Raw genomic sequence first — 228,303 nt, 5'->3', positions numbered from 1 at the left:
GGGCACGCTCGCGAGCGTGGCGAGCCTGATCGGCGTCGCCGGGCCGCTCGTCGTCACGACGACCTACGCGGCCACCCGCGGCACGTGGCCGGGGCTCGTATGGGCCGCGGCCGCGCTGCTCTATCTGCTGGTGCCGCCGTTGCTGGCGGGCGCGCGCCCGACGAGCGCACCGCGGCCATCCGCGTGAACGGCTGCCGGCCGCCCGGCAGCGCTCACGCCACCTCGCTCACTGCGCGGGCGTCACGAGATTCGCGTCGCGCGTGAGCTGCCAGCGGCCGTCCGACTTGCGGAAGATCGTCAGCGTATGGCCGGAGCGGCGCACGGTGTCGCCGCCCGGCGGCGTCACGTCGATCTCGATGAAATTGCGCAGGTACGCCCAGTCGCCCATCACGCGCAGTTCGTCGATCCGGTAGCGGCCATCGACCTTCGGGCCGTTGCCGGCCGCCGCATGCGCGTCGCGCGAGGCTGCCGCGAACGCCGCCTTGTCGAACGGCGGCTTGCCGGCCACCATGAAAATCGCGTCGTCGGCGATCAGGTCGAGCACGGTCGCCAGATCGCCGCGCCGGCTCGATACGAACCAGGTTTCCACCAGCTCGCGAATCGCGCGTTCGTCTTCGGTCATCGTCGTTCCTCCTTCGGGGGCGCGTCGAGATGCGTGCCCGCACCAAGAAAAAAAGCCGCCCGGATCGACTCCGGGCGGCTTTCCTTGCTGCATCCTGCGTGCGGTGCGTCAGACCACGACCGTCTGCGCCTCGCCTTCGCGACTCGCACGCACGGTGCCGATCTTCCACACCTGTTCGCCGGCGGCCGTCAGGTCGGCGATCGCCGCGTCGGCGTCCGCCGTCGACACGATCACCGCCATGCCGATCCCGCAGTTGAACACGCGGTGCATTTCCGCGTCGGCGACGCCGCCGTGCTCCTGCAGCCACTTGAACAGCGGCGGCAGCGGCCATGCGTTCTGGTCGAGCTCGGCGGTGAGGCCTTCGCGCAGCACGCGCGGAATGTTCTCGACGAGGCCGCCACCGGTGATGTGGGCCATGCCCTTCACCGGCAGCTTCTGCATCAGCGCGAGCAGCGGCTTCACGTAGATGCGCGTCGGCGCCATCAGCGTGTCGGCCAGCGAGCGGCCGTGGAAATCGGCCGACAGGTCGGGGTTCGCGCGCTCGATGATCTTGCGCACGAGCGAGAAGCCGTTCGAATGGATGCCGCTCGATGCGAGGCCGAGCACCACGTCGCCTTCGGCGATCGTGCTGCCGTCGATGATCTTGCTCTTCTCGACCGCGCCGACCGCGAAACCGGCCAGGTCGTATTCGCCGTCCGGGTACATGCCCGGCATTTCGGCCGTCTCACCGCCGATCAGCGCGCAGCCCGACAGTTCGCAGCCGTGCGCAATGCCCTTGACGACCGTGGCGGCCGTGTCGACGTCGAGCTTGCCGCACGCGAAGTAGTCGAGGAAGAACAGCGGCTCGGCGCCCTGCACGAGGATGTCGTTCACGCTCATCGCGACGAGATCCTGGCCGACGGTGTCGTGTTTGTTCAGATGAAAGGCCAGCTTGAGCTTGGTGCCCACGCCGTCGGTGCCCGACACGAGCACCGGCTCCTTGTACTTCTTCGGCACTTCGAACAGCGCGCCGAACCCGCCGATGCCGCCGAGCACGCCGTCGCGCAGGGTTTTCTTCGCAAAAGGCTTGATCTTGTCGATGAGCGCGTCGCCCGCGTCGATGTCGACGCCTGCGTCGCGGTAGGACAGACCCTGAGCGTCGGGAGCGGATTTCGGAGGATTCATGGGGGAATGCGAGAAGGTCGGTAAAATGCGATTTTACCCGAAGCCGGCCCGTTGGCCGGAATTCCCAGCACCGAATCGTCAGGGATTGCATCTTGGTCGACACGTCCCCGTTTTCATCGCTCCGCGAGCCGCGCCGAAACCCGCGCGCCGCCGTGCGTGCGGCCGCGTGTGCAGGCGCCGGAGCAGCCCCGCGCGCGTGCCCGGCGTACGGCGCGCGTTTCATCAACCGACCCGCATTGTGACTGTTGTGTCCCGTCAACTGACGCTCGATCTCGGCACGCCGCCGCCCGCCACGTTCGACAACTTCATCATGAATGAAGAGAACGACGAGCTCATCTCGCGGCTCCAGAAGCTCGACCTCGCGCTCGCGGCGGGGCCCGTGCCGGACCGGTCGTTCTACATCTGGGGCGAGCCCGGCAGCGGCCGCACCCACTTGCTGCAGGCGCTCGTGAGCGACGCGTCGTACGGCTACGCGCGCTACCTGACGCCGCAGAGCCCGCTCGGCGCGTTCACGTTCGACCCGCGCATCGGCATCTACGCGATCGACGACTGCGACCGGATGAGCGACACGCAGCAGGTCGCGCTGTTCAACCTGTTCAACGAGGTCCGCGCGCACCCGTCGAGCGCGTTCGTCGCGGCGGGCCCCGCGGCGCCGCTCGCGCTCGACGTGCGCGAGGATCTGCGCACGCGCCTCGGCTGGGGGCTCGTGTTCCACCTGTCGCCGCCGTCCGACGCCGGCAAGATCGCCGTGCTGAAGCTCGCGGCCAAGGAGCGCGGGATCGCGCTCACCGACGACATCGCCGCCTACCTGCTGACCCATTTCCGCCGCGACATGCCGAGCCTGATGGCGCTGCTCGACGCGCTCGACCGCTTCTCGCTCGAGCAGAAACGCGCCGTCACGCTGCCCTTGCTGCGCCGGATGCTGGCGCGTCCCGGCGACGACATCGCACCGCCCGGCACAGGCCCCAACCGCTTCGAGTAAAATGCGCATCCATGACTAATCTGGCACTCTTTGACCTCGATCACACGCTGATCCCGACCGATAGCGACCACGAATGGGGTCGCTTCATGGTGAAGCTCGGCATCGTCGACGCGGAAAGCTTCTCGCGTCGGAACGATCAGTTCTTCGCCGACTACAAGGCCGGCAAGCTCGACATCCATGCGTATCTGTGCGCGATGCTCACGCCGCTCGCGAAGTACTCGCGCGCGCAGCTCGCCGAATGGCACGCGCAGTACATGCACGAGGTGATCCGCCCCGCGATGACGCCCGCCGCGCTCGAACTCGTGCGCAAGCACCTCGATGCCGGCGATCTGTGCTGCGTCGTGACGGCGACCAACGAATTCATCACGCGCCCGATCGCGACCGCGTTCGGCGTCGACACGCTGATCGCGTGCGAGGTCGAAACGACCGACGGGCACCCCGACTCGCCGTACACGGGCCGGCCGACCGGCACGCCGAGCTATCGCGAAGGCAAGATCGTGCGCACCGAAGCATGGCTCGCGTCGCTCGGCAAGCACTGGGACGACTTCGAACACAGCTACTTCTACAGCGACTCGCACAACGACATTCCGTTGCTCGAGAAAGTCACCGACCCGATCGCGACCAACCCCGACGACACGCTGCGTGCGCATGCAAGCAACCGCGGCTGGCGCATCCTGGATCTCTTCTGAACGTCGTGATCAAAAAATTCATTCGCAAGCTGCTCGGCCAGGACGACGCCGAACAAACGTCGCCCGTCGAGGCGCCCGCCGTCGAAACGGCCCCCGCTCCGCGCCCCGCAAAGGGTAGCCGCGGCAGCGGCACTGCCAAAAAATCGCGCGGCAATCACGAACCGACCGTCGTGCCGGCCAGCGTGCACCAGATCGATCCGTCATTGATCTCGAGGAACGCGGTGCGCGTGACCGACACGCTGCAGCAGGCGGGTTTTCGCGCGTTCATCGTCGGCGGCGCGGTGCGCGACCTGCTGCTCGGCATCGCGCCGAAGGACTTCGACGTCGCGACCGACGCGACGCCGACCGAGGTCCAGCGCCTGTTCCGCCGTGCGCGCCTGATCGGCCGCCGCTTCCAGATCGTCCACGTGCAGTTCGGCCAGGAACTGATCGAGGTGTCGACGTTCCGCGCAATGGTCGACGCGCCGCCCGAAGCCGCCGCGGCCGAGCCGCCGAAGCGCCTGAAGCGCGACGAACTCGATCGCCGCACGCATGCGGTGGATGCAAGCGGCCGCGTGCTGCGCGACAACGTCTGGGGCGAACAGCACGAAGACGCCGCGCGCCGCGACTTCACGATCAACGCAATGTACTACGACCCGTCGACACAGACGGTGCTCGACTACCACGACGGGATGGCCGACATCCGCGCCCGCCTGCTGCGGATGATCGGCGATCCGGCCACGCGCTATCGCGAGGATCCGGTGCGGATGCTGCGCGTCGTGCGCTTCGCGGCGAAGCTCGGCTTCGAGATCGAGACGCACACGCGCGAGCCGATCAACGCGTTGGCCGACCTGATCAACAACGTGCCGGCCGCTCGCCTGTTCGACGAAATGCTGAAGCTGCTGCTGTCGGGCCAGGCGCTCGCGTGCCTGCAGCGGTTACGCAAGGAAGGCCTGCACCACGGGCTGCTGCCGATCCTCGACGTCGTGCTCGAACAGCCGCAGGGCGAGAAGTTCATCACGCTCGCGCTGAACAACACCGACGCGCGTGTGCGTGCCGGCAAGCCGGTGTCGCCGGGCTTCCTGTTCGCGACGCTGCTGTGGCACGACATGCGCCAGCGCTTCGAACAATACACGGCCGAAGGCGAAATCCCGGTGCCGGCGCTGCATCGCGCGATGGACGATGTGATCGACATGCAGACCGAGAAGCTCGCGATCCACAAGCGCTACTCGGCCGACATGCGCGAGATCTGGGGCCTGCAGCTGCGCCTGGAAAAACGCTCGGGCCGCAGCGCGATGCGGCTGCTGGAACACCAAAGGTTTAGAGCGGGGTATGATTTCCTCCTGTTACGCTGCGAATCCGGCGAGCTGGAAGCAGCTGTCGGCCAGTGGTGGACGGATTTCATCGAAGGCGACGCAGCCGCTCGTGAGGCACTTCTCACGCAAGGCGGCTCGAAGGAAAAATCGCCCCGCAAGCGGCGCCGCCGCGGCGGCGTGCGAAACCGCAAGCCGGACGAAGGCGCGGCCGAGCAGGCGCCGGACACCGCGGGCGGTACCGCGAGCGGTTCCGACGACTGACGCGCTCGCCGGCGAACGACGTAGGAAGTGATGCCATGACGGTTGCATATATCGGACTGGGGGCGAATCTCGGGGATGCACGCCAGACCCTGAAGGACGCGGTGGTGTGCCTTGCGCAGCAGCGCACCATCTCGATCCTCGGCAAGTCGAGCCTGTATCGCACGGCGCCTTTCGAGGCGGGCGGCGACGATTACTACAACTGCGTCGTCAAGCTCGACACGACACTGTCGGCCCGGGAGCTGCTCGCGCTCTGCCAGAAGATCGAACATCACTTCGGGCGCGAGCGCCCGTATCGCAACGCGCCGCGCACGCTCGACCTCGACATCCTGCTGTTCGGCACCGACTCGATCGACGAACCCGACCTGATCGTCCCGCATCCGCGCCTCACCGATCGCGCATTCGCACTCGTGCCGCTCGTCGAAATCGAGCCGGCGCTCGACATCCCGGCGCGCGGCCGCGCCGATGCGTTCCTCGCCGCCGTCGCCGACCAGCGCGTCGAGAAGGTGCAGACCTGTCAATGCCTGATGCAGAAGGCCCTGGCCGCCGGCGCAGACGCCGACAAAAACCGCTGCCCATGAACCCCACTCCGCTGACCGTCACCGCACCCGACCTGCGCGCCCCCCATCGCTATCTCGTGATCGAAGGCCCGATCGGCGTCGGCAAGACGACGCTCGCGCGTTTGCTCGGCGAACGCTGGTCGATGCAGGCGCTGCTCGAACGCCCGCAGGACAACCCGTTCCTCGAACGCTTCTACCGCGACACCGCGCGCTACGCGCTGCCCGCGCAGCTGTCGTTCGCGCTGCAGCGCGCGCAGCAGGCGCGCGAACTGATCGGCGCGCTCGACACGGGCCGGCCCGTCGTCGCCGACTACATGCCGCAGAAGAACGACATCTTCGCGCGGCTGAATCTGCCGGAAGACGAATGGCAGTTGTATCGGTCGATCGCGACGCATCTCGATGTGCCGCAGGCGCCCGCGCCCGATCTCGTCGTCTACCTGCAGGCGAGCCCCGAGGTGCTGTTCTCGCGCATCCAGAAGCGCGGGCTGCCGATGGAACTGCAGATCAGCGACGCGTACCTGCGCTCGCTCGTCGACGCGTACAACGAATTCTTCTATCACTACGACCGCACGCCGGTACTGACGGTCGCAGCCGAACACCTGAACCCGCAGGATTCCCCCGAAGACCTCGCGCTGCTGATCGAGCGCATCGAGACGATGCGCGGCCGCAAGGAATTCTTCGTCAAGGGCGAGACGACGCGCTGACGCGTCCTCGCCTGTCGTTTTCACCATCGAACCGGATTTCCCATGACCTATCTCCAGGAATCGAGCCGGCCTGCCGTCACGGTGCCGAAGCTGCAGGCAATGCGCGATGCCGGCGAGAAGATCGCGATGCTCACCTGCTACGACGCGAGCTTCGCCGCGCTGCTAGACCGCTCGGGCGTCGACGTGCTGCTGATCGGCGATTCGCTCGGCAACGTACTGCAGGGCCACACGACCACGCTGCCCGTGTCGCTCGACGACATCGCGTACCACACCGCCTGTGTCGCGCGCGTGCAGCCGCGCGCACTGATCGTGGCCGACCTGCCGTTCGGCACCTACGGCACGCCGGCCGAGGCATTCGCGAGCGCCGTTAAGCTGATGCGCGCCGGCGCGCAGATGGTCAAGCTCGAAGGCGGCGAGTGGCTCGCCGACACGATCCGCTTCCTCGTCGAGCGTGCGGTACCCGTGTGTGCGCACGTTGGCCTCACGCCGCAGTCGGTGCACGCGTTCGGCGGCTTCAAGGTACAGGGCAAGACCGAGGCCGGCGCCGCGCAACTGCTGCGCGACGCGCGCGCGGTCGAGGATGCCGGTGCGCAACTCGTCGTGCTCGAAGCCGTGCCGACGCTCGTCGCATCCGAAGTCACGCACATGCTCAAGATTCCGACGATCGGCATCGGCGCAGGCACCGATTGCTCGGGCCAGGTGCTCGTGCTGCACGACATGCTCGGCATTTTCCCCGGCAAGCGTCCGCGCTTCGTGAAGGACTTCATGCAGGGTCAGCCGACCATCCAGGCGGCCGTCGAAGCCTATGCGCGCGCGGTGAAGGACGGTTCGTTCCCCGGCCCCGAACACTCGTTCTGACACGCGGCCGGCGGCTCGTTCGCCGGTGCGGCCTCGATACAAAAAAGCGCGGCACCCTTTGCGGGGTGCCGCGCTTTTTGTCTGGACGCCCGGTTGCCGAAGATGTGCGGCGCCGGTCGTTCGGGCACGCCGCCCGAACCCTCGGTGCGTCATGTCAATACCGCGTCGAGCGCGCCGCGCAGCGCGTTGGTCAGCAGCAGCGCTTGCGCGCGCGCCAGGTCGCCACGCGTGACGATACGCTCCACCGCGTCGAACGCGGCGTCGTCGAGCAGCACGCCGCGCATCACGCCCGGCAGCACACCACTCGCCAGCGGCGGCGTCACCCACTGACCGTCGAGCTTCACGAACAGGTTCGAGCGCCCGCCTTCCGTCACCTCGCCGCGCTCATTGACGAACAGCATGTCGAAACCGCCGAGCGCTTCCGCTGCCTGCCACGCACGGTCGTATTCGGCGCGACGCGTGGTCTTGTGCAGCAGCAACGCGTCGTCGGTGCGGGTCGGCGCGAAGCCGTGCGCGGCCGCGAGCATCACGCGCACCGGCCCCGCGGGCAGCGGCTTCAGCGCCGCGGCCGTGATGTCGAGCGTGCCGTCCTTCGCGAGCGCGAGCTTCATCCGGTACGGGCCATCGCCGTCGAGTGCCGCGCAGCGCGCCTCCACCTCGCGACGCAACGCGTCGGCGTCGAGGCGGAAGCCGAACGCGTCCGCGCTGCCCTGCAGCCGCGCGAGATGGCGCTCGAAATACCGGATGCCGTCCGCACGGGTGGCCGCCGTGGTTTCGAACAACTGGAAGCCGGGATCGGCGTCGGTCAGGAATCGTGCTTTCAATTCACACTCCGCATATTCGTCGGCGGCAATGCTGTCGAGCACGATGCCCGCGCCGACGCCCATCGTGCCGCGCCGCCGCCCGGCCCGGCGAGCCGCCGCCTCGCGCGCGTCGACCGTTGCGACAGCATCGATACCGACCGCTTCGAGCGTCAGCGTCCGGATCGCGACCGACAGGCAGAAATCGCCGCAGCCGGCCACGCCGTCGGGCACCGCGTCGCCTGTCGACTGGTCTTCCTTCGGCGCATCGAGCCAGCCGATCGCGCCCGTATAGAGGCCGCGCGGCGTCGACTCGATCGCGTCGATCAGTTCCATCGTCTTGTGCTTCGGCGCACCGGTGATCGATCCGCAGGGAAACAGCGCGCGCAGCATCTGCGCGAATGTCGTCCCGTCGCGCCAGCCGGCCTCGACCGTCGACGTCATCTGCCACACCGACGCATACGGCTCGACCGAGAACAGCGCCGGCACCTTGACCGTGCCCGTGCGCGCGATCCGCGACACGTCGTTGCGCAGCAGGTCGACGATCATCACGTTTTCCGCGCGGTTCTTCGGATCGTTCGCGAGGAACGCGGCCGCCGCCGCATCGTCACGCGGATCGGCCGAGCGCGGCGCGGTGCCCTTCATCGGCCGCGCGCGCAGCACGTCGCCGTGCTTCTCGACGAACAGCTCCGGCGAGCACGACACGACCCACGCGCCGCAGGGCAGCGCGATCAGCGCGCCGTAACGCACGGGCTGACGCGCGCGTAGCCGCCGGTACAGCGCGAGCGGCGTGCCGAACATGTCGAAATGCAGCCGGTACGTGTAGTTGATCTGGTACGAGTCGCCCGCGCGCAGTGCATCGTGCACGGCGGCGATCGCCGCGTCGAACGCGTCGCGCGACACGCTCTTCGCGACGTGCGCGACACCGGCGATCGACGGCGGGCCGCCGCCATCCTGTTGCGCGAGCCACGCGTCGACTTCGTCGCGCGACAGGCGCTCGCACCGCGCATACAGCAAAAAGCGCAGCGGGGCATGGCCCGGCTGCGCTCTTTCCAGATTGCGTCCGAATTCGTAGTCGCCGACGACGACCGCATGCAGCCCGTCGCGCAGGTCCTGCGCCACCGCCGCATCGATTTCGTCGAGCCGCGCCGGATCCGTGCATACGCGTTCACGCACGAAACCGGAATACAAACGACTCGACCGCGCAACCGCGGTCGAGTCGCAATCGTCCAAGAGCGCGAATGACGCGCTCTCGTTGCCTTCAGTCATGCCGTTACTCGAAGAAGCTCTTCACCCGGTCGAACCAGCTCTTGCTCTGCGGGCTGTGACGCGCACCGCCCTCGGCCAGCGACTTCTCGAACTGCTTGAGCAGGTCGCGCTGCTGGTCGGTCAGCTTCACGGGCGTCTCGACCTGCACGTGTACGTACAGATCGCCCGCGATGCTCGAACGCAGACCCTTGATGCCCTTGCCGCGCAGGCGGAACGTCTTGCCCGACTGCGTGCCTTCCGGCACCGGGAACGATGCGCGGCCGGCCAGCGTCGGCACCTCGATCTCGCCGCCGAGCGCGGCGGTCGTGAACGGGATCGGCATCTGGCAGTGCAGATCGTCGCCGTCGCGCTCGAACACCGAATGCGGCTTGATGTGGATCTCGACGTACAGATCGCCCGGCGGCCCGCCGTTGATGCCGGGCTCGCCGTTGCCGGCCGAGCGGATCCGCATCCCGTCGTCGATGCCGGCCGGGATCTTCACTTCGAGCGTCTTGGTTTCCTTCACCTTGCCCGACCCGTGGCAGTGCACGCACGGTTCCGGGATGTAGGTGCCGGTGCCGTGGCACTTCGGACAGGTCTGCTGGATGCTGAAGAAGCCCTGCGACATGCGCACCGTGCCCTGGCCGTGACAGGTCGGGCAGGTTTCCGGCTTCGTGCCGGGCTTCGCGCCCGAGCCGTGACAGACTTCGCACGACACCCAGCTCGGCACGCGGATCTGCGTGTCGTAGCCGTGCGCGGCCTGCTCGAGCGTGATTTCCATGCTGTAGCGCAGGTCGGCGCCGCGATACACCTGCGGGCCGCCGCGGCCGCCGCGCGCGGCGCCGCCCGCGGCCTGGCCGAAGATGTCGCCGAAGATATCGCCGAACGCATCCGCGAAACCGCCGAAACCCTGGCCGCCCGCACCGCCCATGTTCGGATCGACGCCCGCGTGGCCGTACTGGTCGTACGCCGCACGCTTCTGGCCGTCCGACAGCATTTCATAGGCTTCCTTCACTTCCTTGAAATGCTCTTCCGCATCCTTGCTGTCCGGATTGCGGTCAGGGTGATACTTCATCGCAAGCTTGCGATATGCCTTCTTGATTTCGTCGTCGCTCGCGTTCTTCGCGACGCCCAGAACCTCGTAGTAATCCCGTTTCGCCATATCGATTCACTGTGCCTTCGCGCGTCGCACGCGCGGCGGCTCCTTTCGCCCGCAGTAAAGTCTCTCGACTCGTCTGGCGCTGCGCCGTCCGCGGACGGCTCGCGCAGCACCCGCCAAAAAACAAATGTGCCCGGAGGGCCGCGAAGCCCGCCAGGCGTGGAGTCGATCCGGCCATCCGGAAGGGAAAGACAGACCGCTGTTCAGCCGCGCCGCGCGCGTATCGCGCGCGGCGTGCGGTGCCATGGCAACCCGGCTTAGTCCTTCTTCACTTCCTTGAACTCGGCGTCGACGACGTCGTCGGCGGCCTGCTGCGCACCACCCGCGTGGGCCGCGCCTTCCGCTGCACCCGCCGCGCCGGCCGCACCGGCCTGCTGCGCCTGCATGTCGGCGTACATCTTTTCGCCGAGCTTCTGCGAAACCTGACCGAGTTCCTCGACCTTCGCGTCGATCGCCGCCTTGTCGGCCGACGTATCCTTCAGCGCGTCCTCGAGCGACTTCAGCGCCGCCTCGATCTTTTCCTTCTCGCCGGCGTCCAGCTTGTCGCCGTACTCGGTGAGCGCCTTCTTCGTGCTGTGGACCAGCGCGTCGCCCTGGTTGCGCGAATCAGCCAGCTCGCGCAGCTTGTGGTCTTCCGCTGCGTTCGCTTCCGCGTCCTTGATCATCTGGTCGATTTCGGCGTCGGACAGGCCCGAGTTCGCCTTGATCGTGATCTTGTTTTCCTTGCCGGTCGCCTTGTCCTTCGCGCCGACGTGCAGGATGCCGTTCGCGTCGATGTCGAAGGTCACTTCGATCTGCGGCACGCCGCGCGGCGACGGCGGGATGCCTTCGAGGTTGAACTCGCCGAGCAGCTTGTTGCCCGCCGCCATCTCGCGTTCGCCCTGGAACACCTTGATCGTCACGGCCGACTGGTTGTCGTCCGCCGTCGAATACACCTGTGCGTGCTTCGTCGGGATCGTCGTGTTCTTGCTGATCATCTTCGTCATCACGCCGCCGAGCGTCTCGATACCGAGCGACAGCGGGGTCACGTCGAGCAGCAGCACGTCCTTGCGGTCGCCCGACAGCACCTGGCCCTGGATCGCCGCGCCGACCGCGACGGCTTCGTCCGGGTTCACGTCACGGCGCGGATCCTTGCCGAAGAACTCCTTCACCTTCTCCTGCACCTTCGGCATGCGGGTCTGGCCGCCGACCAGGATCACGTCGTCGATGTCCGACACCTTGACGCCGGCGTCCTTGATCGCGATGCGGCACGGTTCGATCGTGCGCTCGACGAGGTCCTCGACCAGCGCTTCCAGCTTCGCGCGGGTGATCTTCAGGTTCAAGTGCTTCGGACCCGATGCGTCGGCCGTGATGTACGGCAGGTTGATTTCGGTCTGCTGGCTCGACGACAGCTCGATCTTCGCCTTTTCGGCCGCTTCCTTCAGGCGCTGCAGCGCGAGCACGTCCTTCGACAGGTCGACGCCCTGCTCCTTCTTGAACTCGCCGATGATGTAATCGATGATGCGCTGGTCGAAGTCCTCGCCGCCGAGGAACGTGTCGCCGTTGGTCGACAGCACTTCGAACTGCATTTCGCCGTCGACGTCCGCGATCTCGATGATCGACACGTCGAACGTGCCGCCGCCGAGGTCATACACGGCGATCTTGCGGTCGCCCTTCTCGGCCTTGTCGAGGCCGAATGCGAGCGCGGCCGCGGTCGGCTCGTTGATGATCCGCTTGACTTCGAGGCCCGCGATGCGGCCGGCGTCCTTGGTCGCCTGGCGCTGGCTGTCGTTGAAGTACGCCGGCACCGTGATCACGGCTTCCGTGACCGGCTCGCCGAGGTAGTCTTCGGCCGTCTTCTTCATCTTGCGCAGCACTTCCGCCGAAACCTGCGGCGGCGCGAGCTTCTCGCCGTGCGCTTCGACCCATGCGTCGCCGTTGTCGGCCTTGATGATCGCGTACGGCATCAGGCCGATGTCCTTCTGGACTTCCTTCTCTTCGAAGCGGCGGCCGATCAGGCGCTTCACCGCGAACAGCGTATTCCTCGGGTTGGTCACGGACTGACGCTTGGCCGGGGCGCCGACGAGCACTTCGTTATCGTCCATGTAGGCGATGATCGACGGCGTCGTGCGCGTGCCTTCCGAGTTCTCGATGACCTTGACCTGGTTGCCTTCCATGATGGCGACGCACGAGTTCGTGGTGCCGAGGTCAATACCGATGATCTTTCCCATTTTTCCTAATCTCCAGAAATGCTTGTTTGCTGCGCGAAACCCCGCGTTTTTGGGCGGTTTCGCGCGCCTGAATTCAACTCTGTTCCCGAAATGCGTCCGGCCGTCCCGTTTTCAAGACCCGCCCAGCGATGCGGATATTAAATTTTTTCAATCGCCGCCGGTAGCTGGATCGTGCAGGCCGCTGGCACGCTCGCCGGGCTGCGCGCCGGCCGCCGCGGCGATCTTCGCGCGCGCCGCCGACACCGCCGCCTGGAACTGCGCAAGGCCATGCCAGCCGGTCGCGCGGCCGAGCCGCTTGCCGCGGTGGAAGAAGAACCACGTCGGCACGCCATGCAGGCCGAAGCGGCGCCCCAGCTCGGGGTGTTCGTACACGTCGCAGTGGAACCACTTCAGTCCGAGCGCGCGGATCGCGTCCGGCTGGGCGAGCATCGCCTTCTTCGCGATCTCGCAATTGAAGCAGTCGACGCCCCAGAAGAACACCACGACGAGCGCATCGCCGGCGCCGGCGACACCGGCGTCGAACGTGTCGGGCGCCAGCGCCTGCATGTCGAACGCGTCGAACGCGGCCGGATCGACGCCGGCGGCAACCATCGCGGCAGCCTTACTTCGGCTGGGCGACCGTGACGAGTGCCGGGCGCAGCACGCGGTCGGCGATCATGTAGCCCTTTTGCAGGACCGTCACGACGGTATTCGGCTCCTGCTCGGCCGGCACCATCGAAATCGCCTGGTGCTGGTGCGGATCGAACTTCTCGCCGACCGGGTTGATCGCGACGACGCGGCCCTTCTCGAGCGCGCTCGTCAACTGGCGCAGCGTCAGCTCGACGCCTTCGCGCACCTTGGTGATGTCGCCGGACGTGTCGCCGACGGCGGCCTCGAGGCTGTCCAGCACCGGCAGCAGGTGCTCGGCGAAGCTCTCGATCGCAAACTTGTGCGCCTTCGAGACGTCGTCCTGCGCGCGGCGGCGGACGTTCTCCGTCTCGGCCTTCGCCCGGAGATAGCTCTCCTGCAGTTCGGCGACCTTGGCTTGAGCCTCCGCGAGCGCCGCGTCGGCTGCTTCGGCGGCGGGAGCAGCGCCTTGCGCCGCCTGCTTCTCGCTGCCGATGTCTTCGGCCGATGGGGTAGCCGGGTTCTCTTGCGTGTTTTCCATGTCGCTGAAAGTCGATTAGAGGTTGAAGCCAAATCGGCAACCGCCGGACCGTATACCCGGCGGCACCGCACATTCATGGTGCAAATAAGGGCGAAAACTGCGACTTCAAGAGGGTTATTCGCCGGCATTCGCCAGTGCCGCGAAACAACCGCGCCGCGCGCCGCCCCATTGCGCGCATTTACCGCCAAACCGGCCGAAACGGCCTGTAACAACGCTTACCTGTCCAGTACTAGCTCGGTTCGGGGGGCTGCACTACACTCCAGCTCAAGCGTCGGAAAAGCGTGTTTACCCCTAGCTGACCGCCGCCTGACATTCACCTGGCGCCGCATTCAACCGTCCCATGAGGCGAGTACCGTGAAACTGACCTTTGCCATATCGGTGGTCGCGCTGGTACTGATTGCCGGCACCACCACCATCTGCCTGTCCGGAGCCGTCACCGACCGCACGACCGAATACGGAAGCGCGCGGGCGACGTTCGACCAGATGTTCAACTTCCACCCGAAAATCTGTCGATGATGCGGCGGTCGCGCTTGGTCGGCCGGCCGTGCAGTTCCGCCGCCGGCTCCCGATACGTGCGGCGCCGCTCCAGTTCGGCGAGCCGCGCGACGCGCCCGGCTTCCGTTTCCGCGTAAAGCGTCTGCGCGATGCTCGCCGGACCGCGCACGTCGCAAATTCCCAGCACGGCAATGTGCCAGACGACACCGTCGATCGCAATCTCGACCTCGTCGCCCACGCGCACGTCCTTCGCCGGCTTCACCGCCGCGCCGCCGATCTTCACGTGCCCCTTGTCGACCGCGTCGGACGCAAGCGAGCGCGTCTTGAAGAAGCGGGCTGCCCACAGCCATTTGTCGATGCGCAGCCGCGCGCCGGGTTCCGTCGAAATCTTGTAGTTCATGCCAGCCTCCGCCGTCCCGCCCGATCGCGGCTGACCGCTCGCTCGAACGGCGAACGCAGTGCGCATAGGGGACGTGCCGTCATTTCAGTTCACCTTCAGTTCACCATTTCGGCCTGCGCGGCCTTCACCGGCCAGCCCTGCAGATTCTCGGCGACGATCTCGCCCAGCGCGCGGACCCACGCGGGCGCGCCGTTCAGGCACGGAATCCGGTGAAAGGCCTGACCGCCGCCCGCGATGAATTCGTCGCGCACTTCCATCCCGATTTCCTCGATCGTCTCCAGGCAATCGGCCGTAAAACCGGGACAGAACACGTCGGCTCGCCGCACGCCGGCCGCGCCGAGCTCACGCAGCGTCGGCGCCGTGTACGGCTGCAGCCATTCGGCCTTGCCGAAGCGTGACTGGAACGTCACACGGCATTCGAGCGTCGACAGCCCGAGCGCGGCCATCAGGAGCGCGCCCGTTTGCTGGCACTGGTCGTGATAGGGGTCGCCCAGGTCGAGCGTGCGTTTCGGCACGCCGTGAAAGCTCAGCACGAGCTTGTCGCCGGCCGCGAAATCGGGCCGGCCGTGGTGCGCCCAGTACTGGCGCACCTGCTCGGCGAGCGCGTGGATGTAGGCCGGATGGTCGGCGTACTGCCGCACCGTGCGCACTTCCGGCTGGTTGCGCATCCGCGCGAGCGCGGCAAACGCGGCATCGAATGCCGTCGCGGTGGTGGACGCCGAGTATTGCGGATACATCGGCATCAGCAGCACCCGCTCGACGCCCGCGCGCTTGAACTGCGCGAGCGCCTGCTCGATGTTCGGGCTGCCGTAGCGCATCGCGTAATCGACCGTCACCTGATAGGCGTTCGATGCGAGCAGGTGCCGCACGCCCTCGGTCTGGCGCTCGGTGTACACGCGCAGCGGCGAACCCTCGGGCATCCAGACGGCCGCGTATTTCTTCGCGGACGCGCGGCCGCGCAGCGGCAGGATCAGCGTGCGCAGCAATACCTGCCAGACGACCTGCGGGATTTCGACGACGCGAGGATCCGACAGGAATTCGGCCAGATAGCGCCGCACCGCGCGCGGCGTCGGGGCGTCGGGCGTGCCGAGATTGATCAGCAGCACGCCGATACGATGGGCGGCCGCGACGCTCGAAGGCGGCTCAAGATCGAAACGCATGGGCAGGAACGTGCTCGGGGCACGCAGTCGGACGGCTCTCAATTATAGCGGGCCGCCCCGCTCGGGTCGGCTGGCCGTTCGGCCGAATGGCGGCGCGCGCGGCGCCGCGGCACGATGGCGGGACTGTATCGGTCAGGTCATTGCTGGCTCAGCGTGAGCGACAGCAGGCGCGCGGTGATGTCGACGATCGGGATCACGCGGTTGTAAGCCATGCGGGTCGGGCCGATCACACCGAGTGTGCCGACGATCTGGCCGTTCACCTCGTAGGGTGCGGTGACGACGCTCATCTCCTCGATCGGCACGAGCGTCGATTCGCCGCCGATGAAGATCTGCACGCCCTGGGCGTGGCTCGACACGTCGAGCAGTTGCAGGAGGCCCGTCTTTTGGTCGAACACGTCGAACAGCTTGCGCAGCCGCGCCATGTCGGACGACAGATCCGCCACTTCGAGCAAGTTGCGCTCGCCGGAAATGAGCACGGTGTCCTCGGTATCGGGCACCTCGGTGCTGGCCGTCACGGCCGCATGCATCAGCGTGGTCATGTCGCCGCGCAACTGGTCGATCTCGTCGCGCAGGCGGCGGCGCACCTCGTCGAACGACAGCCCGGCGAAATGCGCGTTGATGTAGTTGGATGCCTCGGTCAGCTGCGACGGCGAATAGTCGCGCGGCGTCGCGAGCATCCGGTTCTGCACGTCGCCCTCGGGCGTGACGATGATCAGCAGGATCCGCTTGTCCGACAGGCGCATGAACTCGATCTGCTTGAACACGTGGCTGCGACGCGGCGTCAGCACGACGCCCGCGAACTGCGACAGGTTCGACAGCACGCTCGCCGCGGCCGCCACGACCCGCTGCTGGGGTTCGCCGGCCTGGAGCGTGTGCTGCACCTGCCGCGCGACGGCTTCGGCGTCGATCGGCGCCTCGACCGTCAGCATCGTGTCGACGAACAGGCGATAGCCGCGCGGCGTCGGCACGCGGCCGGCCGACGTGTGAGGGCTCGACACGAGGCCGAGCTCCTCCAGGTCGGACATCACGTTGCGGATCGTTGCCGGGCTCAGCTCGAGCCCGGAGTAACGGGACAACGTGCGCGATCCGACCGGCTGACCGTCGGCGATATACCGTTCGATCAGGGTTTTCAGGAGGGTTCGTGCGCGAGGATCTAGCATGGTGGAAAATTTTAGCGCAACCGCGCCAGCACGGCGAGTGGCAGCGGCCCCGGTCCCGCGGGCCGACCGATCCGGCCCCCTCTGCGCACAGCCGGTTCTTTTCGTCAACGAGCTATGGTGTAATGCCGGCATGAAAACCGGTAATCAGTTCAACACCGTCGCGCTCGTCGGCCGGAGCAACACGCCCGGCATCGCCGAGCCGCTCACCACGCTGGCCGGCTGCATCGCGAAGCTCGGCTTCGAGGTCGTGTTCGAAGTCGACACCGCTCGCGAGATCGGCATCTCCGGCTATCCGGCGCTCACCCCGGCCGAAATCGGGGCGCGCGCGGACGTGGCGGTCGTGCTCGGCGGCGACGGCACGATGCTCGGCATCGGCCGCCAACTCGCGCCGTACAAGACACCGCTGATCGGGATCAACCACGGCCGGCTCGGCTTCATCACCGACATCGCGGCCGCCGACATGCAGGCGCGCGTCCCGGTGATCCTGTCGGGCAAGTTCGAGCGCGAGGAGCGCTCGCTGCTCGAGGCGCGGATCGTGCGCGACGGCGAACCGATCTACCACGCGCTCGCGTTCAACGACGTCGTTGTGAACCGCAGCGGCTTTTCCGGGATGGTCGAGTTGCGCGCGTCGGTCGACGGCCGGTTCATGTACAACCAGCGTTCGGACGGCCTGATCGTCGCCACGCCGACCGGCTCGACCGCGTACGCGCTGTCGTCGGCCGGCCCGATCCTGCACCCGCAACTCCAGGGCATCGTGCTCGTGCCGATCGCGCCGCACGCGCTGTCGAACCGGCCGATCGTGCTGCCCGACGATTCGAAGATCGCGATCCAGATCGTCAGCGGCCGCGACGTCAACGTGAACTTCGACATGCAGTCGTTCACCGCGCTCGAACTGAACGACACGATCGAGGTGCGCCGCTCGAAGCACACGGTGCCGTTCCTGCATCCGGTCGGCTACAGCTACTACGCGACGCTGCGCAAGAAGCTGCACTGGAACGAACACGCATCGAACGAAGACGACACGGCGTCCTGACGCACCACTGCCCGACACCATGCTCCGCCACCTCTCGATTCGCGACTTCGTCATCGTCGCCGCGCTCGATCTCGAATTCGACAGCGGCTTTACCGTCTTTTCCGGCGAAACCGGCGCCGGCAAATCGATCCTGATCGACGCCCTCGCCCTCGCGCTCGGCGAACGCGCCGACGCGAGCGTCGTGCGCGCCGGCTGCGGCCGCGCCGACATCACCGCCGAATTCACGCCGCACGACCGCGTCGCGCGCTGGCTCGACGAACACGCGTTCGACGCCGAGGACACCGTGATGCTGCGCCGCGTGATCGACGCGAACGGCCGCTCGCGCGCGTTCATCAACGGCACCAGCGCGACGCTCGCGGAACTGCGCGGGCTCGGCGAGATGCTGGTCGACATCCATGGCCAGCACGCGCACCAGTTGCTGATGCGGCCCGACGCGCAGCGCGAGCTGTTCGACACGCACGCGGGGCTCGTCGCCGATGCCGCGAACGTCGCCCGCGCGTGGCGCGTATGGCGCGACGCGACGCAGGCGATCGACGCCGCGAAGGCGCACGAGCGCGAACTGCAGCTCGAGCGCGAAAAGCTCGCGTGGCAGCTCGCCGAGCTCGACAAGCTCGCACCGCAACCGGGCGAATGGGACGAAGTCGGCAGCGAGCACAAGCGGCTGTCGCACTCGGCGAACCTGATCGCCGGCGTGCAGGGCGCGCTCAACGCGCTGTCCGAGGCCGACGACGCGATGCTCGCGCAGCTCGGGGCGATCGTGTCGAAACTGCGCAACCTGGCCGACTACGACACGGCGCTCGGCGATGCGCTCGCGTCGCTCGAACCGGCCGAGATCCAGTTGCAGGAAGCCGTCTATTCACTGTCGCACTACGCGCAGCGCCTCGATCTCGACCCGGCCCGGCTCGCGCAGGTCGAAGCGCGCCTCGACGCGCTGCACACGACCGCCCGCAAGTTCCGGCTGCCGCCCGGCACGCTGCACGAGGAACGTGCGGCACGCCGCGCGCAGCTCGCCGCGCTCGACGCGGCCGCCGATCTCGGCGCGCTCGAAGCCGCGCAGGCGAAGGCATGGGAAGCCTATCTCGCCGACGCGAAACACCTGTCGAAGGCGCGCACGCAGGCGGCGAAGGCGCTCGGCACGGCCGTCACGGCCGGCATGCAGGAACTGTCGATGGCCGGCGGCAGCTTCGAAGTCGCGCTCGTGCCGCTGGCCGACGGCGGCCCGCACGGGCTCGAGCAGGTCGAATTCCGCGTTGCCGGGCATCCCGGCGTGCCGCTGCGCCCGCTCGCGAAAGTCGCGTCGGGCGGCGAACTCGCGCGGATCAGCCTCGCGCTCGCGGTAATCGCGAGCGCGGCGAGCCCGACGCCGACGCTGATTTTCGACGAAGTCGACACGGGGATCGGCGGCGGCGTCGCCGAAGTGGTCGGCCGCCTGCTGCATCAGCTTGGGCGCGACCGCCAGGTGCTGTGCGTGACGCACCTGCCGCAGGTGGCCGCGCGCGGCGACCATCACTACCAGGTCGCGAAAGGCGCCGACGCGCGCGGCGGCACCGTCTCGTCGGTCATCCCGCTCGACAAGGCGAGCCGGGTCGAGGAAGTCGCACGGATGCTCGGCGGGCTCGAGATCACCGCGACGACGCGCAAGCACGCGAAGGAAATGCTGGCGGCCTGACGCGGGCACCCGTTGGCCGAATGCAAAAGACCGGCGCGTGCCGGTCTTTTTTTGGGCGGGCGAACGCCCGACCACGCCCGCCCAGTGCCGCGGGCGGCGGATTCGAACGTCCGGCTCAAACGCCCGTTTCGACCGCCCCGAACACGCGCGTCCAAAGCGCCGTCACGGCCGCCCGCTCGTCGGCCACCAGGACCGGATCGACCCGCGCCTTCTCCATTCCGTCGAGCCGCAGCTTGTGCTGCAGCTTCCGGTACTTGCGGTACGCCGCGCCGACACGCTCGGCCTCGTCCTCGCCCATCAGCCCGAAGCGCGCGACCTCGCGCAGCAGCGCGATATTGCCGGTGTTGCGGATCAGCTCGGCATCGCTCGACGCATGCAGCAGCACCCAGTACTGGACGATGAACTCGATGTCGACCATCCCGCCGCGATCGTGCTTCAGGTCGAACAGCTCGGTCTGGTTCGGATGGCCCGCGAACACCTTGCCGCGCATGTCGACGATTTCCTTCGCGAGCACGTCGCCGTCGCGCGGCGTCGTCAGCACCTGCTGGCGGATCGCCTCGAAGTCCATGCCGATCTGCGTGTCGCCCGCGCTGTAGCGCGCGCGTGTGAGCGCCTGGTGCTCCCATACCCACGCGGTGTTCGCCGCATCGCCCTCGCGCAGCTGGTAGCGGCGGAACGCGTCGAGATCGGTCACGAGCAGCCCGGCCTCCCCGTTCGGCCGCAGCCGCAGGTCGATGTCGAACAGCGCGCCCGCGCCGGTCGCCGTCGTGAGCCAGGTGATCAGCCGTCGCGTAAACGTCGTGTAGACATCCGCCGAGCGCTCGTCGGGATCGTCGTACAGGAAGATCAGGTCGAGATCCGATGCGTAGCCGAGCTCCTTGCCGCCAAGCTTGCCGTACGCGATCACCGCGAACTTCGGCACGTCGCGATGGCGCTTCGCGAGCTGCGACCAGACCACTTCGATCGTCACGTCGAGCACCGCGTCGGCAAGCTCGGACAGGCGGTCGCTCACGTGCTCGACCGACAACTGCCCCGCCAGATCGATCAGCAGGATGCGGAACACCTCCGCGTGCTGCGCATGCCGCAACAGGTCCATCTGCTGCTCGGGGCCGTCGGCCGCCGCGAGACGCGCACGCAGCGCATCCTTGAAGGTGGGCCAGTCGAACGGGCTCGCGATCGCTTCGTCGTCGAGCAGTTCGTCGAGCAGTTGCGGATGGCGGATCAGGTAGCCGCCGCCCCAGCGCGTCGCGCCGAGCACGGACAGCACACGGTCGAGCGCGGCCGGGTACTCGGTCAGGAGCGCGAGATAGACGCCGCGCCGGCTGACCGTCTCGAGCAGGTCGAACAGCCGCACGACGGTTTCGTCGCGGCGCGCGGCGTCGATCCGCGGCGCGGCCTCGAGCGCGCGCTGCGCAACGCTGTCGAAGCGCTGCCGGCTCTTTTCCGGCAGGCCCGCGTAGCGCGACGACTGCCAGATCGCGCGCAGCCGCGCAAGCACGGCCGCCGGATCGGCGAAGCCCAGGCCGTCGAGGCGCGCGAGCAGCGCGTCGTCTTCGCCGTCGTCGGCGAGCGCACCGCTCCAGATCCACGCGGCCGCCGTGTCCTCACCGCCCGCGCAGGGGCCGCCGCTCACCTTGTCCGCGAAAATCTGGTCGAACTGCGCCTCGACGAAGGTGCGATGGCCATCGAGCACCGTCATCAGCGCCGCGTAGTCCGCAAAGCCGAGCGATGCGGCCAGCGCCGCGCGCTCGTCCGGATCGACCGGCATCGCATGCGTCTGCGCGTCGTCGCGGTACTGCAGCCGGTGCTCGAGCGTGCGCAGGAAGTTGTACGCGTCGGCGAGCCGCTCGCGCACGTCCTCGCCGATCAGCCCGCGCGCCTGCGCATGGCGCAGCACCGCGAGCGTCGGCCGCACGCGGAACCCCGCATCCTGACCGCCGCGGATCAGCTGGAACACCTGCGCGCTGAACTCGATCTCGCGAATCCCGCCGCGCCCGAGCTTGATGTCGTCGGCCTTGTCGGGCCGCATCGACGCGCGGCGCGCGGCTTCGTGGCGAATCTGCTGGTGCAGCGAACGGATCGCGCCGATCACGCCGAAGTCGAGATAGCGGCGGTAGACGAACGGCTTGACGATCGATTCGAGCTGCGACGCGAGCCGCCGCGCCGCGTCGCTGTCGCCTTCCGACACGAGCCGCCCCTTGATCCACGCGTAGCGCTCCCATTCGCGCCCCTGCACGTAGAAATATTCCTCGAGCATCCCGAGGCTGCAGACGAGCGGCCCCGAATCGCCGTTCGGGCGCAACCGCATGTCGACGCGAAACACGTAGCCGTCGGCCGTGACCTCGGACAGCACGCCGATCAGGCGCCGGCCGAGCCGCGTGAAGTATTCCTGGGTGGACAGCGGAGAGCGCGTGCCGCCGGCCGTCTCGCCGTCGTCCTCGTAGACGAAGATCAGGTCGATGTCCGACGACACGTTCAGCTCGCGGCCGCCCAGCTTGCCCATCCCGACGACGCCGAGCACGACGCGCTGGCCTTCGGCGCCGCGCGGCTCGCCGTACATCGCCTCGAGCTCGGCGGACAGCAGCGCGAGCGAGCGCTGCACGGCCACTTCGGCGAGATCGGTCATCGCGCCCGTCACCTCGGCGACGCTCGCGAGGCCGCGCAGGTCGCGCTCCGCGACCGCGCCGAAGACTTCGACACGCAACTGCCGCAGCGCGCGCTTCAGTTGCTCGTCGCCCGGCGTGGCCGTGCTGCCGGCCGGCGGCGCGAGCAGCTCGCTCAGGCGCACGTCGAGCTGCGAGCGGGAGAGCGGCGCGGCGGCCCACGCGGCGATCCGCCCGGACAGCGCGGGCCGCGCGGCGGCCGCGCGGGCGATGTAGCGTGAGTAGGACGGGCTGATCAGGGCGGAAGCGTCGGTCATCGAAAAGCGGGCCTGGCGGTAAGGCCCGCCGCCGCGGGACGACGCATGCGCGCCCCGCCGCCGACAGGCCCCTTGGACTCGGCGCGGTATCGCGGCGCGGGTGCGCCGCCGCGAAAACCGCGCGCCGGAAAGCCCGTGCCGTGCTGCCCCCAACGGCCGCCGGCACGAACCCCTGTGATACATTTCAACGTCAGTCTGCAAAACTACCATATCGCCGCCCTTCCGCCGCATGTCCGACCGTCAGGAATCCGCCGTACCTGCGCCCGAAGCGGGACCTCCGAAGCACGATCATCCGGTCCTGCGTCGCGTGTTCAGGGTGACGCTGGCAGTCGGTATCGGCAGCTACTTCGTCGCGTCCGCCTCGTTCCTCGGGCTGCGCTACGTCGTGCTGCCGCGCATCGACGAATTCCGCCCGCGCATCGAGCGCGCGGTGTCCGACAAGCTCCACGCGCAGCTTTCGATCGGCAGACTGTCTCCCCACTGGTCCGGCATGCAGCCGGGCGTCGAAGTCGCCAACCTCACTATTCGCGGCCGTGACGGCCGGATCGCGCTGTCGGTCCCGCACGCGACGGCCGCGCTGTCGTGGATGTCGCTGCTGCGGCTGTCGCCCGCGCTGTCGAGCCTGATCGTCGACCACCCCGACCTCGTCGTCGCGCGCGCGGCCGACGGCTCGCTGAGCGTCGCGGGCGTCGGCGTCGCGACCACCCACGGCGGCAACGACACGTTCGGCACGTGGCTGCTGAAGCAGGAAGCGATCGTGCTGCGCAACGGCACGCTGCGCTGGCGCGACGCACAGCACGACGCACCTGAGCTCGCGCTGTCGGGCATCCGCCTCGCGGTGCTCAACCACGGCCGCGTGCACAAGGCCGCGCTGCAGGCGCCCGCGAACGGCACGCTGCTGCTCGGCCCGCTCGATTTCCGCGCGCGCTTCCGGCACAAGCCGCTCCAGCCGATCGGCAAGCCGACGAACTGGACCGGCGACGCGTACCTGTCGACCGGCCCGGTCGACCTGCAGACCCTCGGCCGCTATCTCGACATCCCGCTCACGATCCATGCGGGCCGGATCGACAACGCGATCTGGGCGACCTTCGAGGACGGCCACCTGCGCTCCGCGGGCGGCGACCTGCAAGGCGCCGACGTCGTGCTGCGCGTGCGGCCGACCCAGCCGCGCCTCGACGTGCCGACGGTCGGGTTCGGCTGGGACATGGCGCTGAACGCCGGCCGCGACTACACGCTGCACCTGACGCGCTTCAACGCGGAGCTCGGCCAGCCGCCGCTGCCGGACGGCACGCCGCTCGCGCGCTCGCTCGCGCTGTCGACGCTGACCGCCCGCTACCGTGTACCGGCCGCCGACCAGGGGCAACTGCTGAGCGTCGTCGGCGACCGCGTCGATCTCGGCATCCTCAGCGAGTTCATCCGCGGGCTGCCGCTGCCGGCACGCCTACGCAACGAGCTGATCAAGCTCGACCCGCGCGGGATGGTGTCGAACTACCACATCGAGGTCGAACGCGCGAAGCCGGCGCGGCCCGACCTTGCCGACGAAGAGCGGCGCATGGGCGCCGCGCCGATCGTGCGCTACCGCTTCCTCGGCGATCTGCAAGGCATCAGCGTCGCCGCGCAGGAACCGCCGCCGGGCCTTTCCGCGCGCGGTCACCCACGCGCCGGCTGGCCGGGTGTCGAGAATTTGTGGGGCCACATCGATGCGAACGAAACCGGCGGCAGCGCGCATTTCGATACGGTCAACGCCGCGGTCACGGTGCCCGGCGAATTCGACCAGCCGCGCCTGACCTTCGACCGGCTGCGCGGCAACGCGAAATGGGTGGTCACGCCGGCGCCGGGCGACAAGCACGCGCGCGTCGACGTGACGTTGCCCGACCTGTTCGTCTCGAACCCCGATGCCGAAATCGCGGTGTCGGGCTCGTATACCAACCCCGGCCACGGCCGCGGCTCGCTCGACCTGCGCGCGGATTTCGCGCGCGCGTCGGTAGCGCGCATTCCGCGCTACCTGCCGACCGGGATGTCCGAGCGCCTGCGCGAGTATCTCGGCCATGCGCTGCAGGACGGCCAAGTAAGCAAGGGCGCGTCGATCGTCGCGCGCGGCCCGCTGGAGAAATTCCCGTTCGAACACGAGCCGGATGCCGGCGTGTTCCATATCGTCGCGCCGTTTACCGGCGGGCGCTTCGAGCCGACGCCGTACCCGCCGCGCAAGCTCGCGAACGGCACGCCGAGCTTCTGGCCGGCACTCGACGGGATCGACGGCGTGTTCGAGCTCGCGCAGAACAAGCTGCGCTTCGACATCGCCCGCGCGCGCTACAAGCGCGTCGCGCTGACCAAGGTGGCCGGCCGGATCGACGATCTCGGCAACCCGTCGAAGTCGCCGCTCATCATCGACGGCCATGCGCAAGGCCCGCTCGCGGACCTGATCGACTACGCGGACAACAGCTCGCTCGGCACGATGAGCGGGCACATCGGCCAGCGGATCGACGCGCAGGGGCCCGCATCGCTCGCGCTCAAGATCACGATTCCGCAGCACGTGCCGCATCCGCATACGCACGTCGAAGGCGCCCTTGCGTTCGGCGGCAACACGCTGTCGACCGACGGCGTGCCGCCGCTGTCCGCGCTGCGCGGCAGCGTGCGGTTCAGCGAGGCCGGCGCGTCGCTGCACGGGCTGTCGGGGCGCTTCCTCGGCGGCCCGGTGCGCGCGAACGGCAACTTCCAGTCGCATGGCCCGTACGCGGTGGACGTCGACGGCAAGCTCGCGCTCGACGCCGCGCGCGGCCTGAACCTGCGCGGCACGGCCGCGGCGCTGCTCGAGCATGTGGTCGGCGACGCGCCGTACCAGGTCGCCGTGCGCGGTGCGCCGGGCCGCCTGCCGGAGGTCAGCGCGCGTTCCGACCTGACGGGCGTCGCGCTGAACTTCCCCGCGCCGTTCGCGAAACCGGCCGGCACGCCGATGCCGTTCCGCTTCACGCTGCAGCCGGCCGCCGAGGCGGACGGCAAGCGCCTCGAACATGCCGACCTGACGCTTGGGCCCGTGTCCGCGACCTACCTGCTCGACGCGACGCGCGGCCAGCCGCTGCGCGCGGTGCGCGGCGCGATGGGCATCCACCGGATGCCCGACCTGCCGCAGGACGGCGTGAGCGCCGCCGTCGACGTCGATGAACTGGACGCCGACGCATGGCTCGCCCTCGCCCGCACCCTGCCCCACGACATGCCGCGCGCATCCGAGCAGGCCGCGCCGCGCATCGACGTCGCAAGCTTCACGCCGAAGCGCTTCGCACTTCACTTCGGCACGCTGAAGCTGCTCAAGCGCAACTGGGAAAACGTGATCATCGGCGCGTCGCACGTCGACGAGCTGTGGCAGGCGAACATCGCGTCGAACCAGGTGTCGGGCTATCTGTCGTGGGCGCCGGGCGGCGGCCACAACGGCGCGGGCGTGCTGAACGCGCGGCTCGCGAAGCTCGTGATTCCGCAAAGCGCGCAGCACGACCTCGTCGGCCGCGCGATGAACCTGCCGACGCCGACCGACCGGCCGATGCCGGCGGTCGACCTGATCGTCGACCAGGTCGTCGCGCGCGATCACGACATCGGCCGGCTCGTCGTCAATGCGCGCAACATCGACGAGGACGGCGCGCCGGTGTGGCAGCTCGACAAGCTCGAGCTGGCGAACCCGGCCGCGAAGCTGACGGCGACCGGCAACTGGCGCACCTCGCGCCGCGCGCTCGCCCGCGGCGTCGACGAAAACGAGGCGCCGCGCCGCAGCGTGTTCGACTTCAAGCTCGACATCGGCAACGCGGGCGCGCTGCTCGATCTCGTCGGCCTGCCGCGCACGGTCGCGAACGGCCACGGCACGGTGACCGGCAAGGTCGGCTGGCGCGGCGGCCCGACCGCGGTCGATCTGCCGTCGCTCGGCGGCCAGGTCGCGGTCGATCTCGAGCACGGCCAGATCCTGAAGGTCGATCCGGGTGCTGCGAAACTGCTCGGCGTGCTGAGCCTGCAGAGTCTCGCGCGCTTCCTGACGCTGAATTTCCGCGACGTGGTCGGCAAGGGGCTGCCGTTCGACAAGATCACGGGCACCGGCCGGATCTCGAACGGGATCGCGCGTACCGACGACTTCTCGATGACGACGGCGCCGGCGAACGTGACGGTGCGCGGCGCGGTCGACCTCGGCGCCGAGACGCAGGACCTGCACGCGCACGTCGCGCCGAAGATCGGCGCCGGCACGGCGGCGATCGCGGCCGCGATCATCAATCCGCTGCTCGGCGTCGGCGTGCTGGCCGCGAACTACGCGCTGTCGGAGACGCTGTCGCACGCGTTCGCGCTCGACTACGCGATCACGGGCTCGTGGGCGCATCCGCACATCGAGCGGGTGCGGGGCGATCAGGGTAAGATGAATCACGGTCCGGCCGATGCGGCGAGCCATTGACGCGCGCAGGGTGCCGGGCCGCACCCTATTTATGACGCAACCGATCCAGCGATGACCGATCACACCCGTTCCGCCACGCCCTTTCGGGTCGCCGCGCTGCAAATGGTGAGCACGCCGGACGTCGCGCGCAATCTCGCCGAAGCCGGCCGCCTGATCGCGGAAGCGGCCGGCGACGGCGCCCAGCTCGTGCTGCTGCCCGAGTATTTCTGCTTCATGGGCCACCGCGACACCGACAAGCTCGCGCTCGCCGAACCCTACCGCGACGGTCCGATCCAGCAGTTTCTCGCGCAGGCCGCGCAGCGTCACGGCATCTGGGTGATCGGCGGCACGCTGCCGCTGAAGGCGCCCGAACCCGATCGCGTGCTGAACACGACGCTCGTGTTCGATCCGAGCGGCCAGGAGGCCGCCCGCTACGACAAGATCCACCTGTTCAACTTCGAGAAAGGCGACGAATCGTTCGACGAGGCGCGCACGATCCGCGCGGGCGAGACGGTCGTCACGTTCGACGCGCCGTTCGGGCGGGTCGGCCTGTCGGTCTGTTACGATCTGCGCTTTCCGGAGCTGTATCGCAGGATGGGCGACTGCGCGCTGATCGTCGTGCCGTCGGCGTTTACGTATACGACGGGTCGCGCGCACTGGGAAATGCTGCTGCGCGCGCGGGCCGTCGAGAATCAGTGCTACGTGCTCGCGGCCGCGCAGGGCGGCAAGCACGAGAACGGCCGGCGCACCTGGGGCCACAGCATGCTGGTCGACCCGTGGGGCGAGGTCGTCGCGGTCCGCGACGAAGGCGCGAGCGTCGTGACCGGCGCGCTCGATCCGCAGCGTATCGCCGACGTGCGCCAGAGCCTGCCCGCGTGGCGGCATCGCGTGCTGGCCTGACCCGCTGACCGCCCGGGCGCTTGAAACGCCGCCCGGCCAACCCATCTGCCCAGAACGCACCCGACAACTTTTTGAGAACCCTCGATACCCGCATGAACATCATCGAACCCGGCATCCGCAATCTTGCGCTGGCGAAGGACATCCTCCTCACGCCGTACGGCCTCGACGAGAGCCTGCTCACGCGCACGATCGCCGACATCTTCACGCATCGCGTCGACTACGCGGACCTGTACTTCCAGGCGACCCGCAGCGAAGCGTGGAGCCTCGAGGAAGGCATCGTGAAGTCGGGCAGCTTCAGCATCGACCAGGGCGTCGGCGTGCGCGCGGTCGCAGGCGACCGCACCGCGTTCGCTTACTCGGACGACCTGTCGCCGGAAGCCATCGCGCAGGCGGCCGCGGCCACCAAGGCGATCGCGGCGGCCGGCGGCGGCCGCCAGAAGATCAGGGCCGCGACGTCGCTGACGGGCATCTCGGGCCGCGACCTGTATCTGCCGTCCGATCCGCTCGCGTCGCTCGACGCGACGGCCAAGGTCAAGCTGCTCGAGCGCATCGAGCAAATGGCGCGCGGGCGCGACCCGCGCGTCACGCAGGTGATGGCGGGCCTCGCCGGCGAATACGATGTCGTGCTGGTCGCGCGCAGCGACGGCGCGCTCGCGGCCGACATCCGCCCGCTCGTGCGCGTGTCGGTCACGGTGATCGCCGAGCAGAACGGCCGCCGCGAGATCGGCTCCGGCGGCGGCGGCGGCCGCTTCGACTACGCCTACTTCACCGACGACGTGCTGTCGCGCTACGTCGACGACGCCGTACACGCCGCGCTCGTGAACCTCGACGCGCGCCCCGCGCCGGCCGGCGCGATGACGGTCGTGCTCGGGCCGGGCTGGCCGGGCGTGCTGCTGCACGAGGCGATCGGCCACGGCCTCGAGGGGGACTTCAACCGCAAGGGTTCGTCGGCGTTCGCCGGCCGCATCGGCGAGCAGGTCGCCGCGAAGGGCGTGACGGTGGTCGACGACGGCACGCTGCCGAACCGCCGCGGCTCGCTGAACATCGACGACGAAGGCAACCCGACGCAGTGCACGACGCTGATCGAGGACGGCATCCTGAAGGGCTACATCCAGGACACGCTGAACGCGCGCCTGATGAAGATGCCCGTCACCGGCAACGCGCGGCGCGAATCGTACGCGGCGCTGCCGATGCCGCGCATGACCAACACGTACATGCTCAACGGCGACAAGGACCCGCAGGAAATCATCGCGTCGGTGAAGAACGGCCTGTACGCGGTGAACTTCGGCGGCGGCCAGGTCGACATCACGAACGGCAAGTTCGTGTTCTCGGCGTCCGAGGCGTACATGATCGAAAACGGCAAGGTCACCTACCCGGTGAAGGGCGCGACGCTGATCGGCAGCGGCCCGGAATCGCTGAAGTACGTGAGCATGATCGGCAACGACATGTCGCTCGACTCGGGCGTCGGCGTGTGCGGCAAGGAAGGCCAGAGCGTGCCGGTCGGCGTCGGCCAGCCGACCCTGCGGATCGACAAGATGACGGTCGGCGGTACGGCATAACCGCATCGCGGCGCAGACAATCCGCGCATTTTGACAAAAACGCGCGGATTGTCCGCATTTTTTGACGCCCCGGCTTGCCAGCCGCACGGCGACACGGTATAAATTCCGAATCAACTTTTTTGACGAACCGAATCTCCGTCATGTCCGCCAAGTTTTATTTTTACTTTTTTTGGCATCTCAGACCGCTGGCGGATCGAGAGGGTTGATGGCGCGTGAAGCGCAACCGAAATTCCCGAAAAACCGCCGGCGAACCCGGCGGTTTTTTTTCGCCCTTCGCCAGCCGGTCGCCGCCGCAGCGATCCCGCGGCCCCGACCGACACCTCTGAATTGCCTGAATCGATGAATTTGCCGCACGCGTAGTAATTGGTCGGCGCCCTCAACAGCTTTGCATGGGGCCGGAGTCAGTGCCGAAGCACGAACGCCGGTCGACACAGGAGAAAACAGCATGCCCCCGCACAACACCGACGACGTCCGCATTCGCGAACTCAAGGAACTGACGCCGCCCGCCCACTTGATTCGCGAATTCGCGTGCTCCGAGGTCGCGTCCGAGCTGATCTACCACTCGCGCCAGTCGATGCACCGCATCCTGCACGGGATGGACGACCGGTTGATCGTCGTGATCGGCCCGTGCTCGATCCACGATACGAAGGCGGCGATCGAGTACGCGGGGCGGCTCGTGAAGGAGCGCGAGCGCTTCAGGGGCGAACTGGAAATCGTGATGCGCGTGTACTTCGAGAAGCCGCGCACGACGGTCGGCTGGAAGGGGCTCATCAATGATCCGCACCTGGACAACAGCTTCAAGATCAACGAAGGACTGCGCACCGCGCGTGAACTGCTGCTGCAGATCAACGAGATGGGGCTGCCGGCCGCGACCGAATACCTCGACATGATCAGCCCGCAGTACATCGCCGACCTGATCTCGTGGGGCGCGATCGGCGCGCGCACGACCGAGTCGCAGGTGCACCGCGAGCTGGCGTCGGGGCTGTCGTGCCCGGTCGGCTTCAAGAACGGCACCGATGGCAACGTGAAGATCGCGGTCGACGCGATCAAGGCCGCGTCGCAGCCGCACCATTTCCTGTCAGTGACCAAGGGCGGCCACTCGGCGATCGTATCCACGGCCGGCAACGAGGACTGCCACGTGATCCTGCGCGGCGGCAAGGCGCCGAACTACGACGCGGACAGCGTGAACGCCGCATGCGCGGACATCGGCAAGGCCGGCCTCGCCGCGCGCCTGATGATCGACGCGAGCCACGCGAACAGCTCGAAGAAGCACGAGAACCAGATTCCCGTGTGCGCGGACATCGGCCGCCAGGTCGCGGCGGGCGACGAGCGCATCGTCGGCGTGATGATCGAGTCGCACCTCGTCGAGGGGCGTCAGGACCTGAAGGAAGGCTGCCCGCTGACCTATGGCCAGAGCATCACCGATGCGTGCATCGCGTGGGACGACAGCGTGAAGGTGCTCGAAGGCCTCGCGGAATCAGTGAAGGCACGCCGCGTCGCGCGCGGCAGCGGGAACTGAAGGACGCCCGCAGGGTGACCGTATGGCCCCCGCCTGGCGGCGGATTGGCCATGCGGCCAGCCTGCAGTCGGCGTGTCGCTCTGCTAGACTAGCTAACATTATCTAGCTAACCGGGGGATCGACCATGCCGACCGTCAACATGCACGATGCCAAGTCGCGGCTTTCCAGCCTCGTGGAAGCGCTTGAATCGGGGCGCGAAGCCGAAGTCGTGATCGCCCGCAACGGTCATCCGGTCGCCCGGATCGTTCCGTACACCGCGCCGAAGCGGATCGGCGCAGCCCGTCAGTTGCTTGCCGGATTGAACATTCCGACAAGCGTCGAGGCATTCAATGCCGGCGATGAATCGATCGCCGCCGACTTCGATGCCAGCGCCGAGCGAGGGCTCGCGCCGTGAAGCTGTTACTCGATACGCATATCGCGCTCTGGGCGGCCGAAGGCGCATCGCAACTTTCGCCGACTGCTGCCGCATTGATCGAGGATCCGCTGAACACGCTGTACGTCAGTGCCGCGTCCATCTGGGAAATCGCAATCAAGTATCGCAAGGGCAATCTCCCGGTTCACCCGCGGGATGCCCGTTCGGCGTTCCGGCTCGCCGGGTTCGCTGAGTTGCCGATCAGCAGCGATCATGCCGAGGCCGTCGCCGCGCTGCCGGATTTCGCCGATCATGCCGATCCATTCGATCGCGTGATGGTCGCCCAAGCGTTGCATGAAGGCATGCCGCTCGTCAGTGCCGATCCGGAGGTGTGGCGCTACCACGCAACGCTGATGTTGCGCGCCTGAAGCCGCCCCCACGACGGCGCAAGTAAAAAGCCCGGCTCGCGCCGGGCTTTGTCATTGCATCGTTGCGTTGGCCGAAACCGGCCGCCGGTACTTCACTCGAGCGCGCCCGAGCCGAAGATCTCGGTGTTCACACGCTCCGGCGCAACGCCCAGGGCGACGAGCGCATCGCGTTGCGCCTTCATGAACGCGATCGGCCCGCAGATGTAGTAGTCGGCATCCGGCACCAGCGCATGCTGCTTCACGCGTTCCGGCGTCAGGCGCCCTTCGAGGTCGTGATCGACACCGGCACGGTCGTTCGGGCCGACCAGCTCGTACAGCACCGTGCGCTTCACGTTCGCGTGCTCGCGCGCCGCGTCGTTCAGCCAGTCGCGGAACGCGTGCACCGCGCCCGAACGGCATGCGTGGACGAACCGCACTTCGCGCTTGCTGCCTTCGGCGATCAACGTCGACGCCATCGACATCATCGGCGTGATGCCAACGCCGCCCGAGATCAGCACGACCGGCGTCTCGGCGTCGCGCTTCAGCGAGAAGTCGCCCATCGGCGCCGTTACCTCGACGATCGCGCCCTCTTCCACGCCGTCGTGCATCAGCGTCGACACCTTGCCGGCCGGGATCGCTTCGGGCCTGCCGGCCTCGCGCTTCACCGAAATGCGCAGCCACTTGCCGTGCGGCGCGTCGGACAGGCTGTACTGGCGCGGCTGGTCGACTCCCAGGTCGCCGACGAAGCGCTTCACCGAGATGTACTGGCCCGGCTCGAACTTCGGCGCGTCGCCGCCATCGGCGGGGGTCAGGTAGAACGACGTGATCTCGTCGCTTTCGCGCACCTTGCGGGCGACCTTGAACGGGCGGAAGCCGCTCCATGCGGCGTTCGCGTACAGGTCGGCCTCGGCGCCGATCATGATCTGCGCGAGCTGGCCGTAGGCGACGCGCCAGGCTTCGAGCGTTTCCGCGTCGACCGCGTCGCCGAGCACTTCGACGATCGACGCGAGCAGGTTCTCGCCGACGATCGGGTAATGCTCCGGACGGATATTGAGGCTCGCATGCTTGTGCGAGATGCGCGACACCGCGCTGCCAAGCGCACCGAGGTTGTCGATGTTCGCGGCATACGCGTAGACAGCCTTCGCGAGCGTTTCGGGCTGGCTGCCGGTCTTCTGGTGCGTCTGGTTGAACAGGTTCTTCAGTTCCGGATGACGCGCGAACATGCGCTGATAGAAATGCTTCGTGATCGTCGCGCCGTGCTCGGCCAGGACAGGGGCGGTGGCCTTCACACGGGCCATCTGGTCAGCGGTGATGTGGGTCATGTTCGTTCTCCGTTAAACATGCTCGTACGATACATCTTTAAAAACCAGCGCCCCGTCGGACAAATTGTCGCAGTGCGGAAAACGATGCCGGCGTCAGCGCACGCGCCCGCGCTCCCACAGCACGTCCGAGCCGCCGTCCGCGCGGTTCAGCACGCGCGCCAGCACGAACAGCAGATCCGACAGCCGGTTCACGTAACGCCGCGGCGCATCATTGAGCGTGTCGGTGCGCCCAAGCGCGACGATCGAGCGCTCGGCACGGCGGCATACCGTCCGGCACACGTGCGCCAGCGACGCCGCGCGCGAGCCGGCCGGCAGGATGAACTCCTTCAGCGGCGGCAGCGTCGCGTTGTAGTCGGCCAGCCACTGGTCGAGGCGCGCGAGGTGCGTGTCGTCGAGCACCCCATGGCCGGGGATGCACAGCTCGCCGCCCAGATCGAACAGGTCGTGCTGGATCGTGACGAGCGCGGTGCGGACGTCGTCCGGAAGCGGCTCGGCAAGCAACACGCCGAGGGTCGAGTTCAGCTCGTCGACGTCGCCGATCGCGGCGATGCGCGTGTCGTCCTTGCCGATGCGGCGGCCGTCGCCGAGGCCGGTGGTGCCGTCGTCGCCGGTGCGCGTGGCGATCTTGCTCAAGCGGTGGCCCATGTGAGTGTCCTCTCGTGCGCGGCCGCAGCGCGGGCCGGTTGGGTTGGTACGCGATTATCGCAGCCCGGGGCGGGGGCCGCAGCGGACGTTGCAGCGTAGAATGGGCCGAAAGTTCGACAAGCAGCCGTCAGGAGACACGAGTGAATCACCCCGACACGCCGGCCGCCACGCGCCGCCCCCTCCCGCCCGCGATGCTCGATGCGCTGCGCGCCGCCTTCGGCGAGCGCGTGTCGACCGCCGAGGCCGTCCGCGCCCATCACGGCCGCGACGAATCGCCGTTCGATCCGCAACTGCCCGACGTCGTCGTGTTCGCCCGCAGCGCGGATGAAGTCCGCGAAGTCGTGTCGCTTTGCGCGCTCTACAGTGTGCCGCTGATTCCGTACGGCGCCGGCTCGTCGCTCGAGGGCCACCTGCTCGCCGTGCGCGGCGGCGTATCGCTCGACCTGTCGGAAATGAACCGCGTGCTGTCGATCAACGCGGAAGACCTGACGGTCACGGTCGAACCGGGCATCACGCGCAAGGCGCTCAACGAAGCGCTGCGCGACACCGGCCTGTTCTTCCCGATCGATCCGGGCGCCGACGCCAGCATCGGCGGGATGACCGCGACCCGCGCGTCGGGCACCAACGCCGTGCGCTACGGGACGATGCGCGAGAACGTGCTCGGCCTGAGCGCCGTGCTCGCCGACGGCCGCGTCGTGAAGACGGGCTCGCGCGCGCGCAAGTCGTCGGCCGGCTACGACCTCACGCGCCTGTTCGTCGGCTCCGAAGGCACGCTCGGCGTGATCACCGAGATCACGCTGCGCCTGCATCCGCTGCCCGAAGCCGTGTCGGCCGCGATCTGCACGTTCCCGTCGATGGGCGACGCGGTGCGCACCGTAATCGAGACGATCCAGATCGGCGTGCCGATCGCGCGCGTCGAATTCGTCGATTCGCTCGCGGTGCGCTCGATCAACCGCCACTCGAACCTGACGCTCGCCGAGGCGCCGACGCTGTTCTTCGAATTCCACGGCACCGAAGCCGGCGTGAAGGAACAAGCCGAGCTCGTGCAGGCGCTCGCGGGCCAGAACAACGGCCAGGGCTTCGAATGGGCGACCCGCCCCGAGGACCGCACGCGGCTCTGGGCCGCGCGCCACAACGCGTACTTCGCGATGCTGCAGTTGAAACCCGGCTGCCGCGCAGTGACGACCGACGTGTGCGTGCCGATCTCGCAGCTCGCCGCGTGCGTCGAGGAGACCGAAGTCGACCTGCGCGCGTCGTCGCTGCCCTGCCCGATCGTCGGCCACGTCGGCGACGGCAATTTCCACGTCGCGATCCTGATCGATCCCGACAAGCCCGAGGAACTCGACGAAGCCGAACGCATCAACGACCGGATCGTCGAACGCGCGCTGCGCCTCGGCGGCACCTGCACCGGCGAACACGGGGTCGGGCTGCACAAGATGCGCTTCCTGCCGAAGGAGCACGGCGACAACGCGATCGACGCGATGCGCGCGATCAAGCTCGCGCTCGATCCGCGCAACCTGATGAATCCCGGCAAGATCTTCACGTGCTGACACGGCGGCGCGCCGCCGCGCCGCCGCAGGAGACCCCATGAACGCTTCCGTCGAACTGTCGAGCGCGACCCGCGCGCAGCGCCAGCGCGAAGTCGTGCAGGCGCTGATGGCCGTGCTGCCGACGCATTGCCTGCTGTTTCGCGACGAAGACACCGCGCCGTACGAATGCGACGGCCTGTCCGCGTACCGGCGGCTGCCCCTCGCGGTCGCGCTGCCCGAAACCGAGTCGCAGGTGCAGCGGATCGTGCAGATCTGCCGCCGCATGGAAGTGCCGATCGTGCCGCGCGGCGCGGGCACGAGCCTGTCGGGCGGCGCGCTGCCGATCGGCAACGGCGTCGTGCTGTCGCTCGCGCGCTTCACGCGCATCGTCGAGGTCGATCCGTACGCGCGCACGGCCACCGTGCAGCCCGGCGTGCGCAACCTCGCGATTTCGGAAGCCGCCGCGCCTTACGGGCTGTACTACGCACCGGATCCTTCGTCGCAGATCGCCTGCACGATCGGCGGCAACGTCGCGGAAAATTCCGGCGGCGTCCACTGCCTGAAATACGGGCTGACCGTGCACAACGTGATGCGCGTGCGCGCGGTCACGATCGAAGGCGAGATCGTCGAATTCGGCTCGCTCGGCCTCGACACGCCGGGCCTCGATCTGCTCGCGGTGATGATCGGCAGCGAAGGGATGTTCGCGATCGTCACCGAAGTCACGTTGAAACTGATCCCGAAACCGCAGACCGCGCAGCTCGTGATGGCGAGCTTCGACGATGTCGTGAAGGGCGGCGAGGCGGTCGCCGCGATCATCGCGTCGGGCATCATCCCGGCCGGGCTCGAGATGATGGACAAGCCGGCCACCCAGGCCGTCGAGGCGTTCACGCACGCGGGCTACGACCTCGACGCGAAGGCGATCCTGCTGTGCGAATCGGACGGCACGCCGGAGGAAGTCGCGGAGGAAATCGTGCGCATGACGGCCGTGCTGCGCGAGCATGGCGCGACGCGCATCCAGGTCTCGCGCAACGAAAGCGAGCGCCTGCGCTACTGGTCGGGCCGCAAGAACGCGTTTCCGGCCGCCGGGCGCATTTCCCCCGATTATTACTGCATGGACGGCACCGTGCCGCGCCGCGCGATCGGTCCGCTGCTCGCGCGCATCGAACAGCTCGAGACGCGCTACGGGTTGCGCTGCATCAACGTGTTCCATGCCGGCGACGGCAACATGCATCCGCTGATTCTCTACAACGCGAACGATCCGGACGAGCTGCACCGCGCCGAGCAGTTCGGCGCGGAAATCCTCGAATGCTGCGTGGAATTCGGCGGCAGCGTGACGGGCGAGCACGGCGTCGGCATCGAAAAGCTCAATTCGATGTGCGTTCAGTTCTCGCCGCAGGAACGCGACGCGTTCTTCGCGGTCAAGCGCGCGTTCGATCCGGCCGGGCTGCTCAATCCCGACAAGGGCATTCCGACCCGCGCGCGCTGCGCGGAATACGGTCGCCAGCACGTGCGCGGGGGGCTGCTGCCGCACCCCGACCTGCCGCGCTTCTGAGCACCGCGTGGCGGCGCGCCCCGTGCCGACGCGCGGGTCGCGACGTGCCGCCCTGCCCGCGCGCCGGCCATGCGCGCGGCGGCGCCCGCATGCACTCGTGATACGGGGCTTAGGGATAGTCGCGATGTGGATTCGCGCCACCCCGGTACAATCGACCGGACAACAAGACGAGATGGCAACGGAACATGGAAGAGGACGACATCGTCGCCGGATGGGCCGAGCGCATCCGCGCCGCCAGTGCCGACGGCCGGCCGCTGCGGATTCGCGGCGGCGGCACCAAGGACTGGTACGGCCAGGCGCTGGACGGCGAAATACTCGACACGCGCGCGTTTCAGGGCGTCGTGTCGTACGACCCGGCCGAACTCGTCGTCACGGTCCGCGCGGGCACGCCGCTCGCGCAGCTTGAAACTGCCCTCACCGAGTGCGGCCAGATGCTGCCGTTCGAGCCGCCGCACTTCGGCCGCACGGCTACCGTCGGCGGCTGTATCGCGGCCGGCCTCGCGGGCCCGCGCCGCGCGACCTGCGGCGCGCCGCGCGATTTCGTGCTCGGCGTCACGCTGATGAACGGGCGCGGCGAGTTGCTGCGCTTCGGCGGCCAGGTCGTGAAGAATGTCGCCGGCTACGACGTGTCGCGGCTGATGGCCGGCGCGCTCGGCACGCTCGGGCTGATGCTCGAGCTGTCGATCAAGGTGCTGCCGGTGCCAGTCGCCGAAGTCACGCTGAAGTTCGAGATGAGCGCGACCGACGCGGTGCGCAAGCTCAACGAATGGGGCGGCCATCCGCTGCCCGTCAGCGCGAGCGCGTGGCGCAACGGCACGCTGGTGCTGCGGCTGTCGGGCGCCGAGGCCGCCGTGAAATCGGCGAAGACGCTGCTCGGCGGCGAAGTCGTCGACGCGGTCGAGGCCGAGCGCTTCTGGGCCGGCCTGCGCGAGCACGCCGATCCGTTCTTCAACGGCATCCCGCCCGGCTATGCGCTATGGCGCCTCGCGCTGCCGTCGATCACCGAACCGATGCACCTGCCCGGCACCCAGCTGATGGAATGGGGCGGCGCGCAGCGCTGGTGGATCACCGACGCCGATGCGCAGACGGTGCGCATGAGCGCGAAGCAGGCTGGCGGCCATGCGACGCTGTTCCGCGCGGGTGACGCTTACGACCGCAGCGCGGGCGTGTTCACGCCGCTGCCCGCACCGTTGATGAAGATTCACCGCGGGCTGAAGGCTGCGTTCGATCCCGCACGCATTTTCAACCGCGGCCGGCTCTACCCCGAGCTTTAGGGTCTGTTTACCTATGGAACGCACATGCGAATGCCCGAAATCGCTCGTAGGGCAAGAAGTGAGGAGCGCCGTTTGGCCGAGCCAAACAAGTGACGACCGACGCCGCCATACGGGCGATTTCGGGCATTCCCGTGGAATGAATTTTTTAATTAGGGGTTGCCGCGAGAACGGCCGCTCGCCGCGTTGCGCGCCTTGCGAATACTTCAGTATTCGCGGCGTCGCGCGCCTCGCGAGCGGCCGTTCTCGCGGCAACGCATGCGCGTTCCATAGGTAAACAGACCCTAAATGCAAACGAACCTCGCCGATTTCATCCGCAATACGCCCGACGGCGACGAGGCCGACGCGATCCTGCGCAAGTGCGTGCATTGCGGCTTCTGCACCGCGACGTGCCCGACCTACCAGTTGCTCGGCGACGAACTCGACGGCCCGCGCGGGCGCATCTACCTGATCAAGCAGATGGTCGAAGGCGCGCCCGTCACGCGCAGCACGCAGCAGCACCTCGATCGCTGCCTCACCTGCCGCAGCTGCGAGACGACCTGCCCGTCGGGTGTCCAGTACGGCCGGCTCGTCGAGATCGGCCGCAAGCACGTCGAGGCGCAGGTGCAGCGCCCGGTGCAGCAGCGGCTCCTGCGCCGCGTGCTCGCGAGCCTCGTGCCGAACGCGGCGCTGTTCTCGCCGGTCATGCGGCTCGGCCAGCACGTGCGGCCGCTCTTGCCGAAACGGCTGCGCGACAAGGTACCGCTGCGCCAGCAGCTGCTCGAATGGCCGCAGCGCACGCATCCGCGCAAGATGCTGATGCTCGGCGGCTGCGTGCAGCCGTCGATGCTGCCAAACATCAACATCGCGACCGCACGCGTGCTCGACGCACTCGGCGTCGAGACGATCGTCGCGCCCGACGCGGGCTGCTGCGGCGCGATCCGCCTGCACCTGAACTATCACGACGAAGCACTCGCCGACGCACGCCGCAACATCGACGCGTGGTGGCCGTATCTCGAGCAAGGCGCCGAAGCGATCGTCATGAACGCATCGGGTTGCGGCGCGACGGTGCTCGAATATGCGCACCTGCTGCGTGACGATCCGGCCTATGCGGAAAAGGCGCAGCGCATCGTCGCGCTGACGCGCGACATCTCCGACGTGCTGCTCGCGTTCGAGGCCGAGATCGCGACGCTCGCGCGGCGCCGCGCGATCCATACCGTCGCGTACCACCCGCCGTGCACGCTGCAGCACGGCCAGCAGTCGCGCGGCAAGGTCGAGCGTCTGCTCGAGACGCTCGGCATCGACGTGCGGCTGCCGGCCGACAGCCACCTGTGCTGCGGGTCGGCCGGCACCTATTCACTGACGCAGCCGTCGCTGTCGTACCGGCTGCGCAAGCAGAAGCTGCTGAAGCTGCAGGCACTCGAGCCGCAGATGATCGTGTCCGGCAACGTCGGCTGCATCGCGCACCTGCAGAGCGGCACGCAGATTCCGGTCGCGCACTGGATCCAGCTCGTCGAGCATTTGCTGTATGGCTAGCGCGGCGCCGGGCCGGCCGGTCGCGCACGGCATCCCGTCCGTATAATGGGCGATTCGATGCGACGCGTGCCGTGCCGCATCCGCTGCCGTATCCGCCGTGGTATCCGCTTCTCGTGCCTGCTTCCGTGCCCGTCATGTCCGATTTCGCCGCCCGTCTCGACTCCGTTCACCGCCGCATCGCCGACGCCGCCCGCGCGGCCGGCCGCGATCCCGCCACCGTCTCGCTGCTCGCCGTGTCGAAGACGTTTCCCGCCGACGACGTGCGCGCCGCGCATGCGGCCGGCCAACGCGCGTTCGGCGAAAACTACGTGCAGGAATCGATCGACAAGATCGACGCGCTCGCGGATCTCCGTGCCGGGCTCGAATGGCATTTCATCGGGCCGCTGCAATCGAACAAGACGCGCCCGGTGGCCGAACGGTTCGACTGGGTCCATTCGGTCGACCGGCTGAAGATCGCGCAGCGCCTCGCCGAACAACGCCCCGCGCACCTGCCGCCGCTCAACGTGTGCGTGCAGGTGAACATCAGCGGCGAGGCGTCCAAGAGCGGCGTCGCGCCGGCCGACGTGGCCGAGGTCGCGCGCGCGGTCGCCGCGCTGCCGACGCTGCGCCTGCGCGGCCTGATGGCGATTCCCGAACCGGCCGGCGATACCGACGCGCAGCGCGCGCCGCATCGTGCGCTGCGGGCGCTGTTCGATACGCTGCGCGCCGACGGCCTGCCGCTCGACACGTTGTCGATGGGCATGTCCGCCGATCTCGAGGCCGCGGTGCTCGAAGGCGCGACGATCGTGCGCGTCGGCACCGCGCTGTTCGGCGCACGCGACTATTCGCACTGAGCGCCTCCCCTGTTCCGCCTTTCCGTTCACTCTCCTGCTCAATTCGAAACCATGAAAATCGCATTCATTGGCGGCGGCAACATGGCCGCGGCCCTGATCGGCGGCCTCATCAAGCGCGGCGTCGCCGCTGACGGCCTGTATGCCATCGACGTCAACGAGGAAGTCCGCGCGCGCGCCGCGCAGCAATTCGGCATCCGTACCGGCGCGGCCATCGACGCGACGCTCGCGGGCTACGACGCGATCGTGCTCGCGGTGAAACCGCAGGTACTGAAGGACGTCGCGCAGCCGCTCGCCCCGCATCTGAAGGCCCAGCTCGTGATTAGCATCGCGGCCGGCATCCGCGGCACCGATCTCGCCCGCTGGCTCGGCGACTACGCGCGTGTCGTGCGCACGATGCCGAACACGCCCGCGCTGGTCGGCATGGGCGTGACGGGCCTCGCCGCGCTGCCGGGCGTCGACGCGGCCGGTCGCGAGCTCGCGTCGAACGTGCTCGGCGCGGTCGGCGAGATCGTCTGGTTCGACGACGAAGCGCAGCTCGATGCCGTCACCGCGATCTCGGGGAGCGGCCCCGCCTACGTGTTCTATTTCATCGAAGCGCTGCAGGAAGCCGCGCGCCGCCTCGGCATGAACGACGAACAGGGCCGCGCACTCGCGGTCGCGACGTTCGCGGGTGCCGCGCAACTCGCCGCGCAATCGGGCGAACCGGCGAGCGTGCTGCGCGAGCGCGTGACGTCGAAGGGCGGCACGACGGCCGCCGCGCTCGCGTCGTTCGACGCGCAGGGCGTGAAGGAAGCGATCGTGCGCGGCGCGTTGGCCGCCGAGGCGCGCGCGAAGGAAATGGGTGACGAGCTCGGCCGCGCGTAAGCGTGGCGCACTGCGCCGGGTTTCCGGCACCGGCACCGGCAACAAAAAAGCGGCCTCGGCCGCTTTTTTGTTGGCATCGCGCGCCGGCGCGCGGCGGCCGCTTCAGTTACCTGCCGTGCCCGCCAGCAGGTAGTGCGCGGCGATCCCCGCGAACAGCACGCCGCCGAGCCAGTTGTTGTGCCGGAACGCCGCGAAGCACGGCATCCGCTCGCGGTCCTTGATCAGCGTGTAGTGATACAGCGCGCAGCCGGCCGCCGCGGCCCAGCCGGCCCAGTACGCGAGGCCGAAGCCGAGCGTCACGCCGATCCACACATAGATGCCGAGCGTCGCCGCATAGCAGAGCATGACGGCCGCGACGTCGAAGCGGCCGAACGTCAGCGCGGACGTGCGAATGCCGATCTTGATGTCGTCGTCGCGGTCGACCATCGCGTATTCGGTGTCGTACGCGACCGACCAGAAGATGTTCGCGATCAGCATCACCCACGCGAGCATCGGCACCGTGTCCTGCACGGCCGCGAACGCCATCGGGATGCCGAAGCCGAACGCGATGCCGAGATACGCCTGCGGAATCGCGAAGAAACGCTTCATGAACGGATACGAGCCCGCGACGAACAGCGCGACGACCGACAGCTCTTTCGTCAGCGTATTGAGCGGCTGGATCAGCAGGAACGAGATAAAGGCCAGCACCACCGCGATCGCGACGGCTTCCCATGCGCGGATCTTGCCCGACGTCAACGGCCGGTCGGCCGTGCGCTTCACGTGACGGTCGAAATCGCGGTCGGCATAGTCGTTCATCGCGCAGCCGGCCGAGCGCATCAGCAGCGTGCCGAGCACGAAGATCGCGACCAGCGGCCAGCGCGGATGGCCGTCCGACGCGATCCACAGTGCGTTGAGTGTCGGCCAGAGCAGCAGCAGGCTGCCGATCGGCTTGTCCATCCGGACGAGCCGCAGATACAGGGGAAAGCGGGCAAGCATGGCGAAGCACCGGGAAGATAATCCCGGCATTTTAGAGCCGAGCGGCGGTTTACGTCATGTCGGGCCGGCCCACATGCGGTTGCCGCGACCAGCGCGCCGGCCCCCGGGCCCCGTGCACGCGAGCCCGGCAGTCTGCGCGTCAATCAAGGGACAGATGCGTGGCCCGCGCGTACCGCGCTGTCGCCGGAATGCGAGCCGATGCGGGCAACCCGGCCCCGGTTCGGCGTCGGACACCCGCTCACGCCGGCCGCGCGGCGCGCGACCGGCCGCACCGAGCTTACGCGAGCAGCGAGCGCAGCATCCACGCGGTCTTTTCATGCGTCTGCAGACGCTGCGTGAGCAGGTCGGCGGTCGGTTCGTCGCTCGCCGCATCGGCGATCGGGAAGATTTCGCGCGCGGTGCGCACGACGGTCTCGTGCCCTTCGACGAGCTGGCGGATCATCTCCTCGGCCGCCGGCACGCCGTCGGCCTCCGGCACCGACGACAGCTTCGCGAAATCCGCGAACGTGCCCGGCGCGACGACGCCGAGCGTGCGAATGCGCTCGGCGACCAGGTCGACCGCGAGCCACAGTTCGTTGTACTGCTCTTCGAACATCAGGTGCAGCGTGTTGAACATCGGGCCCGTGACGTTCCAGTGGAAGTTGTGGGTCTTCAGGTACAGCGAAAACGTATCGGCCAGCAGCCGCGACAGGCCATCCGCGATTTTCTTGCGGTCCTTGTCGCTGATGCCGATGTTGATCTGCGTGGCGTTACCTTTCTTGGCCATCTTCGGGACTCCTCATTCGAAATGTTGAACCGGCGAAACCGCGTCAAGCAATCGGCATGCCGCACCGCTCGGCAGCCGTTCGCCACGTGCCAGTCTAGCGCGGCGAGCGAATCGCTGCGCTCAACCGCCGGCACTCGAGACGATCGGCGCGAGCGCGTGCAGCGCCTGTGCGGCCAGCTCGACCGCACCGCCAATGACGATCGCGAAACCGGCGATGCGCCGCGCCAGCTCGGCCGGCGTGCGCATCACGGGCGCCGCGAACGCGGCGCGCATGTTCAGCATCATTTGCGTCATGGTCGTCACTCCTTCGACAAGACCTTGAATCGGAAGAAAAAACGGCCGGTCGTGCGACCGGCCGTTGCACGCGACGTGACTGCGCTAGCGCGTCACGACGTTCACGCGAGGTCGAAGCGGTCGAGGTTCATCACCTTGTTCCAGGCCGCGACGAAATCGCGCACGAACTTCTCGTTCGCGTCCGCGCTGCCGTACACCTCGGCCAGCGCGCGCAACTGCGAGTGCGAACCGAAGATCAGGTCGACGCGCGTGCCGGTCCACTTGACCTGGCCCGTCGCACGATCGCGCCCTTCGAACACGTCGTTCGCGGCCGACACCGGCTTCCACTCCGTTCCCATGTCGAGCAGGTTCACGAAGAAGTCGTTCGACAGCGTGCCCGGACGATCGGTGAACACGCCGTGCTTCGCGTCGCCGACGTTCGCGCCGAGCACGCGCAGGCCGCCGACGAGCACCGTCAGCTCCGGCCCGTTCAGCGTCAGCAGCTGGGCCTTGTCGATCAGCAGCGCCTCGGCCGGCGTCTTGTACGCACTCTTCAGGTAGTTGCGGAACCCGTCCGCAACCGGCTCGAGCACGGCCATCGCGTCGACGTCCGTCTGCTCCTGCGACGCGTCCATCCGGCCCGGTGCGAACGGCACCGTCACTGCGACGCCGGCGTTCTTCGCGGCCTGTTCGACGCCGGCCGCACCGGCCAGCACGATCAGATCGGCGAGCGACACCTTCTTGCCGCCCGTCTGCGCATCGTTGAACGCCTTGCGCACGCCTTCGAGCGTCTCGAGCACCGCCGCGAGTGCAGCCGGCTGGTTCACTTCCCAGTCCTTCTGCGGCGCCAGGCGGATGCGCGCACCGTTCGCGCCGCCGCGCTTGTCGGAACCCCGGAACGTCGAGGCCGACGCCCACGCGGTCGACACGAGCTGCGCGACCGACAGGCCCGACGCGAGCACCTTCGCCTTCAGCGCCGCGACGTCCGCGTCATCGATCAGCGGGTGATCGACGGCGGGGATCGGATCCTGCCACAGCAATTCCTCGGCCGGCACTTCCGGGCCGAGATAGCGCGCACGCGGACCCATGTCGCGGTGCGTGAGCTTGAACCAGGCGCGCGCGAACGCGTCGGCAAACTCGGCCGGGTTCTCGTAGAAGCGGCGCGAGATCTTCTCGTAGGCCGGATCGAAACGCAGCGACAGGTCGGTCGTCAGCATCGTCGGGCGATGCTTCTTCGACGCATCGAACGCATCCGGAATCACTTCGTCGGCACCCTTCGCGACCCACTGGTGCGCGCCGGCCGGGCTCTTCGTCAGCTCCCATTCATAGCTGAACAGGTGCTTGAAGAAGTCGTTGCTCCACTTCGTCGGCGTCGACGTCCACGTGACTTCGAGGCCGCTGGTGATCGCATCGTGGCCCTTGCCCGATGCATACGCGCTCTTCCAGCCGAGACCCTGCTGCTCGATGCCCGCCGCTTCCGGCTCCGGACCGACGTCCGTCGCGGGGCCCGCGCCGTGCGTCTTGCCGAACGTGTGGCCGCCAGCGATCAGCGCGACCGTCTCTTCGTCGTTCATCGCCATCCGCGCGAACGTGTCGCGGATGTCGCGCGCCGCCGCGACCGGGTCCGGGTTGCCGTCCGGGCCTTCCGGGTTCACGTAGATAAGGCCCATCTGCACGGCCGCGAGCGGGTTCTCGAGATCACGGTCGCCCGAGTAACGGCTGTTCGGGCCGCCGCTCAGTTCCAGCCAGATCTTTTCCGAACCCCAGTAGACGTCGTCCGGTTCCCACGTGTCGGCACGGCCGCCCGCGTAACCGAAGGTCTTGAAGCCCATCGATTCGAGCGCGACGTTGCCCGTCAGGATCAGCAGGTCGGCCCACGAGATGTTGCGGCCGTACTTCTGCTTGATCGGCCACAGCAGCCGGCGCGCCTTGTCGAGGTTCGCGTTGTCCGGCCAGCTGTTCAGCGGCGCGAAGCGCTGTTGCCCACCGCCCGCGCCGCCGCGGCCGTCGGCGGTCCGGTACGTGCCGGCGCTGTGCCAGGCCATCCGGACGAACAGGCCGCCGTAGTGGCCGAAGTCGGCCGGCCACCAGTCCTGCGACGTCGTCATCAGCGCCTGCAGGTCGCGCTTCACCGCCGCGAGGTCCAGCTTCTTGAATGCTTGTGCGTAGTCGAAATCCTTGTCCATCGGATCGGACAGCGCCGAGTGCCGGTGCAGGATGTTCAGGTTCAGCTGGTTCGGCCACCAGTCCTTGTTCGACGTGCCGCCGGCCGCCGTATGGTTGAACGGACATTTCGATTCGGTCGACATGCTTTTTCTCCTTTTCTTGCTCGTGGGCCCCCACTTGCCGGGCGCGGTTCGTGGAGCAGTGCGGGGGGATGAAACGGAACAGGGTGGCCCTGTCGTACTACGGGGTGTCGGGCGTGGCTTTCGATGCGGATTTCGCGACTTCGGACCTGCAATGCCCCCTCATGACTGGACGGCGGTGAACGGGGGACACGGGAGCGGCGCGCGGCGGCATTCATCCACCGTACACACGGTCCGCGAGGTATGCGAACGCAATCGGGCGCAGGCTGCGGGCCGCCGCCCTAGCACGATTCACGACTTCATCGCGCGACGGGATGTTCCGTTGCGCCTGCTGCAATACCGACCGCATCATGACATCCTCCTTTGACGCTTGCATCCAGCGTGCGGATCGGGCTGTCCATCCGACGCCGATCCATGTAGAAGATTGTAGTTATATCTATCGAATATTGTAATTTAATAAAAATAATCTATGCGATAGGCAAAATAAACGGGGTCGCAAGACCCCGTTCATCATGCCGTCCCGCATGCCGCGGTGCGCTCAGTTCATCGTGGCCGGCATGTCGAGCTTCGCGACGCCCGGCAGGTGGCACGCGGCGATCGCGTCGCTGATCGCGTCGATCGCCGGCATCCGCGTGAAGCTCTTGCGCCACACCAGCACGACGCGGCGATCCGGCACCGGTTCGTTGAACGGCACGTACGACAGCAGTTCGGCGTCGGGGCCGTTCGCGCGCGGGCCGACCTCGGCGACCGACATCCGCGGCAGCACCGTGATGCCGACCCCGCTCGCGACCATGTGGCGGATCGTTTCGAGCGACGAGCCCTCGAAGGTCTTCTGGATGCCGTCGGCCGTCTGCGAGAAGCGCATCAGTTCCGGGCACACGCCGAGCACGTGATCGCGGAAGCAGTGGCCGTTGCCGAGCAGCAGCATGGTTTCCTGCTTCAGGTCCTCGGCGTCGATCTCGTCGCGCTTCTCCCACGGATGGCCGGCCGGCAGCGCGACGACGAACGGCTCGTCGTACAGCGGCCGCACCATCAGGCCGGTCTCGGGAAACGGCAGCGCCATGATCGCGGCGTCGATCTCGCCCTGCTTCAGCAGTTCGAGCAACTTCAGCGTGTAGTTCTCCTGCAGCATCAGCGGCATCTGCGGCACACGCTGGATCATCTGCTTGACGAGGGTCGGCAGCAGGTACGGCCCGATCGTGTAGATCACGCCGAGACGGAACGGGCCGACGAGCGGGTCCTTGCCCTGCTTCGCGATCTCCTTGATCGCGAAGGTCTGCTCGAGCACGCGCTGCGCCTGCGTGACGATCTGGTCGCCGATCGGGGTCACGCTCACTTCACTCGCGCCGCGCTCGAAAATCTGCACGTTGAGCTCGTCTTCCAGCTTCTTGATCGCCACCGATAGGGTCGGCTGGCTCACGAAGCAGGCTTCGGCCGCGCGACCGAAATGGCGCTCGCGCGCGACCGCGACGATGTATTTCAGTTCAGTCAGGGTCATTGTGGGTCAATCAGATATATACAGGCGATAGGTTTAATTTATACACCCACTGGGACCGATTCGCCAAGTTTCTCAGTATCGCAATGCGCGGAGCCGGCGGCGAATTTCGACTTCAAATCCGACCCTGAATGCGTCGATCATGCATCGATCACGCCTTCAGATACTGCTCCCGTGCGCCAAGCCAGCGGGCGAGATGCTGCGTGACGACGTCGGGATACGCGGCGATCAGTCGCGCCGCCGCGTCGCGGGCCGGGTCGATCAGCCAGCCGTCGGTCTCGAGGTTCGCGAAGCGCAGCATCGCCGCGCCCGACTGGCGCGCGCCGAGGAATTCGCCGGGGCCGCGGATCTCGAGGTCGCGCCGCGCGATCTCGAAGCCGTCGGTCGTCTCGCGCATCGTCTTCAGCCGCTCGCGGCCGGTGAGCGACAACGGGCCCGTGTACAGCAGCACGCACACCGATGCCGCGGTGCCGCGCCCGACCCGGCCGCGCAACTGGTGCAGCTGCGCGAGGCCGAAGCGCTCCGCGTGCTCGATCACCATCAGCGACGCGTTCGGCACGTCGACGCCGACCTCGATCACGGTCGTCGCGACGAGCAGTTGCACCTCGTTGCGCGTGAAGGCTTCCATCACGGCTGCCTTGTCGGCCGGCGACAGCCTTCCGTGCACGAGCCCGACCTTCAATTCGGGCAGGGCCGTGGCCAGCGTCTCGTAGGTCTCGACGGCCGTCTGCAACTGCAGCGTCTCGCTCTCCTCGATCAGCGGACACACCCAGTACACCTGGCGGCCGGTCAGCGCGGCCTCGCGCACGCGCGCGATCACCTCCTCGCGCCGCGCGTCGCCGACGAGGCGCGTCAGCACCGGCGTGCGGCCCGGCGGCAGCTCGTCGATCGTCGACACCTCGAGATCCGCGTAATACGTCATCGCAAGCGTGCGGGGAATCGGCGTGGCCGACATCATCAGCTGATGCGGCTGGAAATCGCGCGCGCCGTTGGCCGCGTTCGCGGCCTTCGCCCGCAGCGCGAGACGCTGCTCGACGCCGAAGCGGTGCTGCTCGTCGACGATCACGAGGCCGAGCCGCGCGAATTCGACCGTGTCCTGGATGATCGCGTGCGTGCCGATCACGAGCTGCGCGGTGCCGAGCGCCGCGGCCTCGATCGCCGCGCGCTTCTCCTTCGCCTTCAGGCTGCCCGCGAGCCACGCGACCGTCACGCCGAGCGGCTCGAGCCATGCGCGCAGCTTGCGCGCGTGCTGTTCCGCGAGGATTTCGGTCGGCGCCATCAGCGCGGCCTGGTAGCCGGCATCGATCGCTTGCGTCGCGGCCAGCGCGGCGACGACTGTCTTGCCGCTGCCGACGTCGCCCTGCAGCAGTCGCTGCATCGGGTGCGCGAGCGTGAGGTCGTGCGCGATCTCGTCGACGACGCGCGCCTGCGCGCCCGTCAGCGTGAACGGCAGCGCCGCGTAGAGGCGCGTCGTCAGCGCGTCGGCATCGGTCGCGGCGCGGCGCGGCATCGCGGGCGCCGCGCGCGTGCGGCGCTCCTCGTGCGCGCGCTTGAGCGACAGCTGCTGCGCGAGCAGCTCCTCGAACTTGATGCGCGTCCACGCCGGATGCGAGCCGTCCATCAGCGCGGCTTCGTCGGAATCGACGGCCGGGTGGTGCAGGATCCGCACGGCCTGCGCGAGCGTCGGCACGCCGAGCGGCTTCAGGTAGTCGCGCTCGATCTCGGGCGGCAGCAGCTCGGGCAGCGGCGTGCGCTCGACCGCGTTCTCGATCGCCTTGCGCAGATACGCCTGCGACACGCCGGCCGTGCTCGGATAGACGGGCGTGAGCACCTGCGGCAGCGGCGCATCGGCTTCGACCACGCGCACGGCCGGATGCACCATCTCCATCCCGAAGAAGCCGCCGCGCACATCGCCGCGCACGCGCAGCCGCTGACCGACGGCCATCTGCTTGACCTGCGAGCCGTAGAAATTCAGGAAGCGCAGCACGAGCTGCTCGCCGTCGTCGTCCTGGATCTTCACGACGAGCTGGCGGCGCGGCCGGTACGCGACCTCGTTGTCGAACACGACGCCCTCGGTCTGCGCGATGCCGCCCGGCAGCAGTTCGCCGATCGGCGTGAGCGTGGTTTCGTCCTCGTAGCGCATCGGCAGATGCAGCACGAGATCGATCGAACGCGTGAGGCCGAGCTTCGCGAGCTTGTCGGCGGTCTTCACGGGTTTGTCGGCGGCCGGCTTCTTCTTGCGCTTCGCGCCGGGTGCATCGGTTACGCCGGACGCCGCCGCGCCCGCTTCGTCGCCGCCGGCGCCCGCTTCGACGTCGGGCGCGGCGGCGGCCGGCTGCGCGAGCCGCCCGTCGGCGCCGCGCTTCGGCCCCGCGCGCCGCGGCGCCGCGCGCGCCTCGGAACCGCGCTCCGCCGCGCTTCGCGCGGGTAACGCGGCATCGTCCGCGTCGAACGGATCGGCGGAATCGGCAACGGCAGCGGAGGAACGGCGTGGTGACACAGGCATCGGATCGTCTGGGTGCTTCGCAAGGCAAGTACAATAGCGGCTTTCACGTCGTCCGAACGAACGACGCCGGTCAGGCCGCGCATCCCGTCATCATAGCGGCTCGCGCGCCCCATTCATGCGTTTCCGCCCTGTCGGCGGCGCCCGCCGGCCGTTTCGAACCAGCCCGCATGTTCACGCTTTCCGATTTCGATTTCAATCTGCCACCCGAGCTGATTGCGCAAACCGCGCTGCCCGAGCGCACCGCGAGCCGCCTGCTCGAGGTCGACCCCAGCGTCGAGCCCGCGCGCCTCGTCGACCGCAACTTCGCCGAGCTGCCGTCGTGCATCGCGCCCGGCGACCTGCTCGTGTTCAACGATACCAGGGTGCTGAAGGCGCGTTTCTTCGGCCAGAAGGCCAGCGGCGGCAGGATCGAGGTGCTGATCGAGCGCGTGACCGGCACGCATACGGCGCTCGCGCAGATCCGCGCGAGCAAGTCGCCGGGCGCCGGCACGACGCTGCGCCTCGCCGACGCGTTCGACGTGACGGTCGGCGAGCGCGTCGAACCGTTCTTCACGCTGCACTTCCCGCAGCCGTGCCTCACGCTGATCGAGCAGCACGGCCGCCTGCCGCTGCCGCCGTACATCGAGCACGACGCCGACGCGAACGACGAGACGCGCTACCAGACCGTCTACGCGAGCAACCCGGGCGCGGTCGCGGCGCCGACGGCCGGGCTCCATTTCGACCTGCCGCTGCTCGAGAAGCTCGACGCGATGGGCGTCGAGCGCGCCACGCTGACGCTGCACGTGGGCGCCGGCACGTTCCAGCCGGTGCGCGTCGATAACATCGCCGAGCACCGGATGCACAGCGAGTGGTACGACCTGCCGCAGTCGCTCGTCGACAAGATCGCCGCGACCCGCGCGCGCGGCGGCAACGTGATCGCGGTCGGCACGACGTCGATGCGCGCGCTCGAAGCCGCGGCGCGCAGCGCCGACGAAGCGGGCCGCCCGCTCGCGGCGACGCAGGCCGAGACCGACATCTTCATCACGCCCGGCTACCGCTTCCGGGTCGTCGACCGGCTCGTCACGAACTTCCACCTGCCGAAGTCGACGCTGCTGATGCTGGTGTCCGCGTTCGCGGGCGTCGAGACGATCCGCGCCGCCTACCGGCACGCGATCGACGAACGCTATCGCTTCTTCAGCTACGGCGACGCGATGCTGCTCACGCGGCGCGACACGCCGGAGGCACCGCAAGCGTAAGCGCGACGGGCGCGACGGTCCCGCACCGCATGCCCGTCGCCCCCGATTTCCCGCTGTGCGCGCCACGCTGGCCCGCACCCGCTTTTCCCGCCGCCGGGCACCCGGCGGCCTGTGCAACATGCGCCGGACTTGCGATCCGGAGTCAGCGCTTCAGCGCATACTCCGGTCGCATGCAACGCTTTTTCCGGTGGCAAGGAGAATGACGCGATGACCGAAGGTTCATCCCACGATACGCACGCGCCCGTGCAGGCGCGCCCGGCCAACGGGCTCGAATTCGAACTGCTGACGACCGACGGCCATGCACGCCGCGGCCGCGTGAAGCTCAACCACGGCGTGGTCGAGACGCCGATCTTCATGCCGGTCGGCACGTACGGCACGGTGAAGGCGATCCAGCCGCGCGAGCTGCACGAGATCAAGGCCCAGATCATCCTCGGCAACACGTTCCACCTGTGGCTGCGCCCGGGCCTCGACACGATCGACGCGCACGGCGGCCTGCACGGCTTCATGGGCTGGAACAAGCCGATCCTCACCGACTCGGGCGGTTTCCAGGTGTTCTCGCTCGGCGACCTGCGCAAGATCACCGAGGACGGCGTCACGTTCGCGTCGCCGATCAACGGCGACAAGCTGTTCCTGTCGCCGGAAGTGTCGATGCAGATCCAGAAGGTGCTGAACTCCGACATCGTGATGCAGTTCGATGAATGCACGCCGTACGCGACCAACGGCGTGCCGACGACGCACAAGGAAGCGGCCGACTCGATGCGCATGTCGCTGCGCTGGGCGAAGCGCTCGCTCGACGAGTTCGACCGGCTCGGCAACCCGAACGCCCTCTTCGGGATCGTCCAGGGCGGGATGTTCGAAGACCTTCGCGACGAATCGCTCGCGGGCCTCGCCGAACTCGGCTTCCACGGCCTCGCGATCGGCGGGCTGTCGGTGGGTGAGCCGAAGGAAGACATGATGCGCGTGCTGCGGCACGTCGGCCCGAAGCTGCCAGCCAACAAGCCGCACTACCTGATGGGCGTCGGCACGCCGGAAGACCTGGTCGAGGGCGTCGCGAACGGCATCGACATGTTCGACTGCGTGATGCCGACCCGCAACGCGCGCAACGGCTGGCTGTTCACGCGCTTCGGCGACGTGAAGATCCGCAACGCGACGCACAAGAATTCGCTGAAGCCGCTCGATGCGAGCTGCACCTGCTACACGTGCCAGAACTTCTCGCGCGGCTACCTGCATCACCTGCACCGTGTCGGCGAAATCCTCGGCGCGCAGCTCAACACGATCCACAACCTGCACTACTACCTGCAGCTGATGGGCGAGATCCGCGACGCGATCGAAACCCATACGTTCGACGCATTCCGCCAGCGCTTCGCGGAGGATCGTGCGAGAGGGGTCGACTGACGCGGGCAGCGGCCCGCACCGCTGCCCGCCCCGCTGCCCGTCACATGGGACAAGTACTAAATAACGCGTCCCACGTGCCGGTAGGACATGTACTAAATAACGCATTCCACGTGCCGGGCACGATCGCCAAACATTACAATCGCCTTTCCAGACAAGTCGCAACGGTGCGGGTTCATGCTTTAACGGCTTGATCCGAAAGCGCATTTGCCGCGCCGTTTGCGCATGGGGCCGGTGGTAGAATAACCGGCTTATTTTTCGATCTTCCCCTACGGAGAGACCAACGTGCCGTTCATTTCCAATGCCTTCGCGCAAGGCGCCGGTGGCGCCGAATCGAGCCTGATGAGCTTCCTGCCGCTCATCCTGATGTTCGCGGTGCTGTACTTCATCATGATCCGTCCGCAGATGAAGCGTCAGAAGGAACACCGCAACATGCTCGCGGCCATGGCGAAGGGCGACGAAGTCGTCACGAGCGGCGGCGTCGTCGGCAAGGTGACGAAGGTCACCGAAGGCTACATCGGCGTCGAAATCGCCGAAGGCACCGAAATCACCGTGCAGAAGGCCGCCGTCACGACCATTCTGCCGAAGGGCACGATCAAGTCGCTGTAAGGCTTTCACCGAGCGTCCGGCTCCCCGCGCCGTGCCCGCCTGAGAGAGCGGGCCGCCGCGGCGCCGGACGCGACGCTTTCACGCCAACCACCCGTTCGGCCCCCTCATGAATCGTTATCCACTCTGGAAATATGTCGTGATGGTCGTGGCGCTCGCCATCGGCTTTCTGTACACATTGCCCAACTTCTTCGGCGAAGCGCCGGCGGTGCAGGTGTCGAGCGGCAAGGCCACGGTCAAGCTCGACTCGACCACGCTGACCCAGGTCGAATCCGCGCTCGCGTCCGCGCAGATCAAGCCGGACGACATCACCTTCGAGAACACCGCGGCCAACGCGAACATCCGCGTGCGCCTGAAGGACACCGATACGCAGCTGCGCGTCAAGGACCTGCTGCAGAAATCGCTGAACGCCGATCCGAACGATCCGCAGTACGTCGTCGCACTGAACCTGCAGAGCGCGTCGCCGCGCTGGCTGACCGCATTGCACGCACTGCCGATGTATCTCGGCCTCGACCTGCGCGGCGGTGTCCACTTCCTGCTCCAGGTCGACATGACGGGCGCACTGACGAAGAAGCTCGACTCCGACGCATCCGACGCGCGCGCGCTGCTGCGCGACCGGAACATCCGCGACGGCGGCGTGAGCCGCGTCGATCAGTCCGTCGTCATCAACTTCAGCGATGCGCAAACGGCCGAAGACGCCCGCAAGGTGCTCGCCGCGTCGGTCACCGAACTGCAATGGGCGACCCAGCCCGGCGGCGGCGGCGTGCAGGTCGTCGGCACGTTCACGCCGGCCGTGCAGAAGTCCGTCGAGGACGCCGCGCTCAAGCAGAACCTGACGACGCTCCACAACCGCGTGAACGAACTCGGCGTGTCCGAGCCGATCCTGCAGCAGCAAGGCAGCGACCGCATCGTCGTCGAACTGCCGGGCGTGCAGGACACCGCGAAGGCGAAGGACATCATCGGCCGCACCGCGACGCTCGAGGCGCGCCTCGCCGATCCGATCAACACGCACCCGAACCCGAACGACCCCGTGCCGCCGGGCGAGGAGCTGTTCACGCAGGGCAACCAGGCGCCCGTGCTGCTGAAGAAGGAAGTGATCTTCACCGGCGACCGCATCATCGATGCGTCGGCCGGCTTCGACGAACACCAGCGTCCGTCGGTCAACATCCGCCTCGACTCGGCGGGCGGCCGCTCGGTGCGCACGGTGTCGCGCGAGAACATCGGCAAGCCGATGGCGATGGTGCTGTTCGAGAAGGGCAAGGGCGAAGTGCTGACGGTCGCGACGATCCAGTCCGAGCTCGGCGACCGCTTCCAGATCACGGGCCAGCCGACGCCGCAGGCAGCGGCCGACCTCGCGCTGCTGCTGCGCGCCGGTTCGCTCGCCGCACCGATGGACATCATCGAGGAACGCACGATCGGCCCGAGCCTCGGCGCGGACAACATCAAGATGGGCGTCCACTCGGTGATCTGGGGCTTCTGCGCGATCGCCGCGTTCATGATCGCGTACTACATGCTGTTCGGCGTGATCTCCGTGATCGGCCTGTCGGTGAACCTGCTGCTGCTCGTCGCGGTGCTGTCGCTGATGCAGGCGACGCTGACGCTGCCGGGTATCGCGGCAATCGCGCTCGCGCTCGGCATGGCGATCGACTCGAACGTGCTGATCAACGAGCGCGTGCGTGAAGAACTACGCGCCGGCCAGCCGCCGCAGCTCGCGATCCAGTCCGGCTACGCGCATGCGTGGGCGACGATTCTCGACTCGAACGTCACGACGCTGATCGCCGGCCTCGCGCTGCTTGCGTTCGGCTCGGGCCCGGTTCGCGCGTTCGCGATCGTGCACTGCCTCGGCATCCTGACGTCGATGTTCTCCGCGGTGTTCTTCTCGCGCGGGCTCGTCAACCTCTGGTACGGCGGCCGCAAGAAACTGAAGTCGCTCGCGATCGGCCAGGTGTGGAGGCCGGAAGGCGCCGCAGCCGGCGCATCGTTCACCGCGGCCGACGAATCGACCGACACGGCGCGCGCCGCGAAGCTCGGCGCCCCCGCGAAGGGCAATGCACCGCGCGCCGGCAAGCCGCAGCTGCGCAACCGCGCGCAGCAAGGCGTGTCGCCGAAGAAACCGGGCTCGACCCAATAAGGCCCCGGAGACGAAGCCATGGAATTTTTCCGCATCCGTAAAGACATTCCGTTCATGCGGCACGCGCTGGTGTTCAACGTGATCTCGCTGGTCACGTTCCTCGCCGCCGTGTTCTTCCTGTTCCACCGCGGGCTGCACCTGTCCGTCGAATTCACCGGCGGTACGGTGATCGAGGTCCAGTACCAGCAGGCCGCTCAGCTCGAACCCGTGCGCGCCACGCTCGGCAAGCTCGGCTACGCCGATGCGCAGGTGCAGAACTTCGGCACGTCGCGCAACGTGCTGATCCGCCTGCAGCTGAAGGAAGGCCTCACGTCCGCGCAGCAGAGCGATCAGGTGATGACCGCACTGAAGGCGCAGAGCCCCGACGTGTCGCTGCAGCGCGTCGAGTTCGTCGGCCCGCAGGTCGGCCGCGAGCTCGCGACCGACGGTCTCCTCGCGCTCGCGTGCGTCGTGATCGGCATCGTGATCTACCTGTCGATCCGCTTCGAATGGAAGTACGCGGTCGCCGGCATCATCGCGAACCTGCACGACGTCGTCATCATTCTCGGCTTCTTCGCGTTCTTCCAGTGGGAGTTCTCGCTGGCGGTGCTCGCGGCGATCCTCGCGGTGCTCGGCTACTCGGTCAACGAGTCGGTCGTCGTCTTCGACCGGATCCGCGAAACGTTCCGCCGCGAACGCAGGATGAGCGTGCCGGAAGTGATCAACCACGCGATCACGACCACGATGTCGCGCACGATCATCACGCACACGTCGACGGAAATGATGGTGCTGTCGATGTTCTTCTTCGGCGGCCCGACGCTGCACTACTTCGCGCTCGCGCTGACGGTCGGCATCATGTTCGGCATCTACTCGTCGGTGTTCGTCGCGGGCTCGCTCGCGATGTGGCTCGGCATCAAGCGCGAAGACCTGATCAAGGAAAAGAAGGGCGCACACGATCCGGACGATCCGAACGCGGGCGCGCAGGTTTGAGCCCGCGCCGTTTCGGCTGATACCAGAAGGCCGGTCCCTCGTGGACCGGCCTTTTTTCTTGCGCGTGGCGCTCGACGCTCCGCCCGCGTCACCGCAACTTCACCGGAACCCGAACCGCCGCCGCAGCACGACCAGCGCCGCGAGGCTCAACACGGCCGCGAACATCAGGTAGAAGCTCGGCGCGGTCTTCATCCCGGTCGCACGGATCAGCCACGCGATGATGAACGGCCCGAAGCCGCCGAAGATCGTCACCGCGACGTTATACGCGAGCGACATCCCGGTCGTGCGCGTCTGCACCGGAAACACTTCGGACAGCAGGCCCGGCAACGCCGCGAAATAGCCGGTCATCAGGAACGCGAGCAGCACCTGCAGCGCGATCAGCGTGCCGAAGCCCGGATGCGCGACCAGGTACGCGAACGCCGGATAGATCAGCACGAGAATGCCGAGCGCCGGCGCGATCATCACGCGCACGCGGCCGTAGCGATCCGACCAGTGGCCGACGAGCGGCGCGAACGCCATCTGGATCACGCCGACGACGAGAATCGCCGCGAACGCGGCCGACGGCGCGAGGCCGAGCTGCTTCACGCCGTAGGTCGGCATGAACAGCACGAGATAGGTCGCGACGGTGCCGAGCACGACCACGCCCATCGCGGCGACGAGCCGCGCCTTGTGCGACGCGAACGTGTCGCGCAACGGGGTCGCGGTGCTTTCGGCCGCGAGGAATTCGGGCGTCTCGTCGACCTTCGAGCGGATGTAGTACGCGACGGGCCCGAGCAGCAGCCCGAAGAAGAACGGAATGCGCCAGCCCCACGCGGCCATCTGGTCGGCCGTGAGCTGCGCGTTCAGCACGGTGCCGAAACCGGCGGCAAGCAGTGTCGTGAGGCCCTGGCTCGCGACCTGCCAGCTCGCGAAGAAGCCGCGCCGGGCCGGCACGTGCTCGGCCAGGAACGCGGTCGCGCTGCCGAATTCGCCGCCCGCAGAGAACCCCTGCATCAGCCGCGCGGCGACGAGGATCACCGGCGCCGCGACGCCGATCGTCCGGTAGGTCGGCAGCACCGCGATGACGAGCGTGCCGACCATCATCAGCAGGATCGACAGCGTGAGTGCGGCCTTGCGCCCCGCGCGGTCGGCGTACGCGCCGAGCACGATCGCGCCGAGCGGCCGCATGAAGAACGACACGCCGAACGTGCCGAGCGTGAGCAGCAGCGACACGGTGTCGTTGCCGGCCGGGAAGAACAGCTTCGAGATCGTCACCGCGAAGAAGCCGTAGGCGACGAGGTCGAACCACTCGAGCGCGTTGCCGATCGACGCGGCGACCACCGCGCGCCACACGCGCGGCGACGAGGCAATGGAGCGGGACTGCGTGACGGCGTGCATCGGCGATCTCCTTGTCGTTGTACGTTCTGTTCGAGGCGGCCGGTGTCGCGCCGTCGGCCTGCCCGGCGCCGCATGGCCGCATGCTGCGCTCGGGCGATTATAGGCGCGCAAAAAAAACCGCCGCGACCCGGTAACGGGAGCGCGGCGGTTTGCCTGCGTGGGCCGGCACGATGGCCGGCCTCGCCGGGGAGTCTTACTGCTGCTTGACGGCTTCAGCCGTGATCAGCAGCTTCGTCTTCATCTTGAAGCCGTATTGCTTGCCGTAGTCGAGGCCGAAATCGTCGCGGCTGAATTCGCCGACCGCGTCGACGCCGCACACTTCACGCTTGAGCATCGGGTGCGGCATGCACTTGAACGAGTCGATCTTCAGCGTGACCGGCTTCGTGACGCCATGCAGCGTCAGGTTGCCGACCACCGACACGGGCTTGTCGCCGTCGAACTTGATCGTGCCCTTGTAGTTCGCCTGCGGGAACTTGGCGGCGTCGAAGAATTCGCCCGTCTGCAGGTGCTCGTCGAGCTTCGTGCTGCCCGTGTGGATCGACGCGATGTCGGTCGTCACGTCGACCGTACCGGTCTTCGCCGCGCGGTCGAGCGTCACGGTGCCGCTCGACTTGTCGAACTTGCCGCGCCAGACCGACAGGCCGCCAAAGTGGTCGGCCTCGAAGCTCGGGTACGTGTGGCTCGGGTCGAACTGGTACGTCGCGGTGTCGGCGAATGCCGAGAACGACAGCGAAGCGGCCAGCGCGCCGGCGGCGATGATCAGATGCTTTTTCAAACTCATTCTCCTTTGAACAGCGCCGCGCCCGCGCGCGGCATTCGGGTAATGCAACAGCGCGCCACTTACTTCGTGGCGACGAGATGGAACTTGATCTGCACTTCGTCGGCGACGATCGACGTGTCCTTCCACTCGCCGGTGCCGACGTTGAACGCCGAACGCTTGATCGGCAATACGCCGTCGAAGGTCTGCGTCGCGCCGCTCTGCGTGACCGTGACGGGCACCGTGACGGTCTCGGATTTGCCCTTGATCGTCAGCTTGCCGGTCACGTTGTACTTGTTGCCGCCCGCCGGCGCGATCGCCGACGACGCGAAGGTCGCCTGCGGATACGTCTTCGCGTCGAACCAGTCCTTGCCCGCGACCTGGTCGTTGTACATCTTGTCGCCCAGGTCGAAGCTCGCGATATCGATCGTCATCTGCGCGCTGCCCTGCGCGGCCTTCGCCGGGTCGAACTTCACCTGCGCGGAGAACTTCTTGAATGCGCCTTCGGTCGGCACGTTCATCTGCTTGGACACGGCGGACACCTTGCTCTTCGCGAGATCGACGTCGGCGTGCGCCGCACCCGACGCGACAAGCGCCACCGCGGCGAACGCGGTCAGCATGGAGCGGGAGAAAGACACTTTCATGGGATCCTTCATTTGGCAAAGGGAAGCATCCGCGACAGCAGGCCGTCGCGGTCCAACAACTGGTGCTTGAGCGCCGCGAGCACGTGCAGCGAAACGAGCGCAAGCAAAATGTAATTCAAGGACACATGAAGCGTCTTGAACGTTTCCTTCAACACCGGATCGGGATCGATCAGGCGCGGCAACGGCACGATGCCGAGGTAGACGACCGGGATGTTCGACGCCGAGCTGTACAGGTAGCCGGTAATCGGGATCACGAGCATCAGCACGTACAGCAGGACGTGCACGCCGTGCGACGCCGCCCGCTGCCATGCCGGCGTATTGCCCGGCAGTGCCGGCGACGCATGGGTCGCACGCCACAGCACGCGCACGACGGCCAGCGCGAACGCCGTCACGCCGATCCACTTGTGCCACGAGAAATACTTCAGCTTGGTCGGCGTGAAACCGGGGATGTCCGTCATCACCCAGCCGAGCGCGAAGCCGCAGATGATCAGCAGCGCGATCAGCCAGTGCAGCGCGATCGCGGTCTGCGTGTAACGTGCCGGCCGGGCCGGCAGCGAATTCGATGCCATCTTGGTTTCCTCAGTTGAGCGAACGGCCGCGCCGGTAAATTCGTCCGACGCTTGCCACGGCCGCCATGCTACCGCAACCTTTTGTCCTGCGCGGACTCTGAGGACAGGCGCGCCAGCCGGCCGCCATGCTCACGCCATGTTACCGATCGGTCACCCGATAGCGGAACATTGACGCGCCGAAAGAGCCGTTTTGGTAAGATTGGCGCGGGTTTCGGCCCCGTCGGCGTACGTTTCTGCCGTCACGCAACCGCCTCCTCCATGCAACGATACGACCTGATTGCCTGCCACGAATGCGACGCACTGTTGCATAAACCGCGCCTGAGCGGTCGCGAAATCGCGCGCTGTCCGCGCTGCGACGCACTGCTCTACCGCAACAGCACCACACAGATCGAGCGCATCAGCGCGCTCGCGGTCGCGGCACTGGTCACGTTCGTCATCGCGCAGACGTTCCCGATCCTCGAGATGGACCTGAACGGCACGCGCGTGCAGACGACCTTGATCGGCGCGATCGAGTCGCTGTGGCACCAGGGCATGGAAGTCGTCGGTGTCATGGTGTTCTGCTCGACCGTGCTGTTTCCGCTCGTCGAGATGGCCGCGCTGCTTTACGTGCTGCTGCCGATCCGCCGCGGCGTCGTGCCGCCGGGCCTCAACCTGGTGCTGCGCACGATCCAGCTCGTGCGGCCGTGGGGGATGATCGAGGTATTGATGCTCGGCATCGTCGTGACGATCGTGAAGATGGTGAGCCTCGCGCGCGTCGTGCCCGACGCCGCGCTGTTCGCGTTCGGCGCGCTCACGCTGATGACCGCCGTCGTGCTGATGTTCGATCCGCGCACGCTGTGGGACATCGCCGACGAACTGCGCGCCGGCCGCGCGCCCGGGCGGCCCGACGCCGCCGCGCCGCCGCAAGACCCGCGCCGATGACGACGCCGAACGCGGCCCGCGAGGGCTACGCCAGCTGCCACGCATGCGGGCTCGTGCAGACGATCGATCATCCGCATGCGCGTTGCGCGCGCTGCGGCAGCACGCTCCATTTCCGTACGCCGGACAGCATCATGCGCACCTGGGCGCTGCTGCTCGCGGCCGCGATCCTCTATATCCCGGCGAACCTGCTGCCGATCATGCGCACCTCGTCGATCGTCGGCTCGCAGGAAGACACGATCATGAGCGGCGTCATCTATTTCTGGACGTCGGGCGACTGGCCGCTCGCCGTCGTCGTGTTCGTCGCCAGCATTCTCGTGCCGATGCTCAAGCTCGGCGTGCTGCTGATCCTCGTGATCAGTTCGCAGCGCCGCACCACGTGGCGGCCGCTGCAGCGCACGCGGCTGTACCGGATCGTCGAGCGGATCGGCCGCTGGTCGATGCTCGACATCTTCGTCGTGACGCTGACCGTCGCGCTCGTCCATTTCCGTTCGCTCGCCGTCATCACGGCCGGCCCCGGCGCACTCGCGTTCGGCTCGGTCGTGATCCTGACGATGCTCGCGTCGATGCAGTTCGATCCCCGCCTGATCTGGGATCCAGTCGAAACCTCAGGGAAACACCATGAATAGTCCGCAAGGCCCGCAGCACGACGCGTCCCGGCCGCCCGACCCGTCGATCTCGACGAAAAGCGGCTGGCTGCCGTCGCTCGTCTGGCTCGTGCCGCTGATCGCCGCGCTGATCGGCATCGGCCTCGTCGTCAAGTCCGTGCGCGAACGCGGCCCGGAAATCTCGATCAGCTTCCACAGCGCGGAAGGCCTCGAGCCGGGCAAGACGCAGGTCAAGTACAAGGACGTCGAGATCGGCATGGTCAAGACGATCAAGCTGTCGAAAGACCTGTCGCGCGTGCTCGTCCAGGTGCAATTGAAGAAGGAAGCCGAGGACTTCGCCGTCAAGGGCTCGCGCTTCTGGGTCGTGCGTCCGCGCGTCGGCGCGACCGGCGTGTCGGGGCTCGGCACGCTGCTGTCGGGCGCGTATATCGGCGTCGACGGCGGCCACGGGCAGGACACGCAGACCGACTTCACCGGGCTCGAATCCCCGCCGGCCGTGACCGGCGACCAGAAGGGCACGCAGTACGTGCTGCGCGGCGATTCGCTCGGCTCCGTCGACATCGGCTCGCCGGTTTACTACCGCCGCGTGCAGGTCGGACAAGTGGTCGGCTTCTCCCTCGACAAGGACGGCACGGGCGTCACCTTCAACGTGTTCGTCAATGCACCGTACGACCAGTACGTCGGCGTGAACTCGCGCTGGTGGCAGGCGAGCGGCGTCGATCTGCGGCTCGATTCGAGCGGCCTGAAGCTGAACACGCAGTCGCTCGCGACGGTGATCCTCGGCGGCATCGCGTTCCAGACGCCGCCCAACCAGGGCACCGGTGCGACCGCGCCGAACAACACGACCTTCCGCCTCGGCTCCGACGAGGGCGACGCGATGCGCGATCCGGACGGCCAGCCGCTGCAGGTCGTGATGAACTTCAACCAGTCGCTGCGCGGGCTCGCCGTGGGCGCGCCGGTCGACTTCCGCGGCATCGTGCTCGGCGAAGTGACGAACATCGGCATCGACTACGATCCGAAGACCAAGAACTTCCTGATGCCGGTCACGATGAACGTGTATCCGGAGCGGCTCGGCCGGCGGTTCCGCGAAACCATCGAGAGCCAGGGCGAACCGGCCCGCCGCGACATCGTCGAGCGCCTCGTCAAGCACGGGCTGCGCGGCCAGCTGCGCACCGGCAACCTGCTGACGAGCCAGCTGTACGTCGCGCTCGACTTCTTCCCGAAGGCGCCGCCCGCGACGATCGACACCACACGCCAGCTGCTGGAGCTGCCGACGGTGCCGAACACGCTCGACGAGCTGCAGCTGCAGGTCGCCGACATCGCGAAGAAGCTCGACAAGGTGCCGTTCGACCAGATCGGCGCGAACCTGAACAGCGCGCTGTCGAACGCCGACAAGCTGTTCAAGCAGCTCGACACGCAGATCGCGCCGCAAGCGCGCGACACGCTGTCGGCCGCGAAGCAGACCTTCTCGACCGCCGAGGCGACGCTGCAGCAGGATTCGCCGCTGCAGTCCGACGTGCGCGGCGCGCTGAAGGAGCTCACGCGCACGCTGCAATCCCTGAACGCGCTCGCCGACTATCTGGAGCGCCACCCCGAATCGCTGCTCAAGGGCAAGCCAGGAGACCAACAATGACGACACGCGTGAACGGTTTCGCGAGCGGCGCGGCGGCGGCTTTCGCCGTGCTCGCGCTCGCCGCGTGCAGCTCGCCGCCCGCGCGGTTCTACACGCTGAGCCCGGCCGGCGCCACGACCACCGTGCGCACCGCGCCGGCCAACCCGCCCTTCCTGATCGAGGTGCCGTCCGTCGGCGTGCCCGAACAGGTCGCGAAGAACCAGCTCGTCGTACAGAAGAACGCCGCGCAGGTCGACGTGCTCGAACAGGAGCGCTGGGCCGCGCCGCCCGCCGACGAGATCCGCCGCGCGCTGTCCGACGATCTCGCCGCGCAGCTCGGCACGATCGACGTCGCGAATTCCGCGTACCCGGTCGGCGTGCCCGTCTATCGGATCAGCGTGAACCTACAGCGCTTCGATTCCTGGCCGGGCAAGCGTGCGGCGATCGATGCGGTGTGGAGCGTGCGCGCGCTCGGCACGCAGGCGGTGATGACGTGCCGCACGAGCGTCGCGGAACCAGTCGGGGATGGCTACGACGCGCTCGTCGCCGGCCACCGGCGCGCGCTCGACGTGATTGCGTCGCAGGCTGCGTCCGGCGTGCGCGCGATGGCCGCGCAGCGCGATGCGATGGCGACGGCCACGCGGACCGCGTCGGCCAAGGCAACGGCCACCGCGCCCGTGCTGCCCTGTCCGGCCAATCCGACGCCCGGCGGCGACGCGGGCACGAGCGGCAAGTCCGGCGCGTAAGCGTGCGGCGCGCGGGCTGGCGTCCGGTGTATTCGCACCGGCCACCGCATTCGGCACGCGCCGCCCGATAGCGCTCATCGGCGGCGATCCGCGTGCGCGCCGCCGCGCACGCGCGCGCGCTGCCATCGCCGAGCAGCCGCCCCCGCGCACCCTCCATCGGCCGGACGGCCGCTTTGCACTGTTTGTCAAAATCCGCCGGAACCGGCGCCACGCCATACGGTCGACTTGCGTTTTCGCGCCCGATTGACGATCCTACGCACTTTCCGGCTCGCGCCGCCTGTCGTGCGCGCCAGCCGGCGGCGATCCGCCCGTGTCCGGTCCGGTCGCCGCGTCTCCCGGGCGCCCGCACGCGATCCGCGTGCACCGCGTCGCGGCAGCCGCATCGCGGGTCGCCGCGTATTTTCCGGCCCCAGACCAGCCTTACCGTTCCCCCGGCGCCGTGCCGTGTCGTTTCCGGCCGGCACCCCGAAACCGCCCGTCCAGGGCTTTCGCTATTCCGTTTATGTTTCGTTCCCTGACGACCCTGATCAAGAAGTGGCGCGCGTCGCGCAGTACGGGCCACCAGCTCGACGCGCTGCTCGCGCATGCCGACGCAAACGCGTCGTACGCCGAGCGCAGCGAATGGCTGATCGAGCTCGCGCACTGGCTGCGCCGCAGCGGCACGATGCAGGCCGCGCCGGACGCGACGACCGAGCACGACGCCGACACGCGCACCTATCCGGCACACGCGCGGCTGCGCTACCTGTTCCACGTGCTCGACCGCAATCCCGTGTGGAAATCGCACGCGGCGCGCATCCTGCGCGGGATCCTGCGCGAATGCGACGGCATCTCGCTGCTGTGCGACGCGGGGATGCCGGTGCATTCCGGCTTCTTCGGCGCGCTGTTCGAGCGGATCGACTCGTCGCTGATCCCGCCCGCGCCGAACCGCCGCGAGCTGACCGCGCTGTTCACGCTGATGTTCCCGGCGCCGGAAGACGCGCAATGGATCGACGCGCTGCCCGACGACCTGCTCGCCCGCCTCGCCGATCTGAACGCGTACGACGTCACCGACGAAGAACGCCATGAGCCCGGCTCGTTCTCGCGCGACCTGCTGGCCGCGCTGCACAACCTGACCTGCCAGATCAGCTCGACCGGCCTGTCGCAGACGGTGCGCAACCGCCTGTCCGACGACGACGCGCGCAAGCCGCTCGAAACGCAGCCGTTCTACCGCCTCACGCGCGCGATGCTCGCGGTCGAGACCGCGCACGCGGCCGTCGAGGACGGCGGCGATTCGAGCAAGCTGCTGCACGAGGTGAACTATCTGCGCGTGCTGCTCGACGAATGCCGGACCGCGGTCGACGACGTGTTCTCGCACCTGTACCGCAACGGCGTGTCGGTCGACATCGTGTTCCAGGTCGAACGGATGCGCATGCGCATCCTGCGCGCCGAAACGCTGCTCAACGCCTGGATGGCGCGCGACGACCTGCATGGCATGGCGCGCCTGACGGCCGAGCTCGTCGATGCGAACCAGAACAGCCAGAGCGTGTCGCACCTCGTGCGCAGCAACTTCTCGCTGTTCGCGCGCAAGCTGGTCGAGACCAACGCGGACACCGGCGAGCACTACATCTCGCGCGGCCGCGCCGAATACCTGAAGATGCTGCGGATGGCCGCGGGCGGCGGCCTCGTCACCGTCGCGACCGTGTGCGTGAAGTTCGCGATCACCGGCGCGCACCTGCAGTCGGTGCTCGAAGGGTTGCTCGCGGGCATCAACTACGCGGCGAGCTTCATGCTGATGCACTTCCTGCACTTCACGCTCGCGACCAAGCAGCCCGCGATGACCGCGCCGACGCTCGCGCGCGAGCTCGACGCAACCGGTCACGACGAAGGCGTGAAGGCGTTCGTCGCGTCGGTGATCGCGCTGATCCGCACGCAGGCGGCGGCGATCTGCGGCAACGTGCTCGTCGTGCTGCCCGTGTGCCTGCTCGTGCAGCTGTTCGCGGGCCACCTGCTGCACGGCAACCTGATCTCGCCGGAAAAGGCGCACGCAACGCTGCATTCGTTCTCGCTGCTGGGCCCGACGCCGTTCTATGCCGCGCTCACGGGCGTGCTGCTGTGGTCGTCGAGCCTGCTCGCGGGCTGGGCCGACAACTGGTTCGTGCTGCACCGGGTCGGCGACGCGCTCACGTACAACCGCCGGCTGCGGCTCACGCTCGGCGCGTCGGGCGCCGCGAAGCTCGCGCATTTCTGCCGGTCGAACGTCGCGGGCGTGGTCGCGAACGTCGGCCTCGGCCTGATGCTCGGCCTGGTGCCGGCGATCGTCACCGTGTTCCTGTTCCCGTTCGAGGTGCGGCACGTGACGCTGTCGGCCGGCTCGATCGGGATCGCGCTCGGCGTGCTCGGCAAGGACGCGCTGAGTACGCCGGAGCTGTGGTGGGCCTGCGCCGGCGTGCTGAGCATGGCGATCCTCAACGTGCTCGTGAGCTTCGCGCTCGCGTTCACGATGGCCGTGCGCTCGCGCAGCCTGCGCCGCGCCAAGGTGCGCGCGCTGGTCGGCGCGATCGTCCGCACGGTGCTGTCGAAGCCGTCCGCGCTGTTCTGGCCGGCCGGCGCCCCGGCCGCGCGGGCCGGCCAGCCGGACTCGCACTGACCGCGCGACGGTAGCGCGGCGCCCGCCAGGGCGCCGCCGCGCGGACTGCCCGGCCCGCGGGCGCGCCGGCGCACGCGCGCCGGCGTCCCGAATCGGACGCAACACCGGCCGCGGCCGCCCGCGCCGCGTACAATGGTGGACTTTTGCACGCCCTCACCCGCCTTATGTCCTCGCCCACCCTGTACGAATTCTTCGCTCCCTGCCCGCGCGGCCTCGAAGCGGTGCTTGCCGCCGAGCTGGCCGAAATCGCCGGCCGCCATCTGGACGGCGCGCCGTTCACTGCGGGCGCGCAGGTGCCGGGCGGCGTTCATTTCCGCGGCGGCTGGGCCGCCGGCATGGCCGCGAACCTCCATTCGCGGATTGCCAGCCGGATCCTGCTGAAGATCGCGCACCGCCCGTACCGCAACGAACAGGACGTCTACGCGCTCGCGCTCGAGCAGCCGTGGGAACGCTGGTTCGCCGCGACGCAGACGCTGCGCATCGACATCACCGCGATCAAGTCGCCGCTGAAGAGCCTCGAATTCACGACGCTGCGCGTGAAGGACGCGATCTGCGACCGGATGCGCGAGAAGACCGGCGCGCGACCGAGCATCGACACCGGCGCGCCGGACGTGCGCGTGTTCGCGTTCCTGACGGCCACCGAGTGCACGCTGTACCTCGATACGTCGGGCGAGCCGCTGTTCAAGCGCGGCTGGCGCCTCGACAAGGGTGCGGCGCCGCTGCGCGAGAACCTCGCGGCCGGCATCCTGCGCCTGACGGGCTGGACGCCCGGCACCGCGCTGTACGACCCGATGTGCGGCAGCGGCACGTTCCTGGCGGAAGCCGCGCAGATCGCGCTCGGCGTCGCGCCGGGCGTCGAGCGCCGCTTCGGCTTCGAAAAGCTCAAGCAGTACGACATCACCGCATGGCAGGGCCTGAAGGTCCCGGCGCTCGACGCGAAGCGCGCGGCGCGCGGCAAGCGCGAGGCGCTCGGCGTGTACGGCAGCGACATCTCCGGCGACATGCTCGAGAAGGCGCGCGCGAACCTCGAGCGTGCGGGCGTACCGTCGGTGTGGCTCAAGCAGGTCGACGCGCGCGGCATGACGCCGCCGTGCGACGGCCCGGGCATCATCCTCGCGAACCCGCCGTACGGCGAGCGGATCGAGGTGCGCGGCCGCAGTGCGCGCGGCGAGGTACGCGAGACGGGCCGCAACCGCGACAACGACGACGCATTCCGCCGCACCCACACCGACGCGCCGGACAGCGAGTTCTTCAACGCGCTCGGCGATGCGCTCAAGCAGCGCTTCACGGGCTGGCAGGCGTTCCTGCTGACGTCGGACCGGTCGCTGCCGGGCCTGCTGCGCCTGCGCGAGTCGGCGAAGACGCCGCTGTTCAACGGCGCGCTCGAATGCCGGCTGTTCCGCTTCGACCTGATCGCCGGCAGCGTGAAGGCACGCCCGGCCGCGCCGGAAGGCGACGCCTGACACGCGAAGCGGCCGCTGCGGCCGCCTGCTGACACCCTGACGACGCCCGGCATCCGCCGGGCGTTTTTCGTTGCGCGGCGGCGATGCGCGCCGATGCGCGGCGGTGCTACGGCCGCCGCGCTTCGATCCGCCGTCGATCCGCTCGTCCCACACGGTGCCGCCCGGCCGGGACGCCGGCGAAGCCGCCGAAGCCGCCTTTCGTCAGCACCGCCATGACTACTGACAGCACGCTGTCAGCAGCGTCCGATCACACTGCAATCCCGGCGCAATGCAAGGCTGGTTTCCATCAACAACCCGAACAAGACAAGGAACTCGTCATGACGTCCGCAACTGCAACTGCATCCGCAACCCTCGAAAGTGCGATCGCGTGGTTCGACATCCCGTCCCTCGATTTCGACCGGGCGATCCGTTTCTACGAAACCGTGCTGCAAACGACGCTGCAACGCGAAGTCATCGGCGGCGTGCCGATGGCCATGTTCGATCACGAAGCATCGAGCACGGGCGGCAGCATCGTGTTCGATCCGCAGCAGATGAAGCCGAGCGCGAACGGCGTGCTCGTCTATCTGAACGCCGGCGAGTCGGTCGTCGCGGCGCTCGAACGCGCGAAACGCGCGGGCGGCGTCGTGCAGGGCTCGGTCATCGAGCTGCCGAACAACTACGGCTACATCGGCTACCTGATCGATACCGAAGGCAACCGCGTCGGCCTGCACGCACCGAAATGCCACTGAGCGCGTCCACGATCCGGCCGGCGCGGCGCTATCATCGCGAAGTTCCCGTCGCCGTTGGAGTCGAGGTGCAGCCATGACGCGCCGTGCCGACCGCCTGTTCCAGATCGCCGAGCTGTTGCGCGGTCGGCGTCTCACGACCGCGCAGCAGCTCGCCGACTGGCTGTCAGTGTCGCCGCGCACGGTCTATCGGGACGTGCGCGACCTGCAACTGTCAGGGGTGCCGATCGAAGGCGAGGCCGGCATCGGCTACCGGCTGAACCGCAACGCGAGCCTGCCGCCGCTCACGTTCACGGCCGAGGAACTCGCGGCGCTCGCCGTCGGCGCGCGGATGCTCGAGACCTGGGGCGGCGCCCGCTTCGCGGGTGGTGCGCGCTCGGCGCTCGCGAAGATCGCATCGGCGATGCCGGCCGACAAGCGCACGGCGCTCGACCGCCTGCCGGTGTTCGCGCCGTCGTTCCACATCGACGAGACGTTCTGCGCGAAGGTCGACGCGATCCACCAGGCGGTCGACACGCACCACATCGTCAGCTTCGACTATCGCGACCGGCTCGGCGCGCACACGCGGCGCCGCGTGTGGCCGCTCGGGCTCGTCTATTGGGGAGGACGCTGGACGATCGGCGCGTGGTGCGAACTGCGCGGCGACTTCCGCACCTTCGATATCGCGCGGATGGGCGACATCACCGTGCACGAGCAGTTTCCGGACATGGAAGGCCGGCGGATCGCCGACTACATGCGGATCGCGGAAGCGCCGATGCGCTGACGCGCGCGGCGGCGGCATGCCGGATGCCGCCCCACCGGCCCCGCCGTCCTTCGCGCGCCGGGGCGTCGGCGCCCCGGCAACACCTGTCAGCCCTCGAACACCACCGGCCGCTTCGGCCGCTCGTCGACGTGCAGCGAAAACACGTCGGCGCGCGCATAGTGCCCGACCACGTCGAAGTCGTAACGCGCACGCACGAGTTCGTCGGTATCGATGCGCGCGGTCACGAGGCCGGCCTCGCCGATCAGCGGCTCCGTCAGCAGGTCGCCGAGCGGCCCGACGATCACACTGCCGCCGCGGATCAGCGGCCGCTCGGGATCCCAGCCCGGCACGTCGATGCCGAGCGATCGCGCAGTCGACGTCATTGCGCGCACTCGCGTGCCCGGTCGAGCTGCCGCACTACCCGGTGGAGATCGGCTGGCGCACGAGCACGCAGCGCGCCCCGGCGATCGTGCGCGTGCGGGACACGATCGCCGCCTGCGTCGCGACGATCGTCGCACCGTGAAAAATAGGGGCGCGATTAAGCGTCTCCGCTTCGTACTTGCGCCCTGGCCGTTCGCCGCGCGCGGCCGCGCCGCGCCGCCGACACGCGCAGCAGCAAATCGAGCGCCCGGCGCGGCAACACGAATGAGCAGGGTCGGATTCGTCTAACGATGGGGCCGGCAGCGTCCGGGCGCAACCGGTAAAATGCCGAACCATGAAACCCGAAATCTGGACCCCGCATGTGACCGTTGCAGCGCTCGTCGAGCGCGCCGGTCGCTTTCTCGTGATCGAGGAAGAAACCTCCACGGGCCTGCGCATCAACCAGCCGGCCGGGCATCTCGAAGCCGGCGAGACGCTCGCCGACGCCGTGATCCGCGAGACGCTCGAGGAAACCGCGCATCCGTTCGTGCCCGACGCGCTCGTCGGCGTCTATCTCGCGCACTACGACCGCCCCGGCACCGCCGGCGCGACCTACCTGCGCTTCACGTTCTGCGGCACGGCCGGCGAGCCGCTGCCGGGCCACGTGCTCGACGACGGCATCGTCCGCACGCTGTGGATGAGCGCCGACGAACTGCGCGCGTGCAGCGAGCGCCACCGCTCGCCCGCGGTGATGCGCTGCGTCGACGACTATCTCGCCGGGCGGCGCATTCCGCTCGATTTCGTGCATACGCATTCGGTCGCGCCGCGTCCGGATGCATTCGACCGCCAGGCGGTAAGCAAATGACCAAGCGCCGTGTAGTAGTGGGCATGTCGGGCGGCGTCGATTCGTCGGTGACCGCGTGGCTGCTGAAGGAACAAGGGTACGACGTGGTCGGCCTGTTCATGAAGAACTGGGAAGACGACGACGACGGCGAATACTGCTCGACGCGCCAGGACTGGATCGACGTCGTGTCGGTCGCCGACCTGATCGGCATCGACGTGGAAGCGGTGAACTTCGCGGCCGAGTACAAGGACCGCGTGTTCGCCGAATTCCTGCGCGAATACTCGGCCGGCCGCACGCCGAACCCCGACGTGCTGTGCAACGCCGAGATCAAGTTCAAGGCGTTCCTCGATCACGCGATGTCGCTCGACGCGGAAATGATCGCGACCGGCCACTACGCGCGCGTGCGCGAGCGCGACGGTCGCTTCGAACTGCTGAAGGCGTTCGATCATACGAAAGACCAGTCGTACTTCCTGCACCGGCTGAACCAGGCGCAACTGTCGAAGACGATGTTCCCGCTCGGCGAGATTCCGAAGACGAAGGTGCGCGAGATCGCCGCGCAGATCGGCCTGCCGAACGCGAAGAAGAAGGACTCGACGGGCATCTGCTTCATCGGCGAACGGCCGTTCCGCGACTTCCTGAACCGTTATCTTCCGACGAAACCGGGCCCGATGAAGACGCCGGACGGCAAGGTGGTCGGCGAGCACATCGGCCTCGCGTTCTACACGTTCGGCCAGCGCAAGGGCATCGGCCTCGGCGGCAGCAAGGACGGCAGCGGCGAGCCGTGGTTCGTCGCCGCGAAGGACATTGCGTCGAACACGCTGTACGTCGTGCAGGGCCACGACCATCCGTGGCTGCTGTCGCGCCAGCTCGTCGCCGGCAACGTGAGCTGGGTCGCGGGCGAGCCGCCGGCCGAAGGCTTCGCGTGCGGTGCCAAGACGCGCTACCGGCAGGCCGACGCCGCGTGCTCATTCGGCCCGGCGGCGCTCGGCCAGACCGACGGCGAGCGCTTCTCGCTCGCGTTCGACGACGCGCAATGGGCGGTGACGCCCGGCCAGTCGGCCGTGCTGTACGACGGCGAGATCTGCCTGGGCGGCGGCATCATCGAGTTCGCGGCCACCGGCCAGCCCGGCCAGACGGCGCCGGCAGCGGCGACCGGCCACGCGGGCGCGCTGGCCGAAGCACGCTGACATCCATTCGGTTTAGACTTGCGCCACGCCGCGCCCGGCGGAACACGATTCCGCCGCGGCCGGTGCGCCGCCGCGCAGCGTACGCATGGCGGCATTTCAAGATTCTTATGGAGTCCCTATGCTGTCCAGACGCTACCTCGCGATGTGGTGCGCCGTGCTGTTGCTCGTTGCCGCGGCCGCCCTCGCGTCGATCCACGTGCTTTCCTGGCTGTGGATCATCATCCCCGTCGCCCTCGTCGCGCTCGGCCTGTACGACCTGAAACAGGACCATCACGCGATCCTGCGGAATTACCCGCTCTGGGGCCATTTCCGCTTCCTGTTCGAGTTCATCCGCCCCGAGATCCGCCAGTATTTCGTCGAGGACGACACCGACGAGAAACCGTTCTCGCGCGCGCAGCGCAGCCTCGTCTACCAGCGCGCGAAGAATGTCGCCGACAACCGCCCGTACGGCACCGAACTGAACGTGAAGGCCGTCGCGCACGAATGGATCAGCCACTCGCTCGCGCCGACGAAGCTGCCGAACCACGACTTCCGCATCCGGGTCGGCGCAAACCGCGCGCAGCCCTACGACATCTCGATCTTCAACATCTCGGCGATGAGCTTCGGCTCGCTGTCCGCGAACGCGATCCGCTCGCTGAACCTCGGCGCGAAGAAAGGCGGTTTCGCGCACGACACCGGTGAAGGCTCGCTGTCGAAGTACCACCGCGAGAACGGCGGCGACATCATCTGGGAAATCGCGTCCGGCTACTTCGGCTGCCGCAGCGAAGACGGCACGTTCAACCCGGACAAGTTCGCGAAGCAGGCCGCCGATCCGCAGGTCAAGATGATCGAGATCAAGCTGTCGCAAGGCGCGAAGCCCGGCCACGGCGGCGTGCTGCCGGCCGCGAAGATCACGCCCGAGATCGCCGAGACGCGCGGCGTGCCGATGGGCAAGGACTGCATCTCGCCCGCGACGCACTCGGAATTCTCGACACCGCGCGGGCTGCTCGAATTCGTCGAGCGGCTGCGCACGCTGTCGGGCGGCAAGCCGACCGGCTTCAAGCTGTGCATCGGCCATCCGTGGGAGTTCTTCGGGATCGCGAAGGCGATGATCGAGACGGGCATCGTGCCCGACTTCATCGTCGTCGACGGCGCGGAAGGCGGCACCGGCGCCGCGCCACTCGAATTCACCGACCACGTCGGCGTGCCGCTGCAGGAAGGGCTGCTGCTGGTGCACAACACGCTGGTCGGGATCGGCGTGCGCGATCGCGTGAAGATCGGCGCGAGCGGCAAGATCATCACCGCGTTCGACATCGCGCGCACGCTCGCGATCGGCGCGGACTGGGTGAATTCGGCACGCGGCTTCATGTTCGCGGTCGGCTGCATCCAGGCACAGCATTGCCACACCGACCGCTGCCCGACCGGCGTCGCCACGCAGGACCCGGTGCGCCAGCGCGCCCTCGTCGTGCCGGACAAGGCCGAGCGCGTGTACAACTTCCACCGCAATACGCTGCATGCGCTGCAGGAACTCGTGCAAGCGGCCGGCCTCGGCCATCCGTCCGAGCTGCGCGCGCATCACATCGTGCAGCGCGTCGCGCCGCACGAGGTACGGCTGATGTCGCAGTTGCTGAAGTACATGAAGCCCGGCGCGCTGCTAGACGGCCAGACCTGCGGCTATTCGCTGTACGACCAGTGGTGGCCGATCGCGCGCAGCGATTCGTTCGTGCTCGGCGAAACCGTTTACGCGTCGATCGAGTAACGCGTCAGACGTGCGATCGCCCGTCGCCCGGGCGATCCGCCAAAGAGAAAAGCGCCCCGCAGGGCGCTTTTCTCTTGTCTGCTCGATCCGCAGCCGGCACGTCAGGCTGGCGGCAGCGTGTCGGCGAACGTCTGCCGCTGCGACAGCTTCGCGAAATACTTGTCGAGGTTCGGATGGCGGTCGCGCCAGTTGAGCTCGGGCATCCGGAAGTCGAGATAGCCGAGCGCACAGCCGAGTGCGATGTCGGCGAGCGTGTAATGATTACCGACGCACCACGTCTTGCCGCCGAGGCCCTGCGACATCGCGACGAGGCCGTCGTCGATCTTGCGCTGCTGGCGCGCGACCCAGCTCGCGCTGCGCTGTGCTTCGTCACGCAGCGTGTGTTCGAGACGGAGGGCGACGGCCGCGTCGAGCACGCCGTCGCCCAGCGCTTCCCAGCAACGCACTTCGACACGCTCGCGCCCCGACGGCGGAATCAGCTTGCCGACCGGCGACAGCGTATCGACGTATTCACAGATCACGCGGGAATCGAACACCGCGGCACCATCTTCCATCACGAGACACGGGACCTTGCCGAGCGGATTCGATGCATGAATGTTCGTGTCCGGCGCCCACACGTTCTCGAGCTCCAGCTTGTAGTCGATCTTCTTTTCAGCAAGCACGATCCGCGCCTTGCGGACGTACGGGCTGCTGAGCGAACCGATTAATTTCATCATCTGCCTTTTTAAGGGAACCGCCGAGAGTATACGTTGTCGTCGATCATAACCGGCCGGCGTGGCCGGGTAGAAAATCGCCCGTACGGCCTGTGGATGGTTTGCAACAGCCGTCGCCGAGCCCCGTCCGGCGTGGCTTGCGGCCACCGCTCTCACGCGCCGCGTCCGGCGGCGCTACAATCGCACGAATGAATGCGCCCCTCGATACCGCCATCGCCGTCGACGTCTACCGCCAGCGCCGTGAACGCGTGCTTGCCGCACTGCGCGCCGCGGGCGGCGGCGTCGCCATCGTCCCCACCGCGCCGGAAATGCTGCGCAACCGTGATACGGCCTTTCCGTACCGGCATGACAGCTACTTCCATTACCTGACGGGCTTCACCGAGCCGGACGCCGTGCTCGTGCTGAACGCGGCCGGGCACGGCGCGCCGGAATCGATCCTGTTCTGCCGCGCGAAGAATGCCGACCGCGAGATCTGGGAAGGCTTTCATTACGGGCCCGAGGCCGCGCGCGATGCGTTCGGTTTCGACACGGCCTACGCGGTCGACGTGATCGACACCGAAATGCCGAGGCTGCTCGCCGATGCGGGCACCGTGCACTACCGGTTCGGCACATCGGCCGAGTTCGACCGCCAGCTCGCCGGCTGGATCGATGCGGTGCGCGCGCAGGCGCGCGCGGGTGTCGCCGCGCCGGACGCGATGCTCGACCTCACGCCGCTGCTCGACGACATGCGGCTCGTGAAGGACGAACACGAGCTCGCGATCATGATGCGCGCCGCGCACATCTCCGCGCTCGCGCATCGCCGCGCGATGCAGGTGTGCCGCCCGGGAATCCGCGAATACGAACTCGAGGCCGAGCTGCTCTATACGTTCCGCAAGCATGGCGCGCAGGCACCCGCGTACGGCTCGATCGTCGCGGCCGGCGCGAATGCGTGCGTGCTGCACTACCCGGCCGGCAACGCGGCCGCGCAGGACGGCGACCTGATCCTGATCGATGCCGCGTGCGAACTCGACGGCTACGCGTCGGACATCACGCGCACGTTCCCGGCCAACGGGCGCTTCTCGCCCGCGCAGCGCACGCTGTACGACATCGTGCTCGCCGCGCAGCAGGCCGCGATCGACGCGACGCGCGCGGGCGTGCCGTTCGAGGCGCCGCACGACGCAGCCGTGCGCGTGCTCGCGCAGGGGCTGCTCGATACCGGCATCATCCCCAAGACTCGCTTCTCGAGCGTCGACGACGTGATCGCCGAGCGCGCGTACGCCCGCTTCTACATGCACCGCACCGGCCACTGGCTCGGCATGGACGTGCACGATTGCGGCGACTACCGCGAGCGGCTCGCCGAGCGCGACGCCAACGGCGCGCTGCCGTGGCGTACGCTCAAACCCGGCATGACGCTCACCGTCGAGCCGGGCCTGTACGTGCGGGCAGCCGACGACGTGCCGTCCGAATACTGGAACATCGGCATCCGCATCGAAGACGACGCGATCGTGCGCGAGCACGGTTGCGAGCTGATCACGCGCGACGTGCCGGTGGCCGCCGCCGAGATCGAGGCGCTGATGCGCGCGGGCGCGGCGCACGGCGCCTGAGCGTGCTGCAGGCTGCCATCGATCTCGCCGATCCGCCGTTGACCGTTACCCCGTTTCACGAACACTGATGACGACCGCTTCCTCCCCGGCCACGCCGGACTACGACCTTGCCATCGTCGGCGCGGGCCCCGTCGGGCTCGCGCTCGCCGGCTGGCTCGCACGACGCAGCGCGACGCAGCACGCATCGATCGCGCTGATCGACGCGCGCGAGCCGGCCGCGAGCGCGAACGATCCGCGCGCGATCGCCGTGTCGCACGGCAGCCGCGTGCTGCTCGACACGCTCGCGTGGCCGGGCGACGCGACGCCGATCGAACACATCCACGTGTCGCAGCGCGGTCATTTCGGCCGCACGGTGATCGACCGGGACGAGCACGACCTCGTCGCGCTCGGCTACGTGGTGCGCTACGGCTCGATCGTGCAGGCGCTCGCGCAGGCGGTGCGCGGCACGCGCGTCGACTGGCTCACGTCGACCACCGCCCGCGCGCCGCAACAGGACGCCGACGGCGTCACGCTGACGCTCGACGGCCCGCAAGGCGAGCGCACGCTGCGCGCGCGCATCGTCATCAACGCGGAAGGCGGGCTGTTCCACGAACAGCAGGCCGAGACCGGCAAGCATCGCCGGGACTACGGTCAGACCGCGATCGTCGGCACGGTCACGGTCTCGGCGCCGCGCCCGAACGTCGCGTGGGAACGCTTCACGCACGAAGGCCCGCTCGCGCTGTTGCCGCTTGGCGGCCCGCGCCAGGCCGACTATTCGCTCGTGTGGTGCTGCATGCCCGACGAAGCAGCCCGCCGCGCCGCCCTCCCCGACGCCGAGTTCCTGCGCGAACTCGGCGCCGCGTTCGGCGAACGCATGGGTCAGTTCGTCGCCGTCGCCGGGCGCGCATCGTTCCCGCTCGGGCTGAACGCGGCGCAGACGCTCGTCAACGGACGCATCGCGATCGTCGGCAATGCCGCGCAAACGCTGCATCCGGTCGCCGGCCAGGGCCTCAACCTCGGGCTGCGCGATGCGCACACGCTCGTCGACGCGCTGTCCACGCAAGGCTTCGAGGCAACCGCGCTCGCGACCTTCAACGCGCGGCGCGCACTCGACCGGCGCTTCACGATCGGCGCGACCGACACGCTCGCGCGCCTGTTCACGGTCGAGGCCGGCCCCCTTCCGCTGCTGCGCGGCGCGGCGCTCACCGTGCTCGAATTCGTGCCGCCGCTGAAGAAGGCGATCGCGCGCCAGATGATGTTCGGCCAGCGCAACTGACGCGCGGCGCATCGCGCATCGGTTGCGCACGTCAGTTGCGCACGTCGGTTGCGCGCAGCGGGATCACGCAAACCGGGTCAAATCGGCGGGGCATGGGAATACGGTAAAATGCGCGTTTTCCCTCCGCCTTTTTTTGCCCGCGACGCCCGGCGCTCGCGGGCGGTGCCATTGCGATGCCCGTTATCGGCTCTCACGTTTTGCGTAACAACCTGTTCGTCGCGCCGATGGCCGGCGTGACGGATCGTCCGTTCCGCCAGCTGTGCAAGCGGCTGGGCGCCGGATACGCCGTGTCCGAGATGGTCGCGTCCAATGCGCAGCTGTGGAAAAGCGCGAAGACGATGCGGCGGGCGAACCACGAAGGCGAGGTCGAGCCGATCGCGGTGCAGATCGCCGGCGCCGATCCGGCGATGATGGCCGAAGCGGCCCGCTACAACGTCGACAACGGCGCGCAGATCATCGACATCAACATGGGCTGCCCGGCAAAGAAGGTCTGCAACGTCGCGGCCGGCTCCGCGCTGCTGCAGAACGAGCCGCTCGTGCAGCGGATCGTCGAGGCCGTCGTCGCGGCGGTCGGCACAGGGCCGGATGCGGTGCCCGTCACGCTGAAGATCCGCACCGGCTGGGATCGCGAGCACAAGAACGCGATCACGGTCGCGCGCCTCGCCGAAGCGGCCGGCATCTCGATGCTGACCGTGCACGGCCGCACGCGTGCCGACCTCTACCGCGGCGACGCCGAATACGACACCATCGCGGCCGTGAAGGCGGCCGTGCGCATCCCGGTCGTCGCGAACGGCGACATCACATCGCCGGCGAAAGCGAAGGCCGTGCTCGACGCAACCGGCGCCGACGCACTGATGATCGGTCGCGCCGCGCAAGGCCGGCCGTGGCTGTTCCGTGAAATCGATCATTTCCTGCAAACCGGCGAGCTGCTGCCCCCGCCGCGGATCGACGAGATCCAGCACGTGATGAACGAACACCTGGAAGACCACTACGCGTTCTACGGTGAATTCACGGGAGTCCGTACTGCGCGCAAGCACATCGGCTGGTACACTCGCGGCCTTTCCGGTGCCAACGGGTTCCGGCACAGGATGAACACGCTCGATTCCACCCGCGAGCAGCTCGCCGCCGTCAATGCATTCTTCGAGGCGCAAAAGGCGCTGTCGGACCACCTCGTCTACGTCGATGACGAAGAGGAAAACGGCCAGGGCGAGTCGGACGACCATAACCAGTTAGCAGCATGAGCAAGCACAACATCGAACAATGTGTCCGCGAGAGCCTGGACGTGTATTTCCGGGATCTAGACGGCTCCAATCCGCACGACGTCTATGAAATGGTGATGTCCTGCGTCGAAAAGCCGATGCTCGAGGTCGTGCTCGTACAGGCCGGCGGCAACCAGTCGCTCGCCGCCGAGTACCTCGGCATCAATCGCAATACGCTGCGCAAGAAGCTGCAGCAGCACGGCCTGCTGTAGGCCGGCCGTCCCGTCCCCGTTTCCCTGGCTATTGGTGGTTCCATCATGATCAAGCAAGCGCTCATTTCCGTTTCCGACAAGACCGGCATCGTCGACTTCGCGAAGTCGCTGTCCGACCTCGGCGTCAAGCTGCTGTCGACCGGCGGCACCGCGAAACTCCTCGCCGACGCGGGCCTGCCCGTTACCGAAGTGGCCGATTACACGGGCTTTCCGGAAATGCTCGATGGGCGCGTGAAGACGCTCCACCCGAAGGTGCACGGCGGCATCCTCGCCCGCCGCGACCTGCCCGAGCACATGCAGGCGCTGGAGCAGCACGACATCCCGACGATCGACCTGCTGGTCGTGAACCTGTATCCGTTCGTCGCGACGATCGCGAAGGACGACTGCACGCTCGCCGACGCGATCGAGAACATCGACATCGGTGGCCCGACGATGCTGCGCTCGGCCGCGAAGAACCATCGCGACGTGACGGTCGTCGTCGATCCGGCCGACTACGCGGTCGTGCTCGACGAAATGAAGGCGAACGGCAACGCGATCGGCTACGCGACCAACTTCCGCCTCGCGACGAAGGTGTTCGCGCACACCGCGCAGTACGACGGCGCGATCACGAACTACCTGACGAGCCTGACCGACGAGCTGCAGCACGCGTCGCGCAGCGCGTATCCGGCGACGCTGAACATGGCGTTCGACAAGGTGCAGGACCTGCGCTACGGCGAGAACCCGCACCAGAGCGCCGCGTTCTACCGCGACCTCGCGGCGCCGGCCGGCGCACTGGCGAACTACCGCCAGCTGCAGGGCAAGGAGCTGTCGTACAACAACATCGCGGATTCGGACGCGGCGTGGGAATGCGTGAAGACGTTCGACGTGCCGGCCTGCGTGATCATCAAGCATGCGAACCCGTGCGGCGTCGCGGTCGGCAACGACTCGGCCGACGCGTACGCGAAGGCGTTCCAGACCGATCCGACGTCGGCGTTCGGCGGCATCATCGCGTTCAATCGCGAAGTCGACGAGACGGCCGCGCAGGCGGTAGCCAAGCAGTTCGTCGAAGTGCTGATCGCGCCGTCGTTCTCGGACGCCGCGAAGCAGGTGTTCGCCGCGAAGCAGAACGTGCGTCTGCTTGAGATCGCTCTCGGCGACGGCCATAACGCATTCGACCTGAAGCGCGTGGGCGGCGGGCTGCTCGTGCAGTCGCTCGATTCGAAGAACGTGCAGCCGAGCGAGCTGCGCGTCGTCACGAAGCGCCAGCCGAGCGCGAAGGAAATGGACGACCTGCTGTTCGCATGGCGCGTCGCGAAGTACGTGAAGTCGAACGCGATCGTGTTCTGCGGCAACGGCATGACGCTCGGCGTCGGCGCAGGCCAGATGAGCCGGGTCGATTCCGCGCGCATCGCGAGCATCAAGGCGCAGAACGCAGGCCTCACGCTGGCCGGCTCGGCCGTCGCGTCGGATGCGTTCTTCCCGTTCCGCGACGGTCTCGACGTCGTCGTGGCGGCAGGCGCGACCTGCGTGATCCAGCCGGGCGGCTCGATGCGCGACGACGAAGTGATCGCGGCAGCCGACGAGCACGGCATCGCGATGATCCTGACGGGCGTGCGTCACTTCCGTCACTGATCGCACGCGGCCCGCGCGGCCGCCGCACGCAAACCCGGCGGCATCGCACCCGCCGGGTTTTTTATTGCGTATCGCCGGCGCACGCGACAGTGTGGCCGGCGCCGCGCACCATTCGTTGTAGTATCGCTGCATCTGGTTTTTCTCCTCACTCATGCGAATTCTCGGCATCGACCCCGGCCTGCGCGTCACCGGCTTCGGCGTCATCGACGTCAGCGGCCACCGGCTCGCCTATGTCGCAAGCGGCGTGATCCGCACGCCGACGGCCGACCTGGCCACGCGGCTCGGCACGATCTTCCAGGGCGTATCGACGCTCGTGCGCGAACACGCGCCCGATCAGGCCGCGATCGAGCAGGTGTTCGTCAACGTGAACCCGCAGTCGACGCTGCTGCTCGGCCAGGCGCGCGGCGCCGCGATCTGCGGACTCGTCTCCGGCGGCCTGCCGGTCGCCGAATACACCGCGCTGCAACTGAAGCAGGCCGTCGTCGGCTACGGGCGCGCGACCAAGTCGCAGATGCAGGAGATGGTCACGCGGCTGCTCAACCTCACCGGCCAGCCCGGCAGCGACGCGGCCGACGCGCTCGGGATGGCGATCTGCCATGCGCACAGCGGCAGTACGCTGGGCACGATCGGCGCAATCGGCGGCCTGGCGCCGGCGCTCGCGAAAAAGGGGCTGCGCGTGCGACGCGGACGGCTCGTCGGCTGACGCGACGGCACGCAATCGCCCGATGCGGCGCGCGGCCACGCGCGTCGCGCACGCGCGGTGCACCGCCCCGACCTGACGGCCAACCCATCGGCATCGCGCCGCACCTGCGCTACACTCGCGCTTTCCTCCTCGCATCCCGCCATCCATGATCGGTCGCATCGCCGGCATCCTGCTCGAAAAGAACCCGCCTCACCTGCTCGTCGACTGCAACGGCGTCGGCTACGAAATCGACGTGCCGATGAGCACCTTCTACAACCTGCCGCAAACGGGCGAGCGCGTCGTGCTGCTCACGCAGCAGATCGTGCGCGAGGACGCGCACCTGCTATACGGCTTCCTGACGCCGCAGGAGCGCACGACCTTCCGCGAACTGCTGAAGATCACCGGCATCGGCGCGCGCATGGCGCTCGCCGTGCTCTCGGGCATGAGCGTGCAGGAGCTCGCGCAGGCGGTGACGATGCAGGACGCCGCGCGCCTCACGCGCCTGCCCGGCATCGGCAAGAAGACCGCCGAGCGCCTGCTGCTCGAGCTGAAGGGCAAGCTCGGCGCGGACCTCGGTGCGCTCGCCGGCGCCGCGTCGCAGTCCGATCACGCGACCGACATCCTCAACGCGCTCGTCGCGCTCGGCTATTCCGAAAAGGAAGGCCTCGCCGCGATCAAGAACGTGCCGGCCGGCACCGGCGTGTCCGAAGGCATCAAGCTCGCGCTCAAGGCACTGTCGAAGGTGTAACGGCGGCCCGGGCGGGCGCCCGAGCCGGCTGTCGGAGCCAGTGTCGCGCCACCGTGCGGCGCGCGCCAGTCGGCCGTTCGGCCAGTTCGGCCGCGTGACGGTGCGCGGTACAATGGCCGCATGATTGAAACCGACAAACTCGCCGCCGAGCGGATCATCGCCGCCACGCCATCCTCGTCGCACGAGGAGGTGTTCGAACGCGCGCTGCGGCCGCGCCAGCTCGACGACTACGTCGGCCAGGAAAAGGTGCGCGGCCAGCTCGAGATCTTCATCGAGGCCGCGAAGCGCCGCTCCGAGCCGCTCGACCACGTGCTGCTGTTCGGGCCGCCGGGCCTCGGCAAGACCACCCTCGCGCACATCATCGCGCGCGAGATGGGCGTGAACCTGCGCCAGACGTCGGGCCCCGTGCTCGAGCGCGCGGGCGACCTCGCCGCGCTGCTCACCAACCTCGAAGCCAACGACGTGCTGTTCATCGACGAAATCCACCGGCTGTCGCCGGTCGTCGAGGAAATCCTGTATCCGGCGCTGGAGGACTACCAGATCGACATCATGATCGGCGAAGGGCCGGCTGCGCGCAGCGTGAAGCTCGACCTGCAGCCGTTCACGCTGGTCGGCGCGACCACGCGCGCGGGGATGCTGACCAACCCGTTGCGCGATCGCTTCGGGATCGTCGCGCGCCTCGAGTTCTACGATGCCGAGCAGCTGGCGCGCATCGTGCGGCGCTCGGCGTCGCTGCTGAACGCGCACATCGATCCGAGCGGCGCGCTGGAGATCGCGAAGCGCTCGCGCGGCACGCCGCGGATTGCAAACCGGCTGCTGCGCCGCGTGCGCGACTTTGCGGAAGTGAAAGCCGACGGCCAGATCACCGCGGCCGTCGCCGACGCCGCGCTCGCGATGCTCGACGTCGACCCGGTCGGCTTCGACCTGATGGACCGCAAGCTGCTCGAGGCGATCCTGCACAAGTTCGACGGCGGCCCGGTCGGCATCGACAACCTCGCGGCGGCGATCGGCGAGGAACGCGACACGATCGAGGACGTCCTCGAGCCGTACCTGATCCAGCAGGGCTTCCTGCAGCGCACGCCGCGCGGGCGCGTCGCGACGCTGCTCACGTATCGCCATTTCGGACTCTCCGCGCCCGACGCCGGCAACGAACGCGGGATGTGGGACGCCCCCGCCGGAAAGTAGCCCGCCGCCCGCACCAAGCCAGCCATGACCACGCCGCCTAGCCCTCACCCCGCCGCCCCCGCACCGGGCCCGCGCTGGGCCGAGCCGATCCGCAAGCGGCTCGTGGCCGGCATTACGCACCTGACGGCAGGCGGCGGCGGCCCGTCGCTCGATCTGTCGTCGCCGCCCGGAGACCCGGGGCTGTTCGGCCCCGACGCCATCTGCTGGCGCGTGCATGCCGATTTCACGTCGATGATGACGGGCGGCATCGCCGCGCTGCTGCTGCAGGCGCTTCATCCGCTCGCGCTCGCGGGCGTCTGGGATCACTCGTCGTTTCGCACCGACATCCTCGGCCGCTTGCGGCGCACCGCCACGTTCATCACGGGCACGACGTTCGGCAGCCGCGCGGACGCACTCGCGCTGATCGAGCGCGTGAAAGCGATCCACGCGCGCATATCGGGCACCGCGCCCGACGGCCGGCCATACCGGGCCGACGATCCGGCGTTGCTGACCTGGGTGCATGTCGCGGAGGTATCGAGCTTCCTCGCCGCGCATCTGCGCTATGTGAATCCGTCTTTGCCGGGCGAATTGCAGGACGGCTACTACGCTGAAACGGCAATGATCGCCGAGCTGCTCGGCGCCCGCGACGTTCCCCGTTCGCGGGCCGAGATAGCGGCCTATCTCGCGCGCATGCAGCCCGAGCTCGCAGCGGGGCCGCGCACCTTCGACGTGATGGACATCCTGCTGAATGTGCCGGTCGCGACGCCCGCGCTGCGGCCGGCGGCGTCGCTGATCATGCATGCGGGAATCGACCTGCTGCCGCCGTGGGCGCAGCGCATGCTCGGTGTATCGACGTTCGCACCGCTGCGACGTGCGGTGGTCCGGCCCGGGGTTCGGGCGGTCGCCCCCGTGCTGCGCTGGGCGCTCGTCAACGGCGCGTCGAAACGCGCACGCCGCCGCGCTACCGCGCCGCCGCCCGACGGCAATCCGCCCGCCTGACGATCCTTCGGATCATTTCAATTTAGTGTCAAATATTGATGACAAGCTGACGAGCTTGCCTGCGCGCACGCTCGTACGAAGCACCCCGCCCATCACGCCGGCCCGGGCCGATACGATCGTATCAGAGTACCTTGCGATACCCGTCGTCGTCGCTCGCGGCGTCGAGATGCGACACGTCGGCCCATTGCACGACCTGCGCGCGGCCATCGACGTAATCGACGACGTTGATGCTCGTGTTGAGCAGTTGATAGCTGCGCGGGGCCGACAGGTCGAGACCGTTTGCAAAGCGGTACACGCAGTCGAGTACGCCGCCGTGCGCGACGCAGGCGATCCGGCCGCCCTGATGCGCCGCGACGATCGGCTCGAGCGCATGCAGCACACGGTGATAGAACTCGCGCTGCGACTCGCCGCCGTCGGGCGAAAAGCCCGGGTCGCGGGTCTGCCACGCGGCGTAGGCGTCCGGAAACAGCATCTCGATCTCGGTGCTGTCATGCCCCTGGAACACGCCGTACGCGCGTTCGCGCAGCCCGTCGCGCAACTGCAGCGGCAGCCCGAGCGCATCGGCAAAGGGTTGCGCGGTCTGCTGCGCACGCATCAGGTCGCTCGAGTAGATCGCGTCGATCCGCTGCCCTTCGCGCGCTTCGCGCGCGAGCCGGACGGCCAGCCGCCGCGCCTGCGCGAGCCCCGTGTTGGCCAGCGGAATGTCGATATGGCCCTGGATGCGCTTGATGCGGTTCCAGGCCGTTTCGCCATGGCGAATGAACAGAATCTGCGTGGTGGCCATCGCGGCGCGTCTCCGGGAAAGTGTCAGGGCCGCACTTGCAGCCAGAACGTCACGGGGCCGTCGTTGACGAGCGACACCTGCATGTCGGCGCCGAACTCGCCCGTCTCGACGACCGGATGGCGCTCGCGCGCGGCCGCGACGAAATAGTCGAACAGGCGCGCGCCTTCGTCGGGCGGCGCGGCCGGCGTGAAGCTCGGCCGCAACCCGCTGTTGGTATCGGCCGCGAGCGTGAACTGCGACACGAGCAGCAGGCCGCCCGCGCCGCCCGCACCGTCGATGTTCGACACCGGCAGGTTCATCTTGCCGGCCGTGTCGCTGAACACGCGATAGCCGAGCAGCTTCGCGAGGAGCTTGTCGGCCGCAGCCTCGGTGTCGCCGCGCTCGGCGCACACGAGCGCGAGCAGGCCCGCGCCGATCTCGCCCGTCGTGCGGTCGCCGACGCGCACGTCGGCACGCTTCACGCGCTGGATCAGCGCGATCATGCGCTCAGCGTGACGCGCGCGAAGCGGCGCTTGCCGACCTGGACGACGAACTCGCCGGCCTCGACCTTCAGGCCCTTGTCGGACACGGTCGCACCGTCGATCTTCACGCCGCCCTGCTCGATGTTGCGCAGCGCTTCGCTCGTCGATGGCACGAGGCCGGCCTGCTTCAGCAACTGGCCGATCGCGAGCGGCGCGCCCGCGAGCGTGACCGACGGGATGTCGTCCGGCACGCCGCCCTTCGCGCGGTGGTTGAAGTCCTCGAGCGCACGCTCGGCGTCGGCCTGCGAGTGAAAGCGCGCGACGATTTCCTGCGCGAGCAGCACCTTGAAGTCGCGCGGGTTGCGGCCGCCTTCGGCGTCGCGCTTGAAGCCGGCGATCTCGTCGAGGCTGCGGAACGACAGCAGTTCGAAGTAACGCCACATCAGCGTGTCCGAGATGCTCATCAGCTTGCCGAACATGTCGGTCGGCTTCTCGCTGATGCCGACGTAGTTGCCCTTCGACTTCGACATCTTCTCGACGCCGTCGAGGCCTTCGAGCAGCGGCATCGTCAGGATGCACTGCTGTTCCTGGCCGTACTGCTTCTGCAGTTCGCGGCCGACCAGCAGGTTGAACTTCTGGTCGGTGCCGCCGAGCTCGAGATCGGCGTTCAGCGCGACCGAGTCATAGCCCTGCATCAGCGGGTACAGGAATTCGTGGATCGAGATCGGCACGCCGCCCTGGAAGCGCTTCGTGAAGTCCTCGCGCTCGAGGATCCGCGCGACCGTGTAGCGCGACGCGAGCTTGATCATCCCGTCCGCGCCGAGCGGCATCGACCATTCGCTGTTGTAGCGGATCTCGGTTTTTTCGCGGTCGAGCACGAGCGCGGCCTGTTCGAAGTAGGTCTTCGCGTTCGATTCGATCTGTTCGCGCGTGAGCGGCGGACGCGTCGCGTTGCGGCCCGACGGATCGCCGATCAGCGACGTGAAATCCCCGATCAGGAAGATCACGGTATGACCGAGGTCCTGCAGCTGACGCATCTTGTTCAGCACGACCGTATGGCCGATGTGGATGTCGGGCGCGGTCGGGTCGAGGCCGAGCTTGATGCGCAGCGGCGTGCCGGTGGCCGCGCTGCGCGCGAGCTTCTGCGCGAACTCTTCCTCGATCAGCAGTTCGTCGACGCCGCGCTTCGTGACGGCGAGCGCATGGCGGACTTCGTCGGTGATCGGGAAAACAGGCTTGGAACTGGGTTCGGTGCTCATCGGTGCCGGGAAGAATGTCGCAAAGACAGGGATTTTCCCATAACTTGCGCGTGCATCGCTTAACGATGCGTCAGGTTGCGCGGATAATCGGGCGCAAGGCGCGTGGCACCGGCCCGCGCCGCTCGATCCAGGAGAACCCAACGTGCCGCAACGACATCCGCAACCCGCCCATCCGGCCGACGGCATCTACTTCGGGCTGATGTCGGGAACCAGCATGGACGGCGTCGACGGCGTCGCCGTGCGGTTCGAGACCGGCAAGGCGCCCGTCGTGCTCGCGGAAGCGTTCGTCGGCTTCGCACAATCGCTGCGCGACGCGCTGTTCGCGCTGCAGCAGCCGGGTGACGACGAAATCGACCGGGAATCGCTCGCGGCGAATGCGCTCGTCACGCGCTACGCGGTGTGCTGCCATGAATTGCAGCGCACCGCCGGGCTGTCGCGCGACGAGATTCGTGCGATCGGCGTGCACGGCCAGACGGTGCGTCATCGCCCCGAGCGCGGCTATACGCGGCAGCTCAACAACCCGGCGCTGCTCGCCGAGCTGACCCAGGTGGACGTGATCGCCGATTTCCGCAGCCGCGATGTGGCCGCCGGCGGCCACGGCGCGCCGCTCGCGCCGGCGTTCCATGCGACGGTGTTCGGCGCGCGCGGCGAGACGCGGGTCGTCTGCAATCTCGGCGGGATCAGCAACATCACGATCCTGCCCGGTGAAGGCGGCGACGTGCGCGGCTTCGACTGCGGCCCCGCGAATGCGCTACTGGACGAATGGGCGACCCGCCATCTCGGCAAGCCGTACGACGACGGCGGCAAGTTCGCCGCGCGCGGCACCGTGCACGCGTCGCTGCTCGATGCACTGCTCGACGAGCCGTATTTTGCCGCGCCGCCGCCGAAAAGCACCGGCCGCGACCTGTTCAATCCCGCCTGGCTCGACGCGAAGCTCGCCGCGTTCGCGCAGGTTGCGCCGCAGGACGTGCAGGCAACCCTCACGGCGCTCACTGCCGTATCGGTCGCACGCGAGATCGCACGACACGCATCGGGCTGCAAGGCCCTTTTCGTATGCGGCGGCGGCGCACGCAACCCGGTGCTGCTCGACGCGCTCAGGCACGCGCTGCACGAAGCCGGCGTGCCAGCCGCGGTCGATACGACCGCCGCGCTCGGCGTGCCGCCGCAACAGGTCGAGGCGCTCGCATTCGCGTGGCTCGCGTACCGCTTCACCGCGCGCGAGCCCGGCAATCTCGCGACGGTGACCGGCGCGGCCGGCAACCGTGTGCTCGGCGCGCTTTATCCGCGCTGACGCGGTGCGCGCCGCGCGGCAGGCGCTCCATTGGCGGATGGGAATAAAAAAACGGGGCATGAAGCCCCGTTTTTCATATCGGCGAACCGGCGCGGATCTGCCGGATGCTCAGACCGAGAACGACGAGCCGCACCCGCAGGTGGTCGTTGCGTTCGGGTTCTTGATCACGAACTGGGCGCCGTTGAGGTCGTCCTTGTAGTCGATCTCGGCGCCGACCAGGTACTGGTAGCTCATCGAGTCGATCAGGAGCTGGACGCCGTTCTTGTTCATCACGGTGTCGTCCTCGTTGACTTCCTCGTCGAACGTGAAGCCATACTGGAAGCCCGAGCAGCCGCCGCCCTGCACGAACACGCGCAGCTTCAGGTCGGGATTGCCCTCTTCGTCGATCAGTTGCTTGACCTTGTCGGCCGCGGCGTCGGTGAAGACGAACGGTACCGGCATTTCGGCCGTCGTTGCTGCGGATTCGGTAACAGCGTTCATGCGAACTCTCCAAAAAGCTTTAGCCGCTATTGTAGGGCCGATCAGAAGATCGTGCTGATGTCCATGAAATCAATAGGTTCTTGTTGATTTCAATGCGCCCGTCCACGCGGGTGGCCGTCGCGCGGGCATAAAAAAACCGCCAGCGCGAAAGCTGGCGGTTTTTTCGGCGAACGCCGCCCGAAAGCGGCGGAGCCATGAAGCGGAATTAACGCTTCGAGAACTGCTTTGCGCGACGTGCCTTGCGCAGACCAACCTTCTTACGCTCGACTTCACGTGCATCGCGCGTGACGAAGCCTGCGGTCGACAGCGACGGCTTCAGCGTCGCATCGTAGTCGATCAGTGCACGGGTGATGCCGTGGCGCACTGCGCCTGCCTGACCCGTTTCACCGCCGCCCGTGACGTTCACCTTGATGTCGAACGTCTGGCCGTGGTTCGTGAGTTCCAGCGGTTGACGCACGATCATCAGCGACGTTTCGCGCGAGAAGTAGTCAGCGATGGGCTTGCCGTTGACGATGATGTCGCCCTTGCCAGCCTTGATGAAGACACGTGCGACAGCGCTCTTGCGGCGGCCCGTACCGTAGTTCCAGTTACCGATCATGTGGGCTCCCCTTAGATCTCGAGCGCCTTCGGCTGTTGCGCCGAATGCGGATGCGTGGCTTCAGCGTAGACCTTCAGCTTCTTGATCATTGCGTAGCCGAGCGGGCCCTTCGGCAGCATGCCCTTGACCGCTTTCTCGAGCGCGCGGCCCGGGAAGCGTTCCTGCATCTTGCCGAACGTCGTTTCATAGATACCGCCCGGGTAGCCCGAGTGGCGGTAGTACTTCTTGTCGAGAGTCTTGTTGCCCGTGACCTTCAACTTGCTCGCGTTGATGATGATGATGAAATCACCAGTGTCGACGTGCGGGGTGAACTCAGGCTTGTGCTTGCCGCGCAGACGGCGTGCCACTTCGCTGGCAACACGGCCGAGAACCTTATCCGTCGCGTCAATCACGTACCATTCGCGCGTCACCTCATGGGCTTTTGCGGAAAACGTCTTCATGATCGATCCAAAAAAAATGCTTTGCCCGATGTGTTCTTCCTGCTTGTCTGTGTGCGCTTCGAGGCGCGGTGCAGGCTCTCCCTGTTCTTTTTCCGTGGGCATGAATGCGGAAAAGCCCTGAATTATAAAGGAAATACGGCGACGCGGTCAAAGGGAATCCACGTCCCGCACCGGCCGCGCCCGAAATGGGCCAGAATTCGGTCGTGCCCCGACACACCAGGCGAACCGAGCGCCCGGGGAGGCACCCATCGACGCGCGGCACCAGACCTTGCCGCGCCTGATCGGCCGACAACGGAAAAACGACAAACAAGCATGATGAAACAACGATTTACGCCCTTTCTCGCGGCCGCATGGCTGGCCGCCGCCGCGCCCGCAGTCGCGGCCCCGGCCGGCTGCGAGGCCAAGCTCGACGCACTCGACGCCCGCATCGCGGAGGCCCGCGGCGCCCATGCCGAAGATCGCGTCGCCCGCCTACGCGCGGTGCGCGCACGCGTGCATCACTTCTGCGCACGCGGTCATGGCCACGCGTCGGCCACACCCGCGCCGGCGCCTGCCGCCCGTTCGGCGGATACGCCGCCCGACACGGCGTCGCGGCCGGCCGCACGGCAACCCGCGTAATTACACCAGTAACGGGTGCCGGGGCGCGCAAACTGCGCGCCGCCGATTGCATGGGACGAAAAAAAGCCCGAACGGCTGGTTCGGGCTTAATCCACCTCAGGAGGAGAGTGGAGGAGACATGCGGAGATTGTCGCACCGCGACAACCAATGAAGCTGATTATACGAATACGGCGTCGACTTCACAAGAAAATTCGCATTAAGAAATCTGAAACCATAATGTGGGATGTGCGCCATCTCGCGAGGCCAATCGGATTTTCCGTTCAAAATCAAACGCTTGGTCAGCAAGCGCTAGCTCGGAAGCCCACCGAACCTAGAGTAAAACCCCTAACGACCTCAAGCAAATCGGCGTCCGAGGCCCCACTGGGCGTCGCACGCGCTGGCGCGCCGTGTCGCTTCGTGCAGCGCATCAGCCGACCCTTGCCCGGCGGGCTACAATGCCGGATCGAATCCGAATCAGGCAACGCGGGAGTGCAAGCATGGAATGCAAAGTAAGCTGGATGGGTCAGGACGGCATGGCGTTTTCCGCCCAGACCGGAAGCGGGCATCTTGTCGCGATGGACGGCGCGCCGGAAGGCGGCGGCCATAACCTCGCGCCGCGCCCGATGGAAATGGTGCTGGTCGGCACCGGCGGCTGCACCGCATACGACGTCGTGCTGATCCTGAAGAAGAGCCGCCAGGAAGTCACCGGCTGCTCGGTCACGCTGAAGGCCGAACGCGCGAGCGAAGATCCGAAGGTGTTCACGAAGGTCCACTTCCACTTCACCGTCACGGGCCGCAACTTGAACCCGGCCACGGTCGAGCGCGCGATCAACCTGTCGCACGACAAGTACTGCTCCGCGTCGATCATGATCGCGAAGACGGCCGAACTCACGCATTCGTTCGACATCGTCGCGGACTGAACGCACGGCAGCCAAACATGAAAAAGGGCCGGCGCTCCTGGTGGAGCGCCGGCCCTTTCGCATTCGAACGGCAAAGCAGGCCGATAAGCCGGATTCTGTGCACGCTGCACGCCGAGGCTCGCAGCGCGTGGCAGCCATTCCTCTAGGCGCGCCATTGCTGACGCGCTCAAGCTTCCTACCCGCAGACGAGACGGGGGCCCCGTCCTGCATCCGAAAATGCGCGCCTGCCTACTTGGAATTGCTCCGGGTGGAGGTTACCGTGCCGGCGAACGTCGCCGTCGCCGCGGTGCGCTCTTACCGCACCGTTTCACCCTTACCTGATCCCGGCTTGCGCCGGGCCATCGGCGGTTTGCTTTCTGTTGCCCTGTTCCGCGTGTCGCCACGGATGGCCGTTAGCCATCACCCTGCCCTGTGGAGTCCGGACTTTCCTCGCCCCCGCCTGCCCGAAGGCGGCGAGGCCGCGACTGCCTGGCCTGCTTTGCGACGCGCATTCTAGCACTGCGCGCCGCCGGCCGTCTGGCCGACGTCACGCGGCGGCACGCCGGCCACGCTGGTCACGCGAACTTCCAGCCGATCGTTTCGCCGGCGCGCAGCGGCACGACCGGCGTATCGCCCGCGAACACCTCGCGCGGCAATTCCCAGGTCTCGCGACGCAGCGTGACGGTTTCGGTGCTGTGCGGCAGCCCGTAGAAATCCGCGCCGAAGCGGCTCGCGAAATTCTCCAGCTTGTCGAGCGCGCCGGCCTGGTCGAACGCTTCCGCATACAGCTCGAGCGCGTGCAGCGCCGTGTAGCAGCCCGCGCAGCCGCACGCCGTTTCCTTCGCGCCGCGCGCGTGCGGCGCGCTGTCGGTGCCGAGGAAGAAGCGCGGGTTGCCCGACGTCGCGGCCTCGACGAGCGCGACGCGATGCATTTCGCGCTTCAGCACCGGCAGGCAGTAGTAATGCGGGCGAATCCCGCCGACGAACAGCGCGTTGCGGCTGTACAGCAGGTGCTGCGGGGTGATCGTCGCGCCGAGCAGGCCGGGCGCCGCGTCGGCGTCGCGCACGTAGTCGGCCGCGTCCTTCGTCGTGATGTGTTCGAACACGACCTTCAGGCCCGGGAAATCGCGGCGCAGCGGCGTCATCACGCGATCGATGAACACCTTCTCGCGATCGAACATGTCGACCGACGGATCGGTCGCCTCGCCGTGCACGAGCAGCGGCATGCCGGTTTCCTGCATGACCTCGAGCGTCTTCGCACACTTCGCGAGATCGCTGACGCCGTGGTCCGAGTTCGTCGTCGCGCCGGCCGGATACAGCTTCACGCCGTGCACGAAGCCGCTGTCGCGCGCGCGGCGGATTTCGTCGGGCGCCGTGTTGTCGGTCAGGTACAGCGTCATCAGCGGCTCGAACGTCATCCCGGCCGGCAGCGCGGCCAGGATCCGCTCGCGATAGGCCTGCGCGTGCGCGGTGGTCGTGACGGGCGGCTTCAGGTTCGGCATGACGATCGCGCGGGCGAACTGGCGCGCGGTATGCGGCAGCACCGCGGCCAGCATGTCGCCGTCGCGCAAGTGCAGGTGCAGGTCGTCGGGACGGGCGAGCGTGAGCGTCGCCGGAGAGGAAGCGTTCGAGGCAGTCATAGGAGGCGTCGTGAGGAACGGGCCGGCCATCTGCGGGGCCGGAACGCACGTGCGCGGACCGACTGACGGCAAACCGCAACACGAGGCCTTCGGCCGGCGGAATCCGCTTTTTACCGCTCAAGGCTCGGTGATATGCTAGAAACCACATTGTACCGGGGTTCCCCCGGTTGGTTACCCTGCTTCCGCCCCCCGCCCCCAAGTAAAATGTGCCAACTCCTAGGAATGAACTGCGCCGCGCCGACGGACGTCACATTCTCCTTCACAGGTTTCGCGGCCCGGGGCGGCCTCACCGATCACCATGCCGACGGCTGGGGAATCGCGTTCTTCGAGGACAAGGCCTGTCGCCTCTTCATCGACCAGCAGGCTTCGGCCACGTCGCCGATCGCCGAAATGGTGAAGCGCTACCCGATCAAGTCCAAGAACACGATCGCGCACATCCGCAAGGCCACGCAGGGTCACATCCTGCTCGAGAACAGCCACCCGTTCATGCGCGAGCTGTGGGGGCGGCACTGGATCTTCGCGCATAACGGCGATCTGCAGGACTACGAACCCGACCTCGACGGCAGCGTCTACCATCCGGTCGGCACGACCGACAGCGAGAAGGCGTTCTGCGTGCTGATGCAGGGGCTGCGCGAGGCGTTCCCCGGCGCTCAACCGCCGTTGCCGGAGCTGTTCGAGCGCGTCGGCGAGCTGACGCGCGGCATTACCGATCACGGCGTGTTCAACTTCCTGATGTCGAACGGCCAGGCGCTCTTCGCGCACTGCTCGACGCGGCTGCACTACCTCGTGCGGCGCTGGCCGTTCTCGACCGCGCACCTGGTCGACGAAGACCTGTCGATCGACTTCGCGAAATACACGACGCCCGAGGATCGCGTCGCGGTGATCGCCACGCAGCCGCTGACCGACAACGAAATCTGGACCTCGTTCGAACCGGGCGAGCTGATCATGTTCCAGTGCGGCGATGTCGCCGCGCGGATGCAGATTCCGGTGCCCGAGCGCGTGCTCGAGAAGCTGCGCAACCCGGCGCTGGACGCATCGGCGTCCGCGCCGTGCGGCGGGGTGATTCGCGAGGCGCTGGCGGCCGGCGCCGCGGACGACGGCGACGACGCGATCGATTTCTGAGCCGCGCGCGCTCGCGCACCTGCTTCCATTGCCGTCGCCACGCAACGGCGTGATCGATTATCCGCGCCGAAATCCGGGGCCGTGCGCTCCCGCCGAAAATCGCTCCGCTTTTCATCCACGCTGCGGCTTTCGTTTCATCCGAACCACAATTCCGCGTATCGAACCTGCCTCACGTAACATTCACTTGATTTTATTAATGTTCAAGAGAAAATAATACATACGCAAAACAAGTAAATGGCCGAGATCATAAATACATAATCCGGAAACCACATTTTATCGCGGCAATTTTCCGCGAACAGTGCGGCAGGCCACCGACACACGGCATAACATGCAGCCCCTTGAAAATCCACAAAACCCTTACCCCACAAGGATTTCAGTTCGATCAACCACACAATCGAAAAATACCGGATGAAATCGGCGTTATCGCCACATTCCTGATTTTTTTGATAATCGACCGCCATCTCCATTAGTAGACTCGCCCCATCCCCGGTGTAACGGATCACGATTGGCGCGACATCCGCAATGCGGCAACGGCCGCCGCACGCCCATTCGAGCCATTTTCCCGCCGTGGAACGCGCTTTCACCGCACCGCGGTGGACACCACTTCAAAAAAGAGAGAGGGGCTTGTCGTGAATCACTCATTTCGATCGATATGGAGCGAAGCCGCCGGCTGCTGGGTGGCGGTCGCTGAAACGGCCCGGGCGCGCGGCAAGCGTTCGGGCAGCGAATCGGGCTCAAGCCGCCGTGCCGGCCGCATGGCGGCCCGACGCTCGCCGCGGCGTGTCGCCGCGCTCGGCGCCGCGCTGGCCGCGCTGTCGGCCGGCTCCGCGTACGCATCGACGTGCGGCGACGGCTCCGCCATCACGAGCGGCGGCGCTTGTGCGCTCGGCAGCTACAGCCCGACCGTGAACGACAACCTGGCCGGCGCCACGACCGTGTCGGGCGGCGACACGGTCGGCGTGACGGGCCCATGGACGAGCGCCGCCGGCGCCCCCGGCTATACGCTCACGCCGATCGGCAATACGTCCATCGTGTCGGGCAACCCGAACCAGCCGCTGCTGTCGCTCGGCGGCAAGACGCGGAGCGTCAGCACGCCCGACTCGATCATGGGCACCCATACTTCGATCGCCACGTACGACTCGTCCGCGTTCGCCGCGTCGACGGCGGGCGCGACCAACGTGCCCGTCTACCAGGACGTGAACGGCAACCAGTACGTGAACCTCCGGCTCGGCACCGTCGACAACACCGGCGGCACGCTGAACGTGTCGATCGGCAATCCGGCGAACGCGCCCGACGCGGCCGGCAACGCGATCTCGATCGCGCCGAAGCAGACCGACCTGACCTTCGCGGACGGCACCGGCGCGGCAAAAAGCGTCGTCAACTGGAATTCGCGCAACCAGATCTGGCTCGGCACCGGCGACTATCTCGCGAGCGGCGGCGCGGTCGGCCAAGTCCAGCTCGACGTGCCGACCTATGCGGGCACCTTCACCGCGTTCGACGGCAGCACGTGGACCGTGAGCGACGCCGCGTCGCTCGCCGCGTACAACGACTTCCTCGCGCGCTCGGTGCGCAGCGGCGCGCTCGGCTCGCAAGCCGCGTACGACACCGCGTTCGGCCAGGCCGTCACCTTCACGCAGGAAACCTTCCAGTACGCGAACAACGTGTCGGCCGGCGACAAGAACACGCTGCCGATCGACCATCTGTCGGTGACGCACGGCACGGGCGCGAACGCGACGCTGCAGATCGGCAAGGACGGCCAGATCGACTTCCGCGGCACCAACACGATCGAATCGAGTTCGGCCGTCCTCGCGGAAAACGGCGCGCACTTCGTCAACGACGGCCGCCTGTCCGGCGACTTCACGCTGGTGCGCCTCCTCTCCGGCGCGAGCGGCGTCAACAACGGCGTGATCTCGTCCGGCTACGCGTCCGGCGACAACGTCGATACGAGCAGCAGCACGCCGCCCGACAACTTCGGGTTCCACGCGTACACCGAGGGCAACGGCGTGTACGCCAGCGGCACGGGCACGACGTTCGCGAACAACGGCGTGATGAACGTCGGCGCCTGGACGCTCGACGGCAATCGCCCCGACCTGCAGAACTACGCGGTGGCCGTGACGGGCGGCGCGAACGCGTCCAACGCCGGCACGATCAACGTCGGCGTCAACGCGACGACGCTCGACAGCCAGGTGATCGGCGGCTTCGCGGCCGGGGGCACCTTCATCAACGAGGCCGGCGGCACGATCCAGCTCGGCCGCGCGGCCCAGTACGGGCCTGGGGCAGCGGCGAACGACGTCGCGCTGTCCGCGCGCGCGTACGGGATCCTGCTCGGCGCGTCGGGCACGGCCAGCAACCTCGGCTCGATCGTGATCGGCTCGCAGACGCAGAACGGCGCTGGGATGGCGAGCCTCGGCTCGTCGTCCGGCACGCTGCGCAACGCGGGCTCGATCGTCGTGAACGGCACGGCGCCCGGCACGCCGCTCGCGAACGTCGGCATGCTCGCGGCCAACACGGCCGCGACCGTGAGCAACACGGGCACGATCACGCTGAACGGCGTGAACGGGATCGGCATCATGGTGGTCGGCACCTCGACGGCGACAGCCGCGACGTCGACCGGCACGATCAACGTGGCCGGCGGGCTCGACCCGGCATCGGACACGCGCAACTACGGCGTGTGGGCCGAAGGGTCGCGCGCGAAGGCCACGGTCGACGGCGCGCTCAACCTGACGGGCACCGGCGCGATCGGCGTCCATGCGCGCTCGGGCGCGACCATCGACGTCGGCGCGAACGCGGTGCCCCGCTTCATGTCGGGCACGAACCAGGTCGGCTTCTATGCGTATGGCGCGGGCTCGAGGATCAACGTCGCCGCGCAGCACCTGAGCGTCGATACCGACGATTCGACGCTGTTCCGGATCGCCGGCGGCGCGGCCTATACGGGCGCATCGGCCGCCGGCACGCTGACGACGGACGTGACCGGCCAGCGTGCGCGCGGCGTGCTCGCGACCGGCGCCGGCACGACGCTGTCGACCGGCAACGCCACCTATAACGTCAACGGCGCGAACGGCATCGCGGTGGCGGTCGAAGGCGGTGCGCAGGGCTCGATCGACGCCGGCGCGACGATCAACCTGAATGCGGCCGGTGCGATCGCGGGCGTCGTCGACGGTCAGGCGCACGACCTTGCCGGCGCGAATGCCGGCGCGCCGGTCGCGACGACGCTGGCCAACGCCGCCGCGGTCACCTCGTCGAGCGCGGGCGTGACGGGTTTCGTCGCGCGCAACCTCGGCACGCTCGAGAACCGCGGCTCGGTGCTGCTGACCGGCGCCGGCTCGACGGGCGTCGTGATCGGCCCGCTCGGCACGGTGAACAACGCGTCGACGATCCGCGTGTCGAACGGCACCGGCGCGCTCGTGCAGGGCGCGTCGGCGACGCTCGCCAACGCGGGCACGATCGAGGCCGACGACGGCGTCGCGGGCGTGCACCTGACCGGCGCGGGCGCCTCGGTCGCACTGTCGGGCGCGGGCACGGTCGTCGCCAACGGCAGCGCCGACGGCGTGTTGATCGACTCGACCGTCTCGAACGGCGGGATCGCGGCCGGCGCGACGTCGATCGCGGTGGGCGGCGCCGGCAAGGGCATCGACAACCTCGGCACGAACACGACGATCGCGCTGTCGGGCACGCAGATCGGCACGACCGGCAACGGCGCCGACGGGCTGTCGTCGACGGGCGCCGACGCGCGCATCGCGACCGATGCGGCGACCGTCGTGCGCACCGCCGGCGACAACGCACGCGGCCTCGTGGTGGCGGGCGCGGATTCGACACTCGCCGCCAACGGCACGACTATCGCGACGACGGGCGCCGGCGCGCACGCGATCATCGCGGGCAGCGGCGCGAGCGCGTGGCTGTCGGGCGCGAAGGTCTCCACGGCGGGTGCGGCGGCCGACGGCCTCGTCGCGCGGAACGGCGGCCGCATCGGCGACACGGGTTCGTCGATCGCGAGCGCGGCCGGCAGCGGCGCGAACGTCGACGGCGGCGGCGTGCTCGCGCTGACCGGCACGACGCTCAAGGGCGCGAGCGCCGGCGTGCTGAGCACCGACACGCTCGGGACCGGCGCGACGAGCGCGGTGCTCGTCGACGGCGGCAGCGTTGCGTCCGTCGCCGGGCCGGCGTTCGCCGCACGCGGCGGTACGGTCGACATCGCGGTGCGCAACGGCACCGTCGTGACGGCCGGCAACGGCACGCTGCTGGACCTCGCGAACGGCAGCACCGCGACCTTCAACGCATCGGCGGTCAACCTGAGCGGCGACATCATATCCGACGCGTCGAGCACCGGCCACGTGGTCCTGGCGAACGGCACGACGCTGACCGGCAAGATCGACCCGGTCGCGCTGACCGTCGACGGCACGAGCACGTGGCGCATGACCGGCAGCTCCGTGCTGAGCAGCCTGAACAACGCGGGCTTGGTTGCATTCGCCGCACCGTCCGGCGCGCCGACGGCGGCAGGCAGCTACCGGACGCTGACGACCGGCAGCTACGTCGGCTACGGCGGCACCATCGCGCTGAACACCTACCTCGGCGCGGATGCGTCGCCGACCGACCGGCTGATCGTGAACGGCGGCACCGCGAGCGGCACGACGGGGCTGAAGATCGCGAACACGGCCGGCACCGGCGCGCAGACGACGGGCGACGGGATTCCGGTAGTCGTCACGGCCAACGGCGGCACGACCGCCGCATCGGCGTTCCATCTCGCGGGGCCGGTGCAGGCCGGCGCATACGAATACCGGCTCTATCGCGGCGGACAGAGCGATGCGAACGGCTGGTACCTGCGCTCGCAACTCGACCCGACGGATCCTGGCGACACGGTTCATCCGTCCGGCAACGGAAACGGAAACGGGAACGCCAATGGCAATGGCAACGGCGGCAATCTCGCGTATCGCCCGGGCGTCGCAGGCTATGCGATGACACCGCTGCTGAACGCCGACTACGGCTTCTCGACGCTCGGCAAGCTGCACGAACGCGTCGGCGACATCTACAACCTCGAGAAGCAGGCGCCGGGCAACCGCGACGGCGTGTGGGGCCGCATCGGCGGACAGAACCTCGACGCGAACGCGGGCCGCTTCGCGGCCGACGCGCGCACGTTCTTCGCGCAGTTCGGCAAGGACTGGACGCTCGAGCAGGCTGCGGCCGGCGGCAGCACGCATGCCGGCGTGACGGCGAGCATCGGTGTCGCGAACGCGAGCTTCGACGACATCGCGCGTGCCTATACGCCGGGCCTGTCGACGTCGACGGGCTCGGTCGAGATGCACGCGCAGAGCGTCGGCGGCTACTGGACGCGCTATCTCGCCGACGGCACCTACTTCGACAGCGTCGGCCAGCTCACGCACTACGGCAACCGCTATCGCGACAGCTACGGCAACGACGCATCGCAGAACGGCTTCGGCATCGCGCTGTCGCAGGAAGTCGGCAAGCCGTTCGGGATCGGCGGCATGCCGATCGCGGTCGAGCCGCAGGCGCAGCTGATGGTTCAGTACCTGAAACTGAACGGCTTCAACGACAACGTGTCGGCCGTATCGGGCACGACGACGAACGCGTTGCGCGGGCGCGTCGGCGTGCGGATCTTCCGGCCGAACCTCGACGCGAACGCGGGCGGCGGCGCCGCGACGCCGTACTTCACGGCCGACGTGCTGCACGACTTCCTGTCGCCGGGTCAGACCATCGTCGGCGGCACGCCGTTCGCGACACACCTGGGCCGCACCTGGTACGAGCTGGGCCTGGGCGTGACCGCGGGCTTCGGCAAGTCGGGCGAGTTGTACGCGAACGTGAAATATGCGCGCAACCTCGGTGGCGAATACCGGCGCGGCGTCACCGGGCAGGTCGGTTATCGCTACAGCTGGTGACGCGCGACGCGAAGCCGTCCGGCTGCCGACGAAAAAAAACCGCCCGGCGTTCGGCCGGGCGGTTTTCCGCATGCGCGCACCCGCAGCGCGCGATGTGCGAACGCTCAGTGCAGGATTTTCGCGAGGAAGTCCTTCGCGCGATCCGATCGCGGATTCGAGAAGAAATCGTCCTTGCGGTCGTCCTCGACGATCGCGCCCTTGTCCATGAAGATCACGCGATGGGCGACCTTCTTCGCGAAGCCCATTTCGTGCGTGACGACCATCATCGTCATCCCTTCCTGCGCGAGCTCGACCATCACGTCGAGCACTTCGTTGATCATCTCCGGATCGAGCGCGGACGTCGGTTCGTCGAACAGCATCGCGATCGGGTCCATCGACAGCGCACGCGCGATCGCGACCCGCTGCTGCTGGCCGCCCGACAGTTGCCCCGGAAACTTGTGCGCATGCGCCTTCAGGCCGACGCGATCGAGCAGCTTCATGCCCTTCTCGTTCGCTTCGTCCTTGCCGCGGCCGAGCACCTTGATCTGCGCGAGCGTCAGGTTCTCGGTGATCGACAGGTGCGGGAACAGCTCGAAATGCTGGAACACCATCCCGACCTTCGAGCGCAGCTTCGACAGGTTCGTCTTCCGGTCGCCGACCGACTGGCCGTTCACGAGGATCTCGCCCTGCTGAAACGGCTCGAGGCCGTTGACGGTCTTGATCAGCGTCGACTTGCCCGAGCCCGACGGACCGCACACGACGACCACTTCGCCCTTGTTCACCTCGGTCGTGCAATCGGTGAGGACCTGAAACTGGCCGTACCACTTCGAAACGTTCTTGATGGAAATCATCTTGTGACCTTTTTCTGGAGACCTTTGACGAGGGCAGACGCCACCGAGCAAATCACGAAATAGCACGCACCCGCGAACAGGACCATCTCGACGGTCGTGCCGTCGCGATCGCCGACGTTGGCGGCCGTGCGGAAGAAGTCCGCGAGACTGATCACGTACACGAGCGACGTATCCTGGAACAGGACGATCGCCTGGGTGAGCAGCAGCGGCACCATCGCGCGGAACGCCTGCGGCAGGATCACGAGGCGCATGGCGTGCGCGTAGTTCATGCCGAGCGCGAACGCGGCGTTCATCTGCCCGCGCGGCACCGCCTGGATGCCGGCACGGATGATCTCGGAATAATACGCGGCTTCGAACAGCGAGAACGCGACCATCGCCGACGCAAGCCGGATGTCGATCGTCGGCGACAGCCCGAGCACGCCCTGCAGCACCTGCGGCACGATCAGGAAGAACCACAGCAGCACCATCACGAGCGGGATCGAGCGGAACACCGTCACGTACGCTTTCGCGAACCACGCGAGCGGCTTCACGCCGGACAGCCGCATCAGCGCCAGCAGCGTGCCCCAGACGATGCCGACGACGATCGCGATCAGCGTGATCTTGAACGTGACGACCGCGCCGGACCACAGCGTCGGCATCGCGCCGGGAATACTACTCCAGTCAAACTGATGCATCACTTGCCTCCGATGTAGCCGGGCAGCCGCGTGCGGCCTTCGATCCAGCGCATGAACGACATCACGACGAGGTTGATGACCACGTACGCGAGCGTCACCGCGATGAACGATTCGTAGGTCTGCGCGGTGTAGTCGACGAGCTGACGCGCCTGCGCGGACAGGTCGAGCAGGCCGATCGTCGATGCGACGGCGGAGTTCTTGAAGATGTTCAGGAACTCGGACGTGAGCGGCGGCACGATGATCCGGTATGCCACCGGCAGCAGCACGTAGCGGTACGTCTGCCATTGCGTGAAGCCCATCGCGAGGCCGGCCGCGCGCTGGCCCGTCGGCAGCGCGTTGATGCCCGAGCGCACTTGTTCGCATACGCGCGCACCGGTGAACAGGCCAAGACAGACAATCGACGCGGTGAAGAACTGCGTGGTCGGCGGCAGTTGCTTGATCCAGGTGCCGACCGACGCGGGCAGCAGCTCGGGCACGACGAGGTACCAGACGAAGAACTGCACGATCAGTGGGATGTTCCGGAAGATCGACACATAGACGGTGCCGATCGCGGACAGCCATTTGTTCGGCACCGTGCGCAGCACGCCGAACAGCGAACCGACGATCAGCGCGATGACCCAGGCGACGAGCGACACTTCGATCGTCACCCAGAAGCCCGACATCAGCCATCCGAAATAAGTCGTCGGCTCGCCGGTCGAGACGGGGCTCAGGAAGATGCCCCAGTTCCAGTGGTAAGACATGGGCAAGACTCCAGCAAAAAGAAACGGAAGAAGCGTGGCCTCTTCCGTTTCAGTAGCGTCATTACTGCGTCAACGTCCGTGTGGTCAGTCGAGCGCCTTGTCGTTCGGGTTCGCGTACAGCTTCTTCATCGAATCGGACAGCGGGAAGTTCAGGTTCAGCCCCTTCGGCGGAATCGGGCTCTCGAACCACTTCGCGTAGATCTTCGCGGCTTCGCCCGACTTCTCGACTTGCGAGATCGCGTCGTCGACCACCTTCTTGAAGTCGGTATCGCCCTTGCGCATCATGCAGCCGTAAGCCTCTTCCGATTGCGGCGTGCCGACGATCACCCACTCGCCCGGCTGCTTCGCCTTCGCGCGCTCGCCCGCGAGCAGCGCGTCGTCCATCATGAACGCGACCGCGCGGCCCGACTCGAGCGTGTTGAACGAGTCGCCGTGGTCCTTCGCGCTGATGATGTTCATGCCCAGCTGCTTGTCGTTGTTCATCTTGCGCAGCAGGCGCTCGGACGTCGTGCCGGCGGTGGTCACGACCGTCTTGCCCTTCAGGTCGGCGAAGTCCTTCACACCCGAATCCTTCTTCGTCATCAGGCGCGTGCCGATCACGAAGATCGTGTCGGAGAACGCGGCTTGCTGCTGACGCTCGGTGTTGTTGGTGGTCGAGCCGCACTCGATGTCGACCGTGCCGTTCTGCACGAGCGGGATGCGGTTCTGCGACGTGACCGGGATGTTCTTGACCTGCAGGTTCGGCAGGCTCAGCTTCTTCTTCACCGCGTCCACGATCTTCATCTGGAATTCGCGCGAATAGCCGACGACCTGCTGGTTCTGGTCATAGTAGGAGAACGGGATCGACGATTCGCGGTGCCCCAGCGCGATCACGCCCGTGTCCTTGATCTTCTTCAGCGTGCCGGTCTCCTGTGCATGCGCGCCGCTCGCGAACGCGCACAGCGCCGCGACCATCAGGACTGCCTTCTGGTATTTCATTTTGGTCATCTCCTTTGCTAAAACCCGCGCCAGTGTATCAAAGTAATATTTTTGAAAGAACTGGTTGTTTACCGCACTACGAATCGCCCTGTACGAAGCCTTCCTCCCGGCTTCGGGCGCGCTCGTGACGCATGAATGCACGCGCGGGCGGTGCCGGATTCGGCACCGCCCGCGAGGGATCATGCACGCAATCGGTGGATTGCGTCACGCTGTGATCGTAGTCAACCGATCGCCGATCGGCAATGGCCGACCGGCGACGCCCGATCAGGGGTACAGGCCGCGCATTTCGCGCGCCATCAGGATGCGCTTGCACGCGACGATGAACGCCGCCGTGCGCACCGACACCTTGTGCTCTTCCGCAACCGCCCACACGCCGGCGAACGCTTCGCGCATCACGCGCTCGAGACGGTGGTTGATCTCGTCTTCCGTCCAGAAGAAGCTCGAGAAGTCCTGCACCCACTCGAAGTACGACACGGTCACGCCGCCCGCGTTCGCGATCACGTCCGGGATCACGAGCACGCCGTTCGCGCTCAGGATGTCGTCGGCCGCCGTCGTCGTCGGGCCGTTCGCGCCTTCGACGATGATCTTCGTGCGGATCTTCGCTGCGTTCTTCTCGGTGATCTGGTTTTCCAGTGCCGCCGGGATCAGGATGTCGGTCTCGACCGTCCAGAACTCGTCGTTCGGCATCGGCTCCGCGCCTTCGAAGCCCGCGACGCCGCCCGTGCGTGCCACGTGGTCGAGCAGCTTGTTCGAATCGAGGCCGGCCGGCCGGTAGATCGTGCCCGTGTGATCCTGCACCACGATCACCTTCGCACCCGCTTCCTGGAACAGCTTCGCCGCGATGCCGCCGACGTTGCCGAAGCCCTGCACCGCGATGCGCGCGCCTGCGATTTCCAGGCCCTTCTTCTTCGCCGCTTCCGAGCCGACGACGAACACGCCGCGCCCCGTTGCTTCCTTGCGGCCGAGCGAACCGCCGAGCGAGATCGGCTTGCCGGTCACGACGCCGGTCGACGTCTGGCCCTGGTTCATCGAGTACGTGTCCATCATCCACGCCATCACCTGTTCGTTGGTGTTGACGTCCGGCGCCGGAATGTCGGTGTTCGGTCCGATGATGATGCCGATTTCGCTGGTGTAGCGGCGCGTGACACGCTCGAGCTCACCGCGCGACAGCTTGCGCGGGTCGACGCGGATGCCGCCCTTCGCACCGCCGTACGGCACGTTCACGGCCGCGTTCTTCACCGACATCCATGCGGACAGCGCCATCACTTCCGACAGCGTCACGTCCTGGTGGTAGCGCACGCCGCCCTTGCCGGGGCCGCGCGACACGTTGTGCTGCACGCGATAGCCTTCGAAGTGCGCGACGGTGCCGTTGTCGAGCTCGATCGGGCAGTCGACGATCAGGATGCGCTTCGGACGCTTCAGCGTTTCAAGCCAGCGCGACAGCGAACCGAGGTACGGCGCGACGCGATCGACCTGCTGAAGGTAGTTGCCCCACGGGCCGAGATCGTCGGCGTGCAGGTAGGACGGGATGGACTGCTGTTGCGAAGACATGGAAGCTCCAACGTTCAACGGATTGCGCACATTGTCGAAAAACCCGTTTTTTTTATCCAATGCCGTTTGTTTATTCGATTATGCGTTTCTTGCATGATCGCGATTTTTCGCAAATCCGCGGTCGATTTGCGCAAGAACGCCCGCGATCGGTCGTGCATCGCGTTGCGCGAAAAATCGTTGGTGCAATACACCGGACGCCCGCCCGACAGCCGTCCGACAGGCGCGGCAAGCTCGTCGTCAGCCGCGCGCGGCCGTGCTCGATTCTGTCATTCGGCCGTGTCGCGCAATTCGTCGCGCACGACCTCCCACAACGCGCGCACGAGTTTCTGGCGCGGATCCTCGCCCTGCAGCGCGAGCTTGTCGCAGTACAGGCGAATCTCCATCGTCAGCGTGTACGGATGCGTGCCGCCGCGCGCGGAACGGTCGAGCCGGATCAGCCGGCCGCCGGCCACCGCGTCCTCGACCGCGCTGTGCGGCAGGAACGCGACGCCGTGGCCCGCGAGCGCCATCGCCTTCAGCCCTTCGGCCATGTCGGTTTCGTAGACGCGATCGAGGAACAGCCGCGTCGGTGCGTTCGCAACGATGACTTCGGTCATCCGGCCGAGATACGCGTTCGGCGTATACGACAGGTACGGCACGCGCGCATCGGCCGTGCCCGGCAGCGTGTAGCGCGGCCGGCCCGCGCGGCCCGGCGCCGAGAACGCGCTGATCGGCTCGCTGCCGAGGACGAGCATGTCATAGCGCGCCGGGTCGAGCGCGACCGGGTGGCTCGGGTGGTGGTAGCCCATCACGAGATCGCAGCCGCCCTCGACGAGCGACAGCACGGCATCGTGCACGTTCAGCGCGCGCAGCCGCGTGTGGAGCTGCCCCATCTTCGCCTCGATCCGCTGCAGCCAGCGCGGGAAATACGTGAGCGACAGCGTGTGCGGCACCGCGAACTCGATCGTCGGCACCGGCGCGCCGACGTGACCGCGCAGCAGCGTGCGCGCCTCGTGCGCCTGCGACAGCATCGTCAGTGCCTGCTCGTAGAAGATCTGGCCGGCCTGCGTGAGCCGCGTCGGATAGACCGAACGATCGATCAGTTCGGTCGCTAGCCATGCTTCCAGCGCCTGGATGCGCCGCGAGAACGCGGGCTGCGACACGTGCCGCAGTTCGGCGGACCGGCTAAAGCTGCGCGTTTCCGCGAGCGAGACGAAGTCTTCGAGCCATTTCAGTTCCATGCAGGCGGGCGCGGCGGGCGGCGGTCGGGAAGAAGCCTGCATTCTACCGGCGGGCGGGGTGGCCGGCGGGGTGGCCGGCGGGGTGGTCGGCGGGGTGGTCGGCGGGGTGACAGGCGGCCGCGGCGAGTCGGCGGGGCGCCCGCCGGCAGGCCGGATGCGCGACGGCCGGCCGCCAGGTGCGCACCGATTGCCCGGGGCGGGCAGCGGCCGGACCGGTTCGGCCGGAATCGACCCGCGCCAATGGTAAAATGCCGGATTCTCCTCCCCCTCGTTCGCCCCGGCTCCAAGGCCCGCCCGATCATGTCCGACACTCGTCCCGATACGCTTTTCGCCCTCACCGCGCTCTCGCCCATCGACGGCCGCTACGCCAGCAAGACCGAAGCGCTGCGCGACTGGCTCTCCGAAGCCGCCTTCATGCGCCACCGCGTCACCGTCGAGGTGCACTGGCTGATCGCGCTGTCGCGCGCCGGCTTCGCGGAAGTCCCGCGCTTCTCCGACGCATCCGAACAATTCCTGCTGCAGCTCGCCGAGCGCTTCACCGCGCACGACGCCGCGCGCATCAAGGAAATCGAGCGCGTGACGAACCACGACGTGAAGGCCGTCGAATACTGGCTGAAGGAATCGGTCAAGGGCCAGGCCGAGCTCGAAAAGGCCAGCGAATTCATCCACTTCGCGTGCACGTCCGAAGACATCAACAACACGTCGCACGGGATGATGCTCGCCGGCGCGCGCGAGCACGTGATCCTGCCGGCGCTGCGCACGGTCCACCAGCGCCTCGTCGCGCTGTCGCACGCGCTCGCCGAGCAGCCGATGCTGTCGCGCACGCACGGCCAGCCGGCCAGCCCGACGACGCTCGGCAAGGAACTCGCGAACGTCGCCGCGCGCCTCGCCCGCGCGATCGCGCGCATCGAGAAGGTCGAGATCCTCGGCAAGATGAACGGCGCGGTCGGCAACTTCAACGCACATCTCTCCGCGTATCCGGAATTCGACTGGGAAGCGTTCTCGCGCGACGTGATCGAGAACCGCCTGAAGCTGACGTTCAACCCGTACACGATCCAGATCGAGCCGCACGACTACATGGCCGAGCTGTTCGACGCGGTCGCTCGCGCGAACACGATCCTGCTCGACCTCGACCGCGACGTGTGGGGCTATATCTCGGTCGGCTACTTCAAGCAGAAGACGAAGGCCGGCGAGATCGGCTCGTCGACGATGCCGCACAAGGTCAACCCGATCGATTTCGAGAACTCGGAAGGCAACCTCGGCCTCGCGAACGCGACGCTGCGCCACCTCGCCGACAAGCTGCCCGTGTCGCGCTGGCAGCGTGACCTGACCGACTCGACGGTGCTGCGCAACATGGGCGTCGCGCTCGGCTACTCGCTGCTCGCGTACGACTCGCTGATCCGCGGCCTCGACAAGCTCGAAGTGAACCCGCAGCGCCTGAACGAAGATCTCGACAACTGCTGGGAAGTGCTCGCGGAGCCGGTGCAGACGGTGATGCGCCGCTACGGCATCGAGAACCCGTACGAGCAGTTGAAGGAACTGACGCGCGGCAAGGGCATCACGCGCGAAGCGCTGCAGGAATTCGTCGGCACGCTGGCGATCCCGCAGGACGCGAAGGATCGCCTGCTCGCGATGACGCCTGCGTCGTACATCGGCAAGGCCGTCGAACTCGCGAAGCGGATCGCGTAAGCGCCGCCGTCGCCGGACGGAAAAAAAGCCCGATGCGAGCACTTTCGCATCGGGCTTTTTCGTTGGTGGTCGCGCGGGGACCGAAGGTCAGAACGAAATCATCCGCCCCGGATTCAGCGCGCTCATCACGCTCATCGCCGCCTTCGCGGCCGGAATCGCGATCGGCGACAACTGCCGGCCGAGCGGAATCTCGCGATGGTCGATGCCGGTCAGCATCGAGAAATCGTCGTTGCGCCCGACGAAATCGTCGCAGATCGCCTTGCCGATCCGCACCGTCTGCGCGACGCCGTGCCCGCTCCAGCCCTGCACCATGTACATCGGCACGCGGCCGTCGGTCTTGCGGCTGTCGGTCGCGCCGTTCAGCGTGAAGTCGCTGACGCCGCTCCAGCAGTAGTCGAGCGCGAAGCGGCCGTCGTGCTGCGCAAACACCGTGTTCAGCCGCGTCAGCAGATACGCGTTGACGTCCTGCTGCGCCCAGCACGAGCCGGTGCCCTGCCCGCCGAACAGCAGGCGGTTGCCGCGCACCGGCCGGTAGTAGTCGATCTGGAACTGCGTGTCGTACACCGGCATGCCGGCCGGCATCAGCGTCGCGACGTCGACGTCGAGCGGCGCCGTCACGCTCACATACGTGAAGAACGGCACGGTGGTCGCGCCGCCGTCGTCCAGCAGCCGGAACGTCGTGTTGTGCAGCGCGAGCACGACGCCGCGGCGCGCGGTGATCGTGCCGCCCGGCGTCGTCGCGACGACGCCCGCGGGCGTTTCGTCGAGCTCGAGCACCTCGGTGCCTTCGTACAGCGCGCCGCCGTTCAACTGGAAGCCATGCACGAGGCCGCGCACCAGCGCGAGCGGATGAAGCTGCCCGCCGAGCGCGTCGATCGCCGCGCCGTGATACAGGTCCGAGCGCACGTATTCGTCGTGCAGCTGATGGCGGCCGACGAGCGTCACGCCCGCATCGCCGAGATGACGGCGGGCGTCCGCGCCGTCGAGCAGCGCGCTCATGTGGCCCGGGTGGACCGCCGCCGTCACGTGGCCGCGCTTGCGGTCGAGATCGAGCGCGTAACGCGCGCCGATTTCGTCGATCAGGTCCATCGATTCGGTCGACGCGAAGCGCCACAGCCGCTTCGCGTCGTCGTGCGACAGGTAGTCGATCATGTCGGCGGCTTCCCAGCGCGCGAGGCCGGGCGTCAGTTGCCCGCCGTTGCGGCCCGACGCCGCGGAGCCGATGTGATGCTTGTCGACGAGGATCGTGTCGACTCCCGCTTCCGCGAGATGCAGCGCGGCCGATGCGCCGAGCAGCCCCGAACCGATCACCAGCACGTCGCACACGGCGTCGTGCGCGAGCGGCGCGCCGTTTTCGTGGCGCGACAGCGACGCCTCGTACCAGTTGGCCGGACGTTCGCCGTCGTAGCGGGACGGCTCGCACCAGTTCCAGTTGTCCTTTTCGATGTTCAGTTGCGTCTGGTCGAAACGCGATTCGCCCTGGATCAGGGGTTTGTTGTGGGTGGTCATGATTGCACTTGCATGGTCTTGGGCCGCCAGTCGAAGGGCCGTGAGGCTTCGCGGGTGGGGCAGCCGGTTCCACATGGGTGTCAACGATAAAAAGGGGCGCGATGGCCCGTGTTGACGGCGGGCACGCTCGTGCCGCCTGAATCCCGGACTGTGCGAAAGCACGTATTGAAAGGTGCCGGGACACCCAATTTCTACACCGCAGAAATAATTCTACAGTGTAGAATAAGCTTTCGTCAAGTTTACAGCGGGCGCCGTTCCGCCTGCCAGCCCGCCTCGATGAAAGACAAACCCGCCCAAGGCCCGCGCGGCCTCGACAAGGACGCGATCGTCGCGGCCGCGCTCGCGCTGCTCGAAGAGGTCGGCGAAGCCGCGTTCAGCGTGCGCAAGCTCGCGCAGTCGGTCGGTTGCGACCCGATGAGCGTGCTGTATCACTTCAAGTCGAAGGACGGCCTGACCCGTGCGATCGCGAATGCGCTGTCGCGCTCGCTGGTACCGGTCGACGACACGCTGCCGTGGCGCGACCGGCTGCGCGATCTCGCGCGCCAGTACCGCGCGCTCGCGCTGCGCTACCCGGCCGCATTCGCGCTGCTGCAGCGGCACATGAGCACGGGGCCGGCCGATCTCGCGCATATCGAGGCCGTGCATCGCGCGCTGGCCGACGCCGGCATCCCGCGCGCGGCGCTGCCGGCCGTGTGCGTCGGCTGGTATGCGAGCGTGATCGGGCTCGCCGCCGCCGAGGCCGGCGGCCTCACGCGGCCCGCGAACGACGTCGAGCTCGCGGAAATGAATGCGCTCTCCGATACCGCGCATCCGCTCGTCAAATCGGCCGCGCCGCTCTATGCGCGGCTCGATCCGGCCGTGGTGCACGACACGATGCTCGACGTGCTGCTCGACGGCATCGCGCGGCACGCGCACGCAGCCTGACCGGCGCGCGCGCCGCCAACGAAAAAGGCGCCCGAAGGCGCCTTTTTCATGAAGCTTGCGGCCAACCGCGCTCAGTGCTGCTGCGCGAAGCCGATCTTCACCATCACTTCGTTGACGATCTGTTCGGGCGTCAATTCGATGCTGACCTCGATCGCTTCGTCCGGGCCCGGCTCCTCGAGCGTGTCGAGCTGGCTCTTCAGCAGCGACGGATCGAAGAAATGGCCCGTGCGGCTCTTCAGGCGCTCCTGCAATACCTCGAACGAACCCTTCAGATACACGAACCGCACGTCGGTGTCGGTGCCGCGCAGCACGTCGCGGTACGACCGCTTCAGCGACGAGCACGTGAACACGGCCGTCTCGCCGGCGCGCTGCTTTTCCTCGATGGCCGCGCGGATCGTGCGCAGCCACGGCCAGCGGTCGTCGTCGGTCAGTGGAATGCCGTGATGCATCTTTTCCTTGTTCGCCGCGCTGTGAAACGCGTCGCCATCGGTATAGCTGCACGACAGGCGTTCCGCCAGCATTTCGCCGATTCGCGACTTGCCCGCGCCCGACACGCCCATTGCGATCAGAATCATTGACTACCCCTTGTTACAGAACCAGGCTCAGCAGCAGCGTGAAGCTAAGACCGAGCACCGAGATGATGGTTTCAAGCAGCGACCAGGTCTTGAACGTCTGACCGACCGTCATCCCGAAGTATTCCTTGATCAGCCAGAAGCCGCCGTCGTTCACGTGCGAGAAGATCAGCGAGCCCGAGCCCGTCGCGAGCACCAGCAGTTCCGGGCTGACCGCCGCGCCGGACGCCGCCGCGATCGGCGCGACGATGCCGCAGGCCGTCGTCATCGCGACCGTCGCCGAACCCGTCGCGAGACGCATCAGCGCCGCGACGAACCAGCCGAGCAGCAGCGGCGACAGGTGCGCGTGCTTCGCGGTCTCGACGATCTGCTGCGAGATCCCGCTGTCGCGCAGGACGCCGCCGAAGCCGCCGCCCGCACCGACGATCAGCGTGATCCCGGCGATCGGCGCCAGACACTCGCCGCAGAACTTCTGGATCTGGTCGCGGTTGAAGCCCTGCAGCTTGCCGAACGTGAAAAAGCTCACCAGCACGGCGATCAGCAGCGCGACGTCGGAGTTGCCGGCAAAGCGCAGCAGGTTGTTCGGCAGCGACTTCGGCGCGAACACCAGGTCGGCCCAGCTGCCGACCAGCATCAGCACGACGGGCAGCAGGATCGTGAACAGCGTGATGCCGAAACTCGGCAGTTCGCGCTTGCGACCCTCCGTGTGCGTATCGACGAACTGCGCCGCGAGCGGATTGTTTTCCGGCAGCTTCACGAACTTCGAGATCATCAGCGCGAATAGCGGACCGGCGATGATCGCGGTCGGCACGCCGACGATCAGGCCGAATGCGATCGTCTTGCCGATATCGGCGCCGTATTGCTGAACGGCCAGCAGCGCGGCCGGGTGCGGCGGGATCAGCCCGTGCACGACGGACAGGCCGGCCACCATCGGCAGGCCGACGACGAGCAGCGACTTGCCGGTGCGCTTCGCGACGTTGAACGCGATCGGGATCAGCAGCACGAAGCCGACTTCGAAGAACACCGGCAGGCCGACGATGATCGCGACGAACATCATCGCCCAGTGGATGTTCTTTTCACCGAACCAGTCGATCAGCGTGGTCGCGATCCGTTCGGCGCCGCCCGATTCGGCCATCATCTTGCCGAGCATCGTGCCCAGGCCGACGACGATCGCGATGTGGCCGAGCGTGCCGCCGGTGCCCGTTTCGAACGACTTGACGATCTTGTCCATCGGCATGCCGACGACGAGGCCGAGGCCCAGCGAAACGATGATCAGCACCAGGAACGGGTAGATCTTGTAGCGCGCGATCATCAGGATCAGCGCGGCGATCGCGATCAGCGTGAATACGAGCAGCACGCTGCCTTGGACGGCCCCCATGTGGCACTCCTCCTAGAATTGTTCGAACCGGGCGAGGTGTTGCGAGTATGCCCGGCTATGCAGGTCTCCGAAACACGGGGGTACCCCCCGTCAGGACGCTGAATTTTACTTATCTTTGCGGCCCACGGATAGAACCGGTTCCATCAGCAAAAACCCTCGGTAAAACAAGCACTAACGCTTGCTTTCCGAGGGCAAAACGATCATTTGGTACAAGTCTTAACGGGGGAGCTGGCTCGCGGCTTGCGCGAGGCGCGTGACCTCGGCCCAGTCCTGCGCGGCGAGCGCGGCTTTCGGCGTGAGCCACGAGCCGCCGACGCACACGACGTTCGGCAGCTTCAGGAAACTCGGCGCGCTTTCGGCCGTGATGCCGCCCGTCGGGCAGAACTTCAGCGCCGGGAACGGGCCGTGGAACGCCTGCAGCATCGGCACGCCGCCGGCCTGCTGCGCGGGGAAGAACTTGACGATCTCGTAGCCGAATTCGAGCGCCTGGATGATGTCGCTCGGCGTCATCACGCCCGGCAGCAGCGGCAGGTCCGCGTCGAGCGACGCGAGGTGCAGGTCCTTCGTCAGGCCCGGCGACACGCCGAACTTCGCGCCCGCACGCTTCGCCTGCGCGCAGTGCTCGGGCTTCGTGATCGTGCCGACGCCGACGACGATGTCGTCCGCGAGCTGGCTCGCGCGCTGGATCGCCTCCAGGCCCGCCGGCGTGCGCAGCGTGATCTCGAGCACCTTGACGCCGCCCGCGTGCAGCGCGCGCGACACGTGTTCACCCTGCTCGACCGAGTCGAATGCGAGCACCGGAATGACCGGGCCCAGCTTCACGATTTCGCCAATCGTCTTCATTGATGACACTCCTTGAAATTCATGCAGCGACGCCGACGACCGTTTCGCCGACCAGCGTCCCGAAAACCGATGCGCCCTGCTCGGCCGGCGCGGCGGCCGCGCGGAACACGCCGAACAGTTCGCGCCCGAACCCGACTTCGTTCTCCGCCTGGTGCTGCGGCTGCGCCACTGCGCGCGCTTGCCACTCGGCGTCGTCGACCTCGATGTCGAGCACGCCGGCTTCCGCGTCGATCACGAGCGTGTCGCCCGTCTTCACCTTGCCGAGCGGGCCGGCCAGCAGCGCTTCCGGCGACACGTGGATCACCGCCGGCACCTTGCCCGACGCGCCGGACATGCGGCCGTCGGTGACGAGCGCGACGTGAAAGCCCTGATCCTGCAGCACGCCGAGCAGCGGCGTCAAACGGTGCAGCTCGGGCATCCCGTTCGCGCGCGCGCCCTGGAAGCGCACGACCGCGACGAAATCGCGCTTGAGCTCGCCGCGATCGAATGCCGCCTGCACGGCTTCCTGCGAATCGAATACGATCGCGGGCGCCGTCACCTTGCGGTGCTCGGGCGCGACCGCCGAAATCTTGATCACGCCGCGGCCGAGCCGGCCCTGCATCAGGCGCAGGCCGCCGTCCGGCTGGAACGGCTCGCGAATGCCGCGCAGCACCTTCGTGTCGTGGCTCTCGGCCGTGCCGTCGACCCACGTCAGCTTGCCGTCGATCAGCTTCGGCTCCTTCGTGTAGTGCGACAGGCCCTTGCCGGCGACCGTCGTCACGTCTTCGTGCAGCAGCCCGCCTTCGAGCAGGTTGCGCACCAGGAACGCAACGCCGCCCGCCGCGTGGAAATGGTTCACGTCCGCCTTGCCGTTCGGGTAGATCTTCGCGAGCAGCGGCACGACGGCCGACAGCTCGTCGAAATCGTTCCAGTCGATCAGCACGCCGGCCGCACGCGCGATCGCGACAAGGTGCAGCGTGTGGTTGGTCGAGCCGCCCGTCGCGAGCAGCGCGACGATCCCGTTGACGATCGCCTTCTCGTCGATCACATGGCCGATCGGCGTGTACTGGCCGCGCTCGACCGTCAGATCGAGCACGCGGCGCGCGGCTTCGGCCGTCAGGGCGTCGCGCAGCGGCGTGTGCGGATGGACGAACGCCGAGCCCGGCAGGTGCAGGCCCATCAGCTCCATCAGCATCTGGTTGCTGTTCGCGGTGCCGTAGAACGTGCAGGTGCCGTGGCCGTGATACGCGGCCGATTCGGCTTCGAGCAGCGCGTCGCGGCCGACCTGGCCGGTCGCGAACTGCTGGCGGATCTTCGCCTTGTCGTCGTTCGACAGGCCGCTCGTCATCGGGCCGGCCGGCACGAAGATGGTCGGCAGGTGGCCGAACTGCAGCGCGCCGATCAGCAGGCCCGGCACGATCTTGTCGCAGATGCCGAGGCAGAGCGCCGCGTCGAACATGTTGTGCGTGAGCGCGATCGCCGTGCCCATCGCGATCGCCTCGCGCGAGAACAGCGACAGCTCCATCCCGGGGTTGCCCTGCGTGACGCCGTCGCACATCGCCGGCACGCCGCCCGCGAACTGCGCGACGCCGCCGTTCTCACGTGCGGCGGCCTTGATGATGTCGGGGAAATCCTTGTACGGCGCGTGCGCGGACAGCATCTCGTTGTACGAGGACACGATGCCGATGTTCGGCTCGCGGATCGCCTTGATCTGGAACTTGTCGCTGCCTTCGAGACCCGCGAAGCCGTGCGCGAGGTTCGCGCACGACAGCGCGCCGCGCGCCGGAAACTTGCCTTGCGCGCCGTCGATGCGCTGCAGATAGGCGGAACGGGTCGATTGGCTGCGGGCGATCACGCGTTCGGTGACTTTCGCCAGAGTGGGGTGCAGCGACGTCATGCTGGGCGCTCCTGTATGCCGGACGACACCGGCGGTTGGAATCGTGGGGACGGTCGAGTGCGTCGAACGAACGAAGCCAGTCTAGTAGAAAAACTACATGCGCGCAATGCAGATCGACAGGCGCGCAACCCACATTCCCGCCACCAGCAAGGCTTTACCTAGTAAAAACCCTAATTCACCGCCGAAGCCGAAGCAGAAATTACCGGCAATGGAGCTAGCATTTTCGTGTAGATTTTCTACAATTCGATTGCGATACACTCGCTCATCCGAACCCCATTTCCATCCACCGCCCCATGCTGCCTCGCATTGAAGCGATCCGCGCCGAACTGCGCCCGTCCGAGCGCAAGCTTGCCGACTACATCCTCGCCGCGCCGCGCGAGGTGCTCGACCTCGCGATGACCGAGCTGTCGACCCGCGCGGGCGTCAGCCAGCCGACCATCGCGCGCTTCTGCCAGGCGCTCGGCTGCAGCGGCTTTCGCGAATTCAAGATCCGGCTCGCGCAGAGCGTCGCGCCGGGCGTGTCGTCGGTGTATCGCGACGTCGAGCCCGACGAGCCCGCGCCCGGCATCATCGGCAAGGTGTTCGACCGCACGATCGGCGCGCTGATCGAGGTACGCAACAGCCTGTCGGCCGGCAGCGTCGCCGACGCGATCGCGCTGCTGTCGAATGCGTCGCGCATCGAGTTCTACGGCGCCGGCGGCTCGGGCATCGCCGCGCAGGACATCCAGCACAAGTTCTTCCGGCTCGGCGTGCCGAGCGTCGCGTATTCGGACCCGCACACGTTCTCGATGTCGTCGGCGCTGCTCGGGCCGCACGACGTCGTCGTCGCGATCTCGAACACCGGCCGCACCCGCGACATCGTCGATGCCGCGCGCTCCGCGCTCGCGTGCGGCGCGAAGGTCGTCGCGATCACGCAGAGCCATTCGCCGCTCGCGAAACTCGCGACGGTGAGCCTCGCGTCGAACGTGGCCGAGGAAACCGACGTGTTCTCGCCGATGACGTCGCGGATGTCGCACCTCGCGATCGGCGACATCCTCGCGGTCGGCGTCGCGCTGTCGCGCGGGCCCGCGCTGATGGAGCGCGTCGGTCGCGCGAAGGAGGCAATCACGCGCCGCCGGATCGACGACCCGACGAAGGATTGATGCGCACGCCGCGCACATGAAACAACGGCGCCCCGAGGGGCGCCGTTGTTTCATGTGTGCATCGATCGACCGCCGGCATGCTCGTCGACGGAGCCGCCGGCCGGGTTCAGAACGGCTTGATCACCGCCAACGCGACCGCGGCGAGCATGCCGAGCACCGGCAGCTCGTTGAACACGCGATACCACTTGTCGGTGCGGCGGTTCTCGCCGCGCTCGAACACGCGCAGCAGGTGCCCGCAATACGCGTGGTAGATGACGAGCAGCAGCACCACCGTCACCTTCGCGTGGATCCAGCCCTGCCCCTGGCCGATGCCGATCACGAGCCAGAGCCACAGCCCGCAGGCCAGCGCCGGCACCGCGATCATCGTCATGAAGCGGAACAGCTTGCGCGCCATCAGCAGCAGGCGCCGCACCGCGGCCGGATCGGTCTCCATGGCCAGGTTCACGTAGATGCGCGGCAGGTAGAACAGCCCTGCGAACCACGCGGCGATCAGAACGATATGGAACGTCTTGACCCAGAGCATTGCCATCGGTTGTGCGCCTCGCTTTACTGACGGCCTTCGCCGTGCCCGAGCACGACGTACTTCAGCGACGTGAGCCCTTCCAGGCCGACGGGGCCGCGTGCGTGCAGCTTGTCGTTCGAGATGCCGATTTCCGCGCCGAGGCCGAATTCGAAGCCGTCCGCGAAGCGCGTCGACGCGTTGACCATCACGCTTGCCGAATCGACTTCGCGCAGGAAGCGCATCGCGCGGTCGTGATCCTCGGTGACGATCGCATCGGTGTGATGCGAGCCGTAGTGGTTGATGTGCTCGATCGCGGCGTCGAGGCCGTCGACGATCTTGATCGCGAGCACCGGCGCGAGATATTCGGTGTGCCAGTCTTCGTCGGTCGCGTCGACGAGCGGGCCGACGCCCGCCTCGGCCAGCACCGCGCGCGCGGCCGCATCGACACGCAGCTCGACCTGCTTGTCGCGATACAGCTTGCCGAGCGGCGGCAGCAGCGTCGCCGCGATGCCGCTCGCCACGAGCAGCGTTTCCATCGTGTTGCAGGTGCCGTAGCGGTGCGTCTTCGCGTTGTCGCATACGGTCAGCGCCTTCGCGAGATCGGCGCGATCGTCGACATACACGTGGCAGATGCCGTCGAGGTGCTTGATCATCGGCACACGCGCCTCGTTGATCAGTCGCTCGATGAGGCTCTTGCCGCCGCGCGGCACGATCACGTCGACATATTCTGTCATCGTGATCAGCTTGCCGACCGCGGCGCGATCGGCGGTCGCGACGACCTGCACGGCATCCTGCGGCAGGCCGGCCGCCTCGAGCCCTTCGCCGATCAGCTTCGCGAGCGCCGCATTCGATTCGAGCGCCTCGGAGCCGCCGCGCAGGATCGTCGCGTTGCCCGACTTCAGGCACAGCGCGGCCGCGTCGATCGTCACGTTCGGGCGCGACTCGTAGATGATGCCGATCACGCCGAGCGGCACGCGCATCTGGCCGACCTGGATCCCGCTCGGGCGGTACTTGAGGTTGCCGATCTCGCCGATCGGATCGGCCAGCGACGCGACCTGGCGCAGACCTTCGACCATCGTCTTCAGCGCGTTGTCGGACAACGTCAGGCGATCGATGAATGCCGCGTCGAGGCCCTTTTCGCGGGCACGAGCGACGTCGCGTGCATTCGCATCCTTCAACGCCTGCGCGTCGCGCTCGATCGCGCGGGCCACGGCGTCGAGCGCCGCGTTCTTCGCGGCCGTGCTGGCGCGCGCCATCGCGCGGGAAGCGTGCCGGGCACGGCGGCCCAGGTCCGTCATGTACTGGTCGATATCCATCGTGTGACTCGAGAAGCGAGCCGCTTGGCGCGGCGTGAATTCGTGGGGAAGCGGGACGGCCATCCGGGGACGGCCATCCGGGGTGTGACGATCCGCGGGACAGCCATCCGCGCAGGGCGGCGGCCGATATGCCGCGCCAGCTATCGAAGCATTGTAAGCGGGTTGCGCAGCGCGCGCTGAAGGCCCGAACGGGACTTAGCGTCGCACGCGACCCGCGGTCGGCGGTCGCTCGCCGCGGGCGCTCGCGACCGTCATCGCGAGCTGGAACAGCCCGTCCCACGGGTCGGGCGGCGGTTCGTCCTGCGTACGGCGGCCCGGCGTGACGGCGGACAAGCCCTTGACCTGCCGGTCGAGCTTCGCGGCGAACGCGAGCGCCTTTTCGAGCCCCGCTTCCGACACGCGGTTCAGCGCGGGGCCGATCAACCGCTCGCGCGGGCCCCACATGCGGTTCTCGCGCAGCAGCGTGGCCAGCGGCTTGCCGGCCGTCGTGCCGCGCTTGATCCGCAGCAGCGTGCGCAATTCCTCGACGACGGCCCACATCACGAGCACGATCGCCTCGCCCTCGCCCTTCAGCCCGTCGATCATCCGCGCGAGCCGGGCGGCATCGCCCGCGAGCATCGCCTCGTTCAGCTTGAACACGTCGTAGCGCGCGACGTTCAGCACCGCGTCGTGCACCTGCTCGAACGACAGCACGCCCTGCGGATAGAGCAGCCCGAGCTTCTGAATCTCCTGATGCGCAGCGAGCAGGTTGCCCTCGACGCGCTCCGCGATGAACTGCAGCGCGCGCCGCCCGTCGTCGCCGGGCGCGACGCGCTGGCCCTGCATCGACAGACGCTGGCCGATCCAGTTCGGCAGCTGCGCGCGTTCGACCGGATCGATCTTCAGCGCGACGCCGCCGTTCTGCAGCGCGGTAAACCACGCGGATTTCTGCGTGGCCGCGTCGAGGCGCGGCAACGTGACGAGCATCAGCGCGTCGGGGTTGGGCGTGGCCGCGAGCGTCTTCAGCGCATCGGCGCCTTCCTTGCCGGGCTTGCCCGACGGAATGCGCAGCTCGATCAGCTGGCGCTCGCCGAACAGCGACATCGCCTGGGTCGCGCCAAGCAGCACGCTCCAGTCGAAGCCGCGCTCGACCGTATGCACCGAACGCTCGGTGAAGCCGGCCGCGCGTGCGGCCGCACGAATGCGGTCGCACGCTTCCTGCGCGAGCAGCGGCTCGTCGCCGTAGACGGTGTAGAGCCCGGCCATCCCCTTCGCGAGGTGCGGCTCCAGCGCATCAAGTCGCAATTGCATCGGTGCGTGCGCCGGCGATCACAGCGGCGGCGGCGGCAGCGGCGCGCGCGGCGCGACGCCCGGCACCACGTCCTCCGGCGCCGGCGTCAGCGAGTGGACGATCGCGAGACGCCGCATCAGCTGGTCGACCGCGTCGTTCTGCATGTCGCCGTACAGAATATCGGCTTCCTGCGCCTTCGCGTTGGTGTACTGGTCGCTGTACGTCATCGCGCGGTTCAGCGCGATCGCGCTCGGCGGGATCAGCAGCGTGCCGTCCTGGCTCGTCAGCGTGAAGTTCAGCGTGTAGAACAGCGCGTATTCCTGCGCGGAGCCGTACTTGTTGAGCGTCAGCGTGTTTTGCCCACGCGACTCGGACATGCGCAGCACGGCATCGGCTTCGTCCACCGATTTGACGATCTTCGTGTCGCTGCCGGCCTGGACGAGGCGCGTGAGCCGTGCCTCGACGGGCGCCGGCGCGCCGGCCACCAGCAGGCGCTTGAACGCGTAGTCCTGCCGGCCGCGCAACTGGAAACCGCATGCCGACAGCCCGACCGCGCTGCCGACGAGCACCAAAAACGATCTGCGGATCACCTTCGCTCCTTCTGTGTGCGCCCGACGGCCAATGGCCGTCAGACGACGATGTTCACGAGGCGGCCGGGCACGACGACGATCTTCTTCGCCGGCTTGCCGTCGCTGAACTTCGCGAACGCTTCGTCGGCCACTGCCGCGGCTTCGATCGCCTCGCGGCTCGCGTCCTTCGCGACCTTCAGCGCGCCGCGCACCTTGCCGTTCACCTGCAGCACGAGTTCGATCTCGGCCTGCTCGAGCGCGGCCTCGTCGACCTTCGGCCACGGTGCGTCGAGCAGCGGGCCGAAATCGTCCGCGTAGCCGAGCGCCTTCCACAGCTCGAACGTGACGTGCGGCACGACAGGGTACAGCACGCGCAGCAGCACGCCGTACGTCTCGCGCAGCACGGCGGGCGTCGCGCCCTTCGCGCCGTCGATCGCGTTCAGCATCTTCATCGCGGCCGACACGACCGTGTTGTACTGCAGGCGCTGGTAGTCGAAATCGGCCTGCTTCAGCACGCTGTAGATTTCGCGGCGCAGCGCCTTGTCGGCGTCGCCGAGCGCGGCCGCGTCGAAGCCCGCGCGCGCGGCGAGCGCCTCGCGGTTCGTCGCGCCGAAGCTCCACACGCGGCGCAGGAAGCGGCTCGCGCCTTCGACGCCCGCGCCCGACCATTCGAGCTGCTGCTCGGGCGGCGCCGCGAACATCGTGAACAGGCGCGCGGTATCGGCGCCGTACTGGTCGATCAGCACCTGCGGATCGACGCCGTTGTTCTTCGACTTCGACATCTTCTCGATGCCGCCGAGCACGACCGGCTGGCCGTCCGTGTTCAGCGTCGCGCCGACCGGGCGGCCCTTGTCGTCGTGCGTGACCGTCACGTCGGTCGGGTTGTACCAGGTCTTCTTGCCGGATGCGTCTTCGCGGTAGAACGTCTCGTTCAGCACCATCCCCTGCGTGAGCAGGTTCTTCGCCGGCTCGCCGAACTTCACGAGGCCGAGGTCACGCATCACCTTGGTCCAGAAGCGCGAATACAGCAGGTGCAGGATCGCGTGCTCGATGCCGCCGATGTACTGGTCCATCGGCATCCAGTAATCGGTGCGCGCGTCGACCATCGTGTCGGCGTCCGGCGCCGTGTAGCGCGAGAAGTACCACGACGAATCGACGAAGGTGTCCATCGTGTCGGTCTCGCGCTTCGCGGCCGCGCCGCACTTCGGGCACGAGCAGTTCAGGAACGCTTCCGACTTCGCGAGCGGATTGCCCGAGCCGTCCGGCACGAGGTCTTCCGGCAGCACGACCGGCAGGTCCTGCTCCGGCACCGGCACGTCGCCGCACGACGGGCAGTGGATGATCGGGATCGGCGTGCCCCAGTAGCGCTGGCGCGACACGCCCCAGTCGCGCAGGCGCCACGTGACCTGCTTGTCGCCGAAGCCGCCGGCCTTCAGGTCGGCCGCGACCGCGTCGACCGCTTCCGCGTAGCGCAGCCCGTCGTACTTGCCGCTGTTCACGCAGACCGCGGTTTCCTTGTCGCCGTACCATTCCTGCCAGGCATCCAGCGAGTACGTCTGCCCTTCGCTCGAAATCACCTGCTTGATCGGCAGGCCGTACTTCTTCGCGAATGCGAAATCGCGCTCGTCGTGGCCCGGCACGCCCATCACCGCGCCTTCGCCATAGCTCATCAGCACGTAGTTGCCGATCCAGACCTCGACCGGCTCGCCCGTCAGCGGGTGCGACACGGAGAAGCCCGTCGCGAGGCCTTTCTTCTCCATCGTCGCGACATCGGCCTCGGCGACGCCGCCGCGCTTGCATTCGTCGATGAACGCCTGCAGTTCCGGCTTGCCCTGCGCGAGGCGCGTGGCAAGCGGATGCTCGGCCGCGACCGCGCAGAACGTGACGCCCATGATCGTGTCGGCACGCGTCGTGAACACGCGCAGGAGCGCCTTCTCGCCGTCGAGTTCGTACGGGAAGCCGAAGTTCACGCCGAAGCTCTTGCCGATCCAGTTCTGCTGCATGATCTTCACGCGCTCGGGCCAGCCGAGGCCCTCGAGATCGTTCAGCAGTTCATCCGCGTACTGCGTGATGCGCAGGTAGTACATCGGGATCTCGCGCTTCTCGACGAGCGCGCCCGAGCGCCAGCCGCGGCCGTCGATCACCTGCTCGTTCGCGAGCACGGTCTGGTCGACCGGGTCCCAGTTCACGGTGCCCGTCTTCTTGTACGCGATGCCCTTCTCGAGCATCTTCAGGAACAGCCACTGGTTCCACTTGTAGTAGTCGGGCTTGCATGTCGCGATTTCGCGCGACCAGTCGATCGCGAGGCCCATCGACTGCATCTGGCCCTTCATGTAGTCGATGTTGTCGTAGGTCCACTTCGCGGGCGGCACGCCGTTCGCCATCGCGGCGTTCTCGGCCGGCATACCGAACGCGTCCCAGCCCATCGGCATCAGCGTGTTGTAGCCGTTCATCCGCAGATAGCGGTACATCACGTCGTTGATCGTGTAGTTGCGCACGTGACCCATGTGCAGCTTGCCGGACGGATACGGCAGCATCGACACGCAGTAGAACTTCGGCTTCTGCGAATCTTCCCTCGTCTTGTAGGCATCGGCTGCGCGCCAGTCGCCCTGGGCGGCGGCTTCGACGTCGGCGGGTACGTATCTCTCGTGCATGGTGTGGTTCGGACTAGGCTTTAAGCAGCGCGACGGCTCGCGCGCAGGATTGGATCGAAAATCGTGCGTACCCGGCGGCACTGCAGGTTCGCTGTTGCGGGACCTGTTCGGGGTTTCCGGATATTTTCCGGGTTACCTGGAAAATTCCGGGTTACCTGGAAAAAACCTGCCAGCCGGGAAAAACGATGATTATACCGTCAGCGCCGGCCCATCCGGCCGGTCTTGCGGCGCGCGGCCCGATCCCGCGGCGGGCGCGAACTGGCCTGATGATCCGCGCGGCGGTTCGCCGGCGCGTCAGTGTTTCGCGCCCGCGGCGGCCGGCGCGGCGGCGCCCGCCGGCGGCACGTCGGTGACGAAGCCGATCCGCGTGAGGCCCGCGGCCTGCGCGGCGCCCATCACCTGCGCGATCACGTCGTAGCGGGTCGCGCGCGACGCGCGCAGCCGCAACTCGGGCGGCGCGGCGCCTGCTGCTGCGGCTTGAAAGCGCGCCGGCAGCGCGTCGAGTGCGACGGGTGTGTCGTCCCAGTACAGCTTGCCGGCGTCGTCGATCGACAGCGTGACCGATTGCGGCGTATCGCGCGCGACGCCGGCCGCGACCTTCGGCAGGTCGAGCCGGATCGCGTGCGTCATCAGCGGCGCGGTGATGATGAAGATGACGAGCAGCACGAGCATCACGTCGATCAGCGGCGTCATGTTGATCTCCGCCATCGGCGCGGACGTCTTGTGGTGCTCCAGTCCGCCGAATGCCATGGTCGCTCCTCCCGGCCGCGCGTCAGGCGCCCTGCGCGCACACGAATACGTGCAGGTCGCGCGCGAAGCCGTCGAGTTCCTCGGCGAGCTGGCGCACGAGTCGCCCGAGGATGTTGTAGGCAAGCACCGCGGGAATCGCGACGACGAGCCCGAACGCAGTCATGATCAGCGCCTCGCCGACCGGCCCCGCGACGTTCTCGATCTGCGCCTGTCCGCTCGCGGCGATGCTGCCGAGCGCGTGATAGATGCCCCACACGGTGCCGAGCAGCCCGACGAACGGCGCGGTGCTGCCGATCGACGCGAGCAGCACCTGACCGAACTCGAGACGCCGCTGCGAGCGCAGCATCGCGTGACGCAGCGCGCGCAGCACGCGTTCGCTGCGCTCGACGCGCGCGGCCAGCGCGGCCGGATCGTGTTGGTCGGCCGCGTCGCGCGCGGCTTCGGCGAGCGGCACGAACACGCGCTCGCGATCGGCGCCGGCGAGCGCGTCGATGCCCGCGTCGAGCGACGCCGCGCGCCAGAACGCGGCGAGCGCGCGCGGCCCCTGCCGCTTCGCGCGGACCAGCAGCCAGGCCTTCATGAGGAGAAAGCACCAGCTGGCGACGGACATCGCCAGCAGCACGTAGGCGACGGCGTGCGTGATCGCATCGCCGCTTTCGAGGTAGTGGACAACGCCGGTGGGAATCGCCATCGGAGTTTCCCCGTGAGGGTCAGCGCAGGCCGAGCACGTCCTGCATGTCGAACAGGCCGGCGCCGCGCGCCGACAGGAAGCGGACCGCACGCAGCGCGCCCTGCGCGTACGACACGCGGCTCGACGACTTGTGCGTGATCTCGATCCGTTCGCCGATCCCGGCGAACAGCACGGTGTGATCGCCGACGATGTCGCCGCCGCGCACGGCCGCAAAGCCAATCGTCGACGGATCGCGTTCGCCCGTCACGCCGTGGCGGCCGTACACCGCGCAGTCGTCGAGCGAGCGCCCGAGCGCGCCGGCCACCGCTTCGCCCATCATCAGCGCGGTGCCCGACGGCGCGTCGACCTTGTGACGGTGGTGCGCCTCGATGATTTCGATGTCGTAGCCGTGCGAGAAATGCTTCGCCGCGAATTCGAGCAGCTTCAGCGTGACGTTCACGCCGACGCTCATGTTCGCCGCGAACACGATGCCGATCCTGGCCGCGGCGGCCTGCAGCTCGGCCTTCTGCTCGGCGGTGAAGCCGGTCGTGCCGATCACGAGCTTCACGTCGTGGCGCAGCGCGGCCGCGACGTGCGCGATCGTGCCTTCCGGCCGCGTGAAGTCGATCAGGTAGTCGGCCTGCGCGAACACGGCGTCGAGGTCGTCGGTCAGCTTGACTCCGGTTTCCTTGCCGAGGAACGCGCCCGCGTCCTGGCCGAGGAACGGCGAATCGGCGCGGTCGAGCGCGCCGACCAGCTGCGCGTCGGAATCGTCGAGAACGGCTTCGATCAGCATCCGGCCCATACGGCCCGATGCACCGGCAATCGCAATCTTCATGGCTTTCTACACGACAGGTCTAAAGGCGGGCGGCGCATGCCGCCCTGTTTCCGCACGCCAGACGCTTACTGGGCCGGCGCGTTGAGCGGCTGGTTCTGCAGGTTGTCGGAGCCTTGCGGGCCGACGGGCGGCGCCGCTTCGTTCGACACGTTCGGCTGCGGCGGGCGATGGAACTGGAACTGCGGCTGGATCGCCGGCGCGGCGCCCGGCGGCTGGCCGCCCGGCACCGGCGGGCCGCCCGAAGCCTGCGCGGACGGCGTGAAGCGGCGGCTGGCCGAGCCCTGCCCCGATACCTGGTTGGTCGCGCGGTTCGCCGCGCGCGCCGCCTGGGCGTTCGCATCCTGGTCGACCGCCGCGCCGGACGCCAGCCCGGCGGACGGGCTCGCGGCCTCGGCAGCCTGCGCGGCGCTCGCGGCGGCGGCCGCTTCGGCCGCCTTCTTCGCCGCGGCTGCGGCCTTCGCCTTCTTGCCGCCGCGGTCGCCGTCGATATCGGCCAGCAGGTCGAGCTCGGAAGGCAGGTTGTCGGCGCCCGTCCAGCTCGCGAGGCGATCGCCCGCGAACGTCAGCACGAGATCGCGCTGCTGGACGACGGACGTCGAGCCGCGCTTGAAGTAAAAGAGGTAATCCCAGCGGTCGGCATGGAACATGTCCGCCAGCAGCGGCGTGCCGAGCAGCGCGCGCACCTGCTCGCGCGTCATGCCGGCCTGCAGCTGCGCGGCCTTCTCCTGCGACACGAAGTTGCCCTGCACGACCGTGATCCGATAGGGCGTGATGCTCTGCGCGATGCGCTGCGTCACGCTGTCGTACGACGAACAACCAGCCAGCGCGGCAACGGCGGCGGCAGCGATGATGGCACTCCGCATGCGACTCCTCTGAAAGTGCGAAAGGGATTCCGGGAACATTTCCGTCACCGTGCAGGCCCGCGTCGCGAGCCGCGCGTGTTTCTGGAACGGCGAAAAGCCGGTAACATTGAAGCCCTGCATTGTACTCTAGGGATGCCTAGCCATGACCAATCCGACGGATCTCAAGAATATCGGGCTAAAGGCCACCCTACCGCGCCTCAAGATTCTCGAGATCTTCCAGCAAAGCCCGGTGCGTCACCTGACTGCCGAAGACGTCTACCGCAACCTGCTCAACGAGCAACTCGACATCGGGCTCGCCACCGTTTACCGCGTGCTGACGCAGTTCGAGCAGGCCGGCCTGCTCACGCGCAGCAACTTCGAATCCGGCAAGGCCGTGTTCGAATTGAATGAAGGTTCGCACCACGATCACCTCGTCTGCCTCGATTGCGGCCGCGTCGAGGAGTTCTTCGATACCGAGATCGAAAGCCGCCAGCAGGCCATCGCGAAGGAACGCGGCTTCCGGCTCCAGGAACACTCGCTCGCGATGTACGGTTCGTGCACGACCGAGAACTGCCCGCACCGCAAGCACTGATCGAACCCTTCGCACCCGTGCGACGGCCCGGCCGGCACCTCGCCGCCCGGGCCGTGTTGTTTTTGGAACCGGAATGAAAGCGCCCCGCGGTCGCCTGCGGGCCGGGTCGAAACGAATGTTTTCAATCGATCGTGCTGCGGCGAGCCTTGCAGCCGCCGCGCGACCGTCGACGCCCGATGATCGACGCCTGATGCCGCCCTTCGTCGTGCGTCAGGCCGCGCTCGCGCAGGCCGGCTCGAACTCGAGCGCCCATGCGTCGTCGAGCGGAATCTCGTCGCAGTTCGGCTGCGGGCCGCCGCGGTCGACAATCACGAAGTCGCTCACCGCGTCGAGCGCGAGCAGCGGATGGTGCCAGACGCCCTTCGCATAATTCACGCCCTGCCAGCCTTCGGCCAGGAACGCGCGCATCGCGTCGGGCCGGAACTCGCCGGCCGGCGCGACGACGATCGCGTAGCGCGACACGGCCGCGAGCGGGATGAACGCCTGGCTGCCGTGCGGATGGCGCTCCATCAGCGTGATCGCGACCGGCAGCGCGCGCGGCTGCGCGCGAAACACGCTGACGAGCGGCCGGCCGCCGTCCGCGCAGACATCGATCGTCGCGAGATCGTGAAAGCGCTCGGTCGTGCCGCCGTTGATCGGGAAATGCCGCGCGCCTTCGAGCGCGATCACGTCGCCGAACGGCGCGAACGCTTCGCGGGTCAGGCGCTCGACGCGCAGGATGTGGGGTCCGCTCATGCCGTTGCCCTCCTTCAAGCCGGCTCGCCCCACAGACGCAGGCGCGACACGCCGCCGTCCGGGAAGATGTTGAAGCGCACGTGCGTGACCGGGCCGAGCGCCGCGAGCTGGTCGAACGTATGCACGTGGTCCATCTGCAGCTTTTGCTCGCCGAGCAGTTCAGCCCAGAACATCGCCTGCGTGACGAGCGAGTCGTCGGTGCCGCCCGCGACCCGCGCGGCCTGCAGCGAACAGCGGTCGGGGAAGTTGCCCTTGAAGAACGCCGTATCGACCTCGACGCGCCGGATGATGCCCGGCCGCGCCAGCGCGACGATCGCCCAGTCGTTGCCGGGCTCGCGGCGCCGCCGCGTTTCCCAGCCGTCGCCCATGTTCGCGCCGCGCCCCGGCATCAGCATCTGCGAGGCCGGACCGAAGTGCTGGTTGTTCGCGGCCACCAGGTAGCCGCCGTTCTCGATCGCCGCGAGATCGACGAGCTCGCCCGTCGGAACGTGGCGCCAGTCGCGCTGCGGCTGGCCGTACACGCGCAAGCGCGCGAGCCCGCCGTCCGGATACAGGTTCACGCGCAGGTGCGTGAACGGTTGCGCGTCATCGACGCCGACATAGTGATGCGAATTGCCCTGCAGCGTCGTCGCGGGGACGATCGTGCGCCAATCGGCGTCGTCCGGCGGCGTGTCGCCGTTCACCGCGCAAGCGTCGATCGACGCAGCCGGCGGGAAGTTGCCGGTGAAGTGGCTCGTATCGAGATCGACGCCGTAAATCACGCCCGGCCGCGCGAGCCGGACCACGCAGAAGTCGTGGCCGGTGGTGCGCTTGCGGCGCGTTTCCCAGCCGTCCATCCACTTGCCGTGATCGTCGTACTTGCCGGGAATGAAGACGGCCGGCTCGGGATTGAGCATGCGCTCCTTCGGCGCGAAGAATTCGTCGCTCGCGAAGAGCGCCTGCGCGCCCAGTCGCGGGTCGGCGAGGTTCATGTAGCGCCGCGTGAAGGCCGGCGCGTTCGGATCGAGGATGGGGGCTGCCATGTCGTCTCCACTATTTTTTCGAGATGGGTCGGCGCGTCGTGGCGCCGGCCGCGGGAAATTCGCTCGCGCGCGGCAGCCGGGGCAAGCCGCTGCGCACGCGTGATACTCAGAGCGCGTGAGCCTGGTCGCCGGCGACCGGTGCGCTGCTGCCCTGTGCGTCGGCCGCCACGTAGCGCAGCTCGCGGTTCAGCACGCGCGTCGCGCGGGCCCGGTCGATGTCGTTCTCCCACACTGCGACGACCACCGTCGCGACGCAGTTGCCGATCAGGTTGGTCAGCGCGCGGGCGATGCCGACGAACCAGTCGACCGGCAGGATCAGCACGAGGCCGAGCACCGGAATCGCGGGAATCGCCGACAGCGTCGCCGCGAGGATCACGATCGCCGAACCCGGAATCCCGTGCGCGCCCTTCGACGTGACGAGCGATACGAGCAGCACGACGATCAGGTCATGCGTGGACAGCGGCGTATTGGTAGCCTGCGCGATGAACAGCACGGCGAGCGTCAGGTAGATCGAGAAGCCGTCGAGGTTGAACGAGTAGCCGGTCGGGATCACGAGGCCGACCGTCGAATCCTTGATGCCCATGTATTCGAGCTTGCTCATCACCTGCGGCAGCACCGCGTCCGACGATGCCGTGCCGAGCACGATCGACAGTTCCTCGCGCAGGTAGCGGATCAGCTTGAACACCGAGAAACCCGCGAGACGCATCACCACGCCGAGCACGACCGTGACGAACACGAAGCAGCTCAGGTAGAACACCGCGACGAGGTAGCCGAGCTGCTTGAGCGACGAGACGCCGTACTTGCCGGTCGTGAACGCGATCGCACCGAGCACGCCGAGCGGCGCGAGCTTGATGATGAAGCCGATGATGCGGAAGAACACGTGCGACAGTTCCTCGATCAGGCTGTTCACGCGCTGCGCCTTGTCGCCGAGCAGCGACAGCGCGGAGCCGAACAGCACCGCGAACACGAGGATCTGCAGGATGTCGCCCTTCGCGAACGCGTCGATCGCGGTCTCGGGGATGATCTTCATCAGGTAGCCGGCCGTGTCCTTCAGGCTTTCGGCGTTCTTCGCGTACGACGTGAGCGAAGCTGCGTCGAGCGAGCGGAGATCGATGTTCATCCCGACGCCCGGGCGCGTGAGCCACGCGAGGACGAGCCCGATGCCGAGCGCGAGCGTGGTCATCACCTCGAAGTAGATGACGGCCTTCAGCCCGACCCGGCCGACCTTCTTCAGATCGCCCGCATTGGCCATCCCGCTGACCACGACGCAGAACACGATCGGGCCGATGACCATCTTGATGAGCTTCAGGAAGCCGTCGCCGAGCGGTCGCAGCGACTCGGCGAAATGCGGGAAGAACGCGCCGAGCGCGACCCCCAGGATTAATGCGACGACTACCCGGCCAAACAGCGAATTGAGGAATTTCGACACGGCGCTCTCCCGATCAACGGTTGCAGTTTCGTCTGTTCATACTGGTAAGACCAGTGATGTTATGGTGGATAGTAGGAAGCCGATATAGTGTCGTCAAGCGCGATCAAAATAGGGATTTCCCTCCCATGCGCACCGATTTTCCGGCGCGCCAAACAGGGGCGGATCGTGGCTTTCCCGTAGGGCGCTCATGCTCCGCACGCGCGCGGATTACAATGCCGGTCAGACCGGCCATCGCTCACATCATGAAAAACGTTCCGCACACCGTGACCGACGCCGCCATCGCGACGATCCGCGACCGGATCGAGGCAGGCGTCTATCCGGTCGGCAGCCTGCTGCCGGCCCAGCGCCAGCTCTCCGAGGAGCTGGAGATCAGCCGTGCGTCGCTGCGCGAGGCGCTCTCCACGCTCGAGGCGCTCGGGATGCTGCGCATCCGCGCCGGCAAGGGCGTCTATGTCGAAAGCGCGCAGGCGAGCGCCGCCCATCCATGGCAGTTCGCCGAGCAGTCGTCGCCGCCCGACACGTACCAGATGCGCTATGCGCTCGAAGGGTTCGCCGCGCGGATGGCTGCGCACGTCGTCACCGACGACGACATCGCATGGTTCGAGGACAACCTCGCCGACCTGCACGTGGCGCTCACCGACAGCGAGCTGGACGAAGCGTCGCGGCTCGACTTCGACTTCCACATGCGGATCATCCATCTCGCCGGCAACGCGGCGATCGAGTCCGTGCTGCGCAGCAGCGCGGACATCATGAAGGAAAGCCAGCGCATGCCGTTCTACCGGCGCGAGCTGCTGCTGTCGACGTGGCACGAGCACCGCGCGATCGTCGACGCGCTGATCGCCCGCGATGCGGCCGCGGCCGGCACCGCGATCGAGACGCACATCGCGAACGCCGCGCAGCGCGCGGGCATCTTCTTCCCGACGCCGTCCGGCAGCACCGTCGCGGCCCATCCCGCGAAATAAAAAAAGCCCGGCCGGAAAACACCCGGCCGGGCTTGTTCGCCGCGAAGGCCGCCTGACGGCGGCCACGCAACGTGCGGGATTACTTCGCGTTCGCGAACGCGACTGCCGTATCCAGCATGCGGTTCGAGAAACCCCACTCGTTGTCGTACCAGCTCGACACCTTGACGAGGCGGCCCGACACCTTGGTCAGCGTCGCGTCGAACGTCGACGAAGCCGGGTTGTGGTTGAAGTCGATCGACACCAGCGGCGCGTCGTTGTAGCCGAGGATGCCCTTCAGCGCGCCTTCCGATGCTTCCTTCATGATCGCGTTGACTTCCTCGACCGTCGTGTCGCGCTTGGCGATGAACGACAGGTCGACGATCGACACGTTGATCGTCGGGACACGGATCGCGTAGCCGTCGAGCTTGCCGTTCAGTTCCGGCAGCACGAGGCCGACGGCGGAAGCCGCGCCCGTCTTCGTCGGGATCTGGCTGTGGGTGGCCGAACGCGCGCGGCGCAGGTCTTCGTGATAGACGTCCGTCAGCACCTGGTCGTTCGTGTAAGCGTGGATCGTCGTCATCAGGCCGGTTTCGAGGCCGATCTTGTCGTTCAGCGGCTTGACGAGCGGCGCGAGGCAGTTCGTCGTGCACGATGCGTTCGAGATGACGGTGTGCTCGGCCTTCAGCACGTCGTGGTTCACGCCGTAGACGATCGTTGCGTCGACGTCCTTGCCGCCCGGCGCCGAGATGATCACCTTCTTCGCGCCACCCTTCAGGTGCGCGCTCGCCTTTTCCTTCGTCGTGAAGAAGCCCGTGCATTCCATCACGACGTCGACGCCGAGCTCGCCCCACGGCAGTTCTGCCGGGTTGCGGTTGGCCAGCACGCGGATCTTGTCGCCGTTCACGACGAGGTAGTCGCCGTCGACCGACACGTCGCCCGGGAACTTGCCGTGCGCGGTGTCGTACTGGGTCAGGTGCGCGTTGGTCTTCGCGTCGCCCAGGTCGTTGATCGCGACGATCTCGAGATCGTGCTTCTTGCCGTTTTCATAGAACGCGCGCAGCGTGTTGCGGCCGATGCGGCCGTAGCCGTTGATTGCGACGCGGATCGTCATGGTCTATCTCCTGATGGCTGAAAAAAATTAGTTACGTGCAGCTTCACGGTGCGACGCGCGCGACGGGTGGCGCGCGTCGCGAATGCTTTCAGGCCAGCACGGCCTTCGCGGTCTCGACGACGTGCTCGACGGTGAAGCCGAAGTACTTGAACAGCACGCCGGCCGGCGCCGATTCGCCGAACGTGTCGATCCCGACGACGCCGCCTTCGAGGCCGACGTACTTGTGCCAGAAGCTCGTCACGCCCGCTTCGATCGCGACGCGGCGCACGCCGTGCGGCAGCACGCGCTCACGATATTCGGCGTCCTGGCGATCGAACACGTTGGTCGACGGCATCGACACGACGCGGGCCGCGATGCCCTGCTGCGCGAGGGGCTCGACGGCCTTCATCGCGAGTTCGACTTCCGAGCCCGTTGCGATCAGGATGATCTTGCGCGCGACGATCTCTTCGTCCCAGTCCTTCAGCACGTAGCCGCCCTTCTCGATGTTCGCGATCTGCGCTTCGGTACGCGGGTTGAACGCGAGGTTCTGGCGGCTGAAGATCAGGCTCGACGGACGGTCGGCGGCAACGGCGTGGGTCCATGCGACGGCCGTCTCGACCGTGTCGGCCGGACGCCACACGTCGTGGTTCGGGATCAGGCGCAGGCTCGACACGTGCTCGACGGACTGGTGCGTCGGGCCGTCTTCGCCGAGGCCGATCGAATCGTGCGTGAACACGAAGATCGACGGGACTTTCATCAGCGCCGCGACGCGCAGCGCGTTGCGGCTGTAGTCGGAGAACGTCAGGAACGTGCCGCCGAACGGCTTGTGGCCGCCGTGCAGCGCGAGGCCGTTGAGCGCGGCGCTCATGCCGAATTCGCGCACGCCGTAGTTGATGTGGTTGCCGAGCAGCACGCCCGCGCCTTCCGGATTCGCGCGCACCGCCTTCGATGCCTTCCAGTTGGTCAGGTTCGAGCCGGTCAGGTCGGCCGAGCCGCCGAGCAGTTCCGGCAGGACGGCGGCGAGCCCTTCGATGGCCTGCTGCGACGCCTTGCGGGTCGCGACCGTCTCGGCGCGCTCGTTCGCGCCGGCGATGATCGCCGCGGCCTTCTCGGCCCAGTCGGGCGGCAGCTGGTTGGCCATCCGGCGCTCGAATTCAGCGGCTTCCGCCGGGAATTTCTCGCGATATTGCGCGAACGTCGCGTCCCATTCGGTCTCGGCACGCTTGCCGGCTTCCTTCGCGTCCCAGGCCGCATAGACTTCCTGCGGAATCACGAACGGCTCCCACTTCCAGCCGAGCGCTTCGCGCGTCTTCGCGATTTCTTCCGCGCCGAGCGCCGCGCCGTGCACGTCGTGGCCACCGGCCTTGGTCGCCGCGCCCTTGCCGATCACCGTCTTGCAGCAGATCAGCGTCGGTTTGTCAGACAGCTTCGCCTTCGCGATGGCCGCGTCGACCGCGTCGACGTCGTGGCCGTTCACGTTCGGGATCACGTTCCAGCCGTATGCCTCGAAGCGCTTCGGCGTGTCGTCGTGGAACCAGTTGACGACGTCGCCGTCGATCGAGATGCCGTTGTCGTCGTACAGCGCGATCAGCTTGTTCAGCTTCAGCGTGCCCGCGAGCGAGCAGGCTTCGTGCGAGATGCCTTCCATCAGGCAGCCGTCGCCGACGAACACGTACGTGTGGTGATCGACGATCTTCGCGCCGTCACGGTTGAACTCGTCGGCCATCAGCGCTTCGCCGAGCGCCATGCCGACCGCGTTCGCCAGACCCTGGCCGAGCGGGCCGGTGGTCGTCTCGACGCCCGGCGTGATGCCGTATTCGGGGTGCCCCGGCGTCTTCGAGTGCAGCTGGCGGAAATTCTTCAGTTCCTCGATCGGCAGGTCGTAGCCGGTCAGGTGCAGCAGCGAGTACAGCAGCATCGAGCCATGGCCGTTCGACAGCACGAAGCGGTCGCGGTCTGACCAGTGCGGGTTCGTCGGGTTGTGCTTCAGGTGGCGCGACCAGAGCGCAACGCCGATTTCGGCCATGCCCATCGGCATGCCGGGGTGGCCGGAGTTCGCTTGCTGGACGGCGTCCATCGCGAGCGCACGGATCGCGTTGGCCATCAGGGTGGTAGAGGCGGGAGACGAAGTCGTCATGTCGAGTCCGGAGAACGAGTCGAGGAAACGGGGGCACGGCGGCATCCGGAAGCTCGAGCGTCAATCGTTCCCGGCGCGCGGTGCGGCGCCTGACGGACGCGAAGCGGACGGAGCCTACGGACGGGGCTGCAAAGCTCGTCATTTTAACAGATGGGCCGACATTTCCCTTGTCGATGCGCGGTGTTCCGGCACGCTTTTCTGTACAACCGCACGCCTCCTATAATTCAGGCGTCGGAACTGCCCGCCCTCCCAGCGGCCCACCCGTGAACACGACCCTTCTCTTCCATCCCACGCCGAACGTCGCCTACGGCTTCCCGAACGCACGTCGGCTCGCGCACGTCGCGTCGTCGCACCAGCGCATCGAAGTCTGGGAAACGCCGCAGCTCGGGCGCCTGTTTACGCTGGACGGCCGGCCGATGACGTCGGTCGGCGACGAATACGTGTATCACGAGTGCATGACGCATCCGGCCGCACTCGCGCATCCGTGCCCGAAGAAGGCGCTCGTGCTCGGCGGCGGCGACGGCGGCGCCGCGCGCCAGTTGCTCAAGCACGCGTGCATCGAGCGGATCGTCGTCGCGGAGCTCGACGACGAAGTGGTCGGCATGGCGCGCCGCTATCTCGACGACGTGCACCAGGGCGCACTCGACGACCCGCGCGTCGAGGTCGTGATCGGCGACGCCGCGCATTTCGTCACGTCGACCATCGAGCATTTCGATCTCGTCGTGTTCGACCTCACGCCGCCCGATTCGCCCGCGGCCGGCCTCTATACGCGCGAGTTCTACGCGCGGCTCAAGCGGATCCTCACGCCGCGCGGCGCGATCTCGATGCACCTCGGCTCGCCGGTGTTCCACGCGGCGCGCATCGCCGCGCTGCTCGACGACCTGCGCGCGAGCTTCGCGGTCGTCGATCCGCTGTCCGCGCATGTGCCGCTGTACGGCTCCCAATGGCTGATGGCGATCGCGAGCGATACGCTCGATGCGGCGGCGCTGTTCGCGCACGACGTCGACGAACGCCTCGCCGCACGCCACGTGCAGGGATTGCGCTACTACGATGCGCGACTTCATGCGGCCCTCTTTGCCCTGCCGCGCGCGCTGCGCGATACACTGGGCGCTCGCCGCTGAGCTGACGGGCGAACGCATCGTTCTGCAGGAAGTCGCGCGTTCTCCCGCGCTCGACCTGCGACACTCAGGCCCGGAACGAATACCGGGGTCCCCCCAGATGTCCGCGACATGGCGCGGGACCGGGCGCCCGGGCGCCATACCCGTTGGACCGCGAAGCATGGGACCGGCGTAGCCGCTCAAGCGCCAACACTGTTCGACAGGAGATGATTTTCATGACCGATCCACGTCCGGCCAACGTGCCTTGGTTGACGCCCTATCTGGCCGTGCGAAATACGCAGGCGGCCATCGATTTCTTCCAGGCCGCATTCGGCTTCGAGCTGCGCGACGTTCTCGATGAAGACGGCGCGATCATGCACGTCGAGATGACCTACCGCGGGCAGCTGATCGTGATGTTCGCGCCCGAAGGCGCGTTCGGCTCGACCGCGCTCACGCCGAAGAGTGCGGACGCAACCGCCCCGCAATCGTTCTATCTGTATGTCGACGATGTCGACACGACCTGGCAGCGCGCGCTCGACGCGGGCGCGAAGTCGCTGACCGCGCCGCAGGACCAGTTCTGGGGCGACCGCTTCGCGCAGATCGAGGATCTCAACGGCTACCGGTGGGCGCTCGGTTGCCGCCTGAGCGCATGAACGGAGCCGCGCCCAACATGAGTGAAGCCACCACCACCGCGGCCGTGCCGCGCTTTTTCGTCGAAGGGGCGCTGCGCGCCGATGCGACGCTCACCCTGCCGGCCGAGGTCGCGCGTCACGCGCAGGTGCTCCGGCTGCAGCCCGGCGACACGCTCGCGCTGTTCGACGGCAGCGGCGGACAGTACCGCGCGCGACTCGTCGAGATCGACAAGCGCAACGCGCTCGCGCAGATCGAGGCGTTCGACCCGGCCGAGGCCGAGCCGCCGTATCGCGTCACGCTCGCGCAGGGCATCGCCGGCGGCGACAAGATGGACTGGGTCATCGAGAAAGCCGTCGAGCTCGGCGTCGCGGCGGTCGTGCCGCTGTCGACCGCGCGCGGCGTCGTGAAACTGTCGGGCGAGCGCGCGGACAAGCGCGTCGCGCACTGGCGCGGCGTCGTGCGCGCGTCGTGCGAACAATGCGGACGCAACCGCGTGCCCGACGTCGCGCCGGTACGCGGCTTCGGCGCGTGGCTCGACACGCTGCCGGCCGCGCCGGCCGACGGCGAGCTGCGGCTGCTGCTGTCGCCGCGCGCGAGCATCCCGTTCGCGTCGCTGCCCGACGCGCCGCCCGCGGCGGAAGTCACGCTGCTGATCGGGCCGGAAGGCGGTCTGTCGCCGGACGAAGAAAACGCGGCCCGCGCGCACGGGTTCACGGCGTTGTCGCTCGGGCCCCGTGTGCTGCGCACGGAAACGGCCGGTGCGGCCGTGCTCGCGGCGCTGGCGGCACGCTGGGGCGGGTGGTGAACGGCAACCGCGAACGATTCGATCCGGCTCTACTTCAACGCGCAGATCGTCTCGGGTTCATTCCGCGGCGATAAATTGCGTTGTCGTATTTGGAGGCAATCCGTGCAAGCGCATTATCGAGCGCGCCGTGACACCCGCCCGCCCATCGCGTACTTCCGCCTTGTACTCGCAATAATCTTCGGGAATGGCCATGGTGGCGGCCACCGTGTCGCCCATTGCCAGCACGAGCGAGCGCTCATGCATGGAACCTGCTGATCGACGCTCCCGCCGAGTCGACACACCCGAGCCCGGCTCGGACGTGTCGGCCCGACGGAAGGAAATGACGCGCAAATTGCCCGAAAAATCGACTTTTACCCCTTCGTCGACGCGGCTTACCTGGGTAATCCAGCAAATGTGCGCACCTTCCGCGAATCCCGTTGCCGGTGTCACCGCCATCCCAAGCATAAGAACCCCAGCAATTCGTTTCATGAATTTCATCGGACGAGTGAACGAGCGAAAATTGTATTTCGCTGCTCGAGCGGGTTTCCGCGACTCGTCAGATGCACGCGACAGACCGGCAAAATCTGCGCTGTCCTATTGCCTTGATCTGCTTATCGCTGGGATGGCTACGACGATGTGGAGCACGGTCCATGGGTACCCGGCATGCCCGCCGATTTTGTCGCCCAACGCAAAAAAACCCGCACAAAGGCGGGTTTCGGAGAAGTTGCGGACCTGATTCCGGTGCCGGCGGCGAACAACGACTGCAAGCCGCGATGACGCTGCGTACCGGCCCGCCGACGCGCTTACGCGAACGAATAGAACACGCGGAACGCGACCTTGCGCTCGGCCCAGAACTCGGCGGCTTCGCGGAACACGTCGAGCAGCGTCTCGCGCCCTTCCTTGTCGAATTTCTGCGCGATTGGCAGCCCTTCGAGGACGATCACGAACCCGGGCTGCGCGCCGGCCTTCGCGACGAGGTCGGTCAGGCAGTCGTACAGCGCGTCGTAGTTCTTCCCGAAATGCTTCGGAAACAGGAACGACGTCGCGATCGTCTCCATCACCTCCTGCTTCGACTGCGCTGCGCCGCAATACGCGTACAGGAAATGCTGGCCGAGCCGGCTGGCTTCGTCGGCGAGATCCTGCACGCGGAACGCGCGGATCGACTGCACGAGGTTGGGTCGCACGGTCGTGAAAAGGCTCATAGGCTCCTCGTTCGATGAAAGCCCGGGCTCGGCTTCCTGTTGCTCCGACGCGCCGCCGGCCTGTGCCACCGCGTGTAGTTGCATCACGCGCTGAAACAGATTGCCGTCGCCGGCCGCGAACAGTTCCGCCCCCGCCGTGTCGTGCGCGTAGATGGAGTCGCTCATGCCATTCATCCCGAAGTCATTCAACAATACGTTTAAAACTGTTGTAGTGGTCGTCCGTGTAATAACAGTTGTCGATCCGGCGCAACGGCCCGCCACAGACGATGCGGCGCGCGCCGCGATTGCGGGCGCGCGGCGTCGGCACCGTGTATTCGTGGTAGTAGCCGCGCTTCGCCTTCGGCAAGATCCGCTCGCGGTTGCCAAAGACGATGCCGTCTTTCTCGTACGGATAGGGGCCACCGGCGCCGATCAGGCCAAGCGTGGTCACGGCCTCGCGCGGCAGACGGGCGGTCGGGATCGTATCGACCCCGCCGACGGCCAGGTCGGCCGAAACGGCCTGCCGTGCGTAAGCGGCGGAAACCAGACTGCCCGTCGGTGTACCGACGATACCCATCGCGAACATCGCGAAGACGGACGCGAGCGCGCCGTTGCGGAGCCACTTGCGTGCCATGAACCAGGGTTCCCGCTGTTAAATCAAGTAGTTGACGACCAACCAAAGGCGTTAGCGTAGCGCTATTGTCCGCGCGAATCAATGTTCGTTTGGGAATCGAAAGGCCGACGCGGCCCTGAATCGCGCATTTTTTACCGAAATAAGGCTACATTTAACTTACATAGGATAAAATATGCGCGGCATCTCTCGCATGGCAAGACCCTGCCTCCTTGCCGCGCTCGCTACCCGGAGTGGAGAGATGCTGCTGTTGCTTATGGGAAGCGCGTTTGCGCCCTGCCCGACGGCGTGCCCCTTGCGGGCACGCCTCTTTTTGCTTTTGTTTACAATTTCGCCCGGCGCGCGGCGCCGGTTGACCGGCGCCGCGCGTTCGTCCTCGGTCAGCGTGCGGCGTTCACGTCGGCGACCAGCAGCGCCGCCATGTTGACGATGCGGCGAACCGTCGCCGATTCGGTCAGCACGTGCACCGGCTGGGCCGCGCCCAGCAGGATCGGCCCGATCGCGATGTTGTTGCCGGCGGCCGTCTTCAGCAGGTTGTACGCGATGTTCGCGGCGTCGATGTTCGGCAGGATCAGCAGGTTCGCTTCGCCTTCGAGCGTCGATTCCGGCAGGATTTCCTTGCGCAGCGCCGCGTCGAGCGCCACGTCGCCGTGCATTTCGCCGTCGACCTTCAATTCCGGCGCACGTTCCTGCAGGATCGCGAGCGTATCGCGCATCTTCTTCGCCGAAGGGGCGTTGCTCGTGCCGAAATTCGAGTGCGACACCAGCGCGACCTTCGGCTCGATGCCGAACCGGCGCACTTCTTCCGCGGCCATGATCGTGATCTCGGCGAGTTCCTCCGGCGTCGGATCGACGTTCACGTGCGTATCGACCAGGAAAATCTGGCGACCCGGCAGCACGAGGCCGTTCATCGCCGCGTACACGCTGCAGCCCGGGCGCTTGCCGATCACCTGATCGATGAAGTGCAGGTGGCGGTGGGTCGTGCTGATCGTGCCGCAGATCATCCCGTCCGCTTCGCCCTTCTTCACCAGCATCGAGCCGATCAGCGTCGTGCGGCGGCGCATTTCGACACGGGCCAACTGCTCGCTGATGCCCTTGCGCGACATCATCTTGTAGTACGTCTGCCAGAAGTCGCGGTAGCGCTCGTCGTGCTCGGTGTTGACGACCGTGAAGTCGGTGCCCGGCGTGAGGCGCAGGCCGTAGCGCTGGATACGGTGCTCGATCACCGACGGCCGGCCGATCAGGATCGGCTTCGCGAGTTTCTCGTCGACAATGATCTGAACGGCGCGCAACACGCGCTCTTCCTCGCCTTCGGCGAACACCACGCGCTTCTTCTCCGCCGGCGCGGCGCGCGCGATCTGGAAGATCGGCTTCATCGTCGTGCCGCTGTGATACACGAACTGCTGGAGGTGAACGCGGTACGCCTCCATGTCCTCGATCGGCCGCGTCGCGACGCCGCCGTCCATCGCGGCCTGCGCGACGGCCGGCGCGATCTTGACGATCAGGCGCGGATCGAACGGCTTCGGAATCAGGTATTCCGGCCCGAACGACAGGTCCTGAATGCCGTATGCGGTCGCGACGATGTCGCTCTGCTCCTGCTGCGCGAGTTCGGCGATCGCATTGACGGCCGCGATCTCCATTTCACGCGTGATCGTCGTCGCGCCGACGTCGAGCGCGCCGCGGAAGATGAACGGGAAGCACAGGACGTTGTTGACCTGGTTCGGATAGTCGGTGCGGCCGGTGGCCAGCACGGCGTCCGGGCGCACTTCGAGCGCCAGTTCCGGCAGGATTTCCGGCGTCGGGTTCGCGAGCGCGAGGATCAGCGGGCGCTCGGCCATGCCCTTCACCATCTCCTGCTTCAGCACGCCCGCGGCCGACAGGCCGAGGAAGATGTCCGCGCCGTCGATCACCTCGGCCAGCGTGCGGGCTTCGGTTTCGCGAGCGAAACGCTCCTTGTCCGGATCCATCAGCTCGGCGCGGCCCTTGTAGACCACGCCGGCCAGGTCGGTCACCAGGATGTTCTCGATCGGCAGGCCGATGTCGACCAGCAGGTCCAGACACGCGAGCGCGGCCGCACCCGCGCCGGACGCGACGAGCTTCACCTTCTTGATGTCCTTGCCGACGACCTTCAGGCCGTTCGTGACGGCCGCGGCCACGACGATCGCGGTGCCGTGCTGGTCGTCGTGGAACACCGGGATCTTCATCCGCTTGCGCGCTTCGCGCTCGACGATGAAGCAGTCCGGCGCCTTGATGTCTTCCAGGTTGATCCCGCCGAAGGTCGGCTCCAGCGCGGCGATCACGTCGACCAGCTTGTGCGGGTCCGACTCGTTCAGTTCGATGTCGAACACGTCGATGCCGGCGAACTTCTTGAACAGGACGGCCTTGCCTTCCATCACCGGCTTCGACGCGAGCGGGCCGATGTTGCCGAGCCCGAGCACCGCGGTGCCGTTCGTGACCACGCCGACGAGGTTGCTGCGCGCGGTGAAGCGCGCGGCGTTCAGCGGGTTCTCGACGATCTCCTCGCACGCATACGCGACGCCCGGCGAATACGCGAGCGCGAGGTCGCGCTGGTTGATCATCTGCTTGGTCGGGGCGATCGCGATCTTCCCCGGCGTCGGGAATTCGTGATAATCGAGGGCGGCTTCGCGGAGCTTGGCTTTGGAGGAGGCTTGGGTCGACATGTGTCTCTTGGCGGGCGGATTAGAATAACTGTTCGACGGCATTGTAGCGCCAATCCAAGGCCGCCAGACCGGCGATTCAGGTGCGACAGCCGCGACAAAAATGGTCTGAACGGTGCAGGAACGGCGCCGTTCGCTGCGTACAATGCCGTTCCTTTCACCGCTTCCGGGTCCGTCCGCCGTGCCAGCCGCCTTGTCCGAGTTTTCGCTGATCGATCGCTTCTTCGCGCGCCGCGCGGCCCGCGGCGTGCGTGCGTCGACGCTCGGCATCGGCGACGATTGCGCGCTGATCGCGCCGCGATCCGGAAAATTGCTGGCCATTTCGACGGACATGCTGGTCGAAGGCCGCCATTTCTTTCCCGATGTCGCGCCCGACGCGCTCGGCCACAAGACGCTCGCGGTCAACCTGTCGGATCTCGCGGCGATGGGCGCGGAGCCGCGCGCGTTCACGCTCGCGTGCGCGCTTCCGCGCGCCGATGCCGCGTGGCTCGAGGCGTTCAGCAACGGGCTGTTCGCACTCGCCGAACGGTTCGGCTGCGAGCTGATCGGCGGCGACACGACGAGCGGGCCGCTGAACCTGTGCGTGACCGTGTTCGGTGAAGTCGCGCCGGATGCGGCGCTGCGGCGCGATGCCGCGCGCGACGGCGACGACGTATGGGTGTCCGGCACGCTCGGCGACGCCCGCGCGGGGCTCGGGCTCGCGCGCGGCGAATGGAGCGCCGGCGCGGCCGAAGCGGCCGCGTTCCGGCAGGCGCTCGAGCGTCCCGAGCCGCGCATCGCGCTCGGGCTGGCACTCGCGGGCGTCGCGCATGCGGCGCTCGACATCTCGGACGGCCTCGCCGGCGACCTGCGGCACATCCTGACCCGCTCGAACGTGCGCGCCGACATCGACGCCGACGCGGTGCCGCGCTCGGCCGCGCTCGCGACGCTGCCGCCCGACGTGCAGCGACGCTGCACGCTGGCCGGCGGCGACGACTACGAACTGTGCTTCACGGCACCGGCCGCGGCGCGCGCGGCGGTCGAGGCGGCGGGCGCAAGCAGCGGCGTTCGGGTCACGCGAGTCGGTACAATACACGCGTTGTCCTCGCCGTCCGAGCAGCCCGCGATCGCGTGGCGCGACGCCGCCGGCACGCCCCTGACTCTCACGTTGCACGGTTTCGACCACTTCCATGCAGACTGACCCGACGACCGCACAGACCGCGGCCGCGCCCGGCGCCGCCCGGAACGCGCCGCAGCGCGCCACCGCGCGCTTCATGCTGTCGCATCTGGCGCACATCGTGTCGCTCGGCTTCGGCAGCGGGCTCGCGCCGTTCATGCCCGGCACGTTCGGCTCGCTGTTCGGGTGGCTGACGTTCGTCGTGCTGAACCGCTACCTGACGGTGCCCGAATGGTGGGCGCTGATCGCGGTCGGGTTCGTCGCCGGCACGTGGATCACCGGCTTCACCGCACGCAGGATGGGCACGACCGATCCGGGCGCCGTCGTCTGGGACGAAATCGTCGCGATCTGGCTCGTGATGCTGTTCGTCACGCCCGCGACCTTCATCGGCCAGTTGTGGGCGTTCGTCGTGTTCCGCTTCTTCGACATGCTCAAGCCGCCGCCGATCCGCTATTTCGATCGTCGCGTGAAAGGCGGGCTCGGCATCATGGTCGACGACCTGATCGCCGCGTTCATGACGCTGCTCGTGATCGCCCTGTGGCGCTCCGCCGTCAGCTGACCGTTGTTCCCGACTCCCGTTTCCCGACGCGCATGCCAACCGATTCCGTCGTCCATCAGCTTGCGATCCGCGCAGGCAACAAGCTGCGTGACGAGCACCTGTCGCTCGCCACCGCCGAATCCTGCACGGGCGGCATGATCGCCGCGGCGATCACCGACATCTCCGGCAGCAGCCAGTGGTTCGAGCGCGGCTTCGTCACGTACTCGAACCAGGCCAAGAGCGAGATGATCGGCGTGCCGCCCGACCTGATCGAGAAACACGGCGCGGTCAGCGAGCCGGTCGCGCGCGCGATGGCCGAAGGCGCGCTGCGCAACAGCCGCGCGCAGGTCGCGCTGGCCGTCACCGGCATCGCAGGCCCGGCGGGCGGCAGCGAGAAAAAGCCGGTCGGCACCGTGTCGTTCGCGTGGAGCAACCGGCTGCATACCGACGTCGAGACGCGCGTGTTCAAGGGCGACCGTGAGCAGATTCGCACGCAGGCCGCCGCGCATGCGCTGCGCGGGCTGCTGAAGCTGCTCGACGAGCGCGAAGGCTGAGCGAAGGCTGAACCAAGGCCGATTCGCCGCCGCAACGGCAGGGGCGGCCCGCGCCCCTCCCCGCTTACTGGATCGCGTCGGGCTTCACGACGATCCAGTTCTTGTCCGCCGTCACCGGCAGGCCGAGCGCTTTCTGCTTCGCGGCAGATTCGTCCGACCACGCGCGGATCTGCGTCATCTGCTTGTCCTTCTTGTTGACCCATACGCGCACGCCGCCGCGCGCGACGTCGGTCGCATTCAGCAGCATGTAGCCGTCGGACGTCGGCGTGTCGCCCGCGACGAGCACCGGCTTCTTCCACTGGTCGATCCAGCCGACGATCGAGCCGAGCTTGCCTTCGTACCACGTCATCGGGTTCATCAGGAACGGCGTGATCACGAGGCTGCGGTTCGCGGCCTCGTCGTACTTGCCGGCCTTGATCTGCAGCCGCGACGTCGTCAGCGCGCCCGTCGCCGGGTTGCGCAGCAGCGTCGTCACGCCGATCACGTTCTGCGGCTTCACGTTGTAGCCGTATTTCGGATCGGACAGCACGAGCCGCGCGAGCTCCTCGTGCGCGGCGGTCATCACGTAGACCTCGATTCCGTTCTCGCGCAGCGCGTTGTACAGCTCCTGCATCCCGCGGAAGAAGCGCGGCGGGTTCGCGGCGCCGTCGACGACCTTGTCGCCCTGCCAATAGCGGATCGGCACCGGCTTGCCGTCGGCGAGCATCGCGTCGACGTGGCGCTTCAGATCCGCGAGCGACAGCCCCGCGAACGCCTGCGCGATCCACGGGTAGCAGACCAGGTCGTCGATCTCGCAAAGCCGGTAGTAGTAGCTCGTCAGCGATTCCTTGTAGTCGGCGGAATCCTTGAACGGAATCAGCTTCAGCGATGGATCCAGCGAGTCGCGCGTGAGCACGCCGCGGTTCTCGAGATACGGCAGCAGCGATTCCTCGAGGTCGTAGCGGTAGGTCGTGTTGTCGGCGTCGAACACCGCGTAGTCGCCGCGATTCGCATGGGCGGCGATCATCGCGTTCAGCGCCTTCGCGCTGTCCGCCGGCCAGTGCGACAGGTCCGCGGCGTGGGCGAACGACATGCACAACGACGCGGCAAGCGCGCTCAGAAGACGGCGGGACAGCTTGGGCATGACGTCGCTCCCTTTCGTGACAGTGTGGTGACGGATCGATGACGAGGGCCTGATCCCGGCAGCATCGCGCGATTGTGGCGCGGGCATGCGGTGCGCAAGCGACTGGAAGTTGTTCGCGTGCGCCAATGCGGCAGGCGCGGGAGGCACGCGGGAGGCACGCGCGCGGCCCGCGAATGCGGGCGCGGCGGTGAAAGGCCGCCCGGACGGGCGGCCGGTATTTCAGCGATGCGCGTTGATCGTGTCGCGCGTCTTCTGCGCGGCGAGCGCCGCGGCTTCGGCGAAATCCCCGTCCTTGCTCGCGTACAGGATCGCGCGCGACGAGTTGATCATCATCCCGGTGCCGTCCGTCGTGCGGCCCGCGTTGACGGTGGCCTCCACGTCGCCGCCCTGCGCGCCGATACCGGGAATCAGCAGCGGCATGTCGCCGACGATCCCGCGCACGATCTCGATTTCGTTCGGGAACGTCGCGCCGACCACGAGGCCGAGCTGGCCGTTCTTCGCATTCCACTTGTTCGCCGCGAGGTCGGCCACGACCTGGTACAGCGGCCGGCCGTTCGTGTCGAGGAACTGCAGGTCCGAGCCGCCCGGGTTCGACGTGCGGCACAGCACGATCACGCCCTTGCCTTCATGCTCGAAGTATGGCTCGACCGAGTCGTAGCCCATGTACGGGTTCACGGTGACCGCGTCCGCGCGATAGCGCTCGAACGCCTCGCGCGCGTACTGCTCGGCGGTGCTGCCGATGTCGCCGCGCTTCGCGTCGAGAATCACGGGCAGGCCCGGATGCTGGAGGTGGATGTGCGCGATCAGGCGCTCGAGCTGGTCTTCGGCGCGATGCGCGGCGAAGTATGCGATCTGCGGCTTGAACGCGCTCGCATACGGCGCGGTCGCGTCGACGATCTGCCGGCAGAATTCGAAGATCGCGTCGGGCTGGCCGTCGAACTGCACGGGAAAGCGCGACGGCTCGGGATCGAGGCCGACGCACAGCAGCGAATTCGTGCGTTGCCACGCGGCGCGCAGCGATTCGATGAAAGTAAGCGGGGAAGACATGGCGGATACTCGCGGCAAACCGTTGGTAGACCGCGTATTTTACCCGCGTCGCCGGCGCCCCTCGCGCGCGGCGGCATCGACGCGTGCATCGGCCCGCTCGACGGTGAACGCGAAACGCCGCGTGAGCCGCTCGCCCGGCGCGAGCAGCGTCATGCCGTGCGCGGCCGCGCCGCCCGGCAGGTTCACCGCGTTGATCGGATGATCGACGGGTTCGAAGCAGAAGAAATCCTCGCCGGGCGGCGTATACAGCACGTAGGCATCGGCATCGGCCGCCACCGTCAGCGACAGCCCGCGGCGCGGCCAGCTAACCGCCGCGTGGCCGCCCCAGCCGGTGAACGCATGATTGACGAGCGTCGCCGGCAACGGATACGCGACGCCGAACTGCCAGGCCGGCGGCACGCTCACGTGCCGCACCGGCAGGAAATCGGCGCCCGACAGCCACAGCCCGCCCGCGGCCGCGGCAAGCTCGGTCACGTCGTCGCGCACCAGGAACGGATGCACGCCGAGACCGAACGGCAGCCGCGCGCGCCCCGCATTCTCGATCGTCAGTGCGATCGACAGCGTCGTGTCGTCGAGCGCGAACGACTGGATCGCGCGAAACGCATACGGCGCGCCGCTCGCGCGATCGAGCGACAGTTGCAGCGTCGTGTCGGTCGCGTCGTCCACCTGCCACGGCGCGAGCCAGCCGTCGCCGTGAATCGGCAGCGGCTCGTCGCGACGATTGCGCGGCACCGCGACGCTGCGCCCGTCGCATTCGAAGCGGCCGTTGCCGATCCGGTTCGAATACGGCAGCAGCGGATAGCACGCGAGTTCGTTCGGATCCGTGGCCGTTTCCGGGTGCTCGCAGCGGCGGAACACCGGCACGAGCGCGCCGTGCTCGCCGCGCCAGTCGAAGCGCGCGATGCCGCCGCCGAGGTGCGGCAGCACGTCGAGCCGCAGCGCCGCGTTCGACAGCGTGACGGCCGCCGCATGCGCGGCGCCGACGCCCCGCGCGAACGCGGCGGTCTGCGGGCCGGCGCTGACCGGCTGCGCGGCGGCAGCCAGACGCGCGCGGCGCGACTGGCTCGTGGACGACAAGGTGCGCGAGGACGTGGCGGTCATGGTGAACTCCTTTCCTTCGTCGATGAAACGATACGGGTCGTCGCACGGTGCCGCGCGAGCACCGGCATCCATACCAGCAATCAGGCCCAGCCGCCGTCGACCACCACGTCCTGCGCGGTGATCATCCGGCTGTCGTCGGCCGCGAGAAACAGCGCCATGCGCGCGAGATCGTCCGGCAGCAGCTCGGCGTCGATGCACTGGCCCGCCTTGATCGCCGCCCGGCCCGCGTCGTCGAGCCACAGCCTGCGCTGCTTGTCGGTCATCACCCAGCCGGGCACCAGCGAATTCACGCGGATCCCGAACGGGCCGAGATCGCGCGCGAGCCCGCGCGTAAGCCCCTGCACGGCCGCCTTCGCCATCACGTAGACGGGATAGCCGCCGTTCTTCAGCATCCAGCTGATCGAGCCGAGATTGACGATCGCGCCGCCGCCGCGCTGCTTCATGTCGTCGATCACCGCCTGCGCGGCGAAAAACTGGTGGCGCAGGTTCACCGCGATGCCTGCGTCGAACGACGCGGGCGTCACGTCGCCGATCGCGTGGCGCGTGTCGTTCGCCGCGTTGTTCACGAGCACCGCGATCGCGCCGATCCGCGCGCGGATCGCGTCGATCGCATGGCGCAGCGCGTCGATGTCGGTCAGGTCGCACGGCAGGAACAGCGGCGCGTGGCGCACCTCCGGCATCTGCGCGACGCTTTCCGCGAGCGCCTGGCCCGCCTGCGCGTCGAGATCGACGAACGCGACGCGCGCGCCCTGCCGCGCGAAGTGCTCGACGAACGCCGCGCCGATCCCGGTCGCGCCGCCGGTGATCAGCACCGCGCGATCCTCGAGGCTCGGGTAGCGCGCATAGCGCGCGTCGCTTGCGGCGCGTGGATCCTGCGCGGAAGTTTCGATGGTCATGCGAATCGTCTCCGTGGAATCGGTCAGTCGCGTACGCCGCGGTTCTTCAGCTGGTCGAGCAGCACGGCCGCGAGCAGGATCGCGCCGCGCACCAGGTACTGGTAGAACGCGTCGATGTTCATCAGGTTCATCACGTTCTCGACGGTGCCCATGATCAGCACGCCGATCACGACGCCCGAGATCGTCGCGCGGCCGCCCATCAGCGACACGCCGCCGAGCACGCATGCGGAGATCACGTTCAGCTCGAAGCCCTGCGCGGCGTTCGGCTGGCCCGACGTGATGCGCGACGCGAGGATCACGCCGGCGAGCGCCGTCACCGCGCCCTGGATCAGGAAGATGTACACGCGGGTGCGTTCGACGTTGATCCCCGCCAGGCGCGACGCCTCCGGGTTGCCGCCGATCGCGAGCGTATTGCGGCCGTACACGGTCTGGTTCAGCAGCACGCCGAACACGATGAAGCACATGAGCGTGACCCAGATCGGCAGCGATACGCCGAAGAGCGACAGCCCGCCGAGCGCGATGAACGTGTCCGACGACACGCCGACCGCCTGCCCCTTCGACACGATGAAGCCGAGCCCGCGCACGATTTCCATCGTCGCGAGCGTCGTGATCAGCGCGTTGATGCGCAGGTACGCGATCACCGCGCCGTTCACGAACCCGATCGCCGCACCGGCGGCGACCGCCGCGATGATCGCGACGAACGTGTTGTCGGTCGCGTTCAGCACCATCGCGCACAGCACGCCGGAGAACGCGACGGTCGAGCCGATCGACAGGTCGAAGTCGCGCGAGGCCAGACAGAACATCATCGTGCACGCGACCATCCCGATCTGCGAGATCGACAGCGCGAGGCCAAGCATGTTGTCGATCGAGAAGAAGTGATCGACCGTCAGCGACATCGTCAGGAACATCACCGCGAAGATCGCGATCAGGCTGTATTCGGTGAGGTGCTGCCACCACTTCTGGCGGTCGCTCTGCTGGGGAACCAGCGCGTCGGCCGACGGCTTCACGGCTGCGCTGGCGAGGTTTTCCCGGACTTGCATGGTTGTGTCTCCTGCTCCTGCATCGCGCGGCCCGCGCCGCGCGTGATCGATTCGAATATCGTGCGTCGCCCGCGGCGACCTGACACCGCGTCAGGCCGCCTCGGCGACGCTCGTCTGCGGCAGCGCGAGGCTGAGCACCGCATGCTCGTTCGCCTGCTCGCGCGACAGCTCGCCCGCGATGCGGCCTTCGCGCATCACGACGATGCGGTCGGACACGCCGAGCACTTCCGGCAGTTCCGACGACACCATCACGATCGCGCAGCCGCGCTCCGCGAGCCGGTAGATCACGTCGTAGATCTCGTGCTTCGCACCGACGTCGATCCCGCGCGTCGGCTCGTCGAGGATCACGACCTTGAGGTCGGGCTCCGCGAGCCAGCGCGACAGGATCGCCTTCTGCTGGTTGCCGCCCGACAGGAAGCGGATCTTCTGCCGGCGGTTCGGCGTCTTGATCTTCAGCCGCTGGATGAAGCGGTCGGCCGTTTCGATTTCGGTCTTGCGGTCGATGAAGAGCCCGGCGCGCAGCGAATGCCGGCGGCAGCTGATGTTGATGTTCTCCGCGACCGACGCCATCGCGATGATCCCTTCTTCCTTGCGGTCCTCCGGACACAGCACGATGCCGTGGCGGATCGCGTCGCCGGTGCGCTTCACGTCGATGCGCTTGCCGTCGAGCGTCAGCTCGCCCGCGCGCCGGCGGTCCGCGCCGTACACGAGCCGCATCAGTTCGCTGCGCCCCGCGCCGACGAGTCCGAAGAACCCGACGATCTCGCCCGCGCGCACCGAGAAGCTCGCCGGTTCGCGCAGCGCCGGGCCGTCGACGCCGTCGGCGGAAAACCGCACGTCGCCGAGCGCGCGCGGTGCGTAATGGTAGATATCCGAAATCTCGCGCCCGACCATCTCGGCGACGAGCTGCTCGCGCGGCACGTCGGCGAGCGATTCGTGCGACGCGATCTTGCGCCCGTCGCGGAAGATCGTGCACGCATCGCACAGCCGGTAGATCTCGTCCATCCGGTGCGAGATGTAGATCAGCGCGCGGCCCTGCGCGCGCAGGTCGTCGACGAGCTTGAACAGCACCTCCGTCTCGCGATGCGACAGCGAGCTCGTCGGCTCGTCGAGCGCGATCACGCGCGCGTTGCGCATCAGCGCCTTGCAGATCTCGACCATCTGCCGCTGCGCGATCGACAGCCGCCCGAGCTTCGCGTCGGGATCGAGATCGACGCCCATCGCGGCGAGCCGCTCGCGCACATGGCGCTTCGCCTCGCCCTTCTTCACCCAGCCGAGCGCGTTCGGCAGGCGGCCGAGCAGCAGGTTCTCCGCGACCGTCAGGTCGGGCACGTACTGCAGTTCCTGGTGAATCACCGCAATGCCGGCCGCGATCGACGCGGCCGCACTCGAGAAATGCACGGGCTGGCCGTCGACCAGCACGCTGCCCGCATCGGGCTGGTATTCGCCGCCGAGAATCTTCAGCAGCGTCGACTTGCCCGCGCCGTTCTCGCCCATCAGGCCATGCACCTCGCCCGCATGCACGTCGAACGAGATGCCGTCGAGTGCGCGCACGCCGGGAAATACCTTGCCGATATTGTCAAAACGCAGTGCCGCTGACACGTCGTCTCCCCACTTTGCAGATCCATCGATCGCCGCCCGCCGCGTCGCCGCGGCGGCCGGCAAGCCGCTTACTTCGAGGCGAGCCCCATCTCGTCGCGCACCTTCGACACGTTGTCGCGCGTCGCGAGCATGCCCGTCGTCAGCGTCAGCGCCGGCGGCGCCTTGCCCTGCGTGATCCATGCGTACATCAGGTCCGAGGTTTCCTCGCCGTGGCGCTTCGGGCTGATGATCACGGTGCCGTAGAAGCCCGTCGGCTGCGGCTTCTTGAATTCGCTGAGCGCCGAATCGGAACCGCCGATGCCGATGCCGATCATGTTGTCCGCCTTGAAGCCGCGCCCTTCGGCCGCGCGCACCGCGCCGAGCACGGCTTCGTCGTTCAGGCCGTAGGCGACCCAATGCTTGAACTGCGGGTTCTTGGTGAGCGCGATGTTCGCCGCGTTGAACGCGTTCTCGGTGTCGGTCTTCGCCTGCGGCGCCGCGATCACGTTCGCCTTCGGGAAGCCGGCCGCCACCAGCGCGTCGGTCGCGCCGCTCGTGCGGTCGTGCGCGGTCGGCAGCTGCTCGTACGTGATGTCGATCGCGCCGACGTCCTTCATGTTCCAGCCGCGCTTCTTGATCTCGGCCGCGATGCCGTCGCCGACCTGCTTGCCGATGTTGTACGCGGAAATCCCCATGTGCGGCACCGACTCGATCGGCTTGCCCGCACCGTCGACGAGGCGGTCGTCGACCGTCATCATCTTCAGGTTGTGCGACTTCGCCTTCGCGACGATGCCCGGCCCGAGCTTCACGTCGGGCGTGCAGATGATGAAGCCCTGCACCTTCTGCGCGGACAGGTTGTCGATCGCGCTCATCACCTTCTCGCCCGACGGTGCGCCGATCTTCACGAGCGTGAAGCCCTTGTCCTTCGCGGCCATCTCGGCGAACTTCCACTCGTCCTGGAACCACGGCTCTTCCGGCTGCTTCACCAGAAAGCCGATCTTGACCGGATCGGCCGCGTGCGCGACCGGACTGCCCATCACCACCGCCGCCGCGGCGGCCAGCGTTACGAACGTTCTGCGTTTCATCTCCAGTGTCTCCTTGTCTTCATCGAACGGGATGCAGCCGCTTGTTGGTTTCGACGCAGCGTGCGCGCGGCCGTCGCACGTGCGGTCTTTCAAATCGTTGCGTCAATCGTGGTACAGCGCCGCGCGCCCGCCGTCGACGGTGATGCACGCGGCATTGATGAACGGCGCCTCGTCGGAGGCGAGGAACACGGCCGTCATCGCGACTTCCTCCGGTTTGCCGATCCGCTTCATCGGCTGCAGCGCGAGCGTCTCGGCGCGCGCGGCGGCCGGGTCGGCCTGCGCATCCCACCAGTCGCGCGTGAGCTGCGTCTCGATGTAGCCGGGCGCGATCGCGTTCATACGCACGTTGCGCGCCGCGTATTCGATGCCGAGCGCGCGCGTGAGGCCCAGCACGCCGTGTTTCGCGACCGGGTACGGAAAGCAGCCCGGGATGATCCGGAACGCATGCGTCGACGCGATGTTCACGATGCTGCCGCGACCGCGTTCGACCATCCCGGGCAGCGCCGCGCGGCAGCCGTGCCACACGCCGTCGAGATCGACCGCGAAGCAGCGGCGCCAGTCGTCGTCCGTCATCGTCAGCGGATCGGCGAACACGTTGATGCCGGCGTTGTTCACCAGCACGTCGAGCGGGCCGAGCGCCGCTTCGGTCTGCGCGAACGCGTCGCGCACCGAGTCCTGCCGCGCGACGTCCGCATGCAGCGCGAGCACGCGCGCGCCGTCGATGCCGGCGGCGATCGCGGCCGCCGTGCGCTGCGCCTGCGGGAAGTCGAGGTCGACGAGCGCGACGGCCGCGCCCTCGCGCGCGAACGCCTGCGCGATCGCGGCGCCGATCCCGCGGCCGGCGCCCGTCACCACCGCGACCTTGCCCGCGAGACGTCCCATCATGCGGCTCCTTCAAGCGCCGCGCGCAGGCCGGCCCGGAACGCGTGCGCATTCGCCAAAGTTGCGTCCGCCGACTGGCCGGGCCGGTACAGCGCCGAGCCGAGGCCGAAGCCGTTGGCGCCGGCCGCGAGGAACGGCTGCATGTTGTCCGGCGCAATCCCGCCGACCGGAATCAGCGGCACCGCGCGGTCGATCACCGCGCGCCACGCCTTCACGACGGACACGCCGAGCTGCTCGGCCGGGAACATCTTCAGCACGTCGGCGCCGTTCGCGAGCGCGGCGAACGCCTCGGTCGGCGTCGCGACGCCCGGTGCGCTCGCGAGCCCGCGCTCGCGCGCGCGGCGGATCACGGCCGCGTCGCTGTGCGGCATCACGATCAGCGTGCCGCCGGCGTCCTGCACGCGGTCGACGAATTCGGCGCGCAGCACGGTGCCCGCGCCGACGATCATGTCGTCCGGCAACGCGCGGCGCAGCGCCGCGATGCTGCCGAACGGATCGGGCGAGTTGAGCGGCACCTCGACGATCCGCAAGCCGGCTTCGTGCAGCGCGAGGCCGTGGTCGGCCGCTTCGGCGGGCGTGATGCCGCGCATGATCGCGATCAGCGGGCACGCGTCGAACGCCCGCATCAACGCGGGATGCGGCGTGTACGGCGCGGGCAACGTCAGGTCGGACGACATCGATGGTTCCTCTTCAATCGGTTCGTTGATCGGCGCAGACGGGTTCCCCGTCCGCGCGCACGAGTCCGGCACGCGATGCGATCCGCCATAGGCCGCGCTCGGTCGCCTGCGCGACGACGCGCGCATGCACGCAACCGAACACCCGCAGCGCATCGACATAGCGCGCGCACAATCCGTCGTCGCCGATCAGCAGCAGCGGCTGGTTCGCGAGCGCGACACCGCGCTCCGCGAGCATCGCGTCGAGCGCGCCGAGTTCGTGGCCGATCAGCAGGCCGGACAGGTAGTCGCCCTGTGCATCGGGCGCGAGCCGGTCGGTCAGGCCGAGCGTGCGCGTGCTGAAGATCGTCGCGAGCAGCCCCGCGCGCTGCGCGCCGCGGGCCACCGCGACGCCGCGCGCGAATGCCGCGCGGTCGGGCGACGGGCTCGCGCGCATCGTGCGGCCGAGAATCGTGTGGTCGCGCAGCGCCGCGAACAGCTCGCCCGTCATGAAGGTCTGGAAGCGCTCGATGAGCCCGTCCTTCACCCACGCCCACTTCGCATGCGTGCCCGGCAAGCCGATCAGTAGCCCTGAACGATCGGCATCAAGCAGAGAATCGTTCGCGAGTGCACCGAATATCTGCGTTTCTTCGCCGCGCATCACGTCGGGCAACTCGCCCGTCGCGATTACGCCCGGCACGATCGACACCGCTGTGCCGCGCGCCGTCGTCACCGTGACGAGGCCGGCGACGAGCGCGTCGGCGCCAGCCGGCACCGCGACGTACGGCGCCTCGCGCCAGCCCTGCGCGCTGCCGACCATCCCGGCGGCCAGCACCGGCACGCCAGGCGCGCGGTCGAGCCAGTCGCCGCACGCTTCCTCGAACACGACGTCGAACGCGCGCGCGCCGCCGGCCGGCACGTGCATCACGCCCGCCGCGCGGCTGCGCGTGTCGAGCAGCGCCCCGTGCGCATCGAACAGATACGCGCGCAGCGACGTCGTGCCCCAGTCGAGCGCGATCAGCGACGGGGCGGCGGAGTTGGCGTCCGGAGCGGTCCGGGTCGAATCGGTCATCGTTTGATCCTGCGGGTACCCTGCGGCGGGCTCCAGCCCAGTTCCGCGGAAATGGCTCGCGCTTCGCGCTGCACAAGCGGAATCAGTTCATCCATCCGGTCGTGCGGCATGTACGGAATCGTGCTCGCGACCGACACGGCCGCGACGACCGCGCCCGACGCGTCGCGGATCGGCGCGGCCACGCAGCGGATCGACGCCTCGTTTTCCTCGAGGTCGAACGTGTAGCCGCCGGCCGCGTAATGCGCCATGCGCTGCAGGAACGCGCTCGTCTCGGGCCGGTTGTCCGGCTTGAAATTGACGCCGGCCAGTGCGCGGCGCGCGGCTTCGAACAGCGAGCGCCACAGGTCCGGATCGAGGTCGAGCATCATCGCCTTGCCGATGCCGGTGGAGGCGAGCGGCATCCGGTGGCCGACGCGCGAACGCATCTCGAGGCCGCGCGTGCCGGGAATCTTGTCGATGTACAGCACGTCGTCGCCGTCGCGCACGCCGAGATGAATCGTGTCGAGCGTCGCTTCCGCGAGCGCCTCGAGGTGCGGCCGCGCGACCGCCGTGAGCGGCATCTGCTCGAGTGCGATCGTGCCGAGCTCGATCAGCTTCGGGCCGAGCAGATAACCGCCCTGCACCTGCCGCAGGTAGCGCGCCTGCACGAGGCTGCTGACGAGACGGTGCGTCGTGCTGCGCGTCGTGCCGAGCGCGGCGCCGATCGCACGCATGTCGCGCGCGCCGTTCGCGATCGCTTCGAGGATCGCGAGGCCGCGCAACAGCGTCTGCGTGCCGGCCTGCTGCGCGGCGAGATCGAGCGGCGTGCTGGTCGCGCCGATGCTGTCGGTCAGCGGCACATCGTCCGGCGTCGCGCGCCGGGCGTCGAGAGCAAGGGAATCGGGCATCTTGGTCATGGAACGGGCTTCTTCAGCGGAATCGGTGAAGCGGCGGTCGCGAAGCCGGAACGAGGTCGGGCGTCGCGGCAACGCGGCGGTCGATGCACCGAGGAAAGCGCCCGGCGAACTTCATGGAATGTGTCTCCGTGTGCGTCGGGCGCCGCGCGATGCGTGGGTCCGAAGCTGTCGATGTGCTTCGGATTGTAGGAGCGCACGCACTCGTCTCCAATATTTGAATGCGTTGCCCAGATATTGAGAAAACCGACAATCGCCGCGAAACGGCCGCGCCACGTGCACGGGGGCGGAACCCGACGCGTCGCCGGTTCCGCCCCCGTTACCCACGCGCGCCGCGCTTATTGCTGGTTCGTGCTGCGCGCCTGCATGTAGCGCTGCACGTCGGAGAACGACACGCGACCGCTGCCGCTCGCATCGATCTGCCGGAAGTGGTTCGCGACGTAGCCGAGGCCGGCCGCGCGCGCCTGCGCTTCGGTGATCGAACCGGTGTTCTGCGTATCGGCCGCGCCGAACTGCCGCGCGAGCTTGCGCACCACCTGTGCGTGCAGCGCGGCGCCCGTCGTCTGCGTGCCGGCGGTCGGCTTGCGCGCGGCCGGCGGCACGTACGGATCGCCGAGCTGCGCCTGGCGCGCGCGCGCCGGAGTGGCGGCGTCGCTGGCCTGCGCGAACGCGGACACGGATGCGGATGTTGCAGCGCCGGCGCATGCAAGCGCCGCGGCAACGACGATGAAACGTTTCTTCATGTCAGGCTCCAGTCTGGAATGAGGTCGTCGACGGCCGGCGAACGGCGCCGCCACGGGCGCGCGTCGCCAGGGCCGCCCATCGCATCAGTGCGCGGCCGCGTTGTAGAAGGTCACGAGATCGGCCTTCTCCTGCGGACGCGACGTATCGTCGAGATAGACCATGTGTCCACCCTGATAGTCCTTGATCGTCAGGTTCGGTTGCGATCCGAGCCGCGCGAGGTCCAGCTCGGTCTGGTAGAACGGCGTCGCGATGTCGTGATACCCGTTCAGGGACAGCACCTTCAGCGACGGATTGAGCGTCAGCGCCGCGGCGAGATCGGGGATCGTGTCGGGCATCGCGAGGCCGTCGTGCGACCAGTCCCACGTGTTGATCGCATTGCTGCTCAACGAATACGCGGACTGCGCGCTGTACTTCAGCACGTTCGGCAGGTAGCTGCCGATCGTGTCGGTGAACGGCTTCGTGATGAACGTGCTCGACGGGTCGCCGTCGGCCGCGAGCGGGCTCGACGACGGCACGTTCACGCGTGCGTCGTAGCGGCCGATCAGCGTGCCCGGGATCAGCGCCACCTGGAAGCTGTTGTCGAAGAACGTCGGGACCACGTTGAAGTCCGCATTCCAGAGCGACTGCTTCACGCCGGTCGAATTCACCATCGTCGTGACGAGCGTCGGCGGGGGCGGCGTGTGGCTCGCGAGATACGCGTTCACGGCGGGCGCGTAGCTGCCGGCCGTCAGCACGCGCATCTGGTCCGCATACTGCGGCAGGCTCGACGGGTTCGGATTGTCGAGCTGGTAGTACGCGCCGACGGTGCCGTAGGACGGCACGAAGCCCGCGCAGCTCACCGGGCTCGACCCGTTGTTCGAGTTGCCGATGTAGTCGCTCGCCATGTCGCAGTTCGCGTTGTAGTTCAGGATCGACGACTGCAGCACGATGCCGGCGAGCTTCACGCCGGCCGTTTCGAGCAGGTTCGCGAGCACGTCGGTGCGCGGCGTGCCATACGATTCGCCGAACAGGTATTTCGGCGAATCGTTGCGCTGGTTCACGGCGAGGTAGCGCATCACGAAATCGCGAAACGCGCCGCCGTCCTGGTCGACACCCCAGAACGTCTGGTTCGTGTTCGGCGCGATCGCTTCCGAGAAGCCGGTGCCGATCGCATCGACGAACACGAGGTCGGTCGTATCGAGCAGGCTTTCCGCGTTGTCGACGAACGGGAACGTCGACGTGTTCGCGTTCGGGTCGCCCGTCTGGATCCGTTTCGGACCGAACGAGCCGAGATGCAGCCACACCGATGCGGAACCGGGGCCGCCGTTGTACAGGAACGTGACGGGCCGCTTCGCCGCGGGTTGGTTGTCGGCGGTGTACGCGATGTAGAAGAACGATGCTTCGGGCGCGCCCGTCTGCGGATTGCGTGCGACGAGGTGGCCGGCGGTGGCCGTGTAGCGGATCGTCTGGCCGTTCAGCGTGATCTGGTGATGGGTGACGGCGGCCTTCTCGACCGCGGCGGACGCATCGAGCGATGCGGTCGCGCTCGACGAATAACGGTTGGGATCGTTGTACGGCCTGTCCACCTGAGCGGCGGGATCGGCTGAATTGGCGGCACCTGTTGCGGCGGACGACGTCACGTCGTCGTTGCAGGCCGTCAGAATCAGCGAAGAGAACACAACTCCCAACAACAGCTTCGCTTTGCTCGCTGGCATCGTTGCTTTCCTTCTCTCGAATGTTTTTTGTGTCGAGCAGCCGGGTACGCCGCCCCCCGCCTCGATTGCGGCCGATAAGCCGAGGCGCTGGCCAATATACGCGAGCGGGTCGGCTTTGAAAAATTTGGAAATATTCGAGCGAAGGTCGGTGCGGCGCACACCTTTCAGGAATGCTTCGATTCGCACACCATCGTTTTTCAGCCGCCTTTCAGCGGTTGGCGCGCGACCGTTGGAATGCGGAAACCGCGCGGATTTCGTGCCATATCGGCACACAAAATCGCGCGGCCGCAGGCATTGCTCAGCAAAGCGAAATAGACGATTTCGTCTAATGGATGCGGCCCGAAATGCGGGCGACACGACTGCGCTGCGGCGCACCAATGGGGCGCCAACGACGGAACGGACAATGCAACGGCGCGAGCGCGCCGCTCACTGCGATTGCGGAAGCTCGGCCGCGCCCATCCGGCGGGCAATGACGGCCGCGCGCTGCGCCTGGTAGGCCGAGCCGCGGTGCGCGTCGAACCAGCGCGGCTTCGGCAGCATCACCGCGAGGCGCGCCGATTGCCACGCGCCGAGCCGGCTCGCGGGAATCCGGTAGTAATAGCGTGCGGCGGCCTCGGCGCCGTACACGCCGCGGCCCCATTCGACCGAATTCAGGTAGATCTCGAAGATCCGCTCCTTGTCGAGCACCGTCTCGAGCATCCACGTGATGATCAGCTCCTGCCCCTTGCGGATGTAGCTTTTCTCGCGCGACAGGAACAGGTTGCGCGCGAGCTGCTGCGTGATCGTCGAGCCGCCCGCGACGATCCGGCCGCGCGCCTTGTTCCTCTCCCACGCCTGCAGGATCGCGTCGACGTCGTAGCCGTTGTTGGTCGCGAAGGTCGAATCCTCCGACGCGATCAGCGCGCGCTTCAGGTTGCGCGAGATCTGGTCGTACGGCACCCACTGGTGCTGGACCTGCGCGGGCGGCTTGTCGCGCGACAGCCACCATGCGTCGGTACGCATGAACGCGGTCGAACCCGGATTGATGAACGACCACAGCGCGATCTGCACGAGATAGAACAGTTGCGTCGCGAGCCACGCGCCCGCGAACACCGAACCCGCATAGACGATCCAGCGGGTCGGGCTGACCGTGCGCGTGCGCTGCGTGCCGCTTACCGCCGCCACCTTCCGCGCTCCGCTCAGGCCGCCGCGAGCGCCTGGCGCAGCGCGGCCAGCACGGGTGCGCCGTCCGGCCGTACGCCGCGCCAGATGAAGAACGATTCGGCCGCCTGCTCGACCAGCATGCCGAGACCGTCGGCGGTGCGCGCGCCGAGCGACGCCGCATGCTGCATGAACACGGTCGGCTGCGCGCCGTACATCATGTCGTAGGCCAGCGTGCCCGCGCCGAACGCGGCAGCGTCGCACGCCGGCAGCGCCGCATCGAGACTGCCGGCCGTCGCGTTGACGATCACGTCGTACGGTTCGCCACGAACGGTGTCCGGCCCGCCGCCCGCCAGCACGCAGCCCGCATCGTGCGCGGCCTGCGTGAACTGGCCGACGAGCGTCTCGGCCTTGCTCGCGGTGCGGTTCACGATCGTGATCGACAGCGGTGCGCGCTCCAGCATCGGCAGCACGACACCGCGGGCGGCACCGCCCGCGCCGAGCAGCAGGATGCGCGCGCCTGCGAGCGACACGCCGAGATTCGATTCGATGTCGCGCACGAGGCCGACACCGTCGGTGTTGTCGCCGTGGATGCTGCCGTCGGCGCCGATACGCAGCGTGTTCACCGCGCCGGCCGCCGCCGCGCGCGGCGACAGCGTGTCGGCGAGCGCATGCGCGTCGAGCTTGAACGGCACGGTGACGTTCGCGCCACGCCCGCCTTCGGCGACGAACGCGCGCACGGCGGCCTCGAAGCCGTCGACCGGCGCGAGCCGGTGCTCGTAAGCGATCGCCTCGCCCGTCTGCGCCGCGAACTGCGCGTGGATGAACGGCGACTTGCTGTGCGCCACCGGGTTGCCGAACACCACGTAGCGGTCGGCGCCGCTCGTCGGCGCGATCGCGGTCATCACGCGCGCCCCTCTTCGCTTGCCTGGCCGTTGCCGGTCGCGACATCGCCGCCTTCGGCCGCCGCGCCGTCCGATTCGGCCAGCGCTTCGGCCTCGGTTTGCGCCGACGCGTCTTCCGCATCGACCAGCGTGTCGTCGCCGCCTTCGGTTTCGTCTTCGTCGTCGGCCGCCTCGCCGCTCGTCACGGTCGGCGCGTCGAGCACGTTCAAGAGCCGCACCGACGCCTCGATCGTCAGCTCGTCGAGCGACATCACGTCGAGCAGCACGCGCGTGCCGCGCGCATGCACGCCGAGCCCCGGCACGTGCAGCAGCAGCGGAATTTCCTCGAGACGCACGAGATCGCCCTTCACGACGCTCGCGACGACCTGCTTCTTCTGCTCCTGCGCGAGCCAGCGCAGGCACCAGAAGTATTCCATCCGGCGCTGGTAGTCGGCGTACGCGGTATAGGTGTCGTCGAAGCCCTGCACGACCGCGTACAGGTCGGCGTCCTTCGGCTTGAACGGCGCGGCGAGCTTCGCGGTGACGCCGTGCTGCACGCACGCGAGCAGCTGCCACTGGTTCACGAGGTCGACGTAGCGGCGCAGCGGCGACGTGCTCCATGCGTACTGCGCGACGCCGAGGCCTTCGTGCGGCGCGGCCGTCGTCTGCATCCGCGTGCGCTTCGGGCCCGGCGCGCCGAAGCCGCGCTGCGAACGATAGATGCCCGGCACCGTGTGATCGTGCAGGAACGCGCCCCACGTCGAGTTCGCGAGGATCGCGAGCTCCGACACGATCAGGTCGAGCGGCGAGCCGCGGCGACGCGGCGTGATCGTCACGTGCTCGCCTTCGACGTAGAAGTTGTAGTCGGTGTTGCGCTGCACTTCGCGCTTCAGGCCATAGCCCGCGCGCGCGACCTGGCGCTTCTCGAACAGCGCCTGTGCGAGCGGCCACAGCACGGCGATGTCGTCCTTGTGCGGGTAGTCGCCGGTGCCGGCCGCGAGCGTCTCTTCGTTGACGAGCTCGTCGAGCGTGTTGTGGCGCAGGTTGTTCTTCACGAACACGAGTTCGGCGCGCGTTTCGTTCGCCACGATGTCCTGCGTCTCGCGGTTGACGATGATGTACAGCGACAGCGCCGGGCGGTAGTCGCCCTCCTTCAGCGTGAACACGTCGACGACGTCGTCCGGCAGCATCGTGATCTTGTCGCCCGGCATGTAGACGGTCGACAGGCGCGTGCGCGCGATCGCATCGACCGCGTCGCCGCGCGCGATGCCGAGCGCCGGCGCCGCGATGTGCACGCCGATCCGCACGCGACCGTCGGCCAGGTGCTCGACCGAGAACGCGTCGTCGATTTCGGTCGTCGTGACGTCGTCGATCGAGAACGCCTCGACATTCGCGCGCGGCAGGTCGTCCGGCAGCGGGCCGACCGTGACGGGCGGAAAGCCCGTGCCGTGCGGGAAGAATTCCGCGAGGAAGCGTGCTTCGTGCAGCGCACGCGGCGACTCGATGCCGCCGCAGTCGAGCATCAGCCGCGCCGGCGACACACCGCGCGCGCCGGCCGCCGCCTCCATCGCCTTGTATTCGATCGAATTCTTGTCCGGCCGCGTCAGCAGCCCGAGCACCTTGCCCGCGAACGCCTCCGGCAGCTTGCCGGCCTTCAGCTCCTCTTCATACTGGACCTGGACGAGCGCCTGCTGGCGCTTGCGCTCGAGCGACGCGAGCGCCATCTTGAGCTGGTCTTCCGGCGCGCGCTGGTACTGGCCGCGCCCCTTGCGGCGGAAGTAGACGGGCGAGCCGTGCAGCCGCAGCACCAGCGCCGCGCGCTCGACAGCGCCGTAGGTCGCGCCGAAGTATTCCGCGGCCAGCGCCGTGTAGGTGAATTCCTCCGCCGGCGCGCATTCCCACAGGAAATCCAGGTCGATCTGCTGCGCGGCCGTGTCGGCTTCCTGCATCAGTTCGCTCGCGGCCGGCTTCTCGAATTCGATCAGCACGTCTTTTGCGCGCACCTTCGCCCGCCGCCCGCCGGGCAACTCGACCTGAAACGCGTCGCCCTGGCGCGACAGCACGCTGCCCGCCTTGAAACTGCCCGATTCCTCGAAGAAAACGTTCACTCAGTACTCTCGTTCAGACTGCCGGGCGCCGCATCGGCGGCGCCGCATGATGATGGGAATTCGATCGGCATGACGCCGGGCTCATGACGTTGTGTCGTCGCAAAAAGCGAGAACGTCGTCGACATAGTCGGCAAATTCGCTGATTCCGTGATCGCTGCCTTCGATCACGCGCGTTTTCGCGCCCGGGTAATGGGCGAGCATCTCGCGGTAGTCCAGCACTTCGTCGCCCGTCGCCGCGAACAGATAGTAGCGCTCGGGCCGCGAAATCGCCGGCACGCGCAGCGCATCGAGCTCGTGCAGGTGACGGCGCTCGACGACGATCGACCCGCCCCCGTGCCACAACGGCTGTTCGCCCAGATAGTGTTCGAGATCGCGTTGCGGCACGATCGCCGGATTCAGCAGCACCGCCTTCCAGCCGTGCTTTTCCGCCAGCCAGGTCGCGTAGTAGCCGCCGAGCGAGCTGCCGATCACCGTCACGTCGCGCGCACCGGCCACCTCGGCTTCCGCCACGGCGATCGCCTCGAGCGGCGACACCGACAGCGACGGGCAGCGCCATTCGTGCGTGCGGCCGAGCTCGGCCATGCGCGCGGCGAGCAGCCGCGACTTCTGCGACGCCGGCGACGACCGGAACCCGTGCAGGTACAGGATCACGCGCGGCTCCCGAGCGCGTCGAGCAGCTTCTGGTGCACGCCGCCGAAGCCGCCGTTGCTCATCACCAGCACGTGGTCGCCCGCACGCGCGGCCTCGACGACCGACTTCACCAGCAGAGGGAGATCGTCGAACGCACGTGCCTTGTCGCCGAGCGGCGCGAGCGCATCGGCGAGGTTCCAGCCGAGCACGTCGCGTCCGGCGGGCGCGCCGTAGCCGAACACCAGATCGGCGTCCGCGAGGCTTGCCGGCAGTTGCGCCTTCATCACGCCGAGCTTCATCGTATTCGAGCGTGGCTCGAGCACTGCGAGAATGCGGGAGTTTTCACGGCCGATGCGCGCACGAAGGCCGGCGATCGTGGTTTCGATCGCGGTCGGATGGTGCGCGAAGTCGTCGTACACGGTCACGCCGTCGATACTGCCGCGCACTTCCATGCGCCGCTTCACGTTGCGGAACGACGCGAGCGATTCGGCGGCCTGCGCGGGCGGCACGCCGACGTGGCGCGCGGCGGCGATCGCCGCGAGCGCGTTCATCCGGTTGTGGTCGCCCTGCACCTGCCACGCGACTGCACCGACGCGCTCGGACTGCGAATACACCGCGAACCGTTCGTCGACCGGCACGCCGTCCTCGGCCGGCAGCGCCTGCCAGCCGCCGTCGACGCCAAAGCGCTCGACCTCGCTCCAGCAGCCGCGAGCGAGCACGCGTTCCAGCGCGTCGGAACGGCCGTTGGTCACGAGCCGGCCGACACCCGGCACGGTACGCACGAGATGATGGAATTGCGTTTCGATCGCGGCGAGATCCGGGAAGATGTCGGCGTGATCGAATTCGAGATTGTTGAGCACCGCGGTGCGCGGCCGGTAGTGGACGAACTTCGAGCGCTTGTCGAAGAACGCCGTATCGTATTCGTCGGCCTCGATCACGAAGAAGCTCGAATCGGTCAGCCGCGCCGACACGCCGAAGTTCAGCGGCACGCCGCCGATGAGGAAGCCCGGGTTCAGGCCGGCATCTTCCAGCAGCCACGCGAGCATCGACGACGTGGTCGTCTTGCCGTGCGTGCCCGCGACCGCCAGCACCCACTTGCCCGCCAGCACGTGCTCACCGAGCCATTGCGGGCCGGACACGTAAGGCAGGCCGCGATCGAGGATCGCCTCCATCAGCGGGTTGCCGCGCGTAACCACGTTGCCGATCACGAACAGGTCGGGTTTCAGGTCGATCTGCTCGGCGCCGTAGCCCTCGATCAGCGTGATGCCCTGCGCCTCGAGCTGCGTGCTCATCGGCGGATAGACGCCTGCGTCGCAACCCGTCACCGTGTGGCCCGCCTCGCGCGCGAGCACGGCAAGACCGCCCATGAAGGTGCCGCAGATGCCAAGAATGTGGATGTGCATAGATGAATGCTTTCGCGCCGCCGGGCGCCGTCGATTCGGAAAGGAAGGTCTGCGGCACGCCGGACGGGCCGCCCGGCCAACGACTTTCGCCGCGACACAAAGACCGCCATTGTAACTGACGCCCCGCCGTGCCCGGCGGCCCGAACGACGGATCGCGGATGCCGCCCGGCACGCAGCGGCACCCCTTCGGGCGCGGCGACGATCGAGTATGATTGCCGGATCATGTCTCGCAAACCTCTTGTCGACCCGCGGCGCGCCCGCGAGGAAATCGCCCAGTCCGCCGCCCGCCTGATCGCGGAGGACGGCCTCGATTACGCCAGCGCGAAGCGCAAGGCCGCGCGCCAGCTGTTCGGCGATACGCGCGTTGCCGGCGAATGGCTGCCGGATAACGACCTGATCGAGGAAGAACTGCGCGAGTACCTCGCCCTGTTCCAGAGCGACACGCAGCCGGACGAACTGCGCCGCCTGCGCGAGCTCGCGCTCGACTGGATGCGCCGGCTCGCCGAGTTCAACCCGTATGTGACGGGCGCGGTGCTGCACGGCACCGCGAACGAACATTCGGACATCCATTTGCAGATATTCACCGACAACCCGAAGGACGTCGCGATCTACCTGCTGAACCAGAACGTTCAGTACGACGTGTCCGAGACGCGACATTTCGCCGGCCGCGCCGACGTCGAGACGCTCAGCTTCCTGTGGCGCCCGCGGCGCGACGTGGACGCGATCGGCATTCATGTCGCGCTCTACGCGAGCGACGACCTGCGCGGCGCGGTCAAGGCCGACGCGCGCGGCCGGGTCGCGCGCGCGGACGCCACCGCATTGCGCGCGCTGCTCGAGGCCAGCAACGCTCCTTCCGAACCGAAATGATCCGACGATGATGATGAAACGCATGTTGGCGCTCGCGGTGGTCGCCGCCGCCGCCGTCGCCGGCGGGCTCGCCGCCGGCCATTGGTTCCGCGGCGGCAGCGCCGATGACGGCGTCGCCGTCGCGGCGCCCGCAGCGCAGGGCAACCCGGCCGACCAGTTGTGGGCCGCGTCGCTGACCGGCGTCGACGGCAAGCCGGCGTCGCTCGCCTCCTTCAAGGGCCAGAAGGTCGTGGTCAATTTCTGGGCGTCGTGGTGCGGCCCGTGCGTCGAGGAGATGCCGGAGCTCGTCGCGCTGTCGCATCAATACAAGCAGAAAGGCATCCGCTTCATCGGGATCGGCGTCGATTCCGACCAGAACGTGAAGAACTTTCTCCAGAAGGTGAAGGTCGACTATCCGGTTTTCGTCAGCGGTTATGCGGGTGCCGATCTGGCCCGCAATTTCGGAAATACGGCCGGCGCGCTGCCGTTTACGGTCGTCATCGACGAAACCGGCAAAGTGCGGGAGACAAAATTAGGACAAATCCAGCCGGCCGAGCTGAGAAGGACCCTCGACGCGTTGTGATCGTCCTGAACGGCCGCCCGCACGTTGGCGGCGATTTGTGCGTCGATCGCCGCAATTTCGCGTGAATTCGCCGATACTTTGCCGTCCCGCCGGTAATTCTTGCAGGTCCGGCGCACCTGGCCGTTCGGCAAAACTAGACAAATTTCTCTAAATAGCGCTAAAGTTCGCGCAATTCCGCAGAAATAGAAGCGACCATGACACGATTGCTGGTGCTGCACGGCCCCAACCTGAACCTTCTCGGCACCCGGGAACCGGAAGTGTACGGCCGCGTCACGCTCGCGCAGATCGATCAGGCGCTTGCCGCGCGGGCGCGGGAAGCCGGCGCCGAGCTGTCGTCGTTCCAGAGCAACCATGAAGGCGCGCTCGTCGACCGCATCCAGGCCGCGCGGGAGGAACAGACCGATTTCATCCTGATCAATCCCGCCGCGTATACGCACACCAGCGTCGCGATCCGGGACGCGATCGCCGGCGTAGGCATTCCGTTCGTCGAGATTCATCTGTCGAACGTGCACCGCCGCGAAGCGTTCAGGCACCACTCCTACTTTTCCGACCAGGCCGAAGGCGTCATCTGCGGGCTCGGCTGGAAAGGTTATCTGTACGCGCTCGAGTACGCGCTGGACAAGCTGCAAGGCGCGTCGCGCGGCTGATTTCGCGATCTAGATTCAGCGCCGGCCCCTAACCGGCGCTTTCACGTATTGAAAGGGGAATTCCCGATGGATCTTCGTAAGCTGAAAACTCTGATCGACCTCGTTTCCGAATCCGGCATCTCCGAGCTGGAAGTCACGGAAGGTGAAGGCAAGGTGCGCATCGTCAAGAACGCGCCGCCGGTCTACGTGCAGCAGACGGCTGGGTTTGCCCCGCAGTTCAGCGCGCCCGCTCCGTCGGCCGCGCTGCCGACCGAAGGCGCCGCCGCGCCGGCCGCTGGCGGCGCGGCAGCCGCACCGGCCGTCCCGCAGGGCCACGTCGTGACGTCGCCGATGGTCGGCACGTTCTATCGCGCCCCGTCGCCGGGCGCCGACCCGTTCGTCCAGGTTGGCGACACGGTCAAGGAAGGCCAGACGATCTGCATCATCGAAGCGATGAAGCTGCTCAACGAGATCGAGTCGGACAAAGCCGGCGTGATCAAGGAAATCCTCGTCGAGAACGGCCAGGCCGTCGAATACGGCCAGCCGCTTTTCGTGATCGGCTAAGCCCGCCGCGCGGCCCTGCCGGCCGCGCGCCGCCGATGCTCGCCAGGCGCCGTTCGCGCGCCCCTCGAAGAGACGAATACTCGCTATGTTTGAAAAAATCCTCATTGCCAACCGCGGTGAAATCGCGCTGCGCATCCAGCGCGCGTGCCGTGAACTCGGCGTCAAGACGGTGGTTGTCTACTCGGAAGCCGACAAGGAAGCCAAGTACGTGCGCCTCGCGGACGAAGCCGTCTGTATCGGTCCCGCCCCGTCGAACCTGAGCTACCTGAACATGCCCGCGCTGATCAGCGCCGCGGAAGTCACCGATGCCGAGGCGATTCACCCCGGCTACGGCTTCCTGTCGGAGAACGCCGATTTCGCGGAGCGGGTCGAGCAGTCGGGCTTCACGTTCATCGGGCCGCGCCCGGAAACGATCCGCATGATGGGTGACAAGGTCACCGCGAAGCAGACGATGATCAAGACCGGCGTGCCGTGCGTGCCGGGCTCGGAAGGCGCGTTGCCGGACGATCCGAAGGAGATCATCAAGATTGCGCGCACGATCGGCTATCCGGTCATCATCAAGGCAGCGGGCGGCGGCGGCGGGCGCGGAATGCGCGTCGTGCACACCGAGGCCGCGCTCGTCAACGCGGTCAACATGACCCGCGAGGAAGCCGGCCGTGCGTTCGGCAACCCGCAGGTGTACATGGAGAAGTTCCTCGAGAACCCGCGCCACATCGAAATCCAGGTGCTGTCGGACGCGCACAAGAACGCGATCTGGCTCGGCGAGCGCGACTGCTCGATGCAGCGCCGTCACCAGAAGGTGATCGAGGAAGCGCCGGCGCCCGGCATTCCGCGCCGCCTGATCGAGCGCATCGGCGACCGCTGTGCGGACGCGTGCAAGAAGATGGGCTACCTCGGCGCGGGCACGTTCGAATTCCTGTACGAGAACAACGAGTTCTACTTCATCGAGATGAACACGCGCGTGCAGGTCGAGCACCCGGTGTCCGAGATGATCACGGGCGTCGACATCGTGCAGGAACAGATCCGCATCGCGGCCGGCGAGAAGATCGCGCTGCGCCAGCGCGACATCCAGTTCCGCGGACATGCGATCGAATGCCGGATCAACGCGGAAGATCCGTTCAAGTTCACGCCGTCGCCGGGCCGGATCACGTCGTGGCATACGCCGGGCGGCCCCGGCGTGCGCGTCGACTCGCATGCATACAATGGCTATTTCGTGCCGCCGAACTATGATTCGATGATCGGCAAGGTGATCACCTACGGCGCGACACGCGATCAGGCGATCCGCCGGATGCGCATCGCGCTGTCGGAAATGGTCGTCGAAGGCATCCACACGAACATCCCGCTGCACCGCGAGCTGATGATCGACTCGAAGTTCGTCGAAGGCGGCACCAGCATCCACTACCTCGAACACCGGCTCGCCCAGAAGCAGCAGGTCGCACCGGAAGAAGCGTAAGCATGAGCTATCGCGAACTCGTCGTCGAACTGGCCCGTGAGCATGCGGAGGCCCTGTCCGACGCGCTGCTCGAACTCGGCGCGTTGTCGGTGTCCGTCGAAGACGCCGACGCCGACACGCCCGACGAACAGCCGCTCTTCGGCGAGCCGGGCCTGGTTCCCGATCGCACCGCGTGGCAGCACTCGCGCGTGATCGCGCTGCTGTCGCCCGACCACGAGCCGGCCGTGCTGCTCGCGGCGGCCGTGAACGAAATCGGCGTCGCCGAGGCGCCGAAGTTCGACGTGCGCGAAGTCGAGGAACAGGACTGGGTGCGGCTCACGCAGTCGCAATTCGAGCCGATTCCGATCGGCGAGCGAATCTGGGTCGTGCCGTCGTGGCACGACGCGCCGGACCCCGACGCTCTGATCCTCGAACTCGACCCCGGTCTCGCGTTCGGCACCGGCAGCCACCCGACCACGCGCCTCTGCATGGAATGGCTCGAACAGTCGGTGAAGCCCGGCCAGTCGGTACTCGATTACGGCTGCGGCTCAGGCATTCTCGCGATCCTTGCGCGCAAATGCGGGGCGAACCCCGTGGTGGGCATCGACATCGATCCGCAGGCGGTCGAGTCGGCGCGGCAGAACAGCGAACGCAACCATGCGGAAGTCACGTACGGGCTGCCCGACGCGTGCCCGGCCGACGAATTCGACATCGTCGTCGCGAACATCCTGTCGAACCCGCTGAAGCTGATGGCGTCGATGCTCGCATCGAAGGTGAAACCGGGCGGGCGCATCGCGCTGTCGGGCGTGCTCGCGCGCCAGGCGGACGAAGTCGCGGCCGTCTATGCGCGCTACGTCGACATCTCGGTCTGGCGCGAACACGAAGGTTGGGTATGCCTCGCCGGAACCCGGCGCGAAAGCCATTAGAATAGCGCTGTCCTTCACTCTGGCCAGCAGGCCGCCCGGCTCGACATGCTTCTTGCGACGCGCTGCCCTCATTGCGAAACCGTCTTCCGGCTGCAGCAGGAACAGCTCTCGCTGCACGACGGGCTCGTGCGCTGCGGACACTGCCAGCAGGTCTTCAACGCCTCGCAGTCACTCGTACCCGATCCGGCGCGGCAGCCCGACCCGGCACTGACCGAAGCGGCACCGGCCGGGCCGGACGCCGCCGCCCCGCAACACGACGCCGCCCCCCCGCGGCTCTTCGCCACCGACGCGCTGGTCGAGCCGGCGTCCCATCTCGACTACAGGCCGGAAGGCTGGGACATGTGGGCGCCGTGGCTCGACGCCGGCGTCGATCCATCCTTGCAGCACACCGGAGAGACCGTGCGCGCCGAGCCGCTGGTGCCGCTCGCGCTGCCGGCCATGGAAGCCGGTGTCGTGCACCTTTCCGGCACGCCCGCACCGACGGTCTCCGCCCCCGCCGAGCTGCACGCCGCGGTCGCGGAACCGGCCGAACCGGATGCGACGCTGCCGGAAACCGACGCTTCGTCGCTCGCCGCGCCAACTGCCGAGCCCGACCTGCGCGAACCGCGCTTCGTCGCGCACACGCCATCGGCCGAGCAAGCCGCAGCGGAGCCCGCCGAACCGATGGGCAACGCGCACTTCGCGGTGCCCGACGACGAGCACGCACCGCGCGAACCGCGCTTCGCGTTCAGGCCGGCGCAAGCCGTATCCGAACCCGAATCCGCACCCGACACCAACACCGACGAACGCGCGGCCGCACCGACCGCGGCCGCCAGCGAACCGGCCGCCCAACCGGCCGCCCAACCGGTCGTACCCTTCCCCGCCGCACTGACCAATGACGACCGCCCGCATTTCGCCGTGACGCGCGAGACGCGGGAGACGGGCGCGCCGCAGCGACGCGGAATGCTCGGCGGCTTTTTCGGCGGGCTCGTCGCCGCGGCGCTCGCGGTGCTGCTCGTCGCGCAGCTCGCGTGGTGGCAGCGCGAAACCGTGATGATCTACTGGCCCGTCACGCAGGGCTGGTTCCGGCAGGCGTGCGCGCCGCTCGGCTGCAAGCTCACGCCGCCGCGCGCGATCGACGGCCTGCGGCTCGACGCGACCGACCTGCGCCAGATCGACGGCCCGCGCACGCTCGAGCTGAAGGTGCCGCTGACGAACCGCTACCGCGTCGCACTCGCCTACCCGTCGCTCGAACTGACGCTGCTCGACGACACGAATCACGTGACCGTGCGCCGCGTGCTCGCGCCGCGCGACTACGTGCGCCCGGGCACGCCGATCGACGCCGGGCTGCCGCCCGGCACGACACAGACGATGTTCGTCCGTCTCGACACGAACGGCACGCCCGCCTCGAATTTCCGCGTCCAGATCTTCTATCCGTGACGCCTCGCGGCGCGCGCATGCGCGCCGTCTCAACCCGCGCGCCGCAGCGACGCGCTATTTCGGAGCACGAACATGAGCAAAGTTACGCTGGGTGGCAACCCGATCGATCTCGCCGGCACGTTCCCGGCCGTCGGCTCGCAAGCCCCCGACTTCAAGCTGGTCGGCAAGGACCTCGCCGATCTGTCGCTCGCCAGCTTCGCCGGCAAGCGCAAGGTGCTGAACATCGTCCCGAGCCTCGACACGCCGACCTGCGCGACGTCGACCCGCAAGTTCAACGAAGCCGCGTCGTCGCTCGACAACACGGTCGTGGTCGTCGTGTCCGGCGACCTGCCGTTCGCCGCCACGCGCTTTTGCACGACCGAAGGCCTCGCGAACGTCGTGACGGCTTCGACGTTCCGCGGCGGCCGCGCATTCGCGAACACCTACGGCGTCGACGTGACGAGCGGCCCGCTGAACGGCCTGACGGCCCGCGCGGTCGTCGTGCTCGACACCCAGGACAAGGTGATCCACGCGCAACTCGTCGACGAGATCAAGGACGAGCCGAACTACGACGCAGCGCTCGCCGCACTGAAGTAATCCGCTGCCACCCGACCTGCCGCGCGAGGCCGGACGGCCTGTGCGCACCGGTCGGGTAGCCCGCTCCCCTTTGCTCTCTACAGGAACGCACGCCTTGACTACGCTGATTTGCGGCTCGCTCGCCTACGACAACATCATGACCTTCGAAGGCCGGTTTCGCGAGCACATCCTGCCCGACCAGGTTCACCTTCTGAACGTGAGCTTCCTCGTGCCGACGATGCGTCGCGAATTCGGCGGTTGCGCGGGGAACATCGCTTACGCGCTGCACATGCTCGGCGGCGACGCGCGCATCATGGCGACGGTCGGCGCGAACGACGCCGATCGCTATCTCGAGCGTCTCGACAGCCTCGGCCTGTCGAAGGCCAGCGTGCGCGTGGTGCCCGAAACGCACACCGCGCAGGCAATGATCACGACCGATCTCGACAACAACCAGATCACCGCATTCCACCCGGGCGCGATGATGGTGTCGCACCTGAACCGCGCGGACGAAGTGGCGGGCGTGAAGCTCGGCATCGTCGCGCCGGACGGCTTCGACGGGATGGTCCAGCACGCCGAGCAATTCGCGAAGGCCGGCGTCCCGTTCATCTTCGATCCGGGCCAGGGCCTGCCGCTGTTCGACGGTGCGACGCTGCGCCGCATCATTGAACTCGCGACCTTCGTCGCGGTCAACGACTACGAGGGCAAGCTCGTCAGCGACAAGACGGGCTGGTCCGAACAGGAAATCGCCAGCCGGGTTCAGGCGCTGATCATCACGCGCGGCGAGCACGGCTCGACCATTCTTCACAAAAACGGCGAAGAACAGATTCCGGTCGTGCAAGCAGAACGTGTCGTGGATCCGACCGGCTGCGGCGACGCCTTCCGGGGCGGCCTGCTGTACGGCATCGAGAACGGCCTCGACTGGGCAACCACGGGCCGCCTCGCGAGCCTGATGGGCTCGATCAAGATCGCCCACCAGGGGCCCCAGACTTACGCACTGACGCGCGCCGAAATCGACGCGCGCTTCGAGGCTGCCTTCGGTTACAGTCTCAAATGAATATTGTGGGAGAGCAAAGATGTTGACCAAAAAAACCCTCACGCTCGCGGCCATGCTGACGGCCACGCTCACGCTCGCCGGCTGCTTCACGGCGCCGGGCTCGGCGGATGTCTATAGCGTCGGCCAGGCGCAGCGCGAGCAGACCGTCCGCATGGGCACGGTCGAAAGCGTCCGTGCGGTGCGCATCCAGTCCGACGGCGGCGGCAGCGCGATCGGCACGCTCGGCGGCGGTGCGCTCGGCGCGGTCGCGGGCAGCGCGATCGGCGGCGGCAAAGGCTCGATCCTGACGGCCATCGCGGGCGGCCTCGTCGGCGCCGTCGCGGGCAACGCGGTCGGCGAAAACCTCGGCACGGCGAACGGTGTCGAAATCACCGTGCGCCTCGATAACGGCGACCTGCGCTCGATCACGCAGGCGGCAAGCGGCGAAATGTTCCGCGCCGGCGAGCGTGTGCGACTGCTGTCGAGCGGCGGCGTCACGCGCGTCACGCACTAACGAGCATCCTCAGCACGCGGCGCAAGCCGCGGTCGAACGCATGTGCGAAGCTGCACATGCGTTTTTTTTCGTCCGCCATTCGCTGCCGGCCGCGGGTCGGCACTTCGATGAATACGGACGAAAAAAATCCCGCCACCTGAGCCAGATGGCGGGATCGATTGAGTAGCGCTACTCAACCCACGGACACCGCATGAGTGTCCGGGTGGTACTGGCCAGCCGCGATTACGGACGGCTGCCGGTCGGGAACGGCCATGCCGCTGCCGGGTTGAGCGCGGTCTTCACGCCCGATGCCGGCGCAACCGATGCGGTCGACGCGGTGGTTGCCGGTGCAGCCTTCTTCACGACGGCCTTCTTCGGAGCAGCAGCCTTCTTCGCCGGGGCAGCAGCCTTCGGTGCGGCAGCCTTCTTCGCAGGGGCAGCCTTCTTGGCAGGCGCAGCCTTCTTCGCAGCGGCCTTCTTCGCAGGCGCAGCCTTCTTGGCGGCAGCCTTCTTCGCCGGCGCGGCCTTCTTCGCGGCAGCCTTCTTCGCCGGTGCGGCCTTCTTCGCTGCAGCCTTCTTCGCCGGTGCGGCCTTCTTCGCGGCAACCTTCTTCGCAGCGGCCTTCTTCGCCGGCGCGGCCTTCTTCGCGGCAACCTTCTTCACTGCGACTTTCTTAGCAGCGACCTTCTTGGCTGCAACCTTCTTCGTTGCGACCTTCTTGGCTGCAACCTTCTTCGCAGCGGCCTTCTTCGCCGGTGCTGCCTTCTTCGCGGCAACCTTCTTCACCGCGACCTTCTTGGCAGCAACCTTCTTCACCGCGGCGGCCTTCTTGGCCGGAGCAGCCTTCTTCGCAACGGTCTTCTTGGCAGCAGCTTTCTTCGCAGCCGGTTTTTTCTTGGCAGTAGCCATGTTGTTCTCCTTCAGGTTCAGATGAGAGTCAGTTCAAACTACACCCTTCGTCAAAACCCGCTTCCCGCGGACGCTGTTCAGCACGTGCGCTTCGAAGCGGGCTATTCATCGGCGTACGCGGATACCGCGCGCTTACGCTAATGAATACGGTATGGCGCGCGTGACCCCATGGCCTCGCGCGCCAAATCAAGTCGGTAGCCGGCGCACCTCGCGCCGCCACCCCTAATCGCTTGATCAAGCGGACCGCCACACGGCCGTCCGCTTTTTCCGGAGGGAAGTTTGCCCATCCCACTGAAGGGTTCGCAAAGTGCCGATCATGTCGTTGGGCCGTTAAGGCACCGGGCATGCTTTGCATCAGGCGTTCTTGCTCCTAAACCTTGGGCCGGGGCCGAGAGGCCGCCGGCTGCTCCATCATGTGACGAGTTCGCTGCTGCGGGTTATTCCCAGGACAGCGCGCCACCCGTCTGATACTCGATCACACGCGTCTCGAAGAAGTTGCGTTCCTTCTTCAGGTCGATCATCTCGCTCATCCACGGGAACGGGTTTTCCTCGTTCGGATACAGCGGGTCGAGGCCGATCTGCTGGCAACGGCGGTTGCTGATGAAGCGCAGATAGCTCTTGAACATCGACGCGTTCAGACCCAGCACGCCGCGCGGCATCGTGTCCTCGGCGTAGCGGTATTCGAGTTCGACAGCCTGCTTGAACAGCTCGCGGATCTCGGCGCGGAATTCCGCGGTCCAGAGATGCGGGTTCTCGAGCTTGATCTGATTGATCAGGTCGATGCCGAAATTGCAGTGCATCGACTCGTCGCGCAGGATGTACTGATATTGCTCTGCAGCACCCGTCATCTTGTTCTGGCGGCCGAGCGCGAGGATCTGCGTGAAGCCCACATAGAAGAACAGGCCTTCCATGATGCAGGCGAACACGATCAGCGACTTCAGCAGCTTCTGATCCGCTTCGAGCGTGCCGGTCTTGAAGGCCGGATCCGTCAGCGTGTGGATGAACGGGATCAGGAATTCGTCCTTCGCGCGGATCGACGCGACCTCGTGGTACGCGTTGAAGATCTCGCCTTCGTCGAGACCGAGCGATTCGACAATGTATTGATACGCGTGCGTGTGGATCGCCTCTTCGAACGCCTGGCGCAGCAGGAACTGCCGGCACTCGGGCGCCGTGATGTGGCGGTACGTGCCGAGCACGATGTTGTTCGCGGCGAGCGAATCGGCCGTCACGAAGAAGCCGAGGTTGCGCTTGACGATGCGGCGCTCGTCCTCGGTCAGACCGTTCGGGTCCTTCCACAGTGCGATGTCGCGGGACATGTTGATTTCCTGCGGCATCCAGTGGTTCGCGCAACCGGCCAGATACTTTTCCCACGCCCACTTGTACTTGAACGGCACCAGCTGATTGACGTCAGTCTGGCCGTTGATGATGCGCTTGTCCGCAACGTTGACCCGCGCTTCCGAACCGCCAGCGGGAACAGCCGATGCTTGCGGCGGCACCGCGAGATCGCCTTCGAAAATGTCGCGGACCTGATGGGCGGCAGGCGCTGCCGCCTGCGTTCCGACGGCCATCCCTGCGGAGGTGCGCAACGCGTTCTGCTGCGCTCCGCTCGCGGGGGTTACGGCAGTCTTCTCGTCATCCCAGTTGAGCATAAATTCTCACCATCAATTTAGAACGGTTTGTACCATCTTTTCCTGAGCGATAAAAGGGTTCGCTCACGAAAAATCCTTTTTTCGATTCGCGTTGCGACCTCGATACAACACTTTGAGCAACGCATCGTCGTTCATGCAGAGCGCGACGCGTGTCGCACATGTATCGCGAGGTGCGCTCGACGCATCGAACGCTGATCGAAACGCGACGTCGTCGGGGATGTTTCGATCGCTCGTCACTGCCTGCAACGCGAATGCCGCGTTACAGATTCCTTATCATTTTTTTAGTTGAGAGCGGCGCACACTTCAACCTCCATCGGTTGTCGTGCGCGCCGCACGAACCTTAGTTCATACGCGCTGCGTTACTGGCAGGCTTCGCACTCGTCGAAACCCGCATCGCCCGGACGCATCGTGCATACCGGACCGTCTGCTTCGACCGGCGCCAGCGCCGCTGCCGCATTGACCGCGCCCGACGATGCATCGCCGCCTGCCGCACCGAAGCCGCCTGCCGCGCCTTGCGCGCCGCCGCTGCCCGAGCCGCCCGCACCGCCCGTCGGCACCGCGTTCAGCGCGCCGTGCGCGACCGTCGACTTCTCGACGTGCGTCGCCGCCATCGTGCGGAGGTAGTAGGTCGTCTTCAGACCGCGCAACCACGCGAGCTTGTAGACCTCGTCGAGCTTCTTGCCCGATGCGCCGCCCATGTAGATGTTCAGCGACTGCGCCTGGTCGATCCACTTCTGGCGACGCGATGCCGCCTCGACCAGCCACGTCGGGTCGAGTTCGAACGCGGTCGCGTAGATCGCGCGGAGGTCAGCCGGGATGCGGTCGATGCGCGACAGCATGCCGTCGAAGTACTTCAGGTCGGCGACCATCACTTCGTCCCACAGGCCGCGTTCCTTCAGGTCGCGAACGAGGTACTCGTTGACCACCGTGAACTCGCCCGACAGGTTCGACTTCACGTACAGGTTCTGGAAGGTCGGCTCGATGCACGCCGACACGCCGATGATGTTCGAGATCGTCGCCGTCGGCGCGATCGCGACGCAGTTCGAGTTGCGCATGCCGTGTGCCGCGATCCGCGAGCGCAGCGTGGTCCAGTCGAGCGACTCCGACGTGTCGACCTCGACGTAGCCGCCGCGTGCTTCCGCCAGCAGCTTCAGCGTGTCCTGCGGGAGGATGCCGCGATCCCACAGCGAGCCGCGGTAGCTCGAGTAGCGGCCGCGTTCCTCGGCCAGCTCGGTCGACGCGTAGTACGCGTAGTAGCAGACCGCTTCCATCGAACGATCGGCGAACTCGACCGCCGCTTCTGACGCGTACGGCGTGCGCAGCAGGTGCAGGCAGTCCTGGAAACCCATGATGCCCATGCCGACCGGACGGTGCTTCAGGTTCGAGTTACGCGCCTTCGGCACCGCGTAGTAATTGATGTCGATCACGTTGTCGAGCATGCGCATCGCGACGCTGATCGTGCGCTTGAGCTTGTCGTGGTCGAGCGTGTAGCTGCCGTCGGCCTGCTTCACCAGGTGGGCGACGAGGTTCACCGAGCCCAGGTTGCACACCGCGATTTCGGTGTCGCTCGTGTTCAGCGTGATTTCCGTGCACAGGTTCGACGAATGGACGACGCCGACGTGCTGCTGCGGCGAACGCACGTTGCACGGATCCTTGAACGTGATCCACGGGTGGCCCGTTTCGAACAGCATGCCGAGCATCTTGCGCCAGAGTTGCTGCGCCGGGATCTTCTTGAACAGCTTGATCTCGCCGCGCGCGACCTTGTCTTCGTAAGCCGTGTAAGCCGCCTCGAACTCCGCGCCGAACTTGTCGTGCAGGTCCGGGCAGGTCGACGGCGAGAACAGCGTCCAGTCGGTGCCTTCCATCACGCGCTTCATGAACAGGTCGGGAATCCAGTTCGCCGTGTTCATGTCGTGCGTGCGGCGGCGATCGTCGCCGGTGTTCTTGCGCAGCTCGAGGAATTCCTCGATGTCGAGGTGCCACGATTCGAGGTACGCGCACACCGCGCCCTTGCGCTTGCCGCCCTGGTTGACCGCGACGGCCGTATCGTTGACGACCTTCAGGAACGGCACCACGCCTTGCGACTTGCCGTTCGTGCCCTTGATATGCGAGCCGAGCGCACGCACGCGGGTCCAGTCGTTGCCGAGACCGCCGGCGAACTTCGACAGCAGCGCGTTTTCCTTCAGCGCTTCATAGATGCCGTCGAGGTCGTCCGCGACCGTCGTCAGGTAGCACGACGACAGCTGCGAGCGGTGCGTGCCCGAGTTGAACAGCGTCGGCGTCGAGCTCATGAAGTCGAAGCTCGACAGCACGTTGTAGAACTCGATCGCGCGCGTTTCGCGGTCGATCTCGTTCAGCGACAGGCCCATCGCGACGCGCATGAAGAATGCCTGCGGCATTTCGATGCGGGCGCCTTCGACGTGCAGGAAGTAGCGGTCGTACAGCGTCTGCAGGCCGAGGTAGCCGAACTGCAGGTCGCGGTTCGCGTCGAGCGCTTCGCCGAGACGCTTCAGGTCGAACTGCAGCAGCTTGTCGTCGAGCAGGCCGGCATCGACGCCGCGCTTCAGGAACTGCGGGAAGTATTCCGTGTAGCGGGTCGACATCTCGGCCTGGAGCACTTCCTCGCCGAGGATCTCGCGGCGGATCGTGTGCAGCAGGATGCGGGCGGTGACCTGGCTGTACGCCGGGTCCTTTTCGATCATCGTGCGCGCCGCGAGGATCGCCGAGTCGTAGACCTGGCTCATCGGCACGCCGTCGTACAGGTTCTTCACCGTCTCCGCGACGATCGGCTCAGGGTTAACCGCAGCGCCGAGACCGGCGCATGCCGACACGATCAGCTCGCGCAGCGCGTTCATGTCGAGCGGGCGCGTGACGCCGTTGTCGACGACGTTGATGCCCGCGCTCGCCTCGCCGCCCGCTGCCGCCGCTTCTTCGCCCGCATGCTGGCGCTCGAGGTGGCGCTTCTCGCGATACAGCACGTACGCACGCGCGACGTTGTGCTCGCCGCCGCGCATCAGCGCGAGTTCGACCTGGTCCTGGATGTCTTCGATATGGAACGTACCGCCGTTCGGGCGGCTGCGCACGAGCGCGCGCACGACGCTGTGCGTGAGCTGCTCGACCTGCTCGCGCACGCGCGCCGATGCCGCGCCCTGCCCGCCGTTGACGGCCAGGAAAGCCTTGGTCACCGCGATCGCGATCTTCGAAGGCTCGAACGACACCACGCTGCCGTTGCGGCGGATCACCTTGTAGTCGGCGAACGTGGCCTGCGGCGCGAGCGCCTTCGCGCCCTGTTCGGTCCCGCCGAGCGGACGGCTCGAGGCGCTCTCGTACTGGGACGTCGCGTTGTCGGTGGTTTGCATGTGCAAAGCTCCTGGTGTTGGATGGTGCGGAGAGAACCGCGGATTAAAACGAACGCTGCGCAATGGGGCGCGCGAGCGGTAAGAGGCGAGCGATGCGTCGGGGAAGCCGGTGCGGTCGATGCGCGACAACCGAGCCGGTCGTGTGCTTCGTCATGTGTACCCTGCCCCGTCGAAGTTCGCTGCGCTTGATCGCGACGCCCGGACCGCCCGGCCCTGGCGCGCCGCCCTGAGAACCCTGTCCGCCGGCGTTGGCCGCCGGCCGGTGCCGCTCGGGTTTCCCCTGCGACACACACTATATCTAGTACAGAACTGCTAAACTGGCACCAAGTATAGTGGACATTCGGAGGACGTCCAAACGGATAATTTGCGATAGAGGTCTTGACATCGCTCACGCGCAGACACGGCAAGGCATTGGTCGGAGAAAAAACTTTCTCCGCTCAAAAAACCCCGCGCTCAGTGCTGACGGAAAGGAAAGTATTCGGCCGAAAAGCCGGCATCGCCTGCGAAGCGTTGCCAATCGAAATGCGGGCCCGGGTCGGTCTTGCGGCCCGGCGCGACGTCCGAATGCCCGGCCACCGCATCGATCGGGTAGCGCGCGGCGAGCGTGCGGGCGAGCACGCCGAGCGTCGCGTACTGCGCGGGGTCGAACGGCACGTCGTCCGCGCCCTCGAGCTCGATGCCGATCGAGAAGTCGTTGCAGCGCGGCCGGCCGAAGAACGCCGACGAGCCCGCATGCCATGCGCGCTCGTCGCACGACACGAACTGCACGAGTTCGCCGTCGCGGCGGATCAGGAAGTGCGCGGACACGCGCACGCCGCGCAGGTGGCTCTGGTAATAGGGATGCGCATCGCAATCGAGGCGGTTCAGGAACAGCGACTCGATCGCGTCCCCGCCGAACTCGCCGGGCGGCAGGCTGATGTTGTGCACGACGACCAGCGTCGGCACCGCGCCCGCGGGCCGCGCCTCGAAATTCGGCGACGGCGCGTGGCGCGCTTCGCGCACCCAGCCGTGTGCGTCGACCGACAGCGGCGCTGCGTCGCTCATCGCGCGTCGCGGCCGCTCGCGCGTGCGCCGTGGCGCTGCGCATGCTCGGTGCTGCAGAAGTATTCGCCGCCGGCGGCGACGGCGTCGCCCTTGGGCGCATGCACGCCGCATTCGGCACAGCGCACCATCGGTTCGGGCAGCGCGCGCGTGCCGCCGTTCGGGCGTGCCGCGCCCGCGCCGCCGTGACCGGGCGCGTCGGAGCCGTCACCGCGGCCGGTGCGCGCCTGCGCTTGCTCCTGGGCGTGGCGCAGCTTGCGCGCGAGCCACGAGCCCGCGAAGAAAAGAAGAATCAGGAGAAGAATCTGTCGCATCGGAAACCTGCGTTCAAACCACGGAGCGGTGCAGCAGCACCTCGAAAACGAACCGGCTGCCGACATACGCGAGCAGCAGCGCCGCAAACGACACGAGCACCCAGCGCGCGGCGCCGCGCCCGCGCCAGCCCGACGTCTTGCGGGCGACCAGCAGGCCGCCGAACATCAGCCACGACAGCACCGCGAACACGGTCTTGTGATCGAGCCGCAGCGCGCGTGCATCGACCTGCTCACTGAACAGGATCCCCGATGCGAGCGTCAGCGTCAGCAGCACGAAGCCGGCGCCGATCAGGCGGAACAGCAGCTTCTCCAGCGTGAGCAACGGCGGCAGGGTTTCGAGCCAGCTCGCGATCCAGCCGGTCGAGCCGTCGCGCCCGCCGCTCCTGAGCGACTGCAGGCGCCGCTCGACCATCAGCATCAGGACCGCGTGCAGCGCGGCGATCGCAAAGAGGCCGTACGCGATGTTCGCGATCAGGAAGTGCATCTTGAACAGCGGCGCCGCGGCATAAGGCAGCACCCGCACGCCGCCGAACACGAGCGGCAGCAGCGACGCGCCGCACGCGAGCGGCAGCACCAGCAGGCGCAGGCTGTCGAGCGGGAAGAAGAAGCTCTCGATCCAGTAGATGCCGGCGCCGAGCCAGAACATCGCGGACAGCGCGAACGCGAACCCGAAGATCATCGCGTCGTGCGGGAAGATCGTCATGTGCAGCAGCACGCCGTGCGCGACGAGCGCCGCGAACAGCAGCGCGCGGCCGGCCGCGCTCATCCCCGACGCGGCGGACGCCGGAACCGGCACGGCCGGCACGCTCGCGACGAGCGGCGTCGCGCCCTGGCGGTGCGTGCGCCACCCTGCGACGGAGAGGCCGCCGTACAGGAATGCGGTGAGGGCATACAGTACAATATCCATGTTCGAAGTTTACACTAGGCCCCCTTCCCGCGACGGCTCCCTTTGTTCGGTTCCGTTGCGCCTTCGGGCCCCACTGTCCAACGCTCCCCATGCTCGACAATCTCACTCAACGGATGGCGCGCGTCGTCAAGACGCTGCGCGGCGAGGCCCGGCTTACCGAGGCGAACACCCAGGAAATGCTCCGCGAGGTGCGTCTCGCGCTGCTCGAGGCCGACGTCGCGTTGCCCGTCGTCCGCGAATTCATCGCCAAGGTCAAGGAAAAGGCGCTCGGCGAGGAAGTGATCAGCAGCCTGTCGCCGGGTCAGGCGCTCGTCGGCGTGGTCCAGAAGGAACTGACCGCCGTGATCGGCGGCGACTACGAAGGCAAGGCCGCCGAGCTGAATCTCGCGGTCACGCCGCCCGCCGTGATCCTGATGGCGGGCCTGCAAGGCGCCGGCAAGACCACGACCGTCGGCAAGCTCGCGAAGCTGCTGCGCGAGAAGCACAAGAAAAAGGTGCTGACGGTCTCGTGCGACGTGTATCGCCCGGCCGCCATCATGCAGCTGAAAACGGTGAGCGAACAGGTCGGCGCCGACTTCTTCCCGTCCACACCGGATCAGAAGCCCGTCGACATCGCGGTCGCGGCCGTCGACTGGGCGAAGCGCCACTACCATGACGTGCTGATCGTCGACACGGCCGGCCGCCTCGGTATCGACGAGGCGATGATGCAGGAAATCGCCGCGCTGCACGGCACGCTGAAGCCGGCTGAAACGCTGTTCGTCGTCGACGCGATGCTCGGCCAGGACGCGGTCAACACCGCGAAGGCCTTCAACGACACGCTGCCGCTCACCGGCGTCGTGCTGACCAAGCTCGACGGCGATTCGCGCGGCGGTGCCGCGCTGTCGGTGCGCCACATCACGGGCAAGCCGATCAAGTTCGTCGGTGTCGCCGAAAAGCTCGACGGCCTCGAGGTGTTCCACCCGGATCGCATGGCGAACCGGATCCTCGGCATGGGCGACATCCTCGCGCTCGTCGAGGAAGCGCAGCGCGGCGTCGACGTGCAGGCCGCGCAGAAGCTCGCCGACAAGGTGAAGAAAGGCGGCGACTTCGACCTGAACGATTTCCGCGCGCAGATCTCGCAGATGAAGAACATGGGCGGCCTGTCGTCGCTGATGGACAAGCTGCCCGCGCAATTCCAGCAGGCGGCGGCCGGTGCCGACATGGGCCAGGCCGAGAAGTCGATCCGCCGGATGGAAGGCATCATCAGCTCGATGACGCCCGCCGAGCGCGCCAAGCCCGAGATCATCAAGGCGACGCGCAAGCGACGCATTGCGGCCGGCGCGGGCGTGCCGGTGCAGGAAGTCAACCGGATGCTGAACCAGTACGACCAGATGCGTACGATGATGAAGAAGCTGAAGGGCGGCAACATGCACAAGATGATGCGCGGCCTGAAGGGCATGATGCCCGGCATGCGCTGATTCCGCCCATCGGCCGGCGCGCGGGTTTTTGCTGTAGCGCGCGCCGCCGGTTCTGCTTCATTCTTGTTTGTATACCGACTGCTCGCCAGAACACATGAACCGCGAAGAAGCCCTCCACATTTTCGACCACTCCGAAGAGATCGTCTCGGCAGACGCCGTCAACGCGTCGATCTCCAGGATGGCCGACGCGATCCGCGCCGAGATCGGCGACGCGTTCCCGCTCGTTCTCTCGGTGATGGGCGGCGCCGCCGTGTTTACCGGGATGCTGCTGCCGCGTCTCGATTTCCCGCTGGAATTCGACTACATCCACCTGACCCGCTACCGCAACACGACGCAGGGCAGCCCGGAGATGCACTGGCGCGTCGCGCCGCGCGAATCGGTGAAGGACCGGATCGTGCTGGTGCTCGACGACATCCTCGACGAAGGCGAGACGATGGCCGCGATCCGCGACCGCATCCTCGACATGGGCGCGAAGCGCTTCATGTCCGCCGTGCTGTGTGAAAAGACGCTCGCGAAGTCGAAACCGCTGCATCCCGACTTCTGCGGCTTCCCGGTGCCGGACCGCTACGTGTTCGGCTGCGGGATGGACGCCAAGGGCTACTGGCGCAACCTGCCGACGATCCGCGCGCTGACCGCGAACGTCTGACCGCCCTGCCCGCAATAAAGAAAAGCGGCGCTCCGGTTTCCCGGAGCGCCGCTTTTTTTGTCGGTGGCGCCACCCGCGCTACAGCTGGTGCACGAACGCCCGGACGCCGGCCAGCAGCATCTCGACCGAGATCGCGACGAGCACGAGGCCCATCAGCCGCTCGAACGCCGCGACGGTCCGCTCGCCGAGCCACTGCTGGATCCGTTCGGCCAGCACCAGCGTGATCGCGCAGACGATCATCGTGACCGTCAGCGCGCCGACCCACTCGAACATCTTGCCCGGCGCCTGCGACGTCAGCAGCATCACCGTCGCGAGCGCGGACGGCCCGGCGAGCGCGGGAATCGCGAGGGGCACGATGAAGGGTTCGCCGCCCGCGCGCGGATCGGTGCCGAGCGCGCCGTCCGGATGCGGGAAGATCATCCGCAGCGCGATCAGGAACAGCACGATCCCGCCGCCGAGCCGCAACGACAGGTCGGTGAGGTTCATCATCCGCAGGAAGCGGTCGCCGACCACCATGAAGAACAGCAGGATCACGAACGCGATCCCCACCTCGCGCAGGATCAGCTTCACGCGCCGCTCACGCGGCACGTCCCGCATCGCCGTGATGAACAGCGGGATGTTGCCGAGCGGATCCGTAATCAGCACGAGGAGCACGGTGGCCGACAGGAAGGTGTATTCCACCGTGTCCCCCGGTCGCGGCGCTTAGTGCGCGAGCGCGGCGCGGATCTTCTCCGTCACCGTCGCCGCGGCCTCGTCCGCCGGCAGCAGCGTCGCCTCGGCGTCGCGGCGGCCCTGATACTCGATCTTGCCTTCCTTCAGGCCGCGCTCGCCGATCACCAGGCGATGCGGCACGCCGATCAGTTCCCAGTCGGCGAACATCACGCCCGGGCGCTCGCCGCGATCGTCGAGGATCACGTCGATGCCGGCGGCGGTCAGTTCCGCGTACAGCTTGTCGGCGGCTTCGCGGACCATGTCGCTGCGATCGTAGCCCATCGGGCACAGCACGACCTCGAACGGCGCGATCGACTCGGGCCAGATGATGCCGCGGTCGTCGAAGTTCTGTTCGATCGCCGCGCCGAGAATCCGCGTGACGCCGACGCCGTAGCAGCCCATCAGCATCGGCTGCGGCTTGCCCGATTCATCGAGGAACGTCGCGCCCATCGCTTCCGAATACTTGGTGCCGAGCTGGAACACGTGACCGACTTCGATGCCGCGGCAGATGTCGATCGTGCCCTTGCCGTCCGGCGACGGATCGCCCTTCTTCACGTCGCGCACATCGGCGACTTCCGGTTCCGGCAAGTCGCGGCCCCAGTTCACGCCCGCGATGTGATAGTCGACCTCGTTCGCGCCAACGACGAAGTCGCTCATGTTCGCCACCGTGCGATCGGCGATCACCTTCACCGGCTTCTTCGTGCCGACCGGGCCGAGATAGCCCGGCGGCGTGCCGAACCATTCGACGATTTCCTGCTCGGTCGCGAAGCGGTGGTTCTTCAGCCCCGGCAGCTTCGACACCTTGATCTCGTTCAGGTCGTGGTCGCCGCGCAGCATGATGAGCCAGATGGTCGGCTCGGCGCCTTCGTTCTCGGTGGCGAGCACGATCGACTTGATCGTGCGCTCGAGCGGGATCGCCAGCAGTTCGGCGACCGCTTCGCACTTCGCCTTGCCGGGCGTCGCGACCTTCTCCATCGCTTCGGCCGGCGCGGCACGCTCGGCGATCAGCGGCAGCGCTTCGGCCGCTTCGATGTTCGCCGCGAAGTCGGACGTCGGGCAGTAGGCGATCGCGTCCTCGCCGGTATCGGCGATCACGTGGAACTCGTGCGAGAAGTTGCCGCCGATCGAGCCGCTGTCGGCCGCGACCGCCCGGAACTCGAGGCCGAGGCGCGTGAAGATGCGAACGTACGCGTCGTACATCTTGCGATACGACTCGTTCAGGCCGGCCGTGTCCTTGTCGAACGAATACGCGTCCTTCATGATGAATTCGCGGCCGCGCATCACGCCGAAGCGCGGACGGATCTCGTCGCGGAACTTCGTCTGGATCTGGTAGAAGTTCACCGGCATCTGCCGGTAGCTCTTGATCTGGTTGCGCGCGATGTCGGTGACGACTTCCTCGTGCGTCGGCCCGATCACGAAGTCGTTGTCCTTGCGGTCCTTGAAGCGCAGCAGCTCGGGGCCGTACTGCTCCCAGCGGCCCGACTCCTGCCACAGCTCGGCCGGCTGCACGGCCGGCATCAGCAGCTCGATGGCGCCTGCCCGGTTCATTTCCTCGCGCACGATCGCCTCGACCTTGCGAATCGAGCGCAGGCCGACCGGCAGGTAGTTATAGATGCCGCCGGCGACACGACGGATCATGCCGGCGCGCACCATCAGCTTGTGGCTGACGATCTCTGCGTCGGCCGGTGCTTCTTTGAGGGTGCCGATAAAGAAACGGGAAGCTTTCATGCGGACGGTTCCAAATACGGCGCCCCCAGGCGGGGCGCCCGAAAAAGTTTCAAGGTGAAAAAGCTGCGCGCGACGAACGACGATGGCGCAGATGACGTAGCAGACAAATCAGGGACAATTCAGCCGCCGTACCCCGCGCGGATTCGCTCCGTCACGGTGCGCAGCGCCCGTTATCTGTTTATAATCAAAGCAATTTTAAAGGATTCGAAGGTGGTTGTATGCTGGATCGTGAAGGCTTTCGCCCGAACGTCGGCATCATCCTCTTGAACGCGCGCAACGAGGTGTTTTGGGGCAAGCGGCTCCGCGAGCATTCCTGGCAGTTTCCTCAAGGTGGGATCAAGTACGGCGAGACCCCCATGCAGGCGATGTACCGGGAGCTGCACGAGGAAACCGGCCTGCACCCGGAACACGTCAAGATAATCGGCCGCACCCGCGACTGGTTGCGTTACGAGGTGCCTGACAAGTTCATCAAACGCGAAGTACGCGGCCATTACCGCGGCCAGAAGCAGATCTGGTTCCTGCTGCGGATGGTCGGACGCGATTGCGATATTTGCTTGCGCGCGACCGATCACCCGGAGTTCGATGCGTGGCGCTGGAACGAGTACTGGGTGCCACTCGATGCGGTGATCGAGTTCAAGCGGGATGTCTATCAGTTGGCGCTGACGGAACTGTCGCGCTTCCTGCGCCGCCCGGCGCAGCGAGCCGACAAGCCGCAAGGGCCGCGTCCGTCGCGCTATCCGCGCGTGATCGGCACGCAGGCCCAGCAGACGCTGACGATTGTCGACACATCGGTAGTTTGTTCGGAGATCGAAGTGGAGGCGCGCACGCTCGATGAGATGCCGCCCGGCGTGATCGTCGGCAAATGACGAGTCGGACTGCATGACCGGGCGCGACCTTGGTGTCGCGCCCTTTTTTTACGAGGAACGCATATTGAAAGCGATTGCTCTCGCGCTCGCATCGGTTGTCGCGGCGGCCACGCTGGCCGGTTGCGCCAATTCGAAAGCGCCGTCCAACAAGGACGACAGCGAGTTCGTCTATCTGCTCGACCGTAAGGGTGAGTGGAAGGAAAACCCGGTCGACACGCTGCCGGCTCTGCCGCAAGCGGGCGACTTGCTGCCGTTCACCGTGTCGCAGAACACGCCGCTCAAGTTCTTCGTCGATGCGAAGTCGCTCGCGGTCGGCACCGACGGCATCGTGCGCTACGCGGTCGTCATTACGAGCCCGGCCGGCGCGCGCAACGTGAACTATGAAGGCATCCGCTGCGATACCTACGAATGGCGTCAGTATGCGGGCCTGAATTCGGATCACGACGGCTGGGACCGCACCGTCGAGAACGACTGGCGGCGCATCGAGAACGGCGAACTGAACTCGTATCACTCGGCGCTGTACCAGGACTACTTCTGCTCGAACAAGATGCCGCAGGGCACGACCAAGCAGATCATCGAGAACATCAAGTTTCACCGCACCGCGATGAGCCAGCTGCGCTGACGGCGCAACGCAGGCGGCCTGGCCAGGCCTACTACTCCCCGTCGCAACGAAAAAGCCCGCGCAAATGCGGGCTTTTGCTTCTTTTGCTGTCTCGCGACACCAGGTCGAACGGTTACACGAGCACGAGGTTGTCGCGGTGAATCAGCTCCGGCTCCAGCATGTAGCCGAGCACCGTCTCGATCTCGCCGCTCGGCTTGCGGTGAATCAGCTTCGTTTCCGCACTGCTGTAGTTCGTGAGGCCGCGCGCCACTTCACGCCCGTCGGGGCCGACGCACGCGATCACCTCGCCGCGCGCGAACGCGCCCTGCACGCCGATCACGCCGATCGGCAGCAGGCTCTTGCCGCCGGCCGTGAGCTTCTCGACCGCGCCCGCATCGATCACGACGTGCCCGCGCACCTGCAGGTGATCGGCCATCCACTGCTTGCGCGCGGCCATCCGTGCGGTGCGCGCGATCAGCTGCGTGCCGATCGCCTCACCGGCCGCGAGCCGCACCAGCACGTCGGTTTCGCGGCCGCTCGCAATCACGGTGTTCGCGCCGCTGTGCGCCGCGCGCTTCGCCGCGAGGATCTTCGTCAGCATCCCGCCGCGGCCGAGGCTCGAGCCTGCGCCACCCGCCATCGCCTCGAGGTCGGGCGCACCCGCGCTGGCTTCCGCGACGAGCGTCGCGTTCGGATCCTTGCGCGGATCGGCGGTGAACAGCCCCGACTGGTCGGTCAGGATGATCAGCGCATCGCCTTCGATCAGGTTCGCGACGAGTGCGCCGAGCGTGTCGTTGTCGCCGAACTTGATTTCGTCGGTGACGACCGTGTCGTTTTCGTTGATGATCGGCACGACGCCGAGCCGCAGCAGCGTGAGCAGCGTCGAGCGTGCATTCAGGTAGCGTTCGCGATCCGCGAGGTCGGCGTGCGTGAGCAGGATCTGTGCGGTGCGGATGTCGTGCTCGGTAAAGCGGCTTTCATAGACTTGCGCGAGCCCCATCTGGCCCACCGCCGCGGCGGCCTGCAGTTCGTCGATCTCGCGCGGACGCTTGCTCCAGCCGAGCCGCTGCATCCCTTCGGCAATCGCACCCGAACTGACGAGCACCACTTCCTTGCCCTGCGCACGCAGCGCGGCGATCTGGGCCGCCCAGCGGCCGATTGCAGCATGATCGAGCCCCTTGCCGTCGTTGGTCACGAGGCTCGAGCCCACCTTCACCACCAATCGCTTCGAATCCGCGATGATCGAACGCATCGTGCGCCGTCTCCTGTATCTGATGCCTGCCCGGCCGGGCGCGATTGAATTCCGGCACCGGGCGCGATGCCCGGTGCGTTTCGGGTCCGCTCAGGCGTCGCCGCCGGGCGTCGCACCGCCCTCGGCGGGCGGCGCGTCGCGGAACCGCACGTCCGTGGCCAGATCTTCCTCTTCCGCCGCGCGATGCGCGTCCGAATGCTCGGCGAGGTAATCGTAGATCGCGTAGCACAGCGCTTCGCAGCCCTGGCCCGTCAGCGCCGAAATCTCGAACACCGGGCCGTCCCAGTCGAAGCGGGCGAGGAAATCGGCGACGCGCGCTTCACGCTCGTCTTCCGGCACCATGTCGAGCTTGTTGAGGACGAGCCAGCGCGGCTTCTCGTAGAGCGCCTCGTCGTACTTGCGCAGTTCACCGACGATCGCCTTCGCTTCCGCGACCGGGTCGACGTTTTCGTCGAACGGGGCCAAATCGACGAGATGCAGCAGCACGCCGGTGCGCTGCAGATGTCGCAGGAACTGGTGGCCGAGGCCCGCGCCTTCGGCCGCGCCCTCGATCAGCCCCGGGATGTCGGCGATCACGAAGCTCTTGCTCGGGCCGACCCGCACGACGCCGAGGTTCGGCGCGAGCGTCGTAAACGGATAGTCGGCGATCTTCGGCTTCGCGTTCGACACCGACGAGATGAAGGTCGACTTGCCTGCGTTCGGCATGCCGAGCAGCCCGACGTCGGCGAGCACCTTCAGCTCGAGCCGCAGCATGCGCCGTTCGCCGGGCTTGCCGTCGGTCTTCTGGCGCGGCGCACGGTTCGTGCTCGACTTGAAATGCAGGTTGCCGAGACCACCGGCGCCGCCGTTCGCAAGCATCACCTGCTGGCCGTGCTCGGTCAGGTCGGCGATGAGCTCGCCGGTGTCCATGTCGGTCACGACCGTGCCGACCGGCATGCGCAGCGTGACGTCGTCACCGCCCTTGCCGTAGCAATCCGAGCCGCGACCGTTCTCGCCGTTGCGCGCCAGGTGCTTCTTCGCGTAACGGTAATCGATCAGCGTGTTGATGTTGCGGTCGGCAATCGCATAGACGTTGCCGCCCCGGCCGCCGTCGCCGCCGTCCGGCCCGCCGAACGGAACGAACTTTTCGCGGCGCATCGACGCGCTCCCATCACCTCCGTCGCCGGCGATGACTTCGATTCGTGCTTCGTCAATGAACTTCATTCGTCACTCCGACCAGTATTTCCGCTATTGTGCCGCGCGCCGGCACACTTGAACAATCTGCCGTTCGGCCGATTGCCTGCCGTTTCGCGACAGCCGCCGGCGCGCACATGCGCCCCGGCGGCCAAATAAAAAAAGGCCCCGCGAAGACTGCGGGGCCTTTCGGCTACGAAGCCCGTGGGTGCCTAACTAACTTAGGCAGCCGCCGGGACAACGATGACCAGATGCTTCTTGTCCGCGCCCTTGGTCGCGAACTTGACGTGACCGTCGACCAGCGCGAACAGGGTGTGATCCTTGCCCATGCCGACGTTCTCGCCAGCGTGCATGCGCGTACCGCGCTGACGCACGATGATGCCGCCAGCGTTGATCGCCTGGCCGCCGTACACTTTCACGCCGAGACGTTTCGACTCGGAGTCGCGGCCGTTCCGGGAAGAGCCGCCTGCCTTTTTGTGTGCCATCTGATTGCTCCTTTACCGAGGCGCTTACGCGTTGATCGCGTCGATGCGCAGCTCAGTGTAGTTCTGGCGGTGGCCGCCGTGCTTTTGGTAGTGCTTCCGGCGACGCATCTTGAAGATGGTGACCTTGGCATGACGACCGTGCGACACAACGGTGGCCTTGACGGAAGCCCCACTGACCAGCGGCGTACCGAACTTAATCGATTCGCCTTCGCCCACTGCGAGAACCTGGTCGAGCGTGATTTCAGCGTCAATGTCAGCCGGTATCTGTTCTACTTTGAGTTTTTCGCCAACGGCAACCTTGTACTGCTTGCCGCCGGTTTTTATGACCGCGTACATTGAGAACCTCACTCTGGATCCAAATTTTCCGCACACCACGCGCGGAAAACACGTGATTATACATGGGGTTAGCACCCAAGTCAAAGCCGATCCGCAATTGCCGCGCGCAGGCCCTTGCCGGACGGCCAAAAATCACGGTGCACGCGCGTCCGACAGACCGGGATATCGCGGATTGGACTTATAATCCGCCGTATCACCCATTTCGATCATCATGTCGTCGTCCACCGCCTCCCCCACCCTCAGCGCCGCCCACCTGCTCGCCCCGATCACAAGCGACATGGAGCAGGTGAATCGCGTTATCCGGCAAAGCCTCGCGTCCGACGTGCTGCTGATCAACCAGATCGCCGAGTACATCATCGGCGCGGGCGGCAAGCGGCTGCGTCCGGCCCTGCTGCTGCTCGTCGCCGGCGCGCTCGGCGAGACGTCGCACCAGCGGCACGTGCTGGCCGCCGTCGTCGAGTTCATCCACACGGCCACGCTGCTGCATGACGACGTCGTCGACGAATCCGAACTGCGGCGCGGCCGCCAGACGGCCAACGCGCTGTTCGGCAACGCGGCGAGCGTGCTGGTAGGCGACTACCTGTATTCGCGCTCGTTCGAGATGATGGTCGGCGTCGGCAAGATGCGCGTGATGGAAATCCTGTCGGAAGCGACGACGATCATTTCCGAAGGCGAAGTGCTGCAACTGCTGAACATGCACGATGCGGACGTCGACGAGACGCGCTACATGCAGGTGATCCGCTACAAGACGGCGAAGCTGTTCGAAGCATCGGCCCGCCTCGGCGCGGTGCTCGCGGGCGCCGATGCGCCGACCGAAGCCGCCGCGGCCGAATATGGCCGCCGGATCGGCACCGCGTTCCAGATCATGGACGACTGGCTCGACTACGCGGGCACGGCCGAAGCGATGGGCAAGAACGCCGGCGACGATCTGCGCGAAGGCAAGCCGACGCTGCCGCTCATCTATCTGATCGAACGCGGCACGCCCGAACAGTCGGCGCTCGCACGCGAGGCGATCGAACAGGGCGGCACCGATCGCTTCGACACGATTTTCGATGCGATCACGCGTTCGGGCGCGCTCGACCATACGCTCGAATGCGCGCGTCAGGAAGCACAGGCCGCTGCAGCCGCGATCACCGCGTTCCCGGATTCGATCTACAAGGAAAGCCTGCTCGGGTTGTGCTCGTACTCGACGTCGCGGCAGTCGTAAGCGCGAGGAAAGCGCGAAGCGATACCCGGTCTGGAAAAATTTCTTCGCCAAGGTATTCCCTTTTCGCAAAAACGTCGCTATAGTTATGTTCTTGCTCGACGACGCAGCGGTCTTGAAGAAGACGGCGAAGTCGGAAGAGTCCAAATCGGGGTGTAGCTTAGCCTGGTAGAGCGCTACGTTCGGGACGTAGAGGCCGGAGGTTCGAATCCTCTCACCCCGACCAGATTTAAAAAAACCGTGCACCGCGTGCACGGTTTTTTTTTGCCTGCTTTTCGCATGATCGCGCGGGCCCGCGCGCCGCGCACGACACATCACGGCCGCCGGCCTCTGCTATATTCCCTCCATCCCTGTCCTTCACTGCCCTTTCTGACGCGTGGACCAAATTCCCTTATGGGCGCAAATCGGCGCCGTCTTCCTGCTTCTCCTCTGCTCCAGCTTCTTTTCCATTTCCGAGACCGCGATGATGGCGCTCAACCGTCATCGGCTGAAGCATCTCGCCGGCCAGGGCGTGCTCGGCGCGAAAACCACGCAGGGTCTGCTCACGCGCACCGACCTGCTGCTCAGCGTGATCCTGATCGGCAACAACCTGTTCAACACGATCATCCCGGTCCTGACGACGTCGCTCGCGCTGCACACGTTCGGCCGTAACAACCTCGCGCTGTCGATCGCGACCGGCATCGTCGCGTTCCTGATCATCGTGTTCGCGGAAATAGCGCCGAAGATCGTCGGCGCGACCTTTCCCGAGCGCATCGCGCTGCCCGCAAGTCTCGTGATCGCGCCGCTGATGCGCGTGTTCAAGCCCATCGTCTGGTTCGTCAACGCGCTCGCGAATGGCGTGCTCTGGGTGCTGCGCATCAATACGAAGAAGGGCCGCGACCAGCGGATGTCGGCCGACGAATTGCGCGCGATCGTGCTCGAGTCGAGCAGCTTCATGCCGACCAAGCACCGCAGCATCCTGCTCAACCTGTTCGACCTCGAGAACATCACGGTCGACGACGTGATGGTGCCGCGCCGCCAGATCGAGTCGCTCAACTTCTACGCGCCGCTCGACGACATCCTGCATCAACTCGAAACCTGCTATCACAACCGCCTGGTCGTCTATGAAGGCGACATCGACAAGGTGCTCGGCGTGCTGCATGTGCGCAAGACGCTCACCGCGCTGCACAACCAGGATTTCGACCGCGAAACGTTGCGCACGCTGCTCGCCGAGCCGTACTACGTGCCGTCGGGCACGCCCGTCGTCCAGCAGCTGCAGTATTTCCAGGAAAGCCGGCAGCGCACCGCGCTCGTCGTCAACGAGTACGGCGAACTCGAGGGGCTCGTCACGCCCGAGGACATCATCGAGGAACTGATCGGCGAATTCACGACGTCGATGCCGCGCGGCGAACGCGCGGGCGGCTGGGATGAAAACGGCGAATGCATCGTCGCGGCCAGGATGCCGCTGCGTGAACTGAACCGCTGGCTGCACCTGCAGTTGCCGACGGACGGGCCGAAGACGCTGAACGGCCTGATCCTCGAGATCCTCGAGGAAATTCCCGACGGCGACGTATGCCTGAAAATCCGCGACGTGATGCTCGAAGTCATGCGCAGCGACGACCAGGCCGTGCGCACCGTCAAGCTCTTCAAGCCGCGCAGCACGCGCGCACGCGCCGCCGCGCGCTAGCCGAACGGCCGACTGTCGGCGCCGCTCGCGATACGCGACCATTTACCGGTCACGATCAACAGGCGGCCGAGCGCCGGCTCACATGCACTTCCCACCTCCCGGGGCGCCGCTGCGCACGCAGCGGCCAGTTGCCTCCACCGACGCATCGCCCGCCGACCCGCCCCATTCGCTCGATGCGGCGCAACTCGACGACTCGCCCGCCGTACGGCTGCTGACCGACACGCTTCACGCCGCCCGCGTGCGCGACGCGTCCGACATCCACGTCGAACCATTCGAAGCAGGCTGGCGCATTCGCCTGCGCATCGACGGCGTCCTGCATGAACACGCGCGACCGCCCGTCCATCTGCGCGACGCGCTCGTGACGCGCATCAAGGTGCTCGCACGCATGGACATCGCCGAGCGCCGGCTTCCGCAGGACGGCCGGCTGCGCATCACGGTCGACGGAGGCCTGCGAGGCGATTACCGGGTCAGTTCGCTGCCCACGCTGTTCGGCGAGAAACTCGTGTTGCGCCGCCTCGAAACGCTGCCGCCCGACCTCACGCTCGCGCGCCTCGGCTTCGACGCGCGGCAGGCCGCGGCAATGGAGGCCGCGATACGCGCGCCGCACGGTCTCGTGCTCGTCACCGGTCCGACCGGCAGCGGCAAGACGCTGTCGCTCTACTGCGCACTGCAGATGCTCGATCGCGACGCGCACAACGTCTGCACGGTCGAGGATCCGGCCGAGATTCAGCTCGACGGCATCAATCAGGTCGGCGTGGCGGAGAAAGCCGGGCTGACCTTCGCCACGGCGCTGCGCGCGCTGCTGCGGCAGGATCCGGACGTCATCATGGTCGGTGAGATTCGCGATGCGGAGACGGCCGACGTTGCGATCAAGGCCGCGCAGACCGGGCACCTCGTGTTGTCGACGCTGCATACGAACGACGCGCCGGCCGCCGTCGCGCGACTGCTCGATATCGGCGTCGCGCCGTACAACCTGGCCGCCGCGTTGCGCCTCGTCACCGCGCAACGGCTCGTGCGGCGTCTATGCGTGAGTTGCCGCACGCGTTCGGACGCGCCGGCGCACGCGCTGCGCGATGCGGGCTGCGATTCGGCGGCCCTGGCATCCGGATGGCGCCCGTTCGTCGCACGCGGCTGTGCCGCCTGCCACGGTATCGGTTATCGAGGCCGGATCGGCTTGCATCAGACGATGCCGGTTTCGCCGGAGATGGCCGAACGCATCGTCGCGCGTGCAAGCGTCGGTGCGCTCACGCAGTGCGCGGCGGCCGAAGGCGTGCGCAGTCTGCGTGACGCGGCCCTCGTGCACGTTCGCGACGGCACGACGAGCGTCGCGGAAGCGCTGGCCGCGACGCCCGACGCATGATCGCAATGCATGCACCGCCTCCCGAAACCCGCTTCGCGTGGCGCGGCCGTCGTCGCGACGGCACGCCGTGCCGCGGGAACGTCATCGCATTCGATGCAGCCGCCGCACGTGCAGCGCTCGCGCGCGACGGCGTCGCGGTGCTATCGCTCGACATCCGCGGCACCGCCCGGCCACCGGCGGCCGGCGCACGCGAGGTCACGCGCTTCACGCGTCAGCTCGCGAGCCTGCTGCAAGCCGGACTGCCGCTCGCACCGTCGCTCGAGATGCTTGCCCGCACCCGTACGCGCGACGGGCTCCCGCGCATCGCCGCAGGTCTCGCACGCGAGATCGTCGGCGGGCAGCGCTTCGCCGCCGCGCTGGCACGCTATCCGTCCCAGTTCGGCACGCTGTATCGCCAGTTGATCGAGGTGGGCGAAGCATCGGGTGCGCTCGGCACCGTGCTGACCCGCGTCGCGGAGCACCGCGAACGCGCCGACGCGCAATGGCGCAAGCTGTGTGCCGCGCTCGCCTACCCGGTCGCCGTCATCGTGTTCGCGCTGGCGATCTCGGCCGCCCTGATGGTGTGGGTCGTGCCAACGTTCCGGCAGATCTTCGACGGCTTCGGCGCGGCACTGCCGGCGCCGACCCGCGCCCTGCTCGCCCTTTCCTCCGCAACGTCCGCTTGGGGCGGCACGTTCGTCGCCGGCGCCGCGGTGGCGGGGCTCGCCGCACGCCATGCGCTGCGGCGCTCGCCGTCGCTGCGCTACACGGCCGCGCGGCACGTGCTGAATGCGCCGTTGGTCGGCAGCGCGCTCACGCGGTTCGCGGCCGCGCGCTGGTGCCGCTCGCTTGCCACGCTGCTCGGTGCCGGCGTACCGCTCGCCGATGCATTCGCCACGCTCGAACGCACGGCCGGCCACCCGGTGTTCGAGCAGGCCACCGCGCAAATCGCGGCGCGTGTGCTGCGCGGCGCGCGTCTTGCCGATGCGATGCACGCGGCGGGCTGCTTCCCGGACGACGTCGTGCAGCCGATCGCCGTCGCCGAGGAAACCGGCGCACTCGACACGATGCTCGCCGACATCGCCGCGCTCTGCGAGCGTCAGCTCGACGCGCGTCTCGATGCCCTCGCCGCGCTCGGCGAGCCGCTGATCGTGATCGTGCTGGGTGCCCTCGTCGGCGGCCTCGTGATCGCGATGTATCTGCCCATCCTTCAGCTGGGCAACGTGGTGTAGCATCGCAACCGATTCTGTCGCCTTTCACGCCCGAACCCGAGCCCATGACGCCCGTGCCCTTGACCACCGTTTTCGATTCGCCCGACACCACGTTGCTCGCGCTGGCGATGCTGCCGCCCGCGCTGCAGTATGCATTCGCCATCGTGCTCGGGCTGTGCGTCGGCAGCTTCGTGAACGTCGTCATGCACCGGATCCCCGTGATGATGCAGCGCGCATGGCAGGCCGAAATCGCCGAAGCGACCGGCAGCGCGAGCGCCCCGCCGGACGACGGCTATCCGCCGCACTACGATCTGTGGCGCCCGCGCAGCGCATGTCCGCACTGCGGCCACGTACTGCGCGCGTGGGAAAACATCCCGCTCGTCAGCTATCTGATGCTGCGCGGACGCTGCCGCCAGTGCGGCCATGCCATCGGCGTGCGCTATCCGCTCGTCGAACTCGCGGGCGCGCTGCTCGCCGCCGGGTCGCTCGCCGCGTTCGGCCCCACCGCCGCCGCACTCGCCGCGTTCGGGCTCTGCGCCGCGCTGCTGGCGATGAGCGCTATCGACATCCGGACCGGTTACCTTCCCGATTCGATGACGCTGCCGCTGCTGTGGGCAGGGCTCGCACTGAACCTCGGCGGCACGTTCACGTCGCTGCGTTCGGCCGTGGTCGGCGCGATGGCCGGCTACCTGTTCCTGTGGTCGATCTACTGGCTGTTCAAATGGCTGCGCGGCATCGAGGGCATCGGCTTCGGCGACCTGAAGCTGCTCGCCGCGCTCGGCGCATGGATGGGCTGGGCCGCGCTGCCGCAGGTCGTGCTGTTCGCCGCGGTGACGGGCGCGATCGTCGGGCTCGTCGCGACCTGGCGCGGGCGCATGCGCTTCGAGGAGCCGATTCCGTTCGGCCCGTTCCTCGCGGCAGGCGGCGTCGCGACGCTGTTTTTCGGCACCCCTTTCTATTTGGCGCTCGGCGGCTGACATGACGCACCGGCCCCGTTCGCCTGGTTCGCTGCGTCGCGGGGAGGAGGCTCGTTTCCTCGTGGCGGCCCGGCGGAGGCTCACATGTTTGCAATAGGACTCACCGGCGGCATCGGCAGCGGCAAGACGACCGTCGCCGACATGTTCGCCGCACGCGGTGCATCGCTCGTCGATACCGACCTGATTGCGCACCGCATCACCGCACCAGCCGGTCTCGCGATGCCGGCGATCGAACACGCATTCGGGCCGGACTTCGTCGCGGCCGACGGCTCGCTCGATCGCGCGAAGATGCGCGCACTGATTTTCAGCGACGACGACGCACGCCGGCGCCTCGAAGCAATCACGCATCCGCTGATCCGCGCGGAGACCGATCGCGAGGCCCGTGAAGCGCAGGGCCCGTACGTGATCTTCGTCGTACCGCTGCTCGTGGAGTCAGGTAACTGGAAGGCACGCAGCGATCGTGTGCTGGTCGTCGACTGTCCGGTCGAAACGCAAATCGCACGTGTGATGCGGCGCAATGGTTTCACGCGGGAACAGGTCGAAACGATCATCGCAAGACAGGCGACGCGTGAAGCGCGTCTCGCCGCGGCCGACGACGTGATCGTCAACGATGCGACGGCGCCCGATATGCTGGCCGCGCAGGTCGATGCACTGCACCAACGCTATCTCGCATTCGCGGCCGCCGCGCACTGACCGTCGCCGCGATCGTGATGGTGTACGAAATTGGCGCGTTGCTAGGGTAGACAGTGCGCATTAGAATGTCCTGCATTGTTTCAATTCCTACCCCGAGAGGCGAGCGCGCTTGATTCTTTACGAGTATCCGTTCAACGAGCGAATTCGCACGCTGTTGCGCCTCGAAGATTTGTTCGAGCGCTTCGCGTTCTTTTTGGCTCAGGAGGACCCGCGTGAACATCACGTCGCGCTGACGACGCTGTTCGAAATCGCCGAGGTCACGGGCCGCGCGGACCTGAAATCGGATCTGATGAAGGAGCTCGAACGTCAACGCCAGACGCTCGCTCCCTTTCGCGGCAATCCGGGCATCGAACAGAATGCGCTCGAAGCCGTGCTCGGTGAAATCGAGCAGACGCTCGCCAATCTTGCGCAGATGCAAGGCAAGACCGGGCAGCACCTCGTCGACAACGAGTGGCTCGCCAGCATCCGCAGCCGCGCGGTGATTCCCGGCGGCACGTGCAAGTTCGACCTGCCGTCGTACTACGCGTGGCAGCAATGGCCCGCGGAACAGCGGCGCCAGGACATCGCGAAATGGATCATGCCGCTGCTGCCGCTGCGCGACGCGGCGGCAATCGTGCTGCGGCTCGCTCGCGAATCGGGTCAGGCGTCGAAGGTGATGGCGATGCAGGGCAGCTACCAGCAGATGCTGTCCGGGCGCACCTACCAGCTGATGCAGGTGCGGGTCCCGCCGGAACTGCGCGTGATTCCCGAAGCGAGCGCCAACAAATACATGCTGTGGGTACGGTTCACCATGCAGGACGGCGACGTGCGGCCGCGCGCGGTGGACATCGACGTGCCATTCCATCTGACACTCTGCAATCTGTAACGGCCCTGCGCCGGTTCGACGCTTTCGTATGACTACCGTGGTGAAATGTCCTTCGTGCGGCGCAGAAGTGCGCTGGACGCCTGAAAACAAGTTCCGCCCGTTCTGTTCGGCCCGCTGCAAGCAGCTCGACCTCGGCGCATGGGCCGCGGAAAAGTACCGGATCGGCGGGTCCTCCGACGAAGGTCCGTCGTCCGGGGAAGACGGCACCGACGACCGCCGCGACAGCTGAGCGGCGCGCGGTACCTCCGCAGGCGGATGCGGCCCGCTTTTCAGGCGAGCGGCCGCGGCGTCATTGCGACGCCGCTTCCTTCTCGAGCAATTCCAGCACCGGCAGCGCCGCCGGCAACAGCGGCGCGACGTCGACCGGCAGTTGCTGCCACACGAACGCCTGGCCTTCCTTGCTGTGCGGCTCGCCCGTCCAGCCCGTCACCTTGCAGAAATAGAGCCGCACGTACGCGTGCGGATAATCGTGCTCGAGCGTATGCCAGCGGTGGCTGGCGGTGACGACGATGCCGAGTTCCTCGTGCAGCTCGCGCGCCAGTGCGTCCTCGACGCTCTCGCCGGCTTCCAGCTTGCCGCCCGGGAACTCCCAGTAGCCTTCGTACGGCTTGCCCTGCAGCCGCTGCGCAAGCAGGTAACGGCAGCCGCGGACCGGACTGCCGGGCTGCACCATCACGCCGACCGCGACTTCCGTCACCTTGCGGCCATCAGGCGCGCGCACGGCGCCCACTGCGGAATCCGTGCTCATGCCTGCTCCTTTCGACCCGACCAATCGCGCGCGAACTGCCACGCGACCCGCCCCGAGCGCGAACCGCGCTCGAGCGCCCAGACGAGCGCGTCGCCGCGCGCCGTTTCGATCTCGCCGTCCGCGCAGCCGAAATGGCGCAGCCAGTGCGCGACGATGTCGAGATAGTCGTCCTGCTTGAACGGGTAGAAGCTGACCCACAGGCCGAAGCGCTCCGACAGCGAAATCTTTTCCTCGACGACTTCACCAGGGTGGATCTCGCCGTCCGGCAGATGCTTGTACGACTCGTTGTCGCTCATGTACTCGGGCAGCAGATGGCGGCGGTTCGACGTCGCGTAGATCAGCACGTTGTCGGACTGCGCGGCGACCGAGCCGTCGAGCGCGACCTTCAGCGCCTTGTAGCCCGATTCGCCTTCCTCGAACGACAGATCGTCGCAGAACACGATGAACCGCTCCGGACGCTGCGCGATCAGATCGACGATATCGCCGAGATCGTGCAGGTCGTCCTTGTCGACTTCGATCAGGCGCAGCCCGTCCTTCGCATAGGCATTCAGGCACGCCTTGATCAGCGACGACTTGCCGGTGCCGCGCGCACCGGTCAGCAGCACGTTGTTCGCCGGCTTGCACTGCACGAACTGTCGCGTGTTCTGTTCGATCAGCCCTTTCTGCCGATCGATGTTGTGCAGATCGTCGAGCGTGATCGACGACGCGGCCGGCACCGGCTGCAGATAGCCGCGCCCCTGGCGCTTGCGCCAGCGAAACGCGGTGGCGGCATTCCAGTCGACAGCCGCCGGTACGGGCGGCAGCATCCCCTCGAGACGGCCGAGCAGCGCTTCGGCACGCGTCAGAAACTGTTCGAGCTTGTCCATGTCGTCCAAGCGCTCCCGATCAGGAGCGGTAATCCGCGTTGATGCTCACGTAATCGTGCGACAGGTCGCACGTCCAGACGGTAGCCTGCGCGTCGCCGCGGCCGAGCAGCACGCGGATCGTGATTTCGCTCTGCTTCATCACGCGCTGGCCGTCCTCTTCCTGGTAGGCCGGGTTGCGGCCACCGGCCTTCGCGACGAGCACGTCGTCGAGATAGAGATCGATCTTGCCGACGTCGAGATCCGTGACGCCCGCATAGCCGATCGCCGCGAGAATCCGGCCCAGGTTGGGGTCGGATGCGTAGAAGGCCGTCTTCACCAGCGGCGAATGACCGATCGCGTAGGCGATCTGGCGGCACTCGGCGACGCTCTGGCCGCCTTCGACCTGCACCGTCATGAATTTCGTCGCGCCTTCGCCGTCGCGCACGATCAGTTGCGACAGCACCTGGGCGACCTGCGTGACCGCTTCGCGCAGCGCCGCATAGGCCGGCGAGTCGGTCGACGTGATCGCGGGCAGCGTGCTCTTGCCCGACGCGATCAGGATGAACGAGTCGTTGGTCGACGTGTCGCCGTCGATCGTGATGCAGTTGAACGAGCGATCGGCCACTTCCTTCACGAGCGTGTCGAGCACCGGCTGCGCGACGTTCGCGTCGAACGCCAGGAAGCCGAGCATCGTCGCCATGTTCGGCTTGATCATGCCCGCGCCCTTGCTGATGCCCGTCAGCGTGACCGTGTGACCGTCGATCGTCACCTGGCGCGACGTGGCCTTCGGCAGCGTGTCGGTCGTCATGATCGTCTGCGCGGCGTCGTACCAGTTCGCGGCCTTGCGGTTCGCGAGCGCGGCCGGCAGCCCTGCCTTCAGGCGGTCGATCGGCAGCGGCTCGAGAATCACGCCGGTCGAGAACGGCAGCACCTGGGCGGCGTCGATGCCCGCGAGACGCGCGAGTTCCGCGCAGGTTTCGCGCGTGTGCGCGAGGCCCGGCTCGCCGGTGCCCGCATTCGCATTGCCCGTATTCACGACGAGCGCACGGATGCCCGCGCCGCCCGCACGCACGTTGGCCAGATGCTCGCGGCACACGATCACCGGTGCGGCGCAGAAGCGGTTCTCGGTGAATACGCCGGCGACCGTCGCCCCTTCCTCGACGGAGACGACCAGCACGTCCTTGCGATTCGGCTTGCGGATGTTCGCTTCCGCCCAGCCGAGCGTGACGCCGGCGACGGGATGCAGTTGGGCGGGATCGATCGACGGAAAATTGACAGCCATGGGGCACACCTGCCGGATGGAAAATGCCGGCACGCGCCGGCATTGATTGGAAGAACCGACGGCCGCACGAGCGGGCCGCCGCAACTCACTTCACTGACTCGAAGCTGCGGATGAAGCGGCACGCCGATGCGCGCCGCCGCCGATCATGACAACTTCCCGTGACATTGCTTGTACTTCTTGCCGCTGCCGCACGGGCACGGGTCGTTGCGACCGACCTTCGGCATCTCGCCGCCGGGGCCGCTGTGGGTCATCGCGCTGCCGACCATGTCGGCCGTCGCGGTGGCCGCCGTGGCGGCCGCGACGTTCGCCACCGGCGCGCCGGATTCCGCGTAGTCGGCGTGCTGATACTCGACGTTCTCGAGATGACCGCTGCGCTCCTCGATCTGCTCGGCGGCTTCCTCGAGCTGCTCGGGCGACTGGATCTGCACGTTCATCACGATGCGCGTGACTTCCTGCTTGATCGCATCGAGCATCGCGGCGAACAGCTCGAACGCTTCACGCTTGTACTCCTGCTTCGGGTTCTTCTGCGCATAGCCGCGCAGGTGGATGCCCTGGCGCAGGTGGTCGAGCGCAGCGAGGTGCTCGCGCCAGAGGCGATCGACCGTCTGCAGCATCACCGAACGCTCGAACGCGCTGAACGATTCGCGGCCGACCATCGCGACCTTCGCCTCGTACTGCTCGTCGGCGGCGGTCGTCACGGCGTCGAGAATCTCCTCGGCCGTGATCGACGACGACTCGTTCACCATTTCCTGGATTGCCAGGTCGAGCTGCCAGTCGTTGCGCAGCGCTTCCTCGAGCTCGGGCACGTCCCACTGTTCCTCGATGCTGCCTTCCGGCACGAACTGGCGGACGACTTCGGTGATCACGCCGTGACGCATCGCCGAGATCGTCTCGGTGATGTCATGGGCTTCGAGCAGTTCGTTGCGCTGCTGGTAGATCACCTTGCGCTGGTCGTTCGACACGTCGTCGTATTCGAGCAGCTGCTTGCGGATGTCGAAGTTGCGTGCTTCGACCTTGCGCTGCGCGGATTCGATCGAACGCGTGACGATGCCGGCCTCGATCGCCTCGCCTTCGGGCATCTTCAGGCGATCCATGATCGAACGCACGCGGTCTCCCGCGAAGATGCGCAGCAGCGGATCGTCCAGCGACAGATAGAAGCGCGACGAACCCGGGTCGCCCTGGCGGCCCGCACGGCCGCGCAGCTGATTGTCGATCCGGCGCGATTCGTGGCGCTCGGTGCCGATGATGTGCAGGCCGCCCGCGGCCTTCACCTGCTCGTGCAGCGTCTCCCACTCGTCGTGCAGCTGCTTGATGCGGCGCGCCTTTTCGTCGGCCGGGATCGCTTCGTCGGCTTCGATGAACGCCGCCTGCTTCTCGGCGTTGCCGCCGAGCACGATGTCGGTACCGCGGCCGGCCATGTTGGTCGCGATCGTGATGCGTTTCGGACGGCCGGCTTCCGCGACGATCGCGGCTTCACGCTCGTGCTGCTTCGCGTTCAGCACTTCGTGCGGCAGCCCGGCCTGCTTCAGCAGGTGCGACAGCAGTTCCGAGTTCTCGATCGACGTCGTGCCGACCAGCACCGGCTGACCGCGCTCGTAGCACTCGCGAATGTCGCGGATCACCGCGTCGTAGCGCTCCTTGGCGGTCTTGTAGATCTGGTCCTGCTTGTCGATCCGCTTCGGCGGGCGGTTGGTCGGGATCACGACCGTCTCGAGGCCGTAGATCTCGTTGAATTCGTACGCTTCGGTGTCCGCCGTACCCGTCATGCCCGCGAGCTTCGCGTACATCCGGAAGTAGTTCTGGAACGTGATCGAGGCGAGCGTCTGGTTCTCGCTCTGGATCTTCACGTGTTCCTTCGCCTCGACCGCCTGGTGCAGGCCGTCGGACCAGCGGCGGCCCGCCATCAGGCGGCCCGTGAATTCGTCGACGATCACCACTTCGCCGTTCTGCACGACGTAGTGCTGATCCTTGTAGAACAGCGTGTGCGCGCGCAGCGCCGCGTACACGTGGTGCATCAGCGTGATGTTCTGCGGCGCGTACAGGCTCTCGCCCTCACCGATCAGGCCCCACTCGGAGAGCAGCCGCTCGGCCTTCTCGTGGCCCGATTCCGTCAGGAACACCTGGCGCGATTTTTCGTCCAGCGTGTAGTCGCCCGGCTTCTCGACGCCGGTGCCGTCGGCCTTCTCCTCGCCGATCTGGCGCTCGAGCAGCGGCGGCAGCGCGTTCATCCGCACGTACAGTTCGGTGTGATCTTCCGCCTGGCCCGAGATGATCAGCGGCGTACGCGCCTCGTCGATCAGGATCGAATCCACTTCGTCGACGACCGCGAAGTTCAGTGCCCGCTGCACGCGCGCTTCGGTCTCGTAGACCATGTTGTCGCGCAGGTAGTCGAAGCCGAACTCGTTGTTCGTACCGTAGGTGATGTCCGACGCGTAGGCCTGCTGCTTCTGATCGTGCTCCATGCCGGACAGGTTGATGCCGACCGACAGACCGAGGAAGTTGTAGAGACGCGCCATCCATTCGGCGTCGCGCTGTGCGAGGTAGTCGTTGACCGTCACGACGTGCACGCCGCGGCCAGCGAGCGCATTCAGGTACACGGGCAGCGTCGCGACGAGCGTCTTGCCCTCGCCGGTGCGCATTTCCGCGATCTTGCCGTAGTGGAGCACCATGCCGCCGATCAACTGCACGTCGAAGTGGCGCATCTTCAGCACGCGGCGGCTCGCCTCCCGGCAGACCGCGAACGCCTCGGGCAGCAGCTTGTCGAGCGACTCCCCGGCCGCGACCCGCTGACGGAACTCATCCGTCTTGCCGCGCAACTGGTCGTCCGTCAGCTGCTCGATCTGCGTTTCGAGCGCATTGATCGTCGCGACGGTCTTTTGATATTGCTTGACGAGCCGCTGGTTGCGGCTGCCAAAGATTTTTTGGAGAAAACCGGTTGTCATCGGATCGGATCCTGCGTCGTAGCACCGGCCGCCCGGCGCGTGTTGCGCGCCCCGACGCCCGAGCCTCGGCGGCTTAGCGAATTAGTGGAATCAAACGAGGAATTTTAGCACGCGGGGACGCATGCGCCCGTGTGCCGCCTGGACCCGCGCCGCGCGCCCAGCCCGCGCGGGCCACCCGGCGCACGGCCCGAAAGCCGCCCGCGCGCGGGCCGGCGCGGGTACAATCGGCGTCAACGTCCGCGCACGTGCGCGCCCGAACAATGCCTCGATGAACCGATTTTCCAAGCGTTTCGGCCCGCTCTCCGCGTATCGCCCGCAACCCGTGTCCGAAGTGCTCAACCGCACCGACGCGTTCGCCGCGCTGCGCGCCGGCGTCGAACAGGTCGCATCGCTGCAGCGCGACCTCACCGTGCTCCTGCCCGACTATCTTGCGAATCATGTCGAACCGGGCTCGATCAAGGACGGCACCCTGACCCTCTTTGCCGCGCACAATGCGCTCGCTGCCCGGCTGCGGCAGGTCGAGCCGCGGCTGCTCGCCGAGCTGCAGAAGCGCGGCTGGCCGGTTTCGGCACTGCGCGTGCGCGTGCGGCCAAAGGACGCGCCGGAACCGCCGCACGTGAAGCAGGCGCGCATGACGACCGTCGGCGCCGCCGCGTTGCGCGAACTCGCCGATCACCTCGAGCCGTCGCCGCTGCAAGCCGCGCTCGCGCGGATGGCCGCGCGGCACGGCGCGAAGTCGTCGCGCTGAGCGCGCCGCCGATTCCGGCCACCCAACAAAAAAGCGACCCGAAGGTCGCTTTTTTATTCGCTCGTGACGAACGCCACGAACGCCGATCAGGCGAAGGCTGTCTGCGCGTCGAACGCAAACCCTTTCGGCGCAGCTTGCGGATCGTCGAACGTGACGATCTCGTACGCGTCTTCGTGGGCGAGCAGCTCGCGCAGCAGCGCGTTGTTCAGCCCGTGACCCGACTTGTATGCCGTGTAAGACGCCAGCAGCGGATGGCCGACCACGTACAGGTCGCCGATCGCGTCGAGCATCTTGTGCTTCACGAACTCGTCGTCGTAGCGCAGCCCGTCGTTGTTCAGGATCCGGTATTCGTCGAGCACGATCGCGTTGTCCATGCTGCCGCCGCGTGCGAGACCCAGCTCGCGCATCATTTCGACTTCGTGGGCAAAACCGAACGTGCGTGCGCGCGCGATTTCGCGCACGTACGACGTGTTCGCGAAGTCGACCTCGAGTTCCTGGCCGGTCTTGTCGACCGCCGGATGACGGAAGTCGATCGTGAACTTCAGCTTGAAACCGAAATACGGCTCGAGACGCGCAAACTTGTCGCCGTCACGGATTTCGACCGGCTTCGTCACCTTGATGAAGCGCTTCGGCGCGTTCTGCTCCTCGATGCCCGCGGACTGGATCAGGAACACGAAGGACGCGGCGCTGCCGTCCATGATCGGGATTTCCTCGGCCGTCACGTCGACATAGAGGTTGTCGATGCCGAGGCCGGCGCATGCCGACATCAGGTGCTCGACGGTCGACACGCGCGCGCCATCCTTCTGCAGCACCGACGCGAGCCGCGTGTCGCCGATCGACATCGCGGATGCCGGGATGTCGACAGGCGTGGGCAGGTCGACGCGCGAGAAAACGATCCCCGTGCCCGGCGCGGCCGGGCGGAGCGTCAGTTCGACCTTGCGGCCCGAGTGCAGACCGATACCCACGGTCTTCACGATCGATTTGATGGTGCGCTGCTTCAGCATGGTCTTCTTCAACTTGATTGAGAATCTCAATCAGGAGTTATATTCGATAGGTGGGATTATAGCGTAATTCCCTATTCAACGCTGTTTGAAACTGCGTATCAATCTGTTTCGACTGTTTACCCGCGTCGATACGGGACGGGCCGATGCCCGGAACGGAGGCGTTTCCGGTCATCGGCCCGTGTTACAACTGCCCCGACGGCGTTGAGCAGCGTTGCCGGCAGGCAACGGCGCACCGCACGATCAGGACGTCAACGTCGCGAGAACACTCGCCGCATCGCTTACTTCGAACTTGCCCGGCGCTTCGACGGCCAGCGTCTTGACCACACCGTCGTCGACCACCATCGCGTAGCGCAGGGAACGGATTCCCATGCCACGCGCGGACAAATCCTGCGTGAGCCCCAGCGCATGAGTGAAAGCAGCGCTGCCGTCCGCCATCATGCGCACCTTGCCCGCGGTGTGCAGATCACGTCCCCATGCGCCCATCACGAATGCGTCGTTGACGGACACGCACCAGAGCTCGTCGATGCCCGCCGAGCGCAATTGCTCGGCGTGCTCGACATAGCCCGGCACATGCTGCGCCGAACAGGTCGGCGTGAAAGCACCCGGCAATCCGAAGATCACCACCCGCTTTCCCGCCACCTGGTCGCGCACGCTGAAGGCGTTCGGCCCCAGCGTGCAGCCTGCGCGCGCGTCGTCGATGAACTCGAACAATTGCGCGTCGGGCAGCGCGTCGCCCACTTGAATCATGGCTGGTCCCTCATAGCGATACGGTTTTTCAGCGTATTGCGGACAGCACGTCCCATCCCGCTCCGCTCATGCGAAGAGGGCACGTTTCCCGGCCCGGCGTCGCATCCGACGCGGCCTGTCGTGGTCCGTGGCATCCGTCACGCCGGCGTTACCGCGGCAATCTCAGCGATTGCGCCGCGGCTTCGCCTGTGTGCGTCGTCAGTCAGCCTGCTTGCGCAGGAAAGCCGGGATGTCGTACGTATCGACACCCTTCTCCTGCAGCGCCTGCACGTGCGATGCCGCGGTTTCGCGCGAGTTGCGCCACACCGCCGGCGTATCGAGCGCGCCGTAGTCGGCCGTGCTGACGTGGTGCGGCTGCGCGTAACCGTGCGAGACCGCGCTGACCGGCTGGTTGTCGGTACCCGTGCGCAGCAGCGTCATCGGAGCCGATTGCTGCTTCTTCGCCGCCCGGCCCAGACCCGTCGCCACGACCGTCACGCGCAGTGCATCGCCCATCGCGTCGTCGTACACCGCACCGAAGATCACCGTCGCATCTTCCGCCGCGTAGCTCTTGATCGTGTTCATCACTTCGCGCGTTTCCGACAGGCGCAGCGAACGGCTCGACGTGATGTTGACCAGCACGCCGCGCGCGCCCGACAGATCGACGCCTTCGAGCAGCGGGCTCGCCACGGCCTGTTCCGCCGCGAGGCGTGCGCGATCGACGCCGGCGACCGTCGCCGTGCCCATCATCGCCTTGCCCTGCTCGCCCATCACCGTCTTCACGTCTTCGAAGTCGACGTTCACGAGACCATCGACATTGATGATTTCGGCAATGCCCGCGACCGCGTTGTTCAACACGTCGTCCGCGCACTGGAAGCACTTGTCCATCTCGGCGTCATCGCCCATCACGTCGAACAGCTTGTCGTTCAGGACGACGATCAGCGAGTCGACGTGATCCTCCAGTTGCTGCGAGCCTGCTTCCGCGACGCGCATGCGCTTGCCGCCTTCGAATTCGAACGGCTTGCTGACGACGCCAACCGTCAGGATGCCCATCTCCTTCGCGATCTGCGCGACCACCGGCGCCGCGCCCGTGCCCGTGCCGCCGCCCATGCCGGCGGTGATGAACACCATGTGCGCACCGCGCAGTGCATCGGCGATGCGCTCACGCGCTTCTTCCGCCGCGGCACGGCCCATTTCCGGCTTCGCACCGGCGCCGAGGCCCGTGTTGCCCAGTTGGATCACCGACGATGCGCGCGAACGCGACAGCGCCTGGGCGTCCGTGTTCATCACGATGAAGTCGACGCCCTGCACGCCGCGGTTGATCATGTGCTGAACGGCATTGCCGCCAGCGCCGCCAACGCCGACCACCTTGATGATGGTGCCGTTGGTTTCGGTTTCCAGCATTTCGAATTCCATTGTTGCCTCCGTCAAGAAAATAAGACTACTCGGCCGTTATTCGGCAGGAGATCGGGCAACCCCCTGTCGCGCGCCAGCCGCCGGCACCGGCGCGAATTTCGATTCGGTTCATCCTCAGGACAACATCGGGCCGCCCCGCGTTTTCCTGGCCCCGTCAGGGGCAGGCTCGGCGTACCGAGCCGTGGGGTACTCAAAAATTGCTCAGGAACCATTCCTTCATCCGCGAGAAGATCTGCCCCGCGTTGCCGGACTGCACGGCGACCTTGCGGCCGCGCATGCGCTGCGCACTGCCTTCGACGAGCAGGCCCATCGCCGTCGAATAGCGCGGATTGCGCACCACGTCGGCGAGGCCGCCCGCGTATTCCGGCGCGCCGATGCGCACCGGTTTCAGGAAAATGTCCTCGCCGAGCTCGACCATGCCCGGCATCATCGAAGCCCCGCCGGTAATGACCACGCCGGAGCTCAGCAGTTCTTCGTAACCCGACTCGCGCACGACCTGCTGCACGAGCGAGAACAGTTCCTCGACGCGCGGCTCGATCACCGCCGCGAGCGCCTGGCGCGACAGCGTGCGCGGACCGCGTTCGCCGAGGCCCGGCACTTCGACCATCTCGTCCGGATCGGCGAGCGCCTGCTTGGCGATGCCGTAGCCGACCTTGATGTCTTCCGCGTCCGGCGTCGGCGTGCGCAGCGCCATCGCGATGTCGCTCGTGATCTGGTCGCCGGCGATCGGAATCACCGCGGTATGGCGAATCGCGCCTTCGGCGAAGATCGCGATGTCGGTCGTGCCGCCGCCGATGTCGACGAGCACCACGCCGAGATCCTTCTCGTCTTCCGTCAGCACGGCCAGCGACGACGCGAGCGGCTGCAGGATCAGGTCGTTCACTTCCAGCCCGCAGCGGCGCACGCACTTGACGATGTTCTGCGCGGCACTGACGGCGCCCGTCACGATGTGCACCTTCACCTCGAGGCGGATACCGCTCATCCCGATCGGCTCGCGCACGTCTTCCTGGCCGTCGATGATGAATTCCTGCGTGAGGATGTGCAGCACCTGCTGGTCGGTCGGGATGTTGATCGCCTTCGCGGTCTCGATCACGCGCGCGACGTCTGTCTGCGTGACTTCCTTGTCCTTGATCGCGACCATCCCGCTCGAGTTGAAGCTGCGGATATGGCTGCCGGCAATCCCCGTGAACACGTTGGTGATCTTGCAGTCGGCCATCAGCTCGGCTTCCTCGAGCGCGCGCTGGATCGACTGCACGGTGGCCTCGATGTTGACCACCACGCCCTTCTTCAGACCTTTCGATTCGCTCTGGCCGAGGCCGATGACCTCGTAATGGCCTTCGCCCTTCAGCTCGGCGACGATGGCCACCACCTTCGACGTGCCGATGTCGAGGGAAACCAGCAGATCCTTGTAGTCTTTGCTCATAAAGTGCTCTTGCGTGTGATCTCTCGTTACTTCTTGCGCTTGTCGGTATCGGTCAGGAACCGCATGCCTGCCGCACGAATCGCGAATCCGTTCGGATAACGCAGGTCCGCGTACTCGATGTCGTTGCCCCAACGCTCCGTGACAGCCGGCCACGCGGCGACGAGGCGCTGGCTCCGGTCATGCAGGGTCTCGCTGGTGCGCTCCTTGCCCAGTTCGACCTGCATGCCGTTCGACAGCTTCACCGTCCACGCATAGCGCGCCGACAGCGTCACTTCTTCCGGCGCCGCCTTCAGCGGCGCAAACCATTTCGCGAAGTCGCGATACCGCGTGACGACTTCCTTCGCACTGCCCTCCGGCCCGTCGAACGCCGGCATTTCCTGATCGAGTTCGCCCTGGTTCGCGGTGAACAGCTCGCCGTCGACGCTCACGAGCTGCGCGCTGCCCCAGGTCCCGAGCGGTTTGTACTCCTCGAGCGTGACAGCCAGCGCATTCGGCCACACCCGGCGCACGCTCGCGTGACGCACCCACGGCATCTGCTCGAACGCGGCCCGCGCCGAGTCGAGATCGACCGTGAAGAAATTGCCCTTCAGCCGGCCGACCACGCCCGCACGCACCGTCGGCGAGTTGATGTGCTCGGTGTCGCCGTCGATCCGGATCTCGCGCAACGCGAACGTCGGACGCTGGATCAGCCAGTAGCAGCCGGCCGCCGCCAACACGAGCAGCAGCAGCGCGTACAGCGCGCTGGCGGCAAGGTTGAGTTGGCGAACGTTGTTCCACATACGTCGTTCCGTTCCTGCGTCAGTCGTTGAGCGTAAGCGACAGCACCTTCACGACCAGCTCCGAATAGCTGATGCCGATCGAGCGCGCGGCCTTCGGCGGCAGCGAATGGTCGGTCATCCCGGGGGCCGTGTTCACTTCCAGGAAATACGCGTTGCCCGCGGCGTCGAGCATGAAATCCGCCCGCCCCCAGTCGGTGCAGCCGAGCACGTCGAACGCGCGGCGCGCGATGCGCTTCAGTTCGGCTTCCTGCTGCGCCGGCAGCCCGCAGGGAATCAGGTACTGCGTATCGTCGGCGACATACTTCGCGTGGTAGTCGTAGAACTCGCCCGCCGGCACGATCTTGATCAGCGGGAGATCGAGATCGCCGGCGATGCACGCGGTGTATTCGCCGCCGCCTTCGATGCTCTTCTCGACGATCACGATCTTGTCGTGCGTCGCGGCTTCCGACAGTGCGGCGGGCAACGCGTCGGCCGTCTTCACCTTCAGCACCGCGACGCTCGAGCCTTCGCTCGCCGGCTTCACGAACAGCGGCAGGCCGAGCTTCGCGACGATGTCCGTCGCGCGCGCCGCGTAGTCGTCGCCGCGCATCACCGTCTCGAACGGCGGCGTCGGCACGCCTGTTTGCTGCCACACGAGCTTCGTGCGGAACTTGTCGAGGCCGAGCGCCGAGCCGAGCACGCCGCTGCCCGTGTAGCGGATCCCGTAGAAATCGAGCGCGCCCTGGATCTGGCCGTTCTCGCCATAGCCGCCGTGCAGCGCGTTGAACGCGCGCACGAAGCCTTCATCCTTCAGCGCCGACAGCGGCCGCTCGGCCGGGTCGAACGGATGCGCGTCGATGCCCGCGTCGCGCAGGCCCTGCAGCACGAGGCGGCCCGAGGTGAGCGACACCTCGCGCTCGGCGGATTCGCCGCCGAACAACACTGCCACCTTGCCGAAACGTTTCGGATCGATCCCGCTCATGTCATGCCTTCTGTTGAATGTGTTGCACGAGCTTCGCCGGCACGCCGCCGATCGAACCCGCACCCATTGTGATCACCACGTCGCCGTTGCGCGCGACCCCCGCCAGTGCGTCCGGCACGCCGTCGACCGACGCGACGAATACCGGGTCGACCTTCCCCACCGCACGCAGCGCACGCGACAGCGCGTCGCCGTTGGCCGTCGCGATCGCCGCTTCGCCGGCGGCATAGACTTCCGTCAGCACCAGCGCGTCGACCGTCGACAGCACGTTGACGAAGTCGTCGAAACAGTCGCGCGTGCGCGTGTAGCGGTGCGGCTGGAACGCCAGCACGAGGCGGCGGCCCGGAAACGCGCCGCGCGCGGCGGCGACCGTCGCGGCCATCTCGACCGGGTGGTGGCCGTAATCGTCGATCAGCGTGTACTGGCCGCCGTCCGCGCTCGGCACCTCGCCGTAGCGCTGGAAGCGCCGGCCGACGCCGTTGAATTCCGCCAGCGCCAGCTGGATCGCGTCGTCCGACACGCCGAGATCGGTCGCGATCGCGATCGCCGCGAGCGCGTTCTGCACGTTGTGCAGGCCCGGCAGGTTCAGCACCACCGCGAGCGGCGCCCGGCCTTCGCGGATCACCGTAAAGTGCATGCGGCCGTCGCGCGCGTCGATGTCTTCCGCGCGCACCTGCGCATCCGGCGACAGGCCGTAGCGCACGACCGGCTTCGAGATGAACGGGATGATCTGCCGCACGTTCGGATCGTCGACGCACACGACCGCGCTGCCGTAGAACGGCAGGCGCTGCGTGAATTCGATGAACGCCTGCTTGAGCCGCGCGAAATCGTGGCCGTAGGTGTCCATGTGGTCGGCGTCGATGTTCGTGATGACTTCGATCACCGGATACAGGTTCAGGAACGACGCGTCCGACTCGTCGGCCTCGGCGACGATGAAGTCGCCCGTGCCGAGCCGCGCGTTCGCGCCGGCGCTGATCAGCCGGCCGCCGATCACGAAGGTCGGGTCGAGGCCGCCGGCTGCGAGCACGCTCGCGACGAGGCTCGTCGTCGTGGTCTTGCCGTGCGTGCCGGCAATCGCGATCCCCTGCTTCAGGCGCATCAGCTCCGCGAGCATCACCGCGCGCGGCACGATCGGCACACCCTGGTGCCGTGCGGCCAGTACTTCGGGATTGTCCGAGCGCACGGCCGTCGACACGACGACCGCGTTCGCACCCGCGATGTTCGCCGCGTCGTGGCCGATCGCGATCCGCGCGCCGAGCGCCTCGAGACGATCGGTCACCGCGTTGCGCGACAGGTCCGAGCCGCTGACCTCGTAGCCGAGGTTGACGAGCACTTCGGCGATGCCGCTCATGCCCGCGCCGCCGATCCCGACGAAATGAATCTGTTTGACGATGTGTTTCATGTCAGCCTCCGCCGGGCCGCCCCAAGGCGGCTGACCGCCCTCTTGGGTGACAGCAAACGAAGTGAGCTTGGGGGTTGTTTCATTTGATTTCTTCCAGGTTCGCGCCGGCCACCGTCGCGCAGATGCGCGCGACTTCGTCGGTGGCCTCGGGCTTGGCCAGCGAGCGCGAACGCTCCGCCATGTCCGCGAGCGAGGCACGCGACTGGCTGCGCAGCCAGTCGGCGAGCAACTCTGCCGACAGGTCGCGTTGTTGCACCAGCACCGCCGCACCCGCATCGGCGAGGAACGCGGCGTTGGTCGTCTGGTGATCGTCGACCGCGTACGGGAACGGCACGAACAGCGCCGCCACGCCCACCGCCGCGATCTCCGACACCGTCATCGCGCCGGAACGGCAGATCACGAGATCCGCCGCCGCGTACGCACTTGCCATGTCGTCGATGAACGGCACGAGCCGCACGGCGTCGCCGCCCGCGAAACCGGCCGCTTCGTAATTCGCCTTCAGCGCGTCGATGTGCTTCGCGCCGGCCTGGTGCACGACGCGCGGGCGCTCGCCCGGCGCCAGCAGCGCCAGCGCGCGCGGCACGACTTCGTTCAGTGCGGCCGCACCCAGGCTGCCGCCGACCACCAGCAGGTTCAGCGGGCCGCTGCGCGATGCATAGCGTGCTTGGGGCGTTTCCGTGCGCGCAAGTTCCGCGCGAATCGGGTTGCCGGTCCATTGCGCGTGCGGCAGTGCGCCGGGGAACGCGACGAGCACGCGCTTCGCGAATTTCGCGAGCACCTTGTTCGCGAGGCCGGCAATCGAATTCTGTTCGTGCAGCACGAGCGGACGGCCCGACAGCGCGGCCATCACGCCCGCCGGGAACGTGATGTAGCCGCCCATCCCGAGCACAACGTCGGGCCGCACGCGACGCAATGCGCCGAGGCTCTGCCAGCACGCGCGCAGCAGGTTGAACGGCAGCGTCAGCTTGGTCTTCAGGCCCTTGCCGCGCAGCCCGCCGAAGCGTACGTATTCCATCGGAATGCCGTGTTTCGGCACGAGCGTCGCTTCCATTCCGGCCGGATTGCCGAGCCATACGACGCGCCAGCCCGCCGCTTCCATCCGGTGCGCGACAGCGAGCCCCGGGAACACGTGGCCCCCGGTGCCGCCTGCCATCACCATCAGCGTGCGTCGCGACGCGGTCATACCTTCCCTCCGCGCATCAGCAAGAATGAATCGATGTTTTGGCTACGGCCGCTACGCTTGACTTCGCACGCTGCGCGCACGAAGTCAGCCTTCGCCGAAATCGCGTACTGACGCGGGGAGGTCATACCTTCCCTCCGCGCATCAGGACGCGATTTTCGTAATCGACCCGCAGCAGCACCGCGAGCGCGACGCAATTCAGCAGAATGCCCGAGCCGCCGTAGCTCACGAGCGGCAGCGTCAGGCCCTTGGTCGGCAGCAGGCCGAGGTTCACGCCCATGTTGATGAACGTCTGCGCACCGAACCAGATGCCGATGCCCTTCGCGGTCAGGCCCGCGAACGTGCGGTCGAGCGCGAGCGCCTGGCGGCCGATCTCGAATGCGCGGCGCACGATCCAGTAGAACAGCAGGATCACGACCAGCACGCCGACGAAACCGAGCTCCTCGCCGATCACCGCGAGGATGAAGTCGGTATGCGCTTCGGGCAGGTAGTTCAGCTTCTCGACGCTGCCGCCGAGACCGACGCCGAGCCACTCGCCGCGGCCGAACGCGATCAGCGAGTGCGTGAGCTGGTATGCCTTGCCTTGCGCGTAGCGTTCGTCCCACGGATCGAGATACGCGAAAATCCGCTCGCGGCGCCACGGCGAGAGCCACACGAGCATCGTGAACGTGCCGACCGCCGTCGCGACGAGCCCGCCGAACAGCTTGCCGTTCACGCCGCCGAGGAACAGCACGCCCATCGCGATCGCGGCGACCACCATGAACGCGCCCATGTCGGGCTCGAGCAGCAGCAGCGCGCCGACGAGACCGACCGCGAACGCCATCGGCAGGAAGCCCTTCGCGAAGCTCTGCATGTATTCCTGCTTGCGCACCGTGTAGTTCGCCGCGTAGATCGTCACCGCGAGCTTCATGATTTCCGACGGCTGCATGTTCGTGATGCCGAGCGGAATCCAGCGGCGCGCGCCGTTCACGCCCTTGCCGACGTGCGGAATCAGCACGATCACGAGCCCGACGAGTGCGATCAGGAAGAGATGCGGCGCGTACTTGTCCCACGTCGACACCGGTACGCGGAACGCGATCACCGCCGCGATGAACGCGACGCCGAGCGACACGCAATGACGCATCAGAAACGCGTAATCGTGATACGCCGCGTATTTCGGCGAATCGGGCATCGCGATCGACGCCGAATACACCATCACGACGCCGAGCCCGAGCAACGCGATCGCGACCCACAACAGCGAGTAGTCGAAGTCGAGCATCCGCGAGCGGCTCGGCCGCACGCCGTTGACGACGCTGGCGAGGCCGCCCGTCGCGGCGCGCGTGGCCGACGCAACGCGGCCGCCCGCGGCATTGCCGCCGGTGCCGCGCCGGTCGTTGAAACGGGAGACGAGGCGATCGGACCAGCTCATGTCGTCGCTCCTTTGTCGATGGCGATTTCGTCCACGGCCGCGCGGAACACGTCAGCGCGGTGTGCGTAGTTCCTGAACATGTCGAGGCTCGCGCACGCGGGCGACAGCAGCACCGCGTCGCCCGGCTCCGCGAACTCGGCCGCCGCATGCACCGCCGCCTCGAGCGTCGCGTGGTCGGCAAGCGGCACGCCCGTCTGGGCGAGCGTGTCGCGAATCGCCGGCGCATCGCGGCCGATCAGCATCACCGCGCGGCACCACCGCGCGACCGGCGCGACGAGCGGCGAGAAATCCTGCCCCTTGCCGTCGCCGCCCGCGATCAGCACGATCTTCTGCGCGAGTCCGTCGAGCGCGGCCACCGTCGCGCCGACGTTCGTTCCCTTGCTGTCGTCGACGTAGTCCACGTCGTCGATCGTCGCGATCACTTCGACGCGATGCGCTTCGCCGCGGTATTCGCGCAGCGCGTGCAGCAGCGGCGCTGCGGCCAAGTCGATCGCACGCGCGAGCGCGAACGCGGCCAGCGCGTTCGCCGCGTTGTGCAGCCCGCGGATGCGCAGCGCGTCGGCCGGCATCAGCCGCTTCTGCGCGATGTCGGGCGTATGCGCGCCGTCGCGCTTGCGCCGGCGGCTCGTCGTCTCGTCCGGCGCGTCGCGGTCGACCGCCTCGACCAGCCACGCGATGCCGTTGTCGCGCGACAGGCCATAGTCGCCCTCGTGCGCCGGTTCGTTCAGGCCGAACGTGACCGTGCGCGCCGCATCGGCAGCACCGGCGGCCGGCGCGAACTTCATCACGGCCGCATCGTCACGATTGAGCACGCGCGTGGTCGTCGCGCCGAAGATCCGGCCCTTCGCCGCGGCATACGCGTCGAAGCTGCCATGCCAGTCGAGGTGATCCTGCGTGATGTTGAGAATCGCGGCCGCGTCGGGCGCGAACGTGCTCGCCGTCTCGAGCTGGAAGCTCGACAGTTCGAGCACCCATACGTCGGGCAGGGCCGTCTCGTCGATCGCGCCCGCGAGCCGGTCGAGCATCGCCGGGCTGATGTTGCCGGCGACCGCGACCTTCTTGCCCGAACGCTGGCACAGCAGGCCCGTGAGGCTCGTCGTCGTGGTCTTGCCGTTGGTGCCGGTGATTGCGAGCACCTTCGGCTGGTAGCCGCTCGTGCCGAGCGCGCGCAGCGCCTGCGCGAAGAATTCGAGCTCGCCCCACACCGCGATCGCGCGCTCGTTCGCGGCCGCGATCAGCGCGGCGAGCGCCGGTTCGAGCGGCGACAGGCCCGGGCTCAGGCCGACGATCTCGACACCGCCATCGAGCAGCGCGGGCGTGAACGGCCCGCCGACGAACTCCGCATCGATGCCTTCGGCCTGCAGCGCGGCAAGGTTGGGCGGCGCCTCGCGGGTATCGGCAATACGCAGCCGGCACCCGTGCCTCGCGCACCATCGCGCGATCGCGAGGCCCGATTCCCCGAGCCCCAGTACGAGCACCATCGGCCGCTGCCGATCTCCAAACATCTCGCCAGACATCCTTTTACCTTTCCTTTACCGCAACTTGAGGGTGGACAGACCGAACAGGCACAGCATCAGCGTGATGATCCAGAAACGCACCACCACCTGCGTTTCCTTCCAGCCGGACAATTCGAAATGGTGATGCAGCGGCGCCATCTTCAGCAGGCGCCGCCCTTCGCCGTAACGCTTCTTCGTGTACTTGAACCACGACACCTGCAGCATCACCGACAAGGTTTCCGCGACGAAGATGCCACCCATGATGAACAGCACGATTTCCTGGCGCACGATCACCGCGACCGTGCCGAGCGCGCCGCCGAGCGCCAGCGCGCCGACGTCGCCCATGAACACCTGCGCGGGATGCGTGTTGTACCAGAGGAACGCGAGCCCTGCCCCGCCCATCGCGGAACAGAAGATCAGCAGTTCGCCCGCGCCCGGAATGTGCGGGAACAGCAGGTATTTCGAATAGACCGAGCTCCCCATCACGTAGGCGAACACGCCGAGCGACCCACCGACCAGCACGACCGGCATGATCACGAGGCCGTCGAGGCCGTCGGTGAGGTTCACCGCGTTGCTCGCGCCGACGATCACGAAGTAGGTCAGCACGATGAAGCCCCACACGCCCAGCGGGTAGCTGATCGACTTCAGGAACGGCAGCATCAGGTCGGCACGCGCGGGCAGCCCCATCGACAGGCCGCTGCGCACCCACGCCATGAACAGGTCGAACACGCGCACGTTGTTCGCCTCGGACACGCTGAATGCCAGGTAGACCGCCGCGAACAGCCCGATCACCGACTGCCAGAAATACTTTTCGCGCGACGACATCCCGCGCGGGTCCTTGTAGACGACCTTGCGATAGTCATCGACCCAGCCGATCACGCCGAAACCGAACGTGACGAGCATCACGATCCAGATGAAACGGTTCGTCAGATCGCCCCACAGCAGCGTCGCGACCGCGATGCCGATCAGGATCAGCACGCCGCCCATCGTCGGCGTGCCGGACTTCACGAGGTGGCTCTGCGGGCCGTCCTTGCGCACGGCCTGCCCGACCTTCATTTGCGTCAGCTTGCGAATCACCCACGGTCCGCACACGAGCCCGATCCCGAGCGCGGTGATGGTAGCCATCACCGCACGGAACGTCAGGTACGTGAACAAGCGCAAAAAGCTTGCGTCTCCTTGCAGCCATTGCGCCAGCGCCAGCAGCATGCTTCCTTCCTTCTACTCAGTGTGCGGCGGGCACGGTGCCCGCTGCGGGTTGGTTCGTCAGCGCGTCGACCACGCGCTCCATCTTCATGTACCGCGAGCCCTTCACGAGCACCGTCGCCTGCGCGCCGTAGCCCGCCGCGAGCAGCGCCGCCACCAGCGCGCCGACATCGCCGAAATGGCGTGCCGTGTCGCCGTATGCCATGCACGCGTCGCGCGACGCGTCGCCGAGCGCAAACAGCGCATCGATGCCGCGCTCGCGCGCATACGCGCCGATCTCGCGGTGGAATGCCGGGCCTTCGTCGCCGACCTCGCCCATGTCGCCGATCACCAGCACGCGCGGCGCCGGTTGCGCGGCCAGCACGTCGATCGCCGCGCGCATCGAGTCCGGGTTCGCGTTGTAGGTGTCATCGACGACCGTCGCGCCCGCGAGGCTGCCGACGTCCGCCTGCCGGACCTGCAGACGACCCTTGACCGGCTCGAACGATTCGAGGCCCTGCTTGATCGCGGCCAGCTCGATGCCGGCCGCGAGCGCCGCCGCCGCCGCGGCCAATGCGTTGCGTGCGTTGTGCTCGCCGAGCGCGCGCAGCCGCACCGTCACCGCGCCCGACGGCGTGTCGATCGCAAGCTCGCCGCCGTGCAGACGGCCCGTGACCTGCGCTTCGACCTGCCGTTCGGCATCGTGCAGCGCGAAATCGACGATCGGGTTGCCGGTCGCCGCGACGCGCCAGATACCCGCGTACGCATCGTCGGCCGGGAACACCGCTACGCCGTCCGGCGTCAGCGCGTGGATCACGGCCGCGTGCTCGAGCGCAACGGCTTCGACCGTCGCCATGAATTCCTGGTGCTCGCGCTGCGCGTTGTTGACGAGCGCGACGGTCGGCGCGGTGAGGCGCGCGAGGACTTCGGTTTCGCCCGGGTGGTTCATGCCGATCTCGATCACCGCGAGACGATGCGCGGCCGACAGGCGCAGCAGCGTCAGCGGCAGGCCGACATCGTTGTTCAGGTTGCCGGCCGTCGCCAGTCGCGCGTCGGCGCCGACTGCCGCCGCGAAGATCGACGCGATCATTTCCTTGACGGTCGTCTTGCCGTTGCTGCCCGTCACCGCGACGAGCGGCACCGCGAAGCGCTTGCGCCAGCCGTGCGCGAGCGCGCCGAGCGCGGCACGCGTTTCACCGCCCTCGACGACCGGTATCGCGAGACCCGCCGGCACGTGCGCGACGAGGGCCGCGGCAGCGCCACGCGCGGCCACGTCGCCAAGGAAGTCGTGCGCGTCGAAGCGGTCGCCCTTCAGCGCGACGAACAAGTCGCCCGGGCCGGCCGTGCGGCTGTCCGTCGACACGCGCTCGAACGTCGTGTCCGGATCGCCGTGGACAGTGGCGCCGGGAATCAGGCGGGCGGCTTCGCCGAGACTGAGCATCGTCATTCGCCGCCTCCCTTGCCGTGCGTCGCGCGTGCCGCGAGCGCGAGCCGTGCGTGATCCTGATCGGAGAATGCGCGCTTCTTGCCCATGATTTCCTGCGTCGCCTCGTGACCCTTGCCGGCCAGCACGACGACATCCTCGCGGGCGGCGCCGCGCACGGCCTGCAGGATCGCGCTTGCGCGATCCTCGATACGGCGCGCGTGATCGGGCGCCGTCATGCCCGCGATGACCTGGTCGATGATGCGCTGCGGATCTTCGCTGCGCGGGTTGTCGCTCGTGACGACGACTTCGTCCGCGAGCCGCTCGGCGATCGCGCCCATCAGCGGGCGCTTCGTCGCATCGCGATCGCCGCCGCAGCCGAACATGCACACGAGCCGGCCGCCGCGCGCGGCCGCGATCGGGCGCAATGCGTCGAGCGTCTTCTCGAGTGCATCGGGCGTATGCGCATAGTCGATCACGACCAGCGGTTCGTCGTTCTGCAGCCGGCCGCCCAGGCGCTGCATGCGGCCATTGACGGACTCGAGCCGTGCGATCTCCGCGACCGCCGCGTCGAACGGCACGTCGGCCGCGAGCAGCGAGCCGAGCACCGCGAGCAGGTTGCTGACGTTGAACGCGCCGAGCGTGCCGACCTCGACGTGCGCGTCGCCCCACGACGAACGCAGGCGAAACGCCGTGCCCGTGGCGGTGGCGCGCACGTCGAGCGCGACCAGCTCGCGATCGGCGTCGGGCGCTTGCGCGTCGCCGATCCCGTATGCGATCGTGCGCACGCGGCCGGCCAGCTTCTCGAGCAGGCGGCGGCCGGCTGCGTCGTCGCGATTGACGACCGCCGCGCGCAGGCCGCGCCACGCGAACAGCTTCGCCTTCGCGGCTTCGTACGCGTCGAACGTGCCGTGATAGTCGAGGTGATCCTGGGTGAGATTCGTGAAAACGGCGATGTCGAATGCTGTGCCGTTCACGCGGCCCTGATGCAGCGCATGCGACGACACTTCCATCGCGACGGCCTTCGCGCCCGCTTCGTTCAGCTGCGCGAGGCTGCGCTGCAGCTGCGGCGCGTCCGGCGTCGTGAAGCCGGTCGGTACCAGATGCCCTTGCATGCCGCTGCCGAGCGTGCCGATCACCGCGCACGGCTGGTGCAGCGCCGTCAGCGCGGCGGCGATCCATTGCGTGCACGACGTCTTGCCGTTCGTGCCGGTCACGCCGATCGCGAGGAGGCTGTCGCTCGGGTCGCCGTACCAGCCGCTGGCAATCTCGCCGGCCAGTTGGTCGAGCGCCGGCACAGCGAGTGCGACGGGCACGGGCGGCGCGGCCGCGAGGCCTTCCGGCTGATACAGCACGGCGGCCGCGCCACGGGCGACGGCATCGGCAATGAAGGCGCGATTGTCCGCCCCGTCGACCGCATAGCCGAGAAACACGTCGCCGGCCTGCAGGCTGCGCGTGTCGGCATGCAGTTGCGCCGCGGGGGCCACATGCTGGCGCAGCCACGCAAGCGCGGCTGCGATCTGCTGATGCGCCGGATGGGAACTGCGAGCGGCGCTCATCGAACAACTCCTGGTGAATTACGTGTCGTGCTGGATACGATCATATGCTTCGCACCACTGCCCGCGGCGAGCTTTTGCGGACCCGGCTTGGCAGGCGCGCCCGGCGCGTCGGCGGATACGACCAGCTGCTTGATCGGCATGTTCGGCGGCACGTTCAGCGCGCGCATCGTATCGCCGGCGATCGCCGAAAATACGGGGCCCGACACCTGTCCGCCGAAGTGGCTGCCGGCGGTCGGTTCGTCGACCGACACCGCAACGACGATGCGCGGATTCGGCATCGGCGCCATCCCGACGAACGACGCGCGGTACTTGCGCGTGTAGCCGTGGCCTTCATGCTTGTACGCGGTACCGCTCTTGCCGCCGACGCGATAGCCGGGCACCGCTGCGTCCGGCGACGTACCGCCCGGCGCGACCACGGTCTCGAGCATCGTGCGCACTTCGCGCGCGGTGGTCGGCGTGAAGACCTGCGTGCCGGTGATCTGCTGGTTGGGGTCGGTCTTGAAAATGGTGACCGGCATCATCTCGCCGTCGTGCGCGATCGCGGTGTACGCGCGCGCCAGCTGGAACAGCGACACCGACAAGCCGTAGCCATACGACATCGTCGCCTGCTCGATGCGGCGCCAGCTCTTCCACGGACGCAGGCGGCCGGCCGCGGCGCCGGGGAAGCCGACCTTCGGCGCCTGGCCGAGGCCGATACTCGTATACATATTCCACATTTCCTCGGGCCGCATCGTCATCGCGATCTTCGTCGCGCCGATGTTGCTCGACTTCTGGATCACGCCGCCGACGGTCAGCGTGCCGAAGCCCGCATCGTCGGTGATCGGCGCGCCGTCGAGCACGAAGTGGCCGTTGCCCGTCTCGACGAGCGTGTTCGGCGTCACGCGATGCAGGTCGAGCGCGAGCGACACCGTGAACGGCTTCATGATCGAGCCCGGCTCGAACACGTCGGTGAGGATCCGGTTGCGCAGCTGCTCGCCCGTCAGGCGCGTACGGTCGTTCGGGTTGTAGGTCGGATAGTTGACCAGCGCGAGCACCTCGCCGGTGCGCACGTCGACGACCATCGCCGCGCCGGCCTTCGCCTTGAACTTCTCGACGGCGGCCTTCAGGTTCGCATAGGCGATGTACTGGATCTTGCTGTCGATCGACAGGCCGACGTCCGTCCCGTTGTGCGGGGGAATCTGTTCGGCGACGTCCTCGACGATGTGCCCCAGCCGGTCCTTGATCACGCGGCGCACGCCGGACGTGCCGGACAGCATCTTCTGGTCGCCGAGCTCGACGCCTTCCTGACCTTCGTCCTCGACGTTCGTGAAGCCGATCAGGTGCGCGGTGATCTCGCCTTCCGGATAAAAGCGCTTGTACTCGTTGCGCTGATAGATACCGGGGATATCGAGCGCGGCGACCTTGTCCGCGACGTCGATCGGCACCTGCCGCTTCACGTAGACGAAACCCTTGTCTTCCGACAGCTTCACGCGCAGTTCCTTCGGCGTCATGCCGAGGAGCTTGCCGAGCTGGTTGATCTTGTCCGCGCCGAGATCGTCCGGCACGGCGTCCGGAATCGCCCAGATCGCGCGCACGGGCAGACTCGTCGCGAGCACGAGCCCGTTACGGTCGAGGATCTTGCCGCGCGTGGCGGGCAGCTCGAGCGTGCGCTGATAGCGGCTTTCGCCCTGCTTCTGATAGAAGGCGTTGCCGGGCCCCTGGATCCAGAACGCCCGCGCGGCGAGCGCGACGAACGCCATGAACAGCATGAACACGACGAGTTTCGAGCGCCACATCGGCAGGTGCACGCCGAGCACGGGGCTCGACGAAAATTTCACGTCCTGGCGCTTTTGCGACGGCTTCATCGCGCGCCTCCGTGGCCCTTGGCGGCCGCGTCGGCCGACGCGGGAATCGGCGCGTCGATCGCCTTCACGGCGCCCGGCGGCAGCGTCAGGTATTGGGTGCGGCCCGTCGTGATCGGCTGCATCTTCAGCGAATCGTTCGCGAGCTGCTCGATGCGCGATGTCTTCGACAGCGCGCTCTGCTGATATTGAAGCTGCGCATAGTCCTGCTGGAGTTGCCGCTCCTGCGATTGCGCGCGCTGCAGCTGGATGAAGATCTGGCGCTGCTGGTTCGTCGAGTTGACGACCGACAGCGCGCAGCCCATCACGATGATCAGCAGGAAGATATTGAAGCGGCTCATGGCGTGACGCGCTCCGCGATGCGCATCACGGCCGACCGGGCGCGCGGATTCGCGACGACTTCCGCTTCGCTCGGGAATTGACGGCTGATTATCTTGAGCGGCGGGCTCGGGAGGTCGACGGCACGGATCGGCAGGCGACGATCGACCGCGGGCGCACTCGCGTGCGCCTGCATGAATCGCTTGACGATCCGGTCCTCGAGTGAATGAAAGCTGATGACCACCAGCCGCCCCCCTTGATCCAGCAACGACAATGCCGCGTCTAGTACGACTTGCAGGTCCGCAAGCTCTTGATTGACGTGAATCCGTATAGCCTGAAAGGTGCGGGTTGCCGGATCCTTGCCCTTCTCACGGGTTTTGACGACGTGACCCACGATTTGGGCAAGCTCGCCCGTGGTGTCGAGAGGCCCAAGACGGTCGGACTCTGCCCGGCGAGCAACAAGCGCCTTTGCAATCTGAAAAGCAAACCGTTCTTCCCCATAATCCCGTATCACCTCCGTCAATTCCTGCACCGAAGCCCGCGCGAGCCACTCGGCCGCCGACTCCCCACGCGTCGGATCCATTCGCATGTCCAGCGGACCATCGGCGCGAAAGCTGAAGCCGCGCGCCGGATCGTCCACCTGCGGCGAAGACACGCCCAGGTCCAGCAACACACCCGACACCTTCTCGATACCGCGCGCCGCAAGCGCGTCGCGCATCGATGCAAAGCTGTCATGCACGATCGAGAAGCGCGCATCCTCGATGCGCTGCGCCGTCTCGATCGCCCTCGGATCCTTGTCGAACGCGATCAGCCGGCCGGCCTCCGCCAGCCGCGCGAGCACCGCGCGGCTATGACCGCCGCGCCCGAACGTGCCGTCGACATAAATGCCGTCCGGCCGCGTCACGAGCGACTCGACTGCCTCGTCCAACAGCACGGTCCGATGCTGCAATTCATTTCCCATCGCGGGCGTCTCCGTCACCGCAATCAGAACGTAAAGTTCTTCAGCGCATCGGGCATGCCCTGCGCCATCGCTGCCTGCTCCTTCGCGATGTAGGTCTGCGAATCCCACAGCTCGAAGTGACTACCCATTCCCAACAACATGACTTCCTTTTCCAGTCCGGCTGCCATCCGCAGCTCGGGCGATACGAGAATCCGGCCCGCGCTGTCGAGATCGACATCCATCGCGTTGCCGAGAAAAATCCGCCGCCACCAATGGGCGTCCATCGGCAGCGCGGCGATCTTGGCGCGGAATACTTCCCATTCGGGGCGCGGAAACAGCAACAGGCAGCCGTCCGGGTGCTTGGTCACAGTCACCCGTCCTTCTGCCTGTCCTTGCAGCGCTTCGCGATAGCGAGCCGGCACCGACATCCGCCCTTTCGCATCGAGCGTCAGCGCCGACGCCCCTTGGAACACTTTCCGCTCTCCCGTTCAAGGCACCGAAGCACCCGCCCAACGCTCAAGAATTTAGCCGGAATAGCCCGCCAAATCACACAAAAATACACTTTCTCACACTGTCTCCCACTTTAGAGGAAGGGTTTGGCACGGTCAAGGGAGCGGCCCGGTTTTTTGACGAATTTTGTTAGTTAGAACAAGGACTTACGCGCACATGCTCATGCCACCCCTCATTCCAAAAACCGTTATAAATGAATGGGCTAGGGCAGCTTGTGAAGGTGATACGTGAGAAAGGCGGGCCAGACTGGCGTGCGGACGGGACTTTCGGGGGCGGGAAAACGCGGAAAAAACGGGCGGTATCGGGATCGGCGGACCGGAGCGGCGTCGTGCGTCGCCCCGGCCCGGATTTCACAGATAGTACGCTGTGCTCGTCATGACTTTCGACGCGGCGCGCATCAGCATCCGCGCGGGCAGCGGCAGTTCGATCCCGCCGGCGTCGGTCGCGGCCTTGCCGTGCTTCACCTCGTCGAGCCGCATCTGCTCGACGATCGCGCGCGACGCCGTGTCGGTGGCCGGCAGCTCGGAAAGGTGCCCGTCGAGATGGCTCTCGACCTGGCGCTCCGTCTCCGCCATGAAGCCGAGGCTGACCTTGTCGCCCAGCGTGCCGGCCGCGACGCCGATCGCGAGCGCGCCGGCATACCACAGCGGGTTGAGCAGGCTCGGACGCGAATCGAGTTCCTTCAGCCGATGCGCGGTCCACGCGAGGTGGTCCTCCTCCTCGCGTGCGGCTTCCTCGAACATCGCCTTCGACGACGACGAGCGCGCGGTCAGCTTCTGCGCCTGATAAAGCGCCTGCGCACAGACCTCGCCGACGTGGTTCACGCGCATCAGTCCGGCGGCATGCGCGCGCTCCGCGGGCGTCAGCTCGCCGGCGGTCGGCTCCGTCGGCACCGGCACCGGGCGGCTCATCCGGCTAATGCCGGTCAGCGATCGCAAGCCGCGATCGAATTCGCTGATCAGTTCATCCAACACCATCCTGTTCTCCTGGCTGCGTGTGCCGTCGCGGGCGGCAAAGGCACGTGCTCCGCTGCGTAACCGACTTGATTATTCAGCGGAAATTGCGGTTAACCCGTGATTTTAACCATTGTTGCATAAAGGAAACATGGCGACCTTGAGCGACGGCATTTCGCTTTGTCCGAAAAATCGGTTTTGCTACATTACGTGCGACTTCTTGCGAAGTTGATGGGGCCCGTCAACACAACATAACTATCCGCCCCGCCAAAAAAATTCAGTGATTCTTGGAGATCCGTTAATGAAAAAGTCGCTTCTCGCGCTCGTCGCGCTGGGCGCGTTCGCTGGCGCAGCTCATGCGCAAAGCAGCGTGACGCTTTACGGCATCATCGATGAAGGTTTCATCTTCAACAACAACGCGAAGGGCGGCCATCTGTACGGTCTGTCGAGCGGCGTGATGCAAGGCAGCCGCTTCGGCCTGCGCGGCACCGAAGATCTGGGCAGCGGCCTGAAGGCGATCTTCGTGCTCGAGAACGGTTTTGACGTCAACTCCGGCAAGCTCGGCCAGGGCGGCCTGATGTTCGGCCGCCAGGCTTACGTCGGCCTGTCGAGCCAGTTCGGTACGGTCACGCTGGGTCGTCAGTACGACTCCGTCGTCGACTTCGTCGGCCCGCTCGAAGCCGGCGACCAGTGGGGTGGCTACATCGCCGCTCACCCGGGCGACCTCGACAACTTCAACAACGCGTACCGTGTGAACAACGCGGTCAAGTACACGAGCCCGACCTACGGCGGCTTCTCGTTCGGCGGCATGTACAGCTTCGGCGGTCAGGCCGGCCAGTTCTCGAAGAACCAGGTGTGGTCGCTCGGCGCCGGTTACAACAACGGCCCGCTGGTGTTGGGCGTCGGCTACTTGAACGCACGCACGCCGGCAAACTTCGGCGGCATGTTCAACACCGGCGCGTCGGCTGCAGCCACGGCCGTGTCGTCGCCGGTCTACGGCGCGTATGCGAACAGCGCGAACACGTACCAGGTGATCGGTGCGGGCGGTGCGTATACGTTCGGCGCGGCGACGATCGGCGCGACGTACTCGAACACGAAGTTCAAGGGCTTCTCGGTTGGTCCGTTCGTGAACCAGACCGCGACGTTCAACAACGGCGAAATCAACTTCAAGTATCAGCTGACCCCGGCGCTGATCGTCGGCGCCGCGTATGACTATACGCAAGGCAGCAAGATCGACGGCAACTCGGCAGCCAAGTACCACCAGGGCTCGCTGGGCGTCGACTACTTCCTGTCGAAGCGCACGGACGTCTACGTGATCGGCGTGTACCAGCATGCATCGGGCAACGCGCTCGATGCGGCAGGCAACGTCGTTCAGGCACATGCTTCGATCAACGGCCTCGACCCGTCGAGCACCAGCAACCAGGTCGCAGCCCGCGTCGGCATCCGTCACAAGTTCTGATCAGCTTGCCTGACAAGCCGCAGCATATTAAAGGCGCCTTCGGGCGCCTTTTTCTTTTGGGCGCCGGGAAGCGAAGCAGTGAACGGCACGGTCGCAGCACACCGCATTGACTGCAACGGGCCGTTCGCGGGCTTCATCGGCGCGCCGGCCTTGGCCGATTGCTCGCGGAATGCACCGAGCACCATCCGACGCGCTTGAGGCATTCCATCGGCTGAGACGCATCCGGTCGAACGCGCGCGCCGTTCCAGCGATTGCCGCATCGGTGCGCCGCAGCCGCGACGCCGGCATCACAAACAAAAAACCCGGCACAGGGCGGGCTCGTTGTTCGACTTCGGTGTTACGCGCGTCCGTCGCGCAATTCGCGCCGCAGGATCTTGCCGACGTTCGTCTTCGGCAGCTCCGTGCGGAACTCGACGAGTTTCGGCCGCTTGTAGCCGGTGAGCCGCTCCTTGCAGTACGCGAGGATGTCCTTGTCGGTAAGCGCCGGATCCTTCTTCACGACGAACAGCTTCACGGCTTCGCCCGAGTGCTCGTCCGGCACACCGACCGCCGCCACCTCGAACACGCCCGGGTGGGACGCCACCACGTCCTCGACCTCGTTCGGATACACGTTGAAGCCGGATACCAGGATCATGTCCTTCTTCCGGTCGACGATCTTCACGTAACCGCGCGCGTCCATCACGCCCACGTCGCCGGTCTTGAAGAAACCGTCCGGGAACATGACCTTCGCGGTTTCATCCGGACGGTTCCAGTAGCCGGCCATGACCTGCGGTCCGCGGATGCAGATTTCGCCCGGCTCGCCGAGCGCGACGTCGGCGCCGGCATCGTCGCGAATGGCAATCTCGGTCGATGGCAGCGGCAGGCCGATCGTTCCGCTGTACTCGGTCGCCGTCACGGGATTGCAGGTGGCAACCGGCGACGTTTCGGACAGGCCATACCCTTCGACGATCGCCGTCTGGGTCTTCTCATACCAGCGCTTCGCGACGCCTTCCTGGATCGCCATGCCGCCACCGTTGGCGATCGCGAGCTTCGACAGGTCGAGCTGGTTGAATTCGGGATGGTTCAGCAGCGCGTTGTACAGCGTGTTGACGGCCGGGATCGTCGAGATCTGGTAGCCCTTCAGCTCCTTGATCATGCCGCCGATGTCGCGCGGGTTCGGAATCAGGATACCCATGCCGCCGGTGCGCATCGTCAGGAACCCGCAGACCGTCAGCGCAAACACGTGATAGAGCGGCAGCGCGACGACCGTCACGAACTGCTTCACGTCGGGGTACTTCTCGTGCGCGGGATGGTGCCACGCGCCGGCCTGCAGCACGTTCGACACGATGTTCCGGTGCAGCAGCGTCGCGCCCTTCGCGACACCCGTCGTGCCGCCCGTGTACTGGAGGAACGCGACGTCGTCGGGGCCGAGCTTCTGCGGCTTGAAGGTCTGGCGCGCGCCTTCCGACAGCGCGGCCTTGAAGCGGGTGAACGACGGAAGCTGCCAGGCCGGCACCATCTTCTTCACGTTGCGCACGACGTAATTGACCAGCCAGCCCTTGATGCCCAGCAGGTCGCCCATCGACGCGACCACGACATGCTTGACTGCGGTATTGGCGATGACGGCCTGCAACGTCGACGCGAAGTTCTCGAGGATGACGATCGCCTCCGCGCCGCTGTCCTTCAGCTGATGTTCGAGCTCGCGCGGCGTATAGAGCGGGTTGACGTTGACGACGGTATAGCCCGCGCGCAGCACCGCGACGATCGCCACCGGATACTGCAGCACGTTCGGCATCATCAGCGCCACGCGCGCGCCGCGCGTCAGACCGCGCGACTGCAGCCACGCGCCGAACTGGCGCGACAGCGCATCGAGCTCGCCGTACGTGATGCTCTTGCCCATGCAGACGAACGCCTTGCGGTCGCGATACTGCCTGAAGCTTTCGTCGAGGAGATCCGGAATGGAAGGATACGGGGACGCGTCAATTTCGGCTGGAACGCCGGGTGGGTACGATTTCAGCCAAATTTTGTCCATACTCCGCGTCTCCTCACAGATTTTCGAATGGTCGTGCTAAAAGGCATCGTAGCGGCTCGCCGGTCCCGAGACAACAGGGTTAGATGCCCACTTCCAACTTGGGAATGATTTCGTCTGATCATATCGCGAATTTCGGTCAAATCCGCTCAACTTCGACGAGACAATCGTAAAACGTCGCCGAGTTGCCGAGATCGGTCAGCGCCTGGCTCGTCACTTCGTTCGCGTTGCGCCCATCCGCCGATAATTTCTTCCACCAGATCGACAGCCCGACGACGAGCCCTTCCCGCGCGCGATCGGTCACTCTCGCGACTGCTTGCATCGAGCCGCGGTCGTTGAAGATACGCACGACATCGCCCTCCCGGATGCCGCGCGCATCGGCGTCGGCGGGGTGCAAGTCGAGGTGCGGCTGGCGTTCCGTGCTGCGCAGGCTGTCCACGTTGACGAACGTGCTGTTCAGGAAGTGCCGGGCCGGCGGCGAAATCATTGCGAGCGGATAGCGGGCGGCGAGTTCGGGCGCGGCCTCCGCCGATTCGAACGGCGGCAGGTAATCGGGCACCGGGGCCATGCCCATCTGTTCGAGTCGCGCGCTATAGAACTCGCATTTGCCGGACGGCGTACGGAAGCCGCCATTCGCGAAAGGCGCGTCGGCCACCTTCAGCTTCAGCCAGCCGGCACGCTTCAGCGTATCCCAATTGCTGTCGAGCGCCGGGTCGTCCCAACGGAGCGCGGCCTGCGCGACCTCTTCATCGCTGTGGAAAAGCGCGGGCTCGTCGAGCCCCATGCTGCGGGCAATGCCACGAAAGATTTCGGTGTTCGGGCGCGCGTCGCCGACCGGCGGAATCGCCGGCAAATTCGCCATCACATAGGTGTGGCCGTACGACTTGTGGACGTCGAGATGCTCGAGCTGGGTCGTGGCCGGCAACACAATGTCGGCGAAATCGGCCGTATCGGTCTTGAAGTGCTCGAGAACGACCGTGAACAGATCTTCGCGCGCGAACCCCGCGGCCACTTTCGACGAGTCGGGGGCGACCGCGACCGGATTCGAATTGTAGACAATCACCGCTTCGACCTTCGGCCCGAAAGCGGCGTCGCCGGGATTCAGCAATGCGTCGCCGATCGTGTTCATGTTGATGATGCGCGGCAGCTTGTGCGGCCAGCCGGGCATCAGATCGGGGCGCAGCAGCGCCGCCTGATTGACCGGCGCCGATTCCGACGACGACAGCAGCAGGCCTCCTGCCCGGTCGCGCCACGCGCCCGTCAGCGCAGGCAGGCTCGCGACCGCGCGCACGGCATTGCCGCCGCCGCGGACGCGCTGCATGCCGTAATTGAGCCGGATCGCTGCCTTGCGGGTCGCACCGTAACGACGTGCGAGTTCGATCAGCTCCGACGCTTCGATGCCGCAGATCCGGGCGACACGTTCCGGCGGATAGGACAGGGCTCGCGCCTTAAGTGCATCGAAGCCGAGCGTATGACGCGCGATGTAGTCGTGATCGAGCAGATCTTCGGTAATCAGCACATGCATCATCCCGAGCGCGAACGCACCATCGGTGCCCGGTTTCAAAGCGATGTGCTGGTGACATTTCTCCGCCGTCAGCGAGCGGTACGGATCGATCGCAACCAGACGGGCGCCGCGACGCTTGGCTTCCTGCGCGCGGGTCCAGAAATGCAGGCTCGATGCGATGGGATTGGCGCCCCAGATCAGGATCAGCTCGCTTTCCTCGAAATGCTCGAGATGCATGCCGACGTTGCCGCCGTACGTATAGCGCAGCCCGGCCGCGCCGGCCGCGGAGCAAATTGCCCGCTCGAGCCGCGACGCGCCGAGTTTGTGGAAGAACCGCTGCGCAATGCCTTCGCCCTGCACGAGCCCCATCGTTCCCGCATAGCTGTACGGCATGATCGCCTCGGGCGCGCGGGCGGCGATTTCACCGAGGCGGCGACCAATCTCGTCGAGCGCTTCGCTCCAGCTGATCGGCGCGAAACGCCCTTCTCCCTTCGCACCGATGCGCTTGAGCGGAACGGTAAGACGGTCCGGATGATGAACGCGGTCCGCATATCGGCTGACTTTCGTACACAACACGCCTTGCGTGGGCGGATGGTCGGGATCGCCCGTGACCTTGATCGCCCGGCCGTTTTCGACGGTCACGCGCATTGCGCACGTGTCCGGACAATCGTGCGGGCATACAGCCCGAGCTATCTGAGTGGCGGCGTTCATCATTGCGGATGCAACTCGGTGAAGAGGATTCGCAAATTTTACGTGGACGGGCCGAATAAGACGTCGATTCGCACGAATTTCCCGTCTATTTTGGCGAAAAGCAGTAACGGAGGGATGGTGAATATCGACGGTGGACCGGCTTCGAACGGTCGGTGCGGCGGTACGGGTGTAGATGCAACCCTGATGCCGGCTTCACTGCGCCGACACGGATCGCAAGTTTGATCGGAGATAGAGACGAATAGGCCAGTGCACCGATCTGGATCCATCGCTCTTTTTCCGCCGCGCCAATGCAAAAACCCCCGCCTTTCGGGCGGGGGTTTCTGGCTTAGGGAGCCTGACGATTACCTACTTTCACACGGGAATCCGCACTATCATCGGCGTAGAGTCGTTTCACGGTCCTGTTCGGGATGGGAAGGGGTGGGACCGACTCGCTATGGTCATCAGGCAAAGGGGGTTGTCACGTTGCTTCGCAACGCGACCAATCTGGGAAGAAGCAGTAATTTTGAGTTGGGTTGTGAGCTGTATCTCACACGTACGCGGTACTTCAACCGTCGTACGTCGAGTGCCTTGCACTCGACGCTCGATGTCCGTAAGCGCTAAAGCGCTAACGGGCATCGAGACAGACTTGTTATAGGATCAAGCCTTACGGGCAATTAGTATCAGTTAGCTGAACGCATTACTGCGCTTACACACCTGA

General features: G+C 67.2%; 205 protein-coding genes, 1 tRNA gene, 1 rRNA gene, 1 other RNA gene and 2 pseudogenes (1 of these 210 only partly in view). 89 read left to right on the top strand and 121 right to left on the bottom strand.

Annotated elements, in window-relative coordinates; all coding sequences use genetic code 11:
* Positions 1–187: the final stretch of a Tet(A)/Tet(B)/Tet(C) family tetracycline efflux MFS transporter gene (gene tet, locus SB786_RS14865; protein WP_410728089.1), read on the top strand. It extends 1,007 nt beyond the left edge of the window; only the last 187 of its 1,194 coding nucleotides appear in the window; its start codon lies off the left edge, out of view; its stop codon occupies positions 185–187.
* 39 nt (positions 188–226) lie between these two features.
* Here the strand turns inward: tet and SB786_RS14860 are convergent, their stop codons facing one another.
* Together SB786_RS14860 and purM are read right to left on the bottom strand one after the other, a co-directional pair.
* A complete protein-coding gene (locus SB786_RS14860; RefSeq protein WP_410728088.1) occupies positions 227–622 on the bottom strand; it encodes a YybH family protein in 396 nt (131 codons plus the stop codon).
* Between the two features lie 108 nt (positions 623–730).
* On the bottom strand, positions 731–1,786 hold the full coding sequence (gene purM, locus SB786_RS14855) for a phosphoribosylformylglycinamidine cyclo-ligase (protein ID WP_410728087.1): 1,056 nt from the start codon (positions 1,784–1,786) through the stop codon (positions 731–733).
* A 247-nt stretch (positions 1,787–2,033) separates the two neighbouring features.
* On the opposite strand from purM, the gene hda reads away from it, so the two are divergent.
* The 6 genes from hda to panB are packed head-to-tail and all read left to right on the top strand — an operon-like array spanning position 2,034 to position 7,132.
* Positions 2,034–2,768 (top strand): DnaA regulatory inactivator Hda, encoded by a 735-nt coding sequence (hda, locus tag SB786_RS14850; protein WP_006760485.1) that lies wholly within the window; start codon positions 2,034–2,036, stop codon positions 2,766–2,768.
* A gap of 11 nt (positions 2,769–2,779) precedes the next feature.
* A complete protein-coding gene (locus tag SB786_RS14845; RefSeq protein ID WP_410728086.1) occupies positions 2,780–3,457 on the top strand; it encodes an HAD family hydrolase in 678 nt (225 codons plus the stop codon).
* A gap of 5 nt (positions 3,458–3,462) precedes the next feature.
* The gene (gene pcnB, locus SB786_RS14840) at positions 3,463–5,013 is read left to right on the top strand and encodes a polynucleotide adenylyltransferase PcnB (RefSeq protein WP_410728085.1); all 1,551 of its coding nucleotides are present in this window, start codon (positions 3,463–3,465) and stop codon (positions 5,011–5,013) included.
* A 35-nt stretch (positions 5,014–5,048) separates the two neighbouring features.
* Positions 5,049–5,591, top strand: a complete 543-nt coding sequence (folK, locus tag SB786_RS14835; RefSeq protein WP_006750662.1) for a 2-amino-4-hydroxy-6-hydroxymethyldihydropteridine diphosphokinase — start codon at positions 5,049–5,051, stop codon at positions 5,589–5,591.
* Positions 5,588–6,274 carry a deoxynucleoside kinase gene (locus tag SB786_RS14830; RefSeq protein WP_410728084.1) on the top strand — a complete coding sequence of 229 codons (687 nt, stop codon included), beginning with the start codon at positions 5,588–5,590 and terminating at the stop codon, positions 6,272–6,274. Before folK ends, SB786_RS14830 begins: the two co-directional genes overlap by 4 nt.
* A gap of 42 nt (positions 6,275–6,316) precedes the next feature.
* Entirely contained in the window at positions 6,317–7,132 is an 816-nt protein-coding gene (panB, locus tag SB786_RS14825; RefSeq protein ID WP_410728083.1) for a 3-methyl-2-oxobutanoate hydroxymethyltransferase, read from the top strand.
* A gap of 149 nt (positions 7,133–7,281) precedes the next feature.
* On the opposite strand, the gene SB786_RS14820 is transcribed toward panB, so the two are convergent.
* The 5 genes from SB786_RS14820 to grpE form a co-directional block, all read right to left on the bottom strand.
* Positions 7,282–9,201 (bottom strand): chorismate-binding protein, encoded by a 1,920-nt coding sequence (locus SB786_RS14820; protein ID WP_410728082.1) that lies wholly within the window; start codon positions 9,199–9,201, stop codon positions 7,282–7,284.
* A 4-nt stretch (positions 9,202–9,205) separates the two neighbouring features.
* Positions 9,206–10,342 (bottom strand): molecular chaperone DnaJ, encoded by a 1,137-nt coding sequence (gene dnaJ, locus SB786_RS14815; RefSeq protein ID WP_006755483.1) that lies wholly within the window; start codon positions 10,340–10,342, stop codon positions 9,206–9,208.
* Between the two features lie 254 nt (positions 10,343–10,596).
* Positions 10,597–12,549, bottom strand: a complete 1,953-nt coding sequence (gene dnaK, locus SB786_RS14810; protein ID WP_006755484.1) for a molecular chaperone DnaK — start codon at positions 12,547–12,549, stop codon at positions 10,597–10,599.
* Between the two features lie 147 nt (positions 12,550–12,696).
* Positions 12,697–13,140, bottom strand: coding sequence for a thioredoxin family protein (locus SB786_RS14805; RefSeq protein ID WP_410728081.1), 444 nt, complete (start codon positions 13,138–13,140; stop codon positions 12,697–12,699).
* Positions 13,141–13,150: 10 nt separating this feature from the next.
* Positions 13,151–13,696: a nucleotide exchange factor GrpE gene (gene grpE, locus SB786_RS14800; RefSeq protein ID WP_006761202.1), complete on the bottom strand. Its 546-nt coding sequence runs from the start codon at positions 13,694–13,696 to the stop codon at positions 13,151–13,153.
* A 354-nt stretch (positions 13,697–14,050) separates the two neighbouring features.
* On the opposite strand from grpE, the gene SB786_RS14795 reads away from it, so the two are divergent.
* Positions 14,051–14,212, top strand: a complete 162-nt coding sequence (locus SB786_RS14795; RefSeq protein ID WP_006761204.1) for a hypothetical protein — start codon at positions 14,051–14,053, stop codon at positions 14,210–14,212.
* On the opposite strand, the gene SB786_RS14790 is transcribed toward SB786_RS14795, so the two are convergent.
* The 3 genes from SB786_RS14790 to hrcA all read right to left on the bottom strand — a co-directional run bounded on the left by SB786_RS14790 (position 14,184) and on the right by hrcA (position 16,911).
* Entirely contained in the window at positions 14,184–14,591 is a 408-nt protein-coding gene (locus SB786_RS14790; RefSeq protein WP_006761205.1) for an RNA-binding S4 domain-containing protein, read from the bottom strand. The genes SB786_RS14795 and SB786_RS14790 overlap by 29 nt on opposite strands.
* A gap of 95 nt (positions 14,592–14,686) precedes the next feature.
* Positions 14,687–15,751, bottom strand: coding sequence for a ferrochelatase (gene hemH, locus SB786_RS14785; RefSeq protein ID WP_410728080.1), 1,065 nt, complete (start codon positions 15,749–15,751; stop codon positions 14,687–14,689).
* Positions 15,752–15,888: 137 nt separating this feature from the next.
* Entirely contained in the window at positions 15,889–16,911 is a 1,023-nt protein-coding gene (hrcA, locus tag SB786_RS14780) for a heat-inducible transcriptional repressor HrcA (protein ID WP_006752732.1), read from the bottom strand.
* A 130-nt stretch (positions 16,912–17,041) separates the two neighbouring features.
* Between hrcA and SB786_RS14775 the strand changes: the two genes are divergently transcribed.
* Positions 17,042–17,944 (top strand): NAD kinase, encoded by a 903-nt coding sequence (locus tag SB786_RS14775; protein WP_410728079.1) that lies wholly within the window; start codon positions 17,042–17,044, stop codon positions 17,942–17,944.
* A gap of 19 nt (positions 17,945–17,963) precedes the next feature.
* A complete protein-coding gene (recN, locus tag SB786_RS14770; RefSeq protein ID WP_410728078.1) occupies positions 17,964–19,613 on the top strand; it encodes a DNA repair protein RecN in 1,650 nt (549 codons plus the stop codon).
* 115 nt (positions 19,614–19,728) lie between these two features.
* Here recN and glnE read toward each other — a convergent pair whose 3' ends face one another.
* Positions 19,729–22,533, bottom strand: a complete 2,805-nt coding sequence (gene glnE / locus SB786_RS14765) for a bifunctional [glutamate--ammonia ligase]-adenylyl-L-tyrosine phosphorylase/[glutamate--ammonia-ligase] adenylyltransferase (RefSeq protein WP_410728077.1) — start codon at positions 22,531–22,533, stop codon at positions 19,729–19,731.
* Between the two features lie 229 nt (positions 22,534–22,762).
* Between glnE and SB786_RS14760 the strand changes: the two genes are divergently transcribed.
* The 6 genes from SB786_RS14760 (at position 22,763) to SB786_RS14735 (ending at position 31,696) form a co-directional block, all read left to right on the top strand.
* Positions 22,763–26,959 carry a YhdP family protein gene (locus tag SB786_RS14760; RefSeq protein ID WP_410728076.1) on the top strand — a complete coding sequence of 1,399 codons (4,197 nt, stop codon included), beginning with the start codon at positions 22,763–22,765 and terminating at the stop codon, positions 26,957–26,959.
* A 51-nt stretch (positions 26,960–27,010) separates the two neighbouring features.
* Positions 27,011–27,838, top strand: coding sequence for a carbon-nitrogen hydrolase family protein (locus tag SB786_RS14755; RefSeq protein ID WP_410728075.1), 828 nt, complete (start codon positions 27,011–27,013; stop codon positions 27,836–27,838).
* A 92-nt stretch (positions 27,839–27,930) separates the two neighbouring features.
* A complete protein-coding gene (gene tldD, locus SB786_RS14750) occupies positions 27,931–29,397 on the top strand; it encodes a metalloprotease TldD (protein ID WP_012363145.1) in 1,467 nt (488 codons plus the stop codon).
* Positions 29,398–29,842: 445 nt separating this feature from the next.
* A complete protein-coding gene (gene aroG / locus SB786_RS14745; protein WP_410728073.1) occupies positions 29,843–30,916 on the top strand; it encodes a 3-deoxy-7-phosphoheptulonate synthase AroG in 1,074 nt (357 codons plus the stop codon).
* 124 nt (positions 30,917–31,040) lie between these two features.
* On the top strand, positions 31,041–31,310 hold the full coding sequence (locus tag SB786_RS14740) for a type II toxin-antitoxin system Phd/YefM family antitoxin (protein ID WP_410728072.1): 270 nt from the start codon (positions 31,041–31,043) through the stop codon (positions 31,308–31,310).
* The gene (locus SB786_RS14735; protein ID WP_410728071.1) at positions 31,307–31,696 is read left to right on the top strand and encodes a type II toxin-antitoxin system VapC family toxin; all 390 of its coding nucleotides are present in this window, start codon (positions 31,307–31,309) and stop codon (positions 31,694–31,696) included. The genes SB786_RS14740 and SB786_RS14735 overlap by 4 nt, the downstream gene beginning before the upstream one ends.
* Before the next feature lie 92 nt (positions 31,697–31,788).
* Here SB786_RS14735 and hmpA read toward each other — a convergent pair whose 3' ends face one another.
* Positions 31,789–32,997, bottom strand: coding sequence for an NO-inducible flavohemoprotein (hmpA, locus tag SB786_RS14730; protein ID WP_410728069.1), 1,209 nt, complete (start codon positions 32,995–32,997; stop codon positions 31,789–31,791).
* Positions 32,998–33,090: 93 nt separating this feature from the next.
* Complete coding sequence (locus SB786_RS14725) at positions 33,091–33,642, bottom strand: cob(I)yrinic acid a,c-diamide adenosyltransferase (RefSeq protein WP_410728068.1); 552 nt, start codon at positions 33,640–33,642, stop codon at positions 33,091–33,093.
* Between the two features lie 140 nt (positions 33,643–33,782).
* On the opposite strand from SB786_RS14725, the gene SB786_RS14720 reads away from it, so the two are divergent.
* The 6 genes from SB786_RS14720 to proC all read left to right on the top strand — a co-directional run bounded on the left by SB786_RS14720 (position 33,783) and on the right by proC (position 41,206).
* On the top strand, positions 33,783–35,192 hold the full coding sequence (locus SB786_RS14720) for an FAD-binding oxidoreductase (protein ID WP_410728066.1): 1,410 nt from the start codon (positions 33,783–33,785) through the stop codon (positions 35,190–35,192).
* A 37-nt stretch (positions 35,193–35,229) separates the two neighbouring features.
* Positions 35,230–36,723: an FAD-linked oxidase C-terminal domain-containing protein gene (locus SB786_RS14715; protein WP_006760043.1), complete on the top strand. Its 1,494-nt coding sequence runs from the start codon at positions 35,230–35,232 to the stop codon at positions 36,721–36,723.
* Positions 36,724–36,908: 185 nt separating this feature from the next.
* Positions 36,909–37,997 (top strand): glycolate oxidase subunit GlcE, encoded by a 1,089-nt coding sequence (gene glcE / locus SB786_RS14710; protein ID WP_410728064.1) that lies wholly within the window; start codon positions 36,909–36,911, stop codon positions 37,995–37,997.
* Positions 37,998–38,282: 285 nt separating this feature from the next.
* On the top strand, positions 38,283–39,509 hold the full coding sequence (gene glcF, locus SB786_RS14705; protein WP_410728063.1) for a glycolate oxidase subunit GlcF: 1,227 nt from the start codon (positions 38,283–38,285) through the stop codon (positions 39,507–39,509).
* 134 nt (positions 39,510–39,643) lie between these two features.
* Positions 39,644–40,342 (top strand): YggS family pyridoxal phosphate-dependent enzyme, encoded by a 699-nt coding sequence (locus SB786_RS14700; protein ID WP_175695717.1) that lies wholly within the window; start codon positions 39,644–39,646, stop codon positions 40,340–40,342.
* A 51-nt stretch (positions 40,343–40,393) separates the two neighbouring features.
* Positions 40,394–41,206, top strand: a complete 813-nt coding sequence (gene proC, locus SB786_RS14695; protein ID WP_410728061.1) for a pyrroline-5-carboxylate reductase — start codon at positions 40,394–40,396, stop codon at positions 41,204–41,206.
* Between the two features lie 102 nt (positions 41,207–41,308).
* Here the strand turns inward: proC and ubiA are convergent, their stop codons facing one another.
* The 6 genes from ubiA to recG all read right to left on the bottom strand — a co-directional run bounded on the left by ubiA (position 41,309) and on the right by recG (position 49,527).
* Positions 41,309–42,181, bottom strand: coding sequence for a 4-hydroxybenzoate octaprenyltransferase (gene ubiA, locus SB786_RS14690; protein WP_410728059.1), 873 nt, complete (start codon positions 42,179–42,181; stop codon positions 41,309–41,311).
* Between the two features lie 277 nt (positions 42,182–42,458).
* Positions 42,459–42,947 (bottom strand): non-specific DNA-binding protein DpsA, encoded by a 489-nt coding sequence (gene dpsA / locus SB786_RS14685; RefSeq protein WP_006760049.1) that lies wholly within the window; start codon positions 42,945–42,947, stop codon positions 42,459–42,461.
* Positions 42,948–43,067: 120 nt separating this feature from the next.
* The gene (locus SB786_RS14680; protein ID WP_410728057.1) at positions 43,068–43,241 is read right to left on the bottom strand and encodes a hypothetical protein; all 174 of its coding nucleotides are present in this window, start codon (positions 43,239–43,241) and stop codon (positions 43,068–43,070) included.
* A gap of 101 nt (positions 43,242–43,342) precedes the next feature.
* Entirely contained in the window at positions 43,343–45,529 is a 2,187-nt protein-coding gene (gene katG / locus SB786_RS14675; protein ID WP_410728056.1) for a catalase/peroxidase HPI, read from the bottom strand.
* A gap of 535 nt (positions 45,530–46,064) precedes the next feature.
* Positions 46,065–47,024: a LysR substrate-binding domain-containing protein gene (locus tag SB786_RS14670; RefSeq protein WP_410728055.1), complete on the bottom strand. Its 960-nt coding sequence runs from the start codon at positions 47,022–47,024 to the stop codon at positions 46,065–46,067.
* A 148-nt stretch (positions 47,025–47,172) separates the two neighbouring features.
* Positions 47,173–49,527, bottom strand: a complete 2,355-nt coding sequence (gene recG / locus SB786_RS14665; RefSeq protein WP_410728054.1) for an ATP-dependent DNA helicase RecG — start codon at positions 49,525–49,527, stop codon at positions 47,173–47,175.
* Positions 49,528–49,694: 167 nt separating this feature from the next.
* On the opposite strand from recG, the gene queA reads away from it, so the two are divergent.
* The 5 genes from queA to secF all read left to right on the top strand — a co-directional run bounded on the left by queA (position 49,695) and on the right by secF (position 55,860).
* The gene (gene queA, locus SB786_RS14660; protein ID WP_410728053.1) at positions 49,695–50,762 is read left to right on the top strand and encodes a tRNA preQ1(34) S-adenosylmethionine ribosyltransferase-isomerase QueA; all 1,068 of its coding nucleotides are present in this window, start codon (positions 49,695–49,697) and stop codon (positions 50,760–50,762) included.
* A 207-nt stretch (positions 50,763–50,969) separates the two neighbouring features.
* Positions 50,970–52,157: a tRNA guanosine(34) transglycosylase Tgt gene (gene tgt / locus SB786_RS14655; protein ID WP_410728052.1), complete on the top strand. Its 1,188-nt coding sequence runs from the start codon at positions 50,970–50,972 to the stop codon at positions 52,155–52,157.
* Positions 52,158–52,439: 282 nt separating this feature from the next.
* On the top strand, positions 52,440–52,763 hold the full coding sequence (yajC, locus tag SB786_RS14650) for a preprotein translocase subunit YajC (RefSeq protein WP_410728051.1): 324 nt from the start codon (positions 52,440–52,442) through the stop codon (positions 52,761–52,763).
* 106 nt (positions 52,764–52,869) lie between these two features.
* The gene (gene secD, locus SB786_RS14645; RefSeq protein WP_410728050.1) at positions 52,870–54,891 is read left to right on the top strand and encodes a protein translocase subunit SecD; all 2,022 of its coding nucleotides are present in this window, start codon (positions 52,870–52,872) and stop codon (positions 54,889–54,891) included.
* Positions 54,892–54,909: 18 nt separating this feature from the next.
* The gene (gene secF, locus SB786_RS14640; RefSeq protein ID WP_410728049.1) at positions 54,910–55,860 is read left to right on the top strand and encodes a protein translocase subunit SecF; all 951 of its coding nucleotides are present in this window, start codon (positions 54,910–54,912) and stop codon (positions 55,858–55,860) included.
* A gap of 99 nt (positions 55,861–55,959) precedes the next feature.
* Here secF and SB786_RS14635 read toward each other — a convergent pair whose 3' ends face one another.
* The 4 genes from SB786_RS14635 to SB786_RS14620 form a co-directional block, all read right to left on the bottom strand.
* Positions 55,960–57,237, bottom strand: coding sequence for an MFS transporter (locus SB786_RS14635; RefSeq protein WP_410728048.1), 1,278 nt, complete (start codon positions 57,235–57,237; stop codon positions 55,960–55,962).
* 193 nt (positions 57,238–57,430) lie between these two features.
* Positions 57,431–58,012 (bottom strand): YceI family protein, encoded by a 582-nt coding sequence (locus SB786_RS14630; protein ID WP_012363124.1) that lies wholly within the window; start codon positions 58,010–58,012, stop codon positions 57,431–57,433.
* A 65-nt stretch (positions 58,013–58,077) separates the two neighbouring features.
* Complete coding sequence (locus SB786_RS14625) at positions 58,078–58,638, bottom strand: YceI family protein (protein ID WP_006760289.1); 561 nt, start codon at positions 58,636–58,638, stop codon at positions 58,078–58,080.
* An 8-nt stretch (positions 58,639–58,646) separates the two neighbouring features.
* Positions 58,647–59,207 carry a cytochrome b gene (locus SB786_RS14620; protein ID WP_410728047.1) on the bottom strand — a complete coding sequence of 187 codons (561 nt, stop codon included), beginning with the start codon at positions 59,205–59,207 and terminating at the stop codon, positions 58,647–58,649.
* A gap of 258 nt (positions 59,208–59,465) precedes the next feature.
* Between SB786_RS14620 and SB786_RS14615 the strand changes: the two genes are divergently transcribed.
* From SB786_RS14615 to SB786_RS14580, 8 genes are all read left to right on the top strand, one after another.
* Positions 59,466–60,128: a paraquat-inducible protein A gene (locus SB786_RS14615; RefSeq protein ID WP_410728046.1), complete on the top strand. Its 663-nt coding sequence runs from the start codon at positions 59,466–59,468 to the stop codon at positions 60,126–60,128.
* Positions 60,125–60,754: a paraquat-inducible protein A gene (locus SB786_RS14610; RefSeq protein ID WP_006755489.1), complete on the top strand. Its 630-nt coding sequence runs from the start codon at positions 60,125–60,127 to the stop codon at positions 60,752–60,754. Before SB786_RS14615 ends, SB786_RS14610 begins: the two co-directional genes overlap by 4 nt.
* Positions 60,747–62,366, top strand: a complete 1,620-nt coding sequence (locus SB786_RS14605) for an intermembrane transport protein PqiB (RefSeq protein WP_006760293.1) — start codon at positions 60,747–60,749, stop codon at positions 62,364–62,366. The genes SB786_RS14610 and SB786_RS14605 overlap by 8 nt, the downstream gene beginning before the upstream one ends.
* Positions 62,363–63,091 (top strand): membrane integrity-associated transporter subunit PqiC, encoded by a 729-nt coding sequence (locus tag SB786_RS14600; RefSeq protein WP_410728045.1) that lies wholly within the window; start codon positions 62,363–62,365, stop codon positions 63,089–63,091. The genes SB786_RS14605 and SB786_RS14600 overlap by 4 nt, the downstream gene beginning before the upstream one ends.
* A gap of 502 nt (positions 63,092–63,593) precedes the next feature.
* Positions 63,594–65,717: a site-specific recombinase gene (locus SB786_RS14595; protein ID WP_410728044.1), complete on the top strand. Its 2,124-nt coding sequence runs from the start codon at positions 63,594–63,596 to the stop codon at positions 65,715–65,717.
* A 164-nt stretch (positions 65,718–65,881) separates the two neighbouring features.
* The gene (locus tag SB786_RS14590; protein ID WP_410728043.1) at positions 65,882–67,180 is read left to right on the top strand and encodes a class I SAM-dependent RNA methyltransferase; all 1,299 of its coding nucleotides are present in this window, start codon (positions 65,882–65,884) and stop codon (positions 67,178–67,180) included.
* 317 nt (positions 67,181–67,497) lie between these two features.
* Positions 67,498–67,908 (top strand): VOC family protein, encoded by a 411-nt coding sequence (locus tag SB786_RS14585; protein ID WP_410728041.1) that lies wholly within the window; start codon positions 67,498–67,500, stop codon positions 67,906–67,908.
* A 73-nt stretch (positions 67,909–67,981) separates the two neighbouring features.
* On the top strand, positions 67,982–68,668 hold the full coding sequence (locus SB786_RS14580) for a helix-turn-helix transcriptional regulator (protein WP_006751907.1): 687 nt from the start codon (positions 67,982–67,984) through the stop codon (positions 68,666–68,668).
* Between the two features lie 86 nt (positions 68,669–68,754).
* Here SB786_RS14580 and SB786_RS14575 read toward each other — a convergent pair.
* Positions 68,755–69,015, bottom strand: a pseudogene (locus SB786_RS14575) (carbon-nitrogen hydrolase family protein); the annotation flags it as partial.
* Here SB786_RS14575 and SB786_RS14570 point away from each other — a divergent pair.
* The 4 genes and pseudogenes from SB786_RS14570 to SB786_RS14555 form a co-directional block, all read left to right on the top strand.
* Positions 68,991–69,170 (top strand): annotated as a pseudogene (locus SB786_RS14570) (LysR family transcriptional regulator); the annotation flags it as partial. The pseudogenes SB786_RS14575 and SB786_RS14570 overlap by 25 nt on opposite strands.
* 192 nt (positions 69,171–69,362) lie before the next feature.
* Positions 69,363–69,872 (top strand): NUDIX hydrolase, encoded by a 510-nt coding sequence (locus SB786_RS14565; protein ID WP_175668759.1) that lies wholly within the window; start codon positions 69,363–69,365, stop codon positions 69,870–69,872.
* Complete coding sequence (gene mnmA / locus SB786_RS14560) at positions 69,869–71,038, top strand: tRNA 2-thiouridine(34) synthase MnmA (RefSeq protein WP_410728040.1); 1,170 nt, start codon at positions 69,869–69,871, stop codon at positions 71,036–71,038. Before SB786_RS14565 ends, mnmA begins: the two co-directional genes overlap by 4 nt.
* Before the next feature lie 118 nt (positions 71,039–71,156).
* Positions 71,157–72,776 carry an FMN-binding glutamate synthase family protein gene (locus SB786_RS14555; protein ID WP_410728039.1) on the top strand — a complete coding sequence of 540 codons (1,620 nt, stop codon included), beginning with the start codon at positions 71,157–71,159 and terminating at the stop codon, positions 72,774–72,776.
* 101 nt (positions 72,777–72,877) lie between these two features.
* Here SB786_RS14555 and SB786_RS14550 read toward each other — a convergent pair whose 3' ends face one another.
* A complete protein-coding gene (locus tag SB786_RS14550; protein ID WP_410728038.1) occupies positions 72,878–73,492 on the bottom strand; it encodes a glutathione S-transferase family protein in 615 nt (204 codons plus the stop codon).
* A 185-nt stretch (positions 73,493–73,677) separates the two neighbouring features.
* Between SB786_RS14550 and SB786_RS14545 the strand changes: the two genes are divergently transcribed.
* From SB786_RS14545 to SB786_RS14505, 9 genes are all read left to right on the top strand, one after another.
* Positions 73,678–75,072 carry an aminopeptidase P N-terminal domain-containing protein gene (locus SB786_RS14545; protein WP_410728037.1) on the top strand — a complete coding sequence of 465 codons (1,395 nt, stop codon included), beginning with the start codon at positions 73,678–73,680 and terminating at the stop codon, positions 75,070–75,072.
* 67 nt (positions 75,073–75,139) lie between these two features.
* The gene (locus SB786_RS14540; RefSeq protein WP_410728036.1) at positions 75,140–76,327 is read left to right on the top strand and encodes a UbiH/UbiF/VisC/COQ6 family ubiquinone biosynthesis hydroxylase; all 1,188 of its coding nucleotides are present in this window, start codon (positions 75,140–75,142) and stop codon (positions 76,325–76,327) included.
* Positions 76,328–76,500: 173 nt separating this feature from the next.
* Positions 76,501–77,568, top strand: a complete 1,068-nt coding sequence (gene dusB, locus SB786_RS14535; protein WP_006751898.1) for a tRNA dihydrouridine synthase DusB — start codon at positions 76,501–76,503, stop codon at positions 77,566–77,568.
* Positions 77,565–77,798, top strand: coding sequence for a Fis family transcriptional regulator (locus tag SB786_RS14530; protein WP_006476892.1), 234 nt, complete (start codon positions 77,565–77,567; stop codon positions 77,796–77,798). The genes dusB and SB786_RS14530 overlap by 4 nt, the downstream gene beginning before the upstream one ends.
* Before the next feature lie 45 nt (positions 77,799–77,843).
* Positions 77,844–79,409: a bifunctional phosphoribosylaminoimidazolecarboxamide formyltransferase/IMP cyclohydrolase gene (gene purH, locus SB786_RS14525; RefSeq protein WP_175725935.1), complete on the top strand. Its 1,566-nt coding sequence runs from the start codon at positions 77,844–77,846 to the stop codon at positions 79,407–79,409.
* 151 nt (positions 79,410–79,560) lie between these two features.
* The gene (gene ruvC, locus SB786_RS14520) at positions 79,561–80,112 is read left to right on the top strand and encodes a crossover junction endodeoxyribonuclease RuvC (protein ID WP_006751896.1); all 552 of its coding nucleotides are present in this window, start codon (positions 79,561–79,563) and stop codon (positions 80,110–80,112) included.
* Between the two features lie 145 nt (positions 80,113–80,257).
* Positions 80,258–80,839 carry a Holliday junction branch migration protein RuvA gene (gene ruvA / locus SB786_RS14515; protein ID WP_006751895.1) on the top strand — a complete coding sequence of 194 codons (582 nt, stop codon included), beginning with the start codon at positions 80,258–80,260 and terminating at the stop codon, positions 80,837–80,839.
* A 120-nt stretch (positions 80,840–80,959) separates the two neighbouring features.
* Positions 80,960–82,024, top strand: a complete 1,065-nt coding sequence (gene ruvB / locus SB786_RS14510) for a Holliday junction branch migration DNA helicase RuvB (protein ID WP_410728035.1) — start codon at positions 80,960–80,962, stop codon at positions 82,022–82,024.
* A gap of 24 nt (positions 82,025–82,048) precedes the next feature.
* Entirely contained in the window at positions 82,049–83,002 is a 954-nt protein-coding gene (locus SB786_RS14505; RefSeq protein ID WP_410728034.1) for an oxygenase MpaB family protein, read from the top strand.
* A gap of 121 nt (positions 83,003–83,123) precedes the next feature.
* On the opposite strand, the gene SB786_RS14500 is transcribed toward SB786_RS14505, so the two are convergent.
* Genes SB786_RS14500 through tyrS form a run of 3 tightly spaced genes read right to left on the bottom strand, consistent with a single transcriptional unit; the run spans position 83,124 to position 85,506 of the window.
* Positions 83,124–83,786 carry a histidine phosphatase family protein gene (locus SB786_RS14500; protein WP_410728033.1) on the bottom strand — a complete coding sequence of 221 codons (663 nt, stop codon included), beginning with the start codon at positions 83,784–83,786 and terminating at the stop codon, positions 83,124–83,126.
* A 23-nt stretch (positions 83,787–83,809) separates the two neighbouring features.
* Positions 83,810–84,268 (bottom strand): D-aminoacyl-tRNA deacylase, encoded by a 459-nt coding sequence (dtd, locus tag SB786_RS14495; RefSeq protein ID WP_410728032.1) that lies wholly within the window; start codon positions 84,266–84,268, stop codon positions 83,810–83,812.
* A complete protein-coding gene (tyrS, locus tag SB786_RS14490) occupies positions 84,265–85,506 on the bottom strand; it encodes a tyrosine--tRNA ligase (RefSeq protein ID WP_006759920.1) in 1,242 nt (413 codons plus the stop codon). Before tyrS ends, dtd begins: the two co-directional genes overlap by 4 nt.
* A 142-nt stretch (positions 85,507–85,648) precedes the next feature.
* Here tyrS and SB786_RS14485 point away from each other — a divergent pair, with 142 nt between their 5' ends.
* Positions 85,649–86,797 carry an anhydro-N-acetylmuramic acid kinase gene (locus SB786_RS14485; protein ID WP_410728031.1) on the top strand — a complete coding sequence of 383 codons (1,149 nt, stop codon included), beginning with the start codon at positions 85,649–85,651 and terminating at the stop codon, positions 86,795–86,797.
* A gap of 108 nt (positions 86,798–86,905) precedes the next feature.
* Here SB786_RS14485 and erpA read toward each other — a convergent pair whose 3' ends face one another.
* From erpA to rplM, 3 genes are all read right to left on the bottom strand, one after another.
* Complete coding sequence (gene erpA, locus SB786_RS14480) at positions 86,906–87,277, bottom strand: iron-sulfur cluster insertion protein ErpA (RefSeq protein WP_006751888.1); 372 nt, start codon at positions 87,275–87,277, stop codon at positions 86,906–86,908.
* 205 nt (positions 87,278–87,482) lie between these two features.
* Positions 87,483–87,875: a 30S ribosomal protein S9 gene (gene rpsI / locus SB786_RS14475; protein ID WP_006751887.1), complete on the bottom strand. Its 393-nt coding sequence runs from the start codon at positions 87,873–87,875 to the stop codon at positions 87,483–87,485.
* 11 nt (positions 87,876–87,886) lie between these two features.
* Positions 87,887–88,315, bottom strand: a complete 429-nt coding sequence (gene rplM / locus SB786_RS14470) for a 50S ribosomal protein L13 (protein ID WP_009687896.1) — start codon at positions 88,313–88,315, stop codon at positions 87,887–87,889.
* A 312-nt stretch (positions 88,316–88,627) separates the two neighbouring features.
* Between rplM and SB786_RS14465 the strand changes: the two genes are divergently transcribed.
* Together SB786_RS14465 and SB786_RS14460 are read left to right on the top strand one after the other, a co-directional pair.
* A complete protein-coding gene (locus SB786_RS14465; RefSeq protein WP_410728030.1) occupies positions 88,628–88,933 on the top strand; it encodes a hypothetical protein in 306 nt (101 codons plus the stop codon).
* A gap of 434 nt (positions 88,934–89,367) precedes the next feature.
* The gene (locus tag SB786_RS14460) at positions 89,368–89,832 is read left to right on the top strand and encodes an OsmC family protein (RefSeq protein ID WP_410728029.1); all 465 of its coding nucleotides are present in this window, start codon (positions 89,368–89,370) and stop codon (positions 89,830–89,832) included.
* Positions 89,833–89,900: 68 nt separating this feature from the next.
* Here SB786_RS14460 and rnpB read toward each other — a convergent pair.
* Positions 89,901–90,312: RNase P RNA component class A (gene rnpB / locus SB786_RS14455), an RNA gene on the bottom strand.
* A 74-nt stretch (positions 90,313–90,386) separates the two neighbouring features.
* Positions 90,387–91,451 (bottom strand): dihydroorotase, encoded by a 1,065-nt coding sequence (gene pyrC / locus SB786_RS14450; RefSeq protein ID WP_410728028.1) that lies wholly within the window; start codon positions 91,449–91,451, stop codon positions 90,387–90,389.
* Positions 91,452–91,655: 204 nt separating this feature from the next.
* On the opposite strand from pyrC, the gene SB786_RS14445 reads away from it, so the two are divergent.
* Positions 91,656–92,573: a class II glutamine amidotransferase gene (locus tag SB786_RS14445; RefSeq protein ID WP_175661509.1), complete on the top strand. Its 918-nt coding sequence runs from the start codon at positions 91,656–91,658 to the stop codon at positions 92,571–92,573.
* A 200-nt stretch (positions 92,574–92,773) separates the two neighbouring features.
* On the opposite strand, the gene SB786_RS14440 is transcribed toward SB786_RS14445, so the two are convergent.
* Entirely contained in the window at positions 92,774–93,157 is a 384-nt protein-coding gene (locus SB786_RS14440; protein WP_410728027.1) for a hypothetical protein, read from the bottom strand.
* 45 nt (positions 93,158–93,202) lie between these two features.
* On the opposite strand from SB786_RS14440, the gene SB786_RS14435 reads away from it, so the two are divergent.
* Positions 93,203–98,464, top strand: a complete 5,262-nt coding sequence (locus SB786_RS14435; RefSeq protein WP_410728026.1) for an autotransporter outer membrane beta-barrel domain-containing protein — start codon at positions 93,203–93,205, stop codon at positions 98,462–98,464.
* Between the two features lie 104 nt (positions 98,465–98,568).
* On the opposite strand, the gene SB786_RS14430 is transcribed toward SB786_RS14435, so the two are convergent.
* The 6 genes from SB786_RS14430 to SB786_RS14405 all read right to left on the bottom strand — a co-directional run bounded on the left by SB786_RS14430 (position 98,569) and on the right by SB786_RS14405 (position 104,457).
* Positions 98,569–99,294 (bottom strand): amino acid ABC transporter ATP-binding protein, encoded by a 726-nt coding sequence (locus SB786_RS14430; RefSeq protein WP_006755150.1) that lies wholly within the window; start codon positions 99,292–99,294, stop codon positions 98,569–98,571.
* On the bottom strand, positions 99,291–99,968 hold the full coding sequence (gltK, locus tag SB786_RS14425; RefSeq protein WP_410728025.1) for a glutamate/aspartate ABC transporter permease GltK: 678 nt from the start codon (positions 99,966–99,968) through the stop codon (positions 99,291–99,293). Before gltK ends, SB786_RS14430 begins: the two co-directional genes overlap by 4 nt.
* The gene (locus SB786_RS14420; RefSeq protein WP_410728024.1) at positions 99,968–100,708 is read right to left on the bottom strand and encodes an amino acid ABC transporter permease; all 741 of its coding nucleotides are present in this window, start codon (positions 100,706–100,708) and stop codon (positions 99,968–99,970) included. The genes gltK and SB786_RS14420 overlap by 1 nt, the downstream gene beginning before the upstream one ends.
* Positions 100,709–100,792: 84 nt before the next feature.
* Positions 100,793–101,686 (bottom strand): glutamate/aspartate ABC transporter substrate-binding protein, encoded by an 894-nt coding sequence (locus tag SB786_RS14415; protein WP_175657200.1) that lies wholly within the window; start codon positions 101,684–101,686, stop codon positions 100,793–100,795.
* A 264-nt stretch (positions 101,687–101,950) separates the two neighbouring features.
* Entirely contained in the window at positions 101,951–103,237 is a 1,287-nt protein-coding gene (locus SB786_RS14410) for a Glu/Leu/Phe/Val family dehydrogenase (RefSeq protein WP_410728023.1), read from the bottom strand.
* Between the two features lie 266 nt (positions 103,238–103,503).
* Positions 103,504–104,457, bottom strand: coding sequence for a LysR substrate-binding domain-containing protein (locus SB786_RS14405; RefSeq protein WP_410728022.1), 954 nt, complete (start codon positions 104,455–104,457; stop codon positions 103,504–103,506).
* Between the two features lie 300 nt (positions 104,458–104,757).
* On the opposite strand from SB786_RS14405, the gene purB reads away from it, so the two are divergent.
* Positions 104,758–106,146: an adenylosuccinate lyase gene (gene purB, locus SB786_RS14400; protein WP_175757167.1), complete on the top strand. Its 1,389-nt coding sequence runs from the start codon at positions 104,758–104,760 to the stop codon at positions 106,144–106,146.
* 87 nt (positions 106,147–106,233) lie between these two features.
* On the opposite strand, the gene SB786_RS14395 is transcribed toward purB, so the two are convergent.
* Positions 106,234–107,655 (bottom strand): NAD(P)/FAD-dependent oxidoreductase, encoded by a 1,422-nt coding sequence (locus SB786_RS14395; protein WP_410728021.1) that lies wholly within the window; start codon positions 107,653–107,655, stop codon positions 106,234–106,236.
* A 276-nt stretch (positions 107,656–107,931) separates the two neighbouring features.
* Here SB786_RS14395 and SB786_RS14390 point away from each other — a divergent pair, with 276 nt between their 5' ends.
* Complete coding sequence (locus SB786_RS14390; RefSeq protein ID WP_410728020.1) at positions 107,932–108,579, top strand: TetR/AcrR family transcriptional regulator C-terminal domain-containing protein; 648 nt, start codon at positions 107,932–107,934, stop codon at positions 108,577–108,579.
* Between the two features lie 71 nt (positions 108,580–108,650).
* On the opposite strand, the gene SB786_RS14385 is transcribed toward SB786_RS14390, so the two are convergent.
* From SB786_RS14385 to SB786_RS14365, 5 genes are all read right to left on the bottom strand, one after another.
* Positions 108,651–109,154, bottom strand: a complete 504-nt coding sequence (locus SB786_RS14385; RefSeq protein WP_006760218.1) for a gluconokinase — start codon at positions 109,152–109,154, stop codon at positions 108,651–108,653.
* 13 nt (positions 109,155–109,167) lie between these two features.
* A complete protein-coding gene (locus SB786_RS14380; RefSeq protein WP_410728019.1) occupies positions 109,168–110,529 on the bottom strand; it encodes a GntP family permease in 1,362 nt (453 codons plus the stop codon).
* Between the two features lie 216 nt (positions 110,530–110,745).
* On the bottom strand, positions 110,746–111,372 hold the full coding sequence (eda, locus tag SB786_RS14375; RefSeq protein ID WP_166725575.1) for a bifunctional 4-hydroxy-2-oxoglutarate aldolase/2-dehydro-3-deoxy-phosphogluconate aldolase: 627 nt from the start codon (positions 111,370–111,372) through the stop codon (positions 110,746–110,748).
* Between the two features lie 19 nt (positions 111,373–111,391).
* The gene (gene edd / locus SB786_RS14370) at positions 111,392–113,248 is read right to left on the bottom strand and encodes a phosphogluconate dehydratase (RefSeq protein WP_410728018.1); all 1,857 of its coding nucleotides are present in this window, start codon (positions 113,246–113,248) and stop codon (positions 111,392–111,394) included.
* 93 nt (positions 113,249–113,341) lie between these two features.
* Positions 113,342–113,506: a hypothetical protein gene (locus tag SB786_RS14365; protein ID WP_410728017.1), complete on the bottom strand. Its 165-nt coding sequence runs from the start codon at positions 113,504–113,506 to the stop codon at positions 113,342–113,344.
* A gap of 35 nt (positions 113,507–113,541) precedes the next feature.
* Here SB786_RS14365 and SB786_RS14360 point away from each other — a divergent pair, with 35 nt between their 5' ends.
* On the top strand, positions 113,542–114,390 hold the full coding sequence (locus tag SB786_RS14360; RefSeq protein WP_050013824.1) for a MurR/RpiR family transcriptional regulator: 849 nt from the start codon (positions 113,542–113,544) through the stop codon (positions 114,388–114,390).
* Positions 114,391–114,496: 106 nt separating this feature from the next.
* On the opposite strand, the gene SB786_RS14355 is transcribed toward SB786_RS14360, so the two are convergent.
* The 9 genes from SB786_RS14355 to SB786_RS14315 all read right to left on the bottom strand — a co-directional run bounded on the left by SB786_RS14355 (position 114,497) and on the right by SB786_RS14315 (position 123,822).
* Positions 114,497–114,919, bottom strand: coding sequence for a CopD family protein (locus tag SB786_RS14355; protein WP_175757159.1), 423 nt, complete (start codon positions 114,917–114,919; stop codon positions 114,497–114,499).
* Positions 114,920–114,936: 17 nt separating this feature from the next.
* Positions 114,937–116,208 carry a glutamate-5-semialdehyde dehydrogenase gene (locus tag SB786_RS14350; protein ID WP_410728016.1) on the bottom strand — a complete coding sequence of 424 codons (1,272 nt, stop codon included), beginning with the start codon at positions 116,206–116,208 and terminating at the stop codon, positions 114,937–114,939.
* A gap of 195 nt (positions 116,209–116,403) precedes the next feature.
* A complete protein-coding gene (gene holA / locus SB786_RS14345) occupies positions 116,404–117,498 on the bottom strand; it encodes a DNA polymerase III subunit delta (RefSeq protein WP_410728015.1) in 1,095 nt (364 codons plus the stop codon).
* A gap of 18 nt (positions 117,499–117,516) precedes the next feature.
* Positions 117,517–118,068: an LPS assembly lipoprotein LptE gene (gene lptE / locus SB786_RS14340; RefSeq protein ID WP_410728014.1), complete on the bottom strand. Its 552-nt coding sequence runs from the start codon at positions 118,066–118,068 to the stop codon at positions 117,517–117,519.
* Positions 118,069–118,106: 38 nt separating this feature from the next.
* Positions 118,107–120,701 carry a leucine--tRNA ligase gene (gene leuS, locus SB786_RS14335; protein WP_410728013.1) on the bottom strand — a complete coding sequence of 865 codons (2,595 nt, stop codon included), beginning with the start codon at positions 120,699–120,701 and terminating at the stop codon, positions 118,107–118,109.
* A gap of 294 nt (positions 120,702–120,995) precedes the next feature.
* The gene (locus SB786_RS14330) at positions 120,996–121,451 is read right to left on the bottom strand and encodes an ExbD/TolR family protein (RefSeq protein ID WP_410728012.1); all 456 of its coding nucleotides are present in this window, start codon (positions 121,449–121,451) and stop codon (positions 120,996–120,998) included.
* Between the two features lie 22 nt (positions 121,452–121,473).
* Positions 121,474–122,142 (bottom strand): MotA/TolQ/ExbB proton channel family protein, encoded by a 669-nt coding sequence (locus tag SB786_RS14325; RefSeq protein WP_006762731.1) that lies wholly within the window; start codon positions 122,140–122,142, stop codon positions 121,474–121,476.
* Positions 122,143–122,161: 19 nt separating this feature from the next.
* Positions 122,162–122,959 (bottom strand): 4-hydroxy-tetrahydrodipicolinate reductase, encoded by a 798-nt coding sequence (gene dapB, locus SB786_RS14320; protein ID WP_410728011.1) that lies wholly within the window; start codon positions 122,957–122,959, stop codon positions 122,162–122,164.
* 65 nt (positions 122,960–123,024) lie between these two features.
* Complete coding sequence (locus SB786_RS14315) at positions 123,025–123,822, bottom strand: outer membrane protein assembly factor BamE (protein WP_410728010.1); 798 nt, start codon at positions 123,820–123,822, stop codon at positions 123,025–123,027.
* A 142-nt stretch (positions 123,823–123,964) separates the two neighbouring features.
* Here SB786_RS14315 and fur point away from each other — a divergent pair, with 142 nt between their 5' ends.
* Positions 123,965–124,393 (top strand): ferric iron uptake transcriptional regulator, encoded by a 429-nt coding sequence (gene fur, locus SB786_RS14310; protein ID WP_410728009.1) that lies wholly within the window; start codon positions 123,965–123,967, stop codon positions 124,391–124,393.
* Positions 124,394–124,603: 210 nt separating this feature from the next.
* On the opposite strand, the gene SB786_RS14305 is transcribed toward fur, so the two are convergent.
* The 3 genes from SB786_RS14305 to SB786_RS14295 all read right to left on the bottom strand — a co-directional run bounded on the left by SB786_RS14305 (position 124,604) and on the right by SB786_RS14295 (position 127,579).
* A complete protein-coding gene (locus SB786_RS14305) occupies positions 124,604–125,128 on the bottom strand; it encodes an ureidoglycolate lyase (RefSeq protein WP_006753313.1) in 525 nt (174 codons plus the stop codon).
* Between the two features lie 14 nt (positions 125,129–125,142).
* Complete coding sequence (alc, locus tag SB786_RS14300) at positions 125,143–126,150, bottom strand: allantoicase (RefSeq protein WP_410728007.1); 1,008 nt, start codon at positions 126,148–126,150, stop codon at positions 125,143–125,145.
* Between the two features lie 106 nt (positions 126,151–126,256).
* The gene (locus SB786_RS14295) at positions 126,257–127,579 is read right to left on the bottom strand and encodes a C4-dicarboxylate transporter DctA (protein WP_006760298.1); all 1,323 of its coding nucleotides are present in this window, start codon (positions 127,577–127,579) and stop codon (positions 126,257–126,259) included.
* A 212-nt stretch (positions 127,580–127,791) separates the two neighbouring features.
* Between SB786_RS14295 and SB786_RS14290 the strand changes: the two genes are divergently transcribed.
* Positions 127,792–128,541 carry a FadR/GntR family transcriptional regulator gene (locus SB786_RS14290; protein ID WP_410728006.1) on the top strand — a complete coding sequence of 250 codons (750 nt, stop codon included), beginning with the start codon at positions 127,792–127,794 and terminating at the stop codon, positions 128,539–128,541.
* Positions 128,542–128,620: 79 nt separating this feature from the next.
* Here the strand turns inward: SB786_RS14290 and gap are convergent, their stop codons facing one another.
* The gene (gene gap, locus SB786_RS14285; RefSeq protein ID WP_059581011.1) at positions 128,621–129,631 is read right to left on the bottom strand and encodes a type I glyceraldehyde-3-phosphate dehydrogenase; all 1,011 of its coding nucleotides are present in this window, start codon (positions 129,629–129,631) and stop codon (positions 128,621–128,623) included.
* An 88-nt stretch (positions 129,632–129,719) separates the two neighbouring features.
* Complete coding sequence (gene tkt, locus SB786_RS14280) at positions 129,720–131,792, bottom strand: transketolase (protein WP_410728005.1); 2,073 nt, start codon at positions 131,790–131,792, stop codon at positions 129,720–129,722.
* A gap of 218 nt (positions 131,793–132,010) precedes the next feature.
* Between tkt and speE the strand changes: the two genes are divergently transcribed.
* The 3 genes from speE to SB786_RS14265 all read left to right on the top strand — a co-directional run bounded on the left by speE (position 132,011) and on the right by SB786_RS14265 (position 134,282).
* Entirely contained in the window at positions 132,011–132,868 is an 858-nt protein-coding gene (gene speE / locus SB786_RS14275; RefSeq protein ID WP_410728004.1) for a polyamine aminopropyltransferase, read from the top strand.
* 212 nt (positions 132,869–133,080) lie between these two features.
* On the top strand, positions 133,081–133,497 hold the full coding sequence (locus tag SB786_RS14270) for a VOC family protein (protein ID WP_410728003.1): 417 nt from the start codon (positions 133,081–133,083) through the stop codon (positions 133,495–133,497).
* A 17-nt stretch (positions 133,498–133,514) separates the two neighbouring features.
* Positions 133,515–134,282 carry a 16S rRNA (uracil(1498)-N(3))-methyltransferase gene (locus SB786_RS14265; protein ID WP_410728002.1) on the top strand — a complete coding sequence of 256 codons (768 nt, stop codon included), beginning with the start codon at positions 133,515–133,517 and terminating at the stop codon, positions 134,280–134,282.
* A gap of 57 nt (positions 134,283–134,339) precedes the next feature.
* On the opposite strand, the gene SB786_RS14260 is transcribed toward SB786_RS14265, so the two are convergent.
* The 4 genes from SB786_RS14260 to SB786_RS14245 form a co-directional block, all read right to left on the bottom strand.
* A complete protein-coding gene (locus tag SB786_RS14260; RefSeq protein WP_410728001.1) occupies positions 134,340–134,750 on the bottom strand; it encodes a hypothetical protein in 411 nt (136 codons plus the stop codon).
* 314 nt (positions 134,751–135,064) lie between these two features.
* Complete coding sequence (locus tag SB786_RS14255) at positions 135,065–135,628, bottom strand: barstar family protein (RefSeq protein ID WP_006753300.1); 564 nt, start codon at positions 135,626–135,628, stop codon at positions 135,065–135,067.
* 16 nt (positions 135,629–135,644) lie between these two features.
* A complete protein-coding gene (locus SB786_RS14250; protein WP_410728000.1) occupies positions 135,645–136,076 on the bottom strand; it encodes a ribonuclease in 432 nt (143 codons plus the stop codon).
* A gap of 377 nt (positions 136,077–136,453) precedes the next feature.
* Positions 136,454–138,796: an NADP-dependent malic enzyme gene (locus tag SB786_RS14245; RefSeq protein WP_410727999.1), complete on the bottom strand. Its 2,343-nt coding sequence runs from the start codon at positions 138,794–138,796 to the stop codon at positions 136,454–136,456.
* A gap of 100 nt (positions 138,797–138,896) precedes the next feature.
* Between SB786_RS14245 and thiL the strand changes: the two genes are divergently transcribed.
* From thiL to SB786_RS14230, 3 genes are read left to right on the top strand one after another with little or no spacing between them, the layout of a single operon-like run.
* Complete coding sequence (thiL, locus tag SB786_RS14240; RefSeq protein ID WP_410727998.1) at positions 138,897–139,931, top strand: thiamine-phosphate kinase; 1,035 nt, start codon at positions 138,897–138,899, stop codon at positions 139,929–139,931.
* A complete protein-coding gene (locus SB786_RS14235) occupies positions 139,921–140,466 on the top strand; it encodes a phosphatidylglycerophosphatase A (protein ID WP_410727997.1) in 546 nt (181 codons plus the stop codon). The genes thiL and SB786_RS14235 overlap by 11 nt, the downstream gene beginning before the upstream one ends.
* A gap of 32 nt (positions 140,467–140,498) precedes the next feature.
* The gene (locus tag SB786_RS14230; protein ID WP_410727996.1) at positions 140,499–140,999 is read left to right on the top strand and encodes a CinA family protein; all 501 of its coding nucleotides are present in this window, start codon (positions 140,499–140,501) and stop codon (positions 140,997–140,999) included.
* Between the two features lie 64 nt (positions 141,000–141,063).
* On the opposite strand, the gene SB786_RS14225 is transcribed toward SB786_RS14230, so the two are convergent.
* The 18 genes from SB786_RS14225 to mpl form a co-directional block, all read right to left on the bottom strand.
* On the bottom strand, positions 141,064–142,122 hold the full coding sequence (locus SB786_RS14225; RefSeq protein ID WP_410727995.1) for a haloacid dehalogenase-like hydrolase: 1,059 nt from the start codon (positions 142,120–142,122) through the stop codon (positions 141,064–141,066).
* A gap of 219 nt (positions 142,123–142,341) precedes the next feature.
* Positions 142,342–143,169 (bottom strand): orotidine-5'-phosphate decarboxylase, encoded by an 828-nt coding sequence (gene pyrF, locus SB786_RS14220; protein WP_410727994.1) that lies wholly within the window; start codon positions 143,167–143,169, stop codon positions 142,342–142,344.
* A 39-nt stretch (positions 143,170–143,208) separates the two neighbouring features.
* Positions 143,209–144,270: an aldose 1-epimerase gene (locus SB786_RS14215; protein WP_410727993.1), complete on the bottom strand. Its 1,062-nt coding sequence runs from the start codon at positions 144,268–144,270 to the stop codon at positions 143,209–143,211.
* 80 nt (positions 144,271–144,350) lie between these two features.
* Complete coding sequence (locus SB786_RS14210; protein WP_410727992.1) at positions 144,351–145,166, bottom strand: SDR family NAD(P)-dependent oxidoreductase; 816 nt, start codon at positions 145,164–145,166, stop codon at positions 144,351–144,353.
* Between the two features lie 23 nt (positions 145,167–145,189).
* A complete protein-coding gene (gene araH / locus SB786_RS14205) occupies positions 145,190–146,206 on the bottom strand; it encodes an L-arabinose ABC transporter permease AraH (RefSeq protein WP_410727991.1) in 1,017 nt (338 codons plus the stop codon).
* A gap of 90 nt (positions 146,207–146,296) precedes the next feature.
* The gene (araG, locus tag SB786_RS14200) at positions 146,297–147,808 is read right to left on the bottom strand and encodes an L-arabinose ABC transporter ATP-binding protein AraG (protein ID WP_410727990.1); all 1,512 of its coding nucleotides are present in this window, start codon (positions 147,806–147,808) and stop codon (positions 146,297–146,299) included.
* A 68-nt stretch (positions 147,809–147,876) separates the two neighbouring features.
* Positions 147,877–148,872, bottom strand: coding sequence for an arabinose ABC transporter substrate-binding protein (locus SB786_RS14195; RefSeq protein ID WP_006761975.1), 996 nt, complete (start codon positions 148,870–148,872; stop codon positions 147,877–147,879).
* Between the two features lie 102 nt (positions 148,873–148,974).
* On the bottom strand, positions 148,975–149,754 hold the full coding sequence (locus SB786_RS14190) for an SDR family oxidoreductase (RefSeq protein ID WP_041491315.1): 780 nt from the start codon (positions 149,752–149,754) through the stop codon (positions 148,975–148,977).
* Positions 149,754–150,431, bottom strand: a complete 678-nt coding sequence (locus SB786_RS14185) for a 2-dehydro-3-deoxy-6-phosphogalactonate aldolase (RefSeq protein WP_410727989.1) — start codon at positions 150,429–150,431, stop codon at positions 149,754–149,756. Before SB786_RS14185 ends, SB786_RS14190 begins: the two co-directional genes overlap by 1 nt.
* A 13-nt stretch (positions 150,432–150,444) precedes the next feature.
* Positions 150,445–151,479 carry a 2-dehydro-3-deoxygalactonokinase gene (locus SB786_RS14180; protein WP_410727988.1) on the bottom strand — a complete coding sequence of 345 codons (1,035 nt, stop codon included), beginning with the start codon at positions 151,477–151,479 and terminating at the stop codon, positions 150,445–150,447.
* A complete protein-coding gene (locus SB786_RS14175; protein ID WP_410727987.1) occupies positions 151,476–152,375 on the bottom strand; it encodes an IclR family transcriptional regulator in 900 nt (299 codons plus the stop codon). Before SB786_RS14175 ends, SB786_RS14180 begins: the two co-directional genes overlap by 4 nt.
* 335 nt (positions 152,376–152,710) lie before the next feature.
* Complete coding sequence (locus tag SB786_RS14170) at positions 152,711–153,115, bottom strand: EF-hand domain-containing protein (RefSeq protein ID WP_138848263.1); 405 nt, start codon at positions 153,113–153,115, stop codon at positions 152,711–152,713.
* 84 nt (positions 153,116–153,199) lie between these two features.
* Positions 153,200–154,810, bottom strand: a complete 1,611-nt coding sequence (locus tag SB786_RS14165; RefSeq protein ID WP_410727986.1) for a S10 family peptidase — start codon at positions 154,808–154,810, stop codon at positions 153,200–153,202.
* 426 nt (positions 154,811–155,236) lie between these two features.
* Positions 155,237–155,974: a monofunctional biosynthetic peptidoglycan transglycosylase gene (mtgA, locus tag SB786_RS14160; RefSeq protein ID WP_410727985.1), complete on the bottom strand. Its 738-nt coding sequence runs from the start codon at positions 155,972–155,974 to the stop codon at positions 155,237–155,239.
* A gap of 14 nt (positions 155,975–155,988) precedes the next feature.
* Entirely contained in the window at positions 155,989–156,855 is an 867-nt protein-coding gene (gene aroE / locus SB786_RS14155) for a shikimate dehydrogenase (RefSeq protein WP_410728102.1), read from the bottom strand.
* Positions 156,855–158,942: an RNB domain-containing ribonuclease gene (locus tag SB786_RS14150; protein WP_410727984.1), complete on the bottom strand. Its 2,088-nt coding sequence runs from the start codon at positions 158,940–158,942 to the stop codon at positions 156,855–156,857. Before SB786_RS14150 ends, aroE begins: the two co-directional genes overlap by 1 nt.
* Before the next feature lie 81 nt (positions 158,943–159,023).
* Complete coding sequence (locus SB786_RS14145; protein WP_410727983.1) at positions 159,024–159,593, bottom strand: YqiA/YcfP family alpha/beta fold hydrolase; 570 nt, start codon at positions 159,591–159,593, stop codon at positions 159,024–159,026.
* Complete coding sequence (gene mpl, locus SB786_RS14140; protein WP_410727982.1) at positions 159,590–160,975, bottom strand: UDP-N-acetylmuramate:L-alanyl-gamma-D-glutamyl-meso-diaminopimelate ligase; 1,386 nt, start codon at positions 160,973–160,975, stop codon at positions 159,590–159,592. The genes SB786_RS14145 and mpl overlap by 4 nt, the downstream gene beginning before the upstream one ends.
* 222 nt (positions 160,976–161,197) lie before the next feature.
* Between mpl and SB786_RS14135 the strand changes: the two genes are divergently transcribed.
* The 10 genes from SB786_RS14135 (at position 161,198) to SB786_RS14090 (ending at position 169,473) form a co-directional block, all read left to right on the top strand.
* Entirely contained in the window at positions 161,198–161,842 is a 645-nt protein-coding gene (locus tag SB786_RS14135) for a UDP-N-acetylmuramate--alanine ligase (RefSeq protein WP_410727981.1), read from the top strand.
* A gap of 7 nt (positions 161,843–161,849) precedes the next feature.
* A complete protein-coding gene (locus SB786_RS14130) occupies positions 161,850–162,404 on the top strand; it encodes a TlpA family protein disulfide reductase (RefSeq protein WP_410727980.1) in 555 nt (184 codons plus the stop codon).
* 194 nt (positions 162,405–162,598) lie between these two features.
* Positions 162,599–163,051, top strand: a complete 453-nt coding sequence (aroQ, locus tag SB786_RS14125) for a type II 3-dehydroquinate dehydratase (protein ID WP_089466634.1) — start codon at positions 162,599–162,601, stop codon at positions 163,049–163,051.
* A 66-nt stretch (positions 163,052–163,117) separates the two neighbouring features.
* Entirely contained in the window at positions 163,118–163,594 is a 477-nt protein-coding gene (gene accB / locus SB786_RS14120) for an acetyl-CoA carboxylase biotin carboxyl carrier protein (RefSeq protein WP_410727979.1), read from the top strand.
* Positions 163,595–163,679: 85 nt separating this feature from the next.
* On the top strand, positions 163,680–165,047 hold the full coding sequence (gene accC / locus SB786_RS14115) for an acetyl-CoA carboxylase biotin carboxylase subunit (RefSeq protein WP_410727978.1): 1,368 nt from the start codon (positions 163,680–163,682) through the stop codon (positions 165,045–165,047).
* A 2-nt stretch (positions 165,048–165,049) separates the two neighbouring features.
* Positions 165,050–165,952: a 50S ribosomal protein L11 methyltransferase gene (prmA, locus tag SB786_RS14110; protein ID WP_410727977.1), complete on the top strand. Its 903-nt coding sequence runs from the start codon at positions 165,050–165,052 to the stop codon at positions 165,950–165,952.
* Between the two features lie 45 nt (positions 165,953–165,997).
* Complete coding sequence (locus tag SB786_RS14105) at positions 165,998–167,371, top strand: DUF3426 domain-containing protein (RefSeq protein WP_410727976.1); 1,374 nt, start codon at positions 165,998–166,000, stop codon at positions 167,369–167,371.
* A 72-nt stretch (positions 167,372–167,443) separates the two neighbouring features.
* Complete coding sequence (gene tpx / locus SB786_RS14100; protein WP_410727975.1) at positions 167,444–167,947, top strand: thiol peroxidase; 504 nt, start codon at positions 167,444–167,446, stop codon at positions 167,945–167,947.
* 94 nt (positions 167,948–168,041) lie between these two features.
* Positions 168,042–168,980 carry a carbohydrate kinase family protein gene (locus SB786_RS14095; RefSeq protein WP_006752248.1) on the top strand — a complete coding sequence of 313 codons (939 nt, stop codon included), beginning with the start codon at positions 168,042–168,044 and terminating at the stop codon, positions 168,978–168,980.
* 19 nt (positions 168,981–168,999) lie between these two features.
* A complete protein-coding gene (locus SB786_RS14090) occupies positions 169,000–169,473 on the top strand; it encodes a glycine zipper 2TM domain-containing protein (protein WP_006752247.1) in 474 nt (157 codons plus the stop codon).
* A 222-nt stretch (positions 169,474–169,695) separates the two neighbouring features.
* On the opposite strand, the gene SB786_RS14085 is transcribed toward SB786_RS14090, so the two are convergent.
* From SB786_RS14085 to SB786_RS14055, 7 genes are all read right to left on the bottom strand, one after another.
* Complete coding sequence (locus tag SB786_RS14085; RefSeq protein WP_410727974.1) at positions 169,696–170,361, bottom strand: histone H1-like DNA-binding protein; 666 nt, start codon at positions 170,359–170,361, stop codon at positions 169,696–169,698.
* Between the two features lie 28 nt (positions 170,362–170,389).
* The gene (locus tag SB786_RS14080; RefSeq protein ID WP_138848273.1) at positions 170,390–170,716 is read right to left on the bottom strand and encodes a hypothetical protein; all 327 of its coding nucleotides are present in this window, start codon (positions 170,714–170,716) and stop codon (positions 170,390–170,392) included.
* A gap of 82 nt (positions 170,717–170,798) precedes the next feature.
* Entirely contained in the window at positions 170,799–172,010 is a 1,212-nt protein-coding gene (locus SB786_RS14075; protein ID WP_410727973.1) for a ribonucleotide-diphosphate reductase subunit beta, read from the bottom strand.
* 359 nt (positions 172,011–172,369) lie between these two features.
* Entirely contained in the window at positions 172,370–175,369 is a 3,000-nt protein-coding gene (locus SB786_RS14070; protein WP_410727972.1) for a ribonucleoside-diphosphate reductase subunit alpha, read from the bottom strand.
* A 453-nt stretch (positions 175,370–175,822) separates the two neighbouring features.
* Positions 175,823–176,413: a 1,6-anhydro-N-acetylmuramyl-L-alanine amidase AmpD gene (gene ampD / locus SB786_RS14065; RefSeq protein WP_410727971.1), complete on the bottom strand. Its 591-nt coding sequence runs from the start codon at positions 176,411–176,413 to the stop codon at positions 175,823–175,825.
* Positions 176,410–176,724, bottom strand: coding sequence for a PP0621 family protein (locus SB786_RS14060; RefSeq protein WP_410727970.1), 315 nt, complete (start codon positions 176,722–176,724; stop codon positions 176,410–176,412). Before SB786_RS14060 ends, ampD begins: the two co-directional genes overlap by 4 nt.
* A gap of 13 nt (positions 176,725–176,737) precedes the next feature.
* Entirely contained in the window at positions 176,738–177,631 is an 894-nt protein-coding gene (locus SB786_RS14055) for an inner membrane protein YpjD (protein WP_410727969.1), read from the bottom strand.
* Positions 177,632–177,720: 89 nt separating this feature from the next.
* Here SB786_RS14055 and ffh point away from each other — a divergent pair, with 89 nt between their 5' ends.
* Positions 177,721–179,088, top strand: coding sequence for a signal recognition particle protein (gene ffh / locus SB786_RS14050; RefSeq protein ID WP_006756844.1), 1,368 nt, complete (start codon positions 177,721–177,723; stop codon positions 179,086–179,088).
* Positions 179,089–179,182: 94 nt separating this feature from the next.
* Positions 179,183–179,734, top strand: a complete 552-nt coding sequence (locus tag SB786_RS14045; RefSeq protein WP_410727968.1) for a hypoxanthine-guanine phosphoribosyltransferase — start codon at positions 179,183–179,185, stop codon at positions 179,732–179,734.
* Positions 179,735–179,812: 78 nt separating this feature from the next.
* On the opposite strand, the gene SB786_RS14040 is transcribed toward SB786_RS14045, so the two are convergent.
* Both SB786_RS14040 and SB786_RS14035 read right to left on the bottom strand, forming a co-directional pair.
* Complete coding sequence (locus tag SB786_RS14040) at positions 179,813–180,415, bottom strand: MarC family protein (protein WP_006756842.1); 603 nt, start codon at positions 180,413–180,415, stop codon at positions 179,813–179,815.
* 21 nt (positions 180,416–180,436) lie between these two features.
* Complete coding sequence (locus tag SB786_RS14035; RefSeq protein WP_410727967.1) at positions 180,437–182,173, bottom strand: proline--tRNA ligase; 1,737 nt, start codon at positions 182,171–182,173, stop codon at positions 180,437–180,439.
* Positions 182,174–182,391: 218 nt separating this feature from the next.
* Here SB786_RS14035 and SB786_RS14030 point away from each other — a divergent pair, with 218 nt between their 5' ends.
* Together SB786_RS14030 and SB786_RS14025 are read left to right on the top strand one after the other, a co-directional pair.
* Entirely contained in the window at positions 182,392–183,039 is a 648-nt protein-coding gene (locus SB786_RS14030) for an RNA pyrophosphohydrolase (protein WP_410727966.1), read from the top strand.
* 13 nt (positions 183,040–183,052) lie between these two features.
* On the top strand, positions 183,053–183,661 hold the full coding sequence (locus tag SB786_RS14025; RefSeq protein WP_410727965.1) for a CNP1-like family protein: 609 nt from the start codon (positions 183,053–183,055) through the stop codon (positions 183,659–183,661).
* Between the two features lie 112 nt (positions 183,662–183,773).
* Here SB786_RS14025 and proB read toward each other — a convergent pair whose 3' ends face one another.
* From proB to rplU, 4 genes are all read right to left on the bottom strand, one after another.
* Entirely contained in the window at positions 183,774–184,892 is a 1,119-nt protein-coding gene (gene proB / locus SB786_RS14020) for a glutamate 5-kinase (protein ID WP_006752234.1), read from the bottom strand.
* A gap of 90 nt (positions 184,893–184,982) precedes the next feature.
* Positions 184,983–186,095 carry a GTPase ObgE gene (gene obgE / locus SB786_RS14015; protein WP_410727964.1) on the bottom strand — a complete coding sequence of 371 codons (1,113 nt, stop codon included), beginning with the start codon at positions 186,093–186,095 and terminating at the stop codon, positions 184,983–184,985.
* A gap of 191 nt (positions 186,096–186,286) precedes the next feature.
* Entirely contained in the window at positions 186,287–186,550 is a 264-nt protein-coding gene (rpmA, locus tag SB786_RS14010) for a 50S ribosomal protein L27 (protein ID WP_006476999.1), read from the bottom strand.
* Between the two features lie 24 nt (positions 186,551–186,574).
* Positions 186,575–186,886: a 50S ribosomal protein L21 gene (gene rplU / locus SB786_RS14005; RefSeq protein WP_006025184.1), complete on the bottom strand. Its 312-nt coding sequence runs from the start codon at positions 186,884–186,886 to the stop codon at positions 186,575–186,577.
* A gap of 211 nt (positions 186,887–187,097) precedes the next feature.
* Here rplU and SB786_RS14000 point away from each other — a divergent pair, with 211 nt between their 5' ends.
* From SB786_RS14000 to SB786_RS13960, 9 genes are all read left to right on the top strand, one after another.
* Entirely contained in the window at positions 187,098–188,093 is a 996-nt protein-coding gene (locus SB786_RS14000) for a polyprenyl synthetase family protein (protein ID WP_006756837.1), read from the top strand.
* Between the two features lie 146 nt (positions 188,094–188,239).
* A tRNA-Pro gene (locus tag SB786_RS13995) sits at positions 188,240–188,316 on the top strand.
* A 150-nt stretch (positions 188,317–188,466) separates the two neighbouring features.
* Positions 188,467–189,756: an HlyC/CorC family transporter gene (locus SB786_RS13990; protein WP_081472742.1), complete on the top strand. Its 1,290-nt coding sequence runs from the start codon at positions 188,467–188,469 to the stop codon at positions 189,754–189,756.
* Positions 189,757–189,838: 82 nt separating this feature from the next.
* Positions 189,839–191,116 carry a GspE/PulE family protein gene (locus SB786_RS13985; protein ID WP_410727963.1) on the top strand — a complete coding sequence of 426 codons (1,278 nt, stop codon included), beginning with the start codon at positions 189,839–189,841 and terminating at the stop codon, positions 191,114–191,116.
* Positions 191,113–192,327 (top strand): type II secretion system F family protein, encoded by a 1,215-nt coding sequence (locus SB786_RS13980; protein ID WP_410727962.1) that lies wholly within the window; start codon positions 191,113–191,115, stop codon positions 192,325–192,327. The genes SB786_RS13985 and SB786_RS13980 overlap by 4 nt, the downstream gene beginning before the upstream one ends.
* A 44-nt stretch (positions 192,328–192,371) precedes the next feature.
* Complete coding sequence (locus tag SB786_RS13975) at positions 192,372–193,283, top strand: prepilin peptidase (RefSeq protein WP_410727961.1); 912 nt, start codon at positions 192,372–192,374, stop codon at positions 193,281–193,283.
* Between the two features lie 84 nt (positions 193,284–193,367).
* Positions 193,368–193,976: a dephospho-CoA kinase gene (gene coaE / locus SB786_RS13970; RefSeq protein WP_410727960.1), complete on the top strand. Its 609-nt coding sequence runs from the start codon at positions 193,368–193,370 to the stop codon at positions 193,974–193,976.
* 109 nt (positions 193,977–194,085) lie between these two features.
* Positions 194,086–194,841: a cell division protein ZapD gene (gene zapD / locus SB786_RS13965; RefSeq protein WP_057926847.1), complete on the top strand. Its 756-nt coding sequence runs from the start codon at positions 194,086–194,088 to the stop codon at positions 194,839–194,841.
* Between the two features lie 28 nt (positions 194,842–194,869).
* Positions 194,870–195,070, top strand: coding sequence for a DNA gyrase inhibitor YacG (locus SB786_RS13960; protein ID WP_410727959.1), 201 nt, complete (start codon positions 194,870–194,872; stop codon positions 195,068–195,070).
* A gap of 60 nt (positions 195,071–195,130) precedes the next feature.
* Here the strand turns inward: SB786_RS13960 and SB786_RS13955 are convergent, their stop codons facing one another.
* From SB786_RS13955 to secA, 4 genes are all read right to left on the bottom strand, one after another.
* A complete protein-coding gene (locus tag SB786_RS13955; RefSeq protein WP_410727958.1) occupies positions 195,131–195,589 on the bottom strand; it encodes an NUDIX domain-containing protein in 459 nt (152 codons plus the stop codon).
* Complete coding sequence (locus tag SB786_RS13950; RefSeq protein WP_410727957.1) at positions 195,586–196,455, bottom strand: ATP-binding protein; 870 nt, start codon at positions 196,453–196,455, stop codon at positions 195,586–195,588. The genes SB786_RS13955 and SB786_RS13950 overlap by 4 nt, the downstream gene beginning before the upstream one ends.
* A gap of 19 nt (positions 196,456–196,474) precedes the next feature.
* Positions 196,475–197,716, bottom strand: coding sequence for a bifunctional glutamate N-acetyltransferase/amino-acid acetyltransferase ArgJ (argJ, locus tag SB786_RS13945; RefSeq protein ID WP_410727956.1), 1,242 nt, complete (start codon positions 197,714–197,716; stop codon positions 196,475–196,477).
* 143 nt (positions 197,717–197,859) lie between these two features.
* Positions 197,860–200,658, bottom strand: a complete 2,799-nt coding sequence (secA, locus tag SB786_RS13940; RefSeq protein WP_410727955.1) for a preprotein translocase subunit SecA — start codon at positions 200,656–200,658, stop codon at positions 197,860–197,862.
* A 268-nt stretch (positions 200,659–200,926) separates the two neighbouring features.
* Here secA and SB786_RS13935 point away from each other — a divergent pair, with 268 nt between their 5' ends.
* Entirely contained in the window at positions 200,927–201,406 is a 480-nt protein-coding gene (locus SB786_RS13935; RefSeq protein WP_410727954.1) for a DciA family protein, read from the top strand.
* Between the two features lie 86 nt (positions 201,407–201,492).
* Here SB786_RS13935 and lpxC read toward each other — a convergent pair whose 3' ends face one another.
* The 18 genes from lpxC to coq7 form a co-directional block, all read right to left on the bottom strand.
* Positions 201,493–202,410 (bottom strand): UDP-3-O-acyl-N-acetylglucosamine deacetylase, encoded by a 918-nt coding sequence (gene lpxC, locus SB786_RS13930; protein WP_006756824.1) that lies wholly within the window; start codon positions 202,408–202,410, stop codon positions 201,493–201,495.
* Between the two features lie 240 nt (positions 202,411–202,650).
* Positions 202,651–203,157, bottom strand: coding sequence for a peroxiredoxin (locus SB786_RS13925; RefSeq protein ID WP_011655895.1), 507 nt, complete (start codon positions 203,155–203,157; stop codon positions 202,651–202,653).
* A 198-nt stretch (positions 203,158–203,355) separates the two neighbouring features.
* Complete coding sequence (gene ftsZ, locus SB786_RS13920; RefSeq protein WP_006477012.1) at positions 203,356–204,552, bottom strand: cell division protein FtsZ; 1,197 nt, start codon at positions 204,550–204,552, stop codon at positions 203,356–203,358.
* A gap of 190 nt (positions 204,553–204,742) precedes the next feature.
* Positions 204,743–205,975, bottom strand: coding sequence for a cell division protein FtsA (ftsA, locus tag SB786_RS13915; protein WP_006752447.1), 1,233 nt, complete (start codon positions 205,973–205,975; stop codon positions 204,743–204,745).
* A 26-nt stretch (positions 205,976–206,001) separates the two neighbouring features.
* Positions 206,002–206,754, bottom strand: coding sequence for a cell division protein FtsQ/DivIB (locus tag SB786_RS13910; protein ID WP_410727952.1), 753 nt, complete (start codon positions 206,752–206,754; stop codon positions 206,002–206,004).
* Between the two features lie 19 nt (positions 206,755–206,773).
* Complete coding sequence (locus tag SB786_RS13905) at positions 206,774–207,715, bottom strand: D-alanine--D-alanine ligase (protein WP_175744827.1); 942 nt, start codon at positions 207,713–207,715, stop codon at positions 206,774–206,776.
* Position 207,716: 1 nt separating this feature from the next.
* Positions 207,717–209,114, bottom strand: coding sequence for a UDP-N-acetylmuramate--L-alanine ligase (gene murC / locus SB786_RS13900; protein ID WP_410727951.1), 1,398 nt, complete (start codon positions 209,112–209,114; stop codon positions 207,717–207,719).
* A gap of 79 nt (positions 209,115–209,193) precedes the next feature.
* Positions 209,194–210,297 carry an undecaprenyldiphospho-muramoylpentapeptide beta-N-acetylglucosaminyltransferase gene (gene murG / locus SB786_RS13895; protein ID WP_410727950.1) on the bottom strand — a complete coding sequence of 368 codons (1,104 nt, stop codon included), beginning with the start codon at positions 210,295–210,297 and terminating at the stop codon, positions 209,194–209,196.
* Positions 210,298–210,418: 121 nt separating this feature from the next.
* Positions 210,419–211,702, bottom strand: coding sequence for a putative lipid II flippase FtsW (gene ftsW, locus SB786_RS13890; protein ID WP_006756816.1), 1,284 nt, complete (start codon positions 211,700–211,702; stop codon positions 210,419–210,421).
* The gene (murD, locus tag SB786_RS13885) at positions 211,699–213,207 is read right to left on the bottom strand and encodes a UDP-N-acetylmuramoyl-L-alanine--D-glutamate ligase (protein WP_410728101.1); all 1,509 of its coding nucleotides are present in this window, start codon (positions 213,205–213,207) and stop codon (positions 211,699–211,701) included. The genes ftsW and murD overlap by 4 nt, the downstream gene beginning before the upstream one ends.
* A gap of 27 nt (positions 213,208–213,234) precedes the next feature.
* Positions 213,235–214,404: a phospho-N-acetylmuramoyl-pentapeptide-transferase gene (mraY, locus tag SB786_RS13880; RefSeq protein ID WP_006752439.1), complete on the bottom strand. Its 1,170-nt coding sequence runs from the start codon at positions 214,402–214,404 to the stop codon at positions 213,235–213,237.
* Positions 214,405–214,420: 16 nt separating this feature from the next.
* Positions 214,421–215,827: a UDP-N-acetylmuramoyl-tripeptide--D-alanyl-D-alanine ligase gene (locus SB786_RS13875; RefSeq protein ID WP_410727949.1), complete on the bottom strand. Its 1,407-nt coding sequence runs from the start codon at positions 215,825–215,827 to the stop codon at positions 214,421–214,423.
* Positions 215,824–217,362, bottom strand: coding sequence for a UDP-N-acetylmuramoyl-L-alanyl-D-glutamate--2,6-diaminopimelate ligase (locus tag SB786_RS13870; RefSeq protein WP_410727948.1), 1,539 nt, complete (start codon positions 217,360–217,362; stop codon positions 215,824–215,826). The genes SB786_RS13875 and SB786_RS13870 overlap by 4 nt, the downstream gene beginning before the upstream one ends.
* On the bottom strand, positions 217,359–219,206 hold the full coding sequence (locus SB786_RS13865; RefSeq protein WP_006756812.1) for a peptidoglycan D,D-transpeptidase FtsI family protein: 1,848 nt from the start codon (positions 219,204–219,206) through the stop codon (positions 217,359–217,361). Before SB786_RS13865 ends, SB786_RS13870 begins: the two co-directional genes overlap by 4 nt.
* Positions 219,203–219,544, bottom strand: a complete 342-nt coding sequence (gene ftsL, locus SB786_RS13860) for a cell division protein FtsL (RefSeq protein WP_011655887.1) — start codon at positions 219,542–219,544, stop codon at positions 219,203–219,205. The genes SB786_RS13865 and ftsL overlap by 4 nt, the downstream gene beginning before the upstream one ends.
* Positions 219,541–220,482 (bottom strand): 16S rRNA (cytosine(1402)-N(4))-methyltransferase RsmH, encoded by a 942-nt coding sequence (gene rsmH / locus SB786_RS13855; RefSeq protein ID WP_410727947.1) that lies wholly within the window; start codon positions 220,480–220,482, stop codon positions 219,541–219,543. Before rsmH ends, ftsL begins: the two co-directional genes overlap by 4 nt.
* Positions 220,483–220,505: 23 nt before the next feature.
* A complete protein-coding gene (gene mraZ / locus SB786_RS13850; RefSeq protein ID WP_006400450.1) occupies positions 220,506–220,934 on the bottom strand; it encodes a division/cell wall cluster transcriptional repressor MraZ in 429 nt (142 codons plus the stop codon).
* 387 nt (positions 220,935–221,321) lie between these two features.
* Positions 221,322–221,948 (bottom strand): 2-polyprenyl-3-methyl-6-methoxy-1,4-benzoquinone monooxygenase, encoded by a 627-nt coding sequence (coq7, locus tag SB786_RS13845; RefSeq protein WP_410727946.1) that lies wholly within the window; start codon positions 221,946–221,948, stop codon positions 221,322–221,324.
* A gap of 277 nt (positions 221,949–222,225) precedes the next feature.
* Here coq7 and SB786_RS13840 point away from each other — a divergent pair, with 277 nt between their 5' ends.
* Entirely contained in the window at positions 222,226–223,383 is a 1,158-nt protein-coding gene (locus SB786_RS13840; RefSeq protein WP_410727945.1) for a porin, read from the top strand.
* Here SB786_RS13840 and SB786_RS13835 read toward each other — a convergent pair.
* From SB786_RS13835 to rrf, 4 genes are all read right to left on the bottom strand, one after another.
* A complete protein-coding gene (locus SB786_RS13835) occupies positions 223,371–223,568 on the bottom strand; it encodes a hypothetical protein (protein ID WP_410727944.1) in 198 nt (65 codons plus the stop codon). The genes SB786_RS13840 and SB786_RS13835 overlap by 13 nt on opposite strands.
* Before the next feature lie 152 nt (positions 223,569–223,720).
* Positions 223,721–225,394 carry a long-chain fatty acid--CoA ligase gene (locus SB786_RS13830; protein WP_410727943.1) on the bottom strand — a complete coding sequence of 558 codons (1,674 nt, stop codon included), beginning with the start codon at positions 225,392–225,394 and terminating at the stop codon, positions 223,721–223,723.
* Between the two features lie 136 nt (positions 225,395–225,530).
* The gene (locus SB786_RS13825) at positions 225,531–227,606 is read right to left on the bottom strand and encodes a molybdopterin-dependent oxidoreductase (RefSeq protein WP_410727942.1); all 2,076 of its coding nucleotides are present in this window, start codon (positions 227,604–227,606) and stop codon (positions 225,531–225,533) included.
* 332 nt (positions 227,607–227,938) lie between these two features.
* Positions 227,939–228,051, bottom strand: a 5S ribosomal RNA gene (gene rrf, locus SB786_RS13820).
* Between the last annotated feature and the right edge of the window lie 252 nt (positions 228,052–228,303).

The sequence above is a fragment of the Burkholderia sp. SIMBA_062 genome (assembly GCF_046534765.1).
GTDB classification, from domain to species: domain Bacteria; phylum Pseudomonadota; class Gammaproteobacteria; order Burkholderiales; family Burkholderiaceae; genus Burkholderia; species Burkholderia ambifaria.
This window is presented reverse-complemented; position numbering and strand designations above follow the sequence as displayed.

Coding starts and splice junctions, on each gene's coding strand:
- SB786_RS14860 (WP_410728088.1), bottom strand. CDS start 622: ATGACCGAAGACGAACGCGCGATTCGCGAGCTGGTGGAAACCTGGTTC.
- purM (WP_410728087.1), bottom strand. CDS start 1,786: ATGAATCCTCCGAAATCCGCTCCCGACGCTCAGGGTCTGTCCTACCGC.
- SB786_RS14845 (WP_410728086.1), top strand. CDS start 2,780: ATGACTAATCTGGCACTCTTTGACCTCGATCACACGCTGATCCCGACC.
- folK (WP_006750662.1), top strand. CDS start 5,049: ATGACGGTTGCATATATCGGACTGGGGGCGAATCTCGGGGATGCACGC.
- SB786_RS14830 (WP_410728084.1), top strand. CDS start 5,588: ATGAACCCCACTCCGCTGACCGTCACCGCACCCGACCTGCGCGCCCCC.
- panB (WP_410728083.1), top strand. CDS start 6,317: ATGACCTATCTCCAGGAATCGAGCCGGCCTGCCGTCACGGTGCCGAAG.
- SB786_RS14820 (WP_410728082.1), bottom strand. CDS start 9,201: ATGACTGAAGGCAACGAGAGCGCGTCATTCGCGCTCTTGGACGATTGC.
- dnaJ (WP_006755483.1), bottom strand. CDS start 10,342: ATGGCGAAACGGGATTACTACGAGGTTCTGGGCGTCGCGAAGAACGCG.
- dnaK (WP_006755484.1), bottom strand. CDS start 12,549: ATGGGAAAGATCATCGGTATTGACCTCGGCACCACGAACTCGTGCGTC.
- SB786_RS14805 (WP_410728081.1), bottom strand. CDS start 13,140: ATGGTTGCCGCCGGCGTCGATCCGGCCGCGTTCGACGCGTTCGACATG.
- grpE (WP_006761202.1), bottom strand. CDS start 13,696: ATGGAAAACACGCAAGAGAACCCGGCTACCCCATCGGCCGAAGACATC.
- SB786_RS14790 (WP_006761205.1), bottom strand. CDS start 14,591: ATGAACTACAAGATTTCGACGGAACCCGGCGCGCGGCTGCGCATCGAC.
- hemH (WP_410728080.1), bottom strand. CDS start 15,751: ATGCGTTTCGATCTTGAGCCGCCTTCGAGCGTCGCGGCCGCCCATCGT.
- hrcA (WP_006752732.1), bottom strand. CDS start 16,911: ATGCTAGATCCTCGCGCACGAACCCTCCTGAAAACCCTGATCGAACGG.
- SB786_RS14775 (WP_410728079.1), top strand. CDS start 17,042: ATGAAAACCGGTAATCAGTTCAACACCGTCGCGCTCGTCGGCCGGAGC.
- recN (WP_410728078.1), top strand. CDS start 17,964: ATGCTCCGCCACCTCTCGATTCGCGACTTCGTCATCGTCGCCGCGCTC.
- glnE (WP_410728077.1), bottom strand. CDS start 22,533: ATGACCGACGCTTCCGCCCTGATCAGCCCGTCCTACTCACGCTACATC.
- SB786_RS14760 (WP_410728076.1), top strand. CDS start 22,763: ATGTCCGACCGTCAGGAATCCGCCGTACCTGCGCCCGAAGCGGGACCT.
- SB786_RS14755 (WP_410728075.1), top strand. CDS start 27,011: ATGACCGATCACACCCGTTCCGCCACGCCCTTTCGGGTCGCCGCGCTG.
- tldD (WP_012363145.1), top strand. CDS start 27,931: ATGAACATCATCGAACCCGGCATCCGCAATCTTGCGCTGGCGAAGGAC.
- aroG (WP_410728073.1), top strand. CDS start 29,843: ATGCCCCCGCACAACACCGACGACGTCCGCATTCGCGAACTCAAGGAA.
- SB786_RS14740 (WP_410728072.1), top strand. CDS start 31,041: ATGCCGACCGTCAACATGCACGATGCCAAGTCGCGGCTTTCCAGCCTC.
- hmpA (WP_410728069.1), bottom strand. CDS start 32,997: ATGACCCACATCACCGCTGACCAGATGGCCCGTGTGAAGGCCACCGCC.
- SB786_RS14725 (WP_410728068.1), bottom strand. CDS start 33,642: ATGGGCCACCGCTTGAGCAAGATCGCCACGCGCACCGGCGACGACGGC.
- SB786_RS14715 (WP_006760043.1), top strand. CDS start 35,230: ATGAACGCTTCCGTCGAACTGTCGAGCGCGACCCGCGCGCAGCGCCAG.
- glcE (WP_410728064.1), top strand. CDS start 36,909: ATGGAAGAGGACGACATCGTCGCCGGATGGGCCGAGCGCATCCGCGCC.
- glcF (WP_410728063.1), top strand. CDS start 38,283: ATGCAAACGAACCTCGCCGATTTCATCCGCAATACGCCCGACGGCGAC.
- SB786_RS14700 (WP_175695717.1), top strand. CDS start 39,644: ATGTCCGATTTCGCCGCCCGTCTCGACTCCGTTCACCGCCGCATCGCC.
- proC (WP_410728061.1), top strand. CDS start 40,394: ATGAAAATCGCATTCATTGGCGGCGGCAACATGGCCGCGGCCCTGATC.
- ubiA (WP_410728059.1), bottom strand. CDS start 42,181: ATGCTTGCCCGCTTTCCCCTGTATCTGCGGCTCGTCCGGATGGACAAG.
- dpsA (WP_006760049.1), bottom strand. CDS start 42,947: ATGGCCAAGAAAGGTAACGCCACGCAGATCAACATCGGCATCAGCGAC.
- SB786_RS14680 (WP_410728057.1), bottom strand. CDS start 43,241: ATGACGCAAATGATGCTGAACATGCGCGCCGCGTTCGCGGCGCCCGTG.
- katG (WP_410728056.1), bottom strand. CDS start 45,529: ATGTCGACCGAATCGAAATGTCCGTTCAACCATACGGCGGCCGGCGGC.
- SB786_RS14670 (WP_410728055.1), bottom strand. CDS start 47,024: ATGACCCTGACTGAACTGAAATACATCGTCGCGGTCGCGCGCGAGCGC.
- recG (WP_410728054.1), bottom strand. CDS start 49,527: ATGCCTGTGTCACCACGCCGTTCCTCCGCTGCCGTTGCCGATTCCGCC.
- queA (WP_410728053.1), top strand. CDS start 49,695: ATGTTCACGCTTTCCGATTTCGATTTCAATCTGCCACCCGAGCTGATT.
- tgt (WP_410728052.1), top strand. CDS start 50,970: ATGACCGAAGGTTCATCCCACGATACGCACGCGCCCGTGCAGGCGCGC.
- secD (WP_410728050.1), top strand. CDS start 52,870: ATGAATCGTTATCCACTCTGGAAATATGTCGTGATGGTCGTGGCGCTC.
- secF (WP_410728049.1), top strand. CDS start 54,910: ATGGAATTTTTCCGCATCCGTAAAGACATTCCGTTCATGCGGCACGCG.
- SB786_RS14635 (WP_410728048.1), bottom strand. CDS start 57,237: ATGCACGCCGTCACGCAGTCCCGCTCCATTGCCTCGTCGCCGCGCGTG.
- SB786_RS14625 (WP_006760289.1), bottom strand. CDS start 58,638: ATGAAAGTGTCTTTCTCCCGCTCCATGCTGACCGCGTTCGCCGCGGTG.
- SB786_RS14620 (WP_410728047.1), bottom strand. CDS start 59,207: ATGGCATCGAATTCGCTGCCGGCCCGGCCGGCACGTTACACGCAGACC.
- SB786_RS14615 (WP_410728046.1), top strand. CDS start 59,466: ATGCAACGATACGACCTGATTGCCTGCCACGAATGCGACGCACTGTTG.
- SB786_RS14610 (WP_006755489.1), top strand. CDS start 60,125: ATGACGACGCCGAACGCGGCCCGCGAGGGCTACGCCAGCTGCCACGCA.
- SB786_RS14605 (WP_006760293.1), top strand. CDS start 60,747: ATGAATAGTCCGCAAGGCCCGCAGCACGACGCGTCCCGGCCGCCCGAC.
- SB786_RS14600 (WP_410728045.1), top strand. CDS start 62,363: ATGACGACACGCGTGAACGGTTTCGCGAGCGGCGCGGCGGCGGCTTTC.
- SB786_RS14595 (WP_410728044.1), top strand. CDS start 63,594: ATGTTTCGTTCCCTGACGACCCTGATCAAGAAGTGGCGCGCGTCGCGC.
- SB786_RS14590 (WP_410728043.1), top strand. CDS start 65,882: ATGTCCTCGCCCACCCTGTACGAATTCTTCGCTCCCTGCCCGCGCGGC.
- SB786_RS14585 (WP_410728041.1), top strand. CDS start 67,498: ATGACGTCCGCAACTGCAACTGCATCCGCAACCCTCGAAAGTGCGATC.
- SB786_RS14580 (WP_006751907.1), top strand. CDS start 67,982: ATGACGCGCCGTGCCGACCGCCTGTTCCAGATCGCCGAGCTGTTGCGC.
- SB786_RS14565 (WP_175668759.1), top strand. CDS start 69,363: ATGAAACCCGAAATCTGGACCCCGCATGTGACCGTTGCAGCGCTCGTC.
- mnmA (WP_410728040.1), top strand. CDS start 69,869: ATGACCAAGCGCCGTGTAGTAGTGGGCATGTCGGGCGGCGTCGATTCG.
- SB786_RS14555 (WP_410728039.1), top strand. CDS start 71,157: ATGCTGTCCAGACGCTACCTCGCGATGTGGTGCGCCGTGCTGTTGCTC.
- SB786_RS14550 (WP_410728038.1), bottom strand. CDS start 73,492: ATGATGAAATTAATCGGTTCGCTCAGCAGCCCGTACGTCCGCAAGGCG.
- SB786_RS14545 (WP_410728037.1), top strand. CDS start 73,678: ATGAATGCGCCCCTCGATACCGCCATCGCCGTCGACGTCTACCGCCAG.
- SB786_RS14540 (WP_410728036.1), top strand. CDS start 75,140: ATGACGACCGCTTCCTCCCCGGCCACGCCGGACTACGACCTTGCCATC.
- dusB (WP_006751898.1), top strand. CDS start 76,501: ATGCCCGTTATCGGCTCTCACGTTTTGCGTAACAACCTGTTCGTCGCG.
- SB786_RS14530 (WP_006476892.1), top strand. CDS start 77,565: ATGAGCAAGCACAACATCGAACAATGTGTCCGCGAGAGCCTGGACGTG.
- purH (WP_175725935.1), top strand. CDS start 77,844: ATGATCAAGCAAGCGCTCATTTCCGTTTCCGACAAGACCGGCATCGTC.
- ruvC (WP_006751896.1), top strand. CDS start 79,561: ATGCGAATTCTCGGCATCGACCCCGGCCTGCGCGTCACCGGCTTCGGC.
- ruvA (WP_006751895.1), top strand. CDS start 80,258: ATGATCGGTCGCATCGCCGGCATCCTGCTCGAAAAGAACCCGCCTCAC.
- ruvB (WP_410728035.1), top strand. CDS start 80,960: ATGATTGAAACCGACAAACTCGCCGCCGAGCGGATCATCGCCGCCACG.
- SB786_RS14505 (WP_410728034.1), top strand. CDS start 82,049: ATGACCACGCCGCCTAGCCCTCACCCCGCCGCCCCCGCACCGGGCCCG.
- SB786_RS14500 (WP_410728033.1), bottom strand. CDS start 83,786: ATGGCCACCACGCAGATTCTGTTCATTCGCCATGGCGAAACGGCCTGG.
- dtd (WP_410728032.1), bottom strand. CDS start 84,268: ATGATCGCGCTGATCCAGCGCGTGAAGCGTGCCGACGTGCGCGTCGGC.
- tyrS (WP_006759920.1), bottom strand. CDS start 85,506: ATGAGCACCGAACCCAGTTCCAAGCCTGTTTTCCCGATCACCGACGAA.
- erpA (WP_006751888.1), bottom strand. CDS start 87,277: ATGAACGCTGTTACCGAATCCGCAGCAACGACGGCCGAAATGCCGGTA.
- rpsI (WP_006751887.1), bottom strand. CDS start 87,875: ATGATCGGTAACTGGAACTACGGTACGGGCCGCCGCAAGAGCGCTGTC.
- rplM (WP_009687896.1), bottom strand. CDS start 88,315: ATGAAGACGTTTTCCGCAAAAGCCCATGAGGTGACGCGCGAATGGTAC.
- SB786_RS14465 (WP_410728030.1), top strand. CDS start 88,628: ATGATGAAACAACGATTTACGCCCTTTCTCGCGGCCGCATGGCTGGCC.
- SB786_RS14460 (WP_410728029.1), top strand. CDS start 89,368: ATGCCGGATCGAATCCGAATCAGGCAACGCGGGAGTGCAAGCATGGAA.
- pyrC (WP_410728028.1), bottom strand. CDS start 91,451: ATGACTGCCTCGAACGCTTCCTCTCCGGCGACGCTCACGCTCGCCCGT.
- SB786_RS14445 (WP_175661509.1), top strand. CDS start 91,656: ATGTGCCAACTCCTAGGAATGAACTGCGCCGCGCCGACGGACGTCACA.
- SB786_RS14430 (WP_006755150.1), bottom strand. CDS start 99,294: ATGATTTCCATCAAGAACGTTTCGAAGTGGTACGGCCAGTTTCAGGTC.
- gltK (WP_410728025.1), bottom strand. CDS start 99,968: ATGCATCAGTTTGACTGGAGTAGTATTCCCGGCGCGATGCCGACGCTG.
- SB786_RS14420 (WP_410728024.1), bottom strand. CDS start 100,708: ATGTCTTACCACTGGAACTGGGGCATCTTCCTGAGCCCCGTCTCGACC.
- SB786_RS14415 (WP_175657200.1), bottom strand. CDS start 101,686: ATGAAATACCAGAAGGCAGTCCTGATGGTCGCGGCGCTGTGCGCGTTC.
- SB786_RS14410 (WP_410728023.1), bottom strand. CDS start 103,237: ATGTCTTCGCAACAGCAGTCCATCCCGTCCTACCTGCACGCCGACGAT.
- SB786_RS14405 (WP_410728022.1), bottom strand. CDS start 104,457: ATGGAACTGAAATGGCTCGAAGACTTCGTCTCGCTCGCGGAAACGCGC.
- purB (WP_175757167.1), top strand. CDS start 104,758: ATGTCCGACACTCGTCCCGATACGCTTTTCGCCCTCACCGCGCTCTCG.
- SB786_RS14395 (WP_410728021.1), bottom strand. CDS start 107,655: ATGACCACCCACAACAAACCCCTGATCCAGGGCGAATCGCGTTTCGAC.
- SB786_RS14390 (WP_410728020.1), top strand. CDS start 107,932: ATGAAAGACAAACCCGCCCAAGGCCCGCGCGGCCTCGACAAGGACGCG.
- SB786_RS14385 (WP_006760218.1), bottom strand. CDS start 109,154: ATGATTCTGATCGCAATGGGCGTGTCGGGCGCGGGCAAGTCGCGAATC.
- SB786_RS14380 (WP_410728019.1), bottom strand. CDS start 110,529: ATGGGGGCCGTCCAAGGCAGCGTGCTGCTCGTATTCACGCTGATCGCG.
- eda (WP_166725575.1), bottom strand. CDS start 111,372: ATGAAGACGATTGGCGAAATCGTGAAGCTGGGCCCGGTCATTCCGGTG.
- edd (WP_410728018.1), bottom strand. CDS start 113,248: ATGACGTCGCTGCACCCCACTCTGGCGAAAGTCACCGAACGCGTGATC.
- SB786_RS14360 (WP_050013824.1), top strand. CDS start 113,542: ATGCTGCCTCGCATTGAAGCGATCCGCGCCGAACTGCGCCCGTCCGAG.
- SB786_RS14355 (WP_175757159.1), bottom strand. CDS start 114,919: ATGGCAATGCTCTGGGTCAAGACGTTCCATATCGTTCTGATCGCCGCG.
- SB786_RS14350 (WP_410728016.1), bottom strand. CDS start 116,208: ATGGATATCGACCAGTACATGACGGACCTGGGCCGCCGTGCCCGGCAC.
- holA (WP_410728015.1), bottom strand. CDS start 117,498: ATGCAATTGCGACTTGATGCGCTGGAGCCGCACCTCGCGAAGGGGATG.
- leuS (WP_410728013.1), bottom strand. CDS start 120,701: ATGCACGAGAGATACGTACCCGCCGACGTCGAAGCCGCCGCCCAGGGC.
- SB786_RS14330 (WP_410728012.1), bottom strand. CDS start 121,451: ATGGCATTCGGCGGACTGGAGCACCACAAGACGTCCGCGCCGATGGCG.
- SB786_RS14325 (WP_006762731.1), bottom strand. CDS start 122,142: ATGGCGATTCCCACCGGCGTTGTCCACTACCTCGAAAGCGGCGATGCG.
- dapB (WP_410728011.1), bottom strand. CDS start 122,959: ATGAAGATTGCGATTGCCGGTGCATCGGGCCGTATGGGCCGGATGCTG.
- SB786_RS14315 (WP_410728010.1), bottom strand. CDS start 123,822: ATGCGGAGTGCCATCATCGCTGCCGCCGCCGTTGCCGCGCTGGCTGGT.
- fur (WP_410728009.1), top strand. CDS start 123,965: ATGACCAATCCGACGGATCTCAAGAATATCGGGCTAAAGGCCACCCTA.
- SB786_RS14305 (WP_006753313.1), bottom strand. CDS start 125,128: ATGAGCGGACCCCACATCCTGCGCGTCGAGCGCCTGACCCGCGAAGCG.
- alc (WP_410728007.1), bottom strand. CDS start 126,150: ATGGCAGCCCCCATCCTCGATCCGAACGCGCCGGCCTTCACGCGGCGC.
- SB786_RS14290 (WP_410728006.1), top strand. CDS start 127,792: ATGCCGGTCAGACCGGCCATCGCTCACATCATGAAAAACGTTCCGCAC.
- gap (WP_059581011.1), bottom strand. CDS start 129,631: ATGACGATCCGCGTCGCAATCAACGGCTACGGCCGCATCGGCCGCAAC.
- tkt (WP_410728005.1), bottom strand. CDS start 131,792: ATGCCGCCGTGCCCCCGTTTCCTCGACTCGTTCTCCGGACTCGACATG.
- SB786_RS14270 (WP_410728003.1), top strand. CDS start 133,081: ATGACCGATCCACGTCCGGCCAACGTGCCTTGGTTGACGCCCTATCTG.
- SB786_RS14265 (WP_410728002.1), top strand. CDS start 133,515: ATGAGTGAAGCCACCACCACCGCGGCCGTGCCGCGCTTTTTCGTCGAA.
- SB786_RS14260 (WP_410728001.1), bottom strand. CDS start 134,750: ATGAAACGAATTGCTGGGGTTCTTATGCTTGGGATGGCGGTGACACCG.
- SB786_RS14255 (WP_006753300.1), bottom strand. CDS start 135,628: ATGAGCGACTCCATCTACGCGCACGACACGGCGGGGGCGGAACTGTTC.
- SB786_RS14250 (WP_410728000.1), bottom strand. CDS start 136,076: ATGGCACGCAAGTGGCTCCGCAACGGCGCGCTCGCGTCCGTCTTCGCG.
- SB786_RS14245 (WP_410727999.1), bottom strand. CDS start 138,796: ATGCCGTCGAACAGTTATTCTAATCCGCCCGCCAAGAGACACATGTCG.
- thiL (WP_410727998.1), top strand. CDS start 138,897: ATGCCGTTCCTTTCACCGCTTCCGGGTCCGTCCGCCGTGCCAGCCGCC.
- SB786_RS14235 (WP_410727997.1), top strand. CDS start 139,921: ATGCAGACTGACCCGACGACCGCACAGACCGCGGCCGCGCCCGGCGCC.
- SB786_RS14230 (WP_410727996.1), top strand. CDS start 140,499: ATGCCAACCGATTCCGTCGTCCATCAGCTTGCGATCCGCGCAGGCAAC.
- SB786_RS14225 (WP_410727995.1), bottom strand. CDS start 142,122: ATGCCCAAGCTGTCCCGCCGTCTTCTGAGCGCGCTTGCCGCGTCGTTG.
- pyrF (WP_410727994.1), bottom strand. CDS start 143,169: ATGTCTTCCCCGCTTACTTTCATCGAATCGCTGCGCGCCGCGTGGCAA.
- SB786_RS14215 (WP_410727993.1), bottom strand. CDS start 144,270: ATGACCGCCACGTCCTCGCGCACCTTGTCGTCCACGAGCCAGTCGCGC.
- SB786_RS14210 (WP_410727992.1), bottom strand. CDS start 145,166: ATGACCATCGAAACTTCCGCGCAGGATCCACGCGCCGCAAGCGACGCG.
- araH (WP_410727991.1), bottom strand. CDS start 146,206: ATGCAAGTCCGGGAAAACCTCGCCAGCGCAGCCGTGAAGCCGTCGGCC.
- SB786_RS14195 (WP_006761975.1), bottom strand. CDS start 148,872: ATGAAACGCAGAACGTTCGTAACGCTGGCCGCCGCGGCGGCGGTGGTG.
- SB786_RS14190 (WP_041491315.1), bottom strand. CDS start 149,754: ATGGGACGTCTCGCGGGCAAGGTCGCGGTGGTGACGGGCGCCGGCCGC.
- SB786_RS14185 (WP_410727989.1), bottom strand. CDS start 150,431: ATGTCGTCCGACCTGACGTTGCCCGCGCCGTACACGCCGCATCCCGCG.
- SB786_RS14180 (WP_410727988.1), bottom strand. CDS start 151,479: ATGACCGATTCGACCCGGACCGCTCCGGACGCCAACTCCGCCGCCCCG.
- SB786_RS14175 (WP_410727987.1), bottom strand. CDS start 152,375: ATGACCAAGATGCCCGATTCCCTTGCTCTCGACGCCCGGCGCGCGACG.
- SB786_RS14170 (WP_138848263.1), bottom strand. CDS start 153,115: ATGAAGAAACGTTTCATCGTCGTTGCCGCGGCGCTTGCATGCGCCGGC.
- SB786_RS14165 (WP_410727986.1), bottom strand. CDS start 154,810: ATGCCAGCGAGCAAAGCGAAGCTGTTGTTGGGAGTTGTGTTCTCTTCG.
- aroE (WP_410728102.1), bottom strand. CDS start 156,855: ATGACCGCGATCGCGCCGACGAGCGGCGCCGACCGCTACGTGGTGTTC.
- mpl (WP_410727982.1), bottom strand. CDS start 160,975: ATGCACATCCACATTCTTGGCATCTGCGGCACCTTCATGGGCGGTCTT.
- SB786_RS14135 (WP_410727981.1), top strand. CDS start 161,198: ATGTCTCGCAAACCTCTTGTCGACCCGCGGCGCGCCCGCGAGGAAATC.
- SB786_RS14130 (WP_410727980.1), top strand. CDS start 161,850: ATGATGATGAAACGCATGTTGGCGCTCGCGGTGGTCGCCGCCGCCGCC.
- aroQ (WP_089466634.1), top strand. CDS start 162,599: ATGACACGATTGCTGGTGCTGCACGGCCCCAACCTGAACCTTCTCGGC.
- accB (WP_410727979.1), top strand. CDS start 163,118: ATGGATCTTCGTAAGCTGAAAACTCTGATCGACCTCGTTTCCGAATCC.
- accC (WP_410727978.1), top strand. CDS start 163,680: ATGTTTGAAAAAATCCTCATTGCCAACCGCGGTGAAATCGCGCTGCGC.
- prmA (WP_410727977.1), top strand. CDS start 165,050: ATGAGCTATCGCGAACTCGTCGTCGAACTGGCCCGTGAGCATGCGGAG.
- SB786_RS14105 (WP_410727976.1), top strand. CDS start 165,998: ATGCTTCTTGCGACGCGCTGCCCTCATTGCGAAACCGTCTTCCGGCTG.
- tpx (WP_410727975.1), top strand. CDS start 167,444: ATGAGCAAAGTTACGCTGGGTGGCAACCCGATCGATCTCGCCGGCACG.
- SB786_RS14090 (WP_006752247.1), top strand. CDS start 169,000: ATGTTGACCAAAAAAACCCTCACGCTCGCGGCCATGCTGACGGCCACG.
- SB786_RS14085 (WP_410727974.1), bottom strand. CDS start 170,361: ATGGCTACTGCCAAGAAAAAACCGGCTGCGAAGAAAGCTGCTGCCAAG.
- SB786_RS14080 (WP_138848273.1), bottom strand. CDS start 170,716: ATGCAAAGCATGCCCGGTGCCTTAACGGCCCAACGACATGATCGGCAC.
- SB786_RS14075 (WP_410727973.1), bottom strand. CDS start 172,010: ATGCTCAACTGGGATGACGAGAAGACTGCCGTAACCCCCGCGAGCGGA.
- SB786_RS14070 (WP_410727972.1), bottom strand. CDS start 175,369: ATGCAAACCACCGACAACGCGACGTCCCAGTACGAGAGCGCCTCGAGC.
- ampD (WP_410727971.1), bottom strand. CDS start 176,413: ATGAGCGACGCAGCGCCGCTGTCGGTCGACGCACACGGCTGGGTGCGC.
- SB786_RS14060 (WP_410727970.1), bottom strand. CDS start 176,724: ATGCGACAGATTCTTCTCCTGATTCTTCTTTTCTTCGCGGGCTCGTGG.
- SB786_RS14055 (WP_410727969.1), bottom strand. CDS start 177,631: ATGGATATTGTACTGTATGCCCTCACCGCATTCCTGTACGGCGGCCTC.
- ffh (WP_006756844.1), top strand. CDS start 177,721: ATGCTCGACAATCTCACTCAACGGATGGCGCGCGTCGTCAAGACGCTG.
- SB786_RS14045 (WP_410727968.1), top strand. CDS start 179,183: ATGAACCGCGAAGAAGCCCTCCACATTTTCGACCACTCCGAAGAGATC.
- SB786_RS14035 (WP_410727967.1), bottom strand. CDS start 182,173: ATGAAAGCTTCCCGTTTCTTTATCGGCACCCTCAAAGAAGCACCGGCC.
- SB786_RS14030 (WP_410727966.1), top strand. CDS start 182,392: ATGCTGGATCGTGAAGGCTTTCGCCCGAACGTCGGCATCATCCTCTTG.
- SB786_RS14025 (WP_410727965.1), top strand. CDS start 183,053: ATGACCGGGCGCGACCTTGGTGTCGCGCCCTTTTTTTACGAGGAACGC.
- proB (WP_006752234.1), bottom strand. CDS start 184,892: ATGCGTTCGATCATCGCGGATTCGAAGCGATTGGTGGTGAAGGTGGGC.
- obgE (WP_410727964.1), bottom strand. CDS start 186,095: ATGAAGTTCATTGACGAAGCACGAATCGAAGTCATCGCCGGCGACGGA.
- rpmA (WP_006476999.1), bottom strand. CDS start 186,550: ATGGCACACAAAAAGGCAGGCGGCTCTTCCCGGAACGGCCGCGACTCC.
- rplU (WP_006025184.1), bottom strand. CDS start 186,886: ATGTACGCGGTCATAAAAACCGGCGGCAAGCAGTACAAGGTTGCCGTT.
- SB786_RS14000 (WP_006756837.1), top strand. CDS start 187,098: ATGTCGTCGTCCACCGCCTCCCCCACCCTCAGCGCCGCCCACCTGCTC.
- SB786_RS13985 (WP_410727963.1), top strand. CDS start 189,839: ATGCACTTCCCACCTCCCGGGGCGCCGCTGCGCACGCAGCGGCCAGTT.
- SB786_RS13980 (WP_410727962.1), top strand. CDS start 191,113: ATGATCGCAATGCATGCACCGCCTCCCGAAACCCGCTTCGCGTGGCGC.
- SB786_RS13975 (WP_410727961.1), top strand. CDS start 192,372: ATGACGCCCGTGCCCTTGACCACCGTTTTCGATTCGCCCGACACCACG.
- coaE (WP_410727960.1), top strand. CDS start 193,368: ATGTTTGCAATAGGACTCACCGGCGGCATCGGCAGCGGCAAGACGACC.
- SB786_RS13960 (WP_410727959.1), top strand. CDS start 194,870: ATGACTACCGTGGTGAAATGTCCTTCGTGCGGCGCAGAAGTGCGCTGG.
- SB786_RS13955 (WP_410727958.1), bottom strand. CDS start 195,589: ATGAGCACGGATTCCGCAGTGGGCGCCGTGCGCGCGCCTGATGGCCGC.
- SB786_RS13950 (WP_410727957.1), bottom strand. CDS start 196,455: ATGGACAAGCTCGAACAGTTTCTGACGCGTGCCGAAGCGCTGCTCGGC.
- argJ (WP_410727956.1), bottom strand. CDS start 197,716: ATGGCTGTCAATTTTCCGTCGATCGATCCCGCCCAACTGCATCCCGTC.
- secA (WP_410727955.1), bottom strand. CDS start 200,658: ATGACAACCGGTTTTCTCCAAAAAATCTTTGGCAGCCGCAACCAGCGG.
- SB786_RS13935 (WP_410727954.1), top strand. CDS start 200,927: ATGAACCGATTTTCCAAGCGTTTCGGCCCGCTCTCCGCGTATCGCCCG.
- lpxC (WP_006756824.1), bottom strand. CDS start 202,410: ATGCTGAAGCAGCGCACCATCAAATCGATCGTGAAGACCGTGGGTATC.
- SB786_RS13925 (WP_011655895.1), bottom strand. CDS start 203,157: ATGATTCAAGTGGGCGACGCGCTGCCCGACGCGCAATTGTTCGAGTTC.
- ftsZ (WP_006477012.1), bottom strand. CDS start 204,552: ATGGAATTCGAAATGCTGGAAACCGAAACCAACGGCACCATCATCAAG.
- ftsA (WP_006752447.1), bottom strand. CDS start 205,975: ATGAGCAAAGACTACAAGGATCTGCTGGTTTCCCTCGACATCGGCACG.
- SB786_RS13910 (WP_410727952.1), bottom strand. CDS start 206,754: ATGTGGAACAACGTTCGCCAACTCAACCTTGCCGCCAGCGCGCTGTAC.
- SB786_RS13905 (WP_175744827.1), bottom strand. CDS start 207,715: ATGAGCGGGATCGATCCGAAACGTTTCGGCAAGGTGGCAGTGTTGTTC.
- murC (WP_410727951.1), bottom strand. CDS start 209,114: ATGAAACACATCGTCAAACAGATTCATTTCGTCGGGATCGGCGGCGCG.
- murG (WP_410727950.1), bottom strand. CDS start 210,297: ATGACCGCGTCGCGACGCACGCTGATGGTGATGGCAGGCGGCACCGGG.
- ftsW (WP_006756816.1), bottom strand. CDS start 211,702: ATGAGCTGGTCCGATCGCCTCGTCTCCCGTTTCAACGACCGGCGCGGC.
- murD (WP_410728101.1), bottom strand. CDS start 213,207: ATGTTTGGAGATCGGCAGCGGCCGATGGTGCTCGTACTGGGGCTCGGG.
- mraY (WP_006752439.1), bottom strand. CDS start 214,404: ATGCTGCTGGCGCTGGCGCAATGGCTGCAAGGAGACGCAAGCTTTTTG.
- SB786_RS13875 (WP_410727949.1), bottom strand. CDS start 215,827: ATGACGATGCTCAGTCTCGGCGAAGCCGCCCGCCTGATTCCCGGCGCC.
- SB786_RS13870 (WP_410727948.1), bottom strand. CDS start 217,362: ATGAGCGCCGCTCGCAGTTCCCATCCGGCGCATCAGCAGATCGCAGCC.
- SB786_RS13865 (WP_006756812.1), bottom strand. CDS start 219,206: ATGAAGCCGTCGCAAAAGCGCCAGGACGTGAAATTTTCGTCGAGCCCC.
- ftsL (WP_011655887.1), bottom strand. CDS start 219,544: ATGAGCCGCTTCAATATCTTCCTGCTGATCATCGTGATGGGCTGCGCG.
- rsmH (WP_410727947.1), bottom strand. CDS start 220,482: ATGGGAAATGAATTGCAGCATCGGACCGTGCTGTTGGACGAGGCAGTC.
- coq7 (WP_410727946.1), bottom strand. CDS start 221,948: ATGGTGTTGGATGAACTGATCAGCGAATTCGATCGCGGCTTGCGATCG.
- SB786_RS13840 (WP_410727945.1), top strand. CDS start 222,226: ATGAAAAAGTCGCTTCTCGCGCTCGTCGCGCTGGGCGCGTTCGCTGGC.
- SB786_RS13835 (WP_410727944.1), bottom strand. CDS start 223,568: ATGGTGCTCGGTGCATTCCGCGAGCAATCGGCCAAGGCCGGCGCGCCG.
- SB786_RS13830 (WP_410727943.1), bottom strand. CDS start 225,394: ATGGACAAAATTTGGCTGAAATCGTACCCACCCGGCGTTCCAGCCGAA.
- SB786_RS13825 (WP_410727942.1), bottom strand. CDS start 227,606: ATGAACGCCGCCACTCAGATAGCTCGGGCTGTATGCCCGCACGATTGT.